Genomic DNA, 228,370 nt, shown 5'->3' on the forward strand with positions numbered 1-228,370 from the left:
CGCCGACTACAAGGCGCGCGTGCGGGCCGGCTGGCCCGCGGTCCGGGTCGACCACGTCGAGGGCTCCGGGGTCTCCGACAGCCCCCTCGTCGGCGAGCTGCTGAGCGTCGACGCCTACGTCGCGCTCGACGGTCTGGCCCCGCACGAGGTCGACGTCCAGGTGATCGCCGGCCGCGTCGCCCTCGGCACGGACGACCTCGTCGAGTGGGACGCGACCTCGCTCGACGTCGTCGAGTCCTACGAGGACGGCAAGGCCAAGTTCTCCGGCCGGGTCCCCATCGAGCGCACCGGCCAGTTCGGCTGGACCGTGCGCGTCCTGCCCCGGCACGAGCTCATCGCCTTCCCCGCCAGCATGGGGCTGGTGGCCAACGCCTGACCCCTCGTCCCCCTTCGCAGAGGGTCACGTCGTGCACCAAGAGCGCTCCGGTGCTGCACGACGTGACCCTCTGCCGGTCAGCGCGTGTACAGGCGCAGGCTGAGCGGGGTGAGGGTCTCGGGCTCGTCACCGCGGCCCTCGGGCTGCGACTCGCGTCCGTCCTCGGGTCGTTCCCAGGCGCTGTCCCAGCGCAGGGTCCAGCCGGGCTCGCCGGGGAGGGTCACCTCGATCTCGTCGAGGCCCCCGTGCAGGACGAGCAGGGCGGAGGGCTCGCCCTCGAGGGTGAGCTGGAGGGTGCGGCGCTCGTCCTGGGCCCAGGTCTCCTCCGTCATCGGCTCGCCCGTCTCGTCCCACCAGCCGAGGACCGACTCGTCGTGGTCGCGCAGGACGGGCACCTCGCGACGCAGCGCGGTGAGGTGCGCGACGGTCGCGAGCAGGTCCGTGCGCTCCTCGTCGAGGTCCCAGTGCAGCCAGCTCATCTCGTTGTCCTGGCAGTACGGGTTGTTGTTGCCCCCGTGGGTGCGGCCGATCTCGTCGCCCGAGGAGATCATCGGGACGCCGGCCGACAGGAGCAGCGTCCCGATGACGTTGCGCGCGGAGCGTCGGCGCGCGATGCCGATGACGACGTCGTCGGTCGGTCCCTCCGCCCCGTGGTTCCACGAGCGGTTGTGGTCGTTGCCGTCACGGTTGTCCTCGCCGTTGGCCTCGTTGTGCTTCTGGTCGTAGGCGACGAGGTCGGCGAGGGTGAACCCGTCGTGGGCAGTGACGAAGCCCATCGACGACAGCGGCGTCCGGTCGCCGAAGAGGTCCCGGCTGCCGACGAGCCGGGTCGAGATCTCGCGCACGCCCGGCCCGGGCTCCTCGCCGCGGGAGAGCGCGCCCGACCCGGCGACCCAGAAGTCGCGCGCGGTGTCGCGGAACCTGTCGTTCCACTCCGCCCACGCCCCGGGGAACTGCCCGGTGCGCCAGCCGTCGGGCCCGAGGTCCCACGGCTCGGCGACGTGCAGCACCTGCGAGAGCACGGGGTCCTCGCGCAGCGCGACGAGGAAGGGGTGGTCGGGCGTGTACCCGAGGTCCTCGCCGCGGGCGAGCGCCACCGCGAGGTCGTAGCGGAACCCGTCGACGTGGCACTCGGTGACCCAGTAGCGCAGCGAGTCAAGGACCATGTCGAGCACAAGCGGCTCGGTGAGGTCGAGCGTGTTGCCGCAGCCGGTGACGTCGACGTCGTGACCGTCCTCGTCGAGGCGGTACCAGGTCGGCGCCTCCAGGCCGCGCCAGCACAGCGTGGCGCCGTCGGTGCTCTGCTCGGCGGTGTGGTTGTAGACGACGTCGAGCAGGACCTCGATGCCGGCGGCGTGGAGCTCCTTGACCATGCCCTTGAACTCGCGCAGCACCTCGTGCGGGTCCTCGCTGCTCGCGTACGGGGCGTGGGGGGCGAAGAAGCCCATCGTGTTGTAGCCCCAGTGGTTGGTCAGCCCGAGGTCGACGAGGTGCGGCTCGTCGGCGAACGCGTGCACGGGCAGCAGCTCGACGGTCGTCACGCCGGTGCGCCTCAGGTGCTCGACGGTCGCCGGGTGGCACACGCCGGCGTAGGTCCCGCGCAGGTGCTCGGGGACGTCCTCGAGCAGCATCGTCAGCTCGCGCACGTGCGCCTCGTAGACGACGCGCTCGTCACGGGGGATCGCCGGCGGAGCGTCCTCGCCCCAGTCGAAGCTCGTGTCGAGCACGACGCTGCGCGGGACGAAGGGGGCGGAGTCGGCCTCCGAGCGCGTCGGCACCTCGGCGTCGTCGTCGCCCTCGAGGACGTGCCCGAAGACCTCGGGCCGGTAGTCCACGGCGCCCTCGATCGCGCGGGCCCACGGGTCGAGGAGCAGCTTGGCGGGGTTGTAGCGCAGGCCCGCCGGCGGGTCCCACGGGCCGTCGGCGCGCAGCCCGTAGCGCGTCCCGGGGGTGACGTCCGGGACCAGCCCGGCCCACCACCCGTCACCGGTGGCCGGCAGTGCGTGGCGGGTCTCACCCCCTTCGTCGTCGAAGGTGCACAGCCACACGGCGGTCGCGGAGGCGGCGTGGACCGCGACCTCGACGCCGCCCTCCACTGGCCTGACGCCGGGCTGCGGGAGATGGGGGAGTGCCTGGACGGCAGTGGTCGACATGGCCCACAGCGTAAGCAGTTGGGTAGCGTGGCGGCATGAGCGATCCCACCGCCCTCCCCAACTTCGGCCCCACACCCACCAACGGCGCCGACCAGCCGGAGCCCGAGGCCCCGCTGCGCGACCGCGTCGTCGACGCCCTGGGTGACCTGGGTCTGGAGACCCGCATCGACGACGAGGGCGACGTGGCCTTCATCTTCTCCGAGCAGCAGATGTTCATCCGCTGCGCGGACGACGAGTCCAACGTGCTGCGCGTCTTCGGCCAGTGGGCCCTCGAGGACCCCGTGCCCACCGACCCGATGGAGCGCCTGCAGGTCAGCAACGACCTCAACGTCGCCTTCAACCTCGTCAAGGCCGCCGTCGCCGGCGACACCCTGCTCGTGACGAGCGAGCACATCCTCCCGCGCGGCGCCGACATCCGCGGGCTGCTCGGCCTGGCCCTCCCGCTCGTCCTGCAGGGTGTGCAGCTGTGGCACCAGCGCGCCACGGGCCAGGAGCTCGAGGACGGGACCGCCGGCGACGGCGAGCCGCAGGCATGAGCGAGGTCGTCCGCCTCGAGGTCGCCGACGGCATCGCCACGATCGTCCTCGACCGGCCGAAGATGAATGCCCTCGACGCGCAGATGCAGCAGCGTCTGGTCGAGGTCGCCGAGGAGGTCTCCACCCGCACCGACGTCTCGGCCGTCATCGTCTGGGGCGGTGAGCGCGTCTTCGCCGCCGGCGCCGACATCAAGGAGATGGCGGAGATGTCCTACCCGGACATGGCCGCCCACGTCCGCCTGCTGCAGCGCTTCTCGCAGGCGCTCGCCGCGATCCCCAAGCCGACCGTCGCCGCGATCACCGGGTTCGCGCTCGGCGGCGGCCTCGAGACGGCGCTGTGCTGCGACTTCCGCGTCGTCGCCGACAACGCCAAGCTCGGCCTGCCCGAGATCACCCTCGGCATCATCCCCGGCGCCGGCGGCACCCAGCGCCTGCCGCGCCTCGTCGGCCCGGCCCGGGCCAAGGAGCTGATCTTCACCGGTCGGATGGTCTCCGCCGCCGAGGCCCTCGAGATCGGTCTCGCCGACGAGGTCGTCCCCGCCGCCGAGGTCCTCGAGGCCGCCCGGCGCAAGGTCGCCCCCTTCGTCGGCGGTCCCGCCCAGGCGCTCCGCGCGGCCAAGGAGGCCGTCGACAGGGGGCTCGAGGTCGACCTCGGCACGGGCCTGGGCATCGAGGCGCAGCTCTTCAGCGCGCTCTTCGCGACGCAGGACCAGAAGTCCGGCATGCGCAGCTTCATGGACCACGGTCCCGGCAAGGCCACCTTCGAGGGGGTCTGATGGGTCCGAGCCCGAGCGGGACGGCCAGCGCGGAGCAGGTCGAGGCCGCCTGGCAGGACAACAAGCTCGCCCAGGTGCTCTACCACGACTGGGAGGCGCAGACCTACGACGAGAAGTGGTCGATCAGCTTCGACGAGCGGTGCACGAGCATCGTGCGTGACCGCTTCCTGCACGTGCTGACCTCGTCCCCGGCGAAGGGGGAGGCCATCCCCTTCGGGCGCACGCTCGAGCTCGGCGCCGGTACCGGGTTCTTCTCGCTCAACCTCAAGCTCGCCGGCCTCGTCGACGAGGTGCACGTCTGCGACCTGTCCCCGGGCATGGTCGCCGCGGCCGAGCAGAACGCGCAGCGGCTCGGCTTCACGATCGGGGGGCGCGTCGCCGACGCGGAGGCGCTGCCCCACGCGGACGACACCTTCGACCTCGTGGTCGGCCACGCGGTCCTGCACCACGTCCCCGACGTCGAGGCGGCGCTGCGCGAGGTCGTGCGCGTGCTCAAGCCCGGCGGGCGCTTCGTCATCGCCGGCGAGCCGACGACGATCGGGCACTGGTACGCGCGGCACCTCTCCCGCGCGACGTGGGAGGCGGCGACCCGGGCCAGCAGGCTGCCGCCGTTGCGCCGCAAGTGGGCCCGCGACCGCGCCGAGCTCGACGAGTCCTCCCGCGCCGCGGCCCTCGAGGCCGTCGTCGACCTGCACACCTTCGACCCGCGCGAGCTGGCTGCGACCGCGCGCCGGGCCGGGGCGGACCACGTCGGCACGGCGACGGAGGAGCTGCTGTCCGCCTTCGTCGGCTGGCCCGTGCGCACCTTCGAGTACGCGGTCGCCGAGGACGCCCTCGGCTTCGGCTGGGCCTCCTTCGCGTACCGCTCGTGGAGGCGCCTGATGCGCGTCGACGCCGCCCTCGGGCGGGTCGTGCCGCAGCGCTTCTTCTACAACGTGGGCGTCACGGGCACCAAGCCCGCGGCGTGACCGGCCCGCACTGATGGCGCAGGACCGCCTCACGTGGTGGCACTGGACCCGGTGGGTGGTCGCCAACCGGGCCTGGAGCCACCACCACGTCCTCGGCTACCTGCGCATGGTCCGGGCCCGCGCCCGCACCCCGGGCCTCGTCTTCGAGGGACCGTGCTTCATCGGCCCGGACGTGCAGCTCCAGGTCGCGCCGGGGACCGCGCGCCTCATCATCGGCGCGTACACGCACATCGGCGGGGGGTCCGCGCTGCGCGCCCACGAGGGCACGCTGCGCATCGGCGCCAAGACGGTCATCGGGATCCGCAACACCTTCAACACCTGGCTCGACATCGAGGTGGGGGAGGCCTGCCTCTTCGCCGACGACGTGTACGTCTGCGACTTCGACCACGTCACCACCGACCTGACGACCCCGATCAAGGACCAGGGCATCGTCAAGTCCCCGGTCCGCGTCGGCGACGACGTGTGGGTCGGGACCAAGTGCGTCATCACCCGCGGCACCGACATCGGCGACCACAGCGTCGTCGGGGCCGGCGCCGTCGTCCGCGGGGCGCATCCCCCCTTCGTCGTCCTGGGCGGGGTGCCCGCCCGCGTCCTCCGGCACCGTCGGCCCGTCCCCGTGGCCGCTGGCGAGCTCGACCTGCCGGAGGGCTGGTGACATGGCGCGCGAACCCCTCGACGTCCTCGTCGTGCACATCCCGGTCGACGCGACCGAGGAGGTCCTCGCCGCGCTCTTCGCCGTCGGCGCGGGTGCGGTGGGGGAGTACCGCGAGTGCGCCTTCGTCGTGAGGGGCGAAGGGAGGTTCCGCCCCGTGGGAACGGCGAACCCGACCATCGGTGCCGTCGGCCGCGCAGAGCGCGTCGTCGAGGACCGCGCAGAGGTCACCTTCCCGAGGTCGCTGCGCGCGGATGTCGTTGCGGCACTGCGCTCCTCGCACCCGTACGAGGAGCCCTCCTTCCACGTCCTGGAGAACGCCGCAGGCTGATCCTCCCGGGGACATGTGGCGAAGGGCACCCTGCCCCGCGTTGGTGGTCGGTCACCCCGCTGGATAGCGTGAGCGGACTGGGACTCTCCCCGCACCGCCGGCTGCACGCAGCGGGACCGGTGGGAGCATCGCCCGGTATCCAGCCCCCTCACCCAGGAAGAGGACGATTCGCCGATGAACATCGTCGTCTGCGTGAAGTACGTTCCGGACGCACAGTCCGACCGCGGATTCAACGAGGACAACACGACCGACCGCGAGGGCGTGGACGGTCTGCTGTCCGAGCTCGACGAGTACGCCGTCGAGCAGGCCCTGCAGCTGGTGGAGGCCGGCGAGGGCGAGGTCACGGTGCTGACCGTCGGCCCGGCGAACGCCGCCGAGGCCGTCAAGAAGTCCCTCCAGATGGGTGCGGACAAGGGCGTGCACGTCTCCGACGACGCGATCGCCGGCTCCGACGCCCTGGCCACCTCGCTGATCCTCGCCGAGGCGATCAAGAAGATCGGTACGCCGGACATCGTCCTCACCGGCATGGCCTCCACCGACGGCACCATGGGCGTCGTCCCGGCGATGCTCGCCGAGCGCCTCGGCCTGCCGCAGGTCACCTACGCCTCCGAGCTGACCGTGGACGGCGGCGTCGCCCGCATGCGGCGCGACGGCGACACCGCGAGCGAGACCGTCGAGGCCACGCTCCCGGCGCTGATCTCGGTCACCGACCAGATCAACGAGCCGCGCTACCCCTCCTTCAAGGGGATCATGGCCGCCAAGAAGAAGCCGGTCGAGCAGTGGGGTCTCGCCGACCTCGGCGTCGACGCCGGCCAGGTCGGCCTCGCCAACGCCTGGACCGCCGTGGAGTCCACGACCAAGCGTCCCCCGCGCGAGCAGGGCACGATCGTCACCGACGAGGGTGACGGCGGCACGAAGCTCGCCGAGTTCCTGACCACCAACAAGTTCGTCTGATCGACGACCCGGACATCAAGGAGCAATAGACATGGCTGAAGTCCTCGTCCTCGTCGACCACGCAAACGGTGAGGTGAAGAAGCCCGCCGCGGAGATGCTGACCATCGCCCGCCGGCTGGGTGAGCCCTCCGCCGTCTTCATCGGCCCCGGCGCCGAGACCGCCACGGACCTCCTCGCGCGCTACGGCGCCGAGAAGATCTACGCCGTCTCCGACCCGGCCGCGGTCGAGCACCTCGTCGCCCCCCAGGCCGAGATCCTCGCGCAGCTGGTCCAGGAGAAGCAGCCCGCCGCGGTGCTCATCCCGAGCAGCGCCTCCGGCAAGGAGATCGGTGCGCGTCTGGCCGTCAAGACCGAGTCGGGTCTGATCACCGACGCCGTCGACGTCCAGGCCGGTCCCGACGGGCCGGTCACCACCCAGTCGGTCTTCGCCGGCAGCTACACCGTCCAGGCGAAGGTCACCAAGGGCACCCCGATCATCTGCGTCAAGCCCAACTCCGCCGCCCCGGAGCAGGCCAACGGCGCGGGTGCCTTCGAGGAGCTCTCCGTCACCATCTCCGACGGCGCGAAGGCCGCCAAGGTCACGGCCGCCGAGCCGAAGAAGGCCACCGGTCGCCCCGAGCTCACCGAGGCGGCCATCGTCGTCTCCGGTGGTCGTGGCACGGGCGGTGACTTCGCCCCGGTCGAGACCTTCGCGGACGCCCTCGGTGCCGCCGTCGGCGCCTCGCGCGCCGCGGTCGACGCCGGCTGGTACCCGCACACGTCGCAGGTCGGCCAGACCGGCAAGCAGGTCTCCCCGCAGCTGTACGTCGCCGCGGGCATCTCCGGTGCGATCCAGCACCGCGCGGGCATGCAGACGTCCAAGACGATCGTCGCGATCAACAAGGACGAGGAGGCCCCGATCTTCGAGCTCGTCGACTTCGGTGTCGTGGGCGACCTCTTCCAGGTCCTCCCGCAGGCCACGGAGGCCGTCAAGGGCAAGTGACCTCCCGTCACTCCTGACGAAGGGGGGCCGCGCACCGTCGGGTGCGCGGCCCCCCTTCGTCGTGCGTTTACCAAATCGTGACATTTGCCGTTACAGTTGCCGACGATCGCTTGGTCATCCCCTGATCCCCACCCAGAGGTCCCCTGTGAGCACCACCCGATACGTCAGCCGGCACGGCAGCCCCCGCCGCGGACCGCTGACCCGTCTGAGCACCCTGCCCTCGTCGGTCGGCAGCAGCGGCGCCCGCGCCGCCGCGAAGGCCGTCGCCGGGGTCGGCATCGTCCTGGGCTCCGGCGCCTTCGTCATCGCCCCGAGCTCCGCCCAGGGCACCCACCCGCAGGCGACCGCCGCTGCGCCCGCCGACGCCACCACCGCGCAGGTCCGGGCGCTCCTCGACGGACGGGGCGAGGAGTCGGCCCCCTCCCGCTCCGCGTCGCGCACGACGGTGGCCGTCACGGCCCCGACGTCCGGCGACGCCGACGAGGTCCACGACGCCTCCGGCGCCCTCGCGGTCGACGCCGTCGTCAAGCCGGCACCGAAGCCCGAGCCGAAGCCGGAGCCTGTCGCGCAGACCGCGACGGACACCGAGGAGACGGCGCAGGAGCCCCCCGCCGAGGAGGCGCCGGTCGAGGAGGCCCCGCAGGAGCAGCCCGAGGCCGACCCGGAGACGCAGACCGCCGACGAGGAGTCGCAGGCCCCGCAGACGGGGTCGGTCACCACGAGCAACTACGCCTCGGAGGCCGCCGGGCTGGGGCTGGGTCCCAACGCGCAGAAGGTCTACTCGGCCGTGCGCACGCAGTTCCCCGACATGACCGACATCGGTGGCTACCGGGCCGGCGACCCCGGCGACCACGGCAGCGGCCGGGCCGTCGACATCATGGTGACCGGTGCCCGCGGCGACCAGGTCAACGCCTGGCTGCAGCAGCACGCCGGCGAGCTCAACATCACGTACATCATCTGGCAGCAGCGCATCTGGTACCCCAACGGCAGCTCCAACATGATGGAGGACCGGGGCGACCCGACGCAGAACCACTACGACCACGTGCACGTCTCGGTCGGCTAGGACGCGCGAGGACCCGTCTCGGGACGGCGGCCACGCAGGTCGCCCACCGCGAAGGCCAGGGCCACGAGCACGACGACCGCGACCAGACCCAGTGCGGCGCTCATCGCGGTCGTCCAGCTGCCGCTCGCACCGAGCACGGCGAAGGCCGCGGAGGTGATCACCGCGATGCCGATGGAGGTGCCGATCCGCTGCCCGGTCTGCATGACGGCCCCGGAGCTGCCGGCGTACTCGAGCGGCACCTCGGCCAGGGCGAGGGTCTGGTTGGGGCTGATGACGGAGCCCTGCGCGGCGCCGACGAGGACGAGGCTGGCGACCAGCCACCACTCGCTGAGGTGCCCACCCGCCCGCAGCTGGACGACGACGATGCTCGTCAGGACACCGAGCAGCGCCAGGACCAGGCCTGCGATGACGACTCGGTGGCCGTGGAGCGCCACCCGCCGCCCGGCCCAGCCCGAGGCCACCGCGGCCGTCAGTGCCGCCGGCACGCCCACCAGGGCGGTCTGCAGCGCGGACCTGCCCGTGCCGACCTGGAAGTAGAGGGCGACGAGCACCCAGATGCTCGTCATGCCGAGGAAGTAGAGCAGCGCGATGATGCTGCCCCGGGTGAAGCTGCGGATGGTGAAGATCTGCAGGTCGACCATCGGGCTGCGCCCGCGGTCGCGGTGGTGGCGCTCCCACCGCACCCAGCCCCAGCCCAGGACCAGACCCGCCGGCAGGGTGAGCCAGAACCAGGGCGAGGAACCCCCTTCGACGAAGGGGAGCATCGTCGCCAGGACGGCGAGGCCGAGGAGCAGCGACCCGACCGGGTCGAGCGAGCGCCAGACCCCTTCCGCGCGGGTCGTGCCGGTCGGACGGTGGAGCAGGGGCCTCGGGAACCACAGGAAGGCCAGCACCAGGCAGAGCAGGCCGGCCGGCAGGTTGATGAGGAAGGTCAGGCGCCACCCGATCTCCGGACCGCCAGCGCCGATGAGCAGCCCGCCGATCACGGGGCCGATGCCGACGGCCACGCCGACGGTGCTGCCGAAGAGCCCGAAGGCCCGCCCCCGCTCGTCGCCGCGGAAGTACTGCTGGATCATGCCGATGCCCTGGGGGTTGATCAGGCCCGACCCGACTCCTTGGACGAAGCGCGCGATGTTGAGCCATGTCGCGTCCGGCGCGAGGCCTGCGGCGACCGAGGCCAAGGTGAAGGTCGCGACGCCGATCATGAAGACCCCGCCGCGCCCGAGGAGGTCGCCGGCCCGTCCGGCGGCGACGAGGACGACGCCGAAGGTGAGCGCGTAGCCGGACAGGACCCACTGGACGTCGGAGTCGGTGGCTCCCAGACCTGACTGGATGGAGGGGACGGAGACGTTGACGATGCTCACCCCGACGAGCGACATGAAGATCGCCACGAGGAGCACTGCGAGGACGCGTCGTCGCTGGGCGTCGGAGAGCACGTGCCGGGGGTCCGCGACAGCGGTGGCCTCACCCGTCACGTGACCTCCTCGGCTCGACCCGTGCACCCTGGAGGGCAACCTCGGTCCGGTGGGGTTCATTCCCGGCGTCCCGGTTTCCGTAGACTCTCTGTGATGACCACCTACCTCGACCATGCGGCGACCACGCCGATGACCCCCGCGGCGCGCGAGGCGATGGTCGAGCAGCTCGCGATCACCGGCAACGCCTCGAGCCTGCACGGGCCCGGTCGCGACGCGCGTCGGGTCGTCGAGGAGTCCCGCGAACGCATCGCCGCGGCCCTCGGCGCGCGCCCGAGCGAGATCGTCTTCACCTCGGGCGGTACCGAGGCCGACAACCTCGCCATCACCGGCAGCCTGCGCGCGGCCCGTGCGGTGGACCCCCTTCGCTCCCGCATCGTCGTGAGCGCCGTGGAGCACCACGCGGTGCTCGACCCCGTCGACCACGCGGTCGAGCACGAGGGCGCGAGCGCGACCTTCGTCGCGCCGGGGGAGTGCGGCACGGTGCACCCGGACGCCGTGCGCGCCGCGATCGAGGAGTCCGCGGAGACCGTCGGCCTGGCCACCGTCATGTGGGCCAACAACGAGGTCGGGACCGTCCAGGACGTCGCCGCGATGGCGGCGATCGCCCACGAGCACGGCATCGCCTTCCACACCGACGCGGTCCAGGCGACCGGGCACCTCCCGGTCGACTTCGCCGCGAGCGGGGTGGACCTCATGAGCGTCAGCGCGCACAAGCTCGGTGGCCCGATCGGCATCGGAGCCCTCGTGGCCAAGCGCGACGCCCGGCTCGTCGCCCTGAGCCACGGCGGGGGCCAGGAGCGCGGCGTGCGCTCGGGCACGCTCGACGTCGCCTCCATCCGTTCCTTCGCGGTCGCCGTCACCGAGGCCGTGGACCGGCGGGAGGCCGAGGCCGCCCGGATCGGCGCCCTGCGCGACCGCTTCCTCGCCGGCACCCAGGCGCTCGACCTCGGCATCCGGGTCACCGGCTGCTGGGAGGTCGGTGACGTCACCACGCGACTGCCCGGCAACGCCCACATCACCATCCCCGGGTGCGAGGGCGACTCGATGCTCTACCTGCTCGACGCGGCCGGGGTGGCCGTCTCGACCGGGTCGGCCTGCCAGGCGGGCATCCCGCAGCCCTCCCACGTCGTCCTCGCGATGGGGCGCTCGGAGGAGGAGGCGCGCGGGTCCCTTCGCGTCTCCTTCGGCTGGACCTCCACCGACGCGGACGTCGACGCGGTCCTCGCTGCCCTGCCCGAGGCCGTCGGCCGAGCCCGACGGGCCAGCGGGGCCGCCTGATGCGTGTCGTCGCCGCGATGAGCGGGGGCGTCGACTCCGCGGTCGCCGCCTCGCGGATGATCGAGGCGGGCCACGACGTCGTCGGCGTGCACCTCGCCCTGGCCAGGGACGCCAAGACGCTGCGCGAGGGGGCCCGGGGCTGCTGCACCATCGAGGACGCCGGCGACGCCCGCCGGGTCGCTGACCGGCTCGGCATCCCGTTCTACGTGTGGGACATGGCCACCCCCTTCGCCCGGGACGTCGTCGAGGACTTCGTCGCCGAGTACGAGGCCGGGCGCACCCCCAACCCCTGCCTGCGCTGCAACGAGAAGATCAAGTTCGCCGCGCTCCTCGACAAGGCGCTGGCGCTCGGGTTCGACGCCGTGGCCACCGGTCACTACGCGCAGGTCGTCGACGGGTCCCAGGGGCGCGAGCTGCACCGCGCGGTCGACACGGCCAAGGACCAGTCCTACGTGCTGGGTGTCCTCGACGAGGAGCAGCTGGCGCACGCCTTCTTCCCGCTCGGCGACACGACCAAGCCGCAGGTTCGCGAGGAGGCGGCCGAGCGCGGCTTCGCCGTGGCCAAGAAGCCCGACAGCCACGACATCTGCTTCATCCCTGACGGCGACACCCGCGGCTGGCTGACCCGGCGCCTCGGCGAGCAGGAGGGCGAGATCGTCGACGAGGGCTCCGGCGAGGTCGTCGGTGGGCACCGCGGGGCCTACGGGTTCACCGTCGGCCAGCGCCGCGGGCTCGGGCTCGACCGCTCCGGCCTCGACGGCGAGCCCCGCTACGTGACGAGGGTCGAGGCCTCCACCAACCGCGTCTTCATCGGGACGGCCGACCTGCTCGGCGCCGACGAGATCGAGGCCGACCACGTGCGCTGGTGCGGTCCCGCAGCCTCCGGTCGGCACCGGCTCGGCGCGCAGATCCGGGCGCACGGCGAGGAGATCCCCGCCACCGCCGAGGTGCTGGGCGAAGGGGACGACGCGCGCCTGGTCGTGCGGCTCGACACCGCCGTGCGGGGCGCCGCCCCGGGGCAGTCGATCGTCCTCTACGACGGCACGCGAGTCGTCGGGTCCGGCACCATCGCTCGGGCCGGCCGGAGCGCGGCGGTCACCCGATGACGCTCGCGTCCGGTATCGGCTCGTGGCCCGGGCGGTCCCCGCGGGAGGCCGTCGTCGCCGTCCGGGACCTGCTCGGGGACGGCATCGCGCACCTGCCCGAGCTGCCCGCCCGCGGCGTCGGCGCCGACATGGTCGGTCGCGCCGCCGCACTCCTCACCGACCTGCACGTCGAGACCCAGCCCTACGGGTGGCGGTTCGTCGACCGCCCCGGTGCGGACGAAGGGAGGGCCCGTGCCCTCCTCCGCGAGGACCTCGACGAGCTCGCCGAGGCGTACGACGGCTGGACCGGCCCGCTCAAGGTCCAGGTCACCGGGCCGTGGACCCTCGCCGCGAGCATCGAGCTGACCCGGGGCGAGCGTGCGGTCGTCGACCGGGGTGCCCGGCGCGACATCGCCGAGGCGCTCGCGGACGGCGTGGCGAGCCACCTCGGCGACGTGCGGCGCCTCGTGCCGGGCGCGCAGGTGGTCGTGCAGGTCGACGAGCCCGGCCTGCCGGCCGTGCTCGAGGGCCGGCTGCCGACCCAGTCCGGGTACGGGCGGCTGCGTGCCGTCGAGCGCAACGAGGTGCGGGACGGGGTGCGGACCGTGCTCGCCGCGGCCGGTGAGCTCGAGACGGTCGTCCACTGCTGTGCCGGCGATGTGCCTGTGGAGCTGCTGCGGCAGACCGGCGCGCGTGGGCTCTCGCTCGACCTGTCCCTGCTCGGTGGGCGTGGTTGGGAGCAGCTGGCCGAGGCCGTGGAGTCGGGCACGCGGCTGTGGGCCGGCGCCGTGCCGACGTCGGGCGGCGCGGACTGGCGCACCGCGAGCGATCGGCTCGTCGGCGCCTGGCAGCGGATCGGCCTGCCCGTCGCGTCGCTCGGTGACGTCGTGGTCACGCCGACCTGCGGGCTGGCGGGGACGGCGCCCTCGTCCGCCGTGTCGATCCTGCGCACGACGACTGATCTGGCCGCCGCCCTCACCGACCTGGCGGCCGGCTGAGGCTCGTGCACAAAAGGTCGTCCTGGTGCACCAGGTGGCCGGATCGACCACGAGATGCACCAGGACGACCTCGAGTGCACGGGACCCGTCAGGCGGGGGCGTGGATCTCCCGCTTGAGGATCTTGCCGGTCGGGCCCTTGGGCAGCTCGTCGAGGATCCAGATCGTGCGGGGGTACTTGTAGGCCGCGATCCGGTCCTTGACGTACTGCTTGATCTCCTCGGTGTCGCCCGCGGCGCCCTCGCGCAGCGAGACGGCGGCGCCGACGTCCTCGCCGAGCTCGGGGTGCGGGACGCCGACGACGGCGCACTCGAGCACGTCGGGGTGCGTGTAGAGCACCTCCTCGACCTCGCGCGGGTAGATGTTCATGCCGCCGCGGATGATGAGGTCCTTCTTGCGGTCGACGATCGTGTAGTAGCCGTCCTCGTCGACGCTCGCGATGTCGCCGCTGCGGAACCACCCGTCGGGGATCGCCTCGGCGGTCGCCTCGGGCTTGCCCCAGTAGCCCTTCATGATGTTGTCGCCGCGGATCGCGATCTCGCCGACACCCTCGCCGGGGCCGACGTCCTGGCCGTCGGTGCCGACGAGCTTCATCTCGCAGCCGGGGATCGCGCGGCCGATGGTGCCCGGCTTGGTCGGCTGGTCGAGCATGTTGAAGGAGGCGACGGGCGAGGTCTCCGAGAGGCCGTAGCCCTCGAGGAGCTGCACGCCGAAGGTCTCCTCGAACTCGCGCAGCGTCTCGCCCGGCAGCGAGGAGCCGCCGGAGACGCAGGTGCGCAGGCTGCTCTTGTCGGTGTCCTGGACCGCGGGGTGGTGCAGCATCGCGCCGTACATCGTCGGCACGCCCTCGAAGATCGTCACCCGGTCGCGCTCGATGACCTCGAGGGCCTTGCCGGGGTCGAAGCGGGGGATGAGCGTTAGCGTCGCGCCTTGGCGGACCGCGGTGTTGAGGCCGCACGTCAGGCCGAAGACGTGGAAGAGCGGCAGGCAGCCCATGATGACGTCGTCGGGGCGGATGCCGATGATGTCCTCGGCGGAGCGCTTGGCGTTGAGGTCGAGGTTGTCGTGGGTGAGCTCGGCGCCCTTGGGCCGTCCGGTCGTGCCGGAGGTGTAGAGGATGACCGCGGTGTCGTCGCCGGCGCGCTCGACGGGCGTGGCGATCGGCTCCCCGGCCGGCAGGTCCTCCTCGCTCGGGCCGACCGGGCCGGAGGCGATGACCCGGGTCGAGGTGCCCTCGGCGCCGGCCTGCGCCTCGGCGGCGAAGTCGCCCCAGACGAAGGAGAACTTCGCGCCGGAGTCGGTGTAGAAGTACTCGATCTCCTGCGCCTTGAGCAGCGGGTTCATCGGGACGACGATGCCGCCCGCGAGCAGCGTGCCGTAGAAGAGCACGGGGAAGGCCGGGACGTTCGGCAGGATCAGCGAGACGCGGTCACCGGGCTCGAGACCGGCCGCGCGCAGCGCTCCGGCGGCTCGGGCGGCGAGGCCGTGCAGCTGGGCCCACGTGAGCTCCGCGTCGTCGAGCTTGATGGCCACCCTGTCGGGGTGGGCCTGGGCGGTCGCGACGAGGTTGCTCGCGAGATTGGTCATCTGTTGGCTCCTGAATGAGGGTTCGGGTGTCCCATCCAACCTTGTCGTCGTGTCGGATGGAAGGGGGTGTCGGTGCCCTGCGGCAGGATGGCCGGGTGAGCGAGATCCCCGAGGACGCCCGGCACGAGTGGGCCGACCTGGCCGAGCAGGCGAGCGCTGCCCAGTTCGCCTACCACGTCAAGGACGCGCCGACGATCAGCGATGCGGAGTACGACCGCCTGATCCGGCGGCTCCAGGAGCTCGAGGAGGTGCACCCCTCCCTGCGCACCCCCGACTCGCCGACGCAGACGGTCGGCGGCGCGATCTTCTCGACCGACTTCACCGCCGTCGACCACCTCGAGCGGATGCTCAGCCTCGACAACGCCTTCGAGGGCGACGAGCTGCTCGACTGGGCGCGCCGGGTCGAGCAGGAGGTCTCCGGGTTCCACTACCTCTGCGAGCTCAAGATCGACGGCCTGGCCATCAACCTCCTGTACGAAGGGGGCCGGCTCACCCGCGCGCTGACGCGCGGTGACGGGCGCACCGGTGAGGACGTGACGATGAACGTCCGGACCATCGAGGGCATCCCGACCCGGCTCGACGACAGCGTCCACCCGGTGCCCGACCTCGTCGAGGTCCGGGGCGAGGTCTTCTTCCGGCTCGAGGACTTCGCCGAGCTCAACGCGGGCCTCGTCGAGGCGGGCAAGCCCCCCTTCGCCAACCCGCGCAACTCAGCCGCGGGATCGCTGCGGCAGAAGGATCCTCGCGTCACCGCCCGCCGGCCGCTGCACATGCTCGTGCACGGGATGGGGCGGCGCGAGGGCTTCGAGGTCGACAGCCAGAGCCACGCCTACGAGCTGATGGCGTCGTGGGGGCTGCCCACCTCGCCGCACTACGAGGTCTTCGACTCGATGACCCATGTGCGCAGCTTCATCACCCGCGTCGAGCAGCAGCGCCACGACTACGACCACGAGATCGACGGCGTGGTCGTCAAGGTCGACGAGATCGCCGTGCAGCGCCGGCTCGGCACGACCTCCCGCTCGCCGCGGTGGGCGATCGCGTGGAAGTACCCGCCGGAGGAGGTCAACACCAAGCTCCTCGACATCCGGGTCAACGTCGGACGCACGGGGCGGGTCACCCCCTTCGGCGTCATGGAGCCGGTCACGGTCGCCGGCTCGACGGTCTCCCTCGCGACCCTGCACAACGCCCACGAGGTCAGGCGCAAGGGCGTGCTCATCGGCGACACCGTCGTCCTGCGCAAGGCGGGCGACGTCATCCCCGAGATCCTCGGCCCGGTCGTCGACCTGCGTGACGGGAGCGAGCGCGAGTTCGTCATGCCGACGCACTGCCCCGCGTGCGGCACCGAGCTCGCCCCGCAGAAGGAGGGCGACAAGGACATCCGCTGCCCCAACTCGCGGACCTGCCCCAGCCAGCTGCGCGAACGGCTCTCCTCGCTGGCCGGCCGGGGCGCCTTCGACATCGAGGCGCTCGGCTGGGAGGGCGCGGTCGGGCTGCTCGACTCCGGCGTGCTCACCGACGAGTCCGGGCTCTTCGGGCTGGACGCCGAGGACATCGCCAAGGTGCCGCTCTTCACCCGGGCGGCGAAGAAGAGCGACCCGGAGGAGCTCGTCCACGACGGGCGGGTGCTCTCGGCCAACGGCGCCAAGCTCGTCGACAACCTGCAGCAGGCCAAGGAGCAACCGCTGTGGCGCGTGCTCGTGGCGCTGTCGATCCGGCACGTCGGGCCGACGGCCGCGCGGGCGCTCGCCCAGCACTTCGGGTCGATGACCGCGATCCGCGAGGCCGACGAGGCGGCGCTCGCCGACGTCGAGGGCGTCGGTCCGACGATCGCGGCGTCGGTGCGCGAGTGGTTCGACGGCGAGGGCAACGAGTGGCACGGCGGCATCGTCGACCAGTGGGCCGCCGACGGCGTGCGCATGGAGGACGAGCGGGACGAGTCCATCACCCAGACGCTCGAGGGCGTCACGGTCGTCGTCACGGGCTCGCTCGAGCGCTACTCCCGCGACAGCGCCAAGGAGGCGATCCTCGAGCGGGGCGGCAAGGCCTCCGGCTCGGTGAGCAAGAAGACCGACTGGGTCGTCGTCGGCGACAACGCCGGCACCAAGGAGGCCAAGGCGCGCGAGCTCGGCCGGCCGATCCTCACCGAGGACGAGTTCACCGAGCTGCTCGAGACCGGCAGCGTGGCGCGGTTCTCGGAGAGCGAGGGGGAGGAGAGCTCGTGAGCGCGGACCTCGCCACGATCCAGTGGTATGTCGACTCTGCGCTGGCCAAGCTGCTGGCGGGGGCCGACGACCTCGTCGACGCCGGGGGAGACGAGCTGCTCTGCCGACGCCCCGACGTCGAGGGCGCCAACAGCGTCTACGCGCTCGTCGTCCACTGCTGCGGGGTCATGGAGCGCTGGGGCGGGGAGTCGATCGCCGGGCGCTCCATCACCCGTGACCGCGCTGCGGAGCTCACCGCGACCGGGACCCTCGAGCAGCTCGAGGCGATCGTCGCCGCCCAGCGCCGACGGTGGGTCGAGGACCTCGCCGACTACGACGCGTCCGCACCGCCGCGGGGGCCTGACGGCTGGGAGGAGGGCGACCCCCGACCGGTCACGCAGGGGTTCATCGCGCTGCACGTCATCGAGGAGCTCTACCAGCACCTGGGCCACGTCGACCTCACCGTCGACCTCGTCCTGGAGCGCTGATCCCGGCGGCTCGACTACCGTCGTCCTGTGAGCACCGACAGCACGCCCCCTCCCGAGCCCGACCAGCCGACCTTCGCCGACCTTGGCCTCGACGACCGCGTGGTCCGGGCGCTCAAGGACATCGGCTACGAGACCCCCTCGCCGATCCAGGCCGCGACGATCCCCGCGCTCCTCCAGGGACGCCACGTCGTCGGGCTCGCGCAGACCGGCACGGGCAAGACCGCGGCCTTCGCGCTGCCGGTCCTCAGCCAGCTGGACCCCAAGCAGAAGTCGCCCCAGGCACTCGTCCTCGCGCCCACCCGCGAGCTGGCGCTGCAGGTCTGCGAGGCCTTCGAGAAGTACGCCTCGCGGATCCCCGGCGTGCGCGTGCTCCCCGTCTACGGCGGCCAGGGCTACGGGGTGCAGCTGAGCGCCCTTCGCCGCGGTGTGCACGTCGTCGTGGGCACCCCCGGCCGGATCATGGACCACCTCGAGAAGGGCACGCTCGACCTGTCGCAGCTGCGCTTCCTCGTCCTCGACGAGGCCGACGAGATGCTCAAGATGGGGTTCGCCGAGGACGTCGAGACGATCCTCGCCGAGACACCCGAGGACAAGCACGTCGCGCTGTTCTCCGCGACGATGCCCGCCCAGATCCGCCGCATCTCCAAGAAGCACCTGACCGACGCGCTCGAGATCACCGTCGAGCGCAAGACCGCGACGGCGCCCAACATCACCCAGCGCTACCTCGTCGTGTCCTACCCGCAGAAGGTGGACGCGCTCACCCGCATCCTCGAGGTGGAGAACTTCGAGGCGATGATCGTCTTCGTGCGGACCAAGCACGAGACGGAGACGCTCGCCGAGCGGCTGCGAGCCCGAGGCTTCTCGGCCGCAGCGATCAACGGTGACGTCGCCCAGGCCCAGCGCGAGCGGACCGTGGCCCAGCTCAAGTCCGGCCGGCTCGACATCCTCGTCGCCACCGACGTCGCCGCCCGCGGTCTCGACGTCGAGCGGATCAGCCACGTCGTCAACTACGACATCCCCACGGACACCGAGTCCTACGTGCACCGCATCGGTCGCACGGGTCGGGCCGGGCGCTCCGGTGACGCGATCTCCTTCGTCACCCCCCGCGAGCGCCACCTGCTGAAGTCGATCGAGAAGGCGACCCGCACGACCCTGGCCGAGATGCCGATGCCGTCCCCCGAGGACGTCAACGCCACACGGCTGGGCCGGTTCGACGACCGGATCACGGCCGCCCTCGCCTCGTCCGACCTCGCGACCTTCCGCGACGTCATCGCGCACTACGTCGAGGAGCACGACGTGCCGGAGGGCGACGTCGCCGCCGCCCTGGCGATCGTCCTGCAGGGCGACGAGCCGATGCTCATGGGCCCCGACCCCGTGCGTCCGCCCAAGCGCGAGCGGACCGAGCGCCCGCCGCGTCGTGACGACCGTGGCGACAACCCGGACCGGGCGAAGGGGGGCAAGCGCGGCCCACGCGGTGCCTCCGGCCCGATGGGCACCTACCGGATCGCCGTGGGGCGCCGGCACAAGGTCGAGCCGCGTCAGATCGTCGGTGCGCTCGCCAACGAGGGCGGCCTGAGCCGTCAGGACTTCGGCCACATCGACATCCGCGGGGACCACTCGATCGTCGAGCTGCCGTCGCCGCTGCCGCCCGGCACGGCCGACCGCCTGCAGAGCACTCGCATCTCCGGCCAGCTCATCGAGCTCAGCGAGTCCGGGGAGCCCGGCGGCCGACGTGACCGGAAGCCGCACCGCAAGGTTCCGCGCACCTGATGGCTCCCGAGCTCGACCCCGTCGACCGGCTCCTGGTCGACGAGCTCGGTGACCTCCCGTCGGGCCGTGTCGCGGTCGTCGGCGACGACCACGGTGCGCTCACCTCGGCGGTCGCCGGCCTGGCCGGGGGCGATGTCGTCGCGCACAGCGACAGCATCGTCAGCGAGCAGCGGGTCGCCGCGGCGGGAGGCACGGTCGTCCCCGACCTGGCGGAGGCGCTCACGGGGGCCCGGCTCGTCGTGCTGCGCCTGCCCGGCTCGCTCGACGCCCTCGACGAGATCGCCCGCACCGCGGCGGTGGTCGGCGCGGACGACGTCCGCGTCGTCGCCGGCGGCCGGGTCAAGCACATGACCCGGTCGATGAACGAGGTGCTCGCGGCGAGCTTCACGGACGTGACGGCCAGCCTCGGCCGCCAGAAGTCACGCGTCCTCCACGCCTCCGGCGCCCGTGCGGTCGAGCAGACCTGGCCGCGCTCACGCCACCACGACGACCTCGACCTGACCGTCCACGCGCACGGGGCGGTCTTCGCCGGCACGCGGCTGGACGCGGGGACGGCACTGCTCGTCGGTCAGCTCGACCGGGTCGGTGGCACGGAGGGCACCGTCGTCGACCTGGGCTGCGGCACGGGGGTCCTCGCCGCGCTGCTCGCGCGGCGGTTCGACGACGTGGTCGCGGTGGACGTGTCCGCGGCGGCGGTGGCGTCGACGCGCCTGACGACGGCAGGTGCGGTCGAGGTGCGCCGCGGGGAGGGGCTGGTCGGCTTCGACGACGTGTCGGTCGCCGCGATCGTCAGCAACCCGCCCTTCCACGTCGGCACGGCCAAGGACTCCACCCCGACGCTCGAGATGATCGACGACGCCGCCCGCGTCCTCGTGCCCGGGGGTGAGCTGGTGCTCGTCTACAACGCGCACCTGCCGTACCTGCCGCGCCTGCGCGGGGTCGGCGAGACCGAGATCCTCGTCCGCGACCGCAGCTACCTCGTCACCCGGACCGTCCGCGCCTGACATGACGAAGGGGGGAGCCGCCCACCCGGGCGGCTCCCCCCTTCGTCATGGGGTCGGTGGGCGGTCAGCCGAGGGCCTTGACGGCCGCGTCGTAGTCGGGCTCCTGGGTGATCTCCGGGACGAGCTCGGTGTGCAGGACCTTGCCGTCGGCGTCGAGGACGACGACCGAACGGGCGAGGAGACCGGCCATCGGGCCGTCGGTCATCGTCACGCCGTAGTCCTCGCCGAAGGAGGAGCGGAAGGCCGAGCCGACCTTGACCTTGTCGATGCCCTCGGCGCCGCAGAAGCGGGCCTGGGCGAAGGGGAGGTCCTTGGAGACGTTGACGACGGTCGTGTCGTCGAGGGAGGCGGCGAGCTCGTTGAACTTGCGCACGCTCGCGGCGCAGACGCCGGTGTCGATACTCGGGAAGATGTTGAGCACGACGCGACCGGGGACGTCGGCGGAGGTCAGCGCGGAGAGACCGTCACCGACGAGGTCGAAGGCCGGGGCGCTCGCGCCGGCGGCCGGCAGCTCGCCGGCGGTGTTGACGGGGTTGCCCTTAAATGCAGTGGTAGCCATGCCCCATGCCTACACCCCGGACGAGGCCATCGCCACCACGGGTCTGCAGTGCGGTCAGTCGAGCAGGGCCTGGACGACGAGCACGGCGGGCACGACGACGGCGGCCGAGAGGCCGAGGCCGCCCATGACGAGCGCGCCCCTGGCCTCCGCGTCGAGCGTCGCCCGCCAGCCGGCCATCCGCATGATCTCCCGGACCGGCTCGTTGATCTCGTCGGTGGAGAACTCGTAGTCGACCCGCCGCCTGAAGCCGTCGAGGCCGAGGCCGTACTCGATCCGCCGCGTGTACCCCCACTGCCGTCCGGAGGCGACCCCCAGCTGGGCGCCGAGCCGGGTCGGTCCCGCCGAGGTCTCCAACCGGCGCGACTCGTCGGTCCGCCGGATCACCCCCGGCCGGCCCGTGGGGACGAACCGGGTGACGAAGGTGTGCCGCAACCGGTGGGTCGTGGCGACGTGCTGCCACCGGGTGTCGACGAGGTCGGCCCGCACGAGGATCGAGCTGCCGTTGCTCATCACGACGTAGGGCGTGCCCTCGAAGGCCTGGGCGAGTGCCGGGGCCAGCCACTCGTAGGGCCAGGGGTCCTTGCGGTCGGTCGCCGGGGGAAGGGGGCGGGACGGCGCCTCGACGACGACGTGACCCCCTTCGTCCACGAGGTCCGGGTCGGTCTCCCGCAGGAAGCCGACGAGTCCCGCGGACGTCACGATGGTCCCCACCGCCAGGAGGAGGGTCCACGCGAGCGCGGCCCACGGCTGCCCGTCGGCGACGAAGAGGACGGCGCCGCCGAGGAGCATCACGGTGAAGGCCGCGATGAGGGCGGCGAACATCGCGGCCTTCGTGCGGCGGGACATCATGCGGGAAGCGCCCCCGGGCCCGGGACGTGGGCGGCGTGGCCATCGGCGCGCAGCCGGGCGCGCAGCCGCTCGGCTGCCTCCTCGAAGCGCTCGTCGCTGACGTCGCGCATCGGCGCGTGCGGGTCGAAGTCGTCGGGCGAGAAGGCCGGCCACGTGTGGATGTGCAGGTGCGGCACGAGGAAGCCCTCGAGCAGCATCCCGATCCGCGGCGCCGCCCACTCCGCCTGCTGCGCGCGGCCGATGGTCATCGCGACCCGCTGCAGGTGCGCCCACGTCTGCTCGTCGGCGTCGGTCCACTGCTCGAGCTCGGCACGCGGCACGACCATGGCGTGACCGTCGGTGAGCGGCTCGATGGTCAGGAAGGCCACGCAGGTCTCGTCGGACCAGACGAACCGACCCGGGATCTCGCCGTCGATGATCTTGGTGAAGAGAGTCGCCATGGCCCTCACCCTAGGGTGGAGGCATGCCACAGGTCAGCGCCGACGTGCACGTCCCCATCAGCCCCGACCTCGCCTTCGCCGTGTCGCAGACGACCGGCGCGGTCCGCCGCCGCTGGGACCCCTTCATCCGCGAGCAGCGCTTCCTCGACGGGGCGAGCGAGCCCGGGGTGGGGGTGCGCACGTACACACGGTCCTCCTTCGCCGGGCCGGTCTCACCGAGCATGGTCAGCGAGTACGTCTCGTGGCGACCGCCGACCTCCGTCGGGATGACGATGGTCAGCGGACCGTGGTTCTTCGCCCGCTTCGGCGGCGGGTGGCGCTTCCAGCCAGACGGCGACGGCACGCTCGCGGTGTGGAAGTACACGTACGACGTGCGCCCCGCCCGGCTGCAGCGCATCGCCCACCCGATCGGTCAGTGGTTGCTCGGCCGCGAGATCGCGGCGCGCATCGAGGGGTTCGCCCGCGGGTGCCGTGACGAGCAGGTGCTCGCCGCGGCCCGGGCCGACATGGCGCGGCGCGAGGAGGCGGCATGAGCCCCCTTCGCCTCGCGGGCTGCCAGTGGACCGCCACGGCGGACCCGGCCGACAACCTGCGACGCATCGACGAGCTCACCGGCCGTGCGGCCGGTCGGGGTGCGCGGCTCGTCGTCCACCCGGAGGCGGCGATGGCTCCCTTCTCCCGGCGGCTCGACACGGCCGCCGAGCCGCTCGACGGGCCCTTCGCCGACGGGGTGCGCGCGCTCGCCGAGCGGCACGGGGTGACGGTCGTCGTCGGGATGTTCACCCCCGCGGACGCGATCACGACCGGTGCGGGCCAGCAGCGCTCGCGGGTGCACAACACCCTGCTCGTCACCGGTCCGGGGACCGCCGAGACGACCTACCGCAAGATCCACCTCTACGACGCCTTCGGCAGCACGGAGTCCGAGACGGTGGCACCCGGCGACGAGGTGGTGACCGTCGACGTCGACGGGTGGCGGGTCGGCCTGGCCACCTGCTACGACGTGCGCTTCGCCGACCAGTTCACCGAGCTCGGCCGCGCCGGCGCCGAGCTCGTCGTGCTGCCCGCCTCGTGGGGCGACGGTCCCGGCAAGGCCTCGCAGTGGGACCTGCTCACCCGTGCCCGCGCGCACGACGCGCAGGCCTGGCTGCTCGCGGTCGGCCAGGCGTGGACCCGTGAGTCGGTCGACGGGCCCTACGGCATCGGCCGGTCCGTCCTCGCCGACCCGACCGGCGAGGTGCGCGCGCGGCTGGGCGGGGGAGAGGACGTGCTCGTGGCCGAGATCGACGGGGAAGCGGTGGTCGCCGCCCGCCGGAACGTCCCCCTGCTGGACTGACTCACGGGTACGACGTGCACTGGTGGCCGACGGCGAGTCCTGGCGTTCGGGATCTCGGGGTTCTTGGCTCATGGGTGCTCGCGAGTGCACGTCGTACCCGCGGGTCACGCAGGGCCACGGTCCGCGCGACGAGGTCGCGCACCCGCTCCGGGTGGTTCATCACCATGTCCCAGGTGAACCGGAGGACCACCCAGCCGTCCGCGACGAGTCGGTCGTAGCGGATGCAGTCGCGCTCGAGGGACTCCCGCTGCCCGTGCCACTCGAAGGAGTCCGCCTCGAGCACCAGCCGCAGGTCCTCGTCGGCCAGGTCGACGATGCCTACGAGACCCGCGTCGTCGTCGATGCGCACCTGGGGTCGCACCGTCAGACCGGGGACGTCCGAGACGATCCAGCGCAGGACCGACTCGAAGGGGTTGGCTGCGAGGGGATGAGCGGCGCGGATCAACCCGTCGACCCTGCGCCGGTGGCGGAGCGGCAGGCCCGGGGCGGCCGAGAGCAGCTCGTCCCGCGTGACCACGCCCTCGCGCAGGGCCGAGTCGGCGACGGCGAGTGCCTCGTCCGGTGGCAGCAGGCTGGCGCAGTCGAGGACGGTCCGCACGCGGGAGGTCACCCAGCCCCCTTCGCGGTCGTCCGGCGGTACGTCACGGAAGCGCACGTCGAAGCGACGCCGGACCGCCGGCGGCACCTTGCGATTGCGGGGGAGCGCGATCTGGGGCCTGGTCGGCACCCACTTCGTCGGCCAGTCCCAGTGCGCGGCAGCGCTCAGCAGGATGGCCGTGCCGGTGACCTCGTGCGCCGCCCGGCGTCCGGCGCGGGCCAGGTCGCTGCGGTCGACCCGTTCTGTCGTCGGGGGCGGGGACGGCACGGCATAGCGGCCACGCGCGGGGCGATCCACGGACCCGGCAGCCAGGGCTCGGCGCAGCTCGTGCTCGCTCACGCGCTGGAGCAGCTCGGCGCGGGAGGCGCACCCGCCGAGCTCGGCGAGGACCTCCTCCACCTGCACGGGATGCATCCTCGCGCCCACCGCTCGGGCGCGCCGGCAGTTGTCCACAGGTTCGTGACGCGCGAGTACGACGTGCTCTCGTGAGGGTCCTTGGCGGCGCGGTCCCGCGGCGTCAGGGTCCGCGGACTCCGCGGGAAGCCGAGTGCACGTCGTACCCGCGGATCGACCGGGGGCGGCGCCCCCTTCGCCGGCTCCTAGACTGTCCCGCATGGCTGACCTCTCCCGCGACGACGTGGCGCACCTGGCCTCGTTGGCCCGCATCGACCTCTCCGACGCCGAGCTCGACCGCATGGTCGGCGAGCTCGCGACCATCATCTCCTCCGTCGAGGCCGTCTCGCAGGCCCCGATCGAGGGCGTCGAGCCGATGAGCCACCCGATGCCGATCGTCAACGTCACCCGCCCCGACGAGGTGCGTCCCTCGTTGACCCCCGAGCAGGCCCTCGCGATGGCGCCGGCCTCCGAGGTCGAGCGCTTCGCCGTGCCGCGCATCCTCACCGAAGACTGAGCCAGAAGGACCTTGATGAGCGACCCCACCCGCATGACCGCTGCCGCGCTCGCCGACGCGCTGGCCACCGGTGACCTCTCCTCCGAGCAGGTCACCCGCGCCCACCTCGACCGCATCGAGGGAGTCGACGAGCAGGTCGGCGCCTACCTCCACGTCGCGGGCGAGTCCGCGCTCGCCGAGGCCCGCGCGGTCGACGAGCGCCGGGCGAAGGGGGAGACCCTCCACCGTCTCGCCGGCGTCCCGATCGCCGTCAAGGACGTCATGACGACGACCGGCATCCCGACGACCGCCGGGTCCCGGATCCTCGAGGGCTGGATCCCGCCGTACGACTCCACGGTGGTCACCCGGCTCAAGGCGGCCGGACTGCCGATCCTCGGCAAGACCAACATGGACGAGTTCGCCATGGGGTCCTCGACCGAGCACTCGGCCTACGGCCTGACCCGCAACCCGTGGGACCTCGAGCGCATCCCCGGCGGCTCCGGCGGTGGCTCGAGCGCTGTCGTCGCGTCCTGGCAGGCGCCGCTCGCGACGGGTACCGACACCGGCGGCTCGATCCGCCAGCCCGCCGCCGTCACCGGCTCGGTCGGCGTCAAGCCGACCTACGGCGGCGTCTCGCGCTACGGCCTCATCGCGATGGCCTCCTCGCTCGACCAGGCCGGCCCCTGCGCCCGCACCGTCCTCGACACCGCGCTGCTCCACGAGGTCATGGCCGGGCACGACCCGCTCGACTCGACGTCCATCGACCAGCCGGTCCCCGACGTCGTCGGTGCCGCCCGGCGCGCGGACGTCACGGGCATGCGCATCGGCATCGTCAAGGAGCTCACCGGCGAGGGCTTCTCGCCGCTCGTCCAGGCGCGCTTCGACGAGTCGGTGCAGCACCTCGTCGACGCCGGCGCCGAGGTCGTCGAGGTCTCCTGCCCCAACTTCGTGCACGCCCTCGGCGCGTACTACCTGATCATGCCGAGCGAGGCGAGCAGCAACCTCGCCCGCTTCGACGCGATGCGCTACGGCCTGCGCGTCTCCCCGCAGGGTGTCGAGGACCCGAGCGCCGAGCAGGTCATGGCCGCCTCGCGCGACGCGGGCTTCGGTGACGAGGTCAAGCGCCGCATCATCCTCGGCACCTACGCCCTGTCGTCGGGCTACTACGACGCCTACTACGGCAGCGCGCAGAAGGTGCGTCGCCTCATCGCCGACGACTTCGCGAAGGCCTTCGAGATCGCCGACGTCCTCGTCAGCCCGACGGCCCCGACGACGGCCTTCCGCTTCGGCGACAAGACCGACGACCCGATGGCCATGTACCGCGGCGACATCGCGACGATCCCGGCCAACCTCGCCGGTGTACCCGGCATGTCGCTGCCGAGCGGCCTCGCCGAGGACGGGCTGCCCGCAGGCTTCCAGGTCCTCGCGCCCGCCATGGCCGACGACCGCCTCTACACCGTCGGCGCCGCCCTCGAGCAGCGCCTCGTCTCCGCCTGGGGCGGGCACCTGCTCGAGCAGGCCCCCGAGCTGGCCATCACGAAGGGAGCCTGAGACATGGCGACGACCACCACCGACGAGGTCCTCGGGTACGACGAGGCCCTGGCCACCTTCGACCCCGTCATGGGTCTCGAGGTGCACGTCGAGCTCGGGACGAGCACCAAGATGTTCTGCGGGTGCGCGACCGGCTTCGGCGCCGAGCCCAACACCCAGGTCTGCCCGGTCTGCCTCGGTCTGCCCGGCGCCCTCCCGGTCGTCAACGCGACCGCTGTCGAGTCCGCGATCCGCATCGGCCTGGCGCTCAACTGCGAGATCGCGCAGTGGTGCCGCTTCGCCCGGAAGAACTACTTCTACCCGGACATGCCGAAGAACTTCCAGACCTCGCAGTACGACGAGCCGATCGCCTTCGACGGCTACCTCGACGTCGACATCCCGGCTGCCTCCGGCGAGGGCACCGAGACCTTCCGGGTCGAGATCGAGCGCGCCCACATGGAGGAGGACACCGGCAAGAGCCTGCACGTGGGGGGTTCCACCGGTCGCATCCACGGCGCCGAGTACTCGCTCGTCGACTTCAACCGTGCCGGCATCCCGCTCATCGAGATCGTCACCCGGCCGATCGTCGGTGCGGGGGAGCGCGCCCCCGAGGTCGCCAAGGCCTACGTCGCCGCGCTGCGCGACCTGCTGCGTGCCCTGGACGTCTCGGACGTGAAGATGGAGCAGGGGTCGATGCGCTGCGACGTCAACCTCTCCCTTCGCCCCAAGGCGGGTGAGGACCCGGCCGGGCCCGCCCAGCTCGAGGTGCCGCTCGGCACCCGCACCGAGACCAAGAACGTCAACAGCCTGCGCTCCGTCGAGCGGGCGGTGCGCTACGAGGTCTGCCGCCACGCGGCGGTGCTCAGCGGTGGCGGCTCGATCCTGCAGGAGACCCGCCACTGGCACGAGGACACCGGCGCCACGACGAGCGGCCGTCCGAAGTCCGACGCCGACGACTACCGCTACTTCCCCGAGCCCGACCTCGTCCCCGTCGCCCCGAGCCGTGAGTGGGTCGAGGAGCTGCGCGCCACCCTGCCCGAGCCGCCGGCCGAGCGCCGCAAGCGGCTGCAGGACGACTGGGGCTACTCCGACCTCGAGATGCGCGACGTGCTCAACGCCGGCGCCGTCGAGCTGATCGAGGCCACCGTCGCCGCGGGCGCCAAGCCGCAGGCCGCTCGCAAGTGGTGGCTCGGTGAGCCCTCACGCCGGGCCAACACGCAGGGCGTGGACCTCGTGACCTACGCGGAGCAGGTCGGGGTCACCCCGCAGCACGTCGCCGAGCTCGAGTCGATGGTCGGCGCGGGCCGGCTCAACGACAAGATGGCCCGTCAGGTCCTCGAGGGCGTCCTCGACGGCGAGGGCACGCCGACGGCCGTCGCCGACGCGCGCGGGCTGGAGCTCGTCCAGGACGACGGTGCCCTCGAGGCGGCCGTCGACAAGGTCATCGAGGCCAACCCCGACGTCGCGGACAAGATCCGCGGCGGCAAGGTGCAGGCCGCGGGCGCCCTCATCGGCCAGGTGATGAAGGAGATGCGCGGTCAGGCCGACGCCGGCAAGGCGCGCGAGATCATCCTCGCCAGGCTCGGCGCCGAGGGCTGAGGTCAGGCGGGTCCGTACCCGCCGATCGTGCCGTAGCGCTTGGTGCCGGAGAGGATCGGCTTGCCGGCGAAGGACCCGTGCGGGGTGGCGTCGCGCCACCACGAGTAGAAGGTCCCGTCACCGTCGTCGGTCACCGCGGACGACGCGTACAGCCGGAAGTCGGCGTCGAAGGGCCACGCCCTCGACCCGCTGACCCCCATGAGGTAGTCGCGCTGGGTCGCCCGGGTGCCGCTGCTGCTGACCCAGCCGAGCCACGGGTTGTCGGGGGTGTTCTTCAGCCAGATCGTCTGCCGGTGCGTGCACCGCGCGGAGGCCCAGCGGGGTGAGACGCTCGCGCCGCTCGGGCAGTAGAACGAGCGGATGAAGCCGCTCACCCGACCGTTGTCGGTGCGCAGCCTGACCTGGTGCCGGTTGCCGCGGATCGGCGAGCCGAACTCGACGGTCCACGCGCCGCCGAGCACCACCTCGGACTGCGCGTACCGGTGGTGGGTCGTCGGCGGGTCCTCGATGGTGGGTGCGGCCTGGGCGGTGCTCGTGAGCGCGAGGCCCGCGGTGCAGAGGCCGGACGTGACGATGGTGCTGAGCATCCGCTTCATGGCGGTGTCCTCTCGGGGTGCGGGGACGTCTCCCCACGGGACATCCCTGACCTCCATGGACCCACCGCGGTCGCACCACGTCCATGGGTAGTTGTACCCATGCCGGATGGCCCCGGCCTACCATCGGCGCATGGTCACCGTCTCCTTCCCCGACCGCAGCTGGCTCGACGACGTCGGTCCCGTCGACGGCATGACGCCCGTCGTCTGGGACCCGCGCACCGGACCCCCCGGTGAGGCGGTCGACCTCTACATCGCCCCGTACATGACCCGGCCCGACGGCGTCGCCGTCGTCGCCGAGCAGCCCTCGGTGCGGCTCGTGCAGCTGCTGTCCGCAGGCTTCGACAACATCGTGCCGGTGCTGCCGGACGGCGTCGCCCTCGCCAACGCGAAGGGGGTCCACGACGCGGCCACCGCCGAGCTCGCGCTCGCCCTCGTCCTCGCCTCGCAGCGCGGCTTCGACGAGTTCGCGCGGGCACAGGCGAAGGGGGAGTGGCTGCCCCGGCAGTTTCGGCCCGGTCTGGCCGACAAGCGCGTCCTCGTCCTCGGCTACGGCTCCGTGGGGCGGGCGATCGCCGCGCGGCTCGCCCCCTTCGAGGTCACGACGACGGCGGTCGCCTCGCGCGCCCGCGCCGGCGACGACCTCGTCGACGCGGTCCACGGCACCGACGAGCTGCTCGACCTGCTCCCCGAGCACGACATCGTCATCTCGGTCCTGCCCGGCTCGGACGCCACCGCACAGCTGCTCGGCGAGGAGGCCTTGTCGGCCCTGGGCGACGGCTCGCTCGTCGTCAACGTCGGGCGCGGGACGGCTCTCGACACGGAGGCGGCGCTGCGGCACGCGGGCCGGCTGCGTCTCGCCCTCGACGTCACCGACCCCGAGCCCCTGCCCGAGGGCCACCCCCTCTGGTCGGCGCCGGGCGTCATCATCAGCCCCCACGTCGGTGGCGTGACCGAGGCCTTCCGGCCGCGCGCGGTGACGATGCTGCGCCGGCAGATCGCCGCGATGGTCGCGGGCGAGCAGCCGATCAACCTCGTCCACGGGGGCTGAGCGGCGCCCCCGCCCCGACGCGGTCACGGACGCAGGCGCAGCACCCGGTCGTCCCCAGCGCGAGGCTCCCCGCGGAAGGTGTTGTTGGTGAGCACCCACAGGCTCCCGTCGGGCGCGCGCTCGACGTCCCGCAGCCGCCCGTACTCGCCCTGCAGCAGCCGCTCCGGCGTGCCGACGCGCAGGCCGTCACCGGTGCCGCTGACCGGCACGCGCCACAGGCTCTCGCCGCGCAGCGCAGCCATGACGATCGAGCCGTCCCGGTCGACGGCGATGCCGCTCGGGGAGGCGTCGGCGGTGGACCACGTGGCGACGGGGTCGACGAACTCGTCGCGGCCCCCTTCGCCCTCGACCTGCGGCCAGCCGTAGCTGCCGCCGCGGGTGATGCGGTTGAGCTCGTCCCAGGTGTCCTGACCGAACTCGCTGGCCCACATCGTCCCGTCCTCCCGCCACGCCAGCCCCTGTACGTTGCGGTGGCCCGAGGTCCACACGGGGGAGCTCGCGACCGGGTTGCCCGGTGCCGGCTCGCCGTCGGGCGTGATCCGCAGGATCTTGCCGCCGAGGCTCGCCGGGTCCTGCGCGGAGTCGGTGTCGCCGGCATCACCGGTCGCGACGTAGAGGTAACCGTCGGGACCGAAGGCGATGCGCCCGCCGTTGTGGTTGCCCGCCCTGGGGATGCCCGTGAGCACCGGCTCGACGTCGCCGATCCCGCTGGCGCCCAACGTCATCCGCAGCACGCGGTTGTCCTCGGTGGTGGTCGCGTAGACGAAGAGCGTGTCGTCCTGGGCGAAGTCGGGGGAGACAGCGAGCCCGAGGAGACCCCCTTCGCCCTCGGCCACGACACCCGGGACGGTTCCGACAGCCTGCTGCTCGCCGTCGGAGATCCGCACGACGTCACCGCTGTCGCGCAGCGTCACCAGCGCGTCACCGCCGGGGAGGAAGGCGAGGTCCCACGGCACCTGGAGGTCGGTCGTCACCACCGTGACGGCGCCCTCCGCGGTGGTGCCCGACGAGCCCGACGAGCCGGACGAGGACGTCCGGGACGACGAAGGGGAGGTCCCGCCCCCTTCGCCCACGGAGCCGCAGGCGGCCAGCCCGAGCGTCAGGCCCAGGGCGAGGGTGGTGCGGACGGCGTGGCGCGTCATGTCCCGACGCTACCGGGGCGCAGGGGTGGCGCGCAGGTGTGTCGCGGGCCACACTCGGGGCATGACGACGTCAGCAGAGGACCGGACCCTGATCCTGCTGCGGCACGCCGAGCCCGAGCCGGGCCGTGCCGGTCAGGACGACCGCGAGCGCCCCCTCTCCGAGCCGGGCCGCGCCCAGGCTCAGGAGGTGGGCCGCTGGCTGCGCGAGCGGGGCCTGGGCTGCGACGAGGTCATGTGCTCGCCCGCCCTGCGCACCCGGGAGACGATGCAGGAGGTCGCCGAGGCCGGGTGCTCGGAGGCCGAGGTGCGGATCGAGCACCGGTTGTACAACGCCGACGCCGAGGACGTGCTCTCCGTGGTGCGCGAGTCGACGGACGACGCGAGCGTGCTCCTCGTCATCGGCCACGCGCCCGGGCTCCCCGCGGCCGCGAGCCTGCTCGCCGACGGCGAGGGCCGGGCGCACGCGCACGAGTGCCTGGGTCAGGGGTTCCCGCCGGCCGCGGCAGCGGTGCTGCGCTTCTCGGGGCACTGGGAGGACCTCGCCTTCGGGGCGGCACAGCTGGACGACTTCCGCCTGCCCTGAGCGCTCGCCTGCGGGGGAGGGCTCCCCATGGCGCGCGCCCGGCGCGGGCGCCAAGATGTCCACCGGGGCGGCCACCGGGGCCGCCACCACCACACCAGGGGAGTCATCCATGAAGTCCGTCATCACCCGTGCCGCCGTGGCGTCCGCCGCCGTCGCGCTCACCGCCACGACCCTCGCCACCGCGCCCGCCGGCGCGGCCGTCACCCAGGACTCCTCGTCCGCGGCGACGAACTACTACGGCGCCATCGCCCTCAACACCCGCACCCTCGCCGTCGGCACGTCGGTCAACGCCAAGTACCGCAGCAGCGCCCAGAGCGCGGCCCTGAAGCGCTGCAAGCAGTACAGCTATTCCTCCTACTGCACGAACGTCGTGTGGGTCAGCAACGGGTGCGCCGCCGTCGCGGTCAAGTACGACTCCAAGAACCGCCCGGTCCGCTACGGCAGCGCGTACGGCAAGTACAAGTGGCCCACCGTGCGCCTGGCCAAGAAGCGCGCCATGGGCACCTCGACGGCCGGCACGGTGAAGACCCGCGTGTACCTCTGCACGACCCGGTACTACTGATCGGTCGTCCCTCGTCGTCCCTCACACCGGGATCGCGAGGTGGCGGAAGGTCGCGGTGACCTCCATGCCGACGTGCTCGTACAGGCCGAGCGCACCGGTGCGCGAGTCGGTCGACAGCCCCGCACGGGCCAGCCCGCGCCGACGTCCCTCCGCGAAGGAGTCCGCGAGCAGGGCACGGCCCAGGCCGAGGCCGCGGTGCGGGGCGGCGACGGCGAGCTGGTCGACCCAGAGCATCCCGTCCTCGCTGCCGATGACCATCGCCATGGCCACGACGCGGCCCTCGCGGTCGCGCACGACGCGGCAGCGCCACGGCGCGGCCTCCTCGCCCTCGAGGAAGTCGGCCGCCCAGTCCTCGTAGCTCGTCGGGCGCCGGCCGGGCCACTCGTCGAAGGCGGCCTCCTTGACCAGGTGCACGGAGTGCATCTCCTCCGGCCTCCCCTCGCCGAGCGTGAAGCCGTCGGGGAGCGCCTGCTCGGGCAGGCGGCGGTCGGCCGGCAGCTCGAGGATCCAGGAGTCCCAGGTCGCGGTGCCGCCGGCCGCGTCGAGGAAGCGGTGGGCGGGACTGCCGACGGGCACCGTCTGCGAGACCTCGGGGTCCCCGTGGTTGCGGGCCACGACCATGGCGTGGTCGAGCAGGGCGCGCCCGATGCCGCGGCCGCGGTGCGAGGCCGCGACGACCGCGTCGAGGCGACCGTGCGCCCCGACGACGAGGTAGCCGACGAGGCGGGTGCCGTCGAGGAGGGCCAGCGAGCGGTGGTCGAGGTCGGTGGTCGGCAGCCGCCAGGCGCGCTGCACGTCGACCAGCTCGGTGACCGGCTCGGCCAGCGACTCGGCCTCGTCGGCGCGGGCGAGCGCGACGACCGCCTCGGCGTCCGTGGCCCGGAGCGGGCGGACGGCGAGGTCCACGCCTGCCGGCAGGACGAAGGGGGTCGACGCTGCGGTGCTCATGGAAGGGAGGATCCTCCACTTCCCGGGCGGTGTCACGGGGATTGTCGGCGGCACTCCCTTCGCCTGCGTCCGGATGGTGGACGCTGCCGTCTCATTCATTGACACGGGCGAGGCGGCGGGGGAGAGTAGCGACATGGCCCACCTCCTCGTACTTCCCCGGCGCGCTGCCTGAGCGACGACGTCGTCGACGCAGCGCGCGCCCTTCATGTCCGTACCCGGACTGAGGGGCTTTTTCATGCCGGGAGAAGATGTGAGGAGCAGGACGGATGGCACGACTGACCGAAGGACACACGGTGACTGACACGACCAGCAGCGCCCCGAGCCCGGCCGCGATGGCGCGCCGGGCGGAGGCTCGACCGACCCCCGAGCAGGTGACGGGAGCGAAGAGCCTCGTCCTCTCCCTCGAGCACGTCGGCGCGGAGGTCGTCTTCGGCATCCCCGGCGGCGCCATCCTGCCCGCCTACGACCCGCTCATGGACTCGACGAAGGTGCGCCACATCCTCGTGCGGCACGAGCAGGGCGCCGGCCACGCCGCCGAGGGCTACGCCTCCGCCACGGGCAAGGTCGGGGTGTGCATGGCCACCTCCGGGCCCGGGGCCACCAACCTCGTCACCGCCATCGCCGACGCGCACATGGACTCCGTCCCGATGGTCGCGATCACCGGCCAAGTGGCCTCCGCCGCCATCGGTACCGACGCCTTCCAGGAGGCGGACATCCGCGGCATCACCATGCCGATCACCAAGCACAACTACCTCGTGACCGACGCGGCGCAGATCCCGCGCGTCATCGCCGAGGCCTTCCACATCGCCGGTACCGGTCGCCCCGGTCCCGTGCTCGTGGACATCTCCAAGGACGCGCTGCAGGCCACCACCACCTTCGCGTGGCCGCCGCAGATCGCCCTGCCGGGTTACCACCCGGTGACGCGTCCGCACGCCAAGCAGATCCGCGAGGCCGTGCGCCTCATGGCCGCCGCCCGCCGGCCGGTGCTCTACGTCGGCGGCGGCGTGATCCGCTCCGGCGCGCACGTCGAGCTGCTCCGCTTCGCCGAGCTCACCGGCATCCCGGTGGTCACGACCCTCATGGCGCGGGGCGCCTTCCCCGACGGGCACCGCCTGCACCTCGGCATGCCCGGGATGCACGGGTCCGTCGCGGCCGTGACCGGCCTGCAGCGCAGTGACCTGCTCATCACGATCGGTGCCCGCTTCGACGACCGGGTGACCGGTCACCTGCCGTCCTTCGCCCCGGGGGCCAAGGTCATCCACGCCGACATCGACCCGGCGGAGATCTCGAAGAACCGCACCGCCGACGTGCCGATCGTCGGCGACGCCAAGGCGATCCTTGGTGAGCTCATCGCCGCCGTCGAGTCCGGCTCCGGTGACGCGGCAGACGTCAACCCGCACACCTACGCGGTCTGGGCAGCGGAGACCGCGGGCTGGTCCCAGACCTACCCGGTCGGCTACCAGTCGCACGGCGAGGGCGCGCTCATGCCGCAGGAGGTCATCGAGGCCATCGGCCGGGCCGCCGGTCCCGAGGCGATCTACGCGGCGGGCGTCGGCCAGCACCAGATGTGGGCCGCGCAGTTCATCGACTACGAGCGCCCCAACTCCTGGCTCAACTCCGGCGGCGCCGGGACGATGGGCTACTCCGTGCCGGCGGCCATGGGCGCCAAGGTCGGCGAGCCCGACCGTGTCGTGTGGTCCATCGACGGCGACGGCTGCTTCCAGATGACCAACCAGGAGCTGGCGACCTGCGTCATCAACGACATCCCGATCAAGGTCGCGATCATCAACAACTCGAGCCTGGGCATGGTCCGCCAGTGGCAGTCGCTCTTCTACAACGAGCGCTACTCCAACACCGACCTGCACACCTCGGTCGGCAGCCGCATCCCCGACTTCGTCAAGCTCGCCGAGGCCTACGGCTGCGTCGGCCTGCGCTGCGAGCGTCCCGAGGACCTCGAGGCGACGATCGCCGAGGCGATGTCGATCAACGACCGCCCCGTCGTCGTCGACTTCGTCGTCGAGCGCGACGCCATGGTGTGGCCGATGGTGGCCGCCGGCGTGAGCAACGACGAGATCCAGATCGCCCGGGACTCCGCGCCCCAGTGGGACCGCGAGGAGTCAGAGGCCATCGAGCAGCCGACCGACGCCGACCACAGCGACTCCCAGGGAAAGTGAGCGCAGGCCACCCATGAGCACGAAGCACACCCTGTCCGTCCTCGTCGAGAACAAGCCCGGCGTCCTCGCCCGGATCTCGGCGCTGTTCTCCCGTCGCGGGTTCAACATCGACTCGCTGGCCGTCGGCCCCACGGAGCACCCCGAGGTCTCCCGGATGACCGTCGTCGTCGAGGTCGACCTGCTCCCGCTCGAGCAGGTGACCAAGCAGCTCAACAAGCTCGTCGAGGTGCTCAAGGTCGTCGAGCTCGACCCGCTGGCCTCGGTCACGAGCCAGGTCGTCCTCGTCAAGGTGCGCGCCGACGCGACCAACCGCAGCGCCATCCTCGAGACCGCGCAGATGTTCAAGGCCAAGATCGTCGACACGACGCCCGAGGCGATGACCCTGCACGTGTACGGCAACTCCGACAAGATCGCCGCGATGCTCGAGATCCTCGAGCCCCACGGCGTCAAGGAGCTCGTCCAGTCCGGCGTCGTGGCCATCGGCCGCGGCCCCCGGTCCATCACGGACCGGTCCAGACACTGATCCCCCGCGTCGTCGGCTCGCCGGACGCGAGACGATGACGCCCAGACTCGACTGCAGTATCGACACCACAAGGAGAAGAGCCACATGGCCGCTGAAGTGATCTACGACGACGACGCCGACCTGTCCATCATCCAGGGCCGCAAGGTCGCCGTCATCGGCTATGGCTCGCAGGGCCACGCCCACGCGCTCAACCTGCGCGACAGCGGCGTCGACGTGCGCGTCGGCCTGCGCGAGGGCAGCTCGTCCCGGGCCAAGGCCGAGGCCGAGGGCCTGAAGGTCCTCACCCCGAACGCCGCCGCCGCCGAGGCGGACGTCATCGTCATCCTCGCCCCCGACCAGGTGCAGCGCCACCTCTACGCCGACGAGATCGCCTCCGCGCTGGGCGAGGGCGACGTCCTCGTCTTCGGTCACGGCTTCAACATCCGCTACGGCTACATCCAGCCGCCGGCCGGCGTCGACGTCATCCTCGTCGCGCCGAAGGCCCCCGGCCACACCGTGCGCCGTGAGTTCGTCGACGGCCGTGGCATCCCCGACATCATCGCGGTCGAGCAGGACGCGTCGGGCCGGGCGTGGGAGATCGCCAAGTCCTACGCCAAGGGCATCGGTGGCACCCGTGCGGGCGTCATCACCACGACCTTCACCGAGGAGACCGAGACCGACCTCTTCGGCGAGCAGGCCGTCCTCTGCGGTGGTGTCTCGCACCTCGTCCAGGCGGGCTTCGAGACCCTGACCGAGGCGGGCTACCAGCCGGAGATCGCCTACTTCGAGGTCCTCCACGAGCTCAAGCTCATCGTCGACCTCATGTGGGAGGGCGGCATCGCCAAGCAGCGCTGGTCCTGCTCCGACACGGCGGAGTACGGCGACTACGTCTCCGGCCCGCGCCTGATCGACCAGGGCGTCAAGGACCGCATGCAGGGCGTCCTCAAGGACATCCAGGACGGCACCTTCGCCACCCGCTTCATCGAGGACCAGGACAACGGGGCCGTCGAGTTCACGCAGCTGCGCGAGAAGGAGGCCGGCCACCCGATCGAGGCCACCGGCAAGGCGCTGCGCGCGCACTTCGCGTGGAAGTCGGGCGACGACGACTACGTCGAGGGCTCGGCCGCTCGCTGACGCGAGCACCCAGGACTCCCGTCGCGGCGACCCCGCGCGGGCCCCGAAGGGGGCGCCCACCGGCTCACCGGCCGGGGGCGCCCCCTTCGTCATGCCCTGGACCCACCGTCCCGCGGGACGAAGGGGGTCAGCCGGCCAGGTGCCCCCACGTCGGGGAGAGGTCGGACCAGGCACCGACCGCGACCGCCCGGCCACCGTCGAGGACGACGACCCGGTCGGCCTGCTCGAGCGCCGCCCGCTTGGAGGTCGCACCGATGACCGTCGCTCCCCGCTCGCGCAGACCGCGCCACAGGTCGATCTCGGTCGTCGCGTCGAGCGCGGACGAGACGTCGTCGGCGAGGAGCAGCTCGGCCTCGGTCGCAAGTGCCCGGGCGAGCGCCAGCCGCTGGACCTGGCCGCCCGACAGACGCACGCCGCGGTGGCCGACGAGCGAGTCGGGCCCGCCTGCGGCAGAGACGTCCTCGGTCAGCCGGGCGAGCGCGACCGGCGCGTCGAGGGGTCGCTCGTGCCCGAGCCGCACGTTGTCGGTGAAGGTCCCCGACAGCACCCGGGGCACCTGGGCGACGTGCGCGACGCGACCCGGCCGCAGGGTCCGCTGGGGGTCGGTGACGGGGGAGCCGTTCCACAGCAGGTCGCCGCGGTGGTCGACGAGCCCGGCGAGCGAGGCGAGCAGGCTCGACTTGCCCGACCCGACCTGGCCGACGAGCAGGACGAGCTCACCGGCGTCGACGGTGAGGTCGATGTCGCTCGCGCCGACGGTGCCATCGTCGTGGACGACGCTCAGCCCGCGCAGCTCGAGGCGCCGCAGGGGCTCGCGCTCCCCGGTGACCGGCAGGGGAGCGGTGCCCTCGACGAGGTCGACGCCCGCGGGCAGGTCCATGAGGTCGACGCCGCCGGCGAAGCGGGCCGTCTCGACCTGCCAGGCCCGGGTGCCGGGTGCCTCGGTGACGACCATGCTGGCGACGCGGCCGAACCAGTCGAAGCCGGCCACGGCGCCGGACACGAGGATCGCCGTCCCGAGGCCCCAGCCGCCGGCGACGTGGATCCACCACGTCGCGACGATGCCGCCCTGGACCATGACGAGCGGCACGGCGTCCAGCACGGCCTGGACCCGGTGCTCCTTGACGGCGGCCTCGACGCGTCCGCCGTCGACCTCGCGCAGGTGGCGACGGACGAAGGGGGTGGCCGCCGCCAGCTTGACCGTGCGGACCGACTCCAGGGCAGAGACGACCGCGCGGCCGAAGCGGGCGCGGGCCAGTGACGCCGCCGCGGCGGAGCGGCCGGCGACCGGACGGCCGAGGCTCGCGGCCAGCGCCGAGCTGACCATGACGGTCAGCAGGACGGCGCCGGCGACCCACGTGCCGGCGAGCACGGCCGTGACGGCCGCGATGACCAGGCCGTTGATGAAGTCGACCCACCGGTCGGCGTAGCGCGCGTACCGGTCGGCGTCCATCGACCGGGCGACGACCTCACCCGGGGGTGTGCGCGGCAGCCGCTCCGCGCGCGTCTGACCGACGAGCACCGCCATGCGGGTGCGGAGCATGACCTCGATCCACCACAGCGGGTAGCGGTAGAAGGCCTGCGCGGTGATGAAGGGGACGACGAGCAGGCAGGCGACGAGCACGGCGGCGAGCAGGGTCGGCGTCCCGCCGGCCTGCAGCTCCTCGATCGCGCGGCCCCACACGAGCCCGGTGATCGCACCCTGCGCCCCGAGCAGCGACAGCAGCAGGAAGCAGGCCGCCCCGGCGACGCCCCACGCCGGCTTGACCAGGAGTGCGTGCGTGATGCCCCGGGCCAGCGACGGGCCGTCGCCGACCTCGGGCAGGTCCGGCGGGGTGGTCGTGCGCCGGCGGCCTCCGACGGGGTCGAGGTCGGCGTGGTCGACATCGTGGTCGCCGGCGGACCCCGCGGCCGCAGGGAGGTCCGTCGCCGACTCCGCCCGGCTGTCGACGAGGAGGGTGCGGAAGGGGCCGGGTGCCTGGGCCAGGTCGGTGCGCCGGCCCTGCTGGATGACCCGGCCGCGGTCGAGGACGACGACGTGCGGTGCCCGCTCGATGGTGTTGAGCCGGTGGGCGATGAGGATGCCGGTGCGGCCGAGCAGCAGCCGGTCGGCGGCGGAGACCACCCGCCGCTCGGTGAGCGGGTCCATGCGGGCGGTGGCCTCGTCGAGCACCACGACGCGCACGTCGCGCACGAGCAGCCGGGCGAAGGCGACGAGCTGCTCCTCGCCGGCCGACAGGGTCGTGCCGCCCGGGCCGAGGAGGGTGTCGAGCCCGTCGGGCAGCCCGTCGACCCAGTCACCGAGGCCGAGCTCGACGACGGCGGCCCGGATGTCCGAGCGCGGGGTGTCGTCGAAGAGGGCGATGTTGTCCGCGAGCGTCCCGGAGATGATCTCGGTGCGCTGGGTGACGACGCCGACCTCGGTCCGCAGCAGCTGCAGGTCGATGTCGCGCACGTCGACGCCGCCGACGAAGACGCTGCCGCGGGGTGGCTCGATGGCCCGGGAGACGAAGGACGCGAGCGTCGACTTGCCGGACCCGGTGCGCCCGACGAGGGCGACGGTCTCGCCGGCCGGGCAGCTGAACGTCACGTCGCGCAGCGCGAAGCTGCCCTCCGCGTAGGAGAAGTCCAGGCCGCGCACCTCGACCGTCAGCTCGGCCCCCTGGGGCACGGGCGCGCCACCCTGCGGCTCGGGCTCGACGGCGAGCATCTGCCGCAGGCGGATCACCGCACCCAGTCCCGCCTGCAGGTCGGGGAGCTGGTGGGAGAGCATCGTGATCAGCCCGACGAAGCTCGAGGTGACGATGAAGAGCGTGACGAGCTCGCCGACCGACAGGGAGCCGCGGACCGCGAGGGCGATGCCGGCGACGCCGATGCCCGCGAGGAGCCCGTGCAGGAGCAGGCCGGCGCGGCGGGCGAGCCGGCTCTCGATCTCGAGGACGCTGGCGAAGCGCGCGTGCACGGCCGCGGTCAGCGTCGCGAGCCGCTGGACCATGTGCGCCTGCCCGAGGCTCGTGCGCAGGTCGTCGCGACCGGCGATGCCCTCCTCGAGTGCGCTCGCGTGGTCGGTCCAGGCCATCTCCTCGACGACCTTGCGACGGGAGATCTCGCCGAGCAGCGGGCGCACCGCGGCGCCCGTCACGAGCCCCAGCAGGGGGAAGAGCAGCCACGCGGGCCACCACGTGAGGCCCGCGACGACCCACATCGGGATGACGGAGAAGGCGGTCCGCGCGAACATCCACACCTGCCACCTCATGAGGTTGCCGACCTCGTGGGTGTCGTCGTCGACCCGGTCGAGGATCTCGCCGGCCGCCTGCTCCGAGAGGGTCGCGACGGGCTGGGCGAGCGCGGCGTCGAGCAGGTCGTCGCGCAGCATCCCCTCGGCCCGGTCGGACAGGCCGACCCAGACGACCTTGCCGATGTTGTCGACGAGCGCGCCGCCGACGACGAGGAGCGCGAGCAGCTGCACGAGGTCGGTCGTCGGGTCCTCGGCGAGGCGACCGATGACGACCGTGCCGAGGGTGATGAGGACGGCGGCGGTCGCCGAGCAGGCCAGGGCGAAGCCGGCGGCGGGCGAGCTCATGCGTCGCCAGTCGACGGTGCGCTCCGGCGGGGTCGGCTCGGTGGTCGTGGGGGGCGGCGTGGCGGTCCGCTCGAGGGTCTGCGTCATGACCTGTCAAGGCTATGTCCACCCACCGACACGCGCCTCCGATTTTCCCGGCCCCGGTGATGACCCACGCCTGCCCGGCCGAACCTCGAGACGCGCGTCCAGGTGGTGGACATGGCGTATCGGTACGGGACCCGGGCGGCGTACCGTCGCACGATCGGTGCCACACCCACGTCGTGCCCGACCGGACCCACCCGCACGTACGAGGAGCCGACATGAGCGACGACGCAGCCGAGGCCCGCCGGGCCCTGCAGGAGAGCCTGGACCGCCGCGACAGCGGCGAGTGAGCCAGCCCACGAACCACTGACCGCCCCTCCCGCGCCGCGCGGGCAGGGGCGGTCTGCATGTGAGACGCGGTATCACTGCCCGGACCGGCGAACTACCGTGGGCCCATGCCTGAGCTGCGTTCCCGAACCACCACCCACGGTCGCAACATGGCCGGTGCCCGTGCCCTCTGGCGCGCGACCGGCATGGGCGAAGGGGACTTCGGCAAGCCGATCGTCGCGATCGCCAACTCCTTCACCCAGTTCGTCCCGGGGCACGTCCACCTCAAGGACATGGGCCAGCTCGTCGCCGGCGCCATCGAGGAGGCCGGGGGGGTGGGCAAGGAGTTCAACACCATCGCCGTCGACGACGGCATCGCGATGGGCCACCACGGCATGCTCTACTCGCTGCCGAGCCGCGAGGTCATCGCCGACTCGATCGAGTACATGGTGAACGCGCACTGCGCCGACGCGCTCGTGTGCATCTCCAACTGCGACAAGATCACGCCGGGCATGCTCCTGGCCGCGCTGCGCCTGAACATCCCGACGGTCTTCGTCTCCGGCGGCCCGATGGAGGCCGGCAAGGCGATCATCGGTGACGACGGCGAGACGTACACGCGGCTCGACCTCGTCGACGCGATGGTCAAGGCCGTCGACGACAACGTCTCCGACGAGGAGATCACCGCGATCGAGCAGGCCGCCTGCCCGACGTGCGGCTCCTGCTCGGGCATGTTCACCGCCAACTCGATGAACTGCCTCACCGAGGCGCTCGGTCTCTCCCTCCCCGGCAACGGCTCGACGCTCGCCACGGCCAGCGCCCGCCGTGACCTCTTCCTCGACGCGGGCAAGCTCGTCGTCGACCTGTGCCGCGACTACTACGACGACGACGACGAGTCGGTCCTGCCGCGCTCGATCGCGACCAAGCCCGCCTTCGCCAACGCGATGCGCCTGGACATCGCCATGGGCGGCTCGACCAACACGATCCTCCACCTGCTCGCCGCGGCGCAGGAGGCGGAGGTCGACTTCGACCAGCACGACATCGACGCGCTCTCGCGGGTCACCCCGTGCCTGGTCAAGGTCGCGCCCAACAGCGGCGACTACTACATGGAGGACGTGCACCGCGCCGGCGGCATCCCCGCGATCCTCGGCGAGCTGCACCGCGGCGGCATGCTCGACGCGGGCGTGCGCTCGGTGCACAGCCCCGACCTCGACTCGTGGCTGTCCGACTGGGACATCCGCTCCGGCGCGACGTCGGCCAAGGCCACCGAGCTCTTCCACGCTGCGCCCGGCGGCGTGCGCACGACGCAGGCCTTCTCGTCGACCAACCGGTGGTCCTCCCTCGACCGGGATGCGGAGACCGGGTGCATCCGCTCCGTCGAGCACGCCTACACGAGCGAAGGGGGACTGGCCGTGCTCCACGGCAACCTCGCGCCCGACGGCTGCATCGTCAAGACCGCCGGCGTGCCCGAGCACCAGTGGAACTTCGCGGGCCCGGCGCGCGTCGCCGAGTCGCAGGAGGCGGCGGTCGAGATGATCCTGTCCAAGCAGGTGCAGGAGGGCGAGGTCGTCGTCATCCGCTACGAGGGCCCCAAGGGCGGCCCCGGCATGCAGGAGATGCTCTACCCGACCTCCTACCTCAAGGGCACCGGCCTCGGCCCGAAGTGCGCCCTGATCACCGACGGGCGCTTCTCCGGCGGCTCGTCCGGCCTGTCCATCGGCCACGTCTCCCCGGAGGCCGCCTCCGGTGGCGCGATCGGCCTGGTCAAGGACGGCGACGTCATCGAGTTCGACATCCCGGGTCGTCGGGTCAACCTCCTCGTCGACGACGAGGAGCTCGCCCGCCGCCGCACCGAGCAGGACGCGAAGGGGTGGGCCCCGGTCGACCGCGAGCGTCCCGTCTCCCCGGCGCTGAAGATCTTCGCGAAGTTCGCTCAGTCCGCCGACAAGGGCGCCGCACGCAAGGTCGACTGAGACGTCCGCATGGCGGGACGTGAGGTTCACATGTCGGGACGCCAACCTAGCCTGTGACCATGACCGACGCGCAGACCAAGAGCTTTGACATCGCCGTCATCGGCGGCGACGGGATCGGCCCCGAGGTGGTCGCGGAGGGCCTGAAGGTCCTCGGCGCCACCGGGGTCGACATCCGCACCACGGAGTACGACCTGGGCGCCGCCCGCTGGCACCGCACCGGCGAGACCCTGCCCGACTCCGTCGTGGACGAGCTGCGCGGCCACGACGGCATCCTGCTCGGCGCCATCGGCGACCCGACCGTCCCCTCCGGTGTCCTCGAGCGCGGCGTGCTGCTCCCCCTTCGTTTTGCGCTCGACCACTACGTCAACCTGCGCCCGGCCAAGCTCTTCCCGGGTGTGCAGAGCCCGCTCGCGGAGCACGTGACGAGCAAGGGGCTCGACTTCGTCGTCGTCCGCGAGGGCACCGAGGGCCCGTACGTCGGCAACGGCGGCGCGCTGCGCGTCGGCACCCCGCACGAGATCGCGACCGAGGTCAGCGTCAACACCCGCTTCGGCGTGGAGCGGGTCGTCCGCGACGCCTTCGCCCGCGCCCAGGCCCGGCCGCGCAAGCACCTGACGCTCGTCCACAAGCACAACGTGCTCGTCAACGCCGGCCACCTGTGGCGCCGCACCGTCGACGAGGTCGGCGCGGAGTTCCCCGATGTCGAGACCGCCTACCAGCACGTCGACGCCGCGACGATCTTCCTCGCGACCGACCCGGCGCGCTTCGACGTCATCGTCACCGACAACCTCTTCGGCGACATCATCACCGACATCGCCGCGGCCGTCGCCGGCGGCATCGGCCTGGCCGCGAGCGGCAACATCAACCCCACCCGCGAGGCCCCGAGCATGTTCGAGCCGGTCCACGGCTCGGCCCCGGACATCGCCGGCCAGGGCAAGGCCGACCCCACCGCCGCGATCCTCTCCGCCGCGATGCTGCTCGACCACCTCGGCCTCGCCGAGGACGCCCAGCGGGTCGAGGCGGCCGTGGCCGCCGACCTCGCCGAGCGCTCGGGCGAGCGGTCGACCAGCGCGATCGGTGACGCGGTGGCCGGCCGGCTCTGAGGCCTCCGTCGCGGGGGGTAGCCTGCATCACACCAGACCCCGAGGAGACGTACCCGATGACCGCTGAGCTGACCTTCACGACCACCCGCAGCGAAGCCCCCCTTCCCGATGCCGAGCGCGAGGCGGTCCTCGCGAACCCGGGGTTCGGGTCCACCTTCACCGACCACATGGTCACCGCGACGTGGACGAAGGGGGAGGGCTGGCACACCGGTGAGGTGCGCCCCTTCGGGCCGCTGCAGGTCAGCCCGGCGGCGGCCGTCCTGCACTACGCGCAGGAGGTCTTCGAGGGCATGAAGGCCTACCGTCACGCGGACGGTTCCGTGTGGACCTTCCGGCCCGACCGCAACGCCGCGCGCATGGCACGTAGCTGCGAGCGACTCGCGCTGCCGGTGCTGCCAGAGGAGGACTTCATCGGGGCCATCAGGGCGCTCGTCGAGATCGACGAGGCGTGGGTGCCGGCCGCCGAGAGCGGCGAGATGAGCCTCTACCTGCGTCCCTTCATGTTCGCCTCCGAGGCCTTCCTCGGGGTGCGCCCCGCCAACGAGGTGACCTTCTCGGTCATCGCCAGCCCCGCGGGTGCCTACTTCTCGGGCGGCCTCAAGCCGGTCAACCTCTGGCTGAGCCGTGACTACGCGCGCGCGGGCGCCGGGGGCACGGGTGCCGCCAAGTGCGGCGGCAACTACGCCTCCTCGCTCGCCGGCCAGCTCGAGGGCCAGGCGCAGGGCTGCGACCAGGTCGTCTTCCTCGACTCCTCGACGCAGACGTACATCGAGGAGCTCGGCGGGATGAACCTCTTCTTCGTCACCAGGGACGGCCGTCTGCGCACCCCCGCGCTCACCGGCTCGATCCTCGAGGGTGTCACCCGCGACTCGATCCTGGCGATCGCGCCCGACCTCGGCCTGACCCCCGAGGAGGCGCGCATCGGCATCGACGAGTGGACCGAGGGTGTCGCCTCCGGCGAGATCACCGAGGTCTTCGCGTGCGGCACCGCCGCGGTCGTCACCCCCGTCGGCGAGCTGCGCTGGGCCGGCGGCTCGGCCCCGTCCACGGCCGGCGAAGGGGGCGGGGAGTACACCCGCAAGATCCGCCAGGCCCTCCTCGACATCCAGTACGGCCGCGCGGAGGACACGCGCGGCTGGATGACCCGGCTGGTCTGAGCGGCACCCTCGCCGAACCCCCTCGGCCACCGATCCACGTGACCCCTCGCCTCATCGCCACCGACCTCGACGGCACCCTGCTGCGCAGTGACGGGAGCGTGTCCGCACGCTCGGTCGACGCCCTTCGTGCCGTCGCCGACGCGGGCCTCGAGACCGTCCTCGTCACCGCCCGGCCGCCCCGCTGGCTCGACGAGCTCGCGCACGTCGTCGGGGCTCGGGGCGTGGCGCTCTGCGGCAACGGTGCCTTCCGCTACGACGTCGCGGAGCGGCGGATCTTCGGGGTGCGCTCGATCCCGCGGGATGTCGTCACCGAGATCGTGCACGACCTGCGCGAGCAGCTGCCCGGGACCGGCTTCGCCGCCGAGCGGCACACGGGGCTGGCCGCCGAGAGCATGTTCGCCGCGATCCACGACCACCCCGAGGACCTCGTGACGACGCCCTCGATCGAGCTGCTCACGGACGCCTCCGTCGGCAAGCTGCTCGCGCGCAACCCGCACCTCAGCGACGAGGAGTTCATCGCCGTCGTCACCGAGGTCGTGGGGGACCGGGCGATCGTCGCCTTCTCCGGGGCAGGCGGGCTCGCCGAGATCTCCGCGGCGGGGGTGACCAAGGCGGCTGCGCTCGCCGGGTGGTGCGCCGAGCTCGGGATCGACGCGGCCGACGTCTGGGCCTTCGGCGACATGCCCAACGACCTGCCGATGCTCACGTGGGCGGGGCGCTCCTTCGCCGTGGCCAACGCGCACGAGGAGGTGCTGGCCGTCGCGACCGATCGCGTGCCGACCAACGACGAGGACGGCGTCGCGGTCACCCTCGAAGGGCTCCTCGCCCGGCTCGCCTGACGGCACCGCGATCCCATCATGCGGACGTCGGGTGATGCCTCGCGGCGGTGGTGCCAAGGTGATCGGGTGATGCTGCAGATGACGACCCGGGCTGCCACCGCGGCCGAGCTCATTATCTAGGCGCGACGAGCCACCTGCTCGTCGCGCGGACCTCCCACACCCGGGGGGTCTTTTTGTTTCGCCGAGCAGGGATCGACGAAGCAGACGGGTCCGGAGCACACCCCAGCCACGGACGGGCGCGACGAGCAGGTGTCACACTGCCGCGGGAGGCGAGTGCCTCCCCTTCGTCCGAGCGAGAGACCCACTATGCACGGCTTCCACGTCTACGACACGACCATGCGCGACGGTGCCCAGCAGGAGGGCATCAACCTGTCCGTCGTCGACAAGCTGGCGATCGCGCGTCACCTCGACGACCTCGGCGTCACCCACATCGAAGGGGGTTGGCCCGGCGCCAACCCCAACGACACCGAGTTCTTCGCCCGCGCGCGCACCGAGCTGCAGCTGCACACCGCGACCCTCGCGGCCTTCGGCGCCACCCGTCGGGCCGGCGGGTCCGCCGCCAGCGACCCGCAGGTGCAGGCGTTGCTCGACTCGGGCGCCGAGGTCATCACCCTCGTGGCCAAGATGCACCCCGGCCACGTCGAGCGTGCGCTGCGGACCACCCGCGAGGAGAACCTCGCGATGATCACCGACACCGTGACCCACCTGCGCGAGCAGGGCCGCACGGTGATCGTCGACGGCGAGCACTTCTTCGACGGCTACCACCTCGACCGCGACTACGCGCTGGCCTGCGTGCGCGCCGCCCACGAGGCCGGGGCCGAGGTCGTCGCGGTGTGCGACACCAACGGCGGGATGCTGCCGGGGCAGGTCCGCGACGCGGTCGCGGACGTCATCGCCGCCACCGGCGCGCGCCTCGGGATCCACTGCCACAACGACACCGGCTGCGCCGTCGCCAACACCATGGCCGCCGTCGAGGCGGGCGCCGACCACGTGCAGGGCACGGTCAACGCCTACGGCGAGCGGACCGGCAACGCCGACCTCATCACCGTGCTCGCCAACCTCCAGCTCAAGCTCGGCATGGACCTCGTCGAGCCGCACCGCCTCCAGGACGCGACCCGCATCGCGCACGCGGTGAGCGAGGTGACCAACTTCCCGCACTTCTCACGGCAGCCGTACGTGGGGTCGGGGGCCTTCGCGCACAAGGCCGGGCTGCACGCGAGCGCGATCAAGGTCGACCCCGACCTCTACCAGCACATCGAGCCCAAGGACGTCGGCAACGACATGCGCATGCTCGTCTCCGACATGGCCGGGCGCGCGACCGTGGAGCTGAAGAGCCGCGAGTTCGGCGTCGACCTCTCCGGTGACGACGCCGCGCTGACCCGGGTCCTGGCGCGGGTCAAGGCACTCGAGCAGCAGGGGTACACCTTCGACGCGGCCGACGCGAGCTTCGAGCTGCTGCTGCGCCGCGAGCTGGAGGAGGGCGCCCCGGAGTACGCGCAGATCGAGTCCTGGCGGATCATGATCGACGCCAAGGGCGGCGCCGACGCGCTGTCCGAGGCGACGGTCAAGGCCGTCGCCGGTGGGCAGCGGCTCGTCGCGACGGGGGAGGGCAACGGCCCGGTCAACGCGCTCGACCAGGGGCTGCGGCAGGCGCTGTCGGTCGTCTACCCCGAGCTCGAGGGCATCGAGCTCATCGACTACAAGGTGCGCATCCTCGACGCCGCGCACGGCACCGACGCGACGACCCGTGTGCTCATCGAGCACAGCGACGAGCACACCTCGTGGACGACCGTCGGCGTCGCACCCAACATCGTCGAGGCCTCGTGGTCGGCGCTCCTCGACGGCGTCACCTACGGGCTGATGCGGGCCGGGGTGCCCGTGCGCTGACGCGCTCGAGACTCGGGTGATGGCCGCTATCCACGTCGGATAGGGCCCATCACCCGAGTCTCGCGAGCGCTCAGGCGCCGGCCACGTGACCGAAGCGGTGACGGGTGGTGCTCACCGCCTGCTCCCGGACGAAGGGGAGGAGCTCGCGTCGTCCCGTCGCCAGGACCTCGCCGGTGATGACGTCGACGCCGGCGGCGACGAGCTCGTCGACCAGCGTGGCCGGCACGCCGCCGACCGCCCGGACCCGGGCGTCCGCGGCGCGGGAGGCACGGGCGAGGAGGGCGGCGTCGGTCTCGGTGACGACCTGCACGTGCCCGATGCTGCTCGGCAGCCCGGCGGCGGTGTCCGCCGAGACGAGGACGTGGGCGCCGGTCAGGGTGGCCGCGGCGACGAGGCGCAGGACCTCGACGACGCGGGTCTGCGCGCCGGCGCGCACGAGCACCTGCGGGTGCGGCCGGTAGCGGAAGACATTGCTCTCGACGACGAGGGCGCTCTCGTCGTGCTCGACGCCGAGCTCCTGAGCCCACGCGGCCGCGTCGCTCGCGACCGCCGCCTCGAGCCAGGTCCGCTCGACCTCGGTGACCCGCTCGCCGATCGAGGCCAGCTGCGCGTCGACGGTCGCGCGGACCGCGGAGGTGACGGCGCCTCCCTTCGTCGGCAGGCCGTGGGCCGACCACGTCCCGAGCTGGGCGACGTAGTTGGGGCCACCCGCCTTGGCGCCGGGGCCGATCGAGCTGGCCTTCCAGCCGCCGAAGGACTGGCGACGCACGATGGCGCCGGTGATGTGCCGGTTGACGTAGGCGTTGCCCACGGCGACCGCGTCGGTCCAGTGCGCGATCTCCCCCTCGTCGAGGCTGTGCAGACCGCCGGTGAGACCGAAGTCCGTCGCGTTCTGCAGCTCGATCGCCTCGTCGAGCGAGTCGGCGCGCATGAGGCCGAGCACCGGGCCGAAGACCTCGGTGAGGTGGAAGAAGGAGCCGGGGCGCACGCCGTCCTTGACGCCGGGCGACCACAGGCGACCGGTGTCGTCGAGCTGCCGGGGCTCGACGAGCCAGCTCTCGCCGGGCTCGAGCGTGGTGAGCGCGCGGCGCAGCTTGCCGCTCGGCTCCTCGATGACCGGGCCCATGCGGGTGCCGAGGTCGACCGGCCAGCCGACAGCGATCGACTCGACGGCGTCGACGAGCTGGCGGCGGAAGCGCTCGGAGGTGGCCACCGACCCGACGAGGATGCCGAGTGAGGAGGCGGAGCACTTCTGGCCGGCGTGGCCGAAGGCGGACGAGACGAGATCCGCGACGGCGAGGTCGAGGTCGGCGGACGGGGTGACGACGAGCGCGTTCTTGCCCGAGGTCTCACCCAGGACGCGGGCGCCGTGCTCGCGGCCGGCGCGCCACCCGGCGAAGAGCCGCGCGGTCTCGCTGGCCCCGGTGAGGACGACCGCGTCGACCCCCGGGTGCGAGACGAGGTGCTGGCCGACCTCGTCCTCCTCGGTGCGCACGACCTGCAGGACGTCGCGGGGGATGCCGGCGGCGTGGAGCGCGTCGACGGTCGCCTCCACGCAGACCGGGGTCTGCGGGGCGGGCTTGATGACGACGGCGGACCCGGCGGCGAGGGCGGCGAGGACGCCGCCGATCGGGATGGCGACGGGGAAGTTCCACGGCGGCGTGACGAGCGTCAGCGCGAAGGGGGTGAAGCGCGCGCCGTCCGCCATCGCCCCGTCGGCCAGCTCGAGGGCGCGGTCGGCGTAGTAGCGGGCGAAGTCGGCAGCCTCGGAGATCTCCGGGTCGGCCTCGGCGACCGTCTTGCCGGCCTCGGCGGCCATGACCGCGAGCAGCTCCTCGCGCCGGGCGTCGATCTCCCGAGCGGCACGGCGCAGGAGGTCTGCCCGCTCGGCGGCCGGGCGGGCGGCCCAGGCCGCGTGCGCGTCCCGGCCGGTGGCGACGACCTCGTCGACGGCGGCGACGCTGCCGAGGTGCGGGGAGGTCGGCTCGGGGCGCGAGGCGGCGACGGCGCGGGCGGCCCACTCGCGGTTGGCGGGCAGCGCCGGGTCGGAGTCGGGGGTGTTGGCGAAGACGTCGTCGATCGGCCGGCGCTCGGCGGAGCGACGCGGCCCGACGGGCGTGGACCCGATGGCCTCGACGCTGGCCCGGAAGCGCGCCTCCTGGTCGGGCATCGCCCCCGGGTCGTCGGCGAAGGAGGCGTGGAGGTAGTTCTCCGGCGAGGCGGTCTCCTCGAGCCGGCGCACGAGGTAGGACACGGCGGCGTCGAAGTCCTTGGGGGCGACGACCGGCGTGTAGAGGATCACGGTGCCGACCTCGTCGCGGACCGCGCGGGCCTGCGCGGGGGACATGCCCTGGAGCATCTCGACGTCGAGCGCGTCCTGGACGCCGCGGTGCTGCGCGAGCAGGTGCGCCGCGGCGACGTCGTAGAGGTTGTGCGAGGCGACACCCAGGCGCAGGGCGCCGGCGAGCTCGGGGCGCAGCGCCCGCTCGATGCAGCGCAGGTAGTTGGCGTCGACGTCGGCCTTGGTCGTGTAGGGCGCCTGCTCCCAGCCGTGCAGGACGGCCTCGACGCGCTCCATGGCGAGGTTGGCACCCTTGACGAGCCGGACCTTGATCGGGGCGCCGCCGGCGTCGCGGCGCGCGGTCGCGAACTCGATGAGGCGCTCGAGCGCGGGGAGGGCATCGGGCAGGTACGCCTGCAGGACGATGCCGGCCTCGAGGTCGTGGAACTGCGGCTCGGACAGGAGGGCCATGAAGACCTCCATCGTCATCTCGAGGTCGCGGTACTCCTCCATGTCGAGGTTGACGAAGGCGTGCGGCGTCGACGCGCGGGCGGTCTCGTAGAGGGGGCGCAGGCGCGTCAGGCAGCGCTCGACGGTGCCGGCGGTGTCCCAGGTGCTGATCTGGCTGACGAGCGAGGAGACCTTGATCGAGGCGTAGTCGACGTCGGGACGCTGGAGGATCTCGCGGGTGCGCTCGGTGCGGGACGCGGCCTCGCCCTCGCCGAGGACGGCCTCGCCGAGCAGGTTGATGTTGAGGCGGAACCCGTCCTCGCGGGCGGCCGCGAGGTGCCTGCCCAGCTTGGGGTCGCGGGCGTCGACGATGAGGTGGCCGACCATCTGCTTCATGCGGGCGCGGGCGGCGGGGACGACGACCTGGGGCGCGATCCTGGCGGCGCGGGCGCCGAGGCCGAGGAGGCTGCGGTCGAGGGTGCCGAGGAAGGACGACGCGTCGGACGCGGTGATCCGGTTGAGCGCGGTCGCGGCGACCGTGTTGTCCTCGGGGCGGGCGACGCGGTCGACGAAGAAGACGGCCAGGTCGAGGCCGGCGTGGTCGGAGAGCAGGGCGGCCAGCTGGCCGGTCGTCTGCGCCTCGCGCCGGGTCTCCCCGGCCTCCGCGGCGGCGGACCAGCGCTCGGCGAGCGTGATGGCGTCCTCGACGAAGGGGGCGAAGGCGGCGGTGGCCGGGTCGGTCTGCGCAGGGGTGGTCGTCATGCTCTCGACGGTAGGACGCGCGTGGGGTCGTCGCCACCGACGGATGTCTGAGCAGCAGTCCGCTCCGTCATACATCTGTCTGATCGGCACCGGCGGGGCATGAGCGGGCGGTCGGCGGGTAGGGCCGGGGCATGGTCCCACCCACACGACAGGTCGCCCTCGTCGCCGGAGCCTCGCGCGGGCTCGGCCTGCTCATCAGCGCCGAGCTGGTCGCCCGCGGGTACCGCGTCCACGGCTGCGCCCGCGACCGAGTCGAGCTCGACCGGGCCGAGCGGCTCGTCGCGCAGGGCCGGGTCGGACCGTCGGCACAGCGCACCGGGTCCTTCGTAGGTGAGGTCTGCGACGTGACCGACGCCGAGGCCGTCGAGGCCTGGGTGGGGCGGGTGCTCCGCGACGAGGGCCGCGTCGACGTCGCCATCCACGTGGCCGGCATCATCCAGGTGGGTCCGCTCGAGTCGACGACGCTCGGCCACTTCCGGGCCGCGATCGACACCATGCTCATGGGCCCGGTGCACCTGTGCCTCGCCGTCGTGCCCACGATGCTCTCGGCGGGATCGGGCCGGATCGGGGTGGTGAGCTCCGTCGGCGGTGTCGTCGCGGTGCCCCACCTGCTGCCGTACTCCGTCGCGAAGTTCGGCGCGACCGCCCTCACCGAGGGACTTCGGTCGGAGCTCAGCGGCACCGGCGTCACGGCCACGACGATCGTCCCGGGCCTGATGCGCACGGGTGGCCACGTGCACGCGCAGTTCGTCGGGGACGCGGCCAAGGACTACGCGTGGTTCGCCCCGGGCGCCTCGATGCCGCTGCTCTCGGTCTCCGGGCCACGAGCCGCCCGACGGATCGTCGACGCCGTGCTCGCCGGGTGCTCGCAGGTCGAGCTGACGCCCCTGACCTGGGTGGGCCGGCGGGTCCACGGGGTCGCGCCGGGGACGACCTCCCGCCTGCTCGGCCTCGTGGCGCGGCTGCTCCCGCACGGTCGGCAGGACGGCCCGTCGATGAGCCGGGACGCGGACCACGTGGTCGGTGCCCGCGCCCGACTCGAGCTGGGGTCGAGGGTCGTCGACGCGCTCAGCGTCCTCGGTGACCGCGCGGCCCGCCGGCACAACGAGGTCCCGCCGCACGAGGTGGACCGGGCCGGCTGACGGCCGCCGGTGCCGGGGCCCCCGCGGGCATACATTTGTCTGATGGCCGATGTGCAGGACCTCGTCGACGAGGCGTCCGCGATCCTCCTCGCCCCCGTGACCCTGGAGGACCGGCGCTTCCGGCTGCTCGCCTTCGCCGCCCACGCCGACGACGCCGACAGCGTGCGGGTGGAGACCGTGATGTCGCGCGGGGCGCACCCCCGCACGCGCGAGTGGTTCGAGAGCTTCGGCATCGCCCGGGCCACCGGGCCGGTGCGCATCCCCGCCGACGCCGAGCGGGGCACGGCCGCCCGCCTGTGCCTGCCGGCCCGCTGGCACGGGGTCGTCCAGGGCTACCTCTGGGCGGTCGAGCCGCCGGACGGGCTGTCGCCCGAGCGGGTCCGCGCCGCCGAGGTCGTCGCCGACCGCGCGGGGGAGCAGCTCGCCCGGCTGGCCTCCCGCCGTCGGGAGACCGAGCGACTGGTCCTCGACCTGCTCGACGCGGGCCCCCAGGCCCGCAGCGGTCCCGCGCGCGAGCTCGCCGACGAGCTGGCCGTCGACCCGGGCACCCACGCCTCCGTCGTCGTCCTCGGCGCGGCGCCCGGGGTGCGGCTGCGCGCCGACGAGGTCCACGGACCCGGCGGGTTGCCCCGCCGCATCGGCGTCGCCGAGCGCTCCGGCGACCTCGTCCTCGTCGTCCCCGCCGTCACGGAGACCGAGGTGCACGACGCGGCCGAGTCGGCCCTGACCGCGCTCGGCCGCATCACCGACGCGCACGTGGTGGCGGGGGTGGGGGAGCTCGTCCCGCTCACCGCCGTGTCCGGCTCGCTGCGGGAGGCGCGCGCCGCCCTTCGCGTCGTGCGTCCGATGTCCCCCGAGGGCGATCGTCCGCCAGCAGGCGCGCGCGTGCACCCGTGGGCCTCGCTCGGCATCGAGCGGCTGCTCGGCACCACGGCCGGCGACGACCTGCTGGACGCCGCCCGCACCCCCGCCGTGGCCGAGCTCCTCGCCGCAGCACCGGAGCTCGTCGAGACCGCGTGGATCCACCTCGAGGAGGCGGGGTCGATCGCGGCGACGTCACGCAGGCTCGGGCTGCACCGGCAGAGCGTCTACGCCCGGCTGCGCCGGGTCGAGGCAGTGACCGGGCTCGACCTCTCCCGGGGCCGGGACCGGCTCGAGCTGCACCTCGGTCTGCTCGTGCTGGGGCGCGGTGCTCAGTCCTCCCGCACCGGGCGCGTCACGACCCGTTCGGCCAGCTGGTAGGCGGCGGTGAGTGCCGCGACGGCGATCGTGACGTGGAGCAGCAGGGCCAGCGCGACGCCGGCGATCATGCCCGCGGCGCGGAACCGGCCCCACAGCAGCCCGAGCAGCAGCGGGACGACGACCGCGCCGATCGCACCCGTGACCAGTTCGACCCACCACGGGCGGTCGCCCATCCACGGGACGCCGCCGATGACCGGGACCCTGAGGTCGAAGAGGTCCAGGGTCGCGACGACCCCGAGCAGGGCGGTGAGCAGGAGCGTGCCCGCGGCGGTGATCCGCCAGCGCCAGAGCTCGCCCGCGGGCCAGCGCGTGTGCCTGTCCTGGAAGAAGGTGCCGAGCGTCACCGCGGTCCACATGAGCCACCGTCGGATGAGACCGGTCCCGGTGTCCGCCATGGCCGACCGGAAGACGAGGTCCGCGTGCTCGCGGTCGATGTCGACGCCAGGAGCGGCCGCGTACTCGCCGCGGACGAGGCCGTCGTGCAGCAGTGCAGCGGGCAGGTGCCGGCCGGTCCGCGGCACGAGCCAGAGGAAGATCGAGGGCACCGACGTCAGGTCGGTGGTGAAGCCCTCCGTGTCGACCGGCACGAGCAGTTGCCCGAGCTCGCGGTCGCGGTAGCCGAGCCGACGGGCCATGCGGAACTCGTCGACCGCCATGTCGAGCGTGCGCTCGAGGACGATGAGCGGGGGAGAGGTCGGGTCCGGCGGCCCGCCCGGGACCCCGCCGTCGTAGAACCGCCGGGGCTGGGTCTCCAAGGGCGTGGCCATGCCCCCAGCGTGGCAGCCACCGGGGCCAGGAGGCGGCATTCCCCTAGGGCAATGCAGGGTCCAGCAGGTCCGTGACGGCCAGCAGCCGCCGGCGAAGGGAGTTCGACGTCACCATCAGCTCCCGCTGGCGGGCGACGTACTGCGCCTTGCCCTCGGGCGTCTCGATGGTGACCGGGGCGAGCCCGAGGCCGGACAGGTCGTAGGGGGAGGCCTGCATGTCCAGGCGCCGCACCCGCAGGGCGTGACGGAAGGCGTCGAGCGTCAGCCCGGACGGGACCGCCGGTGCGAGCTTGAAGCACCACTTGTAGACGTCCATGCCCGCGTGCAGGCAGGCCGGCTGCTCGTGGTCGGCCTGGTCCTCCCGCGTCGGACGAAGGGAGTTGCGCCCCACCGCGTCCGGGGTGAAGAAGCGGTACGCGTCGTGGTGGCTGCACCGGATCCGGTGGCCCTCGACGACGGCGTCCGTCTCCGCCTGACCGAGGCGAAGGGGGAGCTGCTCGTGCCGTTGCTCGCCCGGCTGCAGCCGGTAGACCATCGCCCACTCGTGCAACCCGAAGCAGTCGTGGGTGCCCGGACGCGACAACGTCGCGCCGACCAGGTCCCTGACGAAGGCGAGGGTCCGCCCCCTTCGCGCGACGAGGTCGTCGACGTCCAGGCGCACCGACCCGCTCTCGTCGACGACGTAGCCGGACCTGCCCGCGTACGCTTCCGCGGCGTCCTCGAGGAGCACACCCGGCCCGGGGTGCCACCGCCGCAGCTGCGCCGGACGGTGCGCGTAGTACTCGAAGAGGAAGTCGTCGACCGCGTGCCGCTCGCCGCGGCCGCGGCGCTCGCGGTGGCCGGCGGTCAGCTCGTCGACCGCTGCCTCGTGGGCGCGGGCCCGGGCGGTCCACTCCGCGCGCGCCAGGGTCGTCTCGATCACCGGGACAGGGTAGGTCCCGGCGGCGCCACCTGCCTGCGAGTGCTGTGCTCGGGCCCCCGGCCCCGGTGCCCCCGCGCGTCGTCGTCGCCTAGGGTGGCCCCGTGCGCATCGCGAGATACACCGAAGGTGACGACCCCGTCTACGGGCTCGTCGACGCAGACGGCCAGAAGATCGCCGAGGTGAGCGGCGACCCGCTCTACCAGCGGATCGAGCTGACCGGGAAGACCACGACGGTCGACGAGGTGCGCCTGCTCGCGCCCGTCATCCCGCGCAGCAAGATCATCGGGATCGGGCGCAACTACGCCGACCACGCCGCCGAGATGGGCAACGCGGTGCCCGACGAGCCGATGATGTTCCTCGTGCCCAACACCGCCGTCGTGGGCCCGGGCGACCCGGTCGTCATCCCGACGGAGCTCACCTCGGAGGTCTCCTTCGAGGGCGAGCTCGCGGTGATCATCGGGCGGATGTGCAAGGACATCGAGCCCGAGGAGGCCAAGAAGGTCATCTTCGGCTACACGATCGCCAACGACGTCACCGCGCGCGACCTGCAGCGCGGCGACGGGCAGTGGGCCCGGGCCAAGGGCATGGACACCTTCTGCCCGCTCGGCCCGTGGATCGAGACCGACCTCGACCCGCAGGACGTCTCGATCACCACCCTGCGTGACGGCGAGGTCGCCCAGGACGGGCACAGCTCCGACATGGTCCACGGGGTGGCGGCGCTCATCAGCCACTGCTCCAAGTCCTTCACGCTGCTGCCCGGCGACGTCATCCTCACCGGCACCCCGGCCGGCGTCGGTCGGGTCACCCCCGGCCAGCGGATCGACATCGAGATCGACGCCATCGGCACGCTGTCCAACCCCTTCGTCGCCTCCGAGTGACTCGGGCCTGACGTGGACGTCGCCCGGTCGGTCCCGCTCTTCGTCCTCGCGGCGCTGCTCGAGATCGGCGGGGCCTGGCTGGTCTGGCAGGGACTGCGCGAGCACCGCGGGTGGGTGTGGGTCGGCGCCGGCGTCGTCGCGCTCGGCCTCTACGGGGCCGTCGCGACCCTGCAGCCGGACGCGAGCTTCGGCCGGATCCTCGCCGCGTACGGCGGGGTCTTCGTCGCCGGATCGCTGCTGTGGGGCATGGTCGTCGACGGCTTCCGCCCCGACCGCTTCGACGTCGCCGGCGCCCTGCTCTGCCTCGTCGGCGTCGCCGTGATCATGTACGCCCCGCGCTCCGCCTGAGCTGCACCGCCTGAGCCGCACCGCACGGCCCGGCGGCGCCCCCTTCGTCCTGGCCGGTCGCACGCCGACATGACGGCGATACGATCGGCCCATCATGAGCACCCCCGCAGACACCCCCACGCCCGCCTCCGCCCCACGCCTGCGCGTCGCCCCGTCGCCGACCGGCGACCCGCACGTCGGCACCGCCTACATGGCGCTGTTCAACCTCGCCTTCGCGCGGCAGCAGGGCGGTTCCTTCGTCCTGCGCATCGAGGACACCGACCGGGCGCGGTTCAACGAGACGAGCGAGCAGCAGCTCTACGACACCCTCGGGTGGCTCGACCTGCGCTGGGACGAGGGGCCGGACGTCGGCGGCCCGTACGCGCCGTACCGGCAGAGCGAGCGGCTGGAGACCTACCGGCCGTACGTCGACAGGCTCGTCGAGGACGGCCACGCCTACCACTGCTGGTGCTCCACCGAGCGTCTCACCGCGATGCGCGAGAAGCAGCAGAAGCTCAAGCTGCCCACCGGCTACGACCGTCTCTGCGTCGGCAAGACCAAGGAGGAGCGGGCCGAGCTCGAGGGCTTCAACGACACGCCCGTCGTGCGCATGCTCGTGCCCGACGACGCGCCGACGACCTTCGAGGACGTCATCCGCGGGACCGTGTCCGCGCCGCGGCCGGACGACCAGGTGATCCTCAAGGCCGACGGCTTCCCGACGTACCACCTGGCCGTCGTCGTCGACGACCACGAGATGGGCATCACCCACGTCGTGCGCGGCGAGGAGTGGATCTCCTCCACGCCCAAGCACGTGCTGCTCTACCAGTGGCTCGGGCTGGAGCCGCCGCAGTTCGCGCACATGCCGCTGCTGCGCAACACCAACAAGTCGAAGATCTCCAAGCGCAAGAACCCCGAGGCGCGCCTCACGTGGTTCAAGGAGCAGGGCTACCTGCCCGAGGCCGTCGTCAACTTCCTCGGCCTCCTGGCCTACCCGCCGGCGAAGGGGGAGGACGGCCAGGACGTCGAGAAGTTCACCTTCGAGGAGTTCGCCCGCGACTTCGCCTGGAGCAAGGTCAACACGGTCGGCCCGATCTTCGACCTCAAGAAGCTCGAGTGGCTGAACGGCGCGTGGATCCGCGACCTCGAGCTCGGTGACTTCACCTCGCGACTGCTGCCGTACCTGCAGGCCGACGGCGTGCTCGGCGACAACCCGTCGCTGGGGGAGCTCGCCCGGCTGAAGTCCGTCGCCGAGCTCATCCAGACGCGCATCGCGCTGCTCACCGAGGCGTCCGCGCTCGTGCGGCCCTTCTACACCGCCGACGACGAGCTGCAGATCGACGAGGACGCGCGCGCCGGCCTCAAGGACGACGCCGGCCAGGTGCTCGAGGCGGCCATCACGGCGCTGCAGGGCCTGCACGTGCCCGCGGGCGTCCTCTCGCAGGAGAACCGCGACGCGAACGAGTGGCACGCCGAGCGGATCGAGGCCACGCTGCGCGAGGCGATCGTCGAGGGCATGGGCATCAAGCCGCGCCTCGCCTTCGGCCCGCTGCGCACGGCCGTCTCGGGTGCGCGGATCAGCCCGCCGCTCTTCGAGTCGATGGAGATCCTGGGCCAGTCCTCGACGCTGGCGCGGCTGCGCTCGCTGCGGGATGCGCTGGCCTGAGTGACGATTTGGGGTCACACGGGTTGACGGGTAACATCGTCACTCGGTTCACAGGCCGCGCGGAGCTCGCTCCAAAGGGCCAGTGATACCCCCTTGGGGTATGGTGTAATTGGCAACACGGCTGATTCTGGTTCAGTTGTTCTAGGTTCGAGTCCTGGTACCCCAGCGCTGAGAGCGGTCCGCCGCTCGATTTCGGAAAGAGCCCCCTTCGGGTTAAGGTTCTCTCCGTTGCCCAGCCGGCCCGCCGGTCCGGGTAGCACACATGGCCCCGTTGTGTAGTGGCCTAGCACGCCGCCCTCTCAAGGCGGTAGCGCGGGTTCGAATCCCGTCGGGGCTACATCGGTCGAAGGCCCCCGCTCGTCAGAGCGGGGGCCTTCGTCGTGCCCGGGGGATGGCCGGCGGCCTGTCGTCGCGGCCAGCGCCCGTGTCACGAAATTTCGTCACACGAGTGCGACGCAGGACGACGCGCTTGGGGAAGGGGGCGTGTCCCCCCTTCGTCACTCGGTGTCGCGGTCGGCGGCCTCGGCGGCCCGGGCGTGCTTCTCGAGCACCTCGGTCAGCTTGTTGGCGCCGGCGATGACGGTCGCGGCGTGCAGGCGGCCGGGCTGGCGCGAGAGGCGCTCGATCGGGCCGGAGATGGACACGGCGGCGATGACGCGGCCGCTGGGGGAGCGGACGGGGGCCGAGACGGACGCCACGCCGGGCTCGCGCTCGCCCACGCTCTGCGCCCAGCCCCGGCGGCGCACGGCCGAGAGCATCGTCGCGGTGAAGGCGGCGTCCTGCAGGCCCCGGTGGAGCCGGTCGGGCTCCTCCCACGCGAGCAGGACCTGGGCGGCCGAGCCGGCGTGCATCGACAGGGTGGCACCGACGGGGATGGAGTCACGCAGGCCGACCGGGCGCTCGGCGGCGGAGACGCAGACCCGGTGCTCGCCCTGGCGGCGGAAGAGCTGCGCCGACTCGTTGGTGTGGTCGCGCAGGGCGCCGAGGACCGGGTTGGCGGCGACGAGGAGCTTGTCCTCGCCGGCGGAGGCGGCCAGCTCACCCAGGCGCGGGCCGAGGACGAAGCGTCCCTGCATGTCGCGTGCGACGAGTCGGTGGTGCTCGAGGGCGACCGCGAGCCGATGTGCCGTGGGGCGTGCCAGACCGGTGGCCGCGACGAGCTGGGCGAGGGTCGAGGGACCCGCTTCGAGAGCGCCCAGCACGACGGCGGCCTTGTCCAGAACGCCAACTCCGCTACCGTTGTCCATGGAGTGATACTGACATCTCATGTCGTGAGACGCAAGATCCGGGCAGCCCACGACGTGGAAATGTCGTCGTCAACACACCGTGCACACACCGTGGCACCACGCATGGATGGGAATGAGACAGATGGCAGGAACGCTGGCCGAGAAGGTCTGGGACGCGCACGTCGTCCGCCGCGCCGAGGGGGAGCCCGACCTCCTCTACATCGACCTGCACCTCCTCCACGAGGTGACGAGCCCGCAGGCCTTCGAGGGTCTGCGCCTGGCCGGCCGGCCCGTCCGTCGCCCCGACCTCACCCTCGCGACCGAGGACCACAACGTCCCGACGACGCCCGGACCGATCACCGACCCGGTGAGCAAGATCCAGGTCGAGACGCTGCGTGACAACTGCGCCGAGTTCGGCGTGCGCCTCTACCCGATGGGCGACGCCGAGCAGGGCATCGTCCACGTCGTCGGCCCCCAGCTGGGCCTGACCCAGCCCGGCACGACGGTCGTCTGCGGCGACAGTCACACGAGCACCCACGGTGCCTTCGGCGCGCTCGCCTTCGGCATCGGCACGAGCGAGGTCGAGCACGTCCTCGCCACGCAGACGCTCTCGCTCAACCCCTTCAAGACGATGGCGATCAACGTGCGCGGGCACCTCCAGCCCGGCGTGACGGCCAAGGACGTCATCCTCGCCGTCATCGCCAAGATCGGCACCGGCGGCGGTCAGGGCTACGTGCTCGAGTACCGGGGCGAGGCCATCGAGGCGCTCTCGATGGAGGCCCGCATGACGGTGTGCAACATGTCGATCGAGGCCGGCGCCCGCGCCGGCATGATCGCCCCGGACGAGACCACCTTCGAGTACCTCAGGGGTCGCGACCACGCGCCGACCGGCGCCGACTGGGACGCCGCCGTCGAGGCCTGGCGCGCGCTGCGCAGCGACGACGACGCGGTCTTCGACGCCGAGGTCGACATCGACGCCTCGACGCTCACCCCCTTCGTCACCTGGGGTACCAACCCCGGCCAGGGCTCCCCGCTGGCCGAGGCCGTGCCGGACCCGGCGGCGATGGCCGACGAGAACGAGCGCGCCACCGCCACCAAGGCGCTCGAGTACATGGGCCTCACCGCCGGCACCCCGCTGCGCGAGGTCGCCGTCGACACCGTCTTCGTCGGCTCCTGCACCAACGGCCGCATCGAGGACCTGCGCGCCGCCGCCGAGGTCATCAAGGGCCGGCACGTCGCCGAGTCCGTGCGCATGCTCGTCGTGCCCGGCTCCGCCCGCGTGCGCCTGCAGGCCGAGGCCGAGGGCCTGGACAAGGTCTTCACCGACGCCGGTGCCGAGTGGCGCCTGCCCGGCTGCTCGATGTGCCTCGGCATGAACCCCGACACCCTCGCCCCCGGCGAGCGCTCCGCGTCGACGAGCAACCGCAACTTCGAGGGCCGGCAGGGCAAGGGCGGACGCACCCACCTCGTCAGCCCGCTCGTCGCGGCGGCGACCGCCGTGCGCGGCACGCTCTCCAGCCCCGCGGACCTGACGTCCGCGCCCGCGACCGACCAGCTCGAGACGGCCTGAGGAGCAGCCATGGAAGCCTTCACCACCCACACCGGCACCGGTGTCCCGCTGCGCCGCAGCAATGTCGACACCGACCAGATCATCCCCGCCGTCTACCTCAAGCGGGTCTCGCGCACCGGCTTCGAGGACGGCCTCTTCGCCGCCTGGCGGGGCGACGACACCTTCGTGCTCAACCAGCCGGCCTACCGCGACGGCTCCGTCCTCGTCGTCGGTCCCGACTTCGGCACCGGCTCCTCCCGCGAGCACGCCGTCTGGGCGCTCAAGGACTACGGGTTCCGCGTCGTCATCTCCTCGCGCTTCGCCGACATCTTCCGCGGCAACTCCGGCAAGCAGGGCCTGCTCGCCGCGCAGGTCAGCCAGGACGACGTCGAGCTGCTGTGGAAGTACCTCGAGAACACCCCCGGCGCCGAGATCACCGTCGACCTCACCGCCCGCACGGTCACCGCAGGTGACATCGTCTGCGCCTTCCACGTCGACGACTACACGCGCTGGCGCCTGCTCGAGGGTCTCGACGACATCGGTCTCACCCTGCGCCACGAGCAGGACATCACCGAGTACGAGTCCACGCGCCCCAGCTGGAAGCCGGTCACCCAGCCGAGCTGACCTCCCTTCGCGATCTCGTTGTCGCGCAAAGGTGCTCGCTCCGCGCCTCCCTCCCGCGCTCGTGACGGCCCGCGAACTCCCCTGTGCAGCATGCAAAGTGGCGAGGTCCAAAGGCTGCACCTGCACACCCGGCGCCTCTACCGTCGGAACAGGTCGGGTGTTTCGGCTTGGCCTCCCTGCCGGGGGACGACCGGTGACGGATCACTACGGGAGTGACACGTGAACAAGGCAGAACTGGTCAAGGCTCTCGAAGAGAGACTCGGTAGCCGCAAGGCTGCCCAGGAGGCACTCGAGGTCGTGCTCGACACGATCGTGCGGGAGGTCGCCAAGGGGGGCCGCGTCGCCATCACGGGATTCGGCACCTTCGAGAAGGCGGCCCGCGCGGCCCGTACCGGCCGCAACCCGCGCACCGGTGAGGTCGTCAAGATCAAGAAGACGTCCGTGCCACGCTTCAAGGCCGGGACGAGCTTCAAGGGATATGTCGCCGACCCGCGCTCGCTCCCCAAGGCGGCGCCGGCCGCCGCCCGGGCCGCCGCCGGGACCGTCACCTCCGTCGCCGGCGCGATCGCGGACACCGCGATCCCGGGCCGGAAGCCGGCGAGGAAGACCACGACGACCACCGCCAAGAAGTCCGGCCCGGCGAAGAAGTCGACTCCGGCGAAGAAGACCGCGACGAAGTCCACGGCGAAGAAGGCCGCGCCGGCGAAGAAGTCCGCGGCGGCGAAGAAGGCCGCGACGAAGTCCACGGCGAAGAAGGCCGCGACGAAGTCGACGGCCACCACCTCCACGCCCGCCAAGAAGACGACGGCGAAGAAGGCCACCGCCAAGAAGACGACGGCCAAGAAGACGACGTCGAGCGGCAGCTGACGCCACCACGGACGAAGGGGGGCCCCGCCACGCCGGCGGGGCCCCCCCTTCGCCCGTCCCCGGGTCAGGCGATCGTCTCGTCCTCGCCGATCCCGACGATCCACAGCCGGGTCACCTCGTCGGCCTCGACGGTGATGCTCACCCGCTGCCCGGCACGCAGCCACCGCAGTCCGCTGCGTGCGAAGACGGCCGCGTCGGCGTGGAGCCGGACGCCGTCGTCGGTGACCACGCTCGTGCCGTGGTCCGGGTCGTGGGAGAAGACAGTCGCTTGCACGGGGTCGAGGGTATCCGTGGCCTAGGGTGAGCACGGCTCACGAGAGACGCAGAATGAGGTGACATGGTCGTCCACCGCACACCGACCCCCGTGGCGTACCGGGCGGCAGCCGGTGTGCTGCGCCTCGGGATGCGTGCCCTCGCCCGCTACGAGGTGAGCGGTCTGGAGCACGTCCCCACCCGCGGTGGGTTCATCGTCACGCCCAACCACGTCTCGCACGTCGACCCCTTCCCGTGGGCGCACGTGCTGTACGACCGCGGCCACAGCCCCGTGTACCTCGCCAAGAGCACCCTCTTCGACACCCCGGTCGTCGGCTGGGTGCTGCGCCACGCCAAGCAGGTGCGGGTCGACCGGGAGACGACGCACGCGGCCGACGCCCTGGCGCCCGCGGTCCGCGCTCTCGCGGCGGGGGAGTGCGTCGTCGTCTACCCCGAGGGTTCCCTGACGCGGGACCCCGACCTGTGGCCGATGCGCGGCAAGACCGGCGCCGCCCGGCTCGCGCTGCAGTCCGGCGTCCCGGTCATCCCGATCGCCCAGTGGGGTCCGCAGGACCTGCTGCCCCGGTACTCCAAGCGACTGCGGCTGCGGCTGGGGCGCCGCCGCACCCTCATCCGGGTGCGCTTCGGCCCACCGGTCGACCTGTCCGACCTCCACGGCCGGCCGGTCACCGGCCCGCTCCTCGTCGCCGCGACCGACCGGATCATGGCCGCCATCACCCACGAGCTCGAGGAGCTGCGCGGCGAGCGCGCTCCGGCGCAGCGCTTCGACCCCAGGGCCCACGGCATGCGGGTCACGGGCAACTACACGTCAGGAGACGACCAATGAGCCACATCGCGGTCTTCGGTGCCGGCAGCTGGGGCACCGCCTTCGCCACGATCCTCGCGGCCGGCGGCAACGACGTGCGGGTGTGGGGCCGCCGCGCCGAGCTCGTCGCCCAGATCAACGCCGGGTCCAACGACGACTACCTCCCCGGGGTGCGCCTCTCCCCGAGGATCAGCGCCTCCACCGACCCGGCCGAGGTCGCCGACGGTGCCGAGATCGTCATCCTGTCCGTGCCCTCGCAGTCCTTGCGCGCCAACCTCTCCGACTGGGGCTCGCTGCTCGCCGGTGACCGGATCGTCGTGTCGCTGATGAAGGGCATCGAGCTCGGCACGACCCGGCGGATGAGCGAGGTCATCCACGAGGTGGCGGGCGTCCCCGTCGACCGCATCGGTGTCGTGAGCGGGCCCAACCTCGCCAAGGAGATCGTCCAGCAGCAGCCGGCGGCCAGCGTCGTCGCCTGCCCGGACCTCGAGGCGGCCAACCGGGTGGCGGCAGCGTGCTCGACCTCGTTCTTCCGGCCGTACACGTCCACGGACGTCATCGGGGCCGAGCTCGGCGGCGCGGTGAAGAACGTCATCGCGCTCGCCGTCGGCATGGCCGCGGGCCTGGGCTTCGGCGACAACACGAAGGCGACGATCATCACCCGCGGCCTCGCCGAGACCACGCGCCTGGCGATGGCGCTCGGCGCCGACCCGCGCACGATGTCGGGCCTCGCGGGCGTCGGCGACCTCATCGCCACGTGCATGTCGCCGCTCTCGCGCAACCACTCCTTCGGCGTCAAGCTCGGCGAGGGCCTGTCCGTCGCCGACGTCACCGAGCAGACGAAGCAGACCGCCGAGGGCGTGAAGTCCTGCGCCTCGATCCTCGACCTCGCCCGCGCGCACGGGGTCGACGTCCCGATCACCGAGCAGGTCACCCGCGTGGTGCACGAGGGGGTCTCGCCGCAGGACATGGTCGGCGTCCTGCTGGGCCGCGCCCGCAAGCACGAGACCGACTGACGTCAGGCCAGCGCGTCGAGCGCCCTGCGCAGGTCCGTCCACAGGTCCTCGACGTCCTCGACGCCGACGGACAGTCGCACGAGGTTGACCGGGACGGCCTCCGGCTCGCCGGGCTGACGGCGGCGCCGCTCGAGCTGGGACTCCACGCCGCCGAGGCTCGTCGACGGAGACCAGACCCGCGTGCCGGTCGTCAGGGCCTCCGCGGCCTCGGTCCCGTCGCCGTCGCCCGTGACCTCGACGGAGACGATCGCGCCCCAGCCGGGGTAGCGCACGCGGGAGATCCGCGGGTGGGAGCGCAGGCGCTCGGCGAGGTCCGCGGCGTTGGCGCAGGCCCGCTCCAGGCGCAGGGAGAGCGTCCGCAGCCCGCGCAGGGCGAGCCAGGCCTCCATGGGGCCGGCGATCGCGCCGCCGAGGGTGCGCTGCCGGGCCAGTCGGGTGTGCAGCCCGCGGCCGTGCTCGGTGTCGGCGGTGACCGTCAGGCCGAGGATGACGTCGGAGTGGCCGGCGAGGTACTTCGTCGCCGAGTGCACGACGACGTCGACGCCGTCCTCGAGCGGGCGCTGCAGCAGCGGGGTGGCGAAGGTGTTGTCGACGACGACGAGGGTGCCCGCCTCGTGGGCGGCGGCGGTGAGGGCGGAGATGTCCGCGAGCTCGAGCAGCGGGTTGGACGGCGACTCGAGCCACAGCAGGTCCGCGCCGGGCAGGGCGGCGACGGTCGCGTCCGTGTCGGTGACGTCGACCCAGCGCACGCTGAGCCGGCCCTCCTGCTCGGCCTCGGTGAGGGAGACGACGACGCCGTTGTACGCGGCCGCCGGGGCGACGACGGTGCCGCCGGCCGGGACGAGCGAGAGGGCGGCGTGCACCGCGGCCATGCCGGAGGAGAAGAGGAGTGCGCGCCCCCCTTCGAGCTCACCGACGGCCTCCTCGAAGGGGGTCCACGTCGGGTTGTCCACGCGGGCGTAGTTGATCGGCCCGTCCTGGATGTACGTGGACGTGAAGGTGACCGGGGGGTTGAGCGCGGCGCCGGCCGTGCGCTCGGGACGGCCGAGGGCCACGACCTTGGTGCGGGGGGAGAGGTCGGCGTGCGCGTCGTCGTTCGGGTGCTCCATGAGCGTGAGGCTAGACGTTAGTCTTCCCCCGATGAGCAGCCATCCCAGCCGCAAGCCCCGCGTCGCCGTCGTCTTCGGCGGGCGCTCCTCCGAGCACGCCGTCTCCTGCGCGACCGCCGCCGGGGTCCTGCGGGCGATCGACCGCGAGGCCTACGACGTCGTGCCCGTGGGCATCACCCGCGAGGGTGCCTGGGTCCTGGCCGCCGACGACCCGGACGCGCTCGCGCTCACCCCGGGCCACACCCCCGAGGTGACCGACACCGGCACCGAGGTCATCCTCCCCACCCGGGTGGGCGAGACGACGCTCACGGTGCACCGGCCCGGCGAGGCGCTCGAGGCCCTCGGCGAGGTCGACGTCGTCTTCCCGCTGCTCCACGGCCCCTACGGCGAGGACGGCACCCTGCAGGGGCTGCTCGAGCTGACCGACATCCGCTACGTCGGCTCGGGCGTGCTCGCCTCTGCTGCGGGCATGGACAAGCACTACATGAAGGTCGTCTTCGCGGGCGCCGGACTGCCCGTCGGCCCGTACACCGTCATCACCGATGCCCAGTGGCGCCGCGACCGGGCCGCCGCGATGGACGCCGTCGGTGCCCTGACCTACCCGGTCTTCGTCAAGCCCTGCCGCGCCGGCTCGTCGATGGGCGTGTCCAAGGTCGACACCCCCGACGGGCTCGAGGCCGCGATCGAGGCCGCCCGCGAGCACGACCTCAAGGTCATCGTCGAGTCCGGCATCGTCGGCCGGGAGATCGAGTGCGCCGTCCTGCAGGGGCGTGGCCTCGACGCCCCGCGCACCTCGCAGCCCGGCGAGATCGTCGTCGAGACGGGCCACGGGCACGACTTCTACGACTTCGAGGCCAAGTACCTCGACGAGGCCTCCGTCGTCCTCTCCTGCCCGGCGGACCTGCCGCGGGGCGCGGCCGACGAGGTGCGCCGGCTCGCTGCGGCGGCCTTCGAGTCGCTGGCCTGCGAGGGCCTGGCGCGCGTGGACTGCTTCGTCACCGAGGGCGGCCGCGTGGTCATCAACGAGATCAACACCATGCCCGGCTTCACCCCGCACTCGATGTACCCGCGCATGTGGCAGGAGAGCGGGGTCACCTACCCCGAGCTCGTCGACGAGCTGATCCAGCTCGCGCTCGAGCGTCCCGTCGGCCTGCGCTGAGCCTCAGCTGCACTCGCGGCCGTTGGTCGGCAGCTCGCGCACCGCGTCGGAGAAGGCGGGCAGCAGCAGCGGGCCCGGACCGTGCTCCTGCGGCACGATGACCTCGATCGCGGGGTCGTGACCGAAGCTCGTCAGCCGCGTGCCGTCACCGAGGTCCTCCGCGACCCAGCCGATCTCGTCGACGACGACGCACTGGTCCTGCGTGGGCGGCATCGCCGGGACGCCGCAGCGTGCGACGACAGCGGGGTCGCCCCAGGCCCGCACGGCCGGGTCGCTCGGGTCCGTCTCGCGCGAGGTCTCCCCGTCGACCTCCTCGGGCCAGTGGGTGCTCGCGGCCGCACACGCTGGATCGTCCGCCCGCAGCGGGATGCCGACCTCCGCCGGGCGGCCGGTGACGGCCGTGCCGAGCACGCCCGCGCCCACGACGGCGAGCAGCAGCAGGGTCGCGGGGACGAGTCCCTCGTGACGCCGGGGTGAGGAGGTCACGGCCGGGAGGCTACCGTGCCGTCCTGACCCCCCTTCGTCCGACGGGAGACCCCTGATGCCCGGCACCCGCCTGCGTGACCTCTCCGAGGGAGAGCTGCTGGCGCGCATCTTCCCGCTGCTCCACGGGACGACCGGACCCGCGCACGTCCACCTCGGGCCCGGCGACGACGCCGCCGTGCTCGCCGCGCCCTCGGGCGCCGTCGTGCTCACGACCGACTCGATGGTGCGGGAGCGTGACTGGCGCGACGACTGGTCCAGCGGCCACGAGATCGGCCGCAAGGTCGTCGCGCAGAACCTGGCCGACATCGCCGCGATGGGCGCCGTCCCGACCGGGCTGCTCATCGCGCTCGCCGCCGACCCCCGGACCGAGGTCGAGTGGGCGGTCGACCTCACCGCGGGCATCGCGCAGGCGGCGCGCGCGGCCGGGACCCCGGTCCTCGGCGGTGACCTCTCCTCCGCCGGTCCCGGCACGATCATCGTCGCCATCACGGCGGTCGGTGACCTGGCCGGTCGTCCTCCCGTGCGGCGTGACGGCGCCCGACCCGGCGACGTCGTGGCGGTCGCCGGAACCCTCGGCCGGTCGGGGGGCGGCCTGCAGCTGCTGCTCGCCGGGCGCGGTCGCACGCACCTCGACCCGCAGCCGGACGCGGCGGCGTCACCCCTGGAGCGCGCCGTCGACGAGCTGTGCCGGGTGCACCGCACGGCGGGGGAACCCCCCTTCGCCGAGGGCCCGAGGGCCGCGGACGCCGGCGCCACCGCGATGATCGACGTCTCCGACGGGCTCGTGCGCGACCTGGGTCGGCTGGCCCGGGCGAGCGGGCTGCGGGTGGAGCTGTCCGGCCGGGCGCTGACCGCGGAGGCCGCGGGAGCGCTCACCGACGCGCTCGGCGCCGACGAGGCGCTGCGCCAGGTGCTCTCGGGCGGCGAGGAGCACTCGCTCGTCGCGACCTTCCCACCGGGCGGGGTGCCGGCCGGCTGGCGGGTCCTCGGGGCGTGCGTCGTGGGGGAGCCGGGCGTGCTCGTCGACGGTGTGGAGCCGGACGTCCTGGGGTGGGACCACTTCCGTCCCTGACCGCGTCGGGCGACGAAAGAAGCCGCCGTCCCGGGGAGGGAACGGCGGCTCGTCTCGTGTCAGGCGAGGGTCAGCGCTGGACCTTGCCGGCCTTGAGGCAGGAGGTGCAGACGTTGAGACGCTTCGGGGTCGCACCCGCGACGCCCACCTTCGCACGCACGCGCTGGATGTTGGGGTTCCAGCGACGCTTCGTACGGCGGTGCGAGTGCGAGATGGAGTGGCCGAAGGACGGGCCCTTGCCGCAGACGTCGCAGTTGGCAGCCACGGGGAATCTCCTGTGTTCGTCAGTAACGTGAGTGATGCGCTCCGGCAGCCCACCTCGGAGAGGGGACACGGCGCCGGGCAACCGGTACAGAGTAGCCGAGGGCGCCCCGCGGGACCAAAACGGCCCGGCGGCCCTCCCCGTACCGCACGGTGCGACGCCGCTCCACTAACGTGACGCACGTGCTGGAGGTCCTGGACGCGAACTCGGTGCGCAGGTGGGTCGTCGTGACGCGCGCCGCGCTCGCGGCCCGTCGTGCCGAGATCGACGCGCTCAACGTCTACCCCGTGCCCGACGGCGACACCGGCACCAACATGTACCTGACCCTCGACCAGGCGCTCGACGTCGCCCGCTCGGAGCAGGAGGCCGCCGGGCTCACCGGGCAGCTGCCGCTCGCCGTCGAGTCCGCCGCCATCTCCCGCGCCGCGCTCATGTCGGCCCGCGGCAACTCCGGCGTCATCCTCAGCCAGCTCATCCGAGGCGTGAGCGAGGTCGTCGTCGCCGAGGGCCTCGACGAGGTCGACGTCACCGCCGTCGCCCGAGCGGTCTGCCAGGGCGCCCGGCGCGCCCGCGAGAGCGTCGTGCGGCCGCAGGAGGGGACGATCCTCAGCGTCGCGGACGCGACCGCCGCGGAGGTCACGCGGGTCGCTGAGGCCGGCGGCTCCCTCGGCGACCTGACCCGGGCCGCGGTCGAGGCCGCGCGCACCGCGCTCGCCCGCACCCCGGACCAGCTGCCGGTCCTGGCCGACGCGGGCGTCGTGGACGCCGGGGGCGCCGGGTACCTCCTCTTCGTCGAGGCGCTCGACCAGGTGGTGCGCGAGCAGGGCCCCGACAACCACTACGCGGTCGACGAGTTCACCCTCAACATCTCGCTCGAGCGGCGCGCCGAGTGGTCGCGCGAGCGCACCGAGGCCGTGACGGCGCCGGGCGGGTGCGAGGGCCCGGCCTACGAGGTCATGTACCTCGTGCACGACGTGGACGAAGGGGGCGTCGCCGCCCTGCGCGCCCGTCTCGACGGTCTCGGCGAGAGCGTCGTCGTCTCCACCGCCGAGGACGTCACCCACGTGCACGTCCACACGGACGACATCGGGGCCGTGCTCGAGGCGGGCCTGGCGCACGCCGCCCCGCAGCGCGTCGTCGTCACCCTGCTCGAGCCCGGCCACGGGCCGCCGCGCGCAGGGGTCTCGATCGTGGCCTGCGCCGCCGGCCCGGGCATCGCCGAGCTGCTCGAGCAGGCCGGCGCCGCGACCCTGCCGTCGGGCCCCGGTCGCCGGGCGTCGGCCGGCGAGATCGTCGCCGCGGTCCGCGCGGCGGGCACGGCCGAGGTCATCCTGCTGCCCAACGACCGCGACACCCGCATGGCCGCCGAGGCCGCCGCCCACGCCGCCTCGCAGGAGGGGCAGACCGTCCACGTCATCCCCTCCGCCACGGCGGTGCAGGGGCTCGCCGCGCTGGCCGTCTTCGATCCGGGGCTGCCGGCGCGGGCCAACGTGCTCGCCATGACGCACAGCGCTGCCGCCACCCGGCACGGCGCGGTGACGATCGCGGTCAAGGCCGGGCTGACCTCGGGTGGCCCGTGCGAGGTCGGCGACGTGCTCGGGGTGGTGAGCGGCGACATCACGATCGTCGGCTCCGACGTCGAGGAGGTCGCCACCCGGGTGCTGGAGACCCTGACCGGCCCCGGCGCCGACCTCGTGACGATGGTCACCGGCGAGGGCGCGCCCGAGGGCCTCACCGGCCGGCTCGAGCGGTGGCTGGTGGAGCACCGCGCCGGCGTCGAGGTCGAGCTCGTCGACGGGCGCCAGCCGCACTACCTGCTCCTCCTCGGGGCCGAGTAGTGGCGTCGGAGACCACCCGGCTCAAGGGGCTGCTCGGCGGCCAGGCCGCGAGCAAGCTGGCCAAGCACCGCGGGATCGAGACCGTGGGCGAGCTGCTCGACTTCTGGCCGCGCCGGTACCGCACCGCCGAGGCCGACCTCGGGCAGCCGCGCGTCGGGGACTTCCTCGTCGCGGTGGCCCGCGTCGAGCACGCCGAGACCCGCACGATGAAGTCGCGTCGGGGACGCATGCTCGAGGCGACGATCACGGACGGGCGCTCGCGCCTGCGGGTGACCTTCTTCGACGCCCGCGGCCACGAGCACAAGCTCGTCGCGGGGCGCGAGCTGCTCTTCGCGGGCACCGTGTCGGAGTACCGCAACGTGCGTCAGCTGGCCCACCCCGGCTACGCGACGCTCGAGGAGGCCGCGGCCCTGGGTGAGCTCGGCGACGCCGAGCACACCGGCCTCATCCCCATCTACCGGCACGTACCCGGTGTCCACCCGTGGACGATCACGCGCTGCGTGCGGCTCGTCCTGGGCCAGCTCGACGACGTCGTCGACGCCGTCCCCGAGCCCGTGCGGACCCGCCGCGGCCTGCTCGACCGGGGCGCCGCCCTTCGTGCCATCCACGCCCCCCGTGACCACGCCGAGGTCGCCGCCGGCAAGGCCCGGCTGCGCTACGAGGAGGCGCTCGTCCTGCAGTGCATCCTCGGGCAGCGTCGGCTCGCCGCGGCGGCCGTCGTCACCCGGGGACGGACGCCGCGCGAGGGCGGTCTCCTCGCCGCGTTCGACGACCGGCTGCCCTTCGAGCTCACCGAGGGCCAGCAGCAGGTCGGTCGCGAGATCCTCGACGAGATGGCCCGCCCCACCCCGATGCACCGCCTGCTGCAGGGCGAGGTCGGCTCCGGCAAGACGATCGTGGCCCTGCGCGCGATGCTCGCGGCGGTCGACGCCGGGGGACAGGCGGTGCTGCTCGCCCCCACCGAGGTCCTCGCGTCCCAGCACGCCACGTCGATCCGCGCGATGCTCGGTGACCTGGCCGACGGGGGGATGCTCGGAGGCGACGAGCACGCCACCCGCGTCGCGCTGCTCACCGGGTCGATGTCCACGGCCCGCCGCAAGCAGGCGATGCTCGAGATCGCCTCCGGGCAGGCGGGCATCGTCATCGGGACCCACGCGCTCCTCGAGGACAGGGTGACCTTCGCCGACCTCGCGCTCGTCGTCGTCGACGAGCAGCACCGCTTCGGCGTCGAGCAGCGTGATGCCCTGCGGGCGAAGGGGGTCACGCCCCCGCACCTGCTCGTCATGACCGCGACGCCGATCCCGAGGACGGTGGCGATGACCGTCTTCGGCGACATGGAGACCTCGACCCTGCGCGAGCTGCCGCGCGGCCGCCAGCCGATCACCACGCACGTCGTACCGACGCACAAGCCGGGGTGGGTCGAGCGCACCTGGCAGCGGGTGGCCGAGGAGGTCGCGGCCGGGCGGCAGGCCTACGTCGTCTGCCCCCGCATCGGCGGCGACGAGGGCGAGGAGGCCGACGGCGCGGACCTCGTCGCGGAGGAGTCGGTCGTCGACGACGAGCACGACGACGGCGAGCGCCTCGAGGGCGAGCGGCCCGAGCAGCGTCCGCTCGCCGCGGTCGAGGAGGTCATCGAGACGCTCCGGGCGACCCCGGCGCTGCAGGGGCTCCGGCTCGAGATGCTCCACGGCCGCATGGCACCGGAGGACAAGGACCGGGTCATGGCGCGCTTCCACGCGGGAGAGGTCGACGCCCTCGTCTCGACGACGGTCATCGAGGTCGGCGTCGACGTCCCCAACGCCTCGACGATGGTCATCCTCGACGCCGACCGCTTCGGCGTCTCCCAGCTGCACCAGCTGCGCGGCCGGGTCGGTCGTGGCGGGCACCCGGGCGTCTGCCTGCTCATGACGGGCTCGGACAGCGACTCCGCGATGGAACGGCTCACGGCCGTGGCCGGCTCGACCGACGGCTTCGAGCTCGCGCGCCTCGACCTCACCCAGCGCCGCGAGGGAGATGTCCTCGGGACCGCCCAGCACGGGGTGCGCAGCCAGCTGCAGCACCTGTCCGTCCTGCGCGACGAGACGATCATCGAGGAGGCCCGCGAGGACGCCCAGGAGCTGCTCGCCGAGGACCGCGACCTGGCCGGCCACCCCGACCTGCGGGCGACGATCGCGGACTGGCTGGACGCGGAGCAGGCGGCCTACCTCGAGAAGGGCTGAGGCCCGCCGTCGTGCTGGTTGGGCCGGGGCCGCGCCCATGGCGCATCATGGACCCGTGACTCGGATCATCAGCGGTGAGGCCGGCGGGCGACGACTGCGCACGCCCACGGGCGACGGCACCCGGCCCACGACCGACCGCGTGCGTGAGGCGCTCTTCAGCTCGCTCGAGGCGCGCGGCGTCATCGACGGCGCGCACGTCATGGACCTCTACGCCGGCTCCGGCGCCCTCGGTCTCGAGGCGGCCAGCAGGGGGGCGGCGAGCGTGCTGCTCGTCGAGTCCGACCGTGGCGCCTCGGCCACGATCCGGGCCAACATCTCCGACCTCGGGGTCGCGGGGGCGCGCCTGCAGTCGAGCACCGTCGAGCAGGCGCTCGACCGCCCGGCCTCGCTCCACTACGACCTCGTGCTCGCCGACCCGCCGTACGACGTCACCGAGGAGTCGCTGGCCGCGGTCCTCGAGATGCTGCTGACCCACCAGTGGCTCGCCCAGGAGCCGCTGATCGTCGTCGAGCGCTCCTCGCGCTCGCCCGAGCCGACGTGGCCGGACGGGATCGTCGCCGAGGACTCGAAGTCCTACGGTGAGACCGTCCTGTGGTTCGCGACGAGGGTCGCCCCCGACTACCAGATCTGAGCCGTCGCGCCGCCGGTGTGCCGGCACCCGGATCGGGTAGGAATGGTCCCATGAGTGACTACACCATCCCGCAGCCCACGTCCGGCGACATCGTCGACCTCATCTCGCAGGACCACCGCCTCCTCGAGGACCTCATGCGGGCCATGCGCGACGAGAGCGCGGACCGTGACGCCGCCCGCGTGGCCTTCTCCGACCTCCTCGTCGCGCACAGCGAGGCGGAGGAGGAGGCGGTCTACCCCAAGCTGAAGTCGAAGAAGGTCATCGACGGCGAGGAGGAGGAGCACGGCGAGGAGGAGCACGCCGCCACCAACGAGGCCCTGCTGAAGCTGCTCCAGGCCAAGGGCACGGACACGCAGAAGTTCGAGGACGCCCTCGAGGCCGTGGCCGAGGTACTCAACCACCACATCGGCGAGGAGGAGCTGTCGATCCTCAACCCCGCCCGTGAGGATGCGTCGCAGGACCTGCGCCAGCAGCTGGCGGAGACGTGGCTCGCCAAGCGCAACACCCTGCTCGAGTCCGGCGCCGGCTCGCTCGACAACGTCGAGAAGATCGTCAAGAAGGCCTACGACGACGGCCTGCTCCCGAACGACGAGCAGCCCTCCGAGTGACGCGGGCGGTCTGCCCCGGGTCCTACGACCCCGTCACCGTCGGTCACCTGGACGTCTTCGCGCGGGCCTCGACGCTCTTCGACGAGGTCGTCGTCGCGATCCTGCACAACCCGGCCAAGCAGGGGACCTTCACCGTCGACGAGCGGGTCGGCCTCATCCGTGACGAGGTGGCCCACCTGGGCAACGTGCGCGTGGAGGCCTTCGCCGACATGCTCGTCGTCGACGTGTGCACCCAGCTCGACGCCGGCGTGATGGTCAAGGGCCTGCGGGGCGAGATCGACTTCTCGTACGAGTGGCCGATGGCGCTGATGAACCGGCACCTCACCGAGGTCGAGACGCTCTTCCTGCCGGGCAACCCCCGGCACGAGCACATCTCGAGCTCGTTGGTGAAGGAGGTCGCGCGCTTCGGCGGGGACATCACCGGCCTCGTCCCCGAGGCCGTGCGCACCGGCCTCCTGGAGCGCCTGGCGCGGTCCTGAGGTCCCTCCCTTCGCGCCCGGACCACCGATGATCCGCCGGTTTGGGACGAAGGGGGATCCCCCGGTACTCTGGTGCGTCGGTCTACGTCGTCGTGTCGTGGGCCGTTCTCACGGAAACTGGAGCCATGAACCGCAACGCCCCCGCCTCGCCCTTGGTGCTCGACGCCAAGAACGTGGGCCGTCGTCCCGGGTCGATGCACGAAGTGGACCTCCAGGCCGAGGCGCCAGCCGATTTCGGCACGGACGTGCTGTCCATCCCGCAGGGCCAGCCGATGGACCTGCAGGTGCGGATGGAGTCAGTGCACGAGGGTGTCCTGGTGACGGGGACGGTCTCTGCCACGGCGGTCGGAGCCTGCGTGCGGTGCCTGGACGAGCTCGACCTGCGGGTCGACAACCACTTCCAGGAGCTGTTCGTCTGGCCGGATCGGGCGAAGCACCACCGCGAGGTGGATGCCGAGGCCGATGAGCAGGAAGAGCACCAGATCGAGGACGACCAGATCGACCTCGAACCGGTGCTGAGGGACGCGGTTCTGCCGAACCTGCCGTTCCAACCGGTGTGCCGGGACGACTGCCCGGGACTGTGCTCCGAGTGCGGAGCCAGGCTCGAGGACGACCCGGACCACCACCACGAGCTGATCGACCCCCGGTGGGCGTCCTTGGAGGCGCTCGCGCCTCTGGCCGCCCGGCCGGGGGATGAGGACAACGAAGAGAAGAGGAACTGACGTGGCCGTCCCGAAGCGGAAGCTGTCGCGCTCCAACACCCGTAGCCGCCGCGCGAACTGGAAGGCAACGCCCACCGCGCTGTCGACCTGCCCGCAGTGCAAGTCCCCGGCGCCGGCCCACCAGGCCTGCCCGTCGTGCGGTACCTACAAGGGTCGCTACTACGCGACCGCGGACCGTACCGAGCACCAGGCCTGAGTCCCCTGTCGCAATGAGCGACAGGACCTCGTCGCAGCAGCGGCCCGTCGAGGAGCTCTCCCAGTACCTCACCGAGGTGACCGGGGAGCCCGTCGACGAGCCGCTGCTCACGCGTGCCCTCACCCATCGGTCGTACTCGTACGAGCACGGCGGCCTGCCGCACAACGAGCGGCTGGAGTTCCTCGGGGACTCCGTGCTCGGGCTCGTCGTCACCGACCACCTGCACGAGAGCCATCCCGACCTCAGCGAGGGGGAGCTGGCCAAGCTGCGGGCGGCGGTCGTCAACATGCGGGCACTCGCCGACGTCGCGCGTGCCATCGACCTGGGTGACTACATCCTGCTCGGCCGCGGCGAGACGACCACCGGTGGGCGGGACAAGAACTCGATCCTCGCCGACACCGTCGAGGCGGTCATCGGCGCGGTCTACCTCTCGACCCCCAAGCCGGGCGGGCTCGACGCCGCCGGGCTGCTCGTGCACTCCCTGCTCGGCCCTCTCATGAAGCGCTCGGCCACCCTCGGCGCCGGGCTGGACTGGAAGACCTCGCTCCAGGAGGTCGCCGCCGGCCAAGGACTCGGCGGGGTCCTCTACCGCACGAGCGACGAGGGCCCGGACCACGACAAGACCTTCACCGCAGAGGCGGTCGTCGGCGACGAGGTCCGCGGTCACGGGACCGGCCGGACGAAGAAGGTCGCGGAGCAGCAGGCCGCGGCCGACGCCTACGCCACCCTGGTCGTGCACGAGCCGATGAACCCCGCCTGACGTGACCCGACGTGCCTGAGCTGCCCGAGGTCGAGGTCGTGCGACGAGGCCTCGCCGACCACGTGACGGGCCGGACCATCTCGACCGTCGTCCTGCACGGCCACCGGGTCGCGCGTCGTCACGCCCCCGGGCCGCAGGACCTGTCGGACCGGCTCGCGGGACGCACGGTCACCGGGGCGCACCGCCGCGGCAAGTACCTGTGGCTGTCCCTGGCGGACGCGCCGGACGCGGTGGCCGACGAGGCCCTGATCGTCCACCTCGGGATGAGCGGGCAGCTCCTCGTCACCGACCCGGCGGACGCGGAGGCCAGGCACACCCACGCGCGGGTCTCCTTCACCGACGGCGGTCGCGAGCTGCGCTTCGTCGACCAGCGGACCTTCGGCGGCTTCGCGCTCGCCGACCTCGTCGACGGGGTGCCGACGAGCGTCGCGCACATCGCGCGCGACCCTTTCGACCCCGGCTACGACCGGGACGCCGTCGTGCGCGACATCAAGGCACGCCGCAGCGGGATCAAGCGGGTCCTGCTCAACCAGACCGTCGTCTCGGGGATCGGCAACATCTACGCCGACGAGGCCCTGTGGCGCGCGCAGGTCCACGGGGAGCGCCTTGCCTCCGCGCTCACCAAGCCGACGATCGGCCGGCTGCTCGACCACGCCCGCGACGTGATGGCCGAGGCGCTGGGCCAGGGCGGGACGAGCTTCGACGCGCTCTACGTCAACGTGAACGGTGCCTCGGGGTACTTCGACCGCTCCCTCGCCGCCTACGGCCAGGAAGGCCGGCCGTGCCCGCGCTGCGGGAGCACCATGCGGCGGGAGCAGTTCATGAACCGCAGCTCGACGAGCTGCCCGCGCTGCCAGGTCCGGCCCCGCGGGCTCTGAGGCCGCTCAGGGGCGGGGGAGCTCCTTGAGCCGCACGGCCTTGCCGGTGTGCTTCTCGGACAGGTCGGCGAAGGCCTGGCGGATGGTCGCCGCGTAGGTGTGCGCGCCGCCGAGCGAGGGGTGGATGCCGTCGGCCTGCAGGTCCTGCGCGACGACCGCGGCGTCCCAGTCGGCGAGGGCGACGTTGGGGTGGGCGTCGGCGACCTCCTTCAGGGCGGCGTTGTCGTCGTCGATGCGCGAGAGCCGGTCGGCGTGCAGGTTGACGATGACGACCATGCGGTCCTCGCCGACCCGGTCGAGGATCCGCTCCAGGGTGGCGGTGTCGGTGCCGGCGTTGGTGCCGAAGGCGAGGACGACCGCGCGCCGCAGCGAGCTGCCGGCGGCGTCCACGGCCCTCAGGCCGTCGGTCCAGCGGCGGTTGGACCTGGCGTCGATCTGGATGCCGGGGAAGTAGTACTCCAGCGCCGGGACCGAGCCGACGACCATCGAGTCGCCGAAGACGTCGATCTCGTCCCCCTTCGGCATCGTGAAGCTCTTGGTCCCGCTGAAGGTCTTGACCGGCGCGGTCTGGCGCGGTGCGGAGGCCCGGGCCTGGTTGCGCTCGATCGTCTGCTGCGTCGTCGTGGTCTCCGGCGCGGTCACCAGGACGATCCCGAAGACCATCGCGGCCACGACCGCGACGCCGAGGACGACCTTGCGGCTGCGGGCGGAACGGAGGGAGAAGGCCCGCCCGATGCGACGGGCGGTGCCGCGGAAGCCGAGGCGGCGCACCGGCGTCTCGACGAAGCGGAAGGACAGGTCCGCGATCGCGAGCGTCACGACGACCGCCCACACGCGGGTCCAGACGAACTCCGAGGTGCCGGCGTTGGTCGGGATGTCCTGGGCGACGATGAGGATGACCGGCCAGTGCCACAGGTAGATGCCGTACGACCGCTGACCGATCCACGTCAGCGGCGGCAGCTCGAGCACGGTCCGCAGTCGGCCCGGTCGCTCGACGGCGGCGAGCAGCAGGATGGCACTGGCCACCGAGACGAGGGGGATGCCCAGGCGGAAGGTCCACGCGTGGTCCTCCCCGGCCACGGCGAGGAGCAGCGCGATCGTCGCGAACGACGCGCCCACGAGCCAGCCGCGACGGGCCCGCCACAGGGACGTCGTCGTGTAGGCGCGCAGGGGGCCGGTCCAGACGATCGCGAGCGCCGCCCCGAGCATGAGCCCGAAGAGGTGGGTGTGCGTGCCGTAGTACGCGACGGTCGGTGCCGCGGGGTCGAAGGTCACGGCCATGAGCAGCGCGGAGACCAGGCCGATACCGAGCACGAGGGTGGCCACGGCGCCCTCGGTGACGGCGAAGCGTCGGTGCACCCACATCAGGCCGAGCATGACGAGCGGCCAGAAGAGGTAGAACTGCTCCTCGACCGCGAGGCTCCAGAAGTTCATGAACAGCTGCGGTGAGGTCGCGGCGAAGTAGTTGCTGCCGCTCGCGATCTCGAGCCAGTTGGTCGAGAAGGTCAGGGCGCCGAGGGCCTGGCGGCGGATGCCGACGAGCAGGTCGGCCTCGACCGTGCGGGCGATGAGGATCGCGGCCGGCACGACGACGAGCAGGGCGGGGAGCAGGCGTCGGGCCCGGCGGGTCCAGAACCCGCGCAGGTCGACCCCGCCCGTGCTGCGGCGCTCGCGCACGAGGAGCGTCGTGATGAGGAAGCCCGAGATGACGAAGAAGATGTCGACGCCGAGGAAGCCGCCGGGCAGCCACGCGGGGTCGAGGTGGAAGACGAGCACGGAGATGATCGCCAGCGCCCGGAGGCCGTCCAGGCCCGCCAGGTGGCCACGCCGGGACCGTCCCGGGGCCGTCGGTGCGGCGGGGAGGAGCGCGGCGGGTGCCGAAGCGCGTGGCGCGTCGGTGGCAGTTGGCTGACCCACGGTGTCGACGCTAGGCACTCCGGGGCCTCCGGTGGGGGAGGCGCACCGTGGACGGGTAGGTTTCGCGCCCATGAGTGGTGTGGCGCGTGCGACGTGGTTCGTCCGGGGACGGGTGCAGGGAGTGGGCTTCCGCTGGTGGACCCGCGCCCGGGCGCTCGAGCTGGGGCTGGTCGGACACGCCCGCAACACCGACGACGGGCGGGTCGAGGTGGTGGCGGAGGGGCCCCCTTCGTCCCTCGACGCGTTGGACGCGCTGCTGCGCGAGGAGCCCTCGACCGCCCGCCGGCCCGGCGCCGTCACCTCCGTCGTGCGGCAGGAGGGAGCGGCGAAGGGGGACATCGCCGGCTTCGTCGAGAAGTGAGATCGCCTCGGGGCCACCACGCCGCGTGACCTAGCCTTGACCGGGTGAGCGAGACACCCCCCGAGCTGCTGCGGCTGCGCCAGTCCATCGACAACATCGACGCGGCGCTGGTCCACCTGCTGGCCGAGAGGTTCAAGGCGACGCAGCGGGTCGGCGTCCTCAAGGCCGAGCTGGCCCTGCCGCCGGCCGACCCGGCGCGCGAGGAGCGCCAGATCGCCCGCCTGCGTGACCTCGCGGACGACGCCGGGCTCGACCCGGTCTTCGCGGAGAAGTTCCTCAACTTCGTCATCGCCGAGGTCATCCACCACCACGAGCAGATCGCCAGCCAGCAGGCGACGAGCGGGCAGGAGCCCCGATGATCGAGCTGAAGACCCCTGACGAGGTCGAGGCGATGCGCCCGGCCGGTCGCCTGGTGCGCGACGTGCTCCAGCGGCTCACCGAGGTCGCCGAGGTCGGCACCAACCTGCTCGAGCTCGACGCGGTCGCGCACGAGATGATCCGCGCCGCCGGCGGCACCTCCTGCTACATCGACTACCACCCCTCCTTCGGCGCGTCCCCCTTCGGCAAGGTGCTGTGCACGTCGGTCAACGACGCGGTCCTCCACGGCCTGCCCCACGACTACCGGCTGCGCGACGGCGACCTGCTGTCCGTCGACTTCGCCGTCTCCGTGGACAACTGGGTGTGCGACGCGGCCCGCTCCTTCGTCGTCGGGACGCCCGACCCGGAGGACCTGCGCCTCATCGACACCACCGAGCGCGCGCTCGCCGCAGCCATCGAGGTCGCCCGGCCCGGCCACAAGATCGGTGACATCAGCGCCGCCATCGCGGCCGTCGCTCGGGCCGAGGGCTACTCGATCAACACGCAGTTCGGCGGCCACGGCGTCGGCCGCGAGATGCACGGCGACCCGCACGTGAGCAACGACGGCCGCCCGGGACGCGGCATCCCCCTTCGTCCCGGCCTGACGATCGCCATCGAGCCGTGGTTCCTCGCCACGACCGACGAGATCTACACCGACCCCGACGGCTGGACCCTCCGCAGCGCGGACGGTTCCCGCGGCGCGCACAGCGAGCACACCGTCGCCATCACCGACGGGGACCCGATCGTCCTCACCGCCTGAGTCATGACCCGCGCGTGAGCACCGGCGCCGGTCCGAGCCGGAGCCGACCCCGCGGGGAGCCGGCGAAGTAGAGTGGCCCGAATCCACCCGTCGGCCCGAGGAGCGCCTCGCTCGTGTACGTCAAGAGCCTCACCCTCAAGGGCTTCAAGTCGTTCGCCTCGGCGACGCACCTGCGGCTCGAGCCGGGGATCACGTGCATCGTCGGGCCGAACGGCTCCGGCAAGTCCAATGTCGTGGACGCGCTCGCCTGGGTGATGGGGGAGCAGGGGGCGAAGTCGCTGCGCGGCGGCAAGATGGAGGACGTCATCTTCGCCGGGACGACCGGCCGGGCGGCGCTGGGTCGCGCCGAGGTGACGATGACGATCGACAACACCGACGGTGCGCTGCCGATCGACTACACCGAGGTGACGATCAGCCGGACGATGTTCCGCAACGGCGGCTCGGAGTACGCGATCAACGGCACGTCGTGCCGACTGCTCGACGTCCAGGAGCTGCTCTCCGACTCGGGCATCGGTCGTGAGATGCACGTCATCGTCGGCCAGGGCCAGCTCGACGCGGTGCTGCGCGCGACGCCGGAGGAACGCCGGGGGTTCATCGAGGAGGCCGCCGGGGTCCTCAAGCACCGCAAGCGCAAGGAAAAGGCGATCCGCAAGCTCGAGGGGATGGAGGCCAACCTCTCCCGGGTCGCCGACCTGACGACCGAGATCCGCCGCCAGCTCGGGCCGCTCGGGCGCCAGGCCGAGACCGCCCGCAAGGCGGCCGTCATCCAGGCCGACGCCCGGGACGCCCGGCACCGCTTGCTCGCCGACGACCTCGTGCGGATGACCTCGGCCCTGCAGCAGGAGGTCGCCGACGAGCAGGCGATGCTCGAGCGCCGCAAGGGCCTCGAGCAGGCCGTGCTCGCCGCCCGCGCCCGGATCACCGAGCACGAGGAGGCCGGTGCCTCCGCCGCCGCCGAGCTCGCTGCCGCGCAGCAGCGCGCCGTGCGCCTCGCCTCGCTCACCGACCGACTCTCCGCCACCGCCTCCCTGGCCGCCGAGCGGGTGCGCCTGCTCGGGCAGGACGAGCAGGAGGAGACGACGAGCGGGCGCGACCCCGAGGCCCTGCGCGCCCAGGCCGCCCAGGCCCGCGGCGACGAGGAGGCGCTGCGCGCCGAGGTCGCCGCGATCACCGAGCAGCTCGCCGCGGCCGTCGCCGCGCGCGAGGCCGCCGAGCAGGCCCACGCCGCGGAGCAGCGGCGGATCGCCACCCTCGCCCAGCGGGCGGCCGACCGCCGCGAGGGCCTCGCCCGGCTCGCCGGCCAGGTGGGCGCCCGGCGCTCCCGCGTCGAGGCCCGCGAGGCAGAGGTCGGGCGCCTCGAGGAGGTCGTCGCGACCGCCCTGGCCCGGGCCGACGAGGCCGAGCGCGAGTTCACCCGCCTCGAGGGCACGATCGCGGACGAGGAAGGGAGCGAGGAGAGCCTGGACGAGGTCTACGAGCGCGCCGCCGACGCCCACGACGCGGCCGCCCAGGAGGTCGAGCGCATCGTCGAGGCCGGCCGGGCCGCCGAGCGCGAGCGCGACTCCGCCCGTGCCCGTCTCGAGGCCCTCGAGATGAGTCTGCGTCGCAAGGACGGCGTGGAGTCGCTGCGCGAGGCCGCGGACGCCGACCACGAGATCATCGGCTCGGTCGCCGAGCTCGTCACCGTGACCGGGGGCCACGAGGCGGCCGTCGCCGCGGCCCTCGACCAGGCCGGCAACGCGCTCGCGGTCGGCAGCGTCGACGCCGCCGCCCGCGCGGTCGAGCGCCTGCGCACCGACGACGCGGGTCGCGCGACGCTCGTCGTCGGTGCGACCGCCCGCCCCTCCGACCGGGCCGGCTGGCCGGCCCTGCCGGACCACGCGGTCTGGGCGCTCGACGTCGTCGAGGCCCCCGACGGGGTCCGCCCCGCCGTCGAGCAGGTGCTCGAGCGTGTCGCCCTCGTGCCCGACACCCCGAGCGCCCTCGCCCTCGTCGACGAGCTGGGCCACCTCACCGCGGTCACCAGCGACGGGGACGTCTACGGGCCGGGGTTCGTGCGCGGGGGGTCGAGCGCCGCGCCGAGCCTGCTCGAGCTGCAGGCCGCCGTCGACGAGACCCGCGCGACGCTCGAGGACGCCACCCGCCGCAGCGAGGAGGCGACCTTCGCCCTGACCACCGCGCGGGCCGTGCTCGCCGAACGGGTCGAGGGGCGCGACGCGGCGATGGAGGCCCTCCACGAGTCCGACGCGCGCATGGCCGCGGTCGCCGAGCAGCTCGGTGGGCTCGGCACGACGACCCGTACCGCTCGGGCCGAGGCCGAGCGCACCCGCACGAAGATCGCCGAGGTCACCACGGCCCTGGAGGCCGATCGCACCGAGCTCGCCGAGCTCGAGCAGCGCCTCGAGGACGCGTCCGCCGCGCCCGCCGAGGACGACGCCGAGGAGGTCACCGACGACCGTGAGCGTCTCGAGCTCGAGGCCCGCGCGGCCCGGACCGCCGAGACCGAGGTGCGTCTCGCCCTTCGCACCAAGGAGGAGCGCGCCCGCTCGCTCCACGGCCGGGCCGAGTCGCTCGAGGGCGCCGCCCGCAACGAGATCGCCGCCCGTGAGCGCCTGCGGGCGCGAAGGGAGCGTCGCCGCCGGGAGGCCGAGGTCGCCGCCGCCGTCGAGACCGCCGCGCGCTGGTCCGGCGAGCGCATCGCGGCCGCCGCCCGGGTCGCGGCCGAGCAGCGCGACGCGGGGGAGTCCGCCCGCACCGAGCGCGACGAGGCCCTGCGGGTGCTGCGGACAGAGCTGGCCGAGCAGCAGGACGCGCTGCGCGAGCTGACCGACGAGGTCCACCGCGACGAGGTCGCGCGGGCCCAGCAGATCGCGCGGATCGAGCAGCTGCAGGCCAAGGCGATCGAGGAGCTCGGCGTCGACCCCGACGTGCTCATGGAGGAGTTCGGCCCGCACCGCCTGGTCCCGCACGTCGCGGGACCCGACGAGGACCCGGAGTCAGAGGACTTCCCCGACCCGCAGCCCTACGTCCGCGAGGTCCAGGAGAAGCGCCTGCGCACCGCCGAGCGCGGCCTGAAGGCCCTGGGCAAGGTCAACCCGCTGGCGCTCGAGGAGTTCGCGGCGCTCGAGGAGCGGCACACCTTCCTCTCGACCCAGCTGGAGGACCTGCGCCAGTCCAGGAAGGACCTCCTGGACATCGTCGCGGAGATCGACGAGCGGGTGGAGCAGGTCTTCTCCGAGGCCTTCGCCGACACCGCCGAGCAGTTCGAGGGCGTCTTCTCCCGCCTCTTCCCCGGGGGCGAGGGGAGGCTGCTCCTCACGGACCCGGCCAACATGCTCACGACGGGCATCGAGGTCGAGGCCCGCCCGCCGGGCAAGAAGGTCAAGCGCCTGTCGCTGCTCTCCGGTGGTGAGCGCTCCCTCGTCGCCGTCGCCCTGCTCGTGTCGATCTTCAAGGCCCGGCCCTCGCCCTTCTACATCATGGACGAGGTCGAGGCCGCCCTCGACGACACCAACCTCGGGCGCCTGATCATGCTCTTCGAGGAGCTGCGCGACTCCAGCCAGCTGATCGTCATCACCCACCAGAAGAAGACGATGGAGGTCGCCGACGCCCTCTACGGCGTCTCGATGCGCGGCGACGGGATCACCACTGTCGTGAGCCAGCGCCTGCGCGACGTGGCCCCCGCGGGCGAGCAGCAGCCGGCCTGACCCCCTTTGCCCCGGTCCGTGCGGCGGGTCGGGTTGAGACGCCGCGCCGCCCGGGAGACGATGGGCCCCATGACCGCCATGATCGTGGGCCTGCTGATCTGCCTCGCCCTGTCCCTCGCCGTGATGGCGATCGTCGCCCTGCCCGCCCGACGCGAGGGCCGCGAGATCCTCACGGCTCGCGGGGAGCGGGTCGTGGTCAAGGTCCGCGAGAGCGCCGACGGGGCCGCGAGCAGCGCCTCGAGCCTCATCTCCAGCGCCGCGCCCGGCAAGCGCAAGGCCTCATGAGCGCCGCACCCGAGGACGTCCCGGCCTTCCGCGGGCCGGTGGACCCACGGGTGCGTCCGCAGGACGACCTCTTCGGGCACGTCAACAACCACTGGCTGCAGGCCGTGCAGATCCCGTCCGACCGCGGTCGGTACGGGGTCTTCGACGTGCTGCGCGAGCAGGCCGAGGAGGACGTCCGCGTGCTCATCGAGGAGGTGAGCGCCGGCGTCGAGTCCGGCGAGCTGGCCGCCGACGACGTCGCGGGCAAGGTCGGTGCGCTCTACCGCTCCTTCCTCGACGAGGCGCGCGCCGACGAGCTCGGGGTCGAGCCGATCCGCGACCTGCTCGAGAGCGTCGACACCGCCACGAGCATCCCGGACCTCGTCGCCCTCACCGGGCGCCTCGGGCGCGAGGGCGTGAGCGGGTTCGTCCTCCCCTTCGTCAACACCGACGACAAGGACTCCTCGCGCTACGTCGTCTACCTCGAGCAGGGCGGCCTGGGCCTGCCCGACGAGTCCTACTACCGCGAGGAGCAGCACGCGCCGATCCTCGCGGCCTACCGTGACCACGTCGCGCGGCTCCTCACCCTCGCGACCGGTCTCGACGACGAGACCGCGGCACGGACCGCCGAGCGGGTCGTCGACCTCGAGACCCGGCTCGCCGAGAGCCACTGGGACCGCGTCGCCAACCGCGACCCGGTGAAGACCTACACGCTCGTCGACGCGGCCGGCCTCACCGAGCTCGCGCCCGCCGTCGACTGGGCTGCGTGGGCGCGCGGCCTGGGGGCAGGCGCCCCCTTCGACGAGGTCGTCGTGCGCCAGCCCGACTTCCTCCGCGGCCTCACCGCGGCCCTCGACGACGTCGACCTGGCCACCTGGCAGGACTGGCTGCGGGTACGCATCGTCCAGTCCCACGCCGCCTACCTCGACGCGCGGATCGTCGAGGCGGAGTTCGACTTCGTCGGCCGGACCCTCTCCGGCATCCCGGAGCAGCGCGCCCGCTGGAAGCGCGGGGTCTCGCTCGTCGACGCCTCCCTCGGCGAGGCCGTCGGCGAGCTCTACGTCGCCCGCCACTTCCCGCCGGCCGCCCGCGAGCGGATGGCCGAGCTCGTCGACCACCTCGTCGAGGCCTTCCGTCGCTCCTTCGAGGCGTCGACGTGGATGGGCGAGGGGACGAAGGGGGAGGCCCGCGCCAAGCTCGACGCCTTCACCCCCAAGGTCGGTCACCCGCAGCGGTGGCGCGACTACTCCGCGCTCGAGATCCGCGAGGACGACCTGGTGGGCAACGTGCGACGCGTCGCGGCCTTCGAGGTCGACCGCCAGCTCGCCAAGCTCGGCGGGCCGGTCGACCGGGACGAGTGGTTCCTCACGCCCCAGACGGTCAACGCGTACTACAACCCCGGCCTCAACGAGATCGTCTTCCCGGCGGCGATCCTCCAGCCGCCCTTCTTCGACGCCGAGGGCGAGGACGCCGACAACTACGGCGGCATCGGCGCGGTCATCGGCCACGAGATCGGGCACGGCTTCGACGACGCCGGCTCGACCTTCGACGGGCAGGGCAACCTGCGTGACTGGTGGACCGCGTCCGACCGCGAGGCCTTCGACGAGCGTCGTGAGGCGCTCATCGCGCAGTTCGACGCGTACACGACCCGCCACGCGCCGGGCCACACCGTCAACGGCGCCCTGACCGTCGGCGAGAACATCGGCGACATCGGCGGGCTGGCCATCGGGCACGCGGCCTACCGCATCGCGGTCGGCGACGAGGTCGCGCAGCAGGTGGGCGAGGACGGACTGACCGGCGACCAACGCTTCTTCAACAACTGGGCCCGCGTGTGGTGCGGCGACGCCCGCACCGAGGAGGCTGTGCGCCTGCTCGCCGTGGACCCGCACAGCCCGCAGGACGTGCGGGGCAACGCCGTGCGCAACATCGACGCCTTCCACGAGGCCTACGGCACCCGCGAGGGCGACGGCATGTGGCTCGCGCCCGAGCAGCGGGTGACGCTCTTCTGACCGGGCCCCGCGACCGCAACGCCGAGGGACGGGCCGAGCAGGCCCGTCCCCGAGACGGGCTGGGGCGACCGCTCCCGTACGGCAGCCCGGGCGCCGAGCGGGTCGAGGCGCGCGAGCGCACGCCCGACGAGGCGCTCGCCGAGGCCCAGGAGTGGCTCGACCGGGGCATGCCCTTCCACGCCCACGAGGTCCTCGAGGAGCAGTGGAAGTCCGCGCCCGAGCCGGAGCGCGCCCTCTGGCAGGGCCTGGCCCAGCTCGCCGTCGGCCTGACGCACCAGCGCCGCGGCAACCGGCGCGGCGCCACCACCGTCACGACGCGAGGCGCTGACGCCATCGAGCGCTACGTCGCCATCGCCCCGCACGGGATCGACGTCGCCGGGCTGCTCGTCTGGGCACGCGCCCTCGCGGCCCGTCCGGAGGAGACGGTGCCGGTGCCCTCCCTTCGCTCCTGACGGGTTCTGCGCGACCGGCCGAGGCTGCGAAGATGTCCCCGTGATGGGTATCGACACACTGACCGAGTACATCGCCGTCGCCGTCGGCCTGCTGGTCGTCCTCGGCGGGCTGATCGCCGCCTTCCTGCGCGGTGGCGGCGGCAGGACCAAGGAGCTGCCGCCGGAGCAGCGTCCGCCGGAGCGGCCGAAGGGCAGCGCGGACCACCGCAGCGGGTCGATCGTCCTCGACCGCCCGAGCGAGCACGCCAAGGCGCAGGCACCCCCCACGAAGGGGGACGAGGCGCCCGTCGACGAGCCCGCCGAGGCACCCGCCCCCGAGCCGGCTGCGGACGAGCCGGCCGCCGCCGAGCCGGCCGCGGACGAGGACTTCACCCCCCTGCGCCCCGACGCCGACGTCGAGCGGGCCCGCACGGCCCCGCCGGCCGCGACCCCCGAGCCGACGCTGGAGCCGGAGGTCACGGTCCCGGAGCCGGAGGCCGCCGCGGTCGAGCCCGAGATCGAGACCCCGGCGCCGACCCGCGACCGGATGCGGGCGCTGCGCTCGCGACTGGCCCGCTCCAACGGTGCCATCGGCAAGGGCCTGCTCGCGCTGCTGTCGCAGGGCCGGCTCAGCGAGGAGGACTGGGAGGAGGTCGAGGACACGCTGCTGGCGGCGGACCTCGGTCTGGAGCCGACCACCGAGCTCGTCGACTCGCTGCGCGAGCACGTCTCCGTCGACGGGACGACCGACCCCGAGATCGCCAAGGACTGGCTCTACCAGGACCTCCTCGCGCTCGTCGACCCGAGCATGGACCGGGGTCTCGCGGCCTCACGCGTCGACGGCCGCCCCGCGTGCATCCTCGTCGTCGGCGTCAACGGCACGGGCAAGACGACGACCGTCGGCAAGCTCGCCCGCGTGCTGGTCGCCAACGACCGGGACGTGATCCTCGGGGCGGCGGACACCTTCCGCGCGGCCGCCGCCGACCAGCTCGAGACCTGGGGTGCCCGCGTCGGGGTCCCCACCGTGCGCAGCGACCGGGAGGGCGCCGACCCCGCGGCGGTCGCCTTCGACGCCGTCAAGGCCGCGGCCGACACCGAGGTGGACGTCGTGATCATCGACACCGCCGGTCGGCTGCACAACAAGGTCGGCCTCATGGACGAGCTGGCCAAGGTCAAGCGCGTCATCGAGAAGCAGACCCCGATCGACGAGGTCCTGCTCGTCCTCGACGCGACCACCGGCCAGAACGGCCTGGCCCAGGCCAAGGTCTTCTCCGAGGCCGTCGACGTCACCGGCGTCGTGCTCACCAAGCTCGACGGCACCGCCAAGGGCGGCATCGTCGTCGCCGTGCAGCGCACCCTCGGGGTGCCGGTCAAGCTCGTCGGGCTCGGTGAGGGACCGGACGACCTGGCGCCCTTCGTGCCGGAGGCCTTCGTCGACGCGATCGTCGGCTGACCCCTCCCGCGCACGACGCAGGCCCCGACCGTCACGGTCGGGGCCTGCGTCGTGCCGCGCTCAGCCCAGCGTCTGGTTGAAGGTCAGGTAGTAGCGCAGCTGCGTGCTCGTGCTGACCGCCCACGCGGTCTCGACGGTGACGGTCGAGCGGCGGGTGCTGCTGCCGGGGACGGGCGCGGTGCAGGAGGTCGTGCGGCCCGCGACGAGCACGAGCGGGGACGAGCAGGAGATCTCGGACCGGGTGTGCCCGTACTGGCTCATGCCCCGGGCGATCTGCCCCTCGAGGTCGTCCGCCGAGAGCGTCCGGCTCGTGTCGGTGTTGGCGGTCGAGCCGGCCGGTGTGGGCGGGATCGACTGCGTCGGGGCGCTCGTCGGACCCGTCGTGGCCGTGCTCGACGGGTCCGTCGTCGACGGCACGGTGGGCGTGGTCGTGCTCGACGGGTCCGTCGTGGGCGGCTCGGTCGTCGGCGGCTCCGTCGTGGGCGGCTCGGTCGTCGGCGTCTCGGTCACGGTCTGCGCCGTCGAGGTCACGTCGCGGTCGGACAGCGTGTACAGGCCGATGCCGCCGCACAGGCAGAAGACGAGGAGGAGGGCGATGCCACCCACGATCCACGCCCAGAGGGGGACCCCGCCCTTCTTCGGCGGTCCGTAGCCGGGCGGTCCGTAGCCGGGCGGCCCGTAGCCGGGGGGCCCGTAGCCGGTCGGGCCCTGACCGGGAGTGCCGTACGGGTAGCCACCGGGCCGTCCGGGGCCGGGAGGTGGTGTCGTCATGGGTGCCCCTGCTCGGGTGACGGGAGGGCGCACGCCGGCGTGCCCCCGGGGAACATGTGTCGGTGTGCCGCGACCCACCGGTAGGCCCGGGCCGACAGGCGGCGCAGCCCGGGAGCGTCGACGAGGTGCCCGAGCGGCCGGCCCCACCAGCGTCCCGCGCGCAGCAGCGCGGCGACGGCCGCGTGGCCGGAGACGACACGTCCCTCGGCGTCGACCCACTGCAGGGCCTCCACGCACTGCTGCCGGGTCAGCCCGAGGGCCGCGAGGTCGAGGTGCTGGCTGGCGGCGATGTCGAAGTCCGCGGGGGAGCGGCGCACGTGGCGCTCGGCGAAGGCGGCCGACGTCGTGCACATCCCGCAGTCACCATCGAAGACGAGGACCGGACGCATGGGCCTCACCCTAGACCGGTACCCGGCGCCTCCCTCCGCCGAAGACGACCGGGGCGGTGTTTACATGACCGTCACGACCGTGAGCCGGTCGCAACATGATCGAAACGCTCGTCCGCGCCTGTTGAAACATCGGGGCACGACGCTGTCGCCCATGACCACAGCACTCGTGCCGCTCGCGGCCGACCCCCCTGCCATCGACTCGTCCGCGACGGCCTTCATGATCATCTGCGCAGCCCTCGTGCTGCTGATGACCCCCGGCCTCGCCCTCTTCTACGGCGGCATGACCCGCGCCAAGTCCGTGCTCAACATGATGATGATGAGCTTCGGCGCCATGGGCGCCGCAGGCGTCGTCTACGTCCTGTGGGGCTACTCGATGTCCTTCGGCGGCTCCGACATCGGCGGCGTCCTGGCCGACCCCTTCGAGAAGTTCGGGCTCCGCGGCGTCGCGAGCACCCTCGAGGGCGTGACCGGCACGGTCGGCGCCGACGGGATGCCCGTCATCGACGTCTTCGGTGCCGACGTGTGGATCCCCGAGGTCCTCTTCGCCGGCTTCCAGCTGACCTTCGCGATCATCACCGTCGCGCTCATCAGCGGCGCCGTCGCCGACCGCGTGAAGTTCTCGACGTGGATGGTCTTCGTGCCCGTGTGGCTCACGGTCGTCTACTTCCCGATCGCCCACATGGTGTGGGGCGGCGGGCTGCTCTCCGCGGCCGAGCACAGCCTCTCCTCCTGGATCTTCGGGGTGGCCGACGGCGCCGCCGCGGTCGCTCCCATCGACTTCGCCGGCGGCACGGTCGTCCACATCAACGCCGGCACCGCCGGTCTCGTCCTGGCCCTCGTCGTCGGCAAGCGGCTCGGCTTCGGCCGGACCGCGATGCGCCCGCACAACGTGCCGCTCGTCATGATCGGCGCCGGCCTGCTGTGGTTCGGCTGGTTCGGCTTCAACGCCGGCTCCGAGCTCGCGGCCGACGGCGTCGCCAGCCTCGTCTGGGTCAACACCACCGCCGCGACCGCGGCCGCCATCCTCGGCTGGTTGCTCGTGGAGAAGATCCGCGACGGGCACGCCACCTCCATCGGTGCCGCCTCCGGGGTCGTCGCCGGACTCGTCGCCATCACCCCCGCGTGCGGCGCCCTCTCGCCCGTCGGCTCGCTCGTCCTCGGCGCCGTCGCCGGCGGGCTCGCCGCCCTCGCCGTCGGGCTGAAGTACCGCTTCGGCTACGACGACTCGCTCGACGTCGTGGGTGTCCACCTCGTCGCCGGCCTGTGGGGCACCGTCGGTGCCGGCCTGCTCGCCACCGGCTCCGGCCTCTTCTACGGGGGCGGCGTGCAGCAGACCGTCCTCCAGGTCGTCGTCGCCCTCGTCAGCCTCGTCGTCTCGGCTGTCCTGACCTGGGTCATCGCCATGGCGCTCAAGCTCACGATGGGCTGGCGCGTCGACGAGGAGGACGAGGTCGCCGGCATCGACGCCGCCGAGCACGCCGAGTCCGCCTACGACCTCGTCGCCCGGGGAGGTCGCCTGGGCGTCACGTCCAGCGGCGCCCAGCACGATGCCCGTCACCACGAGGAGACCACCGAAGGAGCCCGAGCATGAAGCTCGTCACCGCCATCATCAAGCCCCACCAGATCGACGACGTGAAGGAGTCGCTCGAGGCCTTCGGCATCACCGGGATGACGGTGAGCGAGGCGAGCGGCTACGGCCGCCAGCGTGGGCACAGCGAGGTCTTCCGCGGTGCGGAGTACACCGTCGACTTCGTGCCGAAGATCCGCCTCGAGGTCCTCGTCGAGGACGTCGACGTCCAGTCGGTCGTCTCCGTCGTCGTCGCCGCCGCCCGCACCGGTCGCATCGGTGACGGCAAGGTCTGGGTGACCCCGGTCGAGGACGTCGTGCGCGTGCGCACCGGGGAGAAGGGCGTCGAGGCCATCTGAGCCTCGTCACCCCATGACCCGCCCCGTGCCCGACATGCGCGCCGTGCGCCTCGACCTCGCCGGCACCCGGGAGTTCACCGCTCCCGGGGCCGGCGCGGTCCGGCGTGCGGCCATCACCGCCGCCACCCGCACGTGGCTCGCCGAGCTCCACGCGGCCGCCGTCGGCGACCGCGAGGGGATCGCCCTGGCTGCCGTCGGGTCCCTCGGCCGTGGGTGGTCGGGTCCCCTGAGCGACCTCGACCTCGTGCTCGTGCACGACGGGCGCAGCGTCGCCGCCGGGGACCTCGCCGGCGCGGCGGAGCGGCTCTGGTACCCGATCTGGGACTCCGGCCTGGCCCTCGACCACTCCGTCCGCTCGGCCGCCCAGTGCCGCGCCGTCGCCCGCGACGACCTCTCGGCCGCCGTCGGCCTCCTCGACATCACGCACGTCGCCGGCGACGAGGACCTGGTCGCCGGCGTGCGCTCCACCGTCGCCCACGACTGGCGGGCCGGTGCCCGCACCCGGTTGCCGCATTTCCTCGAGTCGGTGCGGGCCCGGCACCATCGCCACGGGGACCTCGGCCAGCAGATCGAACCCGACCTCAAGGAGGCCCTCGGCGGGATCCGCGACGTCACCGTGCTCCACGCCCTGACCCGGGCCTGGCTCACCGACCGTCCCCACGGCGCGGTCGACCCGGCGCTCGGGCGGCTGCTCGACGTGCGCGACGCCCTGCACGTCGTGAGCGGCCGGGGTCGCGACCGGCTGCTGCGCGAGGAGCACGACGCCGTCGCCGCGCTGCTCGGCCTGCCGGACGCCGACGAGCTGCTCACCCTCGTCTCGACCTCGGCCCGCACCATCGCGTGGGCCCTCGGGTCGACGATGCGGCGGGCCGGCCAGAGCCAGCGGGCCCGCACCCTGCGGGTCGGACCACGACGTCCCGCGATGTCACCGCTCGGGCACGGACTCTTCGCCCACGACGGCGAGGCCGTCCTCGGCTCGACCCGCCTGGTCGCCAGCGACCCCACACTGCCGCTGCGCGCCGCAGTCGCCGCCGCCCGCAACCGGCTGCCCCTGGCGCCGCAGACCCTCACCAACCTCGCCACCTGCCCCGACCTGCCGAGCCCGTGGGACCGGCACGCGCTGGACCTGCTCACCGACCTGCTCGCCTTCGGACCGGGCCTCGAGACGGTCTGGGAGGGGCTCGACCAGGCCGGCGTGGTCGAGCGGTGGCTGCCCGAGTGGACCGCCGTGCGCTCCCGGCCCCAGCGCAACCCGGTGCACCGGCACACCGTCGACCGGCACCTGCTCGAGACCGTGGCGCAGGCGGTCGCGCTCACCCGCGACGTCGCCCGGCCCGACCTGCTGCTCCTGGCCGCCCTCCTGCACGACATCGGCAAGGTCGCCGGCGCGAGGGACCACTCGCGCACCGGCGCCGGGATCGCCGAGCGCGTGCTCGCGCGGTGGGGCCTGCCCGACCCCGACCGGGAGGTCGTCGTGCTCCTCGTGCGCGAGCACCTCACCCTCGTCGAGACCGCGACGCGCCGGGACCTCGCCGAGCCGGCCACCGCGGCGAGCGTGTGCGAGCTCGTCGGGCAGGACGCGTCGACCTTCGAGCTGCTGCGGGCCCTCACCATCGCCGACGCCCGCGCCGCCGGCCCCAAGGCGTGGACCGACTGGCGCGCCAGCCTGCTCGACACCCTCACCGGCCAGGTGCGGGCCCTGCTCACCGGCAACGCGCCGCCCGTCCCGCCCCTCGCGCCCGCGCCGCAGGTCGATGACGCTGCCCTCGGGGACGTCGTCGCCGGGCGACCGCACGTGCGGGTCGAGCCGGGGCCCGGGGGATGGACCGTCACCGTGCACGCACAGGACCGGGTGGGCCTCTTCGCCGACACCGCGGGCCTCCTCGCCGCCCACGGCATGACGGTGCGACGGGCCCGGCTGGCGACCGTCGACGGCATCGCCGTGGACGAGTGGTTCGTCGAGTCGCCGGGCGGCGACCCCCCCGAACCCCTGCGCGTCACCGCGGGACTGCTCCGGCTGGGCGCCGGCGACCGCGCCGCGCTCGGCTCGCTCGCACGCCGCCGGGCGGTCGCCGGGGCGACCGCCGCCGGCGGGACGCGGGCCTTCGTGCTCCCGGGCGTCGGCGGCGGGGCCACCGTCATCGAGGTGCGTTCGCAGGACCGCCCCGGGCTGCTCCACGACATCGGCGTCGCGCTCGCAGGCCAGGACGTGGCCGTGCGGTCGGCGCACATCTCCACCTTCGCCGGCCAGACCCTGGACACCTTCTACGTGACCGGCCGCGATGGACGGGCGCTCGGCCCGGCGGCCGTGGCCCGCCTCCTCGCGACGGTGATCGACGCCTGCGACGGCGCGTGATCCTCCCTTCGCCGGGCGAGGACGAAGGGAGGGGACGCGGGCAAGTACCCTAGGCCGGGTGTTCACCAGCCTGTCCGACCGCCTGACCGCGACGTTCAAGAACCTCCGCGGCAAGGGGCGCCTGTCCGAGTCCGACGTCAACAAGACCGTCCGGGACATCCGAATGGCGCTCATCGACGCCGACGTGGCCCTGCCCGTCGTCAAGGAGTTCACCTCCGCGGTGCGCGAGCGCGCCACCGGCGCGGAGGTGAGCGGGGCGCTCAACCCGGCCCAGCAGGTCATCAAGATCGTCAACGAAGAGCTCGTGACGATCCTCGGCGGCAACACCCGCACGATCCAGTTCGCCAAGCGCCCGCCGACGGTCATCATGCTCGCCGGCCTCCAGGGCTCCGGCAAGACGACCTTCGCGGGCAAGCTCGGCGCCTGGCTCAAGGAGCAGGGGCACACCCCGATCCTCGTCGCGGCCGACCTGCAGCGACCCAATGCCGTCACCCAGCTCGAGGTCACCGGCCAGCGCGCCGGGCTCCCGGTCTTCGCCCCGGAGCGCGGCAACACCGGCGGCCACGATGCCGTCCTCGAGTCGGGGGAGGGCACCCGCTCCTTCGGTGACCCGGTCGTCGTCAGCCGCGCGGGCATCGCCCACGCCCAGAGCCAGCAGCACGACGTCGTCATCGTCGACACCGCCGGCCGTCTCGCCGTCGACGCCGAGCTGATGCAGCAGGCCGCGGACATCCGCGCCGCGGTCCAGCCCGACGAGGTCCTCTTCGTCATCGACGCGATGATCGGCCAGGCCGCGGTCGAGACCGCCCGCGCCTTCGCCGAGGGCGTCGACTTCACCGGTGTCGTCCTGTCCAAGCTCGACGGTGACGCCCGCGGTGGCGCCGCCCTGTCGGTGGCCGGCACGACCGGCCGACCGATCATGTTCGCCTCGACCGGCGAGCAGACCCGCGACATCGAGGTCTTCCACCCCGACCGCATGGCCAGCCGCATCCTCGACATGGGTGACGTCCTCACCCTCATCGAGCAGGCCGAGCGCGCCTTCGACCAGGGCCAGGCCGAGGAGATGCAGCGCAAGTTCCTCGCCGAGGAGGACTTCACCTTCAACGACTTCCTCGAGCAGATGTCGGCCATCAAGCGCATGGGCTCGCTGAAGTCGATGCTCAAGATGATGCCGGGCATGGGCCAGATGTCCGCCCAGCTCGACGCGCTCGACGAGCGCGAGTTCGACCGGGTCGAGGCCATGGTCCGCTCGATGACCCCCTTCGAGCGGACGCACCCCAAGCAGATCAACGGCTCGCGCCGCTCGCGCATCGCCAAGGGCTCCGGCGTCACCGTCTCCGAGGTCAACCAGCTGCTCGAGCGCTTCACCCAGGCGCAGAAGATGATGAAGCAGCTCGCCCGCGGCGGCGGCATGCCGGGGATGCCCGGCCTGCCCGGTGGCGGTGGCGGCGCCCGCAAGAAGCAGGCCAAGCAGGTCAAGAAGAAGGGCAAGTCGGGCAACCCCGCCAAGCGCGCCCAGCAGGAGCGCGAGGCGGCCGAGCGCTCTGCCAGCCGTCCGGCCGGCTCCGCCTTCGGCGGGCAGGGCGGTCAGGACCCCGTCGACCCGGCGAACCTCGACCCCAACCAGCTGCCCAAGGGCTTCGAGAAGTTCCTCGGCGGCCAGTGACCACGATGCGCCTCCCGGAGCTGCACGCGACCACGTCGGGCGAGTCCGGTCCTCGGGTCGCCTTCTGCCACGGGCTCTTCGGGCAGGGGCGCAACTGGACCCAGGTCGCCAAGGGCCTGTCGGACATCAGCCGGCCGACGCTCCTCGACATGCCCGACCACGGCCGCTCGCCGTGGACCGATGAGTTCACCTACACCGGTGCCGCCCGGATGGTGGGGGAGACCCTGCGCTCCATCGACGCGGACGGGCCGTGGATCGTCGTCGGCCACTCCATGGGCGGCAAGATCGCGATGCTGCTGGCCCTCCTCGAGCCCGAGCTCGTCGACCGTCTCGCCGTCGTCGACATCTCGCCCGCGGCGACGAGCAGCTTCACCGAGTTCGAGACCTACATCGCCGGCATGCAGGCCATGGACCTCGACGCCATCGCGACCCGTGCGGATGCCGACGAGGCGCTCGCACCGGCCGCACCGGACCCCGGCGTGCGCGCCTTCCTCCTGCAGAACCTGCGCCGCGAGGGCAGCGGCTGGCGGTGGCAGCCCAACCTCGAGGTCATCGGGCGGGACATCGCGACCATCGGCGGGTGGCCGGCCGACGAGATCGCCGGGCTGCCCCCCTTCGACGGGCCGGTGCTGTGGCTCTCCGGTGAGCGCTCGCAGTACGTCACCGACGACAACCTGGCGGAGATGCGTCGGCTCTTCCCGCGGATGCGGCACGTGATGGTCAAGGGCGCCGGGCACTGGGTGCACTCCGAGCAGCCCGAGGTGACGATCGAGTCCCTGCGGGCACTGGTGCTCAGCGGACGCTGACCCACCGGTGTGGTGGACTGGCCGGACCCGACGAAAGGTCCTCCCATGTCCCGCATCGTCCTCATCGGTGGCCACGGCAAGGTCGCCCTCCTGCTCGCCCCGATCCTCGTCGAGCAGGGCCACGAGGTCACTTCCGTCGTCCGCAACCCCGATCACGCCGCCGACGTCGAGGCGACCGGCGCCACCGCCCGGGTCGCCGACGTCGAGCAGCTCGACGTCCCAGGGCTGGCCGAGGTGCTCGAGGGTCACGACGCGGTCGTCTGGTCCGCCGGGGCCGGCGGCGGCGACCCGGAGCGCACCTACGCCGTCGACCGCGACGCCGCCATCCGCTCGATCGATGCGGCCGGCTCCGCGGGGGTCCGCCGCTACGTGATGGTCAGCTACGCCGGCGCCGGACCGGACCACGGCGTCGCCCCGGACAACCCCTTCTTCGCCTACGCCGAGGCCAAGGCGGCGGCCGATGAGCACCTGCGCGGCACCGACCTCGACTGGACCGTCCTCGGCCCGAGCGGTCTCACCCTCGAGCCGGCGAGCGGCTCGATCGACGTCGGGGAGGGCGGTGGCAAGGTGTCGCGCGGCAACGTCGCCCGGGTGGTGGCCGCGACCCTCGCCGACAGCGGCACGGTGCGCCGGACCATCGAGTTCCACGACGGGGCCACGCCGATCGCCGAGGCACTGCGCTGACGCGCGCGCTCGGGGGATAGCCTCGGCGGCATGGCTGATGTGCTGCGCGTCACGGGCGAGGTCCTCATCTCGGCGACCGAGAGCGTCCCCGAGCTGTGGGTGATCGACGGCAAGATCTCCTTCACCGCACCGACGTCCGGTGACGTCGAGACCGTCAGCGGGTACGTCCTGCCGGGGTTCGTCGATGCGCACTGCCACGTGGGGCTCGACGCCCACGGGGCCGTCGACGACGCGACGAGCGAGGCCCAGGCGGTGACCGACCGCGACGCCGGCACGCTGCTCATCCGCGATGCCGGGTCCCCGGCCGACACCCGGTGGATCGACGAGCGCGACGACCTGCCCAAGATCATCCGCGCCGGTCGCCACATCGCGCGGACCAAGCGCTACATCCGCAACTTCGCCCACGAGGTCGAGCCGGAGCAGCTCGTCTCCCGGGTGCGGGCTGAGGCCCGCGCCGGCGACGGCTGGGTCAAGCTCGTCGGGGACTGGATCGAGCGCGGCGTCGGGGACCTCGCCCCCTGCTGGCCACGCGAGGTGCTCGTGGAGGCGATCGCCGCCGCGCACGAGGAGGGGGCCCGGGTCACGGCGCACTGCTTCGGCGAGGAGTCGCTCGCCGACTTCGCGGCCGCCGGGACCGACTGCATCGAGCACGCGACCGGCCTCGTCCCCGAGACGATCTCGGCCTTCGCCGAGCAGGGCATCGCCATCGTGCCCACGCTCGTCAACATCGAGACCTTCCCCAAGATCGCGGCACCCGCCGCGGAGAAGTTCCCCGACTACCACCGCCACATGCTGCAGCTGCACGAGCGGCGCTTCGAGACGATCGCCGCGGCCCGGGACGCGGGCATCGACATCTACGTGGGCACGGACGCGGGCGGCTCGTTGCCGCACGGGCTCGTCGCCCAGGAGATGGAGCTGTTGACGCGCGCCGGCTTCTCGACGACCGAGGCGCTCGCCGCCGGCACCTGGGCCTCCCGCGAGTGGCTCGGCCGCCCCGCCATCACCGAAGGGGAGGACGCCGACCTCGTCGTCCTCGCCGAGGACCCGCGCGAGGACGTGCGGGCCTGCGGCACACCGGAGCACGTGATCCTGCGAGGCGCGCGGGTCGGCGGTCGCTGACGTCTGGCCGACCTGTGGCGGGACCCGTTCGACGACATCTTCCGTCCTGTGGCGATCATCCACGGTGCCCTCTGCGCACCGGCGGGGGCCCGCGTGGTCCCGGGGCTCGCGATGGTCCTCCTCGTCGCGGTCAGGCTCTGGTACGTCGTCACGCTGCGTCGGCACCATGCCCGGCTCACGGCCGTGCTCGCCGGGGCAACGCGGAGCTCGTGAGCGGCCGCGTGCAGGGCCGGACCGTCCCGGCCCGGGTCGTGCAGACGCTGCCCGACCGCTCCGGCACTCGCGTCGGCGCGGTCGGGCACCCCCATGTCGGTCCTGGGCGCCGGGTGCTCGCCACCGTGCTCGACCCGTCTGCTGCGCCGGGGGACGCCCCTGCCGCTCGTCCTGCACCCGACGCGTCCCGGTGTCGCCGCGCTCGACGCCCGCGTCTCCCCGGCCTCGGTGGCTGCCGGGGACGCCAACCCCGGGTGGCTCGGGCCGCTCCCGACGAATTCCTCGGTGACCGGCGGCTGGGGAGTCAAGCTGGCCGCCGTCGTGGCCTCGCTCGTGCTCTTCGGTGCACTCTCGGTGCTCGTCACCGTCGCCACGGGAGCGAGCCGGCGGAGCGCGATGTCTCCGCGTCGACGGGGTCGGCGGGTTCCCCTTCGTCCCATGATTATCGGGTCACCCGATAAACCCCCGCTTCGCATGAGTTTCAAACTCTTGCGAACCCGAGGATTCTCGGGTGACCCGATAATCATGAGGCTGGTGTGACTCAGGCCGGCTCGCCCACCAGCTCGCGCTCCTCCTGAGGCGTGGCCTCGGCGGCGGACTCGGCGCGGTGGGCGCGCAGGCTGTAGGCGACGGCGGCGATCCAGGCCGCCCAGACGAGGCCGTAGACGACCCACGTGGTGGGACCGTCGAGGGCGAGGCCGTCCTTGCCCATGATCGTGCGGGCGTTGGTCAGGACGATGATCCCGCCGACGAGCGAGCCGAGGATGCGCGGCGGGATGGTGCGCACGAGCCAGGCGGCGATGGGCGCGGCGATGGCGCCACCGATGAAGAGCATGGCGACCCACGAGAACCTGATCCCCTGCGAGCCGAGCGCGGCGAGGAACCCGAGGCTGGCGGCGACGGAGACGAGGAACTCGCTGGTGTCGATCGAGCCGATGACCTTGCGCGGCTCCAGGCGTCCGCTCGCGAGGATCGCGGGCGTGCCGACCGGGCCCCAGCCGCCGCCGCCGGTCGCGTCGACGAATCCGCCGAAGAGGCCCAGCGGGGCGAGGAAGCGCTTGCGCAACCGGGTGCCGAGGCGGTCCTTGCGTAGCCCCTTGAAGGTGAAGCGCAGCAGGACGTAGAGGCCCAGCGCGAGCAGGATGCCGGACATGACGGGCTTGGCCGTCGAGGTGTCGAGGCTCGAGAGGAAGGTCGCCCCCGCAAAGGCGCCGAAGGCCCCGGGCACGCCGATCTTGAGCACGACCGGCCAGTCGACGTTGCCGAAGCGCCAGTGCGAGGCACCCGAGACGAGCGTCGTGCCGATCTCGGCGAGGTGGACCGTGGCGGACGCGGCGACCGGGTTGGTGCCGATGGCCAGCAGGAGCGTGGTGGTCGTGACGCCGTAGGCCATGCCGAGCGAGCCGTCGACGAGCTGGGCGAGCAGGCCGACGATGGCCAGGAGGACGAGCTTGCGCATACGGAGGACTCTTTCCGTGAGGAGTGTGCGGCGCTCCGTGGCGATCGGTTGATCTCCCACGAGACAAGCAGGAGTTTCACCCAACGTCTGCTTATCGGTCAAGTAACGCGGAGTTATGTCTCAGGGAGTGGTCGAGGTCGGATGCCACCCGCCCGCGATACTGGCGGCATGGACATCTCCGCCCGGTCGGACTACGCGGTCCGCGCGATGCTCACCCTCGCTGCCAACGGCGAAGGGGGGACCCCGGTCTCGGTCGTGCGGCTCGCCGCGGAGCAGGAGCTGCCCCGCAAGTTCCTCGAGGCGATCCTCGCGGACCTGCGTCGCGCCGAGCTCGTCGTGAGCCGGATGGGCGCCAACGGGGGCTACCTCCTCGCCCGGCCCGCGTCGCAGATCTCGGTCGGCGCGGTCATCCGGGCGGTCGACGGCCCGCTGGCCGAGGTGCGCGGGGAGCGCCCCCAGACGACGAGCTACGACGGCGCCGCGACCCACCTGCGCACGGTGTGGGTGGCGGTCCGCTCCAGCGTCCGCTCCGTCCTCGACGGCACGAGCCTGGCCGACGTGCTGAGCGGGGACTTCCCCGCGGCCGTGCAGGACGCGGTCGCCGCGCCCGGCGCCTGGGAGAACCGCTGACCGACGACGAAGGGGAGGTCGCAGCGATCGCTGCGACCTCCCCTTCGTCGGGCCGTCCTCAGAGGGCGCCCTTGCGCCACGGGCCGGTGATGGCGAAGGTGATGCCCGGGCTCTGCGCGTTGGCGAAGAGCCAGTTGCCGTTCTTCGGCTCGAAGGTCGAGCCGCACCACTCCGACCCCGTGTAGCTGCCGGCGCGCACCGTGCTGCCCGCCAGGCCGTTGCTCGGCAGGACCACGGTGTTCTGGGCGAAGGGGAAGATCTCGCCCGTCGCGGTCAGGCCGTGGAGGTACTCGCTGCCGCTGCCGTCCTCGCACAGGACGATGCCGCCGCGGGGCGAGACGCAGATGTTGTCGGGGTTGTTGAGCGTCTGGGCGCTCGGGGAGGCGATGAGGACGGTGAGCGTCCCGGCCTTCGGGTCGTACTCGAAGACCTGGCCCTGCTTGGCCGGGCCGCCGCTCGTGGAGACGATGTAGGCGCGGTCGTTGCCCCACCAGGCCCCCTCGAGCCGGGCGAACTGGGCGCCGCCCTTGGCGATGCCCTGGCGCACGGTGCTCGTCTCGCCCGGACCCGGGTCGGGCTGGTCGATGGTGACCCACGACAGGTCGCTGTAGGTGACGCCCGTGCCGTCGCCGTACGTCTGGTACGTCGCGGACCCGATGGCGAGCATCTGCAGCTGTCCGCCGTCGGCGAGCCGGCCCGGGGTCGTCGGGACGAAGCGGTAGAGGCCGGACGGGGTCGCGTCCTCGGTGAGGTAGACGATGCCGGTCGAGGGGTCGACGCAGGTCGCCTCGTGCGAGAACCGGCCCATCTCCTTGATCGGCGCGGCGTCGCTCATGCCCTTCGCCGGCACCTCGAAGACGTAGCCGTGGCGCGTGCCGTCGGCGGCGATGTGCGTGGTCTCCTCGCAGGAGAGCCAGGTGCCCCAGGGGGTCGGGCCGCCCGCGCAGTTGCGCACGGTGCCGGCGAGGGAGGCGTAGGACTCGACGAGCTCACCGGCGTCAGGGTCGAAGACGAGGGTGGTCGTGCCACCTGCGCCCTCGAGGGCGTCGTAGGCGGGGGTGGCGTAGGCGCTGCCCGTGCCGTTCTCGTGGTTGCGGACGAGGCGCACGAGGTCACCGTCGCGGAAGGCGGCCATGCCGTCGTGCATCGCCGGGGTGGGGCGGCCGTCGGACATCATCGAGCCGGTCCACCCGAAGGTGAGGTACTCGAAGCCCCTGGGCAGCGAGATGAGCTCGAGGCCGGTGGTCTGGTCCTTGGTCGGACGCAGCGGGCCGTAGTCGGGGCCGAAGGGCTGTCGGGCCATCGGGGCCGCACCGGCGGTGCGCGCGCCGAGGGCGCCGAGCGGGCCGAGGGCGGCGAGGGCGGCCGCGCCCTGGATGATCGTGCGACGCTGGACGAAGGGGGACTGCTCGGTGCTCACGAAGATGTTCTCCTTGATCAGGGGCTCGGTCGCCGGACGAGGGCCGGGACGTGAGCCAGCCAACGGCCGGTGGGCGACGTGACGGTGACCGGGAGAGCAACTGGCGGGTGCCGCAGGGTGACGCTTCGGGGCCGGTTTTGGCCGGGCGCTGCCCCGCGTGGAAGAATCCCCCTTCGTACCCGTCCGCGCCGGGGATCCCTCCTGCGCGCCGGATGCCTACACCCCGAGCCCGATACCCCGTGCGAACCGCGCACGGTCTCGCCGTGCTCACGAAACGAAGGGACCACACACGTGGCCGTCAAGATCCGTCTGAAGCGCATGGGCAAGATCCGCGCTCCGTTCTACCGCGTCGTCGTCATGGACTCGCGCGCCAAGCGCGATGGCCGGGCCATCGAGGAGATCGGCAAGTACCACCCCACCGAGGAGCCCTCGGTCATCGACATCGACAGCGAGCGCGCCCAGTACTGGCTCTCCCAGGGCGCCCAGCCCACCGAGGCCGTCGCCGCGCTGCTCAAGGTCACCGGTGACTGGCAGAAGTACAAGGGCGAGCCCGGTGCCGAGGGCACGCTGAAGGTCAAGGAGCCCAAGACCTCCAAGAAGGACCTCTACGAGGCCGCCCTCGCCAACTCCGACAAGGACGCCTCCGAGCACGAGGCCATCACGGCGAAGAAGAAGGCCGACAAGGAGGCCGCCGACAAGAAGGCTGCCGCCGAGGCCAAGGCCGCCGAGGAGGCCGCTGCCGAGGCTCCCGCCGAGGAGGCCCCGGCCGAGGCCGAGACCACCGAGGCCTGAGATGCTCGACGAGGCGCTCGAGCACCTGGTCACCGGCATCGTCGACCACAAGGACGACGTCGTCGTCCGGAGCAAGAACCTGCGTCGCGGGCAGATCCTCGAGGTGCGCGTGCACCCCGACGACCTCGGCCGCGTCATCGGTCGCTCCGGCCGGACCGCCTCCGCGCTCCGCACCGTCCTCACCGCTCTCTCGGGCGGGGAGAACGTGCGGATCGACATCGTCGACACCGACCGCGAGCGCTGATCCAGCGCGGGCCGTCAGCACGCGCGCATGGCCGTCACCCCCACCGGGGTGGCGGCCATTCGCCATGTCGGGGCGCGAAATCGTAGGTTGTCCCGCATGACTGACACCGACGGCCACGTCGTCGCTCGCATCGGCAAGCCCCACGCGCTGCGTGGCGAGGTGACCGTGCAGCTGCACACCGACGACCCGGAGTCACGGCTCGTGCCGGGTACCGTCTTCGACACCCGCGCCGAGCCCGGGTCGGGCGTGCCGCGCCGGCTGACCCTGGCAACGACCCGCGTCCACCGCGGGATCTGGCTCCTCGGGTTCGAGGAGGTCCAGGACCGCACCGGCGCGGAGTCCCTGCGCGGCACGCGCCTGGTCCTCGCGGCGGAGGCCTTCGAGGACGAGGACGACGACGAGGGCTGGTACGAGGCGGACCTCGTCGGCCTCACCGCCCGGACCCCGGACGGCGAGGTCGTCGGCGAGGTCGTCGCCCTGGAGCTCGGCGCCGCCCAGGACCGGCTCGTGCTGCGGCGACCGGACGGCACGCGGGCTCTCGTCCCCTTCGTCGAGGCGATCGTGCCGGAGGTCGACCCCGAGGCCGGCCGGCTCGTCGTCGACGCGCCTCCCGGCCTGCTCGACCTCGACTCGTCGGGGGAGTGAGCCGTGCGCATCGACGCCGTCTCGATCTTCCCGGAGTACCTCGCCGCGCTCGACATCTCGCTCATCGGCAAGGCCCGGCGGGACGGGATCATCGACCTGCGCGTGCACGACCTGCGCGACTTCGCGCACGACCGGCACCGCACGGTCGACGACACCCCGTACGGCGGGGGTGCGGGCATGGTGATGAAGCCCCAGCCCTGGAGCGAGGCGCTCACCCACGTGCTCGACTCGGCGGACGAGGGCACCGGCGCGGCACCGGTCCTCGTCGTCCCGGGCCCGGGCGGCGAGCGGTTCACCCAGGGGACGGCGCGCGAGCTCGCCCGGGCGCCGTGGATCGCCTTCGCCTGCGGCCGCTACGAGGGCATCGACGAGCGCGTCTACGAGTGGGCCGCCGAGCGCATGCCGGTGCGGGTCGTCTCGCTCGGCGACTACGTCCTCAACGGCGGCGAGGTGGCCGTCCTCGCGATGGTCGAGGCGATCGGCCGGCTGCTGCCGGGCGTCGTCGGCAACGCCGAGTCGCTCGTCGAGGAGTCGCACGAAGGGGGTCTGCTCGAGTACCCGATCTACACCAAGCCGTCGGTGTGGGACGGGGGTGACGGCGTCGCACGGGCCGTGCCCGAGGTGCTCCTCGGGGGCAACCACGGGGCGATCGCGCGGTGGCGGCACGAGCAGCGGCTCGAGCGGACGGCAGCGCGCCGACCGGACCTGCTCCACGTCGCGGCGACCACCGAGGAGCTCGCCGGGCTCGAGCACTCCGTCGCCACCCGCGCCGACGCGCCGGAGCTCACCGTGCTGCAGAAGGCCTGCTGGATCGAGATGGTGACCCCGCCGGAGCTCTGGCGGGGTGCGCCCGCGGAGGACGCAGCGACCGTGGCCGAGGGCCTCCGGCACTGGACGACCCACCTCTTCCGCGCGGGGGACCGGCTCGTGGGCTCGGTGCGCGTGCGACGCGACCCGCGGGATCCCACGACCTGGCAGATCGGCCGGCTCATGGTCGTCCCCGACCTGCAGGGCAGGGGACTCGGGCGGGCCCTGCTCGCGCACGCCGAGGCCCTCGCCCCGACCGACACGAGCACCCTGTGGCTCGACGCCGGCGCGGACCAGCCGCGCCTGCTGCGGTTCTGCACCAAGGCCGGCTACCGGGTCGTCGGCCCGGGGGAGGAGCCCGGCACCGTCGAGCTGCGTCGGCCGCGCCGTCGCTGAGGGCGCCCCGCCCCACGATTTCTGGTCACCCGCTCACCTCTGGCAGAATCGGACATCGCGCTCATGGACACCGCCCCTGCCACAGGGGGAGTGCCCGGGACGAGGCCTTGGCCCCGACCCGACGGCACGCGGCGGTGGGTGCGACTCCTCATACATCACTGACGAGGGCGGACGGCCTGTGGCGTCCGCAGGAAAGCGACAGCGCCATGCAGCGTTTCGACGAGATCGACAAGGCGTCCCTGCGGGACGACATCCCCGAGTTCCGGGCCGGTGACACCCTCAAGGTGCACGTGAAGGTCATCGAGGGCAGCCGCTCCCGTGTCCAGGTCTTCCAGGGCGTCGTGATCCGTCGTCACGGCGGCGGCATCGGTGAGACCTTCACCGTCCGCAAGGTCTCCTTCGGTGTCGGCGTGGAGCGGACCTTCCCGATCCACACCCCGGTCATCGAGAAGATCGAGGTCGCCACCCGCGGTGACGTCCGCCGCGCCAAGCTCTACTACCTGCGCAACCTCCGCGGCAAGGCCGCTCGCATCCGCGAGCGTCGCGACACCCCCGCGAGCTGATCTGCCGCAGATCGCGACCCGCGCGGGTCGTAGGCTGACCCCGATGTCGACCGATCCCGCCCCGGACGCAGCTGCGTCGACCCCCGCCGGTGACCCGGCGGGGGTCGATGTGCGTCCGGCCCGGCGGCTGATGCTCGAGATCGCGGTCGCGGTCCTGCTCGTCATGCTGGTGCGGGCCTTCGTCATGCAGTCCTTCCACGTCCCGAGCTCCTCGATGGAGCCGACGATCGCCCCCGGCGACCGGGTCGTGGTCACCAAGATCGGTGCCTCGCGCGTCGAGCGCGGCGACGTCATCGTCTTCGACGGCACGGACACCTTCGCGGCCGCCGACCGCACCCCCTTCGTCTCCGACGGGTTCGTCGGGCGCACGCTCTCCGCGGTCGCCTCCACCCTCTCGATCGACCTGGGCGAGCAGGACTTCCTCAAGCGCGTCGCCGGGGTCGGCGGCGACCGGGTCGCGTGCACCCCGGAGCGGGGGCTCGTGGTCAACGGCGAGGTCGTGCCCGAGCCGTACCTGGCGCCGGGGACGAGGGCGTGCGGGACCCCCTTCGACGTCGAGGTCCCCCCGGGTCGGCTCTTCGTGCTCGGCGACAACCGGGGCGACTCGGTCGACTCGCGCAGCCACCTCGGCGACCCCGGCGGTGGCATGGTGCCGGTCGACGACGTCGTCGGGCACGTCGCCTGGCGCTACTGGCCGATGGACCGCATCGGCGGCACCGGGTCCTGAGCGACCCGACCCCGACATGGCCGGGGTGCTTGGCGCCGATGGGTCGCCCGAGCAGCGATACTGGAGAGCGATGTCGCCCGAGCGGTGTGGGCGCGGAGTAGAGATGAGACCTGTGGCACACGATCCTGACTCGGCCCATGCGGAGGCCGAGGACGCCGAGCGCGAGAGCGCCCGCACCGACCGCGAACGTCGCGGTGCCGGCGCCCGACTCGGGGCCGCGGTCCGTGAGGTCGTGGTGGTCCTGGCGATGGCCCTGGCCCTGTCCTTCGTCGTCAAGACCTTCTTCGTGCAGGCCTTCTTCATCCCGAGCCAGTCGATGGAGGACACCCTGCTCGTCGGCGACCGGATCGTCGTCTCCAAGCTCACGCCCGGGCCCTTCGAGATCAAGCGCGGTGACATCGTCGTCTTCGAGGACCCGGGTGACTGGCTGAGCCCCACGCCCGAGGCCAACCGCGGGGCAGTGCTCAACGGCCTGCGCGACGCCCTGATGTTCGTCGGGCTGCTGCCCGACACCTCCGAGGGCCACCTCATCAAGCGCGTCATCGGCATGCCGGGCGACCACGTCCAGTGCTGCGACGCCGAGGGGCGCCTCCTCGTCAACGGCGAGCCGATCGAGGAGGCGACGTACCTCAAGCAGGGCGCCGAGCCGAGCCAGCAGGAGTTCGACATCACCGTCCCGAGCGGTCGCCTGTGGGTCATGGGCGACAACCGCGGCGACTCCTCCGACTCCCGCTTCCACGACCCCAGCGGCGACGGGCGGACCGGGTCGGTGCCCGAGGACCTCGTCGTCGGCAAGGCGGTGGTCACCGTGTGGCCCTTCGACCGGATGGGTGGGCTGTCCGGTCACCACGACGTCTTCTCCCAGGTCCCTGAGGCGGGGAGCAACCGCTCGCTCGGCCCGCCGCCGGGCGAGCCGCACACGTCGTGACCGCACCCGGCCGCGCACCCCGGTCCGGGCGGCCCAGCCTGCGCGTCGAGCGTGAGCTGCAGCGCGCGGGTCACCGCGTGCTCGCGGGCATGGACGAGGTCGGTCGCGGTGCGCTCGCGGGCCCGGTGAGCGTCGGCGTCGTCGTCATCGACGAGACCTGCCGCAGCGCCCCCGCCGGCGTGCGCGACTCCAAGCTGCTGACCCCTGCGGCGCGGGGCGCGATGGTCCCCCGGCTGCAGCGGTGGGCGCTGGCGCACGCGGTGGGCCACGCCTTGCCGGCCGAGATCGACCAGGTCGGGATCATCGCGGCCCTGCGCCTGGCCGGACGCCGCGCCCTGGCGCAGCTGCCCGTCGTGCCCGACCTCGTCCTGCTCGACGGCAACCACGACTGGCTGACCGACCCCGAGGAGGTCGGGCTGCTCGCCGAGATCGCCGGTGGGGCGTCGACGCCGCCGGTGCGCACGATGATCAAGGCCGACCTGCGGTGCAGCTCGGTCGCGGCCGCGAGCGTGCTCGCCAAGGTCGAGCGGGACGCCCGCATGGTCGAGCTGGACCGCGAGCACCCGCAGTACGGGTGGGCCGACAACAAGGGGTACTCCGCGTCGGCGCACCTCGACGCGCTGACGGCCCACGGGGCCTGCGTGCAGCACCGCCGCTCGTGGGCGCTGCCGGGGGTGGGCGTCATCGCGCCCCGCCTCGTGGGAGATGATGATGGGGCCTGCGGCGACGACGCGCTCGTGGCCGGCACGACGAGCGGAGGGAGGCCCCGGTGAGCTCGGAGGACCTGGAGAAGTACGAGACCGAGATGGAGCTCGCGCTCTACCGCGAGTACCGCGACGTGGTGCACCTCTTCAGCCACGTCGTCGAGACCGAGCGTCGCTTCTACCTCGCCAACAGCGTCGACGTGAAGGTCCGCGGCGAGGGGGCCGAGGTCTACTTCGAGGTGACGATGCAGGACGCGTGGGTGTGGGACATCTACCGTCCGGCGCGCTTCGCCAAGCAGGTGCGTGTCGTGACCTTCAAGGACGTCAACGTCGAGGAGCTGGCCAAGTCGGAGCTGGCGATGCCGCAGGACGGCTTCTAGCCGTATCCGCAGACCCCTCTCGCCCCGCGCGTCGATCCACAGGTCGGTGAGGACCGCGGCGAAGGGGGACCACCCACCGTTGACTGGCGGTGGAGGTGGTCGTCATGACCCAGCAGAGACCCGCACGTGTGCGCGTGGGAGCAGCGGGCGAGGAGTTCGCAGAGGAGTACCTGACCGGCCGGGGGATGCAGGTCCTGGACCGCAACTGGCGCTGTCGCGAGGGGGAGATCGACCTCGTCCTGCGCGACGGCGACGTGATCGTCGTGTGCGAGGTGAAGACCCGCCGCACGACCACCTACGGGTACCCGGTCGAGGCGATCACCCGGGCCAAGCTGGGACGCCTGCGCCGGCTCGCCGGGCGGTGGCTCGCCGAGCACGAGGTCGACCACCACGGGGTCCGCCTGGACGTCGTGGGGCTGCTCGGAGAGCAGGGTCGCTACGAGGTGCAGCACATCCCGGGGGTCGGGCGATGAGCATCGCCGTGACGCGCGGCGTGGCGCTGCGCGGGGTCACCGGGCACCTCGTCGAGATCGAGTGCCATGCCGGGCAGGGGCTGCCGACCTTCGACGTGGGCGGCCTGCCCGACCGGGCGCTGCGCCAGGCGCCGCAGCGGGTGCGCTCTGCGGCCATCTCCGCCGGCGTCTCGCTCAACACGGCCCACCTGTCGGTGAACCTCTCCCCGGCATCGATCCCCAAGCACGGCACCGGGTTCGACCTCGGCATCGCCGTCGTCGCGCTCGCCGCCTGCGGCGAGCTGCCGGCAGCGAGCGCTCGGCCGGTCGTGCACCTGGCCGAGCTCGGGCTCGACGGTCGCCTGCGGCACGTCGCCGGGGTCCTGCCCGCGGTGCTGGCCGCCCAGGCTGCCGGGTGCGAGCAGGTCGTCGTGGCACCCGAGGACGTCGCCGAGGCCCGGCTGGTCGAGGGCATGCGGGTCTCCACCGCCGCGACCCTCGAGGACCTCGTCATGGCCTACCGCCGGTTGCCCCGCGGAGGCGTCCTGCCGCTCGCGGAGGACCCGCCCGTCCCGGAGTCGACGGAGCGCGAGCGACCGATCGACCTCGCCGACGTGTCCGGGCAGCACGAGGCGCGCACCGCGCTGCTCCTCGCCGCGGCCGGTGGTCACCACCTCCTGCTCAACGGACCGCCCGGCTCGGGCAAGACGATGCTCGCCGAGCGGCTGGTGACGATCCTGCCGCCCCTCACCCGCGACCAGGCGCTCGAGACGCTCGCGATCAGGTCGCTCGTCGGGGCCGTGCCGAACTCGGGGATCGACCTCGTCCCGCCCTTCGTCGCCCCGCACCACTCGGCGAGCGTCGCCGCCCTCGTCGGTGGTGGGTCCGGGGCCGTCCTGCCGGGCGCGGTGTCCCAGGCGCACCACGGCGTCCTCTTCCTCGACGAGGCCGCCGAGTTCGGTGGGGCGGTCCTCCAAGCACTGCGCCAACCCCTGGAGTCCGGTGAGGTCGTCATCGCCCGCGCCCGGGAACGTGTCTCGTACCCGGCGCGCGTGCAGCTCGTGCTCGCCGCCAACCCCTGCCCCTGCGGGGAGGGGCACGGCAAGGGGCTCAGCTGCCGCTGCCGACCCACCGAGCGACGCGCCTATGCCGCACGCCTCAGCGGGCCGCTGCTCGACCGGGTCGACATCCAGGTGCAGGTGCCCAAGGTGAGCCTGGCCGACCTCAACGAGGCCGCGCCCGACACGAGCGCGGCCGTCGCCACCCGCGTCGTCGAGGCGCGCTCGGCGCAGGCACGCCGCTGGTCGACCCACGGGTGGGTGCTCAACAGCCAGGTGCCCGGACCGGTGCTGCGGCGGCGCCCCTTCCGCCTGTCGTCCCAGACGACCTCCACCCTGGACCGGGCTCTGGACCTGGGGCAGGTCACGCTCCGCGGCTACGACCGCGTCCTGCGGCTGGCGTGGACCTCGGCCGACCTCAACGGCCGGACCACACCGAGCCGCGTCGACGTCGGGCTGGCGCTGATGTACCGCACGCAGGGCGCGGTGGCGGCATGAGCCGGACGGGAGGCAGCGCCCCGACGCGGGCGGAGACGGCTCGAGCCCACGCCCAGGTCGGCACGGACGAGCGGCGTGCGCGCATCGCCTGGTCACGGGTGCTGGAGAGCCGGCGGGAGCGGCCGAGCGACTCGCGACCGGCGCTCTTCGACGACATCTGGTCGCTGGGCCACGTCGAGGCGTGGCACCGGCTCGTCGACGGTGACCTGCCCCGCTGCGCCAGCGCCCGGGTGCACGTCGCCGGTGTCGACGTCGACGCCGAGCTCGACCGGGTGGCGAGGACCCGGTCCCGGGTGGTCGTCCCCGGGGACGCGGACTGGCCAGCGGCCCTGTCCGACACCGACATCCAGCCGCACCTGCTGCACGTGCGGGGCGGGGGCTGCCTCGCCGACCTCACCCGCAGGGCCGTGGCCGTCGTCGGGTCGCGTGCCAGCACCGGCTACGGCGAGGCGGTCTCGCGCGAGCTGGGGGCCGGCCTCGCCGGTCGTGGCTGGACGGTCGTGTCGGGGGCGGCGTTCGGCATCGACGCCGCCTCCCACCAGGGATCGCTCGCGGTTGACGGTCCGTGCGTCGCCGTGCTCCCGTGCGGGCCCGAGCGGGTCTACCCCGAGGGCAACCGCCGGCTCGTCGAGGCGGTCGCCGAGGGCGGCGCGGTCGTCACCGAGCTGGCGACGGGGACCGTGGCCATGCGACACCGCTTCCTCGCTCGCAACCGGATCATCGCGGCGCTGTCCTCGGTGACCGTCGTCGTCGAGGCGGGGCTGCGGTCGGGCTCGCTCAACACCGCCAACTGGGCGCAGCACCTCGGGCGACAGGTCGGGGCGGTGCCCGGCCCCGTCACGCAGATGTCCTCGGCGGGGTGCCACGAGTCGATCCGCAAGGGCCAGGCCGGGATCGTCACCGACACCGATGACGTCCTCGCCCTGGCCCGCCCCATCGGCGAGGGGCTCGACGAGGAGGAGGTCGAGCTGCTCGGCCCGGCCCGCGCGCTCGACGTCCTGACGTCGACGCAGCGCCGGGTCCACGACCTGCTCCAGGTGCGCCGGGCCACCCGGGCCGACGAGATCGCGACCGAGCTCGTGGTGCCCCTCGAGGAGGTCTTCGCCGACCTCGCGGCCATGGAGCTCGACGCGTGGGCCGTCCAGGACGGCGTCGGCGGCTGGCGGCGCGGCCCCGGACCCGAGCGCGGGGGGTGAGGGCGCGGGCTGCCGCAGCCTCCGCGCCGGCGCCGCCCCGTCGTGGCACCGTGGGGGAGTGAGCCCGACACCGACACCCCAGCCGACCCCCTCGTGGGTGGCCGACGCGGTCGAGGCCTTCGTCGCGCACCTCGAGCGCGAGCGCGACCGGTCGGGGCACACCGTGCGGGCCTACGCCGGCGACGTGCGGGGCTGCCTGGCCTGGTGCGCCGCCGACGGGGCGGGCGCACCGGCCGACGTCACGCTGGCCCAGCTGCGGGCCTGGCTCGGCACCCTCGCGGCCGAGGGGGCCGCCCGGTCGACGCTGTCGCGGCGCTCGGCGGCCGTCCGCACCTTCTTCGCCTGGGCCCGGCGCACCGGTCGCGTCGACGTCGACCCGGCGCTGCGACTCGCCTCGCCGAAGCGGCAGCGCACCCTGCCCGACGTGCTCAGCCGGGAGAGCGCCACCGCGGTCCTCGACATCGCCGCGGTGGCCGCGGACGACGACGACCCGATCCATCTGCGCAACCGAGCCGTGCTGGAGCTGCTGTACGCGACCGGCATCCGGGTCAGCGAGCTCACGGGCCTCGACGTCGACGACGCCGACCGGGACCGGCGCGTCGTCCGCGTGCTCGGCAAGGGCCGCAAGGAGCGGGTCGTGCCCTTCGGGCTCCCCGCCGACGAGGCGCTGGGCGAGTGGCTCGTGCGCGGCCGTCCCCGGGTGGCGACGGCCGCGTCCGGGCCGGCGCTCTTCCTCGGCCGCCGGGGTCGCCGGGTCGACCCCCGGCAGGTGCGCGAGGTCGTCCACGCGCTGCTCGCGCACGTGCCCGACGCCCCCGACGTGGGCCCGCACGGCCTGCGCCACTCCGCGGCCACCCACCTCCTCGAGGGCGGCGCCGACCTGCGGATGGTGCAGGAGCTGCTCGGCCACTCGTCCCTGGCGACGACGCAGATCTACACCCACGTCTCCCTCGACCGGCTGCGGCGCAGCTACGAGCAGGCCCACCCGCGCGCCTGAGCGATCACCTGGCGTCGAGGGGGAGGAGCACGACCCGGCGGGCGCCGAAGAAGGTCATCGGGTCGAGGTAGTCGTCCCCGCGCCTGGCGCCCAGGTGCAGGCAGGCGGCAGGCACGCAGTGGCCCGGCTCCACGCCGAGCCGCCCGAGGCCCTGACCGCGACGGACCCGCTGGCCCACCCTCAGGGCCGAGTCGACGGGCTCGTAGGTGCTGCGCACGCCGTCGGCGTGGGTGACGCTCACCGTCCCGCGCCCGGCGATCCGTCCGCGGTGCGACACGACGCCGTCCGTCACCGCGGTGACCCGGTCGCCACGGCGCGCGGCCAGGTCGATGCCGCGATGGCCCGCCCCCCACCGCTGCGCAGGGGCATCGAAGGCAGCGACGACCGCTGGTCGCGCACCACCCCCCACCGGCCAGGACCACCGGGCAGCCGCCGGGGGCGGGGGAGGTCCGACGAGGGCTCCGGCGAGGGCCAGGGCGACGAGGGGGACGGTGCTCATGGTCCGAGGGTGGCCCCCTTCGCCCGACGCGCGCGGGGCCGGGCGCGGGCTGGGGACGGGCGCGCGGGCCGCGACCGGTCTGTGGATCAGGCGGTGTGGGCGACGAGGCGCCGGCAGGCCTCCTCGAGCACCGGCTCCTGCTTGCAGAACGCGAAGCGCACGAGGGAGGCGGTCGGGCCAGGGTCGTCGCAGAAGACGGACACCGGCACGGCGGCCACACCCGCGGCGGCAGGCAGCCCCAGGCACCACGTGGCCGCGTCGGTGACGCCGAGCGGCGCGGCGTCGGCGACGACGAAGTAGGTGCCGTCGCTGGGCCGCACGTCGAAGCCCGCCTCGCGCAGGCCGCCCACGAGCAGGTCGCGGCGCGACCGGAGCGAGAGCGTCAGCTCGTCGAGGAGCGCGGGGCCGAGGTCGAGGGCGTGGGCGACCGCGTGCTGCAGGGGGGAGGCCGTCGTGAAGGTGAGGAACTGCTTGACGACGCGCGCCGCCCGCACGAGGGGTGCCGGGCCGCTCACCCAGCCGACCTTCCACCCGGTGACGGAGAAGAACTTGCCCGCCGAGCCGATCGTGAGCGTCCGCTCGGCCATGCCGGGCAGGGCCGCGATCGGCACGTGCGGGACGTCGTAGGTCAGGTGCTCGTACACCTCGTCGCTGATGACGACCACGTCGTGGCGCCGGGCGAGCTCGGCGACGACCTCGAGCTCGGCGCGGGTGAAGACCTTGCCGGTCGGGTTGTGCGGGGAGTTGAGCAGGACCGCACGGGTCCGGTCGGAGAAGGCGGCGGCCAGCCCGGCCGGGTCGAAGGAGAGGTCCGGGACGTCCAGCGGGACCGCCCGCTTGACCCCGCCGGCGAGGGCGATGCCCGCCGAGTAGCAGTCGTACGAGGGCTCGAAGGTCACGACCTCGTCGCCCGGCTCGACCAGCCCGAGCAGGCACGCGACGATCGCCTCGGTCGCGCCCGAGGTCACGAGCACCTCGCTGCCCGGATCGGGGCGGAGGGAGTGGTGCCGCTCCTGGTGGCGGGCGATCGCCTCCCGCAGGGCCGGGATCCCGATCGAGGGCGGGTACTGGTTGTGGCCGGCGGCGATCGCCGCGCGGGCGGCCTCGAGGACCTGCGGAGGGCCGTCGGTGTCGGGGAAGCCCTGCCCGAGGTTGACCGCGTCGTGCTCGAGGGCGAGCGCCGACATCGTCGCGAAGATCGTCTCGGCGTGCGGGCGCATCCGGGTCACGAGGGGGTCGCTCATGCACCCGACCCTAGGGGAGCGGGCGATTTCTCCCCTTCGTCCGGCGGCCGTAGGATGGGGGGCACATCCAGTCTGTCTGGATGAATTCGCGTGTTCCTCACCGTGTGACGAGATCTCTCTCCGAACCCGGGGCGCACCACGGCAGTCCCCTCCGACCACCCGGTCGGATCGGGCGGGGTGGGTCGGGACACCAGGCACAACTGACAACCCTTCGACGAGAGGACTTCGGCATGGCCGTCGTCACCATGCGCCAGCTCCTGGAGAGCGGCGTCCACTTCGGGCACCAGACCCGACGCTGGAACCCCAAGATGAAGCGCTTCATCATGACCGAGCGCAACGGCATCTACATCATCGACCTGCAGCAGTCGCTGACCTACATCAACGACGCCTACGAGTTCGTCAAGCAGACGGTGTCCCACGGCGGGACCATCCTGTTCGTCGGCACCAAGAAGCAGGCGCAGGAGCCGATCGCCGAGCAGGCGACGCGCGTCGGGATGCCCTACGTCAACCACCGCTGGCTCGGTGGCATGCTCACCAACTTCCAGACGATCTCCAAGCGCCTCACGCGTCTGAAGGAGCTCGAGGAGCTCGACTTCGACACCGTGGCCGGCTCCGGCTACACCAAGAAGGAGCTCCTCATCCTTCGCCGTGAGAAGGACAAGCTGGAGAAGACCCTCGGTGGCATCCGCAACATGGCCAAGGTCCCCTCGGCCGTGTGGATCGTCGACACCAAGAAGGAGCACCTCGCCGTCGACGAGGCGCGCAAGCTGGGCCTGCCGGTCATCGCGATCCTCGACACCAACTGCGACCCCGACGAGGTCGACTACAAGATCCCCGGCAACGACGACGCCATCCGCTCCGTCACCCTGCTGACCCGCGTCGTCGCCGACGCGGTCGCCGACGGCCTGATGTCGCGTGGTGGCGGCAACGCCAACGCCGGTGCGGCCGCCGAGGCCGAGCCGATGGCCGAGTGGGAGCGTGAGCTCCTGGCCGGTGAGGCCGCGACCGCCGAGGCCCCCGCCGAGGCGGCCCCCGCCGAGGCCGCGACCGAGACCGCGATCGCCGAGGCCCCCGCCGAGACCGCGACCGAGGGCGTCGACGCCCCGGCCGCCACCGAGGCGCCGGCCGTGGACGTGCCGTCCGCCGAGCCGACCCCCGAGGCCTGAGCACCACCTCACCGACCACCGTCACACCTCACATAGGAGAACGGGACACACATGGCGAACTACACCGCCGCTGACATCAAGGAGCTGCGCGAGCGCACCGGCGCCGGCATGCTCGACGTGAAGAAGGCGCTCGACGAGGCCGATGGCGACAAGTCCAAGGCGCAGGAGCTGCTCCGGATCAAGGGCCTGAAGGGCGTCACCAAGCGCGAGGGTCGCACGACCTCCAACGGGCTCGTCGTCGCCCAGGCCGAGGCCGGCGTCGGCACCCTCGTCGAGGTCCTCTGCGAGACCGACTTCGTCGCCAAGGGCGAGAAGTTCGGCGCCCTCGCGGACGAGGTCCTCGCCGCGGCCGTCGCGGCCAAGGCCACCGACGCGGACAGCCTGCTGGCTGCCCCCGCCGGCGACAAGACCGTCAAGGACCTCCTCGACGACGCCAACGCCACCATCGGCGAGAAGATCGAGGTCAAGCGGGTCGCCCGCGTCGAGGCCCCCCGGGTCTCGGCCTACCTGCACAAGACCAGCCCCGACCTGCCGGCCCAGATCGGTGTCCTGGTGGGCACCGAGGGCGGCGACGACAAGGTGGCGCGGGACGTCGCGATGCACATCGCGGCCTTCAGCCCCACCGTCCTCACCCGCGACGAGATCGACGCCGACGTCGTGGCCAACGAGCGTCGCATCGCCGAGGAGACGGCCAAGGAGGAGGGCAAGCCCGAGGCGGCCCTGCCCAAGATCGTCGAGGGTCGCGTGGGGGGCTTCTTCAAGGAGAACGTCCTGCTCGACCAGCCCTTCGCCAAGGACTCCAAGAAGTCCGTCGGCAAGGTCCTCGAGGAGGCCGGCGCGAGCGCCACGCAGTTCGCGCGCTTCCGCGTCGGTTCCTGACCACGCAGCACCCCACGAAGGGGGCCGCACCCGATCACCGGGTGCGGCCCCCTTCGTCGTGGGTGGTCATGGGCACCATCTCGACTGTGGAAGGATCGGGTGACCCAGCACGCGATCCACCAGGGAGCAGCACGTGACCGACCAGACGACCCCCCCGGCCTATCGCAGGGTCCTCCTCAAGCTCTCGGGTGAGGTCTTCGGAGGCGGCAAGGTGGGCGTGGCCCCGGACGTCGTCCGCGGGGTGGCCGACCAGATCGCCGCGGCTGTGCACGAGGGCGTCCAGGTCGCCATCGTCGTGGGCGGCGGCAACTTCTTCCGCGGCGCCCAGCTGCAGGAGCAGGGCATGGACCGCACTCGCGCCGACTACATGGGGATGCTCGGCACGGTCATGAACTGCCTCGCGCTGCAGGACTTCCTCGAGGACGCCGGCGTCGACACCCGCGTCCAGACGGCCATCACCATGGGCCAGGTGGCCGAGCCGTACATCCCGCGTCGCGCGATCCGCCACCTCGAGAAGGGCCGCGTCGTGATCTTCGGCGCCGGCGCCGGCATGCCCTTCTTCTCCACCGACACGGTGAGCGCCCAGCGCGCCCTCGAGATCAAGTGCGATGTCGTGCTGATGTCCAAGAACGGCGTCGACGGCGTCTACGACTCCGACCCGCGCACCAACCCCGAGGCCCGCAAGCTCCACTCGGTGACCTTCGAGCAGGCGCTGCAGCAGGACCTCAAGGTCGTCGACGCGGCTGCCTTCAGCCTCTGCCGCGAGAACGGCCTGCCGATGGTCGTCTTCGGCATGGAGGGCGAGGGCAATGTCACCCGGGCGCTGCTCGGCGAGCCCATCGGCACCTTCGTCCACGCCTGAGTGACAGACTGACCCCCAGACCCAACTCGCGGCGAGAGCCGCAGCCGTGACGGCCGTGAGGCCGAGGAGGAGAGCCATGATCGAGGACGCACTGCTCGAGGCCGAGGACAAGATGGACAAGGCCGTCGAGGTGGCGAAGGAGAACTTCGCCGGGATCCGCACCGGCCGGGTCAACCCCGGCCTCTTCAGCAAGGTGACGGTCGACTACTACGGCTCGCCGACCCCTCTGCAGCAGCTGGCCTCCTTCCAGTCGCCCGAGGCCCGCACGCTGCTCATCAGCCCCTTCGACAAGTCGTCGCTGCAGGCCATCGAGAGCGCGCTGCGCGAGTCCGACCTCGGCGCCAACCCGAGCAACGACGGCAACGTCATCCGCGTGACGATGCCCGAGCTGACCGCAGAGCGCCGCAAGGAGTACATCAAGCTGGCGCACACGCAGGGTGAGGACGCCAAGGTCTCCATCCGCCACATCCGTCGCGCCGCCAAGGACACGATCGACAAGCTCGTCAAGGACGGCGAGGTCGGCGAGGACGACGGCACCCGCGGTGAGAAGGAGCTCGACGCCCTCACGAAGAAGTACGTCGACAACGTGGACACGATCCTCAAGGCCAAGGAAGCAGAGCTCTCCGAGGTCTGACATGTCCGAGCCCGAGTTCGCGTCCCGCCGGGCGATCCGGGCGGCCGCGCCCGCGCCCGCCGGGCCCTCGAGCCGGGCGGGCCGCAACCTGCCGGTCGCCATCGCGACGGGGGTCGCCCTGGCCGGCCTCGTCGTCGCCTCGCTCGTGGCGCACCCCGTCGTCTTCGTCGTCCTCATCTGCCTCGCCATGGTCGTGGCGGTGTGGGAGATGCGTCAGGCCCTGAGCGAAGGGGGGCTGTACGCCCCCTTCGTCCCGGTCGCCGTCGGCGCGGTGAGCATGACGGTCGCGGCCTACCTGCGCGGTGCCGAGGGCCTCGTCTTCGCCGCGTCGCTCACCCTCGTGGCCACCCTCGTCTGGCGCGTCGCGGACGGGCTGGGCGGCGCCCTGCCGGACGTCGGCGCCGGTGCGCTGATCCTGCTCTACCCGTGCCTGCTCGCGGGTTTCGCGGCGATGATGCTCGCCGAGCCGCAGGGCCAGTGGCGCATCTTCGTCTTCATCATCGTCACGGTCTTCTCCGACATCGGCGGCTATGCCTTCGGGGTGGTCCTCGGCAAGCACCCGATGGCACCACGGCTCTCGCCCAAGAAGTCCTGGGAGGGCTTCGCCGGCTCGGTCCTGTCCTGCGCGGTCGTGGGCGCGATCGTCATCCCGCTCACCCTCGACGGCCAGTGGTGGCAGGGCGCGGTCCTCGGCGTGCTCGTCGCCCCGGTCGCGACGATCGGTGACCTCATCGAGTCCAGCCTCAAGCGCAACCTCGGGATCAAGGACATGTCCAACATCATCCCGGGGCACGGGGGCCTGATGGACCGCCTCGACTCGCTCGTCCTGGTCGTCCCGCTCGCGTGGGTGGCGCTGCGCATCATCGCACCGGTGTGACCCCCGGGGTCGCCGACGACCCCGCCGCGGGCGGCTTTGGCGTCAGCGCGCTCCTGACCTGAGACACTGGGGGTGATGACCGACCTGCCCACGCCCTCGACCACCCGCCCGGTGCCCGGCCAGCTGACGATGACCGCGCCCCGGCGCGGCAAGCCGCCGCGCCACCTCGCCGACCTCGACCTCGCCGGTCGCGTCGAGTGGGCCAAGGAGCTCGGCCTGCCGGGCTTCCGCGCCAAGCAGCTGTCGACGCACTACTTCACCCACCACACCGACGACCCCGAGCAGATGTCGGACCTGCCCAAGGCGGCCCGCGAGGAGCTCGTCACGGCGATGCTCCCGCGCCTGCTCACCCCGGTGCGCACCATCACGGCCGACCGGGGCGCGACGTTGAAGTCCGTGTGGCGCCTGCACGACGGCGCGCTCGTGGAGTCCGTCCTCATGCGCTACCCGCGCCGCGCGACGATCTGCGTCTCCAGCCAGGCCGGCTGCGGCATGAACTGCCCCTTCTGCGCCACCGGCCAGGAGGGCCTGACGCGCAACATGTCGACCGGCGAGATCGTCGACCAGGTCGTCGCCGCCAACCGCCTGCTCGCGCAGGCCGGTGACCTGGCGCTCGGGGACGACACGGGCGTCGCGCTGGGCGCCGAGGCCGACGACGAAGGGGAGTCCCTCCCTTCGTCGGGGGGCCGGCGCGTCACCAACGTCGTCTTCATGGGCATGGGGGAGGCCCTGGCCAACTACACGGCGGCGATCGGCGCGATCCGCCGCATGGTCGACCCCTCGCCCGAGGGGCTCGGGATGAGCGCGCGGGGGATCACGATGTCCTCCGTCGGGCTGGTGACGGGCATCGACCGGCTCACCGAGGAGGGCATCCCGGTGACCCTCGCGCTGTCGCTGCACGCGCCCGACGACGAGCTGCGCGACGAGCTGGTGCCGATCAACACCCGCTTCAAGGTCGACGAGGCGATCGACGCGGCCCACCGCTACTACCTGAGGACCGGGCGCCGGGTGAGCATCGAGTACGCGCTCATCAAGGACGTCAACGACCAGGCCTGGCGGGCGGACCTGCTCGGCAAGAAGCTCACCCAGCGCGGCAGGGGCTGGGTGCACGTCAACCCGATCCCGCTCAACCCGACCCCCGGCTCGAGGTGGACCGCCTCGCGGCCCGGCGTCGAGCAGCAGTTCGTCGAGCGGCTGCGCGCCCACGGCATCCCGACGACCGTGCGCGACACCCGGGGCAGCGACATCGACGGGGCCTGCGGGCAGCTCGCCGCGGCCACCTCGGGCGCAGCGTGAGCGCGGCCGTCCCGGGCGGCCTCGGCCGCGAGGTCGTCCTGACCCTGAGCGGTCCCGACCGGCGAGGCATCGTCCACGCGGTGACCGGGGCGATGGTGGGCCTGGACCTCAACATCCTCGACAGCCAGCAGTTCGGCGACGACTCGACCGGCGAGTTCCACCTGCGGATGCACCTGCAGGGGCAGGGCCCGATCGACACGGAGCGCCTGGAGGTCGCGCGCGGGCGGCTGGCGGCCGAGCTCGGAGCCGACGTCGACATCCACGACCCGCACGAGCCGCACCGCCTGCTCATCATGGTGAGCCGCCAGGGCCACGTGCTCAACGACCTGCTCTTCCGGGTGCGCACCGGTCAGCTCAACGTCGTCGTCCCCGCGGTCGTCTCCAACCACGAGGACTTCCGGGCGGAGGTCGAGTGGCACGGCATCCCCTTCCACCACGTCCCGGTGACCGCAGCGACCAAACCGCAGGCCGAGGCCAGGCTCCGCGAGATCATCGCGGCCGAGCGGGTCGAGACCGTGGCGCTGGCGCGCTACATGCAGGTGCTCTCCGAGCGGATGTGCGCGGACTTCCCCGGGCGGGTCATCAACATCCACCACTCGCTGCTGCCCTCGTTCAAGGGCGCGCGTCCCTACTCCCAGGCGCACGACCGCGGCGTCAAGGTCATCGGCGCGACCGCGCACTACGTGACGGCCGACCTCGACGAGGGACCGATCATCGAGCAGGACTTCCGCCGCGTCGACCACCGGATGAGCCCCGCGCAGCTCGCGGCCACCGGCGCGGAGCTCGAGGCGATGGCCTTCGGCCGCGCCCTGCGCTGGCACGTCGAGCGACGGGTGGTCCTGCGCGGGCGGCGCACGATCGTCTTCGACTGACCCCGGGGCGGACCCCCTTCGTCAGGCCAGGACGATCGCGGCGGCCTCCTCGGGGGTCGCCACGAGGTGGAGGACGTCGGCGAGCGGGCGCCCCGTGGCCAGGGCCCGCAGGGCCGGCCACACCGGCACGGTCTCGGTCCAGTGCTCGAGACCGACGAGCACGAGCGGGGGCAGGGCGTCGCCCGGCGGCGCGTAGTACAGCGGCGTGCACGCCTGGAAGACCTCCTGCACGGTGCCGGCCGCGCCCGGCAGGACGACGAGGCCGCCGGTGCTCCGCGCGAGCAGCACGTCCTCGCGCAGCGCGTTGGAGAAGTACTTGGCGATGCCCCCGCAGAAGACATTGGGCGGCTCGTGCCCGTAGAACCACGTCGGGATGCCGAAGCTGCGCGCCCCGCCGTCCGCGACGTCGAGGTCCGCCCGTACCGACAGCGCCAGGCTCGCCCAGGCGTCGATCGACGGGCGGAAGGAGGGCACCTGCGTCAGGCGCTCCAGGGCGGCCTCCACGGCCTCGGGCGAGGGGGCGATCGCCCCGAGGTTGGCCGCCTCCATCGCGCCCGGGCCGCCGCCGGTGAGCACCGCCCGGCCGGCGCCCGCGAGGGCCTGGCCGAGTCGGGCCGCGTCCGCGTAGTCGCTGCTGCCGCGCCCGAGGGCGTGCCCGCCCATCACGCCGACGACGTCGAGCCCGTGGAGGGCCTCGACAAGGGCGTCGTTCACCGCGTCGTCGTGCACGGCCCGCAGGAGGGTGGCGTAGGCGTCGTGCTGCGTGCGGGTCTCCCGGCTCCACGCGTACGCCCGCGCGTCGACCGTGCTCGGGTAGCCGTCGACCTCGAGCCCGCCGTACAGGTCGAAGGGGGAGTACAGCCGGGCGCGGAAGGTCTCGACCGGGCACGTCGGGTCGGGCGGGATGATCACCGCGCCGCGGGCGACGAGGCTCTGCGCCAGCGCGTCGGGGACCGTACCGCCGAGGACGACGAGCCCGCGGACGTCGCTGCGGGAGAGCGGCTCGGCGTGCGGCTCCAGGTCGAGGCCCTGCAGCCGCCAGCCGGCGAGCGACTCGCCGGTGGCGGTCAGCCGGCGCAGCTCGTCGGCGTCGTGGACCTCGTGGTAGGTCGGGTCGCTGCGGCGGCGACCGAGCAGGTCGCGCAGGGGGTGCAGCCGGATCTCTCTCGTCACGCGGCCAACCTAGCCTCAGAGGTGGTTCTCGGCCTCCGTCAGCACCGAGCGCAGGCGCGACTCGATCTCGTCGAACTCGGGCTGGCCGATGGTGAGCGGCGGGGCGAGCTGGACCACCGGGTCGCCGCGGTCGTCGGCGCGGCAGTACAGGCCCGCGTCGAAGAGCGCCTTGGACAGGAACCCGCGCAGCATCGACTCGGACTCGGCGGCGTCGAAGGTCTCGCGCGTCGCCTTGTCCTTGACCAGCTCGATCCCGTAGAAGTACCCCTCGCCGCGGACGTCCCCGACGAGGGGGAGGTCGAGCAGCTTCTCCAGCGTGGCGCGGAAGGCGGGGGCATTCGTCTTGACGTGCTCGTTGAGGCCCTCGCGCTCGAAGATGTCGAGGTTGGCCAGCGCCACCGCCGAGCTCACCGGGTGCCCACCGAAGGTGTAGCCGTGGGTGAAGCTCGTCGCCCCCTTCTTGTAGGGCTCGAAGAGGCGGTCGCTCGCGATCATCGCTCCGATGGGGGAGTAGCCGGAGGTCATCCCCTTCGCGCAGGTGATGATGTCGGGGACGTACCCGAAGTCCTGGCACGCGAACATCGAGCCGATCCGGCCGAAGGCGCAGATGACCTCGTCGGAGACGAGCAGGACGTCGTACTCGTCGCAGATCTCGCGGACTCGCTCGAAGTAGCCCGGGGGCGGCGGGAAGCAGCCGCCGGCGTTCTGCACCGGCTCGAGGAAGACGGCCGCGACGGTGTCGGGGCCCTCGAACTCGATGGCCTCGGCGATCCGGTCGGCGGCCCAGCGGCCGAAGGCCTTGGGGTCCTCGCGCAGCTCGTCCGAGGCGCGGTAGATGTTGGTGTTGGGGACCTTGTGGGCCCCGGGGACCAGCGGCTCGAAGTCCTCCTTGAGCGGCGGCAGCCCGGTGATCGACAGGGCGCCGTGCGGGGTGCCGTGGTAGGCGATCGCGCGCGAGATGACCTTGTGCTTCTTCGGCTTGCCGGTGAGCTTGAAGTACTGCTTGGCCAGCTTCCACGCGGACTCGACGGCCTCGCCGCCACCGGTGGTGAAGAAGACGCGGTTGAGGTCGCCGGGGGCGCCCTGGGCGAGCCGCTCGGCGAGCTCGATCGCGGCGGGGTGCGCGTAGGACCAGATGGGGAAGAAGGCGAGCTTCTCCGCCTGCCGCATCGCGGTCTCGGCGAGCTCGGTGCGGCCGTGCCCGACCTGGACGACGAAGAGGCCGGAGAGGCCGTCGATGTACTCGCGGCCGGCGTCGTCCCAGATCTTGTGGCCCTCGCCGCGCACGATCGTCGGGATGTGCCCGCCCTGCTCGTAGACGGAGTGGCGGGTGAAGTGCATCCACAGGTGGTCGCGGGCCGCCTGCTGCATGTCGGTGCCGAGGGCGGTGGTGGGCGGTCGAGTCATCTGGTCCCCCAGTTGTAGTGCTGCTTGTTGAGCTTGAGATAGACGAAGGTCTCGGTCGAGCGCACGCCCGGCAGGGTGCGGATGCGCTCGGTGAGCAGGACGAGCAGCTCCTCGTCGTCCTCGCAGACGATCTCGGCGAGGACGTCGAAGCTGCCCGCCGTGGTGACCACGTAGGACACCTCGTGCATGTCCGTCAGGGCGTCGGCGACGGGTCGCAGGTCGCCCTCGACGGTGATCCCGATCATCGCCTGCCGGTGGAAGCCCACCTGGAGCGGATCGGTGACCGCGACGATCTGCATGACCTCTGCGTCGAGCAGACGCTGGACGCGCTGGCGCACGGCGGCCTCGGAGAGACCCACGGAACGCCCGATCGTCGCGTAGGACTGACGGCCGTCCTCCTGCAGGTGCTCGATGATCTGCTTGCTCATCTCGTCGAGCTGGACGGCGGCGGACATGTCGCCATCGTGACGCGATCCAGGACGGATGGCAAGCCGAGAGCGACGAAATCCGTGCCAATGTGAGCCATGGGCTGATGTTTTCCGAATTGATGTCGCTGGGACCTGTCGATATCGACACGACAAGCACTATGGTCGGGGTCACATTCCCGATCGGAAGGACCCTGTCGTGACCCAGCCCCGGACCCTGCGCAACTTCGTCGGTGGCGCGTACGTCGACGCCTCGGGCGACGCGAGCACCGAGCTGGTCAACCCGGCCACCGGCCAGGTCGTCGCCCACGCGCCCGTCTCGACGCAGGCCGATGTCGACGCCGCGTACGCGAGTGCCGAGTCCGCCTTCGCGCAGTGGGGCGAGACGACGCCCGGGGAGCGCCAGTCCGCGCTGCTGAAGTTCGCCGACGCCCTCGAGGCGCGCGCGGAGGACCTCATCCGGCTCGAAGGGGAGAACACCGGCAAGCCGCACGCCCTCACCGCCTCCGAGGAGGTGCCCGTGATGTGCGACCAGATCCGCTTCTTCGCCGGTGCCGCCCGGGTGCTCGAGGGGAGGGCCTCGGCCGAGTACATGCAGGGGCACACGAGCTGGATCCGTCGCGAGCCGATCGGTGTCGTCGGCCAGGTCACCCCGTGGAACTACCCGATGATGATGGCCGCGTGGAAGATCGCCCCCGCCCTGGCCGCCGGCAACACGGTCGTCCTCAAGCCGAGCGACACCACGCCCGAGACGACCTTGCTCATGGCCGAGATCGCCGCCGAGTTCCTGCCGGCCGGCACCTTCAACGTCATCACGGGCGACCGCGACACCGGCCGCGCCCTCGTCGAGCACCTGACCCCCGGGCTCGTCGCGATCACCGGCTCGGTCCGCGCGGGCCTCGAGGTCGCCGCCTCCGCGGCCAAGAACCTCAAGCGCGCCCACCTCGAGCTCGGGGGCAAGGCGCCCGTCGTCGTCTTCGACGACGCCGACATCGAGGCCGCGGTCGAGGGCATCGCCACGGCCGGCTACTTCAACGCCGGCCAGGACTGCACCGCCGCGACCCGGGTCCTCGCCGCCCCCGGCATCCACGACGACTTCGTCGCCGCGCTCGCCGAGTACGCCCGCGACAACGCCAAGGTCGGCATGCCCGACGACGACGACGCGCTGCTCGGCCCGGTCAACAACAAGGACCAGCTGGCCAAGGTCGCCGGCTTCATCGACCGGCTGCCCGACCACGCCCACCTCGCGCAGGGCGGCGAGCGGCTGAGCGCGATGGGCGAGGGCTTCTTCTACGCGCCGACCGTCGTCTCCGGGCTCCACCAGGACGACGAGGCGATCCAGGACGAGATCTTCGGTCCGGTCATCACGGTCCAGCGGTTCACCGACGAGGACCAGGCCGTCGCCTGGGCCAACGGCGTGGAGTACGGCCTCGCCTCCTCGGTGTGGACCAAGGACTTCGGGCGGGCGATGCGCATGAGCAAGCGCCTGGACTTCGGCTGCGTGTGGATCAACACCCACATCCCGCTCGTCGCCGAGATGCCGCACGGCGGGTTCAAGCACTCGGGCTACGGCAAGGACCTGTCCATGTACGGCTTCGAGGACTACACCCGCATCAAGCACGTCATGGCCAACATCGAGAGCTGACGCTCACCCCCTTCGTCCCTCCTCACGGAAGCGAGGTCCGCGATGGACCCCTTTCGGCAGCCAGCCGATCCCGAAATCGCTGCTCTCGTGCGCGCCGCGCAGGCCTCGGCCCGTGGCCGTCGCCGGCACGGACCGAGCCGGCGGGACGTCCTGGGCCTCGCGGCGCTGGGGATCGGCGGCAGCGCGCTCGCCGCGTGCGCCCCGCCGGAGCCCCCGACCGCGGGCGTGGCCGCGGTCGAGCTCCCGCAGGACCGCTCGGACACCGAGAAGACCGTCGGGTGGGCCAACTGGACGGCCTACCTCGACATGGACGACGCCGGCAAGACGTACCCGACGCTGACCGCCTTCGAGAAGCAGACCGGCATCAAGGTCAGCTACACCGAGGACATCGACGACAACGACACGTACTTCAACAAGATCGCCCCGCAGCTGCGGGCCAAGCAGGACATCAACCGCGACATCTTCACCTTCACCGACTGGATGGCCAACCGGATCATCCGGGAGGGGCTGTGCCAGCCGCTGGAGCTGATCCAGATGGCCAATGCCGGCAACCTGCTCGCCCCGCTGCGCGAGGTCTCCTTCGACCCGGGACGCCAGCACTCGCTCACCTGGCAGTCCGGCTTCGCCGGGATCGGCTACCACAAGAAGAAGGTGGGTCGGGAGCTGAAGTCGCTCGAGGACCTGTGGGCCGACGACCTCAAGGGCCGCATCTCGGTGCTCAGCGAGTTCCGCGACACGCTCGGCCTGATCATGCAGCAGCAGGGGGTCGACCCCTCCGGTGACTTCACCCGGGAGCAGTTCGAGGCCGCGATCGGCGAGCTCGACAAGCGCGTGAACGACGGCTACATCCGCCGGATCAAGGGCAACAGCTACCTCAACGACCTCAAGAGCGGCAACGCCGTCGCGGGCATCGTGTGGTCCGGCGACCTGTTCATCCTGCGCGCCGAGACCGAGGACGAGGACTGGGAGTTCGTCATCCCCGAGAGCGGCGGGATGCTCTGGAGCGACAACCTCATGGTCCCGATCACGAGCCACCACCGCCGCAACGCGCAGCGCGTCATGGACTACTACTACGAGCCGAAGGTGGCCGCCGAGGTCGCCGCCTGGGTCAACTACATCTGCCCCGTGGAGGGTGCCCGCGAGGAGATGGAGAAGATCGACCCGGATCTCGCGGAGTCGCCCTTCATCTTCCCCGGTGAGGACTACATCGCCGAGCACGACATCGTCGGCTTCCGGGCGCTCTCGGCCCAGGAGGACGCGGACTACTCGGCCCTGTGGGCGAAGGCGGTGGGCAACTGATGGGCATCTTCTCGCGCACCTCGTCCGGCGGTTTCCGGGAGGCGAAGGGGGACCTGCGCCTGGACGCGGTGACCAAGACCTTCGGGGACTTCACCGCCGTCGACGACCTGCACCTGCAGGTGCCGCAGGGCTCCTTCTTCGCCCTGCTCGGTCCCTCCGGGTGCGGCAAGACGACGACGCTGCGGATGGTCGCGGGTCTCGAGCAGCCGACCGGCGGCCGGGTGCTCATCGGCGACACCGACCTCACCGGTTCGCGCCCCTACGAGCGGCCGGTCAACACCGTCTTCCAGAGCTACGCGCTCTTCCCGCACCTGAGCGTCCGCGACAACGTGGCCTTCGGCCCCAGGCGACGCGGCCTCTCGGACGCGCCGCAGCTCGCCGAGGACGCCCTCGAGCTCGTCCAGATGGGGCACCTGGCGGGGCGTCGCCCCGGGCAGCTCTCCGGTGGTCAGCAGCAACGCGTCGCCCTCGCCCGGGCCATCGTCAACCGGCCGGAGGTGCTGCTGCTCGACGAGCCGCTCGGTGCCCTCGACCTCAAGCTGCGCCGCCAGATGCAGGTGGAGCTCAAGCGGATCCAGACCGAGGTCGGGCTGACCTTCATCCACGTCACCCACGACCAGGAGGAGGCCATGACGATGGCCGACACGGTCGCGGTGATGAACAAGGGGCACATCGAGCAGATGGGCGCTCCCGAGGCCCTGTACGACCTGCCCGGCACGGCCTTCGTCGCCGGGTTCGTCGGCCAGTCCAACCTCGTCCCGGCGACGATCACCGGCAGCGACGGCGACCACCTCGTGGCCGACGCGGCGGGCACGACGGTGCGGGTGCCGCGCTCGCGCGCCGCGGTCACCGAGGGCAAGGTGCTCTTCGGCGTGCGGCCCGAGAAGGTGCGGCTGCACCCCCTTCGTCACGGGGGTACGGGGGGCGAGGTGCGGGCGACGGTCGCCGACGTCTCCTTCACCGGTGTCGCGACGCAGTACCTCGTCACCGTGCCCTCGGGCGGCCAGTGGCAGGTCTACGAGCAGAACCTCGACGTCGAGCCGCAGGCCACCCGCCCGGGCGACGAGGTGTCGATCTCGTGGGACCCGGCGCACGCCTTCGTCGTCGCCGCCGACGGGCTCCCCGAGGGAGCGCAGGACAAGGCCTTCATCGCCACGGGGGAGGCGTCGTGACCACCACCACGTTGACGCGGGGGGTGGAACCCGACCCCGACGTCGTCGTCGCCCGACGCTCGCAGCGGTACGCCTACCTGCTCCTGCTGCCCGGCATCCTCTGGCTCGTCGTCTTCTTCGTCGTGCCCGTCGTGCAGCTGTTCACCGTCTCGCTGCAGAGCGACTACCCCGGAGCCCCGGGCTACTACTACCGCGACGTCAACGTCGGCAACTACGTCGCCGCGCTCACCGAGTTCTGGCCGCACATGGTCCGCTCGCTCGTCTTCGGGGCGCTCGCGACCTTCTTCGCCTTCGTCCTGGCCTACCCGCTCGCCTACGCCATGGCCTTCAAGGCGGGGTCGTGGCGACCGGTCATGCTCATCTGCGTCATCGCCCCCTTCTTCACCTCCTTCATCCTGCGCACGATCGCGTGGCGCCAGATCCTCGCCGACGACGGCATCGTCGCCAACGTGCTCACCACCCTGCACCTGCTGCCGGGCGGGCGGATCACCGAGACCTGGGTGGCCGTCGTCGCGGGCCTGACGTACAACTTCCTGCCGTTCATGGTCCTGCCGATCTACGCCTCGCTCGAGCGCGCCGACGCCCGGGTCATCGAGGCCGGTGGGGACCTCTACGGCAACGGCCTGACGACCTTCGCGCGGGTGACGCTCCCGATCTCCATGCCGGGCGTGCTCGCGGGGACGCTGCTCACCTTCATCCCCGCCTCCGGCGACTACGTCAACGCCGAGCTCCTCGGGTCCGACCGCAGCACCAAGATGGTCGGCAACGTCATCGAGAGCCAGTTCTTCCGGGTGCCGGGCGGCTACGACACGGCCGCGGCGCTGAGTTTCACGCTCATGGCGATGATCCTCGTGCTCGTCTTCCTCTACGTGCGCCGCTTCGGCACCGAGGAGCTGGTCTGAGATGCGCTCCGTGACCCGCTGGGTCGGCGACCGCTTCGCGATGATCGCCGCGGTCCTCGTGCTCTTCTACCTCTTCCTCCCGGTGCTCTACACCTTCATCTTCAGCTTCAACGACTACCGCAAGTCCAACATCACGTGGAACTCCAACGCCGGGCCGACGCTCAAGCACTGGCAGAACCCCTGCGGCGCGCCCGGCATCTGCGACTCGCTCGTCACCTCGCTCCAGGTGGGGCTGCTCGCGACCTTCGTCGCGACCGTCCTGGGGACGATGATCGCCTTCGCCCTCGTGCGGCACCGGTTCCGCGGGAGGTCCGCCGGCAACCTGCTCGTCTTCGTGCCGATGGCCACGCCCGAGATCGTCCTCGGCGCGAGCCTGCTGACGATCTTCGTCCAGGGCTTCTACCGGATCGGCCTGCAGCTGGGCTTCTGGACGATCGTCATCGCGCACATCATGTTCTGCCTGAGCTTCGTCGTCGTCACCGTGCGCGCGCGCCTGGAGAGCCTCGACCCCCGGATGGAGGAGGCCGCCCAGGACCTCTACGCCGGGACGGCCGGGACCTTCTGGCGGGTGACGCTGCCGCTCGTCATGCCGGGCGTCGTCGGCGCCGCGATGCTCGCCTTCAGCCTGAGCTTCGATGACTTCATCATCACCAACTTCGTCTCGGGCGACACGAGCACCTTCCCCAAGTTCGTCTACGTCAGCTACCTGCGCGGCATCCCCGCACAGGCCAATGTCATCGGCTTCTCACTGTTCGTCATCGCCGTCCTGCTCGTCGTGGTCGGTCAGCGCGTGGTGAGCAGCCGCACCTCGAAGTGAGTCAGGAGAGTCGGATGCGCGTGCTGATGATCGGCGCCGGGGGCGTCGGTGACGCCGCGGCCAAGATCGCCGCCGAGCGGGACTTCTACGAGCTGTGGGTGGTCGCGGACTACTCGCTCGAGCGGGCGCAGGCCAGCGTCGCGGCCGCCGAGGCGCGAAGGGAGGGGCGCCCGGGCCGTCATGGCACCGCAGTCTTCGCCGCCGCCCAGGTGGACGCGTCGGACGCGGCAGCGGTCACCACCCTGGCGCAGCAGCACCGTGCCACCCACGTCTTCAACGCGGTCGACCCGCGCTTCGTCATGCCGATCTTCGAGGGCGCGCTCGCGGCCGGCGCTGACTACCTCGACATGGCGATGTCGCTGTCGACGCCGCACCCGGAGCGGCCGCACGAGCTGCCGGGCGTCAAGCTCGGGGACCTGCAGCTGGCCAGGGCGGGGGAGTGGGAGGCCGCGGACCGGCTCGCGCTGCTCGGCATCGGCGTGGAGCCGGGGCTGTCCGACGTCTTCGCCCGGTACGCGGCCGACGAGCTCTTCGACGAGATCGACGAGCTCGGCACCCGCGACGGGGCCGACCTCGTCGTCCACGACGAGCACGGCAACGAGGTCTTCGCCCCCGGCTTCTCGATGTGGACGATCATCGAGGAGTGCCTCAACCCGCCCGTCGTGTGGGAGAGCGAGCGGGCCGGCGGGGACGTGGAGGCGGGCTTCGCGACGATGCCGCCCTTCGCCGAGCCGGAGGTCTTCGACTTCCCCGAGGGGATCGGGCCGGTCGAGTGCGTGCACGTCGAGCACGAGGAGGTGCTCCTCATGCCGCGGTGGGTCGACGCGCGGCGGGTGACCTTCAAGTACGGGCTCGGCGAGCAGATGATCTCGATGCTGAGGAACCTCCACGAGCTCGGCCTGGACTCGACCGAGCCGGTCGACGTCAAGGGCGTGCGGGTCAGCCCGCGCGACGTCGTCGCGGCCGTGCTGCCGGACCCGTCGACGATCGGTCCGCGGATGGTCGGCAGGACGTGCGCCGGCCTGCTCGTCACCGGCACCAAGGACGGCGAGCCGCGGGCGGTGTACCTCTACCACGTCGCCGACAACGAGGTCTCGATGCGTGAGTACGACGCCCAGGCGGTCGTGTGGCAGACCGCGCTCAACCCGGTCATCGCACTGGAGCTGCTCGGGAGCGGGGTGTGGTCCGGCTCGGGGGCCAAGGGCCCGGAGGCCTTCGACGCCCGCCCCTTCCTGGAGCTGCTCGCCGCGCCGGCGCCGTACGGCTACGGCTCGCCGTGGGGGATGGAGGAGCGCGACCCGGCGGCCCCCAACCGCGCGGGAAGACCTGCATTGCCCTAGGGCAATGCACTCTCTCGACGTCGAGACGCTGCATTGCCCTAGGGCAATGCAGGGTCTCAGTGGAGCTGGAGCTCCCGGTCGGGTCGCGGGCGGGTGTGCTGGGCGCCGGGGATGGGGACCGACCAGGCGGCCGTGAGCGGCCGGATCGAGTGGACCGGGCGGGGCAGCGGCGCGCGCAGCCAGACCGCGGCGGGCACGGGCACGGGCTGGGGGCGTTGGGCCGGCTCGGGCTCGGGGCGCCGGATCTCGTGGCTCCAGCCGAAGGGGAGGCCCCGCCGCGCGAGCGCCCGGTCGCCGTCGACGAGCAGGCGCAGGACGAGCCCGCCGGCGAGCAGACCGGCGACGAGGTCCGTGGGCCAGTGGAACCCGAGGTAGAAGGCGACGATGATCGCGTTGAGCGCGATGAGCCCGACGAGCCAGGTCAGACGGCGCCGCAGACGGTGGTCGGGACCGGCGTAGGTGAGCACCAGGTAGGCGGCCGCCCCGTAGATCAGCACGGCCTCGGCGGCGTGCCCCGAGGGGTAGGCGATGCCGTACCACCCGTGGGCGAGCGGACCCCCCTGCCAGAACCCCCCTTCGCCGGCCGCGGGCGCGGTGCGCCCGAGCAGCACCTTCATCCCCCCGATGCCGACGTAGAACCCGGCCTCTGCCGCCGCGACGACGGCGAGAGGGTGCCACGTGCGGTGGCGCCAGGCGAGCCGGATCGCCACTGCCGCGAGGACCGGCAGGCAGACCGCCTGACCGGCGACGGCGTTGGGCACCTTGTCGAGGAAGGTCGCCCAGTTGGGGGTGTAGTGCTTGGCCCAGTAGCCCTGGAACATCTCGTCGTAGGGCTGCAGGGGACCGGCCGCCAGGAGGGTGAACACGACGAGCGCACCGGCGAGAACCGGTGCGCTGGTCAGTCGGGGGAGGCGGGCCACCCTTCAGGTCTAGTCGACGAGGCTGGGTACCGCCTGAATGAACACACCTTTGTGAGGGATCCCACAGGCGGGATCAGCCCAGCTCGGCCCGCACCGCCTCGACGAAACGGTCGACGTCACCCTCCGTCGTGTCCCACGCGCACATCCACCGGACCTGCCCGCTCGCCTCGTCCCAGAAGTAGAACCGGAAGCTCTCCATGAGCCGCTCGCTGGACTCCCGCGGCAGGATCGGGAAGACCGCGTTGGCCTCGACCTCGTGCGGCAGCTCCAGGCCCTCGATGCCCGCGACGCCGTCAGCGAGTCGCCGAGCCATCGCGTTGGCGTGCTCGGCGTTGCGCCGCCACAGGTCACCCTCGAAGAGCGCGAGCAGCTGGGCGGAGACGAAACGCATCTTGCTCGCGAGCTGCATCGACTGCTTGCGCAGGAAGGTGGTGCCGTGGACCCGCTCGGGGGAGAGGACGACGACAGCCTCGGCGAGCATCGCGCCGCACTTGGTCCCGCCGAGGGAGAGGATGTCGACGCCCGCGTCGGTCGTCAGCTCCCGCAGCCCGACGCCGAGCGCGGCCGCTGCGTTGGACAGGCGGGAGCCGTCCAGGTGCAGGACCCAGCCGAGGTCGTGGACGAGATCGGCGATCGCCCGGATCTCGGCGGGGGTGTAGACCGTCCCGACCTCGGTCGAGTTGGTGATGGAGACGACCCCGACCTGGGCGAAGTGCTCGTCCTCGACCCGGGCCGGGTAGGCGCGGATGAGCTCGGGCGTCAGCTTGCCGTCCGGGGTGTCGATGACGTTGACCTTGAACCCGCCGACCCGCTCGGGGGCGGCGGCCTCGTCGACGTGGATGTGGGCGCTGCTCGTCGTGAGCACCGAGGACCAGCGCGGCGTGCAGGCCTGCAGCGCCAGGACATTGGCCCCCGTGCCGTTGAAGACCGGGAAGACCCCGACCCCGGTCCCGAAGACCTCACCGAGCACCTCGGTGAGCCGTGCGGTGTAGACGTCCTCGCCGTAGGCGACCTGATGTCCGCCGTTAGCCGCGACGACCGCCGCGAGGACCTCGGGGTGGATGCCGGCGTAGTTGTCGCTGGCGAAGCCCCGGGTCGACGGGTCGTGGAGCGGCGCGAAGGGGGTGGCGGCGCCGGTCTGGGTGCTCGTGTCGGTCACGCGGAGATCCTCTCAACCGCGGCGGCGTCCTCGGCGCGCGGGTCGCGACTGCCGGTGATCCCGCGGGTCGACTCGATGACGGGCGCCAGCTTCTTGCGCAGCGCCTCGTAGAAGACGTTGAGCGGGAACTCGTCCTGCTGGACGAGGTCGGTCAGGCCCCTGGGCGGGCCGTCGAGGGGGAGGTGCTCGGCCCCCTTCGCCCACACCGAGGCGGGGTGCGGGGCGACGTAGCCGGCGATGAAGTCGTGCGCGGCCATCCAGTGCCCGACGCGGGAGCGGTCGATGCCCTCGCGGTAGAGCGTCTCGACCTCGTCGGCGAGGGCGAGCACCGCGGCGGGCACCTGCGACCAGTCGAGGGTCAGCGTGTTGTCCGTCCACCGCAGGACGCCGCGCTTGTGCAGCCAGGCGAAGAGGAGCTGACCGCCGAGGCCGTCGTAGTTGCGCACGCGGTCGCCCGTGACGGGGAAGCGGAAGAGCCGGTCGAAGAGGATCGCCAGCTGGACGGAGCGGGCGTACGGGTGACACTGCTCCGCCAGCCGCACGCTCTGCCGGAAGGTGCCCAGGTCGCAGCGCAGCTCTTCGAGCGCGTACATCCAGAAGGGCATCCGCTGCTTGATCATGAAGGGGTCGAAGGGGAGGTCCCCGTGGCTGTGCGTGCGGTCGTGGATGAGGTCCCACATCGCGAAGGTCGCCTGCGCGACCTCCTGGGAGGCGAGCAGCCGCTCGCCCTCCGGCGGCAGGTCGAGCCCGAGCACCTCGGCCGACGCGGCGCTCACGCGACGGAAGCGGGCGGCCTCGCGGTCGCAGAAGATCGCGCCCCAGCTGAACTTCGGGACCTCGCGCACCGAGACGGTCTCGGGGAAGAGCACGGCCGAGTTGGTGTCGTAGCCGGGGGTGAAGTCGAGGAAGCGGACCGGCAGGAACATCGGGTTGTCGTAGGTCGCCTCGACGTCGGCGAGCCACTGCGGCCACGTGACGTCCAGGAGGACGGCCTCGAAGACGCGGTCGAGGTTGCCGTTCTGCGTGTACATCGGGAAGACGACGAGGTGCTCGGCGCCGTCGACGCGGTGCCGGTCGGGGCGGAAGGCGAGCAGCGAGTCGAGGAAGTCGGGCACGCCGAAGCCGCCGTCGACCCAGCGCTGCAGGTCCACGGGCAGCGCGGCCAGGTAGTCCGCGTCGTGCGGGAACCGCGGCGCCAGCTCGGCGAGCCGCGCGATCATCGCGGCGACGAGCGCGGTGGCGCGCCCGCGATCGGCGTCCTCACGCAGCGACCCGTCCGTGACCTGCATGAGGCGCAGCTCCTCGACCGCTGCCTTGAGCCCGAGCCAGGCCGTGCTCGTGGCCACCGACCCTCCGAGGCTCGGCGCCAGGGCGCCTGGCACCTCGGGGAGCGTGTGGCCGGCCCGGTTCCCCGCCCAGGTCACGACATTGACCCAGAGCTCCTCGTGGTCGAGCTCGCCGATCGAGTCGTCCCCGACGAGGTCGGAGTCGGCGAGGACGACGACGCGCCCCCGCCCGTGCTCGACGGTGACGGCGAGCGGCTGGCCGGCGGGGTGCGCGGTCGCCGAGGTGCGGGCGAGGACCCGGGCGCCGGGGGCGCGGGAGACGTCGATCGTGCCGGCGCGGTAGAAGCACAGCTCGCCGATGCCGGCCATGACGCCCTGCCCGGGACCCGTGCCCATCTCGCCGAGGACCCAGGTCGCGTTGCCGAGGTGGCGGCGGCCGCCGTCGGCGCGCTCGTGCACGAGCGTGGAGACGACCGCCAGGCCGAAGGGGGCGAGCAGCTCGTTCAGGTTGTTGCCGTGGGCGTCGTGGTCGCACTCGGCGAGGACGACGAGGCCGCCCCCCTTCGTCACGTGGTCGGTGACGGCGGAGATCTCGGCGGGGGTGAGGACCGGTGGGAGGTCGCCGGCGACCCGTTCACTGGCGGCGGCTGCGGGGTGGGCGATGACGAGGACGTCGACACCCTCGAGGGCCGCGCCCGTCAGCTCGCCGTGGGTGTGCGCGAGGACCTCGGTGCCGCGCTCGCGCAGGACCGCTGCGGCCCGGGCGAGGCTCGCGTCACCGGGGTTGGCGGGGTTCATCCGGGCGGCGACGTCGGCGTCGAGGGACCACGCGCTGCTGTGCGCCTGGTCGAGCAGGACCCGGGCGAAGGGGGTGGTGGCAGTCATGGCGGTCTCCGGGGGCGAGGACGGGAAGTTCATCGGTACAAGCGTGTCAAAGCCGGAGGATTTTCGCCAGTCGCTCGACGGGGCCGTTGGTCGTAACGTAACCCCCATGGCAACCGTGACGCAGAAGTCAGCCCTCGAGTACGCCCCCACCCAGCTGTGGATCGCCGGTGCGTGGCGCGACGCCGGCGACGGGGCCACCTTCGCCGTCTCCGACCCCGCCACCGCCGCGACCCTCGTCGAGGTCGCCGACGCGACCGTCGCCGACGGGCGGGCCGCGCTCGACGCCGCCGTGGCCGCGCAGGCCGAGTGGGCTGCGACCGACCCGCGGGTGCGCTCGGAGATCCTGCGCTCGGCCTTCGAGCTGCTCACCGAGCGGGCCGACACCTTCGCCATGCTGATGACCCTCGAGATGGGCAAGCCGTTGGCCGAGGCGCGCGGCGAGGTCACCTACGGGGCCGAGTTCTTCCGGTGGTTCGCCGAGGAGGCCGTGCGCATCCACGGCCGCTATGCCGTCGCGCCCTCGGGCGGGACCCGCCTGATGACGATGAAGCAGCCCGTCGGCCCGGTCTTCGCCATCACCCCGTGGAACTTCCCGCTCGCCATGGGCACGCGCAAGATCGGCCCCGCGATCGCCGCCGGCTGCACGACCGTCGTCAAGCCCGCCCACGAGACGCCGCTCACGATGCTCGCGCTCGCCCGCCTGCTCGACGAGGTCGGCCTGCCCGCCGGCGTGCTCAACGTCGTGCCGACGACCTCCTCCGGCGAGGTGAGCGAGCCGATCATCCGGGACCCGCGCCTGCGCAAGCTGACCTTCACCGGCTCCACCCCGGTCGGCAAGAAGCTCGTCGAGCAGTCCTCCGCGCAGCTCCTGCGCACGTCGATGGAGCTCGGCGGCAACGCCCCCTTCGTCGTCTTCGAGGACGCCGACCTCGAGCGCGCCGTCGAGGGCGCGATGCTCGCCAAGATGCGCAACATCGGCGAGGCGTGCACGGCCGCCAACCGGTTCATCGTCCACGAGTCGGTCGCCGAGGACTTCGCCGCCGCGCTCGCCGACCGGATGGGCGCGCTGACCATGGGCAAGGGCACGACGAAGGGGGTCGACGTCGGCCCCCTCATCACGGAGAAGGCACGCACGGGCGTCGCCGAGCTCGTCGACGACGCGCTCGCGCAGGGCGCCCGCGCCCTCGTCGGGGGCGAGGTCCCCTCCGGCAAGGGCTGGTTCTACCCGCCGACGGTCCTCACCGATGTCCCCGCGGACGCGCGCGTGCTCACCGAGGAGATCTTCGGACCGGTCGCGCCGATCACGACCTTCCGCACCGAGGAGGAGGCGGTCGGCCTGGCCAACTCCACCGAGTACGGCCTCGTCGCGTACGTCTTCACCGAGCACACCGCGCGGACCATTCGGGTGGCCGAGGCGCTGGAGTTCGGCATGGTCGGCATCAACCAGGGCATCGTCTCCAACCCGTCTGCCCCCTTCGGCGGGGTCAAGCACTCCGGCTTCGGGCGCGAAGGGGGCTTCGAGGGCATCGAGGAGTACCTCGAGACCAAGTACGTCGGCCTGGCCCTCTGACATGACCGGCGTCCTGCGATGACCCGGACCTGGCGCACCCGGCTGCAGCTGGTCGGGGGAGTGCTGCTGATCCTGCTCGCGCTGTGGATCGTCGTCCAGGGCGGCGCTGAGGGCACGAAGGGGGCGCCGCCGTCGACCCCGCCGTCGACCCCGGCGGTGGCCTCGACCCCCGACTCGGGCCTGGAGACGGTCGCGGAGTCCGCGCTGCCGCCGCAGGGTCGCGAGACGCTGGAGCTGGTCCGCTCAGGCGGGCCCTTCCCGTACGCCCGCGACGGGATCACCTTCTCCAACCGGGAGGGGATCCTCCCGTCGCAGCGCCGTGGCTACTACCGCGAGTACACGGTGCCCACGCCCGGCGAGGACGACCGCGGCGCCCGCCGCATCGTCGGCGGCGAGCGGGGCGACCGGTACTACACGGACGACCACTACGACAGCTTCCGCCAGATCGAGGAGGGCCGATGATCCACATCGAGGCCGCGGGGGTCGACGGGCTGCTCGCCCGCGCCGTCGCCGGGACCGACCACGTGCACCTCGTCGACGGGGGAGCCGACCGCGAGGAGATCTACGACCGGTTCGCCGAGAGCCTGCTCTTCCCGGAGCACTTCGGGCGCAACCTCGACGCGCTCATGGACTGCCTGCGCGACGTCGCCGACCGGCACGACCACCCGTGGACGCTCGTGTGGCGACCGGACCACCACGACGCCCCCGACCCGCACCTGGCGACGGAGAGCACCGGCACCGACGCCGGGGTGCTCGCGGTCCTCGCCGACCTCGACGCCGAGTACCCCGACCTGAGCATCGTCGTCGCCGACCGGTGAGCTGCATTCCCCCGGGGCAATGCGGGTGCAGGTCTGCATTCCCCTAGGGGAATGCAGGCTCAGGCGAGCTTGGACAGGCCGGCCGCGAGGGCGAAGCCGACGACCGTCGCCAGACCGGCCACCGGGCCGGCCTTGGAGCGTGCCTCGGGGATCATCTCGTCGACGAGCATGACGAGCAGCGCGCCCGCAGCGAAGCCGTTGATGACGCTCGCACCCGTCTCTCCCGAGACATCGGCCAGCGCGTAGCCCCCGAGCGTCGCCAGCGCGCAGACCGCCGTGACCCCGGCCCACAGCAGCAGGATGCTCCGCCGGCCGGTGCCACCGCGCCGCATGTCGGAGGCCGAGCCGATGGACTCGGGCAGGTTGGAGATCCACACGGCGACGAGCAGCGCGACGCTCACGCCCCCGCCCGAGGCCAGCCCGATGCCGAGGACCGCCTGCTCCGGGATGCCGTCGAGGAAGGCACCGAAGGCCAGGCCCGTGCCCCCTTCGCCCTTGTCCGGGTGCCCCCGGTGCCGCCGGGCGCCGAGTGCCTGGATCGCGCGGTTGCCACCGGCGAAGGCGATCGCGCCCAGGGCGATCCCGATGGCCACCGGGACGGGGCCACCCTTCTGCAGCCCCTCCTCGGCGAGCTCGAAGGCGACCGACGCGATGAGCGCGCCGCCGCCGAAGGCGAGGACGAGGCCGACGAGCCGCCCCGGCCAGGTCCGCGCCACCCCGAGCACCGCGCCGACGAGCAGGGACGAGGCGGCGAGGGCGCCCCACATGAGTGCCGTGGTCACGCTGCCATGATGGCCCCGTGACCACTCCCACCGATACCCGCACCACCCGCACGCGCGTCACCCTCATCGGCTCGACCGGGTCGATCGGCACGCAGGGGCTGCAGGTCATCGAGGCCCACCCGGGGCGCTTCGAGGTGACGGCCATCGCGGGCGGGGCCAACATCGGGCTGCTCGCCACGCAGGCCGCGCGTCATCTCCCTTCGCTCGTGGGGGCTGCGGCCGGGAGCCGCGAGGAGCTCACCGCCGCCATCGCGGTCGCCGCGCAGGAGGCCGGCGTCACCGGCTACGCGCCCGAGGTCGTCGTGGGGGAGGAAGCGGCCACCGAGGTCGCCGGCGCCCCCACCGACGTCGTGCTCAACGGCATCACCGGGGCGATCGGCCTGCGGCCGACCCTGGCGGCCCTGCGATCGGGTGCCCGCCTCGCCCTGGCCAACAAGGAGTCGCTGATCATCGGCGGCCCGATCGTGCGGGACGTCGCGGCGCCCGACCAGATCGTGCCCGTCGACTCCGAGCACTCGGCGATCGCGCAGGCGCTGCGGGCCGGCCGGGCCGAGGAGGTCCGCAGGCTCGTCGTCACCGCGAGCGGCGGGCCCTTCCGCGGGATGGACCGGGCCGCGCTGCGCGAGGTGACGCCGGCGCAGGCGCTCAAGCACCCCAACTTCGCGATGGGGCGGGTCATCACGACCAACAGCGCGACGCTCGTCAACAAGGGCCTCGAGCTCATCGAGGCCCACCTGCTCTTCGACGTGCCGATGGACCGGATCGAGGCGGTCGTCCACCCGCAGCAGATCATCCACTCGATGGTGGAGTTCCACGACGGCGCGGTCATCGCCCAGCTCGGGCTGCCGACGATGCTCGCCCCGATCGCCCTGGGGCTCTCGTGGCCCGAGCGGCTCACCGACGTCGAGACACCCGTCGACTGGACGCAGGCGCAGGACTGGCGCTTCGAGCCCCTCGACGACGAGGCCTTCCCCGCCGTGCGGCTGGCCCAGCAGGTCGGCGCGGCCGGCGGGACCCACCCGGCCGTGTACAACGCGGCCAACGAGGTGGGGGTCGGCGCCTTCCACGAGGGGGCCTGCCGGTTCACCGACATCGTCGACACGATCGGCGAGGTCGTGGGGCGCCACGACGACGGCCGCTTCGACGCCCACACGGTCGAGGGCGTGCTCGCCGCGGACGCCTGGGCGCGTGCCGAAGCCAGGTCGGTCCTGCGGCTGGCGTGAGACGATCAGGGCATGCTCTACGTCCTGGGGATCGTCCTTGCCGTGCTCGGCATCGGCCTGTCGATCGCGCTGCACGAGATCGGCCACCTCGTCCCCGCCAAGAAGTTCGGTGTCCGCGTGCCGCAGTACATGGTCGGCTTCGGCCCGACCGTCTGGTCGCGACGCCGCGGCGAGACCGAGTACGGCGTCAAGGCGATCCCCCTCGGTGGCTACATCCGGATGATCGGCATGTTCCCGCCGGCCAAGGGGCAGGCGCCCGGGACGATGCGCACCGCGAGCACGGGGCGTGTGAGCCAGCTCGTCGACGAGGCGCGCCAGCAGAGCTTCGAGGAGGTCCAGCCCGGCGACGACGGCCGCATGTTCTACCAGCTGCCGATCTGGAAGCGGGTCGTCATCATGATGGGCGGCCCGGTGATGAACCTCGTCATCGCGCTCGTGCTCTTCACCGGCATCTTCACCCTCAACGGCGTGGCCGTCACGACGACGACGATCTCGTCGGTCAACGAGTGCGTCGACATCCAGCAGTCCGGACGGAGCGCCGCGAGCGAGTGCACCTCCGACATGCCCGTCGCTCCGGCCAACGCCGCCGGCGTCAAGCCCGGCGACACGATCACCGCGATCAACGGCACCCCGGTGAGCACGTGGGACGACGTGCGCGGCTCGATCCGCGCCAACCTCGACAAGCCCCTCGCGGTGACCGTCGACCGCGACGGCACGAGCCGGACCCTCACGGCCGACCCGATCGTCCTCGACCTGCCCGTGTACACGCCGGACGGTCGCGTCGAGCGGGACGCGAAGGGGGAGATCGTCACCGAGCGCGCCGGGTTCCTCGGGGCCACCGGCAGCCAGGAGATGCAGAAGCAGCCGATCACCGCGGTGCCCGGTCTCTTCGGCGGCATGCTCGGCGACACCTACGGCCTGCTCGTGAAGATCCCGCAGAAGCTCGTCGGCGTGGCCGAGGCGGCCTTCGCCGGGGGCGAGCGCGACCCCGAGGGGCCGATGTCCGTCGTCGGCGTCGGCCGCGTAGCCGGCGAGGTCGCGAGCTCGGACATCTTCGGTGACGCCCGGGACAAGTCGATCCTGCTGCTCAGCCTGCTCGGCTCGCTCAACCTCGTCCTCTTCGCCTTCAACACCATCCCGCTGTTGCCGCTCGACGGCGGCCACGTCGCCGGCGCCCTGTGGGAGGCGGTCAAGAAGGGCTGGGCGAGGGTACGCGGTCTGCCCGACCCCGGTCCGGTCGACGTGGCCAAGGCGCTCCCGCTCGCGTACGGCGTCGCCATCGCCTTCATCGCGATGACCTTGCTGCTCGTCTACGCGGACCTCGTCAACCCGATCCGCCTGACCTAGCGGGTCCCACAGGGGACACCCAGAGACCAGGTCGCATAATGGGTGCATGAGCGTCTCCCTCGGCATGCCCAAGGCCCCGGCCCCCGTGCTCGCCCCCCGCCGCCCGACCCGCCAGATCAAGGTCGGCTCGGTCGGCGTCGGCAGCGAGTCGCCGATCTCGGTGCAGTCGATGACGACGACGCTGACCTCCGACGTCAACACGACCCTGCAGCAGATCGCCGAGCTGACGGCCGCGGGCTGCGACATCGTGCGCGTGGCCTGCCCCAGCCAGGACGACGCCGACGCGCTCGCCGAGATCGCCCGGCACAGCCAGATCCCGGTCATCGCCGACATCCACTTCCAGCCGAAGTACGTCTTCCAGGCCATCGAGGCCGGGTGCGCCGCCGTGCGGGTCAACCCGGGCAACATCCGCAAGTTCGACGACCAGGTCAAGGAGATCGCCAGGGCGGCCAAGGACCACGGCACCTCGATCCGCATCGGCGTCAACGCCGGCAGCCTCGACAAGCGGCTGCTCGAGAAGTACGGCCGGGCCACCCCCGAGGCGCTCGTCGAGTCGGCGGTCTGGGAGGCGGGCCTCTTCGAGGAGCACGACTTCCACGACTTCAAGATCTCGGTCAAGCACAACGACCCGGTGACGATGGTGCGCGCCTACGAGCTGCTCGCCGAGGCCGGTGACTGGCCGCTGCACCTCGGCGTCACCGAGGCCGGCCCCGCCTTCCAGGGCACGATCAAGTCCGCGACCGCCTTCGGTGCGTTGCTCTCCCGGGGCATCGGCGACACCATCCGCGTCTCCCTCTCGGCCCCCCCGGTCGAGGAGGTCAAGGTCGGCCAGCAGATCCTGCAGTCCCTGGGCCTGCGCCCGCGCAAGCTCGAGATCGTCTCCTGCCCGAGCTGCGGCCGCGCGCAGGTCGACGTCTACAAGCTCGCCGACGAGGTGACCGCCGGCCTCGAGGGCATGACGGTCCCCCTGCGGGTGGCCGTCATGGGCTGCGTCGTCAACGGCCCGGGGGAGGCCCGTGAGGCCGACCTGGGCGTCGCCTCCGGCAACGGCAAGGGCCAGATCTTCGTCAAGGGCGAGGTCATCAAGACCGTCCCCGAGAGCCAGATCGTCGAGACCCTCATCGAGGAGGCCATGCGCATCGCCGAGGAGATGGGCGAGCCCCTCGACGGCGAGGAGTCGGGCGCGACCGTGACGGTCAGCTGACCTCTCCGCCACGCACGGCGCCCGCGGGATCACTAGGCTGACGAGGTGCTGCGCACCCGCCAACCCACCCGGCTCCTCGGCCCCGACGACGTCGATGCGGCCCTGGACCTGTGCGCGCGGGACCCCGCGTCCCACGTCTTCGTGGCCAGCCGCATCCTCGACGGTGGCCTCGGCTCCGGCTCGACCTCCGCGTACGGGTGGTTCGACGAAGGGCGTCTGTCCGCCCTCGTGTGGAGCGTCGCCAATGTCGTGCCCGTCGGCACGAGCGCGCAGAGCTGGCCCGCGCTGGCCGCCCACGTGCGCAAGGTGCGGCGCCGCTGCGCCTCCTTCCTCGGACCGCGCGACGAGGTGGCCGGCCTGTGGCGCGAGGCCGGTGCGGCCTTCCCCCAGCCCCGCGCCATCCGGGGCGAGCAGCCGCTCATGGCGACGCGGACACCCCCTTCGTCCCTCGGCGTGGAGCTGGACCCTCGGGTGCGGCCGGCCCGCGTCGACGAGGTCGACCTCGTGCTGCCCGCAGCCGAGCACATGTTCACCCAGGAGATCGGCTACCGGCCCTACACGGGCAGCCCCGCGTTCTACCGCGACTCGATCTGGCGCCTGGTCCGCGCGGGCCGGACCTATGTCGTCGTCGAGGGCGGACGGGTGATCTTCAAGGCCGACGTCGGCTCGGTGGCGCTCGGGGCCAGCCAGATCCAGGGCGTGTGGCTCGCGCCCGAGCTGCGCGGGCAGGGGCTCGCCGCCCCCATGATGGCTGCCGCCCTCGAGCAGGCGATGAGCGACCACGCGCCCCTGGGCACGCTCTACGTCAACGACTACAACGCCCCGGCGATCGCCACCTACCGACGGATCGGCATGGAGCGGATCGGGACCTTCTCGACGATCCTCTTCTGAGGCGGCGGTCAGAGGGTGAAGACGATCTTGCCCATGATCTCGCCGGACTCCATCGCGGCGAACCCGTCGCGGGCCTGCTCGAGCGGCAGCTCGGAGTGGATGAGCGGACGCGAGCCGGTGGACTCCAGCAGCTGCACGAGCTGACCCAGCTCGTCACGGGTGCCCATGGTGGAGCCGATGACGCTCAGCTGCAGGAAGAAGATGCGGGTCAGCTCCGCGTCGTCGGGCCGCGGCCCGCTCGTCGTGCCCGAGATGACGATGCGGCCACCCGGACGCAGCGAGCGGATCGAGTGCGACCACGTCGCCCGCCCGACCGTCTCCATGACCGCATCGACCTTGACCGGTAGCCGCTCGCCTGACGCGAAGACCTCGTGGGCGCCGATCTGCAGGGCGTGCGCCCGCTTGGCCTCGTCGCGCGAGGTGGCGTACACGCGCAGCCCGGCCGCGCGGGCGAGGATGATCAGCGCCGTCGCGACGCCACCACCGCTGCCCTGGACCAGCACGCTCTCACCGGGGCGCAGGCCGCCACGGACGAAGAGCATGCGGTAGGCGGTCAGCCATGCCGTGGGCAGGCAGGCGGCCTCGGTCATCGACAGCCCGGCCGGCTTCGGCACGAGGTTGCGACGCGGGACGACGACGGTGTCGGCGAAGGTGCCCTGATGGCGCTCGGAGAGCAGCGAGCGGCGCGGGTCGGTCGTCTCGTCGGCGCCGGTGAAGTGCGGGTCGTTGATGATCGCGTGGACGACGACCTCGTTGCCGTCCTCGTCGGTGCCCGCGGCGTCGCAGCCGAGGATCATCGGCAGCGCGTCCTCCTTCAGCCCCACCCCGCGCAGCGACCACAGGTCGTGGTGGTTGAGCGCGGCCGCCTTGACGGCGACCCGCGTCCAGCCCTCGGGGACCTGCGGGTCGGGGCGCTCGCCGACCACCAGTCCGGACAGCGGGTCGGCGGTGCTGAAGCTCTCGGCGTACACGGCGCGCATCGGTGCGCTCCTCTCGGGTCGGGTCGCTCGTCCCCACTCTGTCACTGCGGGTGGTCGGGGTCCACGGGGGTGCAGGTCGCGCAGCGACCGTGAGCCCCCGTGCGTCGGGATAGCGTGGTGGCCACGATCCTCGTCGAGCACAGGAGGCGCCATGGGCACCATCGCCGACAACGTCATCGCGACCCTGCGGGCCAACGGCGTCACCCGCGCCTACGGGGTGCCGGGTGACTCCCTCAACGGGTTCACCGAGGCGATGCGACGGGACGGGGGGATGGACTGGCGGCTGGTGCGCCACGAGGAGGCCGGCGCCTTCGCCGCGGCCGCCGACGCCGAGCTGACCGGCGAGCTCGCAGTCGTCCTCGGCTCCTGCGGCCCGGGCAACCTCCACCTCGTCAACGGACTCTTCGACGCCCACCGCAGCCGGGTCCCGGTCCTGGCGATCGCCGCGCAGATCCCGAGCGCCGAGATCGGCAGCGGGTACTTCCAGGAGACCCACCCGCAGCACCTCTTCCAGGAGTGCAGCGTCTGGTGCGAGATGGTCTCCGAGCCCTCGCAGATGCCCCGGATGCTCGAGACCGCGATGCGCGCGGCGATCCAGGAGCGCGGGGTCGCCGTGCTCGTGGTCCCCGGCGACGTCGCCCAGGCCGAGGCCACCGACGAGCGCGTGACGGTCCTGGAGCGCGCCCGCGCGCAGGTCGTCCCCGACGCGGCCCAGCTGCAGCGCGCCGCCGACCTCCTCGGGGGCTCCCGGCGCACGACCCTGCTCGTCGGCGCCGGCGCGGCCGGCGCCAAGGACGACGTCCTCGCGCTCGCGGACCTGCTCGCGGCCCCGGTGGTGCACACCCTTCGCTCCAAGCAGGACATCGAGGGGGACAACCCCTTCGACGTCGGGCTCACCGGGCTCCTCGGGTTCGCCTCGGGGTACCGGGCGATGGAGGAGGCCGACACCGTGCTCATGCTCGGGACGGACTTCCCGTACCGGCAGTTCTACCCGCAGGGCGCGCGGTTCATCCAGGTCGACCTGCGCGGCGAGCGCCTCGGCCGCCGCGTCCCGCTCGAGCTGGGTCTCGTCGGGGACGTCGGCGACACCGTCCGCGCGCTGCTGCCGCGGCTCGAGCGCACCACCGACCGACGCCACCTCGAGGACTCGCTGACGCACTACGGCAGGACGCGCGACAAGCTCGACGAGCTGGCCGAGCCGCCCAGGAAGGGGCTCTTCGGCAAGAAGTCCCAGCCGATCCACCCCCAGTACCTCGCCCGGCTCGTCGACGAGATCGCCGCGGACGACGCGGTCTTCATCCCCGACGTCGGCTCGCCCGTCGTCTACGCGGCCCGGTACCTCCAGTGCCGAGGCGACCGCCGGCTCATCGGTTCCTTCATCCACGGGTCGATGGCCAACGCGGTGCCGCACGCGATCGGCGCGCAGCTGGCCTGCCCTGGGCGCCAGGTCGTCACCCTGAGCGGCGACGGGGGCCTGGCGATGATGCTCGGCGAGCTGCTCACGGTGCGCCAGCACGACCTGCCGATCAAGATCGTCGTGCTCAACAACTCCTCGCTCAACTTCGTCGAGCTCGAGATGAAGGCCGTCGGGCTCCCCGGCTTCGGGACCGACCTGGACAACCCCGACTTCGCCCAGGTCGCGCAGGCCTGCGGGATCAGGGGCTGGCGGGTCACCGAGACGAGCGACCTCGAGACCAGCCTGCGCGAGGCCTTCGCGCACGACGGTCCCGCGCTCGTCGACGTGGTCACCGAGCGGCAGGAGCTGACGATCCCGCCGGCGATCTCCGCCGAGCAGGTCAAGGGCTTCACCCTGTACGCGCTGCGGACCGTCATGTCCGGGCGTGGCGACGAGCTGCTCGACCTCTCCCGTGCCAACCTGCGTCAGATCTTCTGAGGGGGCCCGGGTCCATGGGCACGCTGCAGTGGTCGCCGACCACGGAGGCCGACCTCGACGGGCTCGTGCGGCTGGGCACGGCCTGCCTCGCGAGGGACGGCGGGTTGCCCGACCTCGCGGACCGCGACCACCTGCGCGACAGCCTCGTCACCGACGTCGCGATCTGCGGGCGGGACGAGCTCGGTGACGTCGTCGCCGCGGCGGCGATCGGCCTGAGCGCCGCCGACGGACGCACGGCCACGGGGCTGGTCGACCCGGCGGTGATGGGCCAGGGGATCGGAGCAGAGATCGCCGAGTGGGTCCTCGCCCACTCGGTCGGCCCGGTCCGGTTCGTCCTCGACTCGGTGAGCCCCGAGGCCGAGACGCTCTTCGCCGACCTCGGCCTGCACCGCGTCTTCGCGGAGACGATCATGCGGCACAGCCTCCGCAGCATCCCCGTCGTCCGCCGACCCGACGACGTCGTGACGCTGCCCTTCACCGACGACACCTCAGCGGCCTTCCGGCACGCGTACGCGGCGTCCTTCGCCGACCAGCCCGGGTACGACGAGGGCAGCTCGCGGGCCTGGGGCCGCTGGCTGCGCGAGCAGCGGGGGTTCCAGCCCGAGGACTCCCGTGTCGCCATGGACCGAGCGGGCCACGTCGCCGGCTTCGTCACCCTCTCCGACGGGTGGATCGAGGAGGTCGGCGTCGTGCCCGAGTGGCGCGGCAAGGGCCTGGGTGCCCACCTCGTCGCGCGCTCCCTGACCGCCGTGCAGCGCCGCGGGGCCGAGGTGGTCTGGTTGGCCGTCGGCTGCCAGAACCCGGCGCGCGCCCTGTACGAACGCCTCGGCTTCCGTCACCGCGGCACCCGCGCCCTCTACGAGCAACCCGCGATCCCGGAGGACTCATGACCGACACCGACCCGCACCAGGTCCCTGACGCCGTGGTCGAGGCCGTGCGCGGCGCCCGCCGCGTCCTCGTGCTCTCCGGGGCCGGGATGAGCGCCGAGTCCGGCGTGCCGACCTTCCGCGACGCGCAGACCGGGCTGTGGGAGGCCTTCGACCCGAGCCAGCTGGCGACGGCCGAGGCCTTCCGGCTGGATCCTCCCTTCGTCTGGGCCTGGTACGCGTGGCGGATGCGGCTCGTGCGCGACGTCGAGCCCAACGCCGGCCACCGCGCGCTCGCCGAGCTCGCCGGGCTGCGCGAGGTGACGATCTCGACGCAGAACGTCGACGACCTGCACGAGCGCGCCGGGTCGCCGGTGGCGGCGCACCTCCACGGCTCGCTGCTCGCCCTGCGGTGCGCGGACTGCGAGAGCCCGTACCCGGGGGAGCCGGCGCTGCCGTCGGAGCCGACCGAGCGGATCGACCCGCCGACCTGCCCCGAGTGCGCAGGGGACGTGCGTCCCGGCGTCGTGTGGTTCGGCGAGCTGCTGCCGCCCGAGGCGGTCGAGGCGACCGAGGCGGCGATCGAGGCCCTCGAGCCGGGCGACGTCGTCCTCGTCGTCGGCACCTCGGGCATCGTCTACCCGGCCGCGGGCTACCCCGCCATGGCGCGGGCCGAGGGGGCGACCGTCATCGAGATCAACCCGCTCGAGACCGAGATCAGCGACATGTGCCACCACCACGTGCGCGGCCCGGCCGCGCAGGTCCTGGCGCAGATCGTCAGCGCGATCCGCTGACCGGTGTGCACCCGAGGTCGTCCTCGTGCACCTCGTGGCGGATCCGGCCACCGGATGCACCAGGACGACCTCGCGTGCTCGGCCGCGAGGCCCACAGCACCCCGCCGACGACGAGGACGCCGCCGAGCAGCTCGAGCGGAGCGGGCACCTCGTCCAGGAGCAGCCAGGCCAGACCGAGCCCGGTGACCGGGACGAGCATCGAGAACGGCGCGACCGTCCCCGAGGGGTGGCGCGCCATGAGCCAGGTCCAGATGCCCGAACCGACGACCGTCGCGAGGAGCGTCGTGTAGACCATGCCGAGCCAGGCCGGGATCGCCGCCGCGGTCATCGAGTCGGCGAGGGCCGCGCCGATGCGCTCGGGGCCCTCGACGGCCAGCGACACCGCGAGCAGGGGGAGCGGCGGGATCACCGTCATCCACATCGTCAGGTGGAGCGGCTCGGGGGCGGCGGCCAGGCGGGAGGCGAGGTTGCCGAAGGCCCAGCCCAGGCCGGCGAGCAGGGTGAGGACGAAGGGGAGGAGCCCCGCCTGCGCGTCGAGGCGCTGCGACCCGACGACGGCCATGCCGAGCGCGGCGACGCCGACCCCGGCCGCCGCGCGGGCAGAGAGGCGCTCGCCGAGAAGTGCCGCGCCGAGGACGACGGTGAAGGGCGCGGAGCTCTGCAGCACGAGGGACGCGAGGCCGGCCGGCATGCCGACGTCCATCGCGAGGTAGAGGAAGGCGAACTGCAGGATGCCGAAGCCGATGCCGTACCCGACGAGCCAGCGCGTGGGGACCTGCGGGCGGGGGACGAGGGCGATGGTCGGGATCGCCAGCAGCAGGAAGCGCAGCGCCGAGCAGAAGAAGGGCGGGAAGATCTCGAGCGAGGCGTGGATGGCGATGAAGTTGGCGCCCCAGAGGACGGCGACGACGACGGCGAGGAGGCGGTGGCGGACGGGCACGAGTTGATGGTGCGCTGACCCGACCATGCAGGACAAGCGAATCATTGTGCACGGTCCACGTAGGCTCCCTGCATGGATATCCGGCACCTCGAGCTGCTGCGGGACCTGCGCGAGCGCGGGAGCCTGGCGGCCGTTGCCGCGGCCACGCACCGCACTCCGTCGGCGCTGTCGCAGCAGCTGCGCACCGCGCAGCGATCTGCCGGCGTGCCGCTCGTGGAACCGGACGGTCGCGGGCTGCGGCTCACCGAGGCGGGGGCGCTGCTCGCGGACGGCGCCGACGAGGTGAGCGCGGCCATGGCCCGGGTCGCCGCGCGGCTCGAGGAGCACCGGGGCGCGCCCGTGGGGAGCGTGCGGATCGCCGGTCTGCCGAGCGGTCTGACGGCCCTGCTGCCCGGGGCACTGACGATGCTGGCCGCCAGCTCGGTGAGCATCGAGATCGACGACCTGGACCTCGCCGAGCACGACTACGCCGCCGCGGCCGCGGACGCCGACATCGTCGTGGCCCACTCCCTGACGGGAGAGGTCCCCGCCGGGGGCGAGGGTCTGCGCAGCACCGTCCTCGTGCGTGAGCCGCTCGACGTCGCCGTGCCAGCGGACCACGCGCTCGCCGGACGGTCCGAGCTGCGACCGCGCGACGTCGTCGACGAGACGTGGATCGCCGTCCCCGAGCACTACCCCTTCGACACCGTGCTCGAGCGGATCGAAGCAGCCTGTGGACGCCGCATCGACCGGCGCCTGCGCGTCCGCGACAACCAGCTCGTCGCCGCCCTGGTCGCCTCCGGGCTGGGCCTGGCGCTCCTGCCGCGGTACACGACCCGCACGACCGACGAGCTCGCCCTCGTCCCGCTCACCGGGGTGCGGTCCGCCCGGTGGATCGTCGCGCTGTCCCGGCCCGACCGGGCCGAGCGGGCCGCGGTCCGGCTCGTCACCGCCCGGTTGGTCTCTGCCGGGGCGGCGCTCGTGGGTGAGCGGATACCCTGATCGGGCACACCCCTTCGTCCCACCAGGAGCAGCTCTCGTGGTCACCCGCATGTCGTCCTTCTTCCTGCGTACCCTCCGGGAGGACCCGGCGGACGCGGAGCTGCCGGGCCACAAGCTGCTCGTCCGGGCCGGCTACATCCGCCGCGCGGCGCCGGGCGTCTACACGTGGCTGCCGCTCGGTCTGCGGGTCCTGCGCAAGGTCGAGGCGATCGTCCGCGAGGAGATGGAGGCCATCGGCGGCCAGGAGCTCTCCTTCCCGGCGCTGCTGCCCAAGGAGCCGTACGAGGCGACCAACCGCTGGACCGAGTACGGCGACAACCTCTTCCGGCTCGTCGACCGCAAGGACGCGCAGATGATCCTCGGCCCGACGCACGAGGAGATGTTCTGCCTCGCGGTCAAGGACATGTACACCTCGTACAAGGACCTGCCGCTCACCCTCTTCCAGATCCAGACGAAGTACCGCGACGAGGCCCGCCCGCGCGCCGGCGTGCTGCGCGGGCGCGAGTTCATCATGAAGGACAGCTACTCCTTCGACATCGACCAGGCCGGGCTGCAGAAGGCCTATGACGCCCACCGTGACGCGTACATCAAGATCTTCGACCGGCTCGGGTTCGAGTACGTCATCGTCCACGCCGACTCCGGCGCCATGGGCGGCAGTGCGAGCGAGGAGTTCCTCGCGGTGAGCCCGAACGGCGAGGACACCTTCGTGCGGGACGCCTCCGGCTACGCGGCCAACGTCGAGGCCGTCGAGGTCCCGCAAGCGCCGCCCGTCGAGGTGACCGTCGGTCCCGCCCACGTCGAGGACACCCCCGACACCCCCACCATCGAGACGCTCGTCGCGGCGCTCAACGCGAACCACCCCCGGACCGACGGGCGCGCGTGGACGGCCGCGGACACGCTCAAGAACGTCATCGTCATGCTGGTCCACCCCGCCGACGCCGAGCACGACGAGCCGTGGCGCGAGCCGCTGGCGATCGGTGTCCCCGGCGACCGGGAGGTCGACGCCAAGCGGCTCGAGGCGCAGGTCTCCCCGGCGGAGGTCGAGGCCTTCGAGGAGAAGGACTTCGCCGACCACCCGACGCTCGCCAAGGGCTACATCGGGCCCGGCGTGCTCGGCTCCGAGCGCCCGAGCGGCATCCGGTACCTCCTCGACCCGTCGATCGCCGAGGGCTCCGCCTGGGTCACCGGCGCGGACGAGCACGGCAGGCACGTCATCGACCTGGTCCACGGTCGCGACTTCACCGCCGACGGCACGATCCAGGCCGCCGAGATCCGGGAGGGCGACCCGAGCCCCACGGGCACGGGGACACTGACCCTCGCGCGGGGCGTCGAGATGGGCCACATCTTCCAGCTCGGCACCAAGTACGCCGAGGCGCTGGGGCTGAAGGTCCTCGACGAGAACGGCAAGCTCGTCACCGTCACGATGGGCTCGTACGGCGTCGGCGTCACGCGCGCCGTCGGTGTCATCGCCGAGGACAACCACGACGAGTCCGGTCTCGTGTGGCCACGGGCGCTGGCCCCCTTCGACGTGCACGTGGTCGCTGCGGGCAAGACGGACGAGATCTTCACCACGGCCGCCGACCTGTCCGCCCGGCTCGAGGCGAAGGGGGTCAGCGTCCTGTACGACGACCGCGCCGGCAAGGTGAGCCCCGGCGTGAAGTTCAAGGACGCCGAGCTCGTCGGGGTCCCGACGATCCTCGTCGTCGGCAAGGGGCTGGCCGAGGGCGTCGTCGAGATCAAGGACCGTCGCAGCGGCGACCGGCGCGAGGTCGCGGTGGCCGAGGCCGTCGAGGCCCTGGTCGCCGAGGTGCGGGGCGCCGGCGCGTGAGCCTGGAGGAGATGCGTCACCCCCTCACCGTCCACGAGCGCCCCGAGGCGGGGCCGGTCGAGGCGGTGATCTTCGACTGGGGCGGCACGCTCACGCCGTGGCACACCATCGACCTGGGCCAGCAGTGGCGGGTCTTCGCCCGGGAGGTGCACGGCATCCCGATCGACTCGGCGGACGTGCCCCAGGAGGACCTCGACCGGGCGCAGGAGCTCGCGGACCGGATCCACGCCGTGGAGGACCGGGCCTGGCGGCGCGGTCGGGCCGAGGACCGCTCGAGCGCGCACCTGGACGGGATCCTGCGCGAGGCCGGCATCGACCCGCGCGAGGACCGGCACCACGTCGCCCTGGCGGCCTACCGACGGTTCTGGGAGCCGCACACCCACACGGACCGGCAGGTGCGGCCGCTGTGGCAGGGGCTGCGCGACCGCGGGCTGAAGGTCGGCGTGCTCTCCAACACCATCTGGAGCGGTGAGTACCACCGCGAGATCTTCGAGCGGGACGGCGTGCTCGAGCTCATCGACGGGGACGTCTACTCGTCCGAGATCAACGTGGTCAAGCCGCACCCCGAGGCCTTCGAGGCCGCGTGCGCGGCCATCGGGGTAGCCGCTACCTCGTCCGTCTACGTCGGTGACCGGCTCTTCGAGGACGTGCTCGGCTCGCAGGAGGTCGGCATGCGGGCGATCTGGGTGCCGCACAGCGACATCCCGACCGACCAGCAGGTGACGGTCGACGCCGAGCCGGACGGCGTCGCGCACGAGCTGCTCGACGTGCTGACGATCGTCGACGGGTGGCTCGCGGGCTAGGCCCGACGACGCCTCCACCAGCCGACGGCGTCGGTGCACCACAGCGCCCACACGACGAGGACGGGCTGGAAGAGCAGGCGCACCGCCCGGCTCGTGTCGCTCGTGAGGCCGAAGGCGTCACGGTGCTCGGTCAGCTGGGCGATGTTGCCCGGGAAGACGGCGACGAAGAGGAGGGCCACGGCGGCCCCGACGACGGCCCGGGGCGGCTGTCGCCACGCGAGCAGCAGCGCTGCGCCGCAGCAGATCTCGACGACACCCGACGCCAGGACGACGAGGTCGACGTCCAGCGGCACCCACGGCGGCACCTGGGCCCGGAACTCGGTGCGCGCGAAGGTCAGGTGGGCGGTGCCGGCGAGCACGAGGAAGGCGCCGAGCACGACCTGGGCGAGGGCACGCAGGGGAGTCGTCATGCCCCACCGTCCCACGTGACAGGGTGGCCGCATGATGCACGTCCTGATCCTCGGCGGCACCGCCGAGGCCCGTGACCTCGCCGCCCGCCTCGAGACGAGGGGGGTGCCCCTCACGTCCTCGCTCGCCGGTCGCGTCTCCCGGCCGCGCCTGCCGGTCGGACCGGTGCGGGTCGGGGGATTCGGCGGGGCCGAGGGGCTGGCGCGGTGGTTGGCCGAGCACCGGGTGTCGGCCGTCGTCGATGCCACGCATCCCTTCGCGACGACGATGGGCGCCCATGCAGCGCAGGCCTGCTCGTCGCTGGACCTACCGCTGCTGCGCCTCGCGCGGCCCGGCTGGGGTGACCACCCCGATGCCGGGTCGTGGACGTGGGTCGACACGCACCCGGCCGCGCGGGAGGCGGCCGACGAGGTGGGGGGCGTCCCCTTCGTCACGACCGGTCGGCAGACCCTGCACCACCACGTCGACGCCTGGCGGGACCGCCCCGCCGTCGTGCGACTCGTGGAGCCACCGGACGAGCCGCTGCCGCCCGCGTGGACGGTCCTGCGCTCGCGCGGTCCCTACGACCTGGCCGGTGAGGAGTCGCTCATGCGCGAGCACGGGATCACCGTGCTCATGACCAAGGACTCCGGAGGCAGCTACACCGTGGCCAAGCTCGACGCCGCCCGGAGCCTCGGCGTCGCGGTGGTCGTCGTCGCCCGCCCGCCGCGCGCGAAGGGGGTCGAGCAGGTGTCGACGCCCGAGGCGGCCGCGGACTGGATCGCTGCGTGAGGGTCCGTCGAAGCACGGCCTGGCGCACGAGGACGGCCGCGGCCAGCGCGATGACACCGACGCGACGCGCGAGGGCGACGGCGCGGGGCAGGTCGGCGGTCGTCGGGGCGGGTCCGTGGCCCATGACGACGCGGTCCTCCGCCCCGCTGGCGTAGACGGTGCGGCCCCCGAGCCGCACCCCCAGCGCGGCGGCGAAGCCCGCCTCCACCGGCCCGGCGTTGGGGCTCGGGTGCGCCCTCCCGTCGCGGACGGCGGTGCGCACCACCTCACCGGAGCGAAGGGGGAGCGCCGCGGCGGTGGCGAGGACGGTCGCCCGCGCCGGCAGCCAGCCCAGCACGTCGTCGAGTCGTGCGGCGGCCCAGCCGAACCGGGCATAGCGGGGTGTCCGGTGACCGTGCATCGCGTCGAGGGTGTTGGCCGCACGGTGCAGGACGATGCCGAGGGGGCCGAGTGCGGCGCCCCAGACGAGGGTGCCCACGACGGCGTCCGAGGTGTTCTCCGCGACCGACTCGAGCGCGGCGCGGGCGACCTCGTCCTCGGTGAGGTCGTCGGTGATCCGCCCCACGAGGTTGCGCACGCGGGTGCGCGCGCCCGGCAGGTCACCTGACGCGAGCAGCGCGTGGACGGCGAGGCCCTCGCGGCCGAGGCTGGTGCCGCCGAGCGCGGCCCAGGTGAGCGCTGCGGTGGCGCCGGCCCGGGCACGCGGGGGCAGCTGCTGGGCAACGGCCCCGAGCGCGAGGGCGGGGGCGAGGACGACGACCTCGGTCAGGACGCCGGCCGCGCGGGAGTCGCGGTGGGTGCGGGCCTCGACCCAGCCGGCCCAGCTGCCGAGGAGGGCGACCGGGTGGCCCCGACGAGGGTCGCCGAGGGCTGCGTCGGCCACCCAGCCGAGGGCGAGCCCGACGACCACCGGGTCGGTCCTCACACCTGACCCCTGATCGTCAGCACCTGCCCGGCGACGACGAGGTCGACCCGGTCGGCCGAGGCCGCGATCCGCTGGTTGAGCCACCCGAGCCGGTCGGCGAAGATCCGACCGGACCGGTGCTCGGAGACCAGCCCCCACCCGACCTCGTTGGTCACCGCGATGACGAAGGGGGATGCGCGCCAGGCGGACTCGAGGTCAGCGACGCGGTGCTCGAGGGCAGGGACCCAGTCCTCCTCCGGCGCCTCCCAGGCCGCGAGCTCGTCGAGCTGGGCGGTCAGCCACGTCCCGAGGCAGTCGAGGAGCACGGGCCCGCTCGCCGCCCGCAGGGCCGTGGCCGCGTCGGACGCCTCGACGGTGCCCCAGGTCGCCGGTCGGCGGCGCTGGTGGGCCGCGACCCGGGCCCCCCAGTCGGCGTCGTCGCGCCGCGGGCCGGTCGCGAGGTAGGTGACCGTGGCCCCGTCGGGCAGGTGGGGCGGCAGGAGCAGCGACTCCGCGTGCCGGGACTTGCCGGAGCGGACGCCTCCGGTGACGAGGACCCTCACCACGTCACCGACCCGACCACGAGGGATGCGGCCAACGAGATCTCCACGCCCGCCCCCAGGACGTCCCCGTTGACGCCGCCGAGGACCCGTCGCGCCCGGCCGGCCAGCGCCAGGACCGCGAGCGCCCCCACGGCGGTGGCGCTCCCGCCCAGCAGCAGCGCGCCCGGTCCGTCCACGAGCGGCCATGCCGCCGCGAGCACGACGAGCGCGGTGACGACCTGCAGGCCGACGGCGGCGGCCACCGGCACCGTCCCGACGAAGACCCTCCCCAGGCTCGAGCCCTCGGACGGCCGGCTCCCCGCGGCGCACAGCAGCGCGCACGTCGCTCGCGACGCCACGACGAGTGCGGCGACGACGAGCCCGCCGCGCCACCCGGCGGTGAAGAGCTCGGCCATCGCGGCTGCCTGGAGCAGGAGCGCGAGGACGAGGGCGACGGCACCCATGGGGCCGAGGTCCCCCCTTCGCATGACCTCGAGCGCCCGCTCACGGTCCCAGCCGGCACCCAGCCCGTCGACCGTGTCGGCCAGACCGTCGAGGTGCATGGCCCTGGTGCCGTACGCGAGGAGGGCGAGGGCGAGGCCGGCCGCGACCCACGGGGGGACGCCGGCCTCGACGCTCCACCCGAGGAGCCCGACCCCGACGGCGAGCGGGAGCACGGCCAGCGGGGCGAGGAGCAGGGCCGCCCGGGCGACCGCGCGCTCGGTCGAGACCTCGCCGCTCGGGATGCGGGTGAAGGTCCCGAGCGCGAGCCGGTACCCCTCGCCGAGGGCGCTCACGAGACCCCGTGCAATGCCTCGACGACCTGGCCGATGACCGTGATGGCCGGGGGAGCGAAGCCGCCTGCGTCCGCCTCGGTCGCGATCTGCGACAACGGCGCCCGCACGACCCGCTGCTGCGGGCTGGCCCCGTCCGCGACGCAGGCGGCCGGGGTGTCGGCGGGCAGCCCGGCGGCCATGAGCGCCTCGGCGATCGAGCCGAGGGTGGCGACCCCCATGAGCACGACGATGGTCAGCCGGGACGTGGCGAGCGCGGCCCAGTCGACCTCGCTGCGCGGGTCCTCCGGGGAGACGTGCCCGGAGACCACCGCGACGCCCTGCGACAGGCCGCGGTGGGTCACCGGGATCCCGGCGAGCGCCGGGACGGAGAAGGCGGAGGAGACGCCCGGCACGATCTCGACGGGGATCCCGGCGTCGGTGCAGGCATTCCACTCCTCACCTCCACGTCCGAAGAGGTAGCCGTCCCCGCCCTTGAGCCGCACGACGGTCCGGCCGGCGCGGGCGTGCTCCAGGATCAGCTCGTTGATGCGCTCCTGCGGGGTGAACGGGCCGCGCGGGATCTTGCCGACGTGGACGACCTCGGCCTGCGGGGCGTGCTCGGCGATCGCCGCGAGAGGCGCGAGCCGGTCGGTGACGACGACGTCCGCGGCAGCGAGCGCGTCGCACCCGGCGACCGTGAGCAGACCGGGGTCGCCGGGGCCCCCGCCGACGAGGATGACCCGCCCGGCGGGGGTGGTGGTGGCGTCGGTCATGCGGTCCTCCGGTGCTGCAGGGTGTGGCCGAGCTCGCGCAGGAGCCCGTCGATGGTGTGCGGGTCACGGACGGCGATCCGCACCCAGGTGGGGTCGAGCCCCGGGAAAGTATCGCCCCGGCGCACGGCCCAGCCGGCACCGCGCAGCGTCTCGTGGACGCCGTCACCCACCTGCGCGAGGACGAAGGGGGCCGCCTCGCCCCCCGTCGGGACGTCCAGGTCCCGCAGCCCCGCGAGCAGGTGGGCGCGCCAGCGACCGGTCTCCTCGACGGCCCGCGCGGCCTCGCCGAGCGCCGGCGGCGTGACCGTCTCGGTCATGACCCGCAACGCGAGCGACCCGACGGACCAGTGCGGCTGGTGCGTGGCGAGGGCCGCGACGAGGTCCCGGTCACCGGCGACGTACCCGGCCCGCAGGCCCGCCACCGCCCACGTCTTGGTGAGCGACCGGACGACGACGATGCCGCTGAGATCACCGGGCAGCAGCGACTCGGCCTCGTCGGGGACGGCATCCATGAAGGCTTCGTCGACGAGGAGCACCCGGCCCGGCCGGACCAGGGTGCGCAGGGTCCGCGCGGGGTGGAGGGCCCCGGTCGGGTTGGTCGGGTTGCCGATGACGACGAGGTCGGCGTCGCCGACCTGCTCGACGGCTGCCGGGGTGAGGGCGAAGCCGTCCTGCTGCCGCAGCAGCACGTGGCGCACGCCGTGCCCGGCCGCTCGCAGTGCCGCCTCCGGCTCGGTGAACTGCGGGTGCACGACCACCGCGTCACGGGGTCGCAGGGCGCGAGCGACCAGGGTGAAGGCCTCCGCCCCGCCGCTCGTCGGCAGCACCTGCTCCCGCGCCAGCCCGTGCCGCGCAGCCACCGCGTCGCGGGCCCGGGTCGGGTCCGGGTAGGCCGCGACGTGGGTCAGCTCGTCGGCGAGGGCGCGCGCCAGCCACGCGGGGGGATGCCCCGTCCGCACGTTGACGGCCAGGTCGATGAGGTCCTCGCCGACCTCGGCGTCCCCGTGGTGGCGCAGGGGGTCTACAGCCTCGACCGACGCTCCCTGAGGTGCGAGCCCGCTCTGCGGGCGAGCCTCGAAGGGCAGCCCCGGCCGGGCACCCTGCCAGCCCGCTGCGGCGTCGACGAAGGACGCTGCGACCTGGGGCGAGCCGGCCCAGTGGGTGTGGAGGTAGGAGGCGACGAGGGTGGCGCGGCCGGTGCGTCCGGGGTCGAGGGCGAATCCTTCGGGGCGGTCGTCCAGCAGCCACGCGGCGTCGGGTCCGGCAGCGGGGGTGGTGACGGTCCGGTGGAACTCGTGGCCGGTCACGCGGGTGCCCGCGGGGCCGAGGACCGAGTCGACCCGGGACGTCGCCTCGCGGTACCCCAGGGTCAGGCGCCGGCCCATCGCGGCGGTCGCCGGCACGGCCCCGACCATCGGGTGCGCGTCGAGGGTCTCGGCGAGGTAGAGCAGGCCCGCACACTCGGCCACGGTCGGCATGCCGGCGTCGATCGCGGCCCGCACCTGTTGCACGAGGACGCGGTTGGTCGCCAGCGCACGGGCGTGCACCTCGGGGAAGCCACCGCCGAGGTAGAGCGCCGAGGTCCCTCTCGGCAGGGCGGTGTCGCGTGCGGGGTCGAGCTCGACGACGCGGGCGCCGGCAGCCTCGAGCAGCTCGACCGTCTCGGGGTAGCGGAAGGTGAAGGCCCGGCCCCCGGCCACGGCGACGACGGGCCGCTGGCTCGCTCCCTGCGAGAGGCCCCCGCCCACCGCTCCCTGAGGAGCTTGCGCAGCAAGCGTCTCGAAGGGCGCGAGCGCCGCAACCGGGTCCCACGGCTCGGCACCGAGGTCGGGCGCGGTGCGGGCGGCGGCGAGCAGGGCGTCGAGGTCGAGGTGCTCCTCGGCCACGGTGGCGATGTGGTCGAGGGTCGCGGCGGCCTCGCCGCGCTCGGCGGCGGGGACGAGCCCCAGGTGGCGGGAGGGGACGTGCATGGCGGCGTCGCGGGGCAGCACACCCCAGACGGGGACGCCGACGCCCTGGACGGCGCGGCGGGCCTCGTCGCCGTGGCGCGGCGTGCCCGCCTTGTTGAGCACGACCCCGACGACGTCGAGCCCGGGGTCGATGGTCGCCAGTCCGTGGACGGTCGCGGCGACGGTGCGCGAGGTCGAGCTGATGTCGACGACGAGGACGACGGGGGTGCGCGTGAGCGTCGCGACGTGGGCGCTCGAGGCGAAGCCGTCGGCGCCCAGCCGCCCGTCCATGAGCCCCATGACGCCCTCGAGCACGGCGACGTCGGCCGGCGTCGGGTGGGTGGCTCCGCGGGCGAGGAGGGGGGCGACCCTCCCTTCGCCGACGAGCCAGGGGTCGAGGGTGCGGCTCGGACGCCCGGTCGCGAGGGCGTGGTACCCGGGGTCGATGTAGTCCGGCCCGACCTTGGCCGGCGCGACGACCAGGCCGCGCCGGGCGAGGGCGGCCATGATCCCCACGGCGATCGTCGTCTTGCCGTGGCCCGACGCCGGCGCCGCGACGAGCACCCGGGGCAGGGTCACCACTCGATGCCCTTCTGGCCCTTCTGGCCGGCGTCGAAGGGATGCTTGATCTTCGTCATCTCGGTCGCGACGTCGGCGATCTCGAGCAGGCGCGGGTGCGGGTCACGCCCGGTGATGACGACGTGCTGGTACCCGGGGCGGCCCACCAGGGTGTCGATGACGTCGTCGAGCTCGACCCAGCCCCACTTCATGACGTAGGTGAACTCGTCGAGGACGTAGACGGTGTGGGACTCGGCGGCCAGGCGACGCTTGATCTCGGCCCAGCCCTCACGGGCGTCGGCGGCGTGGTCCTCCTCGCTGCCCGCCCGGCGTGACCACGACCAGCCGGAGCCCATCTTGTGCCACTCGACCGGGCCCCCTTCGCCCGTCTCCTCGTGGACGCGGCCGAGGGTCCTGTAGACCTCTTCCTCGCCGATGCGCCACTTGGCGGACTTGACGAACTGGAAGACGCCGATGGACCAGCCCTGGTTCCAGCCGCGCAGCGCGAGCCCGAAGGCGGCGGTCGACTTGCCCTTGCCCGTGCCGCCGTGGACGACGACGAGCGGGCGGTTGCGGCGCTGGCGCGTCGTCAGTCCGTCCTGCGGGGTGACGGGGGTCTGTCCCTGGGCCATCAGGCAGCGCTCCTACGGGGTCCGGTGCGGTCGGTGACGATCTCGACGAGACCGCTCGCGGCGACCTGCTCGAGGGGGACGTGCTCGGCGCCCATGCGGCGGGCGAGGTCGCCGGCCAGCCCCATGCGAAACCGGCCGGACTCGCAGTCGACGACGACGGTCTCCGCCGTCCCCGCCCACGCGTCCGCGATGCGCTGCGCGCGGACGAGCGCGTCGGGCCCGGCGGTGGCCCGCCCGTCGGTGACGAGGACGACGAGCGCACGCTGGTGGCGGTCGCGGATCCGTTCTCTCGCAACGACCTTGGCGACCTCGGTCAGGCCCTCGGCGAGCGGCGTGCGGCCACCGTGCGGCATCTCGGCGAGGCGGGCGGCGGCTGCTTCCACGGAGGAGGTGGGCGGCAGGGCCAGCTCGGCGCAGCCCCCCCGGAAGGTCACCAGTCCCACCCGGTCGCGCCGCTGGTAGGCGTCGAGGAGCAGCGAGAGCACGGCGGTCTTGACCTCGGTCATCCGCTTGCGTGCGGCCATCGAGCCGGAGGCGTCGACGGCGAGCAGCACGAGGTTGGCCTCGCGCCCCCGGGTCACGGCGTGGCGCAGGTCGTCTCCGGTCACCCGGGCGGGTCCACGGGCGCTCGCCCGCCGGGCCGCGGAGGCACGAAGGGTGGCGGTCAGGTGGATCGCCGCTCCCGCCGGTTCCTGCCCGGCCGGGTGGGTACCGACGGTGCGGCCGCGCGGCGTGAGCGCGGGGGAGCGGCGGCCGGTCGGGCCGGAGCCGACCCCGGTGAGCTCGAGCCGGCGGGCCCGGTAGGGCGCGGCGGCGGCCGCGGTGCCCGTCGGGCTGGGGGTGGATCCTGCCGCCGGCTCGGTGGGGGTGTCGTCGCCCTTCGCCGCTGACTCGTCCGGTGAATCATGTGCCGCGTCGGGGGCCGGCGGGCGGTGTGATCCATCTGGCGAGTCAGGGCCGGAGTCGGCTGGCCCCCCCTGCGGGGAGTCATCGGGCCCGTCCCCGCCGCCCGGGGGCTCGGGTTCGGGTTCCTCGTCGAGGAGGCGGTCGAGCAGGTCCTCGTCGAGGCCCGGCGCGTCGAAGGGGGCACGACGGCGGCGGTGGGGCAGGGAGAGCAGCGCTGCGGCGCGGATGTCCTCGCGGGTCACGTGGTCGCGGCCCTGCCAGGCCGCGTGGGCGAGGGCGGTGCGCGCGGTGACGATGTCGGCGCGCATGCCGTCGACGTCGAACCCCGCGCAGACGCGGGCGATGGTGCGCAGCGTGCGTTCCTCGAGCCGGATGCCGCGGACGGCGGCGCGGGCCGCGGCGAGCCGGGCGGTGAGCTCGACCTCGGAGCCGGCGTACCGGGCGGCGAAGGCCACCGGGTCGAGGTCGGCCTCGAGGCGACGCCGCACGACCTCGGCGCGCACGTGCGGGTCGCGGCTGGCGGCGACGTGCACGGTCAGGCCGAAGCGGTCGAGCAGCTGGGGACGCAGCTCACCCTCCTCGGGGTTCATGGTGCCGACGAGGGTGATGCGCGCCGGGTGCGAGATCGAGACGCCGTCGCGCTCGACCGTGTTGCGTCCCATGGCCGCTGCGTCGAGGAGCACGTCGACGAGGTGGTCGTGGAGGAGGTTGACCTCGTCGACGTAGAGGATCCCCCGGTGGGCCTCGGCGAGCAGACCGGGCTGGTAGGCGGCCTCGCCGTCCCCGAGGGCACGGCGCAGGTCGAGGGAGCCGACGACGCGGTCCTCGGTGGCGCCGACGGGCAGCTCGACGAGACGTGCCGGCCGGGTGGTCGCGGTGCCCTCGTGGGGACCGTCGGGGCAGTCCTCGGACCGGTCCGGGTCGCAGCCGAAGCGGCACTCCCGCGCGACGTGCTGCTCGGGCAGGACCGCGGCGAGGGCGCGCACGGCGGTCGACTTGGCGGTGCCCTTCTCGCCGCGCACGAGCACGCCGCCGATCTCGGGGGAGATGGCACTCAGCAGCAGCGCGGTCGTCAGCTCGTCGGAGCCGACGAGGGCCGTGAAGGGAAAGGTCGGAGCAGTCACTCGTGCCTCCTGGCGAGTGTCCACGCTCGCCGTACGACGGACGTCGGGAGCGGGTCGCCCCGACGGACGGCCGACCGATGCCCTGGCTGGCCCGTGCAGGGCATCACAGTGGCGGGACCGCTCCGGATTCTCACCGGATTCCTCGGTGCAGCGTCGGGCGCCAGCATGCCACAAGGGCGCGGGGGCCTAGGGTGGGCGTCCGTGATCGACGTCGTGGGCCTCGGGGACGACGGCTGGGCCGGCCTGGACGAAGGGCGGCGCAGCCGCATCCGCCGATCCACCACCCTCGTGGGCGGCCGGCGCCACCTCGACCTCGTCGGTGCGCACGTCGCCGACGACGTGCGGCTCGTGCCGTGGCCGAGCCCCCTGCGTCCGGCCCTGCGTGAGTTCCTCGACGGCCTCCTCGCCGCCTCCGACGACGTCGTCGTCCTCGCGAGCGGAGACCCGCTCCGCTCGGGCATCGCGAGCACCCTCATCGAGGTGCTCGGCGAGGACGCCGTGAGCATCCAGCCCCACGTCGGCAGCGACGCCCTCGCCCGGGCCCGGCAGGGCTGGTCGGCCGAGGAGAGTGTCGTCGTGACGACCGTCGGGCGCGACCTGCGCGTCGTGCTGCCGCACCTGGCGCCCGGTGCCCGTCTCGTGGTGCTGTGCTCGACCGGTGCGGACCCGGCACGCCTCGGGGTGCTCCTGACCGAGCACGGCTGGGGCGCCAGCACGCTCACCGCTCGGTGGCACCTGGGCGGCCCGCTGGAAGGCGCCCGCTCGGGGCGGGCGGACGACTTCACCGGGACGACGCCCGACCTCGTCCTGTGCTGCCTCGAGACGCGGGCGAGCGACCCGGCCGCAGCCGCCGCCACCGCCGGACCGGTGCCCGGACGTCCCGAGGACTTCATCGACCACGACGGCCAGCTCACCAAGCGCGACGTCCGGGCGTCGGGGCTCGCGCGGCTGCGCCCGACGGTCGGCGCCCACCTGTGGGACCTCGGCGCGGGCAACGGCTCGGTCGCCCTCGAGTGGTGCCTCGCCGCCGACCGCGCCACCGCGACCTGCGTCGAGCGGGACGCCACGCGGGCCGCACGCATCACCGCCAACGCCGAGACGCTCGGCCTCGCCAGCCGCGTCGCGGTGCTCGTCGGCGACACGACGACCACCGACCTGACCTCTCTCCCTCCCGCTGACGCGGTCTTCGTCGGCGGGGGGCTCGACCCGGACCTGCTCGACCGGGCATGGGCCACCCTTCGTCCCGGTGGTCGGCTGGTCGCGCACGCGGTGACGCTCGAGGGGGAGTCGGCCCTCCTGGCCACCCACGCCCGCACCGGTGGGGAGCTGACCCGCCTGGCCGTCGAGCGCGCCGTCCCGCTCGGCCGCTACCTGTCGTGGACGCCCGCCCGCGCCGTCGTCCAGCTCGCCGCCACCCGACCCACCGAGGACCCGACATGACCGTCCACTTCATCGGCGCCGGCCCCGGGGCCGCGGACCTGCTCACCGTCCGCGCCACGCGCCTGCTCGCGGCGAGCCCGGTGTGCCTCTACGCCGGGACCTACCTCGACGCCGCCGTCCTCGAGCACTGCCCGCCCGGCGCGCGCCTGGTCGACACCCAGCAGCTCGACCTCGACGGCATCACGAGCGAGCTGGTCGCCGCCCACGAGCGGGGTCAGGACGTCGCCCGGCTGTGCTCGGGCGACCCCTCCGTCTACTCCGCGATCGCCGAGCAGACCCGGCGGCTCGACGCGGCCGGCATCCCCTGGGACATCACGCCCGGAGTCCCCGCCTACGCGGCGACCGCCGCGCGCCTCGGCCGCGAGCTCACCGTGCCCGAGGTCGCCCAGTCCGTGGTCCTCACCCGCGCGCAGCGCGACTCGACCGCGATGCCGAGTGGCGAGTCGCTCGAGGCCTTCGCCGCGACGGGCGCGACGCTCGTGCTGCACCTCGCGGTCCGCCGTGCCCGCGAGCTCGCCGCCCGCCTCGCCGGGCACTACGGCGCCGACTGCCCCGTCGCCGTCGCCTACCGCGTCGAGCAGCCGGAGGAGATCGTCCTGCGCGGTACGCTCGCCGACATCGCCGACCAGGTCGAGGCCCACGACCTGCGGCAGGCCGCGATCATCGTCGTCGGCTGGGCGCTGCGCGCCGAGGACTTCGTCGAGTCGCACCTCTACTCGTGCCGTCGCGTGGCCGCCCTCGACGGCCACCGTCAGGGCCCGCCCTCGGCGTAGACCGCCGCCGCGCCGTCCACGTCCCCGACGCGTCGAGGCTCTGGACCGACGACGTCGAAGAGCATCGCGGTGAACTGGCCGTCGCGCCTGACCTCGAGCCGCTGCAGGCGCAACCGGCGCGGGAGGAGCGGCGCGCCGGCCCCGAGCGTCACGGGCGTCTGGTGGACCCAGACGCGGTCGAGCAGCCCGGCGTCGGCGAACTGGCCCGCGAGGTCACCGCCCCCGACGATCCACACGTCCCGGCCGGCGGCCGCCTGCGTCGCGGTCGCGTGCAGCTCCCGGACGTCGCCGGCGAAGGAGGTCACCCCCTTCGGCAGGTCGAGGGCGCGGTGGGTGACGACCCACGAGGGCTGCTCGTAGGGCCAGACGAGGTCGGACCCGTCGTGCGTCAGCTCCCGGTGCAGCCACGCGTACGTGTTGGCCCCGCAGACCACCGCCCCGACCGTCGGCAGGAACCGGTCGAAGTCGAGGGCGTCGTCGTCGCCGTACCGTCCCTGCGGATCCCGGTCGTGGCCAGCCGTCGCGAAGAGCCACGACAGGCTCTCCTCGTCGTCGGCGAGGTAGCCGTCCAGGCTCGTCGCGGTGCAGTAGGTCGTGGCCATCCTCACAGGGTGGCACCCCGTACTGACACCCGTCGAGACCCCGGGCGCGGGAGAGGATGTCCCGGTGAACCGCTCCCTGCGCGTCATCTGGACCGCCGCCACCGCCCGTCGTCGAGGTCCGGTCACCGCCGGTGAGCACGCCGTCCTGCCGCTGCGGGTCCTGCCCAACGACATCGACTTCGCCGGGCACATGAACAACGGCGTCTACTTCACGATCGCCGACCTCGGTCGCATCGACCTCGCCGCCCGCTCCGGCTGGGGACGCGCCCAGCTGCGCCACCGCCTCTGGCCGGTCGTCATGCAGGAGACGATGACCTTCCGCACCTCGCTGCAGCCGCTCCAGGCGTACGAGCTGCACAGCGCGGTCGCCGGCTGGGACCGGGTGAGCGTGTACTTCGAGCAGCGCTTCGTCGTCGACGGCCAGGTGTGCGCGCAGGCGCTGGTGCGGATGCGGTTCCTCCAGCGCGGCCGCGGCGTCGACACCGACCGCCTGTGGCAGCTGCTGCGGACCACCCCGCCGACCGCGTCCGTCCCGGAGTGGGCGAAGGGGTGGGGAGACGGAGCCCGGCTCCCGTCGCCCCGGGCGGACGCGCCGGCAGGACCGCCACCGTTCTGGTCCTGACGTCGATCCGCGCACCTGTGTCACGAAACTTCGTCACACGGGTGCGCTGAAGGACGACAGGCGCCGCCGGGTCGCCGCGTCAGCCGACCGAGCGGGGCGTCCAGACCCAGCCGTCGTCGGTGACCCGTGTGCTCGACGCGCCGATGACGACGAGGCACCCCATGTCGACGGAGGCGACGTCGAGGTCGCCCAGGGTGGTGACCGTCACGGACTCCTGCTCGCGCCCCACCCGGCGGGCCACGACGACGACGCGCCCGGGGCCGACAGCGCCGACGAGCAGGTCGCGGGCGGCGCCGAGGGTGTCGGGCCGCGAGGCGGAGCGCGGGTTGTACAGCGCGATGGTGATGTCGTGCGTCGCCAGGGCGGTGAGCCGGTCGGCGAGCACCTCCCACGGCTTGAGGTTGTCGCTGAGGTTGACCAGCGCATGGTCGCCGCCGAGGACCGCGCCGACGAGGGCGCTGGCCGCGTGCGCGGCGGTCACGCCGGGCACGATGCGCACCGGCACGTCCGCGTACGAGCGGTCCTGCGCCACGGCGCTCTCGCGTGACTCGAAGAGTGCCGTCGCCATCCCGAAGACGCCCGCGTCCCCGCCGGAGACGATCGCGACGTCGTCGCCACCGCGCGCGAGGTCGAGGGCGAGCCGGCCCCGGTCCAGCTCGACGGTGTTGCCGGACGCGTGCCGGGTGAGGCCCTCGCGCTGGGGCACGCGGGCGACGTACGGGGCGTAGCCGACGACGTGGTCCACGCTCGCCAGGACCTGCGACGCCTCCGGCGTGAGCCATCGGTCCGGGCCCGGTCCGAGGCCGACGACGTGGACGGTGCCCTGACCCGGTGCGTCGCTCCCTTCGTCCACCTCGTCCCCGGCCGTGATCCGTGCGAAGTCCGCCGCCCGCCCCGCGGCGTCGTCGCGCACGTCCGCCCCGGGCACGACGACGATGGACATGTAGGGGACGCGACCCTCCTCGACCTCGGCGGCGGGCAGGACGACCTCGCCCGCGCCGGAGGCGCGCTCGACGTAGACGGCCCGGTCGAGGACCCCGGCCTGGCGCAGCGCCTCGCGGACGCCGGCGAAGGTGCGGCCGAGCTTCATGATGACGGCCGCGTCGGTGTCGGCCAGCCGGCGGGCGAGCTCGGGCACGCCGAGCGTGCCGGGCAGGACCGTGAGGGTGTCCTCGTGGCGGCACAGCCCCGTGGCGACGGCGGCGGTCGCGGCGGACATCGAGGTGATGCCGGGGACGACCTCGGTGGGGTAGCGGGGGCTCAGCCGGTCGTGGACGTACATGAAGGACCCGAAGAAGAGCGGGTCGCCCACTGCCAGCACGACGACGGTGCGGCCCCGCGAGAGGTGGGCCTCGAGCCGCTCGCAGCACTCGTCGTAGAAGTCGGCGAGCGCCCCGTAGTAGCCACCCGGGTGGTCTGTCGTCCCCGTCGTCACGGGGTAGCGCAGGTCGATCTCGACGACGCCGTCGGGGATGAGGTCGGCCGCGATGCCACGGGCCATCGACTGCTTGCCGACGCCCGAGTGGTAGGCGATGACGTCCGCCTCACGGATGAGCCGGGCGGCCTTGAGGGTGATGAGCTCTGGGTCGCCGGGGCCGACGCCGACGCCGTAGAAGTGCCCGGGGCCGGTGTCGCTCATGCCAGCTCGTCCGGGTCGGCGAGGGCGTTGAGCGCGGCGGCGGCCATCGCGGAGCCGCCGCGGCGGCCGTGGACGACGAGCCAGGGGACCGGGCCACCGGGCAGGTCGTGCTCGGCCAGGGCGACCTTGGACTCCGCCGAGCCGACGAACCCGACGGGCATCCCGACGATCGCCGCCGGGCGCGGCGCGCCCTCGTGGAGCATCTCGAGCAGGTGGAAGAGCGCGGTCGGCGCGTTGCCGATCGCGACGACGGAGCCCCCGAGCCGGTCGGCCCACAGGGAGACCGCCGCGGCGGCTCGCGTGGTGCCCCACGCGGCGGCGAGACCCGGGACGCGCTCGTCGCGCAGGGTGCAGACGACCTCGTTGTCCGCGGGCAGGCGCCGGCGGGTGACCCCGGACGCGAGCATGTTGCTGTCGGTGAGGACCGGGGCGCCGGCGACGAGGGCGTCGCGGGCGGCGGTGGCCACCTCCGGGTGGCCGGCGATCGCGCTCGTGATCGCCACGTCACCGGCGGCGTGGATGATCCGCACCGCGGCACCGCGCAACCGCTCGGGCAGACCGGACAGGTCGGCCTCGTCGCGGATCATGCCGAACGAGCGGCGGTAGATCTCCTGGCCGTCGGTCACGTAGTCGTACCGGCGGGGCGGCTGGCGAAGGGAGGAGGTCATGCGTCCTTCTCGTCTCGTGGGTGGTGTTGTGCCGCAACGATGTCCGCGGCGGAGGTGGGGTCGAGCGAGGTCGCGTGCCCGCCTGCGGGATGGCCGCAGGCCCGCTCGCACCCGATGACGTGGACGGGTGGTCCGGTGGGGTCGAGCAGGGGTGCCGCGGCCCGGGCGAGGTCGCGGGTGGGTGTCGTGGTCCGGGCGCAGGCGGGTGCGCCCGCGCACGCGGTGAGGACGGTCCAGGGGGAGCCGGGACCGGTGACGAAGCCGGCGGCCTCGAGCGCGTCGGCCCGGGTGGCCCCGCCGGTGACGACGAGCGAGCGCCATGGAGTGATCCGCAGCGCCCCGGCGAGGGCACGGACCATCGCCGGCGTCAGCAGCCCCAGCGGGACGAGCGCCACCAGGTCCTCGCCGACAGGTCCCGGCGCGGGTGGGGCGGCCGACTCGACGACGAAGGGAGCGCCGCCGGGCAGCAGCCCGGCGCGGGTGCCGGCGGGCAGGTCGCGGATGTTCCACGTCCCGGCGTCCCCACGCGCGGCGAGGAAGCGTCCTGCGACGTCCAGCGCAACCCGGGCCGCCTCGTCGCGGGCGACCACCACGGACCGGCCGCCGGCGACGACCCGGGCAGGTCCGCCCTCGTCCACGACGGCCACGTCCCAGGGCTCACCGAGGACGGGCCCGCGGGGCCCCGCGACGGCCAGGAGGAACCGCCCCGGCAGGCCCGCCAGCACGGGGTCGGCGAGCAGGCCGGCGTCGAGCGCGCCCACGAGGTCGTCCAGACCCGCGTGCGGGTCGGCGACGATGTTGCGCGCCGTGTCGTGCTCGCCCGAGGGGACGAGCCCGAGGTCGCCGACCGCGGCGACCAGCTCGCGGGGGAGCGGGTCGGGCAGCCCTCGCAGCTGGAGGCTCCCACGTGTGGTCAGCGTGATGTCCGGTTTGCCGAAACGTGCTGCGAGAGAAGAGATCTCGGCCAGCACCGTGGCGTCCACGCGTCCGCCCGGCAGCCGCAGCCGCACCATCGCCCCGTCCGCCGAGACGAAGGGGGTGAGCAGCCCCGGGCAGCGGTCGGCGCCGTTGCGGGAGGGCGAGGGGGTGGTCACGGCCGTGCAGCCTACGCGGACCCACCGGACCCGCAGGTAGAGTGCGAGCCAGCCAGATCGAGCGGAACCCGGTGCGAGTCCGGGACGGTCCCGCCACTGTGAGCGAATCCCCTTCGCGAGTCAGACACGCCCGATCGGCCGGCCCGGACGCCACCGTGCGGGTCCCTCCCTTCGACCGCGGGGCGCGGAACCCCGCCTGAGGAGCTGCACGACCCGTGCCACAGATCGCCCTGCTGTCCACGTCCGACACCGACCTGCTGAGCGCCCGGGCCGCGGCCCGGGACCATGGCATCGACATCGTCGTGGCCAACCCCGCACGTCCGGCCCACACCGACATGGGCGAGCTCTTCGCGTCCGCCGACGTCGTCGTGGCCCGCATCCTCGGTACCCCGGACGACCTGTGCAGCGGGTTTCGCCGCCTCGCCGACCGGGGCGCGCGGCTCGTCGTCGTCGGTGGCACCCAGGAGCCGGACGCCGCGCTCATGGAGATGTCGACCGTGCCCGCGGGCGTGGTCGCCGAGACCCACCGCTACCTCGCCGAGGGCGGCCCGGCCAACATCGCCCAGCTGCACGCCTTCCTCGGGGACACGCTCCTGCTGACCGGTGAGGGCTTCGAGGCACCGCAGCCGTTGCCGCAGTGGGGGGTCCTCGAGCGCGAGGAGCCGGCGCCGCTGGCCGACGGCCGCACCCGGCCGCGCGTCGGGGTCCTCATCTACCGGGCCCAGTACGCGGCCGGCAACACCGACTACGCGCACGCGCTCGCCGACGCGATAGACGCGGCCGGCGGCCAGGGGGTCGTCATCCACTCCGCCTCGCTGCGCGACGCGCCGAGCGGCCTCCTCGAGCACCTCGGCACCCTAGACGCGCTGGTCACGACCGTGCTCGCGGCGGGGGGCACCAAGCCCGCCACCGCCTCCGCCGGCGAGGATGACGAGGCCTGGGACGTCGAGGCGCTCGCCGCGCTCGACATCCCGATCCTCCAGGGCCTGTGCCTCACCTGGGGCCGGGCCGAGTGGCAGGAGTCCGACGACGGCATGAGCCCGCTCGACGTCGCGACCCAGGTCGCCGTGCCCGAGTTCGACGGGCGCCTGATCACGGTGGCCTTCTCCTTCAAGGAGTTCGACGACGAGGGCCTGCCGCACTACGTCGCCGACCCCGAGCGGGCCGCCCGGGTGGCCGGGATCGCGGTCAACCACGCCCGCCTGCGCTCCACCCCGGCGGCAGAGCGCAGGATCGCCGTCGTCCTCTCGGCCTACCCGACGAAGCACTCCCGCCTGGGCAACGCCGTCGGCCTCGACACCCCGGTCTCGACGATCCGCCTGCTCCGCGCGATGCGCGACGCGGGCTACGACCTCGGGCCGGGTTTCGTCGGGATGGACCCGCTCCCACCGGTCGGGGGCGAGGCACCCGACACGACCTGCGGCAATGCCCTCATCCACGAGCTCATCGCCGCCGGCGGGCAGGACGAGGAGTGGCTCACCCAGCAGCAGGTCGAGGGCGCGCAGGTGCGCATCCCCGCCGACCGCTACCGCGAGTGGTTCGACCGCTTCCCGGCCGACCTGCGCGAGGCGATGACCGAGCACTGGGGCGAGGCACCGGGGGAGGTCTTCGTCGACACGTCCACCGACGCGCAGGGCGAGATCGTCACCGCCGCCCTCGTGCGCGGCAACGTCGCGCTGCTCGTCCAGCCGCCGCGCGGCTTCGGGGAGAACCCGATCGCGATCTACCACGACCCCGACCTGCCGCCGACCCACCACTACCTCGCGACCTACCGGTGGATCGAGGAGGAGTTCGGCGCGCACGCCGTCGTCCACGTCGGCAAGCACGGCAACCTCGAGTGGCTCTCCGGCAAGAACCTCGCGATGTCCGCGTCGTGCGGCACCGACGCGGCCCTCGGCGACCTGCCGCTCGTCTACCCCTTCCTCGTCAACGACCCCGGCGAGGGCACGCAGGCCAAGCGCCGCGCCCACGCGACGATCGTCGACCACCTCGTCCCGCCGATGGCCCGCGCCGAGTCCTACGGCGACATCGCCCGGCTCGAGCAGCTGCTCGACGAGTACGGCAACGTCTCGGTCATGGACCCGGCCAAGGCGCCGGCCCTGCGCGGGGAGATCTGGCAGCTCATCCACGCCGCGCAGATGCACGTCGACCTCGGTCTCGAGGACGTCGACCTCGACGACGCAGATGGCTTCGACGACCTCGTCATGCACGTCGACGGGTGGCTCTGCGAGATCAAGGACGTGCAGATCCGCGACGGCCTGCACGTGCTCGGCCAGGCACCGCAGGGGGAGGAGCTGGTCAACCTCGTGCTCGCCGTCCTGCGTGCCGCCCAGGTCTTCTCCGGGCAGGTCGGGTCGGTCCCCGGCCTGCGCGCCGCGCTCGGCCTCGTCGAGGACGCCTCCTCGACCGAGACCGACGAGGTCGAAGGGAGGGCCCGTCGCCTCGTCGAGGCGCTCGCCGCCCGTGACTGGCAGGCCTGCGCCGCAACGGATCTGGTCGCCGAGCTCGAGCCGGGCCTGTCGGCGGAGGCGGCTGCCGAGGTGGCCGCGGTGCTCGAGTTCGCCGCGACCCAGGTCGTGCCGCGCCTCGCCGCGACCGAGCGCGAGCTGCCGATGGTCCTGCACGCCCTCGACGGCGGGTACGTGCCCGCGGGACCGAGCGGGTCCCCCCTTCGTGGCCTGGTCAACGTGCTGCCGACCGGGCGCAACTTCTACTCGGTCGACCCCAAGGCGATCCCGTCGCGGCTGGCCTACCAGACCGGCACCGCGATGGCCGACTCCCTGCTCGAGCGCTACCGCGAGGAGACCGGTGAGCTGCCGACCTCCGTCGGGCTGTCGATGTGGGGCACCTCCGCGATGCGCACCTCCGGCGACGACATCGGCGAGGTGCTCGCCCTGCTCGGCGTCACGCCGGTGTGGGACGAGCAGTCGCGCCGCGTGGTCGGCCTCGAGCCGATACCGCTCGCCGAGCTCGGCCGCCCGCGGATCGACGTCACCGTGCGCATCTCGGGATTCTTCCGCGACGCGTTCCCGCACGTCATCGCGCTCATCGACGACGCGGTCGCCCTCGTCGCCGGCCTGGACGAGCGCGAGGAGGACAACCACGTCCGCGCCCACGCGAGCGCCGACCTCGCCGACCACGGTGACGAGCGCCGTTCCCGCACGAGGATCTTCGGCTCCAAGCCCGGGTCCTACGGCGCGGGCATCCTGCAGGTCGTGGAGTCCGGCAGCTGGCGCAGCGACGACGACCTCGCGCAGGTCTACACGGCCTGGGGCGGCTACGCCTACGGCCGCGACCTCGACGGCCGGCCCGCTGCGGAGGACATGGAGCGCACCTACCGCCGCATCCAGGTCGCCGCGAAGAACGTCGACAACCGCGAGTCCGACATCCTCGACTCCGACGACTACTTCCAGTACCACGGCGGCATGGTCGCGACCGTGCGCGCGCTCACCGGGAGCGAGCCGAAGGCCTACGTCGGCGACTCGACCTCACCCGACGCGGTGCGCACCCGGACGCTGCAGGAGGAGACCAACCGCGTCTTCCGCTCGCGCGTGGTCAACCCCAGGTGGATCTCGGCGATGCAGCGCCACGGGTACAAGGGCGCCTTCGAGCTGGCGGCCACGGTCGACTACCTCTTCGGCTTCGACGCGACCGCCGGCGTCGTCCACGACTGGATGTACGACCGCATCGCTCAGGACTACGTCCTCGACGAGACCAACCAGGAGTTCATGCGCCGGGCCAACCCCTGGGCCCTGCGCGGCATCGTCGAGAAGCTCGCCGAGGCCGCCGACCGCGGCCTGTGGGAGGAGCCGGACCCGCAGGTCGTGGCCGCGATGCAGCAGGTCTACCTCGACGTCGAGGGCGACATGGAGGACGAGTGAGCGACGCAGGGGAGTCCCCCCGCTACGCCCGGCCCGTCCCGACCATCGGCGACGCCAGCAGTGCCGCGCAGCGGCGTGAGGACCCCGCCGGGTGGGCGATGGGCGAGACCGTGACGCAGGCCCTGGCCGCGGTCGTCGCCGGGAGGCGCGACATCCGCCGGTTCCGGCCCGACGCCGTGCCGGAGCACCTCGTCACCGCGGTGCTCGAGGCCGGCCACCGCGCGCCGAGCGTCGGCCACTCCCAGCCCTGGCGGTTCCTCGTCGTCACCGACCCCACGACCCGCGACCGCGCCGCGGCGCTGGCTGACCGGGCGCGGGTCGAGCAGGCCGCGCACCTGGCCTCGGAGCGCGCAGCGCGCATGCTCGACCTCAAGCTGGAGGGCCTGCGCGAGGCGCCCGTCGGCGTCGTCGTCGCGTGCGACCGGCGCACTCCCGCGGTGGGGGTGCTCGGGCGCGCGACCTTCCCCGACGCCGACCTGTGGTCCTGCGCCGCGGCGATCGAGAACATGTGGCTCACCGCCCGCGCCCACGGGCTCGGGATGGGCTGGGTAACACTCTTCGACCCGGACGAGCTCGCCGGCCTGCTCGGCCTGCCCGAGGACGTCGTCACGCTCGGGTGGCTGTGCCTCGGCTGGCCCGACGAGCGGCCTCCGTCGCCGGGTCTCGAGCGCGCCGCGTGGTCGCGGAAGGCACCTCTCGAGGAGGTCGTCCTGCGCGACCGCTGGCCTGCTGACGAGTCGGCCCCGCAGCAGCCGGTCTCGCACCTGCGCGGACCCGAGCCGGAGCGCCTCGTCGGGGCCACCGACGCGGCCGACGAGCTGCTCTCGCCCCCGGACTCGCTCGGTGTCCTCGACCGCACGCTCAACCGGGTGCTGGCCGTCGGCGCCCAGGACATCACCGGTGGCACGCTGGTGCTCGCCGGCGCGGACCACCCCGTGACCGAGCTCGGGGTCAGTGCCTTCCCGGGCTCGACGACCGCGGACGTGCTGTCCGCCACGGTGGCCGGGACGTCTCTGGGCGCGGCCACGGCCAAGGGCGCCGGTCTGGCCGTCATCGCCGTGGACGCCGGTGTGGCGCAGCCTGTCCCGGACGCGCGCGCCGCGCGTGCGAGGGGGGAGCGGGGCGACCTGGCGACCACCGACGCGATGTCTCCGGCCGACGTCGAGGCCCTGGTGGCTGCCGGTCACGGCATCGGTCGTGAGGCCTCGCGCGGGGGTCTCGTCTGCCTCGGCGAGGTCGGCGTCGGCAACACGACCGTCGCCGCCGCCCTGGCCTGCGCCCTCCTCGACCTCGAGCCCCAGGACGCGGTCGGCCTCGGCTCGGGGTCCGACGCGGACATGGTCGCGCGCAAGCGCGAGGTCGTCGCGGCGGCACTCGCCCGGACGAAGGGGGAGTCGGACCCCCTTCGCCTCCTCGCGGCCGTGGGTGGTCCGGAGATCGCGTTGCTCACGGGGGTCGTGCTCGGGGCCGCGGCCGCGGGTGCGCCGGTCGTCCTCGACGGACTCGCGGGGTCCCTGCCGGGCCTCGTCGCGAGTCGCATCGAGCCGGCGGTGCAGGCCTACCTCCTCGCCGGCCAGGTCTCCCGCGAGCGGGCCCACGCGCTCGTGCTGCGCGAGCTCGGCCTCGAGCCGCTGCTCGACCTGCGCCTGCGTGCCGGCGAGGGTGTCGGCGCCTGCCTCGCGGCGTCGATGGTCCTGCAGGGCCTGGCCGTCCGCCGCGCCGCGGCCCGCACCCGGTGACCCTCAGGCGGGCGTCAGCGCATAGACGTCCATGACCCAGCCGTGCTCCGCGCGCAGCCGCGCGCGCAGCTGGACGATCTCGTCGATGACATCGGCCAGGCGACCGGACCGCAGCGCCTGCTGGGGCATGCCGACGTAGGCGCCCCAGTGGATGACGGTGTCCGGGTGCGTGGCCGCGAGCTCGCGGCAGTGCAGGTGCCCGTCGAGCATGACGACGACGGTCCCGAGCTCCAGCCCCGCGTCGTCGGCACGTGCCCACTCCTCGACGAGCCGCCGGCCGGTCGTGACGTGGACCGGCTCGCCGACGCGGTGCAGCACGATCCCGTGCGCAGCGGCCAGGGTCTGGAAGGCCGAGATCCCCGGCAGCACCCGGACCGTCGTCGGGATCCGCTCGCCGATCGCGTCGACGACGCGGATCGTGCTGTCGTAGAACGCGGGGTCTCCCCACACGAGGAAGCCCACGACCGCGTCCTCCGGCAGCCCCTCGATGATCCGCACGTACGCGTCGGTCCGCGCGGCGTGCCAGTCGCGCACCCCTCGCGCGTACTCGGCGGGGTCGCGCTCGGCGTCGGGTCCGCGCTGCGGGTCGGGCACCGTGACGAGCTCGTAGGCGTGGTCGGCCGGGATGAAGCGCTCGCAGATCGCGCGCCGCACCGCGACCAGCTCGTCCTTGGCGCCACCCTTGTCGGCGACGAGGAAGACGTCGACCTCGCCCAGCGCGGCGGCGGCCTCGGCGGTCACGTGCTCGGGGGACCCGGCGCCGATGCCGATGACGTGGATGCGACGGGCAGCGCTGGGGCTCAACGGGAGTCCTTCGTCAGGGCGAGCAGGGCGTCGATGTCGACGTGGGTCTCGAGGGCGTCGGCGAGGGTGTCGATCATCCGCTCCCGCCGTGAGGCGAAGGGGGTCCCGCCCGCCTCCGCGGACCAGGCCGCGCCGCTCGCCCCCGCGACGTCGGCCAGGAGGGCGCGCCGGAAGCCGTCGCCCTCGAGCGTCCCGTGCCAGATCGACCCACGCACCGAGCCCACCGCGTGGCCGCCGGGGAAGTCCTCGCCGCCGGTCGGCTCGACGACGCCGTGGTGGATCTCGTACCCCTCCACCGGCACGCCCCGCCACGACCCGCTCGGTCTCGCGAGCACCTTGTCGTGGTGGAAGACGACGCGTCCGGGGAGCAGTCCGAGGCCGGGGACCGTTGGAGGAGAGGGGGATTCGCTCCCTTCGTCGTCGTCGTCGCCGCCGGACTCGACGTCGTCGACGACCTCGTCGAGCAGCATCTGGTACCCGCCGCAGATCCCAAGGACCGGTGCACCGCGGCGCGCGCGGTCCACCACGACCTCGGCCAAGCCGGACCGGCGCAACCACGCGAGGTCGGACACCGTGGCCCGAGAGCCCGGCAGCACGACGAGGTCGGCCTCTCGCACGTGGTCCGCGTCCACCGTGACGCGCACGTCGACACCAGGCTCGGCGGCCAGCGCGTCGACGTCGGTGCCGTTGGACGTCCGCGGCAGTCGGACGACGGCCACGGACAGGCGGCGGTCGGCCGGGACGTCGTCCTCGGCCTCACCCCAGGCGCCCATCGACAGCGAGTCCTCGGAGTCGAGCCACACGTCGGTGAGCCACGGCAGCACCCCGAGGGAGGGCAGCCCGGTGCGACGGGTGACCTCGTCGAGCCCCGGCTCGAGGACCGACGCGTCGCCGCGGAACTTGTTGATCAGGTAGGCGCGCAGCAACGGCCGGTCCTCGTCCGCGACGAGCGCCCACGTCCCGTACAGCGCCGCGAGCACGCCGCCACGGTCGATGTCGCCGACGAGCACGGTGGGCAGCGAGAACCGTTGGGCCAGACCGAGGTTGACGTAGTCGCCCGCACGCAGGTTGACCTCGGCCGGGGAGCCCGCGCCCTCGCAGACGATGACGTCGTGCGCCGCGGCCAGCTCCTCGTACGCGGCGAACGCGGCGTCTGCCAGGTGCCCCCGCCCGGTGGCGTACTCACCCGCCCGCAGCTCGCCCGCCGGCCGCCCCCGCACGACGACGTGGGCGCGCCGGTCGCTGCCCGGCTTGAGCAGCACCGGGTTCATCGCCGACGTCGCCTCGACCCCGGCGGCCTGCGCCTGCAGGTACTGGGCACGGCCGATCTCGGACCCGTCGCGGCAGACCATCGAGTGGTTGGACATGTTCTGCGCCTTGTACGGGGCGACGGACACGCCCCGCCGGGCGAGGACGCGGCACAAGCCCGTCACGACGAGGGACTTGCCCGCGTCGGAGGAGGTACCGGTGATGAGGAGTCCGCTCACGAGCCGCCACTCTACGGAGCACCGATAGCGTGGCCTCGTGAGCCCTACGCGCGTGCACCTCGTCCGTCACGGGGAGTCCACGTGGAACCGTGACGGCCTCGTCCAGGGTGCCCACCGGGGGCCCGGCCAGTCCGTGCTCACCGACGCGGGACGCGCCGACGCCGCCCGGGCCGGGCTCGCCCTGGGCGCGGTGCTGGGTCCGCCCCGCTCGGAGCGCGCCCTCGCCCTGTGGTCCAGCGACCTCATGCGTGCCCTGCAGACCGCCGAGATCATCTCGGTGGCCCTGCGCCCCGCCGGGTGGCACGCCTCGGTCCGCAACGAGGCCGGCCTGCGCGAGCAGGCCCTCGGCCGGCTCGAGGGGGAGCGCAGCGACCTCCTGCGTGCCGAGGAGGTCCCGCAGGACCGCCACATCAGCGAGGTCCGCTGGGGCGGGGGCGAGTCCATGCAGGACGTCTTCGAGCGGGTCGGCGAGTGGTTCGCCCCAGCCCTCATCGAGCAGCCCGAGCACCTCGTCGTCGTCAGCCACGAGCACACGATCCGGGCCGCTCTCGCGTGGCTGCGCTCGCACTCGCACCGCGACATCGACTGGGACGAGCCGATCGATCCCGGGTCCGTCACGAGCGTCGACGTCGTCGACTGATCACAGCAGTCGGCGCAGCGCCTCGGGGTCGGTCACCGGCGCGTCGCAGACGAAGCCGCGGCACACGTACGCGGTCGCCCGCCCGTCGACGAGTGGTCGGTCCGCGAGCAGCGGCTCGCCGGGGGCATCGGGCTCGCCGCTGACGATGACGAGCCCCGGTGCGGGGGAGGCCTCCGCCACGGCACGAAGGGGGCCGTCCGCGCCCTCGCCGACGATCGCCACCTGGAGCGGTCCGGCGAGCATCGCCTCGGCCACCGCCAGCGCCCAGCCGGCGAAGCGCGGGTCGTGGGTGATGATCCGCGACTGCGCGGCGACGGCCTCCTCGGCGAGCGCTCGGTGGTCGGTGCGATCGGTGAGGGCCGAGTGGGTGAGCAGGGCGCCCGCGATGGCCGAGACCCCCGCCGGCTCGGCGTTGTCGGTGCGCCCGCGCGGACGGGTGATGAGGGCCTCGCCGTCATGGGCCGTGTCGTGCCAGCCGTCCTCGTCGTGGAAGAGGCTCGTCGCGAGCTCCAGGACCTCGCCGGCGCGCGTCAGCCAGGTCGTCTCGCCGGTGGCGCGGTGGAGCGAGAGCAGCCCCTCGGCGAGGTTGCCGTGGTCGTCGAGCACTGCCGGCGCCGGGCCGACCACGCCACCGAGCGAGGTGCGGCGCAGGCGCCCGTCGACGAGGTGGTGCTCCAGGACGAGCCGCGCCGCGGCAGCGGCGGCCTCGACGAGGTCGGGGCGGCGCAGGGTGACGCCGGCGTCGGCGAGGGCGGCGATGGCCAGGCCGTTCCAGCTCGTGACCACCTTGGCGTCGAGCGCGGGCTGGGGGCGCTCGTCGCGGGCCGTGAGGAGGCGGACTCGCACCGACTCCCACCACCCCGCGTCGGCTGAGTCCTCGACGTCGTGGAGCAGCTGCAGCGTCGAGGTCCCGTGCTCGAAGGTCCCCTCGGGGGTCACCTCAAGCAGCTCGGCGGCCCGGCGCCCGTCCTCCTCGCCGAGGACCTCGACGAGCTGCGCCGGGGTCCACACGTAGGTGGCACCCTCGACGGACCGGCCGTCGATGATCGTGTCGGCGTCGAGGGCCGAGGCGAACCCCCCTTCGTCCGTGCGCAGGTCGCGCACGAGGAAGTCTGCGGTCGACCCGGCCACCCGACCCGCGAGCTCGTCGCCCGTCGCGCGGTGCCAGTGCGTGTACACGCGCAGCAGCTGGGCGTTGTCGTAGAGCATCTTCTCGAAGTGGGGCACGACCCACTCCGCGTCGACGCTGTACCGCGCGAAGCCGCCCGCGAGCTGGTCGTGGATGCCGCCGCGGGCCATCGCCTCGAGGGTCCGCTCGGCCATGGCGAGCGCGTCGGCGTCACCGGTGCGCGCGTGGTGCCGCAGCAGGTGCTCGAGGGTCATCGACGGGGGGAACTTCGGCGCCCCGCCGAAACCCGCCCGGGCGTCGTCGAAGACCTTGCGCAGCGTGTGGACCGCCAGCGCGACCTGCTCGTCCTCGATCGGTGAGCCCGGACCCGGGTCGGCGATGCCGGCCAGCTGCGCGGCGATGCTCGTCGCGCTCGCGGTGAGCCGCTCACGGTCCTCCCGCCACGCGGTGCCGGCGGCATCGAGCAGCTGCAGCAGCTGCGGCCTGGGCAGGTAGGTCCCGGCGAAGAAGGGCTCGCCGTCCGGCGTGATGAGCACGGTCATCGGCCACCCGCCGTGACCCGTCATCGCCTGCGTGGCGAGCATGTAGACCGCGTCGACGTCGGGCCGCTCCTCGCGGTCGACCTTGACGCTCACCCACCCGGCGGACAGGGCCGCGGCCACCCCTTCGTCCTCGAAGCTCTCGTGCGCCATGACGTGGCACCAGTGGCAGGCCGCGTACCCGACGCTCAGGAAGATCGGGACGTCCCGTCGCCGGGCCTCCGCGAAGGCCTCCTCGCCCCACTCCCACCAGTCGACGGGGTTGTCGGCGTGCTGGCGCAGGTAGGGGGAGAGGCTGGCGGCGAGTCGGTGGCCCATGCCCCCACCGTCTCACCCCCGGGGAGGCCGGGGCGCCGTGCGTACCCACGGGACCACCACCTCCACCGCCCTGCTGGCCCAGGGTGTCAGCAGCAGGGAGATCACCGCGGCGGTGCGCTCGGGGCAGCTCGTGAGGGTCCGTCGCGGGGCCTTCGTCGACGGGGACCTGTGGCGGTCGGCCACACCTTGGGACCGGCACGGTCTCCGCGCGCTCGCTGTCTACCGCAGCCGCCCCGACGACGTCAGCGCCCTGAGCCACCACAGCGCCCTCGCCATCCGGCTGATCGCGGTGCACGGCGTCGACGACCGGGTGCACCTGGTGCACACCGATGGTCGCAGGGGGCGCACCGATGCCGTCCTGCGCGTGCACCGGCAGGTACCCGCAGAGCTCATCGAGGTGCATCGGTCGGTGCGGACGGTGACCCCGGCCACCGCCTGCCTCCAGGTAGCGGTGCAGTTCGGGGCCGAGGCCGGGCTGGTGAGCGCCGACAACGCTCTCCACCGCGCGGTGATGACCCGGGAGGACCTTGTCGGCGCGATGACGCTGCTTCGACCGGACAGGTGGTCCCGAGAGCCGGCTCGGGTCGTGGCGCTGGCCGACCCACGGATCGAGTCGGCCGCCGAGTCGCGGGCGCGGTGGGCCTTCCACCTCGCCGGCATCCCGCAGCCGACGCCGCAGGTCGAGCTGCGTGACGAGCGGGGCGAGGTCTGGGCGCGGCTCGACTTCCTGATGGAGCTCGAGGGCGTCATCATCGAGGTCGACGGGATGGGCAAGTACCAGGACCCTCGAGCCCTACGGGCCGAGAAGGTCCGGGAGGACCGGCTGCGGGAGCTCGGGTACGAGGTCGTGAGGCTCGTCTGGGCGGATCTCTCGGACCCGATGGTGGTGCTGCGCAAGGTGACGGCAGCCGTGGACCGGGCGCGCCGTCGTCGGTCTGTCCCCGGGTTGACGTCGTTGGTCCCACCCGTGTGACGAAATTGCGTGACACAGGTGCGCGTCAGGACGACAGGGGACCGCGACCCGGCCCCCCTTCGCTCAGTCGCCGAGCGCCTTGACGAGCGCGACCGCCCGGGACACTCGTTCGGCGTCGCCGTCCTCGAGCGCCCGGACGGCGCCCACCAGCTCGCGCAGCGCGCTCACTGAGCGCACGAGTCCCTCGTCCAGGCCGGCCACGTCGCACACGACCTCCACGCGGCGTCGCACGGACCAGCGCAGCGACGCGCCCGTGCCCATCTCCGACCAGCGGTTGCAGAGCAGCGGAGCGACCTCCCAGGCGGGGTGCCCGACGACCGGCTCGGGGTCGATCGCGACCCAGTCGGTGCCGTCGGACAGCACGTTGCCGTAGTGCAGGTCGCCGTGGAGGAGCCGGTGCCCGTCGAGCGTCGGGAGCGCGCGAAGGGAGCCCCGCGCCTGCTCGACGTACCTGCGCGGCAGCCCCGCGGCCGCCGGCCGCGACAGGACCTCCCGGACCCACGGCTCGAGCTGCGGCAGCTGCGGCAGGGGAGCGACGTGCAGGTCCGCGTAGAGACCCGCGACGACCGCCACGGCTTCCTCGTCCCACACCCCCGTGAGGTCCTCGGTCGTGAGGCGTTCGAGCAGCAGGACCGAACGGCGCGGGTCGGCCCGCAGCAGCCGCACGGCCCCGCGACCGTCCCACGTCCGCAGCGCCAGGTGCTCGCCGTCGGCGTCCGTGTGCGGCCAGCCGAGCTTGAGCACGGCGCGCCCCTCGGGCCCGCGCACGGGCAGCACGAGCGCGCAGCGGCCGGTCATCGCCGGCCCGTCGACGGCCAGGTCCCACGCGTCGAGCACGTCGGCGACCAGGTGGGGGAGGGCGGCCACCCAGTCGGCGCCCGAGGGACCTCCGTCGGCCTCGAGCGAGGAGACGTGCGTGACGAAGGCCGACGGGACGAGCGCCGCCGCGTCCGCGACCCTCACGTCGTGGGCTGGGCGTCGCCGTAGAGCTCGGGGACCGGCCGGCCGAACCGCGGTCGGGAGATCCGCTCGGCCGCGACCATCCACTGCACGAGCTCGAGGGCCGCGTCGCGGTCGTCGGCGAGCCCGTCGAAGCCCGCGGCGTGGACGGCGAGCAGCCGCTCGCACGCGTCCTTGCCCCACTCCAGCGCCTTGGACCCGGTGAGGCCGGCGGGGCGCTCGTAGCCGAGGGTGACCTCGTCCGCCTGCTCGCCGGCCGCAGTGGTCTGCCGGATCTCCAGGCGCTGCAGGGCCCGGGCTGCGGTCAGCGCGTCCTCGGCGACCGCGCCGGTGGCCTTGGCGGCGATGACGTCGAGGGCGTAGACCGCGGCCCGGGTGCCCGCGAGGACATCCGCGGCGACGGAGCCCGCGGTCCACGGCTGCGTGCCGGCCGGCGTCCACAGCCCGCTCCTCCGGCCGAGGGGGGTGGCGATGCGGTGGGTCGCCGTGAGCTGCCCGACGAGCCGCAGCATCCCGGGCGCGCACTCGCGCACCGCCGCCTCGAAGGCCGCGGCCGTCTCGCCGTCGGACGTCGGCGCGGTCGCGTCGTCGAGCACGGTGGCCGGGACCTGGGCCCCCTCGAGCGCCGTCCGCAGCCGCTCGGCGCGGGCCGCGGCGTGCTCGGCGTCGGAGTCACGCAGGGTCCCGAGGACCGCGAGCAGCGCGGACTCGGCGGGGACCGGCTCCCGCCGCGGGACGAAGGGGAGGTCCGGCGCGTCGTCCTCGAGCCGAACCCCGCAGCCGGTCAGGACGGCGGCGGCGAGTGTCGCGGCACCGGCGAGCACGAGACGACGGCTGGGCGGGACGGGCACCGGTCGATCTTCGCATGTCTCGCGGGGCGCGGATCATGACTAGAGTGTCGGGCCAGCACGTCAACTCCACACGGAAGGCGCTCTCCCATGGCTCTCGACCAGGACATCCACACCCAGGTGTCCGGCGCGTTGGGTGGTGACTTCAGCGTGGCCGGGGTGGTCGTGACACCCGCTGGCAAGCGCCGGGTCGCCCGGATCACCGTCGAGCGGACGGTCGTCGACGCGGTCGGGGACACGCCGGTGGAGCAGCTCACCCTCGACGAGATCGCCGATGCGACCCGTCTGGTGAGCGATGCCCTGGACAGCTCCGACGTCATGGGCAGCCAGCCGTACACCCTCGAGGTGAGCACCCCCGGCACGGACCGACCGCTCACCGAGCCGATGCACTTCCGCCGCACCGTCGGCCGCCTCGTGGAGCTCACGCTCGCCGAGGGCAGGGGCGAGGGCACGGTCACCGGCCGCGTCCTCGCGACGACGGCCGACGGCGTCGAGCTGCACCTCGCCGGCACCAAGCGGCAGGCGCCCCGCACCGAGCACTTCCCCTTCGCCGACATCACCAAGGGCGTCGCCCAGGTGGAGTTCACCCGACCGAGCGCGCCCGACGGCGACGACGACAAGGACTGACATGGACATCGACATCCACGCCCTGAAGGCTCTCGAGCGCGAGCGGGAGATCCCCTTCGACATCCTCGTCGACGCCATCGAGGCGGCGCTCCTCGGCGCGTACCACCGCACCGAGGGCGCGTACAAGAACGCGCGCGCCGAGCTCGGTCGCAAGGACGGGCACGTCGTCGTGTGGGCCCGCGAGGAGCACGTCCTCGAGGAGGAGGTCCCGGTCGAGGCGGTCGAGGGCGAGCCCGCCCCCGTCGACGACGAGGGCAACCCCCTCATGCGTACCCGCACCCGGCGCGAGCTGGGGCCCGAGTTCGACGACACCCCCGACAACTTCGGTCGGGTCGCGGCCGCCACCGCTCGTCAGGTCATCACCCAGCGCATGCGCGACCTCGAGGACGAGGCGATCATGGGCGACTTCCGTGGCCGCGAGGGCGACATCGTCGCCGGGGTCATCCAGCAGAGCTCCAACCCGCGCAACGTCCTGGTCGACTTCGGCACGGTGGAGGGCGTCCTCCCTTCGGCCGAGCAGGTCCCCGGCGAGGTCTACAAGCACGGCGACCGCATCCGCGTCTACGTCGTCTCGGTCAAGCGCGGCATGCGTGGACCCGAGATCGGTCTCTCGCGCACCCACCCCAACCTCGTGCGCAAGCTCTTCGCCATGGAGGTCCCGGAGATCGCCGACGGGTCCGTCGAGATCGCGGCGCTGGCCCGCGAGGCCGGCCACCGCACCAAGATCGCCGTGCACTCCAAGATCCCCGGCCTCAACGCCAAGGGGGCGTGCATCGGCGCCATGGGTGCCCGCGTCCGCGCGGTCATGGCCCACCTGCAGGGCGAGAAGATCGACATCGTCGACTACTCGGAGGACCCGCAGAAGTTCATCGCCGCTGCCCTCTCGCCCTCCAAGGTGCAGTCGGTGACGATCGTCGACCCGAGGCTGCGCTCGGCGCGCGTCGTCGTCCCCGACTACCAGCTCTCCCTGGCCATCGGCAAGGAGGGCCAGAACGCCCGGCTGGCGGCCAAGCTCACCGGCTGGCGCATCGACATCCGTCCCGACACCGCGGCCGACCCGAGCGGGGACGCCTCCGCCCCCGGTCCGTCGGCCGGGTGACGGACGGGACGCGGCAGGGGCTAGACTGATGGAGGTCGATCGGTCTGGACTCCAGTCCGGCCCACCCGTCGCGGGTCCCATCCGGACCTGCATCGGGTGTCGAGGACGGGATAGCCGGTCGACCCTGCTGCGCATCGTCGTGGAGACGGATGACCTGGGTCGCACCACGGTCGTGCCGGACCCGCGTCGGCGGCTGCCGGGTCGTGGGGCATGGCTCCACGCCGACATCGCCTGCTTGGACCTCGCCGTCCGGCGGCGGGCCTTCTCCCGCGCCTTCCGGCGCCGGGTGGATGGCTCCGACGCCGTCCGCCGCTGGCTCGAGCACCTGGGCAGCAACCTGTCATGACCAACACAGTTCAGCACCGAGAGCGGGTTTGACGCTGATGAGCACCCGATGAGTACTCAGCAATGAGCATTCACCTCAACTGACGACGGTCCGCGCCTCCTTCCGGTACGGACCAGAGAAGGAGAAACGTGGCCAAGGTCCGTGTCCACGAGCTCGCGAAGGAGCTCGGGGTTTCCAGCAAGACCCTCCTCGCCCACCTGGGTGACATGGGGGAGTTCGTGAAGTCTGCGAGCTCGACGATCGAGGCGCCTGTCGTGCGCCGGGTGAAGAACAACCCCCCGCCGACCGAGGGTGGCGCCAAGAAGGCGGCCGCCAAGCCCGCGGCGAAGCCCGGCCCCAAGGCTCCCGCCCCCACCACCCCTGAGCAGGCTGCCCCCAAGGCACCGGCGGCGACGCCGGGTCCCAAGGCGCCCACCCCCGGTCCCGCACCCGCGGCGCCTGCCCCCGCGACACCCGCGTCGGCTGCTCCGACCCCTGCCGCTCCGGCGGCTCCCCAGGCACCTGCGGCCAGGGCCGCGGAGGCTCCCGCCGCTGCAGCGCCTGAGGCTCCTGCTGCCCCGGCCGCCGAGCAGCCCGCGACGCAGGACAAGCCGGCCGCGGCGACTCCCGGTCCCAAGGCCCCGGCTCCCGGCCCGCGTCCCGCGCCGGCCAAGCCGGCCGGTCGTCCGGGTCCGCGTCCCGGCAACAACCCCTTCGCCTCCAGCCAGGGCATGGGCACCCGTCGCGAAGGGGGTGGCTCCGGCGCCCCGCGCCCGGGCAACAACCCCTTCGCCTCCAGCCAGGGCATGCCGCGCCCCGGCCAGCGTCCCGGCGGCCAGCGTCCCGGTGGGCAGCGCCCCGCCGCGGGTGCCGGTGCCGGTGGCCCGCGTCCGGCCGGTGCCGGTGCGGGTGCCGCTGGTCCCCGTCCCGGTGGTCCGCGTCCGTCGCCCGGCATGATGCCGGCCAGCTCGGCCGTCCCGCGGCCGGGTGAGCGTCCCGGTGGCCGTGGTGGCGCCGGTGGTCGCGGTCGTCCCGGGGCCGGTGGCCCCGGCGCCCGTCCCGGCGGCGGCGGTCCCGGTGGGTACCGCGGTGGCCCCGGTGGCCGTGGCGGCACCCAGGGTGCCTTCGGTCGCGGTGGCGGCCGGAGCAAGCAGCGCAAGTCCAAGCGCGCGAAGCGGGCCGAGTTCGAGCAGATGTCCGCGCCGTCGATCGGCGGCGTGGTCGTCCCCCGTGGTGACGGCACGACCGTCATCCGCATCCGTCAGGGTGCCTCGATGAGCGACTTCGCCGACAAGATCAACGCCAACCCGGCGTCGCTCGTCACCGTGCTGTTCAACCTCGGCGAGATGGCCACGGCGACCCAGTCCCTGGACGAGGTCACCTTCCAGCTGCTCGGGGCCGAGCTCGGCTACGACATCCAGATGGTCTCGCCCGAGGAGGAGGAGCGCGCGCTCTTCGACGCCTACAACGTCAACCTCGACATCGGCCTCGAGCACGAGGACGACGAGGACCTGGTGGCTCGTCCGCCGGTCATCACCGTCATGGGTCACGTCGACCACGGCAAGACGCGTCTGCTCGACGCGATCCGCCAAGCCGACGTGGGCTCGGGGGAGACCGGTGGCATCACCCAGCACATCGGTGCCTACCAGATCCGCACCGAGCACGAGGGCGTCGAGCGGGCGCTGACCTTCATCGACACCCCCGGTCACGAGGCGTTCACCGCCATGCGTGCCCGTGGTGCCAAGGTCACCGACATCGCGGTCCTCGTGGTCGCTGCCGACGACGGCGTCATGCCGCAGACCATCGAGGCGCTCAACCACGCCCAGGCTGCGGACGTGCCGATCGTCGTCGCGGTCAACAAGATCGACGTCGAGGGCGCCGACCCGGCCAAGATCCGCGGTCAGCTCACCGAGTACAACCTCGTGGCCGAGGAGTACGGCGGCGACACGATGTTCGTCGACGTGTCCGCCAAGCAGGGTCAGAACATCGACTCCCTGCTCGACGCCGTCCTGCTCACGGTCGACGCCGAGCTGGACATGCGGGCCAACCCCGATCGCGATGCCCGCGGTGTCGCGATCGAGGCCAACCTCGACAAGGGCCGCGGTGCGACCGCGACCGTCCTCGTCCAGTCCGGCACGCTGCGCGTCGGTGACGCGATCGTCACCGGCTCGGCCTTCGGTCGTGTCCGCGCCATGCTCGACGAGCACGGCAACAACCTCGACGAGGCGGGCCCGTCCCGTCCCGTGCAGGTGCTCGGGCTGTCGTCCGTGCCCCGCGCCGGTGACACCTTCGTGGTGGCCCCGGACGACCGCACCGCGCGCCAGATCGCCGAGAAGCGTGAGGCGGCGGACCGTCAGGCCAGCCTGGCCAAGGCCCGCAAGCGGATCAGCCTCGAGGACCTCGACCAGGTCATCGCGGCCGGCAAGATCGACACCCTCAACCTCATCCTCAAGGGTGACGTGTCCGGTTCCGTCGAGGCCCTGGAGGATGCGCTCCTGCAGATCGACGTCGGTGACGACGTGGACCTGCGGATCATCGACCGCGGCGTCGGCGCGATCACGCTGAACAACATCAACCTGGCCATGGCCTCGGACGCGATCATCATCGGATTCAATGTCCGCGCCGAGGGCCAGAACGCCGAGGTCGCCGAGCGCGAGGGCGTGGAGATCCGCTACTACGGCGTGATCTACCAGGCCATCGAGGAGATCGAGCAGGCGCTCAAGGGCATGCTCAAGCCGGAGTACGAGGAGGTCGAGCTCGGCTCGGCGGAGATCCGCGAGATCTTCCGCTCCAGCAAGTTCGGCAACATCGCCGGTTCCATCGTCCGCAGCGGCGTCATCAAGCGCGGCTCCAAGGCGCGGATCACCCGCAACGGCGTGGTCATCACCGAGGGCCTGGAGCTCACCGGTCTGCGTCGCTTCAAGGACGACGTCACCGAGGTCCGCGAGGGCTTCGAGTGCGGCATCAACCTCGGCAGCTTCAACGACGTGCAGGACGGTGACCTCATCACCACGTACGAGATGCAGGAGAAGCCCCGCAGCTGATCCTCGCCCGTGCGAGCGAAGGGGGGAGGACCGGCGAGAGCCGGACCTCCCCCCTTCGTCGTGCCCGCTGGGAGCAGGGGAGTCCTCCCCACCGACATGCCCGCCCCAATGCCGCGACGGGCCGGGCCCGGACACTAGGGTGTGCCTGACCGCATGACATCTATCAGGGGAGCGACATGACGACGCCACCTCCTCCGCCCGGCAGCGGGGGCAACCAGCCCTACGACCCCACGGGGAGCAACCCGTACCCCTCCTCCGAGGGCTCCGGCTCCACCCCCTCCGGCTCCACCCCGGCGGGCTCCTTCCCGGGCGCCACCCCGCCCCCGCCCCCCGGCGCACCGAGCTACGGCTCGCCGTCCGGCGGCATGCCCCCGCAGGCGCCCCCGCCGGGCGGTGGCTTCCCGCAGCAGGGCCAGAGCAACAACGGCAAGATCATGTCGATCATCTCGATCGTCACCGGCGTCATCGGCCTGTGCTGCTGCTCGTGGTTCGTCTTCTCCATCGCGGCCGTCGTCCTCGGCTACCTCGGTGGCAAGGAGTTCGACAAGACCGGCGAGAAGAAGACCCTCGCGCAGGTCGGCCTCGGTCTCGGTGTCCTGGGCATCGTCCTGGGCATCATCGTGTGGATCCTCACCGCCACCGGTGTGATCGACGCGAACTTCTACAGCGACCTCTCCTGAGAGATCGCTCGGTGACGCCCTCGGCCCTCTCGGGCCGGGGGCGTCCGTGTCTCCCGGGCACACCGACCGCGTCACGACCTCGAGGAGGACCATGAGCACGCCCCCTCCGCCCCCCGGCTACGGGACCCTGCCGCCGCCTCCCGGCGGGCACGGACCGCCGCCCCCGATGCCCTACCCGCAGGGCGGCCCCCCGCGGGGTGGCGGCTCGACCAGGACGCTCGGGATCATCGCGCTCGTCGCGGGCATCATCGCGCTCCCGGCCTCGTGCTGCTGGTTCCTCGGGTGGATCCCGGCGCTCACCGCGATCGCCTGCGGTGGCGTCGGCCTGACCCAGCTGCGGCACGAGCCCGGCAGCGACGCCAAGCCGTACCTGGTGAGCGGGCTCGTCCTCGGTCTCCTCGCCCTCGCCCTCGTGGCGCTCTGGTTCTTCCTGGGCATCGCCTCCTCCCTCGTGGACAACCAGTACTACTGATCGACCGTGGTTCGCATACCGTGGACCCGTCCCCACCCAGCCCCTCACGGAGGTGTGCCATGGCCGACCCGGCCCGCGCCCGCAAGATCGCCGACCGCATCCAGGAGCTCATCGCGGCCAACCTGCAGCAGGTCGTCAAGGACCCCGACCTCGGGTTCGTGACGATCACCGACGTGCGGGTGACCGGCGACCTGCAGCACGCCTCCGTCTTCTACACCGTCTTCGGTGACGACGCGCAGCGCGAGCGCAGCGCGGCGGTCCTCGAGGCCAACCGCGGCAAGCTGCGTTCCTTCGTCGGCAAGCAGCTGGGCATCCGGCTGACCCCGACGCTCGAGATCATCCCGGACGCAGTCCCCGAGAACGCCTCCCACATCGACGACCTGCTGCGCTCCGCGCGCGAGCGTGACGCGGACCTCGCGCGTTCCCGCAGCGACGCCCGCCCCGCCGGCGAGGCCGACCCCTACCGCTCCAAGGACGGCGAAGGGGAGGACACGCCCCCTCCGTCCCGGGCGTGAGCGAGGGCCTGGTCGTCGTCGACAAGCCGTCCGGCTGGTCGAGCCACGATGTCGTCGCGCGGTGCCGGCGGCTGTACCGGACCAAGAAGGTCGGCCACGCGGGCACCCTCGACCCGATGGCCACCGGTGTCCTCGTCCTCGGGGTCGGTCGCGGCACCAAGCTGCTCACCTTCCTCGTCGGCGCGGACAAGGAGTACACGGCGACCATCCGCCTCGGCCAGGCGACGGTCACCGATGACGCCGAAGGGGAGGTCACGAGCGTCGGCGAGGTGGCCGGCATCGACCGGGCCGCCCTCGACGCGGCGGTCGGGCGCCTCACCGGCGACATCGAGCAGGTCCCGAGCTCGGTGAGCGCGATCAAGGTCAAGGGGGAGCGCTCCTACGCCCGCGTGCGCGCCGGCGAGGACGTGCAGCTCCCGGCCCGCCCGGTGACGGTCTCGCGCTTCGACGTCCTCGACGTGCGCCAGGGCGAGGCCGACGGTCACCCGGTGCTCGACGTCGACGTCGTCGTCGAGGTCTCCTCGGGGACCTACGTGCGCGCGCTGGCCCGCGACCTCGGTGAGGACCTCGGCAGCCGGGGCCATCTCACGGCCCTGCGGCGCACCCGCGTCGGCGGGCTCACGCTGGAGCACGGCCACTCGCTCGACGCGCTGACGGCGCTGCGCGAGGCGGGCGGCGACGACGCGATCATGCCGCTCACCCCGCTGGAGGAGGCGGCCCGCGCGGCACTCGTGGCGCGTGAGCTCACCGAGGGCGAGGCCCGCGCCCTCGGCTACGGGCAACGCATCGAGAGCGCCGAGCCGGGCCGCTCGCAGCCCGTCGCGGCCTTCTCCCCGGCGGGCGTCCTCGTGGCCGTCCTGGACGAGAGTCGCGCCACAGCGCGTGCCCACGTCGTCTTCGCGCCGGCCAGTTCGTAGAGTGTCGCCCGTGCAGCAATGGTCATCCCCGAGTGCCACCCCGCCGCAGCTGCGGCCGTGCGTGGCGACCTTCGGCAACTTCGACGGTGTGCACCGCGGGCACCGCGCGATCCTCGACGAGCTCGCCCGGCAGGCGCGCGCGCGTGACGTGCCGGCCGTGGCGGTGACGTTCGACCCGCACCCGGTGGAGGTCATGCACCCCGAGCGGGCCCCGCAGATCATCTCCCCCGGGGTCCTGCGCGACGACCTGCTCGAGCAGGCGGGCGTCGACGGGTTGCTCGTGCTGCCGTACACGCTCGAGTTCGCCCGCACGAGCGCCGTGGACTACATCGTCGACACCTTCGTCACCGGGCTGCACGCCGAGGCCCTCGTCGTCGGCGCCGACACCCGCGGCTTCGGTGCCGGGTACACCGGTGACGTGGACCTCCTGCGCGAGCTGGGGGAGCAGCACGGCTTCGAGGTCGTCGTCATCGAGGACCAGGGGGACACCGCGCGGTGGTCCTCCTCGGCGGTGCGCAACCACCTCGCCATCGGCGAGGTCGAGGACGCCGCCGCGATCCTCGGTCGGCCGCACCGCGTGACCGGCACCGTCGTCCACGGCCACCACCGCGGCCGCGAGCTCGGCTACCCGACCGCCAACCTCGGCACCGACAGCCTCGGGCTCATCCCCGCCGACGGTGTCTACGCCGGGTGGCTCACCCGGCTCGACCTCGACACCGACGGCACCGACCGGCGCCTGCCCGCGGCGATCTCGGTCGGGACCAACCCGACCTTCGACGGGCAGGTGCGCGTCGTCGAGTCCTACGTCCTCGACCGCACGGACCTCGACCTCTACGGCGAGCAGGTCGCGGTCGACTTCGTCGGGCACGTGCGCCCGACCCTGCGCTTCGACACCATCGACGAGCTCCTCGAGGCCATGGCCGACGACGTCCGGCAGACCCGGGCGGTCCTCGGCCTACCGCCGTCCGCACCCGCCTAGTCCGTGCACCGGCTGCTGCGGTCCGACCTCGTCCTCGTCGCGGCCGCCCTCACCGCCTCCGGGCTCGGTGCGCTGCTCGTCCACTCGGCGACCCGTGCGGAGGCCGGGTCGGTCTACCTCGTGCGGCACCTGCTCAACCTGGGCATCGGGCTCGTCCTGGCGCTCCTGGTGCTCCGGCTCGACCGCGCGGTGCTGCGGGCGCTCGCCCCCTTCGTCTACGCCGTGGGCATCCTCGGGCTGGCGCTCGTGCTCACCCCGCTCGGGTCCGAGATCAACGGCTCGCGCTCGTGGATCCAGCTGCCCGGCGGGTTCTCGATCCAACCGAGCGAGCTGGCCAAGGTCGGGCTGTGCGTCGCCCTACCCATGCTGCTCGCGCCGGCCGCCGAGCGCCGCCAGCGGCCACGTCCCCGTGAGGTCCTGCTCGCCGGCGTCGTCACCGCCGTCCCGGTGCTGCTCGTCATGGCCCAGCCCGACCTCGGGTCCGCGCTGGTCCTCGTGGCCCTCGCGCTCGGGGTGCTCGTCGTCTCCGGCGCCGCGTGGCCCTGGCTCGTCGGTGTCCTCGTCGCCGTCGTGACGGCGGTGACCGCTGCCTTCACCACGCCCCTCCTCAGCCCGTACCAGCGCGACCGGCTCACCGCCTTCCTCGACCCGTCGGCCGACCCGCTCGGGATCGGCTACCAGACGCAGCAGGTGCGGGCCGCGATCGCGGGTGGCGGCTGGGGCGGGCAGGGGCTGCACGCCGGCGAGCTCACCGGGTCCGGCGCGATCCCCTTCCAGGAGACCGACTTCGTCTTCTCCGTCGCGGGGGAGGAGCTCGGCTTCGTCGGCGCGGCCTTCGTCGTCGTCCTGCTCGGGCTCGTCGTCGCCCGCGTCGCCCTCGCCGGGACCCGGACCGATGACCCCTTCGTGCGGCTCGTCTGCTGGGCGGTCGCGGCCTGGTTCGCCGTGCAGTCGGTGGAGAACATCGGGATGAACCTCGGGCTGCTGCCCGTCACCGGCCTGCCGCTGCCCTTCCTCTCGTACGGCGGGTCCTCGATGTTCGCCTGCTGGGCCGCGATGGGGCTCGTGGTCGCGGTGAGCCACGAGGGCCCCCGGGGCGTTCATTACCGATCGGTCACCTTGTGGACCACCCGGTGACAGCCGAGCCTTCCGTGGGGGATGATGCGCGCATCACCCGCAGCCCACGAAGGAGTGGACTCACGTGCCCGACCCTCGCCCCACCCGCGCCTCCGACGAGGTCTTCGACGCCAGCGTCTTCGAGGACCGTGCTCCATCCGTCGGCCACCTGCTCCGGCAGCGCATCGCCGACACGCCCGACAACATCGCCTATTCCTACCCCGCCGGCATCGCCTGGGACGAGCTGACCTGGGCCCAGCTGGGGGAACGGGTGTGGGCCCTGGCCGCCGGACTCGTCGACCTCGGGATCCAGCCCGAGGACCGGGTCGCCCTGGCCTCGAGCACCCGCATCGAGTGGGTCCTCGCGGACTACGCGATCATGGCCGCCGGTGCCGCCACGACCACGATCTACCCGACGTCGATCAGCGACGACGTCGCCTTCATCACCGACGACTCCGGGTCCAAGGTCGTCGTCGCCGAGGACGCGGAGCAGGTGGCCAAGCTGCGCGAGGTCCGCGACGCGATCCCGGGGGTCACGACGGTCGTCGTCATGGACACCGAGGGCGTCGACCTCGACGACTGGGTCGTCTCCCTCGAGGACGTCGAGGAGCGCGGCCGCGCGCTCCTCGCCTCGGAGCCGGGGGTCGTCGACTCCCGCATCGACGGCACCGGGCCGAGCTCGCTCGCCACGATCATCTACACCTCCGGCACCACCGGTCGACCCAAGGGCGTGCGCCTGCGGCACGCGACGTGGACCTACCAGGGCGCGGCCATCCGGGCGACCGGGATGCTCTCCGAGGACGACGTCCACTACCTGTGGCTGCCCCTGTCGCACGTCTTCGCCAAGGTGCTGCTGCTCATCAGCACCGACGTCGGCATGCAGACGGCCGTCGACGGCCGGATCGACAAGATCGTCGACAACCTCGGTGAGGTCCGCCCGACCTTCATGGCCGCGGCCCCGCGCATCTTCGAGAAGGTCTACGGCCGCATCTCGCTCGGGATGGAGGAGGAAGGGGGAGCGAAGGCCAAGATCTTCGCCTTCGCCTCCGAGGCCGCCCGGGAGTACTCGCGGACGCTGTCCGACAACCGCCGGCCCGGGCTGCTCCTGGGCCTGAAGCACACGATCGGCGACAAGCTCGTCTTCGGCAAGGTGCGTGAGCGCTTCGGCGGCCGCGTCCGGTTCTTCATCTCCGGCTCCGCGGCCCTCAACCAGGACATCGCCCACTGGTTCAACGGCGCCGGCCTGCCGATCCTCGAGGGCTACGGCCTCACCGAGACCTCGGCGGCCGCGACGGTCAACCGGCCCTACGCCCTGCGGGTCGGCTCCGTCGGCTGGCCCACGCCGCAGACGGACATCAAGATCGCCGAGGACGGGGAGATCCTCATCCGCGGCGAGCACGTCATGGAGGGCTACCACAACAACCCCGAGGCCACCGCCGAGGTGCTCTCCGAGGACGGGTGGTTCCACTCCGGGGACATCGGCGAGATCGACGCCGACGGGTTCGTCAAGGTCACCGACCGCAAGAAGGACCTGTTCAAGACGAGCAACGGCAAGTACGTGGCGCCCTCGCTCATCGAGTCGACCTTCAAGGGGCTGTGCCCCTACGTCGGACAGCTGCTCGTCCACGGTGAGAGCCGGCAGTTCGTCACGGCTCTCATCACCCTCGACGAGGAGGCCATCAAGCCGTGGGCCGAGGCCAACGGGCTCGAGGGCGCGAGCTACACCGAGATCGTCTCCTCGCTGCAGGCGCGCGAGATGGTCCAGGGCTACGTCGACCAGCTCAACGCCGGGCTCAACCGGCACGAGCAGATCAAGAAGTTCCACATCCTGGGCCGGGACCTCACCGTCGAGGACGGCGAGCTGACCCCCAGCCTGAAGCTGCGCCGCAAGGTCGTCGCGGAGAAGTTCAAGGGCGACATCGAGGAGATGTACCCGAGCTGACAGCGGGGTCCGGTGCGCGGCGTTTGGGTACCCCGCGCACCGGACCTACCCTTGTCCCATGTCCGGTGAGTCGATCTTCCCTGCCCTCGAGCCCCTGCTCGAGCAGGTCAGCAAGCCCATCCAGTACGTCGGGGGCGAGCTCAACTCGACCGTCAAGGACTGGGACGTCGGTGGCCACGGGCCCCAGGGCCAGGACCTGACGGTGCGCTGGGCCCTCATGTACCCCGACGCGTACGAGGTCGGCGTGCCCAACCAGGGCGTCATGATCCTCTACGAGGTGCTCAACGAGCGTCCCGACGCGCTGGCCGAGCGCACCTACGCCGTGTGGCCCGACATGGAGGCCCTGCTCCGCGAGGCAGGCCTGCCGCAGTTCACCGTCGACGGGCATCGCCCCGTGGGTGACTTCGACGTCCTCGGCCTGAGCCTGTCCACCGAACTCGGCTACACCAACGTGCTCACGGCGCTCGACCTCGCCGGCATCCCGCTGCACGCCGCCGACCGCACCGACGAGCACCCGATCGTCGTCATGGGCGGCCACGCCTCCTTCAACCCCGAGCCGGTCGCCGACTTCATCGACGCCGCCATCATCGGTGACGGCGAGGAGGCGGTGCTCACCGCGACCGACATCATCGGGGAGTGGAAGGCCCAGGGCCGCCCGGGCGGCCGCATCGAGGTCCTGAGGCGCCTCGCCGCGACCGGTGGCGTCTACGTCCCGGCCTTCTACGACGTCCACTACCTGCCCGACGGGCGCATCCAGCGCGTCGTGCCCGCCGAGTCCGGCGTGCCCTGGCGCGTGGACAAGCACACCGTCATGGACCTCGACGCGTGGCCCTACCCCAAGAAGCCGCTCGTCCCGCTCGCCGAGTCCGTCCACGAGCGGATGAGCGTCGAGATCTTTCGCGGCTGCACCCGCGGCTGCCGCTTCTGCCAGGCCGGCATGATCACCCGCCCCGTGCGCGAGCGCTCGATCACCGGCATCGGCGAGATGGTCGAGGCGGGCCTGGCGGCGACCGGCTTCGAGGAGGTCGGCCTGCTCTCCCTGAGCAGCGCCGACCACAGCGAGATCGGGGACATCGCCAAGGGCCTGGCCGACCGCTACGAGGGCACCAACACGGGCCTGTCGCTGCCGAGCACCCGCGTCGACGCCTTCAACATCGACCTGGCCAACGAGCTGACCCGCAACGGTCGCCGCTCCGGGCTGACCTTCGCCCCCGAGGGCGGCTCCGAGCGGATCCGCAAGGTCATCAACAAGATGGTGACCGAGGAGGACCTCATCCGCACCGTCTCGGCGGCGTACGGCGCCGGCTGGCGGCAGGTCAAGCTCTACTTCATGTGCGGCCTGCCGACCGAGACCGACGACGACGTCCTCCAGATCGCCGAGGTCGCCAAGCGGGTCATCGAGACCGGGCGCCAGGTCGCCGGCCACAACGACATCCGCTGCACCGTCTCCATCGGCGGCTTCGTGCCCAAGCCGCACACCCCCTTCCAGTGGGCCGGCCAGCTCGGCGCGGAGGAGACCGACGCGCGCCTGCACAAGCTGCGTGAGGCGATCCGCTCCGACAAGCGCTACGGCCGCTCGATCGGCTTCCGCTACCACGACGGCAAGCCGGGCATCGTCGAGGGACTGCTCTCGCGCGGCGACCGCCGCGTGGGCCGGGTCATCGAGCAGGTCTGGCGCGAGGGTGGCCGCTTCGACGGCTGGAGCGAGCACTTCTCCTACGACCGCTGGATGACCGCGGCGCAGACCGCGCTGGCGGGCACCGGCGTCGACGTCGCCTGGTACACCACCCGCGAGCGCGAGGAGGCCGAGGTCCTGCCCTGGGACCACATCGACTCCGGCCTCGACAAGGAGTGGCTGTGGCAGGACTGGCTCGACGCGGTCGACGAGACCGAGGTCGAGGACTGCCGCTGGACCCCGTGCTTCGACTGCGGCGTCTGCCCGCAGATGGGTACCGACATCGAGATCGGCCCCACCGGCAAGACACTGCTCCCGCTCACCGTGCTCGGGGCCGGCAAGCAGGACATGGTGAGCGGCTGACCCGCCTCTGGCGCACGCGTCGGCCCGTCCGTGGCAGGCTGAGCGGGTCACCACGGTCCAGCGGGGGAGCAGGGACATGTCGATCGAGCTCGGGGCGGTCATCGTCGGGGTCGTGGCCGTGGCGTACGGCGTCGGGTTCGCCGTCGTGCCGGATGACGGATGGAGCCCGTCGGCCCGGTCGCGGTACGTCCTGGGCGGGGCCGGACTCGTCGCCCTCCTCTTCTTCGTCCTCGTCGTCGTGCCCTGGTTCATCGGCCGGGGGTGACGCCCGCAGCGCGGACCCGTCGACGGCACGGCGGGACGAAGGGGGACAATCGCGCCATGACCGCGACCTCCTCCGAGCTGACCCGGGCCCTGCGTCACGCCGGCATCGCCGACGCCCGCGACGACGCGCTCACCGTGGGCATGTACGCCACGGACGCCGGCCTCTACCGGGTGCCGCCGCGTGCGGTCGTCTTCCCGCGGCACACCGACGAGATCGACGCCACCCTCGAGGTGGCCCGCGGGCTCGGGGTGCCGATCACCGCCCGAGGCGCGGGCACCTCGTGCGCCGGCAACGCGGTGGGGCCGGGCATCGTCATCGACACCGCCCGTCACCTGGGCCGGGTGCTCGAGGTCGACCGGGACAGCGCCACCGCCCTCGTCGAGGCGGGCACGGTGCACGCCACGCTGCAGGCCCGCGCTCGTGAGGTCGGCCTGCGCTTCGGTCCCGACCCCAGCAGCCACACCCGGTGCACGATCGGCGGGATGATCGGCAACAACGCCTGCGGCAACCGGGCGCTCGGGTACGGCCGCACGAGCGACAACGTCGTGGCCATGGACCTGCTCACCGCCGCGGGCCGACGGCTGTCCGCGACCACCTCGGTGGCGGGGGGCCCCCCTTCGCTCACGGGTGACGACGCCCTCGTCGGCGAGCTGACGCGCCTGGCCGACGACCACCTCGAGACCCTGCGCACGGAGTTCGCCACCTTCGGCCGGCAGGTCTCCGGCTACGCGCTCGAGCACCTCGCGCCAGAGCGCGGCCGCGACATCGGCCGCATGCTCGTCGGCTCCGAGGGCACGCTGGCGATCGTGACGCAGGCGCGCGTGCGCCTCGTCACCGACCCGCCGGCCACCTGCCTCGCGGTCCTGGGCTTCGAGGACATCTACGCCGCCGGTGACGTCGCCCACCTGCTCAAGGGCCTGGGTGCCGTCGCGGCCGAGGGGATCGACTCGCGCATCGTCGACGTCGTGCGCACCCGACGCGGGCCGCGCGCCGTGCCCGACCTGCCACGGGGGGCCGCGTGGATGCTCGTCGAGGTGCCCGGTGAGGACGCCGCGACGGCCCGCGCCGCCGCGGAGCGGGTCTGCCGCGAGATCGCGAGCACCGACTCCCTGGTCGTCACCGACCCCGCCCACGCCCGGGCGCTGTGGAAGATCCGCGAGGACGGTGCCGGTCTCTCGGCGCGCTCGCAGCGGGACCGGCCGGCCCACGCCGGCTGGGAGGACGCCGCGGTCCCGCCGGCGCGGCTCGGTGACTACCTGCGTGCCTTCGACGCGCTGCTCGAGGAGCACGACGTCCAGGGCCTGCCGTACGGCCATTTCGGCGACGGCTGCCTGCACATCCGGCTCGACATCGACCTCACCGCCCCCGACGCGACCGAGCGCTACCGCCGGCTCGTCGAGGAGGCCGCCGACCTCGTCGCGGCCCACGGCGGCTCGCTCTCCGGTGAGCACGGGGACGGGCGGGCCCGCTCGGCCCTGCTGCCGCGCATGTACCGCCCGGAGACGATGGCCCTCTTCGGGGCCGTCAAGCACGCCTTCGACCCCGACAACCTGCTCAACCCCGGCGTGCTCGTCGACCCCGCGCCCGTCGAGGCCGACCTGCGCATCCCCGCCGCCCGGCGCGTCGCCGTGCCGCTGGCCTTCGGCTACCCCGAGGACGGCGGTGACTTCGGCCAAGCCGTGCACCGCTGCACCGGCGTCGGCAAGTGCCGTGCCGCGGGCACCTCGAGCACCGTCATGTGCCCGAGCTACCTCGCGACGGGGGAGGAGAAGGACTCCACCCGCGGCCGCGCCCGCGCCCTGCAGGAGATGCTCAACGGCACGACGATCACCGGCGGGTGGGCCGCGCCGGAGGTCCACGACGCCCTCGACCTGTGCCTGTCGTGCAAGGGCTGCTCGAGCGACTGCCCGACCGGTGTCGACATGGCGACCTACAAGTCCGAGGCGCTGCACCAGACCTACCGGGGCCGGTTGCGTCCGCGCAGCCACTACTCGCTGGGTCGCCTGCCGCAGATGGCCCGACTGGCCTCGCGGGCACCGCGGCTCGTCAACGCGATGACCTCGTTGCCGGGGCTGAAGCGGATCACCCTGCCCGCGGCCGGGGTCGACCCGCGCCGGAGCATCCCGAGCTTCGCGCGGCAGACCTTCCGCACGTGGGCGCAGGGCGAAGGGATGATCGCCTCCGCCGCGCAGGCCGCCGGCACCGACCACCCGGTCGCGATCTTCGTCGACTCCTTCACCGACCACTTCTCGCCCCAGGTCGGGCGGTCCACGGTGGCGCTGCTGCGGGAGGCGGGGTTCACCCCCTTCGTCCCGGCGGAGGCGCTGTGCTGCGGCCTGACCTTCATCTCCACCGGCCAGCTCGACGCGGCGAAGAAGACCCTCGCCGACGCCGCCCACGTCCTCGCCCCCGTCGTCGCCGCCGGGATCCCGGTCCTCGGCATCGAGCCGAGCTGCACCGCAGCCCTGCGCCACGACCTGCCGCGGCTCGTCGACTCCGGCGCGGCGCGGCAGGTGGCCGGGGGAGTGCGCACGGTCGCCGAGCTGCTCGCCGTGGCCATCGACGAGGGCCGCTGGACCGCCCCCGACCTCACCGGCACCGAGGTCGTCGCGCAGCCGCACTGCCACCACCACGCGGTGATGAGCTGGGCCGCCGACGAGGCGCTGCTCGCCCGCACCGGCGCGAGCGTGACGCGCCTCGGCGGCTGCTGCGGCCTCGCCGGCAACTTCGGCGTCGAGCTCGGCCACTACGAGGTGTCGGTCAAGGTCGCCGAGCAGCAGCTGCTGCCGGCCATCGAGGCAGCCTCGCCCGACGCGGTCGTGCTCGCCGACGGCTTCTCCTGCCAGACGCAGATCGCCGACCTGTCCGAGCGCACGGGCGTGCACCTGGTCGAGCTGCTCGCGCGCGGCACCTAGGCTTGACCCCCATGGCCAAGCAACGCACCCCCGACGGTCCGCCACCACCCCCGGCGGTCCAGAAGCTGCGCATCCAGTACGCCCGGCGCGGGCGGCTGCGCTACTCCTCGACCCGTGACTTCGGGCGGGCGCTCGAGCGGGCCCTGCGTCGCTCGGGTGTGCCGATGGCCTACTCCGCGGGGTTCCACCCGCACCCGAAGATCTCCTACGCCAACGGTGCGCCGACCGGTGGGGCGAGCGAGGCGGAGTACTTCGAGATCTCGGTGACCGAGCGGGTCGACCCCGCCGCGGTGGCACGCGCGCTCGACGAGGCGCTGCCCGACGGGCTGGACATCGTGTCCGTCGTCGAGGCGCAGCCGGGGGCCCTCGCCGACCGGCTCGAGGCGAGCCACTGGCGGCTCACCTTCCCCGGCGTCGCCCCGGCCGACCTCGAGCGCGCCGTGGCCGGATTCCTCGCGGAGGAGTCGGTCGAGGTCTCGCGGATGTTCAAGCGGGGCATGAAGTCCTTCGACGCGCGCGGACCCGTGCTGTCGGCGCGGACCGACGTCGATGAGCAGGGCTGTGCGATACTGACGATGGTCGTGCGGCACACCACACCTGCCGTTCGCCCCGACGACGTCCTCAGCGCGATCACCGCTGCCACATCGTTCGCGCCGCCGCGATCGCCCCAGGCGACCCGGCTGGCGCAGGGCCTGTGGAGCAGCGAGACCGAGAGCGTGGCCGACCCACTGGCCACCGACTGAGTCGCCGCCGGCCCCGAGGGGGTGCCGCGCTCAGCGCGAGCTCCCACGAGGCAACACGGACCTTTCCGCGGGCGAGTGCCCGCCACGCCGCACAGCGGTCGGACTGCACCCCCAGGGTGCCGGTGTCGGGGTCGGGCCCTCGTGCAGGAGGTGCCACATGGCCACCGACGACATGCCGTTCGACGAGACCGTCGAGACCACCGAGGACGAGACCCTGCTGAGCGCCCAGGAGGCGGCTCCCGAGCCGGCTGCGGTCGTGCCGAGCTTCGGTCTGCTCTTCCAGCCGCCGGCGCCCGTCGCCGCCCCGACCCGTCGCCGGGCTCCCGAGCCGGAGCCCGAGGACGTCGACGAGGACGAGGACGAGCAGGGCACCGAGGACCAGGGCCGGAGGGACACCTCCGGCTCCACGGACTCCCTGGACTCCACGGACTCCACGGATGCGTCCGACGCCGACGACGACGGCCGGGGCGAAGGGGGCCGACGTCGCCGCCGTCGTGGCGGCCGTGGCCGCAACAACCGCGGGGGCGAGGGCACCGACGCGAGCGACTCCTCGGGTGATGACGCCCAGGACGAGGCCGGGGACGTGTCCGACGCCTCCGACGACGCGGACGACTCCGCCAGGGACGAGCGCACCAGGGGCCGTGGCCGCGGTCGTGGTCGTGGCCGCGGCAAGCCCCAGCAGGACGACTCCACCGACGGCGACGACTCCGACGAGTCCGACGACAGCGCCTCCGAGGACGACTCCTCGGACGACTCCGACGACGACGGCTCGGGCAGCTCCCGCCGGCGTCGTCGCCGTCGCCGCGGGGGCGGTGGCAACGGCGGCCAGGAGGACCCGCCCGGCACCGTGACCAAGGTCCGCGAGTCCCGGCGCGACGAGCCGCAGGCCATCAAGGGCAGCACGCGCCTGGAGGCCAAGAAGCAGCGTCGCCGCGAGGGCCGCGAGGCCGGTCGTCGCCGCACGATCATCACCGAGGCCGAGTTCCTCGCCCGCCGCGAGAGCGTCGAGCGGGTCATGGTCGTGCGCCAGCAGGGCGATCGCACGCAGATCGGTGTCCTCGAGGACGGGGTGCTCGCGGAGCACTACGTCTCCCGCGAGACCACCTCGACGATGGTCGGCAACGTCTACCTCGGCCGTGTGCAGAACGTGCTGCCGAGCATGGAGGCGGCCTTCATCGACATCGGCAAGGGCCGCAACGCGGTGCTCTACGCCGGAGAGGTCAACTGGGAGGCACAGGGCGTCGGCAACGGCCAGGCCCGCCGCATCGAGAACGCGCTGAGCTCCGGCGACTCCGTCCTCGTCCAGGTCACCAAGGACCCGGTGGGCCACAAGGGCGCGCGCCTCACCTCGCAGATCTCGCTGCCCGGCCGCTACGTCGTCTACGTGCCCGAGGGCAGCATGACGGGCATCTCGCGCAAGCTGCCCGACACCGAGCGCGCCCGCCTCAAGGGCATCCTCAAGCAGGTCGTGCCGGACAGCGCCGGCGTCATCGTGCGCACCGCCGCCGAGGGCGCCTCGGAGGCCGAGCTGACCGCCGACGTCGAGCGCCTCACCAAGGCGTGGGACAAGGTCGCCGACAAGGCCGAGGCCAAGAAGGGCAAGAAGGGCTCCGCCGGCGGCGCCCCCGTCCTCCTGCACGCCGAGCCCGACATGACCGTGCGCGTCATCCGCGACATCTTCAACGAGGACTTCGCGCGGATGGTCGTCTCCGGTGAGGACGCCTGGCGCGAGATCAAGGGCTACGTCGACGACGTGGCGCCCGACCTGTCCGAGCGCCTCGAGCAGTGGACCGGTGAGGGCGACGTCTTCGCCGCGCACCGCATCGACGAGGCGATCGCCAAGGCGATGGACCGCAAGGTCTGGCTGCCCTCCGGCGGTTCGCTCGTCATCGACCGCACCGAGGCGATGACCGTCGTCGACGTCAACACCGGCAAGTTCACCGGCTCCGGGGGCAACCTCGAGGAGACGGTCACCAAGAACAACCTCGAGGCCGCCGAGGAGATCGTCCGCCAGCTGCGCCTGCGCGACATCGGCGGCATCATCGTCGTCGACTTCATCGACATGGTCCTGGAGTCCAACCGCGACCTCGTCGTGCGCCGGCTCCTCGAGTGCCTCGGCCGGGACCGCACCAAGCACCAGGTCGCCGAGGTCACCTCGCTCGGCCTGGTCCAGATGACCCGCAAGCGGGTCGGTGCCGGTCTCATCGAGGTCTTCTCGCAGGAGTGCGAGCACTGCCACGGCCGCGGGATCATCGTCCACAGCGAGCCGGTCGCGCACGACCCGGGCGGTCACGCCGGGGGCAACCACGGTGGCGGCAGCGGCGGCTCGTCGCGTCGCGGTCGCTCGAAGGGGGAGAAGGACTCCTCCGTGCAGCGGCACGAGCCGGTCGAGGAGCCGACCGACGCCCACGGCCGCACCCCGGCCCAGATCGCGGCGGCCGCCCACGCCGCGGCGATCAAGAACATCGCCGGTGAGCCCGGCGAGGACGACGTCGCGGAGCTCGCGCCCGAGCAGTCGGCGCCCGAGGTCCAGGCCGAGCAGGCCGAGCAGGCCGAGCAGCCCGAGCCGAAGCGTCGCCGCGGTGGCCGCCGCGCCGCCTCCAGCGCCGGGGCACCCGTGGCCCTCGAGCCGGTGGACCTCACCGGTGCCGGCTCCTCGAGCCCGGACGAGCAGTCCTCGGCTCCCGAGGTGCTCGCCGTCGAGCCCGTCGACGACGTGCAGCCCGTGCCGGCCGTCGAGCCCGAGCCCGAGTCCGAGCCCGCCGACGAGCCGAAGCGCCGCCGCGGTGGCCGCCGTGCAGCCTCCAGCGCCGGTGCGCCCGTTGCGCTGCAGCCCGTCGACCTGACCGCCCCGGTCGACTCGGCGCCGATCACCAAGATCGCGGGGGAGAGCGGCGAGCCGCCGACCACCCCGGTCGCCGACCCTGAGCCGGCCGCCCCGGCCCGTCGCAAGCGCAAGCGGGTCACCTCGGAGGCCGGGCCGCCCAAGGCCTGACCCGCCCCGCGCGCGGACCCGGGTGCCCCCCTTCGCCGGTTTGTCGGTCGGAGGGGGGCACGGGTAGTCTTGACCCTTGGTGCGCCCACCGAGCGGACGCTCCGCGCTCGCGCGTGGGGACTGTTGGCCGGTCAGACAGAGCGAGTGCGCCATGACGAAAGTGAGTTCCACTGATGTACGCGATCGTTCGCGCGGGTGGCCGCCAGGAGAAGGTCTCCGTCGGCGACACCATCCTCATCAACTCGATCAAGGGTGAGGCCGGCGACAGCATCGACCTCCAGCCGATCCTCGTCGTCGACGGGTCCACCGTGACCAGCGACGCCGACAAGCTGGCCAAGGTCAGCGTCACGGCCGAGATCCTGGGTGCCGCCAAGGGCCCCAAGATCACGATCATGAAGTACAAGAACAAGACCGGCTACCGCAAGCGCCAGGGTCACCGCCAGCCGCTCACGCAGCTGAAGATCACCGACATCAAGGCCTGAGCCTTCTTCTTCAACAGTTAGGAACCCACTGACATGTCTTCCAAGAAGGGTGTGTCCTCGTCCAAGAACGGACGCGACTCCAACTCCCAGCGCCTCGGCGTCAAGCGGTACGGCGGCGAGATCGTCGGCACCGGCCAGATCATCGTGCGCCAGCGCGGCACCCACTTCCACCCCGGTGACAACGTCGGCCGTGGCGGCGACGACACGCTGTTCGCCCTCGCGGACGGCGCGGTGACCTTCGGCGCCAAGCGCGGCCGCAAGGTCGTCAGCGTCCTGCCGGTGGACTCCGCCAGCTGACGCGGTACCACGCATGAGCGAAGGGGGCGGGTCACCTGGACCGGCCCCCTTCGCCGTACCTGCACCACCACGAGACATCAAGAAGAGGTGAGGTCGTGACGACCTTCGTCGATCGCGTCACCCTGCACGTCGAGGCCGGCAAGGGCGGCCACGGCGTCGCCTCCGTGCACCGCGAGAAGTTCAAGCCGCTCGGCGGACCCGACGGCGGCAACGGCGGCAACGGCGGTGACGTCGTGCTGCTCGTCGACCCGCAGGTCACGACCCTCCTCGACTACCACCGCAGCCCCCACCGGCGCGCCACCAACGGCGCGCCCGGAGCCGGCGACGAGAAGAACGGCGCGAACGGCGAGGACCTCGTCCTGCCCGTGCCCGCGGGCACGGTCGTCACCGACCGCCACGGCGACGTCCTCGCCGACCTCGTCACCCCCGGCACGCGCTTCGTCGCGGCGCAGGGCGGTCGCGGCGGACTGGGCAACAAGGCCCTGTCGAGCCAGCGGCGCCGCGCGCCCGGCTTCGCCCTGCTCGGCGAGCCGGGGGAGTCCACGGAGGTCGTCCTGGAGCTGAAGTCGCTCGCCGACGTCGCGCTCATCGGCTTCCCGAGCGCCGGCAAGTCCTCGCTCGTCTCGGTCCTCTCGGCGGCCCGCCCGAAGATCGCCGATTACCCCTTCACCACCCTCGTGCCCAACCTCGGTGTCGTCACCGCCGGCGACGCGCGCTTCACCGTCGCCGACGTCCCGGGCCTGATCCCCGGCGCGAGCGAGGGGAAGGGGCTGGGCCTGGAGTTCCTCCGCCACGTCGAGCGCTGCTCCGTCCTCGTCCACGTCATCGACTGCGCGACCCTCGAGCCCGGTCGCGACCCGATGAGCGACCTCGAGGCGATCGAGGCCGAGCTGTCGGCGTACGTCGCCGACGACACCCTCGGCGGCAAGCCGCTGTCCGAGCGCACCCGCATCGTCGTGCTCAACAAGTCCGACGTGCCGGACGCCCTCGACCTCGCCGAGATGGTCAAGAGCGACCTGCAGGAGCGCGGCCTGGAGGTCTTCATCGTCTCCGCCGTCGCGCACACCGGGCTCAAGGAGCTGACCTTCGCGATGGCCCGCCACGTGCAAGCCGCCCGCGCCGAGATCGCGGTCGAGCTCGTCCCCCAGCGGGTCGTGCTGCGCCCCAAGGGCGTCGACGACGCGGGCTTCGTCGTGCGCCGCGAGAGCACCGCCGACGGCGAGGTCTTCCGGGTGCTCGGCGACAAGATCACCCGCTGGGTGAACCAGACCGACTTCTCCAACGACGAGGCCGTCGGCTACCTCGCCGACCGGCTGAACCGGGCCGGGGTCGAGGAGCAGCTGACCAAGGTCGGCGCAGTCGGCGGCTCGACCGTGCTCATCGGCCCCGAGGAGGACGCGGTCGTCTTCGACTGGGAGCCGACCCTCGTCGGTGGCGCCGAGCTGCTCGGCCACCGCGGCCAGGACCTGCGCTTCGACGACAACTCGCGTCGCACGACCAAGGAGCGCCGCGAGGAGTTCCACGCGCGCAAGGACGCCCAGACCGCCGCCCGCGAGGGGCTGTGGACCGAGCGCAAGGCGGGCCACTGGACCGAGGACGACTGATGGCCGGTGGCCGTCGGGCCGTCGCCGATGCGCGCCGCGTCGTCGTCAAGGTCGGGTCCTCGTCCCTGACGAGCGCCGCCGGCGGGGAGCTCGACGTCGCCCGGCTCACCGCCCTGGTCAACGCGCTGTCGGTGCGCCGCAGCGCAGGGACCGAGATCGTCCTCGTCTCCTCGGGTGCCATCGCCGCGGGGATCGGTCCCCTGGGCATGGAAACCCGTCCGCGTGACCTGGCCCGCCAGCAGGCGGCCGCGAGCGTGGGCCAGGGCGTGCTGCTCTCGGCCTACGACGCAGCCTTCGGCAGGCACGGCCACACCATCGGGCAGGTGCTGCTCACCGTCGACGACGTCACCCGGCGCACCCACTACACCAACGCCAAGCGCACCCTGGACTCCCTGCTCGACCTCGGCGTCATCCCGATCGTCAACGAGAACGACACCGTCGCCACGGACGAGATCCGCTTCGGCGACAACGACCGCCTCGCGGCGCTCGTCGCCCACCTCGTGCGCGCCGACGCGCTCGTGCTGCTCACGGACGTCGACGCCCTCTACACGGCGGCCCCCGGCACGGCCGGCGCCGAGCGGGTCCCGGTCGTCGGCGACGCCGCCGAGCTGGCGGAGATCTCGATCGGCGGCACCGGCTCGGCCGTCGGCTCCGGCGGCATGACGACCAAGGTCGAGGCCGCGACGATCGCCGGCGCCGCCGGCATCCCCACCGTGCTCACCTCGTCCGACCGTGTCGTGGACGCGCTCGCGGGGGCGGACGTCGGCACGTGGTTCGTGCCGCAGGAGCGCAGCCGCGGCTCGCGCGCGCTCTGGCTGGCGCACGCCACCACCCCCCGCGGCTCGGTCCAGATCGACGCCGGTGCCGTGACCGCGCTGCGCGACCGCGGCCGCTCGCTGCTGCCTGCCGGGATCACCGGCGTGAGCGGGTCCTTCGTCGACGGCGACCCCGTCGACGTCATCGGTCCCGACGGCGTCGTCATCGCCCGCGGGCTCGTCAACTACACCTCCGGCGAGCTGCCTCACCTCATGGGGCGCAGCACCAAGGACCTCGAGCAGGAGATCGGCCCGCGGTACGAGCGCGAGGTCATCCACCGGGACCACCTCGCGCTGCTCTGACGCGGCTCAGCGCACCCGGGTGACCTCGAACTGCAGCTGCGGGTGGGCGTAGGCCTCCTGCGCCTGGACGAGCTGCAGCTCGCGCTGGCCGGACTCGTGGGTGAGCTGCAGCAGGTCGAAGACGGAGGAGACGGTGCGCCCGAGCGACTCCTGCAGCGAGCGGGTACGCAGCCAGTGGCTCGTGAAGAGCGCGGCGGTCACGTCGCCGGAGCCGTTGGCCTTGAGCGGCAGGTGCGGGGTCTGCACGATCCACGCCTCGTCGTCGTGGGCGGCGATCATCTCGATCGTCCCCTCGGGGCGGTCGGGTCGCAGGACCGAGGTGACGAGCACGGTGCTCGGGCCCATCGCGCGGGCGGCGTCGATCGAGGCGAGCGTCTCCTCGAGGGTCCGCGGCTCGGTACCGGTGAGGAAGCCGAGCTCGAACTGGTTGGGCGTGATGAGGTCGGCGTGCGGGACGACCTGCTCGCGCAGCAGCACCGGGATCGACTCGTGGACGAAGCACCCGGACGCGGCATTGCCCATGACCGGGTCGCACGCGTAGATGGCCCCGGGGTTGGCCGCCTTGACCTGCTCCACCGCCCCCAGGATCGTCGCGCCGATGCCCTCGCCGCCCTGGTAGCCCGAGAGGACCGCGTCGACCTGCGCGAAGGCGTCGCGCTCGCCGATGCCCGTCACGACGTCGGCGACGTCCGCGGGGTCCATGAGCGGGCCGCGCCAGGCGCCGTAGCCGGTGTGGTTGGAGAAGTTCACCGTGTGCACGGGCCACACCTCGACCCCGAGGCGCTGCATCGGGAAGACGGAGGCGGAGTTGCCGACGTGGCCGTAGGCGACGTGGGACTGGATGGAGAGGATCGTGGTCACCACGGCATCCTGCCACTGCCCGCCCCCCGGACCGCATCGGACGGGGCGCCGCCGGGCTCCTAGTCTGGAGGCATGACCGACAGCACCGCCGTGGTCCGGGAGCTCGCGGAGCGCGCCCGGGTCGCCTCGCGCCGCCTCGCCCTGCTGACCCGCGCCGAGAAGGACTCCGCCCTCCTCGCGCTCGCCGACGCCGTGGACGCGGCCTCGGAGCGCATCGTCGCCGCCAACGCCGAGGACCTGCGACGCGGACGCGAAGGGGGGATGGCCCCCGGCCTGCTCGACCGCCTGTCCCTCGACGCGGCCCGCGTGGCCGCGGTCGCGCAGGCACTGCGGGACCTCGCGGCCCTGCCCGACCCTGTCGGCGAGGTCGTGCGCGGCTCGACCCTGGCCAACGGCCTGCAGATCCGTCAGGTGCGGGTGCCGATGGGTGTCATCGGGATGATCTACGAGGCCCGGCCCAATGTCACGGTGGACGCCGCCGGCCTGGGGCTGAAGTCCGGCAACGCGATGATCCTGCGCGGCGGCTCGGCCGCTGCGAGCACCAACCGGGCCCTCGTCGACTCCCTTCGCTCGGCGCTGGCCGACCACGGGCTGCCGCAGGACGCCGTGCAGCTCCTCGAGGGCGACCACGACGCGGTCCGGGCGCTGATGACCGCGCGCGGGCTCGTCGACCTGCTCATCCCGCGCGGGGGAGCAGGCCTGATCCAGACCGTCGTCCTCGAGTCCACCGTGCCCGTCATCGAGACCGGCGTCGGCAACTGCCACGTCTACGTCGACGCGGCCGCCGACCTCGGCAAGGCCCTGGCGATCACCCTCAACGCCAAGACGCACCGGCCGAGCGTGTGCAACGCCGCCGAGTCCCTGCTCGTCCACCGCGAGATCGCCGGCGAGTTCCTCCCCAAGGCGCTCGCCGACCTCGCCGGCGCCGGCGTCTCCCTGCACGGTGACGCGGCGACGCGCGAGCTCGCCCCGGCTGGCGTCGACGTGCTGGCGGCGACCGACGAGGACTTCGCGCAGGAGTACCTCGCGCTGGAGATGTCGGTCGCGGTCGTCGACGACGTCGACGCGGCGATGGAGCACGTGCGGCGCCACGGCTCCGGCCACACCGAGGCGATCGTCACCGAGGACCGGGCCGCCGCCCGCCGCTGGACCGCCGAGGTGGACGCCGCGGCGGTGCTCGTCAACGCGTCGACGCGGTTCACCGACGGTGGCGAGTTCGGCTTCGGTGCGGAGATCGGCATCTCGACGCAGAAGCTGCACGCCCGCGGGCCGATGGCCCTGCCCGAGCTGACGACGACCAAGTGGGTCGTCGAGGGTGACGGCCAGGTCCGCGGCTGACCCCGCAGTCACCTGACGCAGGTCGAGGGCCCCCTCCACTCCCGTGGAAGAGGCCCCTCGACCGCTGTCCGTGCACGCACCCTCTCGGGCCCTGCGGCGACTGCAGCACGTCGTCGGGGCAGGGGCCACGACGACGTGGTGACACGTGGACCAGGAGGCGCCGACGCCGCTCGCGTCGCCGATGACCCCCACGGTGGCGCCGTGATGGTCGTGCGTGCGTCGTTATCCCTGTGGTCCTGACGGCCGTCGTGCGGCCGCGGTGTGAGGACTGTTCTACGCGTCTTCGGGCACCCGGGGCAACAGGAGAGCGGATCCATCGCCGAGCGGACACCGCCCACAGGCGTGTCCACAGGCGCAGGGCGCTCCCCACGTCCTCGCCCACAGGGCTGTGGACGACGCCCGTGGACAACCCACCGCTCGGCTGCGGCGCCCCCGCAGCCTTGTAGCATGGCCCCATGCTGAGCACCCTTGCCTCCCTCGCCGCCGAGAGCGAGCACCACGTCGAGCTGCCGATCCCGCCCTCCGCGTACGGCCTGATCGCCCTCCTCTTCTTCGCCATCATGCTGGGCGCCCTCTTCGCCTTCCGCCAGGCCGCCACCAAGGTCGCCACCGCGGACAACACCGTGGTGCACGAGGACCACGGGCACCACGGCGCCGGGGACCACCACTGAGCAAGCGCCTCGGCGTGATGGGTGGGACCTTCGACCCGATCCACCACGGGCACCTCGTCGCTGCGAGCGAGGTGCAGTCCCTCTTCGACCTCGACGAGGTCGTCTTCGTGCCCACGGGGGAGCCCTGGCAGAAGGCGGACAAGCAGGTCAGCCCGGCCGAGCACCGCTACCTCATGACGGTCGTCGCGACGGCGTCCAACCCGCGCTTCACCGTCAGCCGCGTGGACATCGACCGCAAGGGCCCGACGTTCACCAGCGACACCCTGCGCGACCTGCGGGCCCAGCGCCCCGACGACGAGCTCTTCTTCATCACCGGCGCCGACGCCCTCGCGCAGATCCTGTCGTGGAAGGACGTCGACGAGCTGTGGGGCCTCGCCCACTTCATCGGCGTCACCCGGCCCGGCTACGTGCTCAGCGAGTCGGGCCTGCCGCAGGACAACGTGACGCTCCAGGAGGTGCCCGCCATGGCGATCTCCTCCACGGACTGCCGCGAGCGGGTCGCCGACGGCGAACCCGTCTGGTACCTCGTCCCCGACGGCGTCGTCCAGTACATCAACAAGTACGAGCTCTACACCGACCCCCGGGAGTGACCCAGACCGTGGCAGCCACCCAGCACGCCCTCGACCTCGCGAAGATCGCCGCCCGCGCGGCGGCCGACAAGCTCGCGACCACCATCACCGGGCTCGACGTGTCCGGCCAGATGCCCCTCACCGACATCTTCGTCATCGTCTCGGCGGACAACGAGCGCCAGGTCCAGGCGGTCTCCGAGGCGATCGAGGACACCCTGCGCGAGGAGGCCGGCGTCAAGACGCTGCGCCGAGAGGGCCACGGCCCCGGGCGCTGGGTCCTCCTCGACTTCGGCGACATCGTCGTGCACGCCCAGCACGACGACGAGCTGGACTTCTACGACCTCGAGCGCCTGTGGCGCGACTGCCCCCACCTGGACCTCGGGGTGGTGGGCTCCCAGCAGACCGCCGGCGAGCAGTGACCGAGGCCACCCGCCGCGTCTCCGCGGAGGCCGCAGGGGGGACGAAGGGGGACCCCCGTCGCCTCGTCGTCCTGCGGCACGGCCAGACCGGCTCCAACCTCAAGGGCATCTGGCAGGGACAGCTCGACCACGAGCTGACCGACCTGGGCCGTGAGCAGGCCCGCGCTGCGGCGGCGGCGATCGCCTCCCTTCGTCCCACGCGGGTCGTCTCCTCCGACCTCGTGCGGGCCCGGGACACGGCCGAGGAGGTCGCCGCGGCCTGCGGTGGCCTCCCGGTGAGCACCGACGAGCGCTGGCGCGAGATCCACGCCGGTGGCTGGCAGGGCCTCACGGCCGCCCAGGTGTACTCGCAGTACCCGCAGGACGCCGACAAGCTCATCTCCGGCGAGGACTTCAAGCGGGGCGGTCACGGCGAGTCGCTCGCCGACGTCGGCGAGCGCACGCGCGCTGCCCTCGACGACCTGCTCGCGTCCATGGACGCGGCCGAGTGCGTCGTCATCGCCACCCACGGGGTCACCGGTCGCTCGCTCGTCGCCGAGCTCGTCGGTCTGGACCAGACCACCGCGTGGCGGGTGCTCGGCGGCTTCGGCAACTGCCACTGGGCGAGCCTCGAGGAGGGGCGCGCCGGCTGGCGGATCACCCAGTGGAACGCGTCCGCGGCCGGCCTCTGACCCCTCCGGCGCCGCCGATTTGGTGAGGAAGGGGGGCATGTGGGTATGCTTCCGCAGTCCCCTTCACGGGGAACCCACTCGGGGCTGTAGCGCAGTTGGTAGCGCACCTCCATGGCATGGAGGGGGTCAGGGGTTCGAATCCCCTCAGCTCCACCCAGTGGCACGAAGGCCCGGACCGTCAGGTCCGGGCCTTCGGACGTTCCCGTACCGTGACGCCATGCGCGAGCCGACCCTCCAACCCGTGGGTGCAGGGGTGGTCACGGCACTCGTCGGGTTCACGAGCGCGTTCGTCATCGTCCTCGCGGGTCTGGAGGCGGTCGGCGCCAGCCGGGCGCAGGCGGCCAGCGGGCTCATGGCCCTCACGGTGCTCATGGCCCTGGGCTCGATCGTCCTGTCGCTCTCCACGCGGCTGCCGGTGACCATCGCGTGGTCGACGCCGGGGGCCGCACTGCTCGCCTCCACCGGCGCGGTCGCCGGTGGGTGGTCGGCAGCGGTCGGCGCCTTCGTCGTCACCGGTGCCCTCGTCGTGCTCACCGGGCTCGTCCCGGCGCTCGGTGCCCTCATCGCCAGGATCCCTGCCTCCGTCGCCCAGGCGATGCTCGCGGGCATCGTCCTGCAGCTGTGCCTCGGGGCGGTGACCGGGATGGCGGCCAACCCGTGGGCGGTCGGACCCGTCGTCCTGGTCTGGCTGCTCACGCTGCGCCTCCTGCCCCGCTGGGCCTCGCCGCTCGCCTTCGTCGCGGCCGCGGTCGTCATCGGGGTCCACCTCCCGCGCTCGGGCACGCCCATCGAGGCGTCGGCGCTCGTGCCGCGGCTGGAGCTGACGACGCCGACCTTCACCATCGGCGGGCTCGTCGGCATCGCCCTGCCGCTGTACCTCGTGACGATGGCCTCGCAGAACGTCCCGGGCCTGGCGGTGATGCGTGGCTACGGCTACGAGGTCCCGTGGCAGCGCGCGATGCTCGTCACCGGGGCCGGCACGCTGCTCGGCGCCCCGGCCGGCGGCCACGGGATCAACCTGGCCGCGATCAGCGCCGCGCTCGCGGCCGGCCCGGAGGCGGGGGAGGACCGCTCCCGACGGTGGATCGCCAGCGTGACCTCGGGCACGCTCCTCCTCCCGATCGGCATCGCCTCGGCCGCCCTGGCCACCCTCGTCGCGCTGGCCCCCGAGGGCGTCGTCCCGGCGGTGGCCGGGCTCGCCCTGGTGGGCACCCTCGCCGGCTCGCTGCGGGCGGCCCTCGCCGACCCGGCGGACCACGTCCCCGCCGTCACCACCTTCGTCGTCGCGGCCTCCGGTGTCGCCGTCGCCGGGATCAGCGCCGCCTTCTGGGCCATCGTCGTCGGGGTCGGGATGAGGCTCCTGCTGGTGAGGGTCCGCGTGCAGGCATGATGGGCCGATGAGCACCATCCACACGATCGGCCACTCGACCCGGCCCGTCGAGGAGCTCATCGAGCTGCTGACCGCCCGGGGCGTGACCCGGGTCGTCGACATCCGCACGGTGCCCAAGTCGCGTCGCAACCCGCAGTACTGGGGGGACGCACTCGCGGACTCCCTGGCCGGGGTCGGGCTCGCGTACTCCTACGTCGCCGAGCTCGGCGGCCTGCGCAAGCGCCGTCCCGACTCACCCAACGGCGCCTGGCGCAATGCCTCCTTCCAGGGCTACGCGGATCACATGCTCACCGAGGAGTTCGAGCGGGGGCTGGAGACGCTGCTGGAGCTCGCGGAGGAGGACTCCTGCGCGATCATGTGCGCCGAGGCGGTACCGTGGCGCTGTCACCGGCGACTCGTCGCCGACGCCCTCGTGGTGCGCGGTCACACCGCCCTGGAGATCATCTCGGCCGCAGCGCCCAAGGCGCACGAGCTGACCCCCTTCGCCGTCGTCGACGGCACGACCGTGACCTACCCGCCGACGGGCGACGAGGACGCGGACGAGGACTGAGCGTCAGCGCGCCTGGCCGTGGTACTCGTGGTTGGGCACCAGGCCGATCGCGCTGGAGACGCGGTTGGTCATGTTGAACATCCCGATGACCTGGACGGCCTCGAGGATCTCGTGCTCGTCGAGGCCGGCGGCCCGCAGCGGCTCCAGGTCGCCCTCCTCCACCGACCCGGACGAGACCGTGAGCAGCTCGGCATACTCCGCGATCGCCCGCTGGCGCTCGGTCAGCTCCGCCTGTCGCCAGTTGACCGCGACGAGGTCGGCCATGACCGGGTCACCGGAGTGCTCGCGCAGGGCCGCGCCGTGGGAGACGGCGCAGTAGGTGCACTGGTTGATCCACGTCCTCGACGTCCGGGACACGGAGGCAGGAGATCCGGCGCTGCTGCTCACCCATGGGGGCACCGTACCGGCTGCCGGTGGAGCAGGATGGGGGGACATGTCACCGCACGGAGGAGTCGTCATGGAGTCGATGTCACTGACTGCGCTCGCGCAGGAGCACCTGGCCAAGGCCCGGGAGGGATCGGCCGGGCGCAGCGCCGTGACGGTCCACGGCCGCCACGACTACGTCCTGCGCCAGACCCTCATCGCCCTGCTGCAGGGCCAGGAGCTCGGCGAGCACGAGAGCCCGCCGGAGGCGACGCTGCAGGTGCTGCAGGGCAGGGTGCGCCTGGCCGCGGGCGAGGAGACGTGGGAGGGCGGCGCCGGTGAGCTGCTCGTCGTCCCCGGCGTGCGCCACGACCTGCAGGCCCTCGAGGACGCGGTCGTGCTGCTCAGCGTGGGGACGGCGGGCTAGGCACGTCCGACCCCCCGGGCCTCAGCCCAGGTGCGCCAGGGCGGCCACGACGAGCGCCCGCACACCGACGTCGAGGGTCGGGCGGATCACGGGCGCGAAGGCGGGGGAGTGGTTGGCCGGGATGTCCTCGTCGACCCGGCCGGCCGCCTCCGCCGCGGCGTACCGCTGCGGGTCGATGCCACCGATGGCCCAGTAGGTGTACGGGACGCCGAGCGCGGTCGGGATGTCGCTGAAGTCCTCGCTCGCGGACTGCAGCGGCAGCTCGCGCGAGTCCGCGCCGAAGTGCTCGTCGAAGGCCGCGCGCACCCTCGCCGTCGTCGCCTCGTCGTTGACCGTCGCCGGGAAGCGGTCGTACAGCTCCAGCTGCGGCTCGTGGGGGCTGCCCGAGGCCTGGCACTCGGCCCGCACGATGCGTTCGATCGCCTCGAGCACGCGCCGGCGGGTCCCGTCGGAGTAGGTCCGCGTGTTGACCTCGAGCACGGCGTGGTCGCCGATGACATTGCTCTTGGTGCCGGCGTGGATCGAGCCCACGGTGACGACCGCCGGGTCGGTCGGGCCGATCTCGCGGGAGACGATCGTCTGCAGCCGCAGCACGATCATCGCGGCGAGGACGACGGGGTCGACGGCGGTCTGCGGCATGGACCCGTGCGACCCGCGGCCGTGGACGGTGATCCGGATGCTGTCGCCGGCCGAGAGCACCGGTCCGGGGCGCGTGGCCACCGTGCCGGCGGGGAAGGCGAGCACGTGCTGCGCCATCGCGACGTCCACCGGCCCGACGACCTCGGCCAGACCGTCCTCGACCATGCGTCCGGCTCCGTCGCCCCGCTCCTCGCCCGGCTGGAAGAGGGCGATCACCGTGCCGCTCCACGCGCCCTCGGGGGCGGAGGCGAGCAGGTCCGCCGCCTCGAGCAGGCACGTGACGTGCACGTCGTGGCCGCAGGCGTGCGCGACCGGGACCTCTTCCCCCTTCGTGTCCCGGGTGGTGACGGTGCTCGCGTAGTCCAGCCGGGTGGCCTCGGGCACGGGGAGTGCGTCCATGTCGGCGCGCAGCAGCACGCGCCCGCCCTCGCCCCGGGTGAGGACGCCGACGACCCCGGTCCCGCCGATCCCGGTGCGCACGTCGTACCCGGACCCAGTGAGGCGCTGCGCGACGAGCGCGGCCGTCTCGCTCTCCTCGTGCGACAGCTCGGGGTGGGAGTGGAGGTGGCGGTAGAGCTCCTCGCGGCGTTCTCGCGTCTCGTCGAGCCGGGCCAGGACGTCGGTGGTGCGCTCGTCGTCGCTCATGGTCCACACTCTCGCAGAGGGATGGTCGACTGTCAGGGGGCACGGATGAGGCGCAGGTGGCGCTGGTTGGTCGGCGGCGTGGTGCTGCTCGTGGTCCTCGTGGTCGCCGGCCCCAACATCTGGGTGGCCCGGGCGAGCGAGGACCACGTGTACACGGCCGAGGACGCACCGCACCGCTCGGTGGCGATCGTCCTCGGGGCCGGGCTGGACGCGGAGGGTGAGCCCACCCCCTTCCTCGCCGCGCGGCTGGACATCGCCCGTGACCTCTACCTCGACGGCACGGTGGACGCGGTCCTCGTGAGCGGCGACAACCGCACGCACTCCTACGACGAGCCCACCGCGATGCGTGACCACCTCGTCGACGCCGGGGTGCCGCGGGAGCGGGTCGTGCGGGACTTCGCCGGTCGCGACACCTACGACACGTGCGTGCGGGCCCGGCGGATCTTCGAGGTGCCCGACGCGGTCATCGTCTCGCAGGGCTACCACGTGCCCCGGGCCGTCGCGGTCTGCCGGGCCGTCGGCCTGGCCACCGTCGGTGTCGGCGACGAGACGATGCGCCGGTACTCCGGACCGTGGCGGTCGGGGCAGCAGCGCGAGTACCTCGCCAACGTCAAGGCGGCCCTCGACGTCGTCACCGGCCGCGACCCCGTGCTCGGCCCCGTCGAGCCCGGGATCACCGAGGCGCTGGAGCAGGCGGCGGTGGACGACAAGTAGTCTGGCTCCCGACCTCAACACCCCGGGAGACCTGCACTGATGAGCGAGACGCCGTACCGCTACACCGCGGAGATGGCCGGCCGGATCGAGACCGGCTGGCAGGACCGTTGGGAGGAGCTCGGGACCTTCCGCGCGCCCAACCCGGCCGGTCCGTGGGCCGAGCCCGAGCGGGTGCGGCAGCTCGACGGCCACATGCTCGTCCTCGACATGTTCCCCTACCCCTCCGGCGCGGGGCTGCACGTCGGCCACCCCCTGGGGTACATCGCGACGGACGTCTACGCCCGCTACCAGCGGATGCTCGGCAAGAACGTCCTGCACTGCCTCGGCTACGACGCCTTCGGCCTGCCGGCGGAGCAGTTCGCCGTGCAGACCGGGCAGCACCCGCGGGTGACGACCGAGGCCAACATGGACGTCATGCGGCGCCAGCTGCGGCGCCTCGGCCTGGGCCACGACGACCGTCGCGCCTTCGCGACGATCGACCCGGACTACTACCGCTGGACGCAGTGGATCTTCCTGCAGATCTTCAATGCCTGGTACGACGAGGACGCCGAGCGGCCCGACGGCGGGCGTGGGCGCGCCCGGCCGATCAGCGAGCTCGTCGAGTCCTTCGCCTCCGGTGCCCGCGAGCTGCCGAAGGGGGAGACCCGCGCCTGGGCGGACCTGTCGCCCAAGGAGCGCTCCGACGTCCTCGACGGCTACCGCCTGGCCTACTCCGCCGAGGCACCGGTCAACTGGGCGCCCGGTCTGGGCTCGGTCGTGGCCAACGAGGAGGTCACTGCCGACGGTCGCTCCGAGCGGGGCAACTACCCGGTCTTCAAGACCAACCTGCGCCAGTGGATGATGCGCATCACCGCCTACGCCGACCGCCTGGCCGACGACCTCGACCGCGTCGAGTGGCCGGCCAAGGTCAAGGCCATGCAGCGCAACTGGATCGGCCGCAGCGAGGGCGCGCAGGTCACCTTCACCGCCACCGGCGCGGACGGCTCCGAGCACCCGATCGAGGTCTTCACGACCCGGCCGGACACGCTCTTCGGTGCCACCTTCATGGTCCTGGCGCCCGAGCACCCGCTCGTGGACTCCCTCGTCCCGCAGGGCGGTTGGCCCGAGGGGACCAAGCCCGCGTGGACGGGTGGCGAGCAGACCCCCTTCGCCGCGGTGTCGGGGTACCGGGCCGCCGCGGGCCGCAAGAGCGACGTCGAGCGCCAGATCGAGACCAAGGACAAGACCGGCGTCTTCACCGGCGGCTGGGCGACCAACCCGGTGAGCGGCGAGCGCATCCCGGTCTTCGTCGCCGACTACGTCCTCATGGGCTACGGCACCGGCGCGATCATGGCCGTGCCGTCCGGCGACCAGCGTGACTTCGAGTACGCGACCGCCTTCGACCTGCCGATCATCCCCACGGTCACCGCGCCCGAGGGGCACGAGGGCGCATGGGCCGGCGACGGCACGATCATCAACTCCACGAGCGCGTCGGTCTCGCTCGACGGCCTGTCCGTCGCCGAGGGCAAGGCCGCGATCACCGCGTGGCTGGAGGAGCAGGGCGTCGGCCGCGGCACGGTCAACTACAAGCTGCGCGACTGGCTCTTCTCCCGCCAGCGCTACTGGGGCGAGCCCTTCCCGATCCTCTTCGACGAGGACGGCGTCGCGCACGCCGTGCCCGAGTCGATGCTGCCGGTCGAGCTGCCCGAGGTCGACGACTACAGCCCCCGGACCTTCGACCCCGACGACGCCGGCAGCACGCCCGAGCCGCCGCTCGGGCGCGCGACGGAGTGGGTCGAGGTCGAGCTCGACCTCGGCGACGGACCCAGGCGGTACCGCCGCGAGACCAACACGATGCCCAACTGGGCCGGGTCGTGCTGGTACTACCTGCGCTATCTCGACCCCGCCAACGACGAGGCGCTCGTCGACCCGGCCAACGAGGCCTACTGGGTCGGGCCGCGCGAGACGCCGGTCCCCGGCGCACCCGCCGGCACGCGCGACCCGGGCGGCGTCGACCTGTACATCGGCGGCGTCGAGCACGCCGTGCTGCACCTGCTCTACGCGCGTTTCTGGCACAAGGTCCTCTTCGACCTGGGCCACGTGAGCAGCGAGGAGCCCTTCCGTCGGTACTTCTCGCAGGGCTACATCCAGGCCCACGCCTACCGCGACCACCGCGGCCAGCCGGTGCCGGCCGCCGAGGTCGAGGAGGACGCGAGCGTCGCGACGGGGTTCACCTGGCAGGGCCGACCGGTCACGCAGGAGTACGGCAAGATCGGCAAGTCGCTGAAGAACGCCGTCAGCCCCGACGAGATGTACGAGCAGTTCGGCGCCGACACCTTCCGCGTCTACGAGATGTCGCTCGGCCCGCTCGACCAGTCGAAGCCCTGGGAGACGCGCGCGGTCGTCGGCAGCCAGCGGTTCCTGCAGCGGCTGTGGCGCAACGTCGTCGACGAGGAGAACGGTGAGGTGCACGTCACCGACGACGCCCTCGACGCGGACACCGAGCGCCTGCTGCACCAGACGATCGCCGCCGTCACCGAGGACTACGCGACCCTGGGCTTCAACACCGCCATCGCACGCCTCATCGAGCTCAACAACGCGCTGACCAAGTTGGCCTCCGTGCCGCGCGCAGCGATCGAGCCGCTCGTGCTCATGGCCGCGCCGGTCGCCCCCCACCTCGCCGAGGAGCTGTGGTCGCGGCTGGGGCACTCCGCCTCCCTCAGCGCGGAGCCCTTCCCTGTGGCCGACCCGAGCAAGATGGTCGAGTCGAGCGTCACCTGCGTCATCCAGGTCAAGGGCAAGGTGCGCGACCGCGTCGAGGTCCCGGCCGACATCTCCGAGGACGAGCTGCGCGAGCTGGCGCTGGGGCGCGACAAGATCAAGGCGACGACGGAGGGCGGCATCCGCACGGTCATCGTGCGGGCACCCAAGCTCGTCAACGTCGTCCCGCTCTAGTCCCGCCGGCGGACCGGGTGCTCGGAGAGGATCGAGACCCGGTTGAAGGCATTCATCGTCACGGCCGCCCACTCGACCGCGGCGAAGGACTCGTCGCCGAGCAGGCGCCGGGCGGCGACGAGGGCCTCGCCGCGCTGCTGCGGGTCGGGCAGGGTGGTCGTCACCTCGGCGACGTCGAGCACGGCGCACTCGACGCTGTCGAAGAGCGTGGACTCGCGCCAGGCCGGCAGCAGCGCGAGGCGCTGCTGGCTCGCGCCGGCATCGAGCGCCTTGCGCGTGTGCAGGTCGAGGCAGAACGCGCAGCCGTTGATCTGCGAGATGCGCACGTTCATCAGCTCGAGGGTCTCGCGCTCGAGGCCGGCAGCCTCCGCGGCGGCGGAGACCTTGAGCGCGAGGGCGTTGAGGGACTTCCACGCCTCCGGCAGGGACGCGTCGAGGTAGGGCAGTCGCTCGCTGGTGGACATGGGGCGAGGCTAGCCGCGGACGGACGCTCGTGCCCGTGACGGGTCTCGGTACGCTTCGACCCGTGAGCACCGTCGTCGTCACCGACTCCACCTCGGGCCTGTCGGCCGCGGAGCGGACCGAGCACGGCATCCGCGTCGTGCCGCTCGTGCTCGTCGTCGACGGCCGGGAGCGGATCGAGGGCGACGAGGTCGACTCGCGCGCGGTCGTCGACGCCCTGCGGCGCAAGGCCGAGATCAGCACCTCGCGCCCTGCTCCCGCGACCTTCCTGCGTGCCTACGAGGCGGCGGCGAAGGGGGGAGCCACCCAGATCGTCTCCGTCCACCTGAGCGGTGACCTGTCGGGGACGATCGAGGCGGCCCGCTCGGCCGCCCCCGAGTCGCCGGTGCCGGTGCACGTCGTCGACTCGCGACTCATCGGCATGGCCCTGGGCTTCGCCGCGATCGGCGCGGCGCGGGACGGGGCGCGCGGCCTGCCGGTCGAGGAGGTCGTGGCCCGGCTGGAGCAGTGCTGCGCCGCGTCGACCGTGCGCATGGTCGTGCACAGCCTGGAGCAGTTGCGCCGGGGCGGACGGATCGGTGGTGCCCGGGCGCTGCTCGGCTCGGCGCTGGCCCTCAAGCCGGTGCTCCACATCGCCGACGGCCACGTCGAGCCGCTCGAGCGGGTCCGCACGGCCGGCAAGGCGATCGCGCGCCTGCAGGCCCTGACCCTCCAGGACTGCCGCGACCTGCCCGAGTGGGCGGGAGGTGTCGACGTCGCCGTGCACCACCTGGACGCCGAGGAGCGGGCGAGCGCGCTCGCCACGGCCCTGCGCGAGGAGCTGGACGTGCGCGTCTCCCTCTCACCCCTCACCCCGGTCATCGGCGCGCACGTCGGGCTCGGCACCATCGGCGTCGGCGTGACCCCCCGGCAGCGCGACTGAGCGGGCCGCAGGTCGTCCCCAGCCCCGGAGGCGCCGGTCTGACGGTCCACAGGAGCGCGCGACGCGACCGCGGCGGGGACGGGCCTGCCTAGCGTCGTCGGCATGAGCCCACGCACGAGCGAGCCCTCCGAGCGCGTCGCCCGGATCCTCGAGGAGGACCGCGAGCCGCGGCCCCTCGAGCTGCCCTCCACGCTGGCGCGGGGACGCTACGGGGTGAGCCGGCAGGCGGTGATCGGGGTGGCGCTCGTCGTCGCGGTCGCCGTGGCCATGCTCGTCGGTCGGTACGTCATGGCGCGCGAGGACGCGGCACCCCAGCCCGCCGTCGTGCAGGAGGAGGGCGCGGCGGCGGCGCCGGACGGGACGGAGCCGCCCTTCGCTCCGGCCACGGGTCCGGCGACGACGGTGACCGTGCACGTCGTCGGCCGGGTCGAGCGCCCCGGCGTGGTCACCCTGCCGGGGGGCTCTCGAGTCGGCGAGGCCCTCGACGAGGCGGGCGGCACCACCGGCCGCGCGGACCTCACGAGCGTCAACCTCGCCCGACCACTCGTGGACGGCGAGCAGGTGGTCGTGCCGGGGCGGGGGGAGACCCCGGCCGCTGCGCCTGCTCCGGCGGGTGCCCCGGCGGCGGGCGCTCCGCCCCCCGGTGGCGCAGCTGCTCCCGGGGCGGCCGCGGCACCGGTCGACCTCAACACCGCCGACCTCGCCACCCTCGAGACGCTGCCGGGCGTCGGGCCGGTGCTCGCGCAGCGCATCCTCGAGTGGCGCACCGAGCACGGGCGGTTCACCGCGGTCGAGGAGCTCGGCGAGGTGAGCGGGATCGGCGACAAGATCTACGCCCAGCTCTCGACCAGGGTCACGGTCTGAGCTCGTGGCCGAGGAGCCCGCGGGCGCACCGCTGCTCGACCTGCGGTTGCTGCTGCCGTGCCTCGCCGCGTGGGCCCTCGGCGCGTGGGCGTTGTCGTGGTCCGGGGCGGTGCGTGCCCAGGTCGCGACGCTCGCGCTCCTGCTCGTGCTGGGCCTGTGGGTGGGGGGTGTGCGCTACCGGGGCCGGCACGCCCGGGCGTCGTGGCGACGCGACGGGCCGGCGGTGCTCGGTCTCGCCCTCGTCGCCGCGGGGCTCGTCCTCGGGTCGTCGGCCGTGCACGAGGCGACCCGTCGGGTGGGCCCCGTGGACCGCCTCGTCGCCGAGCGCGCGATGGTGCGGGCGGAGGGCGTCGTGCTCACCGAGCCGATCGTCCGCGCCGGCCGTGCCTCGGGAGACGAAGGGAGCCCCGCCCCCGACCAGGTCCTGCTGCGGGTGCGGCTGGAATCGGTCACCGCCCGCGGGGTGACGACGCGGGTGCGCGCACCGGTCCTCGTCCGGGCGGGGCAGCCCTGGGGCGAGGTCGGCTGGCACGACCGGATCGCCCTGACGGGCCGGCTCGCCCCCGCCGAGCCCGCCGACCCGGAGATCGCCGTGCTCAGCCCCCGCGGCCCACCCCGGCCGCTGGGCGAGCGCTCCCCGGTGCGGGCTGCCGCCGAGCACCTGCGGTCGGGGATGCGCGAGGCGATGGAGCCGCTGCCGGCCGACGCCCGCGGCCTGCTGCCGGCGCTCGTCATCGGCGACACCTCGATGACCCCCCAGGACCTCACCGACGACATGCTCCTCGTCGGCATGTCGCACCTGAGCGCGGTCAGCGGGTCCAATGTCGCCGTCGTGCTGGCCGCGCTCATCGGCGCCGCCCGCCTGGGCGGCTTCCCGCGCCGGTGGCGGCCCTGGGCGGCGGGTGCCGGGCTGGCCTTCTTCGTCGTGCTCGCCCGTCCGGAGCCGAGCGTCATCCGGGCGGCGACGATGGGCGCGATCGGGCTGCTCGGCATGAGCGCCTCGCGACGGGGCGCCGGCACCTCCGCCCTGTGTACCGCCGTCCTCGCGCTGCTCACCTACGACCCGTGGCTCGCGCGCTCGTACGGGTTCGTCCTCTCCACGCTCGCGACCCTCGGCCTGCTGCTCTTCGTCCGCCCATGGTCCGACGCGATCAACGCCCACCTGCCGCGACGCCTGCACCTCGTCGGGCCGGCCGTGGCGATCCCCGTCGCCGCCCAGCTCGTCTGCGGACCGGTCATCGTGCTGCTGCAGGGCGACGTCAGCCTCATCGCCGTCTTCGCCAACCTGGCCGCCGCTCCCTTCGTCGCCCCGGCCACGGTCCTCGGGGTGAGCGCCGCCGTCGTCGCCGTGGCGAGCACGACCCTGGCGAGCCTCGTCGGCTGGTGCGGTGCTCCCTTCGCCCTCGCCATCGCCTGGACCGCGCGGATCGCCGCCGACGTGCCCGGCGGGGCGCTCCCGTGGCCCGACGGGCCCCCCGGTGCGGTGCTGCTCACCGTGGTCACCGCGCTCGGCATCCTCTCCGGTCCGTGGGCGGTCCGGCGCTCGCGCGCCAGCCCGCTCGTCGCGGTGGGCCTCGTCGTCGTCATCGTCGTCGGGTCCCTCCCGGCGCGCACGCTCAGCTGGCCGCCACCTGACTGGCGGCTCGTCGCCTGCGACGTCGGGCAGGGCGACGGTCTGGTCCTCGCCTCTGGTCCGGGGCGGGCGGTCCTCGTGGACGTCGGTCCCGAGGACGGGGGCATCGACGCCTGCCTGCGGCGGCTGCGGGTGCGCACCCTCGACGCGGTGGTGCTCACGCACTTCCACGACGACCACGTCGGCGCCCTCGAGGCGGCCCTCGACGGGCGCGCGGTCGGCCGCATCCTCGTCACGCCGGTCGAGGACCCGCAGTGGGCGGCCCGGCAGGTCCGGCACATCGCGGGGGAGCATGGCGTGCCCGTGGAGGCGCTCGTCGCGGGGCGGCAGCTGACGATCGGCGAGGTGAGGGCGGACGTGTGGTGGCCGGCCCAGGTGGTCGCCGGCGGCTCGGCCGCCAACAACGCGAGCATCGTCCTCCACGTCCGGGTCGGCGAGGTCAGCATGCTGCTCCTCGGCGACATCGAGAGGGAGGTCGGCCACGCGCTGCTGCTGGCGCTGCGACGCGATCCCGCGATGGCCGCTGCTGCCGCCGACCTCGACGTCGTCAAGATGCCGCACCACGGGTCGGGCAATGTCGACGAGGACTTCATGGACGAGGTGGCCGCGCCGACGGCGATCATCAGCGTCGGTGCCGACAACACCTACGGCCACCCGACGCCCACCGCGCTGCAGTGGGCCGCCCGCCACGGGACGCGGGTGCTGCGGACCGACGAGGACGGCGATGTCGCCGTCGTCGACGGCGCCGCGACGGTCACCGCTCGCTGACCTGCGACGCGGCCTGCGCCGCAGATGAAAGCACCTTCATCCGGGCCTCATCCGCTGTTCACCCTCGCTTGGTGTGATCTGGGCATGACGACGATGACGATGACCCAGACCGCCCCCACCGCCCTGACCGCGACCGACCTGACCACCACCGGGACGAGGGCCCCCGACGAGGTGACCCTGGCCCTCCGGCCCGGTCACCACACGGCGACCCTCGACCCGGTCCGGCTGCGTCGCGCGCTCAAGGCCTACACGACGCGCTTCGTCGCCGCGGCGATCGAGTCCTCCGCCGACGGCTACCACCTCCAGTACGGCGCGGACGTCGCGCCGCGCGCCGGCGACGTGGTCCTCGCCCGGGTCACCGAGATCGGCAAGCACACCCGGCTGGAGAGCCCCGTCTCGCGGCGCCAGCTGCTCTTCCCCGGCCAGGAGGTCCTCGTCGCCTACGGCGACCGCTACGCCCCGGACCAGTTCCTCGCCCACGTGCCGTCCTCGCTCGCCCCCGCGGACCTCGTCGCCGGCGGAGGCCTCGCCTCGAGGGTCGTCGAGATGCACGCGAGCATCGACGGGGCGACCCGCATCGAGCCGATCGGCCTGCTCGCCGACCACGCCGGGCGCGTGACCCTCGACCGCTTCGCCCCGCTGGGGTCGACCGCGACGACCGGCAGCACGAGCACGAGCACGAGCAAGGTGCCGGTCGTCGCCGTCTTCGGCTCCTCGATGAACTCCGGCAAGTCCACGGTCCTCGGCTCGATCGTCAACGGCCTGACCAATGCCGGTCTGCGCGTCGCCGCGGGCAAGTCCACCGGCACCGGCGCGGGCAACGACCCCAACCACTTCCGGGACGCCGGTGCGACGACGGTCCTGGACTTCACCGACTTCGGCCACCCCGCGACCTACCGCCTCGGGCACGAGCGCATCCGCGAGATCTTCGTCGACATGGTCGACGAGCTCGCCGCCACCGCGCCCGACGTCGTCATCATCGAGGTCGCCGACGGCGTCTACCAGGAGGAGACCCGCCGCCTGCTCGAGGACCCCGAGTTCCACGCGCGCGTCGACCGGGTCGTCTTCGCGTCCCAGGACGCGCTCGGCGCCGTCGCGGGCCTGCAGGTCCTCGACGCGGCGGGTGCCCCGACCGCTGCCGTCTCCGGCGTGGTCACCTCCTCGCCGCTCGCGACGCGCGAGGCGAGCGAGGTCCTCTCCGTGCCGGTCATCGGCACCTTCGAGCTGCGTGAGCCGGAGGTGGCCCTGGGTCTCCTCCGGGACCGGTCGGTCCGCGCGCAGGCATCATGAGCCGCACCGCGTCGCCCGAGGACACGGAGCAGCACGAGGCGCAGGCCGTCCCACCCATGCCCGCGCTGCTGCGGGGCAGCCGCCGGTTGCTCATGGCGCTGCTCGTCGCGACGGCGGTCGCCCACACTGCCTGCGCCATCGCGGCGGGGCTGCTCGTCGGCGTGCTCCTCGGCGACGTCGGCCAGCCCCCGAGCGCGGTGCTCGCCGATCTCGGGGTCCTCGTGGTCACCGTCGTGGGCCTCGGCGTCACGCGCTACGTCGAGCGGGTCGTCGCCGAGCGCCTCGGCCAGGACTACGTCCAGCAGATCCGGCGCGGTCTCGTCCAGCACGCGATGACCTCCGCCGAGGCGCCCTCCCTCGGCATCACGATCGCCCGCTCGACCAACGACCTCGCGAGCGTGCGCAACTGGGTCTCACTCGGGATCGCCCCGCTCGTCGCGCTCGGGCCGCTCGTGCTCGGCTCGGTCCTCGCGCTCGCGACGCTCGGCTGGCAGCTCGCACTCGTCGTCGCCGTGCCGCTCGTGGTGCTCGGCCTGGTGCTGGCCCGCGTCTCGGGCTCGGCCTTCGAGCGGGCGCGGGTCCTGCGGCGCCGACGCGGCTCGCTCGCGGCCCGCGTCGCCGACACCGTCACCGCCGCCCCCGGCATCGCCGCCGCCGGCGGTGTCGAGCGGGAGCTGCGCGCGATCGACACCTCGGGCTCCCGGGTCGTCGACGCGGCGGTGCATCGGGCCCGCACCTCCGGCCTGCTGCGCGCCTGCGCCCTCGTCGCCCCGCTCGCCGGGTCGGCCGGCGCGGCGACCCTCGGCGCCTTCGGCGTCGTCTCCGCCGCCTCGGTCGCCGTCGCCCTGACGATCGTCGGCATCCTCGCCGGCCCGGTCGCCGACGCCGGCCGCATCGTCGAGTACCGGCAGAACCACAAGGCCGCTCGCCGGATCGTCGCGCCCCTGCTCCTGGAGCCCGTCGACGCCCGCCCGGCGCCCGTCTTCGACCCGGACGTCTCCAGCGGTGGTCGGGTCGTCGTGCGCGGCCTGACCGTCGACGGCGTCGCGATGCCCGGACTGCTCGCCGAGCCGGGGGAGCGCATCGTCCTGCGCGGCGGCGCGCCCTGGCACGCCCGCGAGGTCTTCACCGCGCTCGCGCTGCCGGGTCGCGACGGCTGCGTCTCGGTGTGCGTCGACGGCAAGGACCTGGCGCACACCGGCCCCAGGAGCCGCCGTCGGCGCGTCGGCTACGCACCCGTCGGTGGCCGCCTCGAGCGGGGGAGCGTCTCGCGCGCCGTGCGCTACCGCCGGCCCGACCTGGACGAAGGGGAGGGCAGCGCGGCCCTGGCAGCCGTCGGCCTGGCCGACCGGGTGGCGAGCCTGCCGGAAGGTGAGCGGACCCCCCTTCGCCGTGGCGGTGAACCGCTCACGCGCCAGGAGATCGCTCGACTGTGGGTCGCCCGCGCGACCATCGGCACGCCGGCACTGCTCCTGCTCGAGCACGTCGACGACGACCTGGGTCCGCAGGGCCGGGAGATGCTGCGGGGGATCCTCCAGGACTACCCGGGGGTGGTGATCATGGCCTCCGACCGGCCGGAGGCGCTGCTCACCGACTGGCGGGAGTGGGCGGTGCCGGTCAGCTGACGGCCGAGGGCGTGGCCGCGGCGGCCGAGGCGACGAGCGCCTCGAGGGTCGTCGCGACCGCGGGGACCTTCAGCAGGTCCTCGGTCGTCACGACGTGGATCCGGCGTCGGCTCTTCGGGTCGAGCGGGCGGATGACGACGTCGTCGTTGGACGTCGCCGCGCGGATGAGGTCGGGGATGAGCGCGACACCCAGACCCGCGGCGACGAAGCCCTGGACAGCGACGTAGTCCTCGGTCTCGAAGGCCACCTTGGGCGCGAACCCCGCGTCGTGCGCGATCTTCAGCAGGTGGCCCCGGCAGCGCGCGCAGCCGGCGATCCAGTCCTCATCGGTGAGATCGGTCATCGAGACCGTCTCCTTCACGGCCAGCGGGTGGTCGCGGGGGAGAGCGACCCGGACCTCCTCGTCGATGAGGGGGTGCACGACGAAGCCCTCGGGGTCCTCGCCCCGGGCCAGGTCGCTGCCCTCGTAGCTGAAGGCCACCGCGAGGTCGACGTCGCCGGCGCGCAGCGCGGCGATCGACTCGGGCGGCTCGGCCTCGGCGAACTGCACCGACAGGTCCGGGTGCTCGGCCCGCACCGCGGCCAGCGCGCGGGGGACGAGGGTGACCGACGACGAGGGGAAGGCCATGAGCCGCACCCGGCCGGAGCGCAGCCCGGCGATCGCGGCGACCTCCTCCTCGGCGGCGTCGAGCGCCGCGAGGACCGGCGTCGCGTGGCGCGCGAGCACCGCACCGGCCTCGGTGAGCCGCACGGAGCGGCCGACCTTCTCCACGAGGACGGTCCCGGTCCGTTGCTCGAGGCGCTTGACCATCTGGGAGACCGCCGGCTGCGAGTAGCCGAGAGCGAGGGCGGCGGCGGTGAAGCTGCCCTCCTCGGCGATGGCCCGCATCACGCGGAGCCCGGCGGCGTCGATCATGGGGCCATGGTAGGTCGTCCGGCTCGGCCGGTGCCGCTCCCGCTCACCCGAGGGCGCCGAGCACCTCATACTGGTGCGGTGATCGAGGACATCGCCCGGGTGCTGTCGGCCGGTCCGGCCCTCGTGCTCACCGGCGCCGGCATGTCGACCGACTCCGGCATCCCGGACTACCGCGGGCCGGACGGCACGCGGCGGGTGTCGCCCATGCACTACTCCGAGTTCGTCGGGAGCAGCGAGGCGCGCCAGCGGTACTGGGCCCGCAGCTATGTCGGCTGGCGGCGGTTCCACGCGGCGCGCCCCAACGACGCCCACCACCTGGTCACCCGGCTGCAGCAGATCGGGGCGGCCGGCCCCGTCATCACGCAGAACGTCGACGGCCTGCACCAGGCGGCCGACACCCGCGACGTCGTCGAGCTGCACGGCAACCTCGTCGAAGCGGTCTGCCTGACCTGCGGCACACGGGTGGACCGGCAGGTCCTCGATGCGCGGATGGCCGCCGCCAACCCCGGCTTCGACGCCGACAGCGACGAGATCCGACCCGACGGCGACGTGCGGCTGGAGTCGGTCGACGTCGGCCGTTTCATCGCCCCGTGCTGCGAGGAGTGCGGCGCCGACACGCTCAAGCCCGACGTCGTCTTCTTCGGCGGATCGGTCGCCAAGCCGCTCGTGCAGCGCTGCTACGACCTCGTCGACGCCGCGCCGAGCCTGCTCGTGCTGGGCAGCTCGCTGCAGGTGATGTCGGGGCTGCGGTTCGTGCGGCACGCGGCCAAGCGCGGGATCCCGGTCTCGCTGATCACCCGCGGACCCACGCGGGGGGACGACCTCGTCGACCACCGCGTGGACGGGGAGCTGCGGGACTCCCTTCGCTCCCTCGTCGACGCGGTCCTCGAGCTGTCGGTCACAGGCGGCGCAGCACCGCGGTGACCTTGCCGAGGATCGTCGCGTGGTCGCCGTCGATCGGGTCGAAGGCGGGGTTGTGGGGGAGCAGCCACACGTGGCCGTCCTTGCGCTTGAAGGTCTTGACCGTCGCTTCGTTGTCGAGCATGGCCGCGACGATGTCGCCGTTGTCCGCCTGCGGCTGCTGACGCACGACGACCCAGTCGCCGTCGCAGATGGCGGCGTCGATCATCGAGTCGCCGACGACCTTGAGCAGGAACAGGGAGCCCTCGCCGACGATCTGCTTGGGCAGGGGGAAGACGTCGTCGACGACCTCCTCGGCGGTGATCGGGACACCGGCGGCGATCTGGCCGAGGACGGGGACGTAGCTGGCCTCGGGACGCGCGTCGCCGGAGCCGGTCGGGTCGACGACGGCATCGCCGTGGTCGGCGCCGCCCCGCATGGAGGCCAGGTCGGTGACCTCGCCCGCCGGGGCGTCGTGGCCGTCGGGGGAGATGACCTCGATGGCCCGCGGGCGGTTGGGGTCGCGGCGCAGGTAGCCCTTGCGCTCGAGGGAGGAGAGCTGGTGGGCGACGGAGCTGGGGGAGGTGAGGCCGACGAGCTCGCCGATCTCGCGCAGGCTCGGCGGGTAGCCGCGGGTCGCGACGGCATTGCGGATGACCTCGAGGACCTTGCGCTGCCGCGCGGTCAACCCGTCCCCGGTGTCGCGCTCGGGGAGCTGGTGGATGTTGCCCTCGCCCGTGTCCTCGCCCTGTCCGCTCATCGATCGACCCTTCGTCCGTGTCCGCGAGGCACCGTTGTCGGTGGTCGCTGGTCAACTACTCCGTGTCGACGACAGTAGGCCGATCGAACAGGTATTTCAAACATCTGTTCGAGCGTGTCCTTGATTTTCTTCGAACACCCGTGCTAGACATCGTACAGACGTTCTATCGAACACCGGTTCGAGAGAACCGCCACCGCCAGGAGGACCGCATGACCGCTCTCACCGCCGCCCCCGCCCCCCTTCGCGGCGCGCGCCCGGCGCGCTCGCGTCATCTCGTCTCGGTGCCGACGGGCGATGCAGCCCTCGCCCACCCCGCCACCCGGCTGCGCATGACCCGCCGC

211 protein-coding genes, 3 tRNA genes, 1 pseudogene and 2 riboswitches (2 of these 217 only partly in view) are annotated in these 228,370 nt (G+C 73.1%); of the genes and pseudogenes, 157 read left to right on the forward strand and 58 right to left on the reverse strand.

The genetic code is table 11. The annotated features are described in order from the left end of the window. A protein-coding gene (glgP, locus tag ABC138_RS00275) for an alpha-glucan family phosphorylase (protein WP_345912401.1) crosses the window boundary here: on the forward strand, positions 1-376 show its end. The gene continues 2,195 nt to the left of window position 1, outside the view; 376 of the gene's 2,571 nt are visible here — the last part of the coding sequence; its start codon lies off the left edge, out of view; it ends in the stop codon at positions 374-376. Positions 377-453: 77 nt separating this feature from the next. Here the strand turns inward: glgP and glgX are convergent, their stop codons facing one another. After that, on the reverse strand, positions 454-2,529 hold the full coding sequence (glgX, locus tag ABC138_RS00280; RefSeq protein ID WP_345912402.1) for a glycogen debranching protein GlgX: 2,076 nt from the start codon (positions 2,527-2,529) through the stop codon (positions 454-456). A gap of 35 nt (positions 2,530-2,564) precedes the next feature. Here glgX and ABC138_RS00285 point away from each other — a divergent pair, with 35 nt between their 5' ends. The 8 genes from ABC138_RS00285 (at position 2,565) to ABC138_RS00320 (ending at position 8,791) form a co-directional block, all read left to right on the forward strand. Beyond that, positions 2,565-3,065 (forward strand): hypothetical protein, encoded by a 501-nt coding sequence (locus ABC138_RS00285; RefSeq protein WP_345912403.1) that lies wholly within the window; start codon positions 2,565-2,567, stop codon positions 3,063-3,065. After that, entirely contained in the window at positions 3,062-3,841 is a 780-nt protein-coding gene (locus ABC138_RS00290) for an enoyl-CoA hydratase-related protein (protein ID WP_345912404.1), read from the forward strand. Before ABC138_RS00285 ends, ABC138_RS00290 begins: the two co-directional genes overlap by 4 nt. Next, a complete protein-coding gene (locus ABC138_RS00295) occupies positions 3,841-4,809 on the forward strand; it encodes a class I SAM-dependent methyltransferase (protein ID WP_345912405.1) in 969 nt (322 codons plus the stop codon). Before ABC138_RS00290 ends, ABC138_RS00295 begins: the two co-directional genes overlap by 1 nt. A gap of 13 nt (positions 4,810-4,822) precedes the next feature. After that, positions 4,823-5,464 (forward strand): acyltransferase, encoded by a 642-nt coding sequence (locus tag ABC138_RS00300; RefSeq protein WP_068325238.1) that lies wholly within the window; start codon positions 4,823-4,825, stop codon positions 5,462-5,464. A 1-nt stretch (position 5,465) separates the two neighbouring features. After that, positions 5,466-5,792, forward strand: a complete 327-nt coding sequence (locus tag ABC138_RS00305) for a hypothetical protein (RefSeq protein WP_345912406.1) — start codon at positions 5,466-5,468, stop codon at positions 5,790-5,792. 174 nt (positions 5,793-5,966) lie between these two features. After that, positions 5,967-6,746 carry an electron transfer flavoprotein subunit beta/FixA family protein gene (locus ABC138_RS00310; RefSeq protein ID WP_068325236.1) on the forward strand — a complete coding sequence of 260 codons (780 nt, stop codon included), beginning with the start codon at positions 5,967-5,969 and terminating at the stop codon, positions 6,744-6,746. Positions 6,747-6,777: 31 nt separating this feature from the next. Then, positions 6,778-7,728 carry an electron transfer flavoprotein subunit alpha/FixB family protein gene (locus tag ABC138_RS00315; RefSeq protein WP_068325235.1) on the forward strand — a complete coding sequence of 317 codons (951 nt, stop codon included), beginning with the start codon at positions 6,778-6,780 and terminating at the stop codon, positions 7,726-7,728. A 145-nt stretch (positions 7,729-7,873) separates the two neighbouring features. Then, positions 7,874-8,791: a hypothetical protein gene (locus ABC138_RS00320; protein ID WP_345912407.1), complete on the forward strand. Its 918-nt coding sequence runs from the start codon at positions 7,874-7,876 to the stop codon at positions 8,789-8,791. Here ABC138_RS00320 and ABC138_RS00325 read toward each other — a convergent pair. Beyond that, complete coding sequence (locus tag ABC138_RS00325; RefSeq protein ID WP_345912408.1) at positions 8,788-10,266, reverse strand: MFS transporter; 1,479 nt, start codon at positions 10,264-10,266, stop codon at positions 8,788-8,790. The genes ABC138_RS00320 and ABC138_RS00325 overlap by 4 nt on opposite strands. A 93-nt stretch (positions 10,267-10,359) precedes the next feature. Here ABC138_RS00325 and ABC138_RS00330 point away from each other — a divergent pair, with 93 nt between their 5' ends. The 3 genes from ABC138_RS00330 to ABC138_RS00340 are packed head-to-tail and all read left to right on the forward strand — an operon-like array spanning position 10,360 to position 13,627. Continuing rightward, positions 10,360-11,544, forward strand: coding sequence for a cysteine desulfurase family protein (locus tag ABC138_RS00330; RefSeq protein WP_345912410.1), 1,185 nt, complete (start codon positions 10,360-10,362; stop codon positions 11,542-11,544). Further along, positions 11,544-12,650, forward strand: a complete 1,107-nt coding sequence (gene mnmA, locus ABC138_RS00335) for a tRNA 2-thiouridine(34) synthase MnmA (RefSeq protein ID WP_345912411.1) — start codon at positions 11,544-11,546, stop codon at positions 12,648-12,650. Before ABC138_RS00330 ends, mnmA begins: the two co-directional genes overlap by 1 nt. After that, the gene (locus ABC138_RS00340; protein WP_345912413.1) at positions 12,647-13,627 is read left to right on the forward strand and encodes a methionine synthase; all 981 of its coding nucleotides are present in this window, start codon (positions 12,647-12,649) and stop codon (positions 13,625-13,627) included. The genes mnmA and ABC138_RS00340 overlap by 4 nt, the downstream gene beginning before the upstream one ends. An 88-nt stretch (positions 13,628-13,715) precedes the next feature. Here the strand turns inward: ABC138_RS00340 and ABC138_RS00345 are convergent, their stop codons facing one another. Then, positions 13,716-15,212 (reverse strand): long-chain fatty acid--CoA ligase, encoded by a 1,497-nt coding sequence (locus tag ABC138_RS00345; RefSeq protein WP_345912414.1) that lies wholly within the window; start codon positions 15,210-15,212, stop codon positions 13,716-13,718. A 56-nt stretch (positions 15,213-15,268) separates the two neighbouring features. Between ABC138_RS00345 and ligA the strand changes: the two genes are divergently transcribed. From ligA to ABC138_RS00365, 4 genes are read left to right on the forward strand one after another with little or no spacing between them, the layout of a single operon-like run. Beyond that, positions 15,269-17,434, forward strand: a complete 2,166-nt coding sequence (gene ligA / locus ABC138_RS00350; RefSeq protein ID WP_345912415.1) for an NAD-dependent DNA ligase LigA — start codon at positions 15,269-15,271, stop codon at positions 17,432-17,434. Next, positions 17,431-17,901 carry a DUF664 domain-containing protein gene (locus ABC138_RS00355; protein WP_345912416.1) on the forward strand — a complete coding sequence of 157 codons (471 nt, stop codon included), beginning with the start codon at positions 17,431-17,433 and terminating at the stop codon, positions 17,899-17,901. The genes ligA and ABC138_RS00355 overlap by 4 nt, the downstream gene beginning before the upstream one ends. 27 nt (positions 17,902-17,928) lie before the next feature. Continuing rightward, entirely contained in the window at positions 17,929-19,671 is a 1,743-nt protein-coding gene (locus tag ABC138_RS00360) for a DEAD/DEAH box helicase (RefSeq protein WP_345912417.1), read from the forward strand. Beyond that, positions 19,671-20,675: a methyltransferase gene (locus tag ABC138_RS00365; RefSeq protein WP_345912418.1), complete on the forward strand. Its 1,005-nt coding sequence runs from the start codon at positions 19,671-19,673 to the stop codon at positions 20,673-20,675. Before ABC138_RS00360 ends, ABC138_RS00365 begins: the two co-directional genes overlap by 1 nt. Positions 20,676-20,739: 64 nt before the next feature. Here the strand turns inward: ABC138_RS00365 and tpx are convergent, their stop codons facing one another. From tpx to ABC138_RS00380, 3 genes are read right to left on the reverse strand one after another with little or no spacing between them, the layout of a single operon-like run. Next, positions 20,740-21,234 carry a thiol peroxidase gene (tpx, locus tag ABC138_RS00370; protein WP_068325226.1) on the reverse strand — a complete coding sequence of 165 codons (495 nt, stop codon included), beginning with the start codon at positions 21,232-21,234 and terminating at the stop codon, positions 20,740-20,742. Between the two features lie 54 nt (positions 21,235-21,288). Then, entirely contained in the window at positions 21,289-22,083 is a 795-nt protein-coding gene (locus tag ABC138_RS00375) for a hypothetical protein (RefSeq protein WP_169701924.1), read from the reverse strand. Further along, positions 22,080-22,523: an HIT family protein gene (locus ABC138_RS00380; protein WP_068325224.1), complete on the reverse strand. Its 444-nt coding sequence runs from the start codon at positions 22,521-22,523 to the stop codon at positions 22,080-22,082. Before ABC138_RS00380 ends, ABC138_RS00375 begins: the two co-directional genes overlap by 4 nt. Before the next feature lie 23 nt (positions 22,524-22,546). Between ABC138_RS00380 and ABC138_RS00385 the strand changes: the two genes are divergently transcribed. Both ABC138_RS00385 and ABC138_RS00390 read left to right on the forward strand, forming a co-directional pair. Continuing rightward, positions 22,547-23,056 carry an SRPBCC family protein gene (locus ABC138_RS00385; protein ID WP_068325223.1) on the forward strand — a complete coding sequence of 170 codons (510 nt, stop codon included), beginning with the start codon at positions 22,547-22,549 and terminating at the stop codon, positions 23,054-23,056. Continuing rightward, entirely contained in the window at positions 23,053-23,856 is an 804-nt protein-coding gene (locus ABC138_RS00390; protein WP_345912419.1) for a carbon-nitrogen hydrolase family protein, read from the forward strand. The genes ABC138_RS00385 and ABC138_RS00390 overlap by 4 nt, the downstream gene beginning before the upstream one ends. A 1-nt stretch (position 23,857) precedes the next feature. On the opposite strand, the gene ABC138_RS00395 is transcribed toward ABC138_RS00390, so the two are convergent. Further along, positions 23,858-24,859, reverse strand: coding sequence for a type IV toxin-antitoxin system AbiEi family antitoxin domain-containing protein (locus ABC138_RS00395; protein WP_345912420.1), 1,002 nt, complete (start codon positions 24,857-24,859; stop codon positions 23,858-23,860). Between the two features lie 208 nt (positions 24,860-25,067). Here ABC138_RS00395 and gatC point away from each other — a divergent pair, with 208 nt between their 5' ends. The 3 genes from gatC to gatB are packed head-to-tail and all read left to right on the forward strand — an operon-like array spanning position 25,068 to position 28,472. Continuing rightward, positions 25,068-25,364, forward strand: a complete 297-nt coding sequence (gene gatC, locus ABC138_RS00400) for an Asp-tRNA(Asn)/Glu-tRNA(Gln) amidotransferase subunit GatC (protein ID WP_068325220.1) — start codon at positions 25,068-25,070, stop codon at positions 25,362-25,364. Positions 25,365-25,379: 15 nt separating this feature from the next. Continuing rightward, the gene (gene gatA, locus ABC138_RS00405) at positions 25,380-26,894 is read left to right on the forward strand and encodes an Asp-tRNA(Asn)/Glu-tRNA(Gln) amidotransferase subunit GatA (protein WP_345912421.1); all 1,515 of its coding nucleotides are present in this window, start codon (positions 25,380-25,382) and stop codon (positions 26,892-26,894) included. A 3-nt stretch (positions 26,895-26,897) separates the two neighbouring features. Then, positions 26,898-28,472: an Asp-tRNA(Asn)/Glu-tRNA(Gln) amidotransferase subunit GatB gene (gene gatB / locus ABC138_RS00410; protein ID WP_345912422.1), complete on the forward strand. Its 1,575-nt coding sequence runs from the start codon at positions 26,898-26,900 to the stop codon at positions 28,470-28,472. A 2-nt stretch (positions 28,473-28,474) separates the two neighbouring features. On the opposite strand, the gene ABC138_RS00415 is transcribed toward gatB, so the two are convergent. Continuing rightward, complete coding sequence (locus ABC138_RS00415; protein WP_345912423.1) at positions 28,475-29,068, reverse strand: hypothetical protein; 594 nt, start codon at positions 29,066-29,068, stop codon at positions 28,475-28,477. Between the two features lie 130 nt (positions 29,069-29,198). Here ABC138_RS00415 and ABC138_RS00420 point away from each other — a divergent pair, with 130 nt between their 5' ends. Further along, positions 29,199-30,116, forward strand: coding sequence for a 2-hydroxyacid dehydrogenase (locus ABC138_RS00420; protein ID WP_345912424.1), 918 nt, complete (start codon positions 29,199-29,201; stop codon positions 30,114-30,116). A 23-nt stretch (positions 30,117-30,139) separates the two neighbouring features. On the opposite strand, the gene ABC138_RS00425 is transcribed toward ABC138_RS00420, so the two are convergent. Next, positions 30,140-31,258: a PQQ-dependent sugar dehydrogenase gene (locus ABC138_RS00425; protein ID WP_345912425.1), complete on the reverse strand. Its 1,119-nt coding sequence runs from the start codon at positions 31,256-31,258 to the stop codon at positions 30,140-30,142. A 61-nt stretch (positions 31,259-31,319) separates the two neighbouring features. Here ABC138_RS00425 and ABC138_RS00430 point away from each other — a divergent pair, with 61 nt between their 5' ends. Together ABC138_RS00430 and ABC138_RS00435 are read left to right on the forward strand one after the other, a co-directional pair. After that, positions 31,320-31,841: a histidine phosphatase family protein gene (locus ABC138_RS00430; RefSeq protein WP_068422475.1), complete on the forward strand. Its 522-nt coding sequence runs from the start codon at positions 31,320-31,322 to the stop codon at positions 31,839-31,841. 109 nt (positions 31,842-31,950) lie between these two features. Further along, positions 31,951-32,403 carry a DUF4189 domain-containing protein gene (locus ABC138_RS00435; RefSeq protein ID WP_068422472.1) on the forward strand — a complete coding sequence of 151 codons (453 nt, stop codon included), beginning with the start codon at positions 31,951-31,953 and terminating at the stop codon, positions 32,401-32,403. A gap of 21 nt (positions 32,404-32,424) precedes the next feature. On the opposite strand, the gene ABC138_RS00440 is transcribed toward ABC138_RS00435, so the two are convergent. Beyond that, the gene (locus ABC138_RS00440; protein ID WP_345912426.1) at positions 32,425-33,351 is read right to left on the reverse strand and encodes a GNAT family N-acetyltransferase; all 927 of its coding nucleotides are present in this window, start codon (positions 33,349-33,351) and stop codon (positions 32,425-32,427) included. 266 nt (positions 33,352-33,617) lie between these two features. Here ABC138_RS00440 and ABC138_RS00445 point away from each other — a divergent pair, with 266 nt between their 5' ends. From ABC138_RS00445 to ilvC, 3 genes are all read left to right on the forward strand, one after another. Further along, the gene (locus tag ABC138_RS00445; RefSeq protein ID WP_082807554.1) at positions 33,618-35,525 is read left to right on the forward strand and encodes an acetolactate synthase large subunit; all 1,908 of its coding nucleotides are present in this window, start codon (positions 33,618-33,620) and stop codon (positions 35,523-35,525) included. A gap of 13 nt (positions 35,526-35,538) precedes the next feature. Then, complete coding sequence (ilvN, locus tag ABC138_RS00450; protein ID WP_068325211.1) at positions 35,539-36,048, forward strand: acetolactate synthase small subunit; 510 nt, start codon at positions 35,539-35,541, stop codon at positions 36,046-36,048. Between the two features lie 84 nt (positions 36,049-36,132). Beyond that, positions 36,133-37,161, forward strand: coding sequence for a ketol-acid reductoisomerase (gene ilvC, locus ABC138_RS00455; RefSeq protein WP_068325210.1), 1,029 nt, complete (start codon positions 36,133-36,135; stop codon positions 37,159-37,161). A 127-nt stretch (positions 37,162-37,288) separates the two neighbouring features. Here the strand turns inward: ilvC and ABC138_RS00460 are convergent, their stop codons facing one another. Then, a complete protein-coding gene (locus tag ABC138_RS00460; RefSeq protein ID WP_345912427.1) occupies positions 37,289-40,831 on the reverse strand; it encodes an ABC transporter ATP-binding protein in 3,543 nt (1,180 codons plus the stop codon). Positions 40,832-41,220: 389 nt separating this feature from the next. On the opposite strand from ABC138_RS00460, the gene ilvD reads away from it, so the two are divergent. The 5 genes from ilvD to cimA all read left to right on the forward strand — a co-directional run bounded on the left by ilvD (position 41,221) and on the right by cimA (position 48,048). Continuing rightward, positions 41,221-43,062, forward strand: coding sequence for a dihydroxy-acid dehydratase (gene ilvD / locus ABC138_RS00465; protein WP_345912428.1), 1,842 nt, complete (start codon positions 41,221-41,223; stop codon positions 43,060-43,062). Positions 43,063-43,121: 59 nt separating this feature from the next. After that, positions 43,122-44,165, forward strand: coding sequence for a 3-isopropylmalate dehydrogenase (locus tag ABC138_RS00470; RefSeq protein ID WP_068325207.1), 1,044 nt, complete (start codon positions 43,122-43,124; stop codon positions 44,163-44,165). A 56-nt stretch (positions 44,166-44,221) separates the two neighbouring features. After that, positions 44,222-45,322: a branched-chain amino acid aminotransferase gene (locus tag ABC138_RS00475; protein ID WP_345912429.1), complete on the forward strand. Its 1,101-nt coding sequence runs from the start codon at positions 44,222-44,224 to the stop codon at positions 45,320-45,322. A 38-nt stretch (positions 45,323-45,360) separates the two neighbouring features. Beyond that, a complete protein-coding gene (locus ABC138_RS00480; RefSeq protein WP_068422457.1) occupies positions 45,361-46,161 on the forward strand; it encodes an HAD family hydrolase in 801 nt (266 codons plus the stop codon). A 306-nt stretch (positions 46,162-46,467) separates the two neighbouring features. Then, positions 46,468-48,048 carry a citramalate synthase gene (gene cimA, locus ABC138_RS00485; RefSeq protein ID WP_345912430.1) on the forward strand — a complete coding sequence of 527 codons (1,581 nt, stop codon included), beginning with the start codon at positions 46,468-46,470 and terminating at the stop codon, positions 48,046-48,048. A 70-nt stretch (positions 48,049-48,118) separates the two neighbouring features. On the opposite strand, the gene ABC138_RS00490 is transcribed toward cimA, so the two are convergent. Continuing rightward, complete coding sequence (locus ABC138_RS00490; RefSeq protein ID WP_345912431.1) at positions 48,119-51,541, reverse strand: bifunctional proline dehydrogenase/L-glutamate gamma-semialdehyde dehydrogenase; 3,423 nt, start codon at positions 51,539-51,541, stop codon at positions 48,119-48,121. 131 nt (positions 51,542-51,672) lie between these two features. On the opposite strand from ABC138_RS00490, the gene ABC138_RS00495 reads away from it, so the two are divergent. Further along, complete coding sequence (locus ABC138_RS00495; RefSeq protein ID WP_345912432.1) at positions 51,673-52,683, forward strand: SDR family NAD(P)-dependent oxidoreductase; 1,011 nt, start codon at positions 51,673-51,675, stop codon at positions 52,681-52,683. A 42-nt stretch (positions 52,684-52,725) separates the two neighbouring features. After that, positions 52,726-53,925, forward strand: a complete 1,200-nt coding sequence (locus tag ABC138_RS00500) for a helix-turn-helix domain-containing protein (RefSeq protein WP_345912434.1) — start codon at positions 52,726-52,728, stop codon at positions 53,923-53,925. On the opposite strand, the gene ABC138_RS00505 is transcribed toward ABC138_RS00500, so the two are convergent. Then, positions 53,877-54,692, reverse strand: a complete 816-nt coding sequence (locus tag ABC138_RS00505; protein ID WP_345912435.1) for a DUF1353 domain-containing protein — start codon at positions 54,690-54,692, stop codon at positions 53,877-53,879. The genes ABC138_RS00500 and ABC138_RS00505 overlap by 49 nt on opposite strands. 43 nt (positions 54,693-54,735) lie before the next feature. Further along, positions 54,736-55,614, reverse strand: coding sequence for a 3-methyladenine DNA glycosylase (locus ABC138_RS00510; RefSeq protein WP_068325199.1), 879 nt, complete (start codon positions 55,612-55,614; stop codon positions 54,736-54,738). Positions 55,615-55,715: 101 nt separating this feature from the next. Here ABC138_RS00510 and ABC138_RS00515 point away from each other — a divergent pair, with 101 nt between their 5' ends. The 5 genes from ABC138_RS00515 (at position 55,716) to ABC138_RS00535 (ending at position 58,819) form a co-directional block, all read left to right on the forward strand. After that, a complete protein-coding gene (locus ABC138_RS00515; protein WP_068325198.1) occupies positions 55,716-56,492 on the forward strand; it encodes a fumarylacetoacetate hydrolase family protein in 777 nt (258 codons plus the stop codon). 12 nt (positions 56,493-56,504) lie between these two features. Then, positions 56,505-56,840: a YnfA family protein gene (locus tag ABC138_RS00520; protein WP_068325197.1), complete on the forward strand. Its 336-nt coding sequence runs from the start codon at positions 56,505-56,507 to the stop codon at positions 56,838-56,840. A gap of 94 nt (positions 56,841-56,934) precedes the next feature. Next, a complete protein-coding gene (gene gltX, locus ABC138_RS00525; RefSeq protein ID WP_345912436.1) occupies positions 56,935-58,482 on the forward strand; it encodes a glutamate--tRNA ligase in 1,548 nt (515 codons plus the stop codon). A gap of 94 nt (positions 58,483-58,576) precedes the next feature. After that, a tRNA-Gln gene (locus ABC138_RS00530) sits at positions 58,577-58,648 on the forward strand. 98 nt (positions 58,649-58,746) lie between these two features. Beyond that, positions 58,747-58,819 (forward strand) — tRNA-Glu (locus ABC138_RS00535). Positions 58,820-58,979: 160 nt separating this feature from the next. Here the strand turns inward: ABC138_RS00535 and ABC138_RS00540 are convergent. Continuing rightward, positions 58,980-59,729: an IclR family transcriptional regulator gene (locus tag ABC138_RS00540; protein ID WP_068325195.1), complete on the reverse strand. Its 750-nt coding sequence runs from the start codon at positions 59,727-59,729 to the stop codon at positions 58,980-58,982. Positions 59,730-59,850: 121 nt separating this feature from the next. Between ABC138_RS00540 and leuC the strand changes: the two genes are divergently transcribed. From leuC to ABC138_RS00555, 3 genes are all read left to right on the forward strand, one after another. Further along, positions 59,851-61,278 (forward strand): 3-isopropylmalate dehydratase large subunit, encoded by a 1,428-nt coding sequence (leuC, locus tag ABC138_RS00545; protein ID WP_169701921.1) that lies wholly within the window; start codon positions 59,851-59,853, stop codon positions 61,276-61,278. A 9-nt stretch (positions 61,279-61,287) separates the two neighbouring features. Continuing rightward, complete coding sequence (leuD, locus tag ABC138_RS00550; protein ID WP_068325193.1) at positions 61,288-61,881, forward strand: 3-isopropylmalate dehydratase small subunit; 594 nt, start codon at positions 61,288-61,290, stop codon at positions 61,879-61,881. Positions 61,882-62,100: 219 nt separating this feature from the next. Continuing rightward, a complete protein-coding gene (locus tag ABC138_RS00555; protein WP_068422433.1) occupies positions 62,101-62,748 on the forward strand; it encodes an HU family DNA-binding protein in 648 nt (215 codons plus the stop codon). A 64-nt stretch (positions 62,749-62,812) separates the two neighbouring features. Here the strand turns inward: ABC138_RS00555 and ABC138_RS00560 are convergent, their stop codons facing one another. After that, positions 62,813-63,022 carry a hypothetical protein gene (locus tag ABC138_RS00560; RefSeq protein WP_068325191.1) on the reverse strand — a complete coding sequence of 70 codons (210 nt, stop codon included), beginning with the start codon at positions 63,020-63,022 and terminating at the stop codon, positions 62,813-62,815. Positions 63,023-63,085: 63 nt separating this feature from the next. Between ABC138_RS00560 and ABC138_RS00565 the strand changes: the two genes are divergently transcribed. After that, positions 63,086-63,847 carry a lysophospholipid acyltransferase family protein gene (locus tag ABC138_RS00565; protein ID WP_068325190.1) on the forward strand — a complete coding sequence of 254 codons (762 nt, stop codon included), beginning with the start codon at positions 63,086-63,088 and terminating at the stop codon, positions 63,845-63,847. Continuing rightward, positions 63,844-64,842: an NAD(P)H-dependent glycerol-3-phosphate dehydrogenase gene (locus tag ABC138_RS00570; RefSeq protein ID WP_345912438.1), complete on the forward strand. Its 999-nt coding sequence runs from the start codon at positions 63,844-63,846 to the stop codon at positions 64,840-64,842. Before ABC138_RS00565 ends, ABC138_RS00570 begins: the two co-directional genes overlap by 4 nt. Before the next feature lie 2 nt (positions 64,843-64,844). On the opposite strand, the gene ABC138_RS00575 is transcribed toward ABC138_RS00570, so the two are convergent. Then, the gene (locus tag ABC138_RS00575) at positions 64,845-65,951 is read right to left on the reverse strand and encodes a PLP-dependent aspartate aminotransferase family protein (RefSeq protein WP_068325188.1); all 1,107 of its coding nucleotides are present in this window, start codon (positions 65,949-65,951) and stop codon (positions 64,845-64,847) included. Between the two features lie 31 nt (positions 65,952-65,982). Between ABC138_RS00575 and ABC138_RS00580 the strand changes: the two genes are divergently transcribed. After that, positions 65,983-67,110, forward strand: coding sequence for a D-alanine--D-alanine ligase family protein (locus ABC138_RS00580; protein WP_068422425.1), 1,128 nt, complete (start codon positions 65,983-65,985; stop codon positions 67,108-67,110). A gap of 3 nt (positions 67,111-67,113) precedes the next feature. Here the strand turns inward: ABC138_RS00580 and ABC138_RS00585 are convergent, their stop codons facing one another. Then, on the reverse strand, positions 67,114-67,596 hold the full coding sequence (locus ABC138_RS00585; RefSeq protein WP_245634713.1) for a DUF3515 family protein: 483 nt from the start codon (positions 67,594-67,596) through the stop codon (positions 67,114-67,116). A 55-nt stretch (positions 67,597-67,651) separates the two neighbouring features. Here ABC138_RS00585 and thiL point away from each other — a divergent pair, with 55 nt between their 5' ends. After that, positions 67,652-68,668 carry a thiamine-phosphate kinase gene (gene thiL / locus ABC138_RS00590; protein ID WP_345912439.1) on the forward strand — a complete coding sequence of 339 codons (1,017 nt, stop codon included), beginning with the start codon at positions 67,652-67,654 and terminating at the stop codon, positions 68,666-68,668. 70 nt (positions 68,669-68,738) lie between these two features. Here thiL and rpmB read toward each other — a convergent pair whose 3' ends face one another. Continuing rightward, positions 68,739-68,933 (reverse strand): 50S ribosomal protein L28, encoded by a 195-nt coding sequence (rpmB, locus tag ABC138_RS00595; RefSeq protein WP_068325185.1) that lies wholly within the window; start codon positions 68,931-68,933, stop codon positions 68,739-68,741. A gap of 179 nt (positions 68,934-69,112) precedes the next feature. Between rpmB and ABC138_RS00600 the strand changes: the two genes are divergently transcribed. The 9 genes from ABC138_RS00600 to mutM all read left to right on the forward strand — a co-directional run bounded on the left by ABC138_RS00600 (position 69,113) and on the right by mutM (position 77,261). Beyond that, positions 69,113-70,768: a DAK2 domain-containing protein gene (locus ABC138_RS00600; protein WP_345912440.1), complete on the forward strand. Its 1,656-nt coding sequence runs from the start codon at positions 69,113-69,115 to the stop codon at positions 70,766-70,768. Beyond that, on the forward strand, positions 70,768-72,987 hold the full coding sequence (locus ABC138_RS00605; RefSeq protein WP_345912441.1) for an ATP-dependent DNA helicase RecG: 2,220 nt from the start codon (positions 70,768-70,770) through the stop codon (positions 72,985-72,987). Before ABC138_RS00600 ends, ABC138_RS00605 begins: the two co-directional genes overlap by 1 nt. A 55-nt stretch (positions 72,988-73,042) precedes the next feature. After that, positions 73,043-73,618, forward strand: coding sequence for a 16S rRNA (guanine(966)-N(2))-methyltransferase RsmD (gene rsmD, locus ABC138_RS00610; RefSeq protein ID WP_068325182.1), 576 nt, complete (start codon positions 73,043-73,045; stop codon positions 73,616-73,618). A gap of 50 nt (positions 73,619-73,668) precedes the next feature. Continuing rightward, positions 73,669-74,226, forward strand: a complete 558-nt coding sequence (locus ABC138_RS00615) for a hemerythrin domain-containing protein (protein ID WP_068325181.1) — start codon at positions 73,669-73,671, stop codon at positions 74,224-74,226. Continuing rightward, positions 74,223-74,705, forward strand: coding sequence for a pantetheine-phosphate adenylyltransferase (coaD, locus tag ABC138_RS00620; protein WP_068325180.1), 483 nt, complete (start codon positions 74,223-74,225; stop codon positions 74,703-74,705). The genes ABC138_RS00615 and coaD overlap by 4 nt, the downstream gene beginning before the upstream one ends. 194 nt (positions 74,706-74,899) lie before the next feature. Beyond that, positions 74,900-75,427, forward strand: a complete 528-nt coding sequence (locus ABC138_RS00625; protein WP_082807591.1) for a YceD family protein — start codon at positions 74,900-74,902, stop codon at positions 75,425-75,427. Between the two features lies 1 nt (position 75,428). After that, entirely contained in the window at positions 75,429-75,623 is a 195-nt protein-coding gene (gene rpmF / locus ABC138_RS00630; RefSeq protein WP_068325178.1) for a 50S ribosomal protein L32, read from the forward strand. 13 nt (positions 75,624-75,636) lie between these two features. Further along, positions 75,637-76,383, forward strand: a complete 747-nt coding sequence (gene rnc / locus ABC138_RS00635) for a ribonuclease III (RefSeq protein WP_068325177.1) — start codon at positions 75,637-75,639, stop codon at positions 76,381-76,383. Between the two features lie 11 nt (positions 76,384-76,394). Continuing rightward, positions 76,395-77,261 (forward strand): bifunctional DNA-formamidopyrimidine glycosylase/DNA-(apurinic or apyrimidinic site) lyase, encoded by an 867-nt coding sequence (gene mutM, locus ABC138_RS00640; protein WP_068325176.1) that lies wholly within the window; start codon positions 76,395-76,397, stop codon positions 77,259-77,261. Positions 77,262-77,267: 6 nt separating this feature from the next. Here the strand turns inward: mutM and ABC138_RS00645 are convergent, their stop codons facing one another. Beyond that, the gene (locus ABC138_RS00645; RefSeq protein ID WP_338538415.1) at positions 77,268-79,178 is read right to left on the reverse strand and encodes an acyltransferase family protein; all 1,911 of its coding nucleotides are present in this window, start codon (positions 79,176-79,178) and stop codon (positions 77,268-77,270) included. A gap of 70 nt (positions 79,179-79,248) precedes the next feature. On the opposite strand from ABC138_RS00645, the gene ABC138_RS00650 reads away from it, so the two are divergent. The 8 genes from ABC138_RS00650 (at position 79,249) to ftsY (ending at position 88,520) form a co-directional block, all read left to right on the forward strand. After that, positions 79,249-79,539, forward strand: coding sequence for an acylphosphatase (locus ABC138_RS00650; protein ID WP_068325174.1), 291 nt, complete (start codon positions 79,249-79,251; stop codon positions 79,537-79,539). 44 nt (positions 79,540-79,583) lie between these two features. Then, positions 79,584-79,898, forward strand: a complete 315-nt coding sequence (locus tag ABC138_RS00655; RefSeq protein WP_068325173.1) for a chorismate mutase — start codon at positions 79,584-79,586, stop codon at positions 79,896-79,898. Further along, positions 79,895-80,656 (forward strand): type I methionyl aminopeptidase, encoded by a 762-nt coding sequence (gene map / locus ABC138_RS00660; RefSeq protein WP_068325172.1) that lies wholly within the window; start codon positions 79,895-79,897, stop codon positions 80,654-80,656. Before ABC138_RS00655 ends, map begins: the two co-directional genes overlap by 4 nt. A gap of 113 nt (positions 80,657-80,769) precedes the next feature. Next, a complete protein-coding gene (gene smc, locus ABC138_RS00665; RefSeq protein WP_345912444.1) occupies positions 80,770-84,363 on the forward strand; it encodes a chromosome segregation protein SMC in 3,594 nt (1,197 codons plus the stop codon). A 69-nt stretch (positions 84,364-84,432) separates the two neighbouring features. Continuing rightward, the gene (locus ABC138_RS00670) at positions 84,433-84,648 is read left to right on the forward strand and encodes a hypothetical protein (protein ID WP_170307463.1); all 216 of its coding nucleotides are present in this window, start codon (positions 84,433-84,435) and stop codon (positions 84,646-84,648) included. Beyond that, complete coding sequence (locus tag ABC138_RS00675; protein ID WP_068422407.1) at positions 84,645-86,636, forward strand: M13 family metallopeptidase; 1,992 nt, start codon at positions 84,645-84,647, stop codon at positions 86,634-86,636. The genes ABC138_RS00670 and ABC138_RS00675 overlap by 4 nt, the downstream gene beginning before the upstream one ends. Beyond that, on the forward strand, positions 86,600-87,088 hold the full coding sequence (locus ABC138_RS00680; RefSeq protein WP_082807551.1) for a DUF309 domain-containing protein: 489 nt from the start codon (positions 86,600-86,602) through the stop codon (positions 87,086-87,088). The genes ABC138_RS00675 and ABC138_RS00680 overlap by 37 nt, the downstream gene beginning before the upstream one ends. Positions 87,089-87,131: 43 nt before the next feature. Then, positions 87,132-88,520 carry a signal recognition particle-docking protein FtsY gene (gene ftsY / locus ABC138_RS00685; RefSeq protein ID WP_068422404.1) on the forward strand — a complete coding sequence of 463 codons (1,389 nt, stop codon included), beginning with the start codon at positions 87,132-87,134 and terminating at the stop codon, positions 88,518-88,520. A 60-nt stretch (positions 88,521-88,580) separates the two neighbouring features. Here ftsY and ABC138_RS00690 read toward each other — a convergent pair whose 3' ends face one another. Both ABC138_RS00690 and ABC138_RS00695 read right to left on the reverse strand, forming a co-directional pair. Continuing rightward, positions 88,581-89,291, reverse strand: a complete 711-nt coding sequence (locus tag ABC138_RS00690; RefSeq protein WP_082807550.1) for a DUF4333 domain-containing protein — start codon at positions 89,289-89,291, stop codon at positions 88,581-88,583. Then, entirely contained in the window at positions 89,288-89,680 is a 393-nt protein-coding gene (locus ABC138_RS00695) for a DUF393 domain-containing protein (protein ID WP_068325167.1), read from the reverse strand. The genes ABC138_RS00690 and ABC138_RS00695 overlap by 4 nt, the downstream gene beginning before the upstream one ends. Positions 89,681-89,831: 151 nt before the next feature. Between ABC138_RS00695 and ABC138_RS00700 the strand changes: the two genes are divergently transcribed. From ABC138_RS00700 to ABC138_RS00735, 8 genes are read left to right on the forward strand one after another with little or no spacing between them, the layout of a single operon-like run. After that, positions 89,832-91,271, forward strand: coding sequence for an ammonium transporter (locus ABC138_RS00700; RefSeq protein WP_068325166.1), 1,440 nt, complete (start codon positions 89,832-89,834; stop codon positions 91,269-91,271). Then, positions 91,268-91,606, forward strand: coding sequence for a P-II family nitrogen regulator (locus ABC138_RS00705; protein WP_068325165.1), 339 nt, complete (start codon positions 91,268-91,270; stop codon positions 91,604-91,606). Before ABC138_RS00700 ends, ABC138_RS00705 begins: the two co-directional genes overlap by 4 nt. A 13-nt stretch (positions 91,607-91,619) precedes the next feature. Then, positions 91,620-93,962 carry a [protein-PII] uridylyltransferase gene (locus ABC138_RS00710; protein WP_345912445.1) on the forward strand — a complete coding sequence of 781 codons (2,343 nt, stop codon included), beginning with the start codon at positions 91,620-91,622 and terminating at the stop codon, positions 93,960-93,962. 58 nt (positions 93,963-94,020) lie between these two features. Further along, entirely contained in the window at positions 94,021-95,628 is a 1,608-nt protein-coding gene (gene ffh / locus ABC138_RS00715; protein ID WP_345912446.1) for a signal recognition particle protein, read from the forward strand. A gap of 5 nt (positions 95,629-95,633) precedes the next feature. After that, a complete protein-coding gene (locus tag ABC138_RS00720) occupies positions 95,634-96,434 on the forward strand; it encodes an alpha/beta fold hydrolase (protein WP_345912584.1) in 801 nt (266 codons plus the stop codon). 45 nt (positions 96,435-96,479) lie between these two features. After that, positions 96,480-97,118 (forward strand): SDR family oxidoreductase, encoded by a 639-nt coding sequence (locus ABC138_RS00725; protein WP_068422390.1) that lies wholly within the window; start codon positions 96,480-96,482, stop codon positions 97,116-97,118. 30 nt (positions 97,119-97,148) lie between these two features. After that, entirely contained in the window at positions 97,149-98,237 is a 1,089-nt protein-coding gene (locus ABC138_RS00730) for an amidohydrolase family protein (protein WP_338538406.1), read from the forward strand. A 48-nt stretch (positions 98,238-98,285) separates the two neighbouring features. Further along, positions 98,286-98,450, forward strand: a complete 165-nt coding sequence (locus tag ABC138_RS00735; RefSeq protein ID WP_345912449.1) for a hypothetical protein — start codon at positions 98,286-98,288, stop codon at positions 98,448-98,450. 541 nt (positions 98,451-98,991) lie between these two features. Here the strand turns inward: ABC138_RS00735 and ABC138_RS00740 are convergent. Then, on the reverse strand, positions 98,992-99,909 hold the full coding sequence (locus tag ABC138_RS00740; RefSeq protein WP_338538405.1) for a sulfite exporter TauE/SafE family protein: 918 nt from the start codon (positions 99,907-99,909) through the stop codon (positions 98,992-98,994). A 168-nt stretch (positions 99,910-100,077) separates the two neighbouring features. Here ABC138_RS00740 and ABC138_RS00745 point away from each other — a divergent pair, with 168 nt between their 5' ends. Beyond that, complete coding sequence (locus ABC138_RS00745; protein ID WP_068325159.1) at positions 100,078-100,539, forward strand: Rrf2 family transcriptional regulator; 462 nt, start codon at positions 100,078-100,080, stop codon at positions 100,537-100,539. Positions 100,540-100,597: 58 nt separating this feature from the next. Here the strand turns inward: ABC138_RS00745 and ABC138_RS00750 are convergent, their stop codons facing one another. Then, positions 100,598-101,959, reverse strand: coding sequence for an alkaline phosphatase PhoX (locus tag ABC138_RS00750; RefSeq protein ID WP_345912450.1), 1,362 nt, complete (start codon positions 101,957-101,959; stop codon positions 100,598-100,600). Between the two features lie 291 nt (positions 101,960-102,250). Here ABC138_RS00750 and rpsP point away from each other — a divergent pair, with 291 nt between their 5' ends. The 13 genes from rpsP to ABC138_RS00815 all read left to right on the forward strand — a co-directional run bounded on the left by rpsP (position 102,251) and on the right by ABC138_RS00815 (position 112,346). After that, positions 102,251-102,751 carry a 30S ribosomal protein S16 gene (gene rpsP, locus ABC138_RS00755; RefSeq protein WP_068422375.1) on the forward strand — a complete coding sequence of 167 codons (501 nt, stop codon included), beginning with the start codon at positions 102,251-102,253 and terminating at the stop codon, positions 102,749-102,751. A 1-nt stretch (position 102,752) separates the two neighbouring features. Next, on the forward strand, positions 102,753-102,995 hold the full coding sequence (locus ABC138_RS00760; RefSeq protein ID WP_068325156.1) for an RNA-binding protein: 243 nt from the start codon (positions 102,753-102,755) through the stop codon (positions 102,993-102,995). Positions 102,996-103,091: 96 nt separating this feature from the next. After that, positions 103,092-103,640: a ribosome maturation factor RimM gene (rimM, locus tag ABC138_RS00765; RefSeq protein ID WP_068422371.1), complete on the forward strand. Its 549-nt coding sequence runs from the start codon at positions 103,092-103,094 to the stop codon at positions 103,638-103,640. 3 nt (positions 103,641-103,643) lie between these two features. Beyond that, on the forward strand, positions 103,644-104,843 hold the full coding sequence (trmD, locus tag ABC138_RS00770) for a tRNA (guanosine(37)-N1)-methyltransferase TrmD (RefSeq protein WP_345912451.1): 1,200 nt from the start codon (positions 103,644-103,646) through the stop codon (positions 104,841-104,843). A 206-nt stretch (positions 104,844-105,049) separates the two neighbouring features. After that, the gene (gene rplS, locus ABC138_RS00775; RefSeq protein ID WP_068325153.1) at positions 105,050-105,406 is read left to right on the forward strand and encodes a 50S ribosomal protein L19; all 357 of its coding nucleotides are present in this window, start codon (positions 105,050-105,052) and stop codon (positions 105,404-105,406) included. A 43-nt stretch (positions 105,407-105,449) separates the two neighbouring features. Beyond that, positions 105,450-106,133, forward strand: coding sequence for a signal peptidase I (gene lepB / locus ABC138_RS00780; protein ID WP_082807549.1), 684 nt, complete (start codon positions 105,450-105,452; stop codon positions 106,131-106,133). A gap of 103 nt (positions 106,134-106,236) precedes the next feature. After that, positions 106,237-107,061, forward strand: a complete 825-nt coding sequence (lepB, locus tag ABC138_RS00785) for a signal peptidase I (RefSeq protein WP_169701920.1) — start codon at positions 106,237-106,239, stop codon at positions 107,059-107,061. An 89-nt stretch (positions 107,062-107,150) separates the two neighbouring features. After that, complete coding sequence (locus ABC138_RS00790) at positions 107,151-107,834, forward strand: ribonuclease HII (RefSeq protein WP_068325505.1); 684 nt, start codon at positions 107,151-107,153, stop codon at positions 107,832-107,834. Further along, positions 107,831-108,145 (forward strand): DUF2469 domain-containing protein, encoded by a 315-nt coding sequence (locus ABC138_RS00795; protein ID WP_068325151.1) that lies wholly within the window; start codon positions 107,831-107,833, stop codon positions 108,143-108,145. Before ABC138_RS00790 ends, ABC138_RS00795 begins: the two co-directional genes overlap by 4 nt. A gap of 104 nt (positions 108,146-108,249) precedes the next feature. After that, on the forward strand, positions 108,250-108,618 hold the full coding sequence (locus ABC138_RS00800) for a YraN family protein (RefSeq protein ID WP_068325503.1): 369 nt from the start codon (positions 108,250-108,252) through the stop codon (positions 108,616-108,618). Further along, positions 108,615-110,153, forward strand: a complete 1,539-nt coding sequence (locus tag ABC138_RS00805; RefSeq protein ID WP_345912452.1) for a YifB family Mg chelatase-like AAA ATPase — start codon at positions 108,615-108,617, stop codon at positions 110,151-110,153. The genes ABC138_RS00800 and ABC138_RS00805 overlap by 4 nt, the downstream gene beginning before the upstream one ends. Next, entirely contained in the window at positions 110,150-111,349 is a 1,200-nt protein-coding gene (dprA, locus tag ABC138_RS00810; RefSeq protein WP_068422368.1) for a DNA-processing protein DprA, read from the forward strand. Before ABC138_RS00805 ends, dprA begins: the two co-directional genes overlap by 4 nt. A 58-nt stretch (positions 111,350-111,407) precedes the next feature. Next, positions 111,408-112,346, forward strand: a complete 939-nt coding sequence (locus ABC138_RS00815; protein ID WP_082807547.1) for a tyrosine recombinase XerC — start codon at positions 111,408-111,410, stop codon at positions 112,344-112,346. A 4-nt stretch (positions 112,347-112,350) separates the two neighbouring features. On the opposite strand, the gene ABC138_RS00820 is transcribed toward ABC138_RS00815, so the two are convergent. Next, positions 112,351-112,845, reverse strand: coding sequence for a M23 family metallopeptidase (locus ABC138_RS00820; protein WP_068325147.1), 495 nt, complete (start codon positions 112,843-112,845; stop codon positions 112,351-112,353). 86 nt (positions 112,846-112,931) lie between these two features. Continuing rightward, positions 112,932-114,089 carry a pyridoxal phosphate-dependent aminotransferase gene (locus tag ABC138_RS00825; RefSeq protein WP_338538400.1) on the reverse strand — a complete coding sequence of 386 codons (1,158 nt, stop codon included), beginning with the start codon at positions 114,087-114,089 and terminating at the stop codon, positions 112,932-112,934. 230 nt (positions 114,090-114,319) lie between these two features. On the opposite strand from ABC138_RS00825, the gene rpsB reads away from it, so the two are divergent. The 7 genes from rpsB to purU all read left to right on the forward strand — a co-directional run bounded on the left by rpsB (position 114,320) and on the right by purU (position 120,675). Then, a complete protein-coding gene (rpsB, locus tag ABC138_RS00830) occupies positions 114,320-115,255 on the forward strand; it encodes a 30S ribosomal protein S2 (protein WP_068325145.1) in 936 nt (311 codons plus the stop codon). A 51-nt stretch (positions 115,256-115,306) separates the two neighbouring features. Continuing rightward, positions 115,307-116,134, forward strand: a complete 828-nt coding sequence (gene tsf, locus ABC138_RS00835; protein ID WP_068325144.1) for a translation elongation factor Ts — start codon at positions 115,307-115,309, stop codon at positions 116,132-116,134. A 133-nt stretch (positions 116,135-116,267) separates the two neighbouring features. Continuing rightward, entirely contained in the window at positions 116,268-116,996 is a 729-nt protein-coding gene (gene pyrH / locus ABC138_RS00840) for a UMP kinase (protein WP_068325143.1), read from the forward strand. A 76-nt stretch (positions 116,997-117,072) separates the two neighbouring features. Beyond that, positions 117,073-117,630 (forward strand): ribosome recycling factor, encoded by a 558-nt coding sequence (frr, locus tag ABC138_RS00845; RefSeq protein WP_068325142.1) that lies wholly within the window; start codon positions 117,073-117,075, stop codon positions 117,628-117,630. Position 117,631: 1 nt separating this feature from the next. Continuing rightward, positions 117,632-118,507 carry a phosphatidate cytidylyltransferase gene (locus ABC138_RS00850; RefSeq protein WP_068325141.1) on the forward strand — a complete coding sequence of 292 codons (876 nt, stop codon included), beginning with the start codon at positions 117,632-117,634 and terminating at the stop codon, positions 118,505-118,507. A gap of 75 nt (positions 118,508-118,582) precedes the next feature. Continuing rightward, on the forward strand, positions 118,583-119,803 hold the full coding sequence (rlmN, locus tag ABC138_RS00855) for a 23S rRNA (adenine(2503)-C(2))-methyltransferase RlmN (protein ID WP_068325140.1): 1,221 nt from the start codon (positions 118,583-118,585) through the stop codon (positions 119,801-119,803). Next, the gene (gene purU / locus ABC138_RS00860; RefSeq protein WP_068325139.1) at positions 119,800-120,675 is read left to right on the forward strand and encodes a formyltetrahydrofolate deformylase; all 876 of its coding nucleotides are present in this window, start codon (positions 119,800-119,802) and stop codon (positions 120,673-120,675) included. Before rlmN ends, purU begins: the two co-directional genes overlap by 4 nt. 21 nt (positions 120,676-120,696) lie before the next feature. Here the strand turns inward: purU and ABC138_RS00865 are convergent, their stop codons facing one another. The 3 genes from ABC138_RS00865 to ABC138_RS00875 are packed head-to-tail and all read right to left on the reverse strand — an operon-like array spanning position 120,697 to position 123,710. After that, on the reverse strand, positions 120,697-121,848 hold the full coding sequence (locus ABC138_RS00865; protein WP_255218289.1) for a Rossmann fold nucleotide-binding protein: 1,152 nt from the start codon (positions 121,846-121,848) through the stop codon (positions 120,697-120,699). A 15-nt stretch (positions 121,849-121,863) separates the two neighbouring features. Beyond that, the gene (locus ABC138_RS00870; RefSeq protein WP_068325138.1) at positions 121,864-123,255 is read right to left on the reverse strand and encodes an aspartate aminotransferase family protein; all 1,392 of its coding nucleotides are present in this window, start codon (positions 123,253-123,255) and stop codon (positions 121,864-121,866) included. Further along, positions 123,252-123,710, reverse strand: a complete 459-nt coding sequence (locus ABC138_RS00875) for an Lrp/AsnC family transcriptional regulator (RefSeq protein ID WP_068325137.1) — start codon at positions 123,708-123,710, stop codon at positions 123,252-123,254. Before ABC138_RS00875 ends, ABC138_RS00870 begins: the two co-directional genes overlap by 4 nt. 169 nt (positions 123,711-123,879) lie before the next feature. Here ABC138_RS00875 and ABC138_RS00880 point away from each other — a divergent pair, with 169 nt between their 5' ends. The 6 genes from ABC138_RS00880 to ABC138_RS00905 are packed head-to-tail and all read left to right on the forward strand — an operon-like array spanning position 123,880 to position 130,855. Then, positions 123,880-125,325 (forward strand): gamma-aminobutyraldehyde dehydrogenase, encoded by a 1,446-nt coding sequence (locus ABC138_RS00880; RefSeq protein ID WP_068422358.1) that lies wholly within the window; start codon positions 123,880-123,882, stop codon positions 125,323-125,325. A gap of 42 nt (positions 125,326-125,367) precedes the next feature. Further along, positions 125,368-126,624 (forward strand): spermidine/putrescine ABC transporter substrate-binding protein, encoded by a 1,257-nt coding sequence (locus ABC138_RS00885; protein WP_068325135.1) that lies wholly within the window; start codon positions 125,368-125,370, stop codon positions 126,622-126,624. Continuing rightward, a complete protein-coding gene (locus ABC138_RS00890; RefSeq protein WP_068325499.1) occupies positions 126,624-127,796 on the forward strand; it encodes an ABC transporter ATP-binding protein in 1,173 nt (390 codons plus the stop codon). Before ABC138_RS00885 ends, ABC138_RS00890 begins: the two co-directional genes overlap by 1 nt. After that, positions 127,793-128,698, forward strand: coding sequence for an ABC transporter permease (locus ABC138_RS00895; protein WP_338538394.1), 906 nt, complete (start codon positions 127,793-127,795; stop codon positions 128,696-128,698). Before ABC138_RS00890 ends, ABC138_RS00895 begins: the two co-directional genes overlap by 4 nt. A gap of 1 nt (position 128,699) precedes the next feature. Next, positions 128,700-129,515 (forward strand): ABC transporter permease, encoded by an 816-nt coding sequence (locus ABC138_RS00900; protein WP_345912455.1) that lies wholly within the window; start codon positions 128,700-128,702, stop codon positions 129,513-129,515. A 14-nt stretch (positions 129,516-129,529) separates the two neighbouring features. Further along, positions 129,530-130,855, forward strand: a complete 1,326-nt coding sequence (locus ABC138_RS00905) for a saccharopine dehydrogenase C-terminal domain-containing protein (RefSeq protein WP_345912456.1) — start codon at positions 129,530-129,532, stop codon at positions 130,853-130,855. Positions 130,856-130,911: 56 nt separating this feature from the next. Here the strand turns inward: ABC138_RS00905 and ABC138_RS00910 are convergent, their stop codons facing one another. The 3 genes from ABC138_RS00910 to ABC138_RS00920 all read right to left on the reverse strand — a co-directional run bounded on the left by ABC138_RS00910 (position 130,912) and on the right by ABC138_RS00920 (position 135,105). Beyond that, a complete protein-coding gene (locus tag ABC138_RS00910; RefSeq protein WP_345912457.1) occupies positions 130,912-131,775 on the reverse strand; it encodes a phosphatase PAP2 family protein in 864 nt (287 codons plus the stop codon). 73 nt (positions 131,776-131,848) lie between these two features. After that, positions 131,849-132,934, reverse strand: a complete 1,086-nt coding sequence (locus ABC138_RS00915; protein WP_345912458.1) for a low specificity L-threonine aldolase — start codon at positions 132,932-132,934, stop codon at positions 131,849-131,851. Further along, complete coding sequence (locus ABC138_RS00920) at positions 132,931-135,105, reverse strand: DUF6421 family protein (RefSeq protein WP_345912459.1); 2,175 nt, start codon at positions 135,103-135,105, stop codon at positions 132,931-132,933. Before ABC138_RS00920 ends, ABC138_RS00915 begins: the two co-directional genes overlap by 4 nt. A gap of 106 nt (positions 135,106-135,211) precedes the next feature. On the opposite strand from ABC138_RS00920, the gene ABC138_RS00925 reads away from it, so the two are divergent. Genes ABC138_RS00925 through ABC138_RS00935 form a run of 3 tightly spaced genes read left to right on the forward strand, consistent with a single transcriptional unit; the run spans position 135,212 to position 137,493 of the window. After that, complete coding sequence (locus ABC138_RS00925) at positions 135,212-136,675, forward strand: NAD-dependent succinate-semialdehyde dehydrogenase (protein WP_345912460.1); 1,464 nt, start codon at positions 135,212-135,214, stop codon at positions 136,673-136,675. 18 nt (positions 136,676-136,693) lie between these two features. Beyond that, on the forward strand, positions 136,694-137,137 hold the full coding sequence (locus ABC138_RS00930) for a ribonuclease domain-containing protein (RefSeq protein WP_345912461.1): 444 nt from the start codon (positions 136,694-136,696) through the stop codon (positions 137,135-137,137). Further along, complete coding sequence (locus ABC138_RS00935) at positions 137,134-137,493, forward strand: barstar family protein (protein ID WP_068325126.1); 360 nt, start codon at positions 137,134-137,136, stop codon at positions 137,491-137,493. Before ABC138_RS00930 ends, ABC138_RS00935 begins: the two co-directional genes overlap by 4 nt. A gap of 59 nt (positions 137,494-137,552) precedes the next feature. Here ABC138_RS00935 and ABC138_RS00940 read toward each other — a convergent pair whose 3' ends face one another. Beyond that, positions 137,553-138,275 carry a hypothetical protein gene (locus ABC138_RS00940; RefSeq protein WP_345912462.1) on the reverse strand — a complete coding sequence of 241 codons (723 nt, stop codon included), beginning with the start codon at positions 138,273-138,275 and terminating at the stop codon, positions 137,553-137,555. Positions 138,276-138,292: 17 nt separating this feature from the next. On the opposite strand from ABC138_RS00940, the gene dxr reads away from it, so the two are divergent. Genes dxr through ABC138_RS00960 form a run of 4 tightly spaced genes read left to right on the forward strand, consistent with a single transcriptional unit; the run spans position 138,293 to position 142,940 of the window. Continuing rightward, complete coding sequence (gene dxr / locus ABC138_RS00945) at positions 138,293-139,498, forward strand: 1-deoxy-D-xylulose-5-phosphate reductoisomerase (protein WP_345912463.1); 1,206 nt, start codon at positions 138,293-138,295, stop codon at positions 139,496-139,498. A gap of 12 nt (positions 139,499-139,510) precedes the next feature. Further along, positions 139,511-140,845, forward strand: a complete 1,335-nt coding sequence (locus ABC138_RS00950) for a site-2 protease family protein (protein WP_068325124.1) — start codon at positions 139,511-139,513, stop codon at positions 140,843-140,845. Positions 140,846-140,891: 46 nt separating this feature from the next. Next, entirely contained in the window at positions 140,892-142,049 is a 1,158-nt protein-coding gene (gene ispG, locus ABC138_RS00955; protein ID WP_068325123.1) for a flavodoxin-dependent (E)-4-hydroxy-3-methylbut-2-enyl-diphosphate synthase, read from the forward strand. Positions 142,050-142,094: 45 nt separating this feature from the next. Beyond that, positions 142,095-142,940: a GNAT family N-acetyltransferase gene (locus ABC138_RS00960; protein WP_068325122.1), complete on the forward strand. Its 846-nt coding sequence runs from the start codon at positions 142,095-142,097 to the stop codon at positions 142,938-142,940. An 8-nt stretch (positions 142,941-142,948) separates the two neighbouring features. On the opposite strand, the gene ABC138_RS00965 is transcribed toward ABC138_RS00960, so the two are convergent. Beyond that, positions 142,949-143,920, reverse strand: a complete 972-nt coding sequence (locus ABC138_RS00965) for a zinc-binding dehydrogenase (RefSeq protein ID WP_068325121.1) — start codon at positions 143,918-143,920, stop codon at positions 142,949-142,951. Positions 143,921-144,071: 151 nt separating this feature from the next. Between ABC138_RS00965 and poxB the strand changes: the two genes are divergently transcribed. From poxB to ABC138_RS00980, 3 genes are read left to right on the forward strand one after another with little or no spacing between them, the layout of a single operon-like run. Next, positions 144,072-145,814 (forward strand): ubiquinone-dependent pyruvate dehydrogenase, encoded by a 1,743-nt coding sequence (gene poxB, locus ABC138_RS00970; RefSeq protein WP_345912465.1) that lies wholly within the window; start codon positions 144,072-144,074, stop codon positions 145,812-145,814. Positions 145,815-145,828: 14 nt separating this feature from the next. Beyond that, positions 145,829-146,704 (forward strand): GNAT family N-acetyltransferase, encoded by an 876-nt coding sequence (locus ABC138_RS00975; RefSeq protein ID WP_345912466.1) that lies wholly within the window; start codon positions 145,829-145,831, stop codon positions 146,702-146,704. Further along, positions 146,701-147,474 carry an NAD-dependent deacylase gene (locus ABC138_RS00980; RefSeq protein ID WP_068325118.1) on the forward strand — a complete coding sequence of 258 codons (774 nt, stop codon included), beginning with the start codon at positions 146,701-146,703 and terminating at the stop codon, positions 147,472-147,474. Before ABC138_RS00975 ends, ABC138_RS00980 begins: the two co-directional genes overlap by 4 nt. Here the strand turns inward: ABC138_RS00980 and ABC138_RS00985 are convergent. Then, the gene (locus tag ABC138_RS00985; RefSeq protein WP_082807546.1) at positions 147,458-148,414 is read right to left on the reverse strand and encodes an EamA family transporter; all 957 of its coding nucleotides are present in this window, start codon (positions 148,412-148,414) and stop codon (positions 147,458-147,460) included. The genes ABC138_RS00980 and ABC138_RS00985 overlap by 17 nt on opposite strands. 72 nt (positions 148,415-148,486) lie before the next feature. Here ABC138_RS00985 and ABC138_RS00990 point away from each other — a divergent pair, with 72 nt between their 5' ends. The 3 genes from ABC138_RS00990 to ABC138_RS01000 are packed head-to-tail and all read left to right on the forward strand — an operon-like array spanning position 148,487 to position 152,026. After that, a complete protein-coding gene (locus ABC138_RS00990) occupies positions 148,487-149,395 on the forward strand; it encodes a LysR family transcriptional regulator (RefSeq protein ID WP_068325117.1) in 909 nt (302 codons plus the stop codon). A gap of 37 nt (positions 149,396-149,432) precedes the next feature. Continuing rightward, entirely contained in the window at positions 149,433-151,223 is a 1,791-nt protein-coding gene (locus tag ABC138_RS00995; RefSeq protein WP_345912467.1) for a proline--tRNA ligase, read from the forward strand. A gap of 11 nt (positions 151,224-151,234) precedes the next feature. After that, entirely contained in the window at positions 151,235-152,026 is a 792-nt protein-coding gene (locus ABC138_RS01000; RefSeq protein WP_345912468.1) for an HAD family hydrolase, read from the forward strand. On the opposite strand, the gene ABC138_RS01005 is transcribed toward ABC138_RS01000, so the two are convergent. Continuing rightward, on the reverse strand, positions 152,023-152,436 hold the full coding sequence (locus tag ABC138_RS01005; RefSeq protein WP_345912469.1) for a hypothetical protein: 414 nt from the start codon (positions 152,434-152,436) through the stop codon (positions 152,023-152,025). The two genes, ABC138_RS01000 and ABC138_RS01005, sit on opposite strands and share 4 nt — an antisense overlap. A 31-nt stretch (positions 152,437-152,467) precedes the next feature. Here ABC138_RS01005 and ABC138_RS01010 point away from each other — a divergent pair, with 31 nt between their 5' ends. Continuing rightward, on the forward strand, positions 152,468-153,205 hold the full coding sequence (locus ABC138_RS01010; protein WP_345912470.1) for a cobalt-precorrin-6A reductase: 738 nt from the start codon (positions 152,468-152,470) through the stop codon (positions 153,203-153,205). Positions 153,206-153,287: 82 nt separating this feature from the next. Here ABC138_RS01010 and cbiB read toward each other — a convergent pair. From cbiB to ABC138_RS01045, 7 genes and pseudogenes are all read right to left on the reverse strand, one after another. Then, positions 153,288-154,214, reverse strand: a pseudogene (gene cbiB / locus ABC138_RS01015) (adenosylcobinamide-phosphate synthase CbiB); the annotation flags it as partial. Continuing rightward, positions 154,127-154,672 carry a bifunctional adenosylcobinamide kinase/adenosylcobinamide-phosphate guanylyltransferase gene (locus ABC138_RS01020; RefSeq protein ID WP_345912471.1) on the reverse strand — a complete coding sequence of 182 codons (546 nt, stop codon included), beginning with the start codon at positions 154,670-154,672 and terminating at the stop codon, positions 154,127-154,129. The gene ABC138_RS01020 and the pseudogene cbiB, both read right to left, overlap by 88 nt. Continuing rightward, positions 154,669-155,448, reverse strand: coding sequence for an adenosylcobinamide-GDP ribazoletransferase (locus ABC138_RS01025; protein ID WP_345912472.1), 780 nt, complete (start codon positions 155,446-155,448; stop codon positions 154,669-154,671). The genes ABC138_RS01020 and ABC138_RS01025 overlap by 4 nt, the downstream gene beginning before the upstream one ends. Beyond that, on the reverse strand, positions 155,445-156,200 hold the full coding sequence (gene cobA / locus ABC138_RS01030; protein ID WP_345912473.1) for a uroporphyrinogen-III C-methyltransferase: 756 nt from the start codon (positions 156,198-156,200) through the stop codon (positions 155,445-155,447). The genes ABC138_RS01025 and cobA overlap by 4 nt, the downstream gene beginning before the upstream one ends. After that, positions 156,197-158,728, reverse strand: coding sequence for a cobyrinate a,c-diamide synthase (locus tag ABC138_RS01035; RefSeq protein ID WP_345912474.1), 2,532 nt, complete (start codon positions 158,726-158,728; stop codon positions 156,197-156,199). Before ABC138_RS01035 ends, cobA begins: the two co-directional genes overlap by 4 nt. Continuing rightward, positions 158,725-159,339 (reverse strand): cob(I)yrinic acid a,c-diamide adenosyltransferase, encoded by a 615-nt coding sequence (cobO, locus tag ABC138_RS01040; RefSeq protein ID WP_345912475.1) that lies wholly within the window; start codon positions 159,337-159,339, stop codon positions 158,725-158,727. Before cobO ends, ABC138_RS01035 begins: the two co-directional genes overlap by 4 nt. Further along, a complete protein-coding gene (locus tag ABC138_RS01045; RefSeq protein ID WP_345912476.1) occupies positions 159,339-161,369 on the reverse strand; it encodes a magnesium chelatase subunit D family protein in 2,031 nt (676 codons plus the stop codon). The genes cobO and ABC138_RS01045 overlap by 1 nt, the downstream gene beginning before the upstream one ends. A 54-nt stretch (positions 161,370-161,423) precedes the next feature. After that, positions 161,424-161,549, reverse strand: a riboswitch (cobalamin riboswitch). 21 nt (positions 161,550-161,570) lie between these two features. Between ABC138_RS01045 and cbiE the strand changes: the two genes are divergently transcribed. Together cbiE and cobM are read left to right on the forward strand one after the other, a co-directional pair. Further along, a complete protein-coding gene (cbiE, locus tag ABC138_RS01050; protein ID WP_345912477.1) occupies positions 161,571-162,809 on the forward strand; it encodes a precorrin-6y C5,15-methyltransferase (decarboxylating) subunit CbiE in 1,239 nt (412 codons plus the stop codon). Then, positions 162,806-163,582, forward strand: coding sequence for a precorrin-4 C(11)-methyltransferase (cobM, locus tag ABC138_RS01055; RefSeq protein ID WP_345912478.1), 777 nt, complete (start codon positions 162,806-162,808; stop codon positions 163,580-163,582). Before cbiE ends, cobM begins: the two co-directional genes overlap by 4 nt. On the opposite strand, the gene ABC138_RS01060 is transcribed toward cobM, so the two are convergent. Next, entirely contained in the window at positions 163,561-164,184 is a 624-nt protein-coding gene (locus ABC138_RS01060; RefSeq protein ID WP_345912479.1) for a dihydrofolate reductase family protein, read from the reverse strand. The genes cobM and ABC138_RS01060 overlap by 22 nt on opposite strands. A 64-nt stretch (positions 164,185-164,248) precedes the next feature. Here ABC138_RS01060 and ABC138_RS01065 point away from each other — a divergent pair, with 64 nt between their 5' ends. Then, positions 164,249-164,806, forward strand: a complete 558-nt coding sequence (locus ABC138_RS01065) for an acyl-CoA thioesterase (RefSeq protein ID WP_345912480.1) — start codon at positions 164,249-164,251, stop codon at positions 164,804-164,806. Positions 164,807-164,885: 79 nt separating this feature from the next. Here ABC138_RS01065 and ABC138_RS01070 read toward each other — a convergent pair whose 3' ends face one another. Genes ABC138_RS01070 through ABC138_RS01080 form a run of 3 tightly spaced genes read right to left on the reverse strand, consistent with a single transcriptional unit; the run spans position 164,886 to position 168,207 of the window. After that, the gene (locus ABC138_RS01070) at positions 164,886-166,445 is read right to left on the reverse strand and encodes a precorrin-2 C(20)-methyltransferase (protein ID WP_345912481.1); all 1,560 of its coding nucleotides are present in this window, start codon (positions 166,443-166,445) and stop codon (positions 164,886-164,888) included. Then, positions 166,442-167,113 (reverse strand): precorrin-8X methylmutase, encoded by a 672-nt coding sequence (locus tag ABC138_RS01075; RefSeq protein ID WP_345912482.1) that lies wholly within the window; start codon positions 167,111-167,113, stop codon positions 166,442-166,444. Before ABC138_RS01075 ends, ABC138_RS01070 begins: the two co-directional genes overlap by 4 nt. Then, on the reverse strand, positions 167,110-168,207 hold the full coding sequence (locus ABC138_RS01080) for a cobalamin biosynthesis protein CobG (protein WP_345912483.1): 1,098 nt from the start codon (positions 168,205-168,207) through the stop codon (positions 167,110-167,112). The genes ABC138_RS01075 and ABC138_RS01080 overlap by 4 nt, the downstream gene beginning before the upstream one ends. 63 nt (positions 168,208-168,270) lie before the next feature. Continuing rightward, positions 168,271-168,335: riboswitch (cobalamin riboswitch) on the forward strand. Between the two features lie 87 nt (positions 168,336-168,422). Here ABC138_RS01080 and cobN point away from each other — a divergent pair. Together cobN and bluB are read left to right on the forward strand one after the other, a co-directional pair. Continuing rightward, complete coding sequence (gene cobN / locus ABC138_RS01085) at positions 168,423-172,088, forward strand: cobaltochelatase subunit CobN (RefSeq protein WP_345912484.1); 3,666 nt, start codon at positions 168,423-168,425, stop codon at positions 172,086-172,088. After that, on the forward strand, positions 172,085-173,827 hold the full coding sequence (bluB, locus tag ABC138_RS01090; protein ID WP_345912485.1) for a 5,6-dimethylbenzimidazole synthase: 1,743 nt from the start codon (positions 172,085-172,087) through the stop codon (positions 173,825-173,827). Before cobN ends, bluB begins: the two co-directional genes overlap by 4 nt. Positions 173,828-173,830: 3 nt before the next feature. Here bluB and cobF read toward each other — a convergent pair whose 3' ends face one another. After that, entirely contained in the window at positions 173,831-174,631 is an 801-nt protein-coding gene (gene cobF / locus ABC138_RS01095) for a precorrin-6A synthase (deacetylating) (protein ID WP_345912486.1), read from the reverse strand. Continuing rightward, positions 174,628-176,118, reverse strand: a complete 1,491-nt coding sequence (locus ABC138_RS01100; RefSeq protein ID WP_068422290.1) for a cobyric acid synthase — start codon at positions 176,116-176,118, stop codon at positions 174,628-174,630. The genes cobF and ABC138_RS01100 overlap by 4 nt, the downstream gene beginning before the upstream one ends. Before the next feature lie 37 nt (positions 176,119-176,155). On the opposite strand from ABC138_RS01100, the gene ABC138_RS01105 reads away from it, so the two are divergent. Next, positions 176,156-176,758, forward strand: coding sequence for a histidine phosphatase family protein (locus ABC138_RS01105; RefSeq protein ID WP_068325090.1), 603 nt, complete (start codon positions 176,156-176,158; stop codon positions 176,756-176,758). Here ABC138_RS01105 and ABC138_RS01110 read toward each other — a convergent pair whose 3' ends face one another. Further along, positions 176,759-178,744 (reverse strand): thioredoxin domain-containing protein, encoded by a 1,986-nt coding sequence (locus ABC138_RS01110; protein ID WP_345912487.1) that lies wholly within the window; start codon positions 178,742-178,744, stop codon positions 176,759-176,761. Between the two features lie 37 nt (positions 178,745-178,781). Here ABC138_RS01110 and ABC138_RS01115 point away from each other — a divergent pair, with 37 nt between their 5' ends. Then, entirely contained in the window at positions 178,782-179,717 is a 936-nt protein-coding gene (locus tag ABC138_RS01115; protein WP_345912488.1) for a type IV toxin-antitoxin system AbiEi family antitoxin domain-containing protein, read from the forward strand. A gap of 63 nt (positions 179,718-179,780) precedes the next feature. Here the strand turns inward: ABC138_RS01115 and ABC138_RS01120 are convergent, their stop codons facing one another. After that, a complete protein-coding gene (locus tag ABC138_RS01120) occupies positions 179,781-180,680 on the reverse strand; it encodes an aminoglycoside phosphotransferase family protein (protein WP_068422284.1) in 900 nt (299 codons plus the stop codon). Beyond that, complete coding sequence (locus tag ABC138_RS01125) at positions 180,677-181,528, reverse strand: hypothetical protein (protein WP_345912489.1); 852 nt, start codon at positions 181,526-181,528, stop codon at positions 180,677-180,679. The genes ABC138_RS01120 and ABC138_RS01125 overlap by 4 nt, the downstream gene beginning before the upstream one ends. Before the next feature lie 87 nt (positions 181,529-181,615). On the opposite strand from ABC138_RS01125, the gene ABC138_RS01130 reads away from it, so the two are divergent. The 20 genes from ABC138_RS01130 (at position 181,616) to proB (ending at position 205,698) form a co-directional block, all read left to right on the forward strand. Further along, positions 181,616-182,152 carry a hypothetical protein gene (locus ABC138_RS01130; RefSeq protein WP_068325085.1) on the forward strand — a complete coding sequence of 179 codons (537 nt, stop codon included), beginning with the start codon at positions 181,616-181,618 and terminating at the stop codon, positions 182,150-182,152. A 1-nt stretch (position 182,153) separates the two neighbouring features. Further along, a complete protein-coding gene (gene nusA / locus ABC138_RS01135) occupies positions 182,154-183,251 on the forward strand; it encodes a transcription termination factor NusA (protein WP_068325084.1) in 1,098 nt (365 codons plus the stop codon). 28 nt (positions 183,252-183,279) lie between these two features. After that, a complete protein-coding gene (locus tag ABC138_RS01140) occupies positions 183,280-183,597 on the forward strand; it encodes a YlxR family protein (RefSeq protein ID WP_068325083.1) in 318 nt (105 codons plus the stop codon). A 128-nt stretch (positions 183,598-183,725) separates the two neighbouring features. Beyond that, positions 183,726-186,620 (forward strand): translation initiation factor IF-2, encoded by a 2,895-nt coding sequence (infB, locus tag ABC138_RS01145; RefSeq protein WP_345912490.1) that lies wholly within the window; start codon positions 183,726-183,728, stop codon positions 186,618-186,620. Between the two features lie 176 nt (positions 186,621-186,796). After that, on the forward strand, positions 186,797-187,300 hold the full coding sequence (locus tag ABC138_RS01150; RefSeq protein WP_068325081.1) for a DUF4190 domain-containing protein: 504 nt from the start codon (positions 186,797-186,799) through the stop codon (positions 187,298-187,300). A gap of 91 nt (positions 187,301-187,391) precedes the next feature. Continuing rightward, positions 187,392-187,772 (forward strand): hypothetical protein, encoded by a 381-nt coding sequence (locus tag ABC138_RS01155; protein ID WP_082807542.1) that lies wholly within the window; start codon positions 187,392-187,394, stop codon positions 187,770-187,772. 59 nt (positions 187,773-187,831) lie between these two features. Then, entirely contained in the window at positions 187,832-188,287 is a 456-nt protein-coding gene (gene rbfA / locus ABC138_RS01160) for a 30S ribosome-binding factor RbfA (protein ID WP_345912491.1), read from the forward strand. Continuing rightward, on the forward strand, positions 188,284-189,204 hold the full coding sequence (gene truB / locus ABC138_RS01165; RefSeq protein WP_345912492.1) for a tRNA pseudouridine(55) synthase TruB: 921 nt from the start codon (positions 188,284-188,286) through the stop codon (positions 189,202-189,204). Before rbfA ends, truB begins: the two co-directional genes overlap by 4 nt. A 10-nt stretch (positions 189,205-189,214) precedes the next feature. Continuing rightward, on the forward strand, positions 189,215-190,183 hold the full coding sequence (locus ABC138_RS01170; protein ID WP_345912493.1) for a bifunctional riboflavin kinase/FAD synthetase: 969 nt from the start codon (positions 189,215-189,217) through the stop codon (positions 190,181-190,183). A gap of 3 nt (positions 190,184-190,186) precedes the next feature. Further along, a complete protein-coding gene (locus ABC138_RS01175) occupies positions 190,187-191,320 on the forward strand; it encodes an FtsW/RodA/SpoVE family cell cycle protein (RefSeq protein ID WP_345912494.1) in 1,134 nt (377 codons plus the stop codon). Positions 191,321-191,384: 64 nt separating this feature from the next. Next, positions 191,385-193,241 (forward strand): long-chain fatty acid--CoA ligase, encoded by a 1,857-nt coding sequence (locus ABC138_RS01180; RefSeq protein WP_345912495.1) that lies wholly within the window; start codon positions 191,385-191,387, stop codon positions 193,239-193,241. 58 nt (positions 193,242-193,299) lie between these two features. Further along, on the forward strand, positions 193,300-195,279 hold the full coding sequence (locus ABC138_RS01185) for a TIGR03960 family B12-binding radical SAM protein (RefSeq protein ID WP_068325075.1): 1,980 nt from the start codon (positions 193,300-193,302) through the stop codon (positions 195,277-195,279). A gap of 76 nt (positions 195,280-195,355) precedes the next feature. Further along, positions 195,356-195,544 carry a hypothetical protein gene (locus tag ABC138_RS01190; RefSeq protein ID WP_068422257.1) on the forward strand — a complete coding sequence of 63 codons (189 nt, stop codon included), beginning with the start codon at positions 195,356-195,358 and terminating at the stop codon, positions 195,542-195,544. 56 nt (positions 195,545-195,600) lie between these two features. Then, positions 195,601-198,459 (forward strand): FAD-binding and (Fe-S)-binding domain-containing protein, encoded by a 2,859-nt coding sequence (locus tag ABC138_RS01195; RefSeq protein WP_068422254.1) that lies wholly within the window; start codon positions 195,601-195,603, stop codon positions 198,457-198,459. An 11-nt stretch (positions 198,460-198,470) separates the two neighbouring features. Next, entirely contained in the window at positions 198,471-199,202 is a 732-nt protein-coding gene (locus ABC138_RS01200; RefSeq protein ID WP_345912496.1) for a TIGR03936 family radical SAM-associated protein, read from the forward strand. Between the two features lie 157 nt (positions 199,203-199,359). After that, the gene (locus ABC138_RS01205; RefSeq protein ID WP_345912497.1) at positions 199,360-202,197 is read left to right on the forward strand and encodes an Rne/Rng family ribonuclease; all 2,838 of its coding nucleotides are present in this window, start codon (positions 199,360-199,362) and stop codon (positions 202,195-202,197) included. Positions 202,198-202,370: 173 nt separating this feature from the next. Further along, positions 202,371-202,679, forward strand: a complete 309-nt coding sequence (gene rplU, locus ABC138_RS01210) for a 50S ribosomal protein L21 (RefSeq protein ID WP_068325070.1) — start codon at positions 202,371-202,373, stop codon at positions 202,677-202,679. Positions 202,680-202,712: 33 nt separating this feature from the next. Beyond that, on the forward strand, positions 202,713-202,976 hold the full coding sequence (gene rpmA / locus ABC138_RS01215; protein ID WP_068325069.1) for a 50S ribosomal protein L27: 264 nt from the start codon (positions 202,713-202,715) through the stop codon (positions 202,974-202,976). A 95-nt stretch (positions 202,977-203,071) separates the two neighbouring features. Then, complete coding sequence (gene obgE, locus ABC138_RS01220; protein WP_345912498.1) at positions 203,072-204,580, forward strand: GTPase ObgE; 1,509 nt, start codon at positions 203,072-203,074, stop codon at positions 204,578-204,580. Beyond that, on the forward strand, positions 204,580-205,698 hold the full coding sequence (gene proB / locus ABC138_RS01225; protein WP_068325067.1) for a glutamate 5-kinase: 1,119 nt from the start codon (positions 204,580-204,582) through the stop codon (positions 205,696-205,698). The genes obgE and proB overlap by 1 nt, the downstream gene beginning before the upstream one ends. A gap of 6 nt (positions 205,699-205,704) precedes the next feature. Here the strand turns inward: proB and pdxY are convergent, their stop codons facing one another. Next, positions 205,705-206,559 carry a pyridoxal kinase PdxY gene (pdxY, locus tag ABC138_RS01230; protein WP_068325066.1) on the reverse strand — a complete coding sequence of 285 codons (855 nt, stop codon included), beginning with the start codon at positions 206,557-206,559 and terminating at the stop codon, positions 205,705-205,707. Positions 206,560-206,631: 72 nt separating this feature from the next. On the opposite strand from pdxY, the gene ABC138_RS01235 reads away from it, so the two are divergent. The 8 genes from ABC138_RS01235 (at position 206,632) to ABC138_RS01270 (ending at position 212,167) form a co-directional block, all read left to right on the forward strand. Continuing rightward, entirely contained in the window at positions 206,632-207,897 is a 1,266-nt protein-coding gene (locus tag ABC138_RS01235) for a glutamate-5-semialdehyde dehydrogenase (protein ID WP_068422242.1), read from the forward strand. 455 nt (positions 207,898-208,352) lie between these two features. After that, complete coding sequence (locus tag ABC138_RS01240; RefSeq protein WP_068325064.1) at positions 208,353-208,568, forward strand: hypothetical protein; 216 nt, start codon at positions 208,353-208,355, stop codon at positions 208,566-208,568. Positions 208,569-208,582: 14 nt separating this feature from the next. Beyond that, positions 208,583-209,158 (forward strand): nicotinate-nucleotide adenylyltransferase, encoded by a 576-nt coding sequence (gene nadD / locus ABC138_RS01245; protein ID WP_255218288.1) that lies wholly within the window; start codon positions 208,583-208,585, stop codon positions 209,156-209,158. A gap of 8 nt (positions 209,159-209,166) precedes the next feature. After that, positions 209,167-209,556: a ribosome silencing factor gene (gene rsfS / locus ABC138_RS01250; protein ID WP_068325487.1), complete on the forward strand. Its 390-nt coding sequence runs from the start codon at positions 209,167-209,169 to the stop codon at positions 209,554-209,556. Then, the gene (locus tag ABC138_RS01255) at positions 209,553-210,227 is read left to right on the forward strand and encodes a histidine phosphatase family protein (RefSeq protein ID WP_068422239.1); all 675 of its coding nucleotides are present in this window, start codon (positions 209,553-209,555) and stop codon (positions 210,225-210,227) included. Before rsfS ends, ABC138_RS01255 begins: the two co-directional genes overlap by 4 nt. Positions 210,228-210,307: 80 nt before the next feature. Further along, a tRNA-Ala gene (locus ABC138_RS01260) sits at positions 210,308-210,380 on the forward strand. Between the two features lie 64 nt (positions 210,381-210,444). Beyond that, entirely contained in the window at positions 210,445-211,617 is a 1,173-nt protein-coding gene (locus ABC138_RS01265; protein WP_345912499.1) for a benzoate/H(+) symporter BenE family transporter, read from the forward strand. A gap of 7 nt (positions 211,618-211,624) precedes the next feature. Then, positions 211,625-212,167 carry a DUF488 domain-containing protein gene (locus ABC138_RS01270; protein ID WP_345912500.1) on the forward strand — a complete coding sequence of 181 codons (543 nt, stop codon included), beginning with the start codon at positions 211,625-211,627 and terminating at the stop codon, positions 212,165-212,167. A gap of 3 nt (positions 212,168-212,170) precedes the next feature. Here the strand turns inward: ABC138_RS01270 and ABC138_RS01275 are convergent, their stop codons facing one another. Further along, positions 212,171-212,524 (reverse strand): peroxidase-related enzyme, encoded by a 354-nt coding sequence (locus ABC138_RS01275; protein WP_068422231.1) that lies wholly within the window; start codon positions 212,522-212,524, stop codon positions 212,171-212,173. Between the two features lie 76 nt (positions 212,525-212,600). On the opposite strand from ABC138_RS01275, the gene ABC138_RS01280 reads away from it, so the two are divergent. Continuing rightward, complete coding sequence (locus ABC138_RS01280) at positions 212,601-212,957, forward strand: cupin domain-containing protein (protein ID WP_245634710.1); 357 nt, start codon at positions 212,601-212,603, stop codon at positions 212,955-212,957. A gap of 21 nt (positions 212,958-212,978) precedes the next feature. On the opposite strand, the gene ABC138_RS01285 is transcribed toward ABC138_RS01280, so the two are convergent. Further along, entirely contained in the window at positions 212,979-214,241 is a 1,263-nt protein-coding gene (locus ABC138_RS01285; RefSeq protein ID WP_068422228.1) for an amidohydrolase, read from the reverse strand. A 45-nt stretch (positions 214,242-214,286) separates the two neighbouring features. Between ABC138_RS01285 and ABC138_RS01290 the strand changes: the two genes are divergently transcribed. Both ABC138_RS01290 and leuS read left to right on the forward strand, forming a co-directional pair. Further along, positions 214,287-214,955 carry an ElyC/SanA/YdcF family protein gene (locus tag ABC138_RS01290; RefSeq protein ID WP_068325056.1) on the forward strand — a complete coding sequence of 223 codons (669 nt, stop codon included), beginning with the start codon at positions 214,287-214,289 and terminating at the stop codon, positions 214,953-214,955. Between the two features lie 39 nt (positions 214,956-214,994). Continuing rightward, a complete protein-coding gene (leuS, locus tag ABC138_RS01295; RefSeq protein WP_345912501.1) occupies positions 214,995-217,889 on the forward strand; it encodes a leucine--tRNA ligase in 2,895 nt (964 codons plus the stop codon). Here the strand turns inward: leuS and ABC138_RS01300 are convergent. Next, positions 217,886-218,353: a carboxymuconolactone decarboxylase family protein gene (locus ABC138_RS01300; RefSeq protein ID WP_068422221.1), complete on the reverse strand. Its 468-nt coding sequence runs from the start codon at positions 218,351-218,353 to the stop codon at positions 217,886-217,888. The genes leuS and ABC138_RS01300 overlap by 4 nt on opposite strands. A gap of 62 nt (positions 218,354-218,415) precedes the next feature. Here ABC138_RS01300 and ABC138_RS01305 point away from each other — a divergent pair, with 62 nt between their 5' ends. From ABC138_RS01305 to ABC138_RS01325, 5 genes are all read left to right on the forward strand, one after another. Then, a complete protein-coding gene (locus ABC138_RS01305) occupies positions 218,416-219,273 on the forward strand; it encodes a DegV family protein (RefSeq protein ID WP_068325053.1) in 858 nt (285 codons plus the stop codon). A 102-nt stretch (positions 219,274-219,375) separates the two neighbouring features. Further along, a complete protein-coding gene (locus tag ABC138_RS01310) occupies positions 219,376-220,137 on the forward strand; it encodes a ComEA family DNA-binding protein (protein WP_255218287.1) in 762 nt (253 codons plus the stop codon). A 4-nt stretch (positions 220,138-220,141) separates the two neighbouring features. Continuing rightward, on the forward strand, positions 220,142-222,538 hold the full coding sequence (locus tag ABC138_RS01315; protein WP_345912502.1) for a DNA internalization-related competence protein ComEC/Rec2: 2,397 nt from the start codon (positions 220,142-220,144) through the stop codon (positions 222,536-222,538). A gap of 84 nt (positions 222,539-222,622) precedes the next feature. Beyond that, the gene (locus ABC138_RS01320) at positions 222,623-223,828 is read left to right on the forward strand and encodes a DUF1611 domain-containing protein (protein WP_255218284.1); all 1,206 of its coding nucleotides are present in this window, start codon (positions 222,623-222,625) and stop codon (positions 223,826-223,828) included. Continuing rightward, a complete protein-coding gene (locus ABC138_RS01325) occupies positions 223,825-225,453 on the forward strand; it encodes an ABC transporter ATP-binding protein (RefSeq protein WP_068324996.1) in 1,629 nt (542 codons plus the stop codon). Before ABC138_RS01320 ends, ABC138_RS01325 begins: the two co-directional genes overlap by 4 nt. Here the strand turns inward: ABC138_RS01325 and ABC138_RS01330 are convergent. Beyond that, positions 225,446-226,369: a LysR family transcriptional regulator gene (locus ABC138_RS01330; RefSeq protein WP_068324995.1), complete on the reverse strand. Its 924-nt coding sequence runs from the start codon at positions 226,367-226,369 to the stop codon at positions 225,446-225,448. The two genes, ABC138_RS01325 and ABC138_RS01330, sit on opposite strands and share 8 nt — an antisense overlap. Positions 226,370-226,447: 78 nt before the next feature. Here ABC138_RS01330 and ABC138_RS01335 point away from each other — a divergent pair, with 78 nt between their 5' ends. Continuing rightward, positions 226,448-227,293 carry a Sir2 family NAD-dependent protein deacetylase gene (locus tag ABC138_RS01335; RefSeq protein ID WP_068422208.1) on the forward strand — a complete coding sequence of 282 codons (846 nt, stop codon included), beginning with the start codon at positions 226,448-226,450 and terminating at the stop codon, positions 227,291-227,293. Here ABC138_RS01335 and lexA read toward each other — a convergent pair. Further along, on the reverse strand, positions 227,268-228,029 hold the full coding sequence (gene lexA, locus ABC138_RS01340; protein ID WP_068324993.1) for a transcriptional repressor LexA: 762 nt from the start codon (positions 228,027-228,029) through the stop codon (positions 227,268-227,270). The two genes, ABC138_RS01335 and lexA, sit on opposite strands and share 26 nt — an antisense overlap. Before the next feature lie 209 nt (positions 228,030-228,238). Between lexA and ABC138_RS01345 the strand changes: the two genes are divergently transcribed. After that, positions 228,239-228,370: the beginning of a LysM peptidoglycan-binding domain-containing protein gene (locus ABC138_RS01345; protein WP_068324992.1), read on the forward strand. It continues 249 nt past the right edge of the window; only the first 132 of its 381 coding nucleotides appear in the window; its start codon is at positions 228,239-228,241; its stop codon lies beyond the right edge, outside the window.

It is taken from the genome of Janibacter sp. LM, from assembly GCF_039631275.1.
GTDB classification, from domain to species: Bacteria; Actinomycetota; Actinomycetes; order Actinomycetales; family Dermatophilaceae; genus Janibacter; species Janibacter terrae.

Coding starts and splice junctions, on each gene's coding strand:
- poxB (WP_345912465.1), top strand. CDS start 144,072: ATGGGCACCATCGCCGACAACGTCATCGCGACCCTGCGGGCCAACGGC.
- ABC138_RS01190 (WP_068422257.1), top strand. CDS start 195,356: ATGTCGATCGAGCTCGGGGCGGTCATCGTCGGGGTCGTGGCCGTGGCG.
- ABC138_RS01195 (WP_068422254.1), top strand. CDS start 195,601: ATGACCGCGACCTCCTCCGAGCTGACCCGGGCCCTGCGTCACGCCGGC.
- ABC138_RS00540 (WP_068325195.1), bottom strand. CDS start 59,729: ATGGACAACGGTAGCGGAGTTGGCGTTCTGGACAAGGCCGCCGTCGTG.
- ABC138_RS00925 (WP_345912460.1), top strand. CDS start 135,212: ATGGCAACCGTGACGCAGAAGTCAGCCCTCGAGTACGCCCCCACCCAG.
- ABC138_RS01300 (WP_068422221.1), bottom strand. CDS start 218,353: ATGTCCACCAGCGAGCGACTGCCCTACCTCGACGCGTCCCTGCCGGAG.
- rbfA (WP_345912491.1), top strand. CDS start 187,832: ATGGCCGACCCGGCCCGCGCCCGCAAGATCGCCGACCGCATCCAGGAG.
- ABC138_RS01005 (WP_345912469.1), bottom strand. CDS start 152,436: ATGACGACTCCCCTGCGTGCCCTCGCCCAGGTCGTGCTCGGCGCCTTC.
- ABC138_RS00720 (WP_345912584.1), top strand. CDS start 95,634: ATGCGCCTCCCGGAGCTGCACGCGACCACGTCGGGCGAGTCCGGTCCT.
- ABC138_RS00890 (WP_068325499.1), top strand. CDS start 126,624: ATGGGCATCTTCTCGCGCACCTCGTCCGGCGGTTTCCGGGAGGCGAAG.
- ABC138_RS00415 (WP_345912423.1), bottom strand. CDS start 29,068: ATGAAGCGGATGCTCAGCACCATCGTCACGTCCGGCCTCTGCACCGCG.
- cimA (WP_345912430.1), top strand. CDS start 46,468: ATGCACGGCTTCCACGTCTACGACACGACCATGCGCGACGGTGCCCAG.
- ABC138_RS00790 (WP_068325505.1), top strand. CDS start 107,151: ATGGACGAGGTCGGTCGCGGTGCGCTCGCGGGCCCGGTGAGCGTCGGC.
- ABC138_RS01075 (WP_345912482.1), bottom strand. CDS start 167,113: ATGACCTCCTCCCTTCGCCAGCCGCCCCGCCGGTACGACTACGTGACC.
- cobA (WP_345912473.1), bottom strand. CDS start 156,200: ATGACCGACGCCACCACCACCCCCGCCGGGCGGGTCATCCTCGTCGGC.
- ABC138_RS00570 (WP_345912438.1), top strand. CDS start 63,844: ATGAGCCACATCGCGGTCTTCGGTGCCGGCAGCTGGGGCACCGCCTTC.
- ABC138_RS01320 (WP_255218284.1), top strand. CDS start 222,623: ATGACGACGATGACGATGACCCAGACCGCCCCCACCGCCCTGACCGCG.
- ABC138_RS00745 (WP_068325159.1), top strand. CDS start 100,078: ATGGACATCTCCGCCCGGTCGGACTACGCGGTCCGCGCGATGCTCACC.
- ABC138_RS01010 (WP_345912470.1), top strand. CDS start 152,468: ATGATGCACGTCCTGATCCTCGGCGGCACCGCCGAGGCCCGTGACCTC.
- proB (WP_068325067.1), top strand. CDS start 204,580: ATGGCCGGTGGCCGTCGGGCCGTCGCCGATGCGCGCCGCGTCGTCGTC.
- lexA (WP_068324993.1), bottom strand. CDS start 228,029: ATGAGCGGACAGGGCGAGGACACGGGCGAGGGCAACATCCACCAGCTC.
- ABC138_RS00300 (WP_068325238.1), top strand. CDS start 4,823: ATGGCGCAGGACCGCCTCACGTGGTGGCACTGGACCCGGTGGGTGGTC.
- ABC138_RS00390 (WP_345912419.1), top strand. CDS start 23,053: ATGAGCCCCCTTCGCCTCGCGGGCTGCCAGTGGACCGCCACGGCGGAC.
- leuS (WP_345912501.1), top strand. CDS start 214,995: ATGAGCGAGACGCCGTACCGCTACACCGCGGAGATGGCCGGCCGGATC.
- tpx (WP_068325226.1), bottom strand. CDS start 21,234: ATGGCTACCACTGCATTTAAGGGCAACCCCGTCAACACCGCCGGCGAG.
- ABC138_RS00345 (WP_345912414.1), bottom strand. CDS start 15,212: ATGACCAATCTCGCGAGCAACCTCGTCGCGACCGCCCAGGCCCACCCC.
- mnmA (WP_345912411.1), top strand. CDS start 11,544: ATGCGTGTCGTCGCCGCGATGAGCGGGGGCGTCGACTCCGCGGTCGCC.
- leuC (WP_169701921.1), top strand. CDS start 59,851: ATGGCAGGAACGCTGGCCGAGAAGGTCTGGGACGCGCACGTCGTCCGC.
- ABC138_RS00805 (WP_345912452.1), top strand. CDS start 108,615: ATGAGCATCGCCGTGACGCGCGGCGTGGCGCTGCGCGGGGTCACCGGG.
- ABC138_RS00935 (WP_068325126.1), top strand. CDS start 137,134: ATGATCCACATCGAGGCCGCGGGGGTCGACGGGCTGCTCGCCCGCGCC.
- ABC138_RS01205 (WP_345912497.1), top strand. CDS start 199,360: ATGGCCACCGACGACATGCCGTTCGACGAGACCGTCGAGACCACCGAG.
- ABC138_RS00905 (WP_345912456.1), top strand. CDS start 129,530: ATGCGCGTGCTGATGATCGGCGCCGGGGGCGTCGGTGACGCCGCGGCC.
- ABC138_RS00615 (WP_068325181.1), top strand. CDS start 73,669: ATGAGTGACTACACCATCCCGCAGCCCACGTCCGGCGACATCGTCGAC.
- ABC138_RS00975 (WP_345912466.1), top strand. CDS start 145,829: ATGGGCACGCTGCAGTGGTCGCCGACCACGGAGGCCGACCTCGACGGG.
- ABC138_RS00760 (WP_068325156.1), top strand. CDS start 102,753: ATGCTCGACGAGGCGCTCGAGCACCTGGTCACCGGCATCGTCGACCAC.
- ABC138_RS00625 (WP_082807591.1), top strand. CDS start 74,900: ATGCACGAAGTGGACCTCCAGGCCGAGGCGCCAGCCGATTTCGGCACG.
- map (WP_068325172.1), top strand. CDS start 79,895: ATGATCGAGCTGAAGACCCCTGACGAGGTCGAGGCGATGCGCCCGGCC.
- ABC138_RS00375 (WP_169701924.1), bottom strand. CDS start 22,083: ATGATGTCCCGCCGCACGAAGGCCGCGATGTTCGCCGCCCTCATCGCG.
- ABC138_RS01325 (WP_068324996.1), top strand. CDS start 223,825: ATGAGCCGCACCGCGTCGCCCGAGGACACGGAGCAGCACGAGGCGCAG.
- ABC138_RS00670 (WP_170307463.1), top strand. CDS start 84,433: ATGACCGCCATGATCGTGGGCCTGCTGATCTGCCTCGCCCTGTCCCTC.
- gatB (WP_345912422.1), top strand. CDS start 26,898: ATGGCGACGACCACCACCGACGAGGTCCTCGGGTACGACGAGGCCCTG.
- ABC138_RS00920 (WP_345912459.1), bottom strand. CDS start 135,105: ATGACTGCCACCACCCCCTTCGCCCGGGTCCTGCTCGACCAGGCGCAC.
- ABC138_RS00700 (WP_068325166.1), top strand. CDS start 89,832: ATGACCACAGCACTCGTGCCGCTCGCGGCCGACCCCCCTGCCATCGAC.
- ABC138_RS00650 (WP_068325174.1), top strand. CDS start 79,249: ATGAGTGGTGTGGCGCGTGCGACGTGGTTCGTCCGGGGACGGGTGCAG.
- thiL (WP_345912439.1), top strand. CDS start 67,652: ATGCCCGGCACCCGCCTGCGTGACCTCTCCGAGGGAGAGCTGCTGGCG.
- ABC138_RS00365 (WP_345912418.1), top strand. CDS start 19,671: ATGGCTCCCGAGCTCGACCCCGTCGACCGGCTCCTGGTCGACGAGCTC.
- ABC138_RS00440 (WP_345912426.1), bottom strand. CDS start 33,351: ATGAGCACCGCAGCGTCGACCCCCTTCGTCCTGCCGGCAGGCGTGGAC.
- ABC138_RS00930 (WP_345912461.1), top strand. CDS start 136,694: ATGACCCGGACCTGGCGCACCCGGCTGCAGCTGGTCGGGGGAGTGCTG.
- ABC138_RS01290 (WP_068325056.1), top strand. CDS start 214,287: ATGAGGCGCAGGTGGCGCTGGTTGGTCGGCGGCGTGGTGCTGCTCGTG.
- ABC138_RS00315 (WP_068325235.1), top strand. CDS start 6,778: ATGGCTGAAGTCCTCGTCCTCGTCGACCACGCAAACGGTGAGGTGAAG.
- ABC138_RS01140 (WP_068325083.1), top strand. CDS start 183,280: ATGGAGGTCGATCGGTCTGGACTCCAGTCCGGCCCACCCGTCGCGGGT.
- ABC138_RS00470 (WP_068325207.1), top strand. CDS start 43,122: ATGACCGACGCGCAGACCAAGAGCTTTGACATCGCCGTCATCGGCGGC.
- ABC138_RS00870 (WP_068325138.1), bottom strand. CDS start 123,255: ATGACTCGACCGCCCACCACCGCCCTCGGCACCGACATGCAGCAGGCG.
- ABC138_RS00305 (WP_345912406.1), top strand. CDS start 5,466: ATGGCGCGCGAACCCCTCGACGTCCTCGTCGTGCACATCCCGGTCGAC.
- ABC138_RS01185 (WP_068325075.1), top strand. CDS start 193,300: ATGTCCGGTGAGTCGATCTTCCCTGCCCTCGAGCCCCTGCTCGAGCAG.
- ABC138_RS00875 (WP_068325137.1), bottom strand. CDS start 123,710: ATGTCCGCCGCCGTCCAGCTCGACGAGATGAGCAAGCAGATCATCGAG.
- ABC138_RS01270 (WP_345912500.1), top strand. CDS start 211,625: ATGAGCACCATCCACACGATCGGCCACTCGACCCGGCCCGTCGAGGAG.
- ABC138_RS01265 (WP_345912499.1), top strand. CDS start 210,445: ATGCGCGAGCCGACCCTCCAACCCGTGGGTGCAGGGGTGGTCACGGCA.
- rnc (WP_068325177.1), top strand. CDS start 75,637: ATGAGCGACAGGACCTCGTCGCAGCAGCGGCCCGTCGAGGAGCTCTCC.
- ABC138_RS01330 (WP_068324995.1), bottom strand. CDS start 226,369: ATGATCGACGCCGCCGGGCTCCGCGTGATGCGGGCCATCGCCGAGGAG.
- ABC138_RS00950 (WP_068325124.1), top strand. CDS start 139,511: ATGCTCTACGTCCTGGGGATCGTCCTTGCCGTGCTCGGCATCGGCCTG.
- ABC138_RS00340 (WP_345912413.1), top strand. CDS start 12,647: ATGACGCTCGCGTCCGGTATCGGCTCGTGGCCCGGGCGGTCCCCGCGG.
- ABC138_RS00285 (WP_345912403.1), top strand. CDS start 2,565: ATGAGCGATCCCACCGCCCTCCCCAACTTCGGCCCCACACCCACCAAC.
- ABC138_RS00800 (WP_068325503.1), top strand. CDS start 108,250: ATGACCCAGCAGAGACCCGCACGTGTGCGCGTGGGAGCAGCGGGCGAG.
- lepB (WP_169701920.1), top strand. CDS start 106,237: ATGAGACCTGTGGCACACGATCCTGACTCGGCCCATGCGGAGGCCGAG.
- rlmN (WP_068325140.1), top strand. CDS start 118,583: ATGACCGACCTGCCCACGCCCTCGACCACCCGCCCGGTGCCCGGCCAG.
- ABC138_RS00385 (WP_068325223.1), top strand. CDS start 22,547: ATGCCACAGGTCAGCGCCGACGTGCACGTCCCCATCAGCCCCGACCTC.
- cobO (WP_345912475.1), bottom strand. CDS start 159,339: ATGGCCCAGGGACAGACCCCCGTCACCCCGCAGGACGGACTGACGACG.
- ABC138_RS01310 (WP_255218287.1), top strand. CDS start 219,376: ATGAGCCCACGCACGAGCGAGCCCTCCGAGCGCGTCGCCCGGATCCTC.
- ABC138_RS00725 (WP_068422390.1), top strand. CDS start 96,480: ATGTCCCGCATCGTCCTCATCGGTGGCCACGGCAAGGTCGCCCTCCTG.
- ilvD (WP_345912428.1), top strand. CDS start 41,221: ATGCCTGAGCTGCGTTCCCGAACCACCACCCACGGTCGCAACATGGCC.
- ABC138_RS00475 (WP_345912429.1), top strand. CDS start 44,222: ATGACCGCTGAGCTGACCTTCACGACCACCCGCAGCGAAGCCCCCCTT.
- ABC138_RS00850 (WP_068325141.1), top strand. CDS start 117,632: ATGTCCGAGCCCGAGTTCGCGTCCCGCCGGGCGATCCGGGCGGCCGCG.
- ABC138_RS00500 (WP_345912434.1), top strand. CDS start 52,726: ATGGCCGATGTGCAGGACCTCGTCGACGAGGCGTCCGCGATCCTCCTC.
- ABC138_RS00330 (WP_345912410.1), top strand. CDS start 10,360: ATGACCACCTACCTCGACCATGCGGCGACCACGCCGATGACCCCCGCG.
- ABC138_RS00690 (WP_082807550.1), bottom strand. CDS start 89,291: ATGACGACACCACCTCCCGGCCCCGGACGGCCCGGTGGCTACCCGTAC.
- ABC138_RS01150 (WP_068325081.1), top strand. CDS start 186,797: ATGACGACGCCACCTCCTCCGCCCGGCAGCGGGGGCAACCAGCCCTAC.
- ABC138_RS00885 (WP_068325135.1), top strand. CDS start 125,368: ATGGACCCCTTTCGGCAGCCAGCCGATCCCGAAATCGCTGCTCTCGTG.
- ABC138_RS01130 (WP_068325085.1), top strand. CDS start 181,616: ATGGCTCTCGACCAGGACATCCACACCCAGGTGTCCGGCGCGTTGGGT.
- glgX (WP_345912402.1), bottom strand. CDS start 2,529: ATGTCGACCACTGCCGTCCAGGCACTCCCCCATCTCCCGCAGCCCGGC.
- gatA (WP_345912421.1), top strand. CDS start 25,380: ATGAGCGACCCCACCCGCATGACCGCTGCCGCGCTCGCCGACGCGCTG.
- frr (WP_068325142.1), top strand. CDS start 117,073: ATGATCGAGGACGCACTGCTCGAGGCCGAGGACAAGATGGACAAGGCC.
- ABC138_RS00425 (WP_345912425.1), bottom strand. CDS start 31,258: ATGACGCGCCACGCCGTCCGCACCACCCTCGCCCTGGGCCTGACGCTC.
- ABC138_RS01000 (WP_345912468.1), top strand. CDS start 151,235: ATGCGTCACCCCCTCACCGTCCACGAGCGCCCCGAGGCGGGGCCGGTC.
- ABC138_RS01200 (WP_345912496.1), top strand. CDS start 198,471: ATGGCCAAGCAACGCACCCCCGACGGTCCGCCACCACCCCCGGCGGTC.
- ABC138_RS00435 (WP_068422472.1), top strand. CDS start 31,951: ATGAAGTCCGTCATCACCCGTGCCGCCGTGGCGTCCGCCGCCGTCGCG.
- ABC138_RS00900 (WP_345912455.1), top strand. CDS start 128,700: ATGCGCTCCGTGACCCGCTGGGTCGGCGACCGCTTCGCGATGATCGCC.
- ABC138_RS01280 (WP_245634710.1), top strand. CDS start 212,601: ATGTCACCGCACGGAGGAGTCGTCATGGAGTCGATGTCACTGACTGCG.
- ABC138_RS00740 (WP_338538405.1), bottom strand. CDS start 99,909: ATGCGCAAGCTCGTCCTCCTGGCCATCGTCGGCCTGCTCGCCCAGCTC.
- dprA (WP_068422368.1), top strand. CDS start 110,150: ATGAGCCGGACGGGAGGCAGCGCCCCGACGCGGGCGGAGACGGCTCGA.
- ABC138_RS00705 (WP_068325165.1), top strand. CDS start 91,268: ATGAAGCTCGTCACCGCCATCATCAAGCCCCACCAGATCGACGACGTG.
- ABC138_RS00290 (WP_345912404.1), top strand. CDS start 3,062: ATGAGCGAGGTCGTCCGCCTCGAGGTCGCCGACGGCATCGCCACGATC.
- ABC138_RS00430 (WP_068422475.1), top strand. CDS start 31,320: ATGACGACGTCAGCAGAGGACCGGACCCTGATCCTGCTGCGGCACGCC.
- ABC138_RS00695 (WP_068325167.1), bottom strand. CDS start 89,680: ATGCGTCCGGTCCTCGTCTTCGATGGTGACTGCGGGATGTGCACGACG.
- ABC138_RS00580 (WP_068422425.1), top strand. CDS start 65,983: ATGAGCAGCCATCCCAGCCGCAAGCCCCGCGTCGCCGTCGTCTTCGGC.
- ilvN (WP_068325211.1), top strand. CDS start 35,539: ATGAGCACGAAGCACACCCTGTCCGTCCTCGTCGAGAACAAGCCCGGC.
- ABC138_RS00460 (WP_345912427.1), bottom strand. CDS start 40,831: ATGACGCAGACCCTCGAGCGGACCGCCACGCCGCCCCCCACGACCACC.
- tsf (WP_068325144.1), top strand. CDS start 115,307: ATGGCGAACTACACCGCCGCTGACATCAAGGAGCTGCGCGAGCGCACC.
- ABC138_RS00825 (WP_338538400.1), bottom strand. CDS start 114,089: ATGAGCGACCCCCTCGTGACCCGGATGCGCCCGCACGCCGAGACGATC.
- ABC138_RS01070 (WP_345912481.1), bottom strand. CDS start 166,445: ATGAGCGACACCGGCCCCGGGCACTTCTACGGCGTCGGCGTCGGCCCC.
- ilvC (WP_068325210.1), top strand. CDS start 36,133: ATGGCCGCTGAAGTGATCTACGACGACGACGCCGACCTGTCCATCATC.
- ABC138_RS00295 (WP_345912405.1), top strand. CDS start 3,841: ATGGGTCCGAGCCCGAGCGGGACGGCCAGCGCGGAGCAGGTCGAGGCC.
- rplU (WP_068325070.1), top strand. CDS start 202,371: ATGTACGCGATCGTTCGCGCGGGTGGCCGCCAGGAGAAGGTCTCCGTC.
- ABC138_RS00820 (WP_068325147.1), bottom strand. CDS start 112,845: ATGAGCACCGTCCCCCTCGTCGCCCTGGCCCTCGCCGGAGCCCTCGTC.
- ABC138_RS01110 (WP_345912487.1), bottom strand. CDS start 178,744: ATGGGCCACCGACTCGCCGCCAGCCTCTCCCCCTACCTGCGCCAGCAC.
- ispG (WP_068325123.1), top strand. CDS start 140,892: ATGAGCGTCTCCCTCGGCATGCCCAAGGCCCCGGCCCCCGTGCTCGCC.
- rpmA (WP_068325069.1), top strand. CDS start 202,713: ATGTCTTCCAAGAAGGGTGTGTCCTCGTCCAAGAACGGACGCGACTCC.
- ABC138_RS01155 (WP_082807542.1), top strand. CDS start 187,392: ATGAGCACGCCCCCTCCGCCCCCCGGCTACGGGACCCTGCCGCCGCCT.
- ABC138_RS01060 (WP_345912479.1), bottom strand. CDS start 164,184: ATGGCCACGACCTACTGCACCGCGACGAGCCTGGACGGCTACCTCGCC.
- ABC138_RS01285 (WP_068422228.1), bottom strand. CDS start 214,241: ATGAGCGACGACGAGCGCACCACCGACGTCCTGGCCCGGCTCGACGAG.
- ABC138_RS01235 (WP_068422242.1), top strand. CDS start 206,632: ATGACCGACAGCACCGCCGTGGTCCGGGAGCTCGCGGAGCGCGCCCGG.
- ABC138_RS00505 (WP_345912435.1), bottom strand. CDS start 54,692: ATGGCCACGCCCTTGGAGACCCAGCCCCGGCGGTTCTACGACGGCGGG.
- ABC138_RS00730 (WP_338538406.1), top strand. CDS start 97,149: ATGGCTGATGTGCTGCGCGTCACGGGCGAGGTCCTCATCTCGGCGACC.
- ABC138_RS00675 (WP_068422407.1), top strand. CDS start 84,645: ATGAGCGCCGCACCCGAGGACGTCCCGGCCTTCCGCGGGCCGGTGGAC.
- ABC138_RS00495 (WP_345912432.1), top strand. CDS start 51,673: ATGGTCCCACCCACACGACAGGTCGCCCTCGTCGCCGGAGCCTCGCGC.
- leuD (WP_068325193.1), top strand. CDS start 61,288: ATGGAAGCCTTCACCACCCACACCGGCACCGGTGTCCCGCTGCGCCGC.
- ABC138_RS00575 (WP_068325188.1), bottom strand. CDS start 65,951: ATGGAGCACCCGAACGACGACGCGCACGCCGACCTCTCCCCCCGCACC.
- ABC138_RS00310 (WP_068325236.1), top strand. CDS start 5,967: ATGAACATCGTCGTCTGCGTGAAGTACGTTCCGGACGCACAGTCCGAC.
- gltX (WP_345912436.1), top strand. CDS start 56,935: ATGAGCACCCCCGCAGACACCCCCACGCCCGCCTCCGCCCCACGCCTG.
- ABC138_RS00710 (WP_345912445.1), top strand. CDS start 91,620: ATGACCCGCCCCGTGCCCGACATGCGCGCCGTGCGCCTCGACCTCGCC.
- ABC138_RS00980 (WP_068325118.1), top strand. CDS start 146,701: ATGACCGACACCGACCCGCACCAGGTCCCTGACGCCGTGGTCGAGGCC.
- ABC138_RS00445 (WP_082807554.1), top strand. CDS start 33,618: ATGGCACGACTGACCGAAGGACACACGGTGACTGACACGACCAGCAGC.
- ABC138_RS00990 (WP_068325117.1), top strand. CDS start 148,487: ATGGATATCCGGCACCTCGAGCTGCTGCGGGACCTGCGCGAGCGCGGG.
- ABC138_RS00965 (WP_068325121.1), bottom strand. CDS start 143,920: ATGCGCGCCGTGTACGCCGAGAGCTTCAGCACCGCCGACCCGCTGTCC.
- rpsB (WP_068325145.1), top strand. CDS start 114,320: ATGGCCGTCGTCACCATGCGCCAGCTCCTGGAGAGCGGCGTCCACTTC.
- gatC (WP_068325220.1), top strand. CDS start 25,068: ATGGCTGACCTCTCCCGCGACGACGTGGCGCACCTGGCCTCGTTGGCC.
- ABC138_RS00490 (WP_345912431.1), bottom strand. CDS start 51,541: ATGACGACCACCCCTGCGCAGACCGACCCGGCCACCGCCGCCTTCGCC.
- ABC138_RS01240 (WP_068325064.1), top strand. CDS start 208,353: ATGCTGAGCACCCTTGCCTCCCTCGCCGCCGAGAGCGAGCACCACGTC.
- ABC138_RS00380 (WP_068325224.1), bottom strand. CDS start 22,523: ATGGCGACTCTCTTCACCAAGATCATCGACGGCGAGATCCCGGGTCGG.
- lepB (WP_082807549.1), top strand. CDS start 105,450: ATGTCGACCGATCCCGCCCCGGACGCAGCTGCGTCGACCCCCGCCGGT.
- rimM (WP_068422371.1), top strand. CDS start 103,092: ATGACTGACACCGACGGCCACGTCGTCGCTCGCATCGGCAAGCCCCAC.
- rplS (WP_068325153.1), top strand. CDS start 105,050: ATGCAGCGTTTCGACGAGATCGACAAGGCGTCCCTGCGGGACGACATC.
- cobM (WP_345912478.1), top strand. CDS start 162,806: ATGACCGTCCACTTCATCGGCGCCGGCCCCGGGGCCGCGGACCTGCTC.
- ABC138_RS00420 (WP_345912424.1), top strand. CDS start 29,199: ATGGTCACCGTCTCCTTCCCCGACCGCAGCTGGCTCGACGACGTCGGT.
- nusA (WP_068325084.1), top strand. CDS start 182,154: ATGGACATCGACATCCACGCCCTGAAGGCTCTCGAGCGCGAGCGGGAG.
- ABC138_RS00565 (WP_068325190.1), top strand. CDS start 63,086: ATGGTCGTCCACCGCACACCGACCCCCGTGGCGTACCGGGCGGCAGCC.
- ftsY (WP_068422404.1), top strand. CDS start 87,132: ATGGGTATCGACACACTGACCGAGTACATCGCCGTCGCCGTCGGCCTG.
- ligA (WP_345912415.1), top strand. CDS start 15,269: ATGGAAGGGGGTGTCGGTGCCCTGCGGCAGGATGGCCGGGTGAGCGAG.